This window comes from Bradyrhizobium sp. CIAT3101, assembly GCF_029714945.1.
Lineage (GTDB): Bacteria > Pseudomonadota > Alphaproteobacteria > Rhizobiales > Xanthobacteraceae > Bradyrhizobium.
In genome coordinates this window covers 4,364,927-4,591,287 of the sequence record NZ_CP121634.1, presented here as the reverse complement: position 1 = coordinate 4,591,287, position 226,361 = coordinate 4,364,927, and the positions used below count along the sequence as shown (strand labels likewise).

General features: G+C 64.2%; 224 protein-coding genes, 1 tRNA gene, 2 pseudogenes and 1 riboswitch (2 of these 228 running past the window's edge). Of the genes and pseudogenes, 97 read left to right on the top strand and 130 right to left on the bottom strand.

The features are described from left to right. From QA645_RS21675 to QA645_RS21665, 3 genes are all read left to right on the top strand, one after another. On the top strand, positions 1-402 hold the final stretch of the coding sequence (locus QA645_RS21675) for an extracellular solute-binding protein (protein ID WP_283052963.1). The gene continues 1,446 nt to the left of window position 1, outside the view; only the last 402 of its 1,848 coding nucleotides appear in the window; its start codon lies beyond the left edge, outside the window; its stop codon occupies positions 400-402. Between the two features lie 4 nt (positions 403-406). Continuing rightward, positions 407-1,909 carry a class I adenylate-forming enzyme family protein gene (locus QA645_RS21670; protein ID WP_283052961.1) on the top strand — a complete coding sequence of 501 codons (1,503 nt, stop codon included), beginning with the start codon at positions 407-409 and terminating at the stop codon, positions 1,907-1,909. 84 nt (positions 1,910-1,993) lie between these two features. Then, on the top strand, positions 1,994-3,217 hold the full coding sequence (locus QA645_RS21665; RefSeq protein ID WP_254131545.1) for a GGDEF domain-containing protein: 1,224 nt from the start codon (positions 1,994-1,996) through the stop codon (positions 3,215-3,217). 39 nt (positions 3,218-3,256) lie between these two features. On the opposite strand, the gene QA645_RS21660 is transcribed toward QA645_RS21665, so the two are convergent. The 5 genes from QA645_RS21660 to QA645_RS21640 all read right to left on the bottom strand — a co-directional run bounded on the left by QA645_RS21660 (position 3,257) and on the right by QA645_RS21640 (position 8,553). After that, complete coding sequence (locus QA645_RS21660) at positions 3,257-3,883, bottom strand: TerC family protein (protein ID WP_283052958.1); 627 nt, start codon at positions 3,881-3,883, stop codon at positions 3,257-3,259. After that, a complete protein-coding gene (locus QA645_RS21655) occupies positions 3,876-4,211 on the bottom strand; it encodes a hypothetical protein (RefSeq protein ID WP_254193772.1) in 336 nt (111 codons plus the stop codon). The genes QA645_RS21660 and QA645_RS21655 overlap by 8 nt, the downstream gene beginning before the upstream one ends. 56 nt (positions 4,212-4,267) lie before the next feature. Further along, positions 4,268-4,399 carry a hypothetical protein gene (locus tag QA645_RS21650; RefSeq protein WP_256561598.1) on the bottom strand — a complete coding sequence of 44 codons (132 nt, stop codon included), beginning with the start codon at positions 4,397-4,399 and terminating at the stop codon, positions 4,268-4,270. 348 nt (positions 4,400-4,747) lie between these two features. Continuing rightward, positions 4,748-8,266, bottom strand: a complete 3,519-nt coding sequence (mfd, locus tag QA645_RS21645; protein WP_283052956.1) for a transcription-repair coupling factor — start codon at positions 8,264-8,266, stop codon at positions 4,748-4,750. After that, on the bottom strand, positions 8,263-8,553 hold the full coding sequence (locus tag QA645_RS21640; RefSeq protein ID WP_254193774.1) for a succinate dehydrogenase assembly factor 2: 291 nt from the start codon (positions 8,551-8,553) through the stop codon (positions 8,263-8,265). The genes mfd and QA645_RS21640 overlap by 4 nt, the downstream gene beginning before the upstream one ends. Before the next feature lie 185 nt (positions 8,554-8,738). On the opposite strand from QA645_RS21640, the gene recG reads away from it, so the two are divergent. Beyond that, entirely contained in the window at positions 8,739-10,847 is a 2,109-nt protein-coding gene (recG, locus tag QA645_RS21635; protein ID WP_283052953.1) for an ATP-dependent DNA helicase RecG, read from the top strand. Here the strand turns inward: recG and panE are convergent. From panE to glmS, 4 genes are all read right to left on the bottom strand, one after another. Next, positions 10,844-11,773: a 2-dehydropantoate 2-reductase gene (gene panE, locus QA645_RS21630; protein ID WP_283052952.1), complete on the bottom strand. Its 930-nt coding sequence runs from the start codon at positions 11,771-11,773 to the stop codon at positions 10,844-10,846. The genes recG and panE overlap by 4 nt on opposite strands. 81 nt (positions 11,774-11,854) lie before the next feature. Next, a complete protein-coding gene (locus QA645_RS21625; protein WP_283052951.1) occupies positions 11,855-12,712 on the bottom strand; it encodes an NAD(P)-dependent oxidoreductase in 858 nt (285 codons plus the stop codon). 109 nt (positions 12,713-12,821) lie between these two features. Then, a complete protein-coding gene (locus QA645_RS21620; protein WP_254131553.1) occupies positions 12,822-13,592 on the bottom strand; it encodes a DUF502 domain-containing protein in 771 nt (256 codons plus the stop codon). A 79-nt stretch (positions 13,593-13,671) separates the two neighbouring features. Then, positions 13,672-15,498: a glutamine--fructose-6-phosphate transaminase (isomerizing) gene (glmS, locus tag QA645_RS21615; protein WP_254131554.1), complete on the bottom strand. Its 1,827-nt coding sequence runs from the start codon at positions 15,496-15,498 to the stop codon at positions 13,672-13,674. 219 nt (positions 15,499-15,717) lie between these two features. Between glmS and QA645_RS21610 the strand changes: the two genes are divergently transcribed. After that, positions 15,718-15,948, top strand: a complete 231-nt coding sequence (locus QA645_RS21610; RefSeq protein WP_254131555.1) for a hypothetical protein — start codon at positions 15,718-15,720, stop codon at positions 15,946-15,948. Positions 15,949-15,957: 9 nt separating this feature from the next. Here the strand turns inward: QA645_RS21610 and QA645_RS21605 are convergent, their stop codons facing one another. Beyond that, positions 15,958-16,134 carry a hypothetical protein gene (locus QA645_RS21605; RefSeq protein WP_254131556.1) on the bottom strand — a complete coding sequence of 59 codons (177 nt, stop codon included), beginning with the start codon at positions 16,132-16,134 and terminating at the stop codon, positions 15,958-15,960. 47 nt (positions 16,135-16,181) lie between these two features. Then, positions 16,182-17,549, bottom strand: coding sequence for a bifunctional UDP-N-acetylglucosamine diphosphorylase/glucosamine-1-phosphate N-acetyltransferase GlmU (gene glmU / locus QA645_RS21600; protein WP_283052947.1), 1,368 nt, complete (start codon positions 17,547-17,549; stop codon positions 16,182-16,184). A gap of 180 nt (positions 17,550-17,729) precedes the next feature. On the opposite strand from glmU, the gene QA645_RS21595 reads away from it, so the two are divergent. Together QA645_RS21595 and QA645_RS21590 are read left to right on the top strand one after the other, a co-directional pair. Continuing rightward, positions 17,730-19,133 carry a hypothetical protein gene (locus QA645_RS21595; protein WP_283052945.1) on the top strand — a complete coding sequence of 468 codons (1,404 nt, stop codon included), beginning with the start codon at positions 17,730-17,732 and terminating at the stop codon, positions 19,131-19,133. Positions 19,134-19,529: 396 nt separating this feature from the next. Then, complete coding sequence (locus QA645_RS21590) at positions 19,530-19,910, top strand: hypothetical protein (RefSeq protein WP_254131559.1); 381 nt, start codon at positions 19,530-19,532, stop codon at positions 19,908-19,910. Here QA645_RS21590 and QA645_RS21585 read toward each other — a convergent pair. Beyond that, positions 19,870-21,534 carry a beta-(1-6) glucans synthase gene (locus QA645_RS21585; protein WP_254135416.1) on the bottom strand — a complete coding sequence of 555 codons (1,665 nt, stop codon included), beginning with the start codon at positions 21,532-21,534 and terminating at the stop codon, positions 19,870-19,872. The genes QA645_RS21590 and QA645_RS21585 overlap by 41 nt on opposite strands. 225 nt (positions 21,535-21,759) lie before the next feature. On the opposite strand from QA645_RS21585, the gene QA645_RS21580 reads away from it, so the two are divergent. From QA645_RS21580 to QA645_RS21570, 3 genes are all read left to right on the top strand, one after another. Continuing rightward, positions 21,760-22,356 carry a beta-1-3, beta-1-6-glucan biosynthesis protein gene (locus tag QA645_RS21580; protein ID WP_254131560.1) on the top strand — a complete coding sequence of 199 codons (597 nt, stop codon included), beginning with the start codon at positions 21,760-21,762 and terminating at the stop codon, positions 22,354-22,356. A gap of 222 nt (positions 22,357-22,578) precedes the next feature. Then, entirely contained in the window at positions 22,579-25,242 is a 2,664-nt protein-coding gene (locus QA645_RS21575) for a glycosyltransferase (protein WP_254193782.1), read from the top strand. 321 nt (positions 25,243-25,563) lie between these two features. Beyond that, a tRNA-Lys gene (locus QA645_RS21570) sits at positions 25,564-25,639 on the top strand. A gap of 160 nt (positions 25,640-25,799) precedes the next feature. Here the strand turns inward: QA645_RS21570 and QA645_RS21565 are convergent. The 8 genes from QA645_RS21565 to QA645_RS21530 form a co-directional block, all read right to left on the bottom strand. Continuing rightward, the gene (locus QA645_RS21565) at positions 25,800-26,486 is read right to left on the bottom strand and encodes a hypothetical protein (protein ID WP_283052941.1); all 687 of its coding nucleotides are present in this window, start codon (positions 26,484-26,486) and stop codon (positions 25,800-25,802) included. A 208-nt stretch (positions 26,487-26,694) separates the two neighbouring features. Next, complete coding sequence (locus QA645_RS21560) at positions 26,695-27,153, bottom strand: hypothetical protein (protein WP_283052939.1); 459 nt, start codon at positions 27,151-27,153, stop codon at positions 26,695-26,697. Next, the gene (locus QA645_RS21555; protein WP_254193785.1) at positions 27,137-28,054 is read right to left on the bottom strand and encodes a DUF2950 domain-containing protein; all 918 of its coding nucleotides are present in this window, start codon (positions 28,052-28,054) and stop codon (positions 27,137-27,139) included. Before QA645_RS21555 ends, QA645_RS21560 begins: the two co-directional genes overlap by 17 nt. After that, positions 28,051-29,760 (bottom strand): DUF3300 domain-containing protein, encoded by a 1,710-nt coding sequence (locus tag QA645_RS21550; RefSeq protein WP_283052936.1) that lies wholly within the window; start codon positions 29,758-29,760, stop codon positions 28,051-28,053. Before QA645_RS21550 ends, QA645_RS21555 begins: the two co-directional genes overlap by 4 nt. A 156-nt stretch (positions 29,761-29,916) precedes the next feature. Further along, positions 29,917-31,812, bottom strand: coding sequence for a HAMP domain-containing sensor histidine kinase (locus QA645_RS21545; RefSeq protein ID WP_283052935.1), 1,896 nt, complete (start codon positions 31,810-31,812; stop codon positions 29,917-29,919). Positions 31,813-31,895: 83 nt separating this feature from the next. Continuing rightward, complete coding sequence (locus QA645_RS21540; protein ID WP_283052934.1) at positions 31,896-32,309, bottom strand: hypothetical protein; 414 nt, start codon at positions 32,307-32,309, stop codon at positions 31,896-31,898. A 27-nt stretch (positions 32,310-32,336) separates the two neighbouring features. Continuing rightward, entirely contained in the window at positions 32,337-33,569 is a 1,233-nt protein-coding gene (locus QA645_RS21535; protein WP_283052933.1) for a biotin/lipoyl-binding protein, read from the bottom strand. Continuing rightward, positions 33,562-33,999: a hypothetical protein gene (locus tag QA645_RS21530; protein ID WP_283052932.1), complete on the bottom strand. Its 438-nt coding sequence runs from the start codon at positions 33,997-33,999 to the stop codon at positions 33,562-33,564. Before QA645_RS21530 ends, QA645_RS21535 begins: the two co-directional genes overlap by 8 nt. A gap of 140 nt (positions 34,000-34,139) precedes the next feature. On the opposite strand from QA645_RS21530, the gene QA645_RS21525 reads away from it, so the two are divergent. Next, a complete protein-coding gene (locus tag QA645_RS21525) occupies positions 34,140-34,592 on the top strand; it encodes a hypothetical protein (protein WP_254193790.1) in 453 nt (150 codons plus the stop codon). A gap of 25 nt (positions 34,593-34,617) precedes the next feature. Further along, positions 34,618-35,418, top strand: coding sequence for a polyphosphate kinase 2 (ppk2, locus tag QA645_RS21520; protein WP_283052930.1), 801 nt, complete (start codon positions 34,618-34,620; stop codon positions 35,416-35,418). Positions 35,419-35,473: 55 nt separating this feature from the next. On the opposite strand, the gene QA645_RS21515 is transcribed toward ppk2, so the two are convergent. Both QA645_RS21515 and aspD read right to left on the bottom strand, forming a co-directional pair. Further along, positions 35,474-35,902 (bottom strand): hypothetical protein, encoded by a 429-nt coding sequence (locus QA645_RS21515; protein ID WP_283052929.1) that lies wholly within the window; start codon positions 35,900-35,902, stop codon positions 35,474-35,476. A gap of 57 nt (positions 35,903-35,959) precedes the next feature. Beyond that, entirely contained in the window at positions 35,960-37,594 is a 1,635-nt protein-coding gene (gene aspD, locus QA645_RS21510; protein ID WP_283052927.1) for an aspartate 4-decarboxylase, read from the bottom strand. A gap of 328 nt (positions 37,595-37,922) precedes the next feature. On the opposite strand from aspD, the gene aspT (QA645_RS21505) reads away from it, so the two are divergent. Together aspT (QA645_RS21505) and aspT (QA645_RS21500) are read left to right on the top strand one after the other, a co-directional pair. Then, positions 37,923-39,614: an aspartate-alanine antiporter gene (gene aspT / locus QA645_RS21505; RefSeq protein WP_283052925.1), complete on the top strand. Its 1,692-nt coding sequence runs from the start codon at positions 37,923-37,925 to the stop codon at positions 39,612-39,614. An 18-nt stretch (positions 39,615-39,632) separates the two neighbouring features. Further along, entirely contained in the window at positions 39,633-41,327 is a 1,695-nt protein-coding gene (gene aspT / locus QA645_RS21500; protein ID WP_283052923.1) for an aspartate-alanine antiporter, read from the top strand. A 13-nt stretch (positions 41,328-41,340) separates the two neighbouring features. Here aspT (QA645_RS21500) and QA645_RS21495 read toward each other — a convergent pair whose 3' ends face one another. Continuing rightward, positions 41,341-44,094 carry a decarboxylase gene (locus QA645_RS21495; protein ID WP_283052922.1) on the bottom strand — a complete coding sequence of 918 codons (2,754 nt, stop codon included), beginning with the start codon at positions 44,092-44,094 and terminating at the stop codon, positions 41,341-41,343. A gap of 137 nt (positions 44,095-44,231) precedes the next feature. Then, positions 44,232-45,935: a SulP family inorganic anion transporter gene (locus tag QA645_RS21490; protein WP_283052919.1), complete on the bottom strand. Its 1,704-nt coding sequence runs from the start codon at positions 45,933-45,935 to the stop codon at positions 44,232-44,234. Between the two features lie 190 nt (positions 45,936-46,125). Between QA645_RS21490 and QA645_RS21485 the strand changes: the two genes are divergently transcribed. Both QA645_RS21485 and QA645_RS21480 read left to right on the top strand, forming a co-directional pair. Beyond that, positions 46,126-47,001: a dienelactone hydrolase family protein gene (locus QA645_RS21485; RefSeq protein WP_283052917.1), complete on the top strand. Its 876-nt coding sequence runs from the start codon at positions 46,126-46,128 to the stop codon at positions 46,999-47,001. A 24-nt stretch (positions 47,002-47,025) separates the two neighbouring features. After that, positions 47,026-47,595, top strand: coding sequence for an invasion associated locus B family protein (locus QA645_RS21480; RefSeq protein ID WP_283052915.1), 570 nt, complete (start codon positions 47,026-47,028; stop codon positions 47,593-47,595). A gap of 15 nt (positions 47,596-47,610) precedes the next feature. On the opposite strand, the gene QA645_RS21475 is transcribed toward QA645_RS21480, so the two are convergent. Together QA645_RS21475 and QA645_RS21470 are read right to left on the bottom strand one after the other, a co-directional pair. After that, the gene (locus tag QA645_RS21475; RefSeq protein WP_309143699.1) at positions 47,611-48,033 is read right to left on the bottom strand and encodes a response regulator; all 423 of its coding nucleotides are present in this window, start codon (positions 48,031-48,033) and stop codon (positions 47,611-47,613) included. A 119-nt stretch (positions 48,034-48,152) separates the two neighbouring features. Beyond that, positions 48,153-48,776 carry a response regulator gene (locus QA645_RS21470; RefSeq protein ID WP_254193798.1) on the bottom strand — a complete coding sequence of 208 codons (624 nt, stop codon included), beginning with the start codon at positions 48,774-48,776 and terminating at the stop codon, positions 48,153-48,155. 314 nt (positions 48,777-49,090) lie between these two features. On the opposite strand from QA645_RS21470, the gene QA645_RS21465 reads away from it, so the two are divergent. Continuing rightward, positions 49,091-49,774 carry a helix-turn-helix domain-containing protein gene (locus QA645_RS21465; protein WP_254131581.1) on the top strand — a complete coding sequence of 228 codons (684 nt, stop codon included), beginning with the start codon at positions 49,091-49,093 and terminating at the stop codon, positions 49,772-49,774. Between the two features lie 215 nt (positions 49,775-49,989). On the opposite strand, the gene QA645_RS21460 is transcribed toward QA645_RS21465, so the two are convergent. Beyond that, positions 49,990-50,436: a potassium channel family protein gene (locus tag QA645_RS21460; RefSeq protein ID WP_283052911.1), complete on the bottom strand. Its 447-nt coding sequence runs from the start codon at positions 50,434-50,436 to the stop codon at positions 49,990-49,992. 94 nt (positions 50,437-50,530) lie between these two features. Next, complete coding sequence (locus QA645_RS21455; protein WP_254131582.1) at positions 50,531-51,652, bottom strand: AI-2E family transporter; 1,122 nt, start codon at positions 51,650-51,652, stop codon at positions 50,531-50,533. 204 nt (positions 51,653-51,856) lie between these two features. Between QA645_RS21455 and QA645_RS21450 the strand changes: the two genes are divergently transcribed. From QA645_RS21450 to QA645_RS21435, 4 genes are all read left to right on the top strand, one after another. After that, positions 51,857-52,027, top strand: a complete 171-nt coding sequence (locus QA645_RS21450; protein WP_254131583.1) for a hypothetical protein — start codon at positions 51,857-51,859, stop codon at positions 52,025-52,027. Between the two features lie 171 nt (positions 52,028-52,198). Continuing rightward, positions 52,199-52,441 (top strand): hypothetical protein, encoded by a 243-nt coding sequence (locus tag QA645_RS21445; protein WP_254131584.1) that lies wholly within the window; start codon positions 52,199-52,201, stop codon positions 52,439-52,441. A 141-nt stretch (positions 52,442-52,582) separates the two neighbouring features. Then, on the top strand, positions 52,583-52,846 hold the full coding sequence (locus QA645_RS21440) for a hypothetical protein (RefSeq protein WP_283052907.1): 264 nt from the start codon (positions 52,583-52,585) through the stop codon (positions 52,844-52,846). A gap of 3 nt (positions 52,847-52,849) precedes the next feature. Next, a complete protein-coding gene (locus tag QA645_RS21435) occupies positions 52,850-53,257 on the top strand; it encodes a hypothetical protein (RefSeq protein ID WP_283052905.1) in 408 nt (135 codons plus the stop codon). A gap of 15 nt (positions 53,258-53,272) precedes the next feature. Here the strand turns inward: QA645_RS21435 and QA645_RS21430 are convergent, their stop codons facing one another. Further along, positions 53,273-54,193: a LysR family transcriptional regulator gene (locus QA645_RS21430; RefSeq protein ID WP_283052904.1), complete on the bottom strand. Its 921-nt coding sequence runs from the start codon at positions 54,191-54,193 to the stop codon at positions 53,273-53,275. Between the two features lie 107 nt (positions 54,194-54,300). On the opposite strand from QA645_RS21430, the gene QA645_RS21425 reads away from it, so the two are divergent. The 11 genes from QA645_RS21425 to QA645_RS21375 all read left to right on the top strand — a co-directional run bounded on the left by QA645_RS21425 (position 54,301) and on the right by QA645_RS21375 (position 65,171). Further along, positions 54,301-54,624, top strand: a complete 324-nt coding sequence (locus QA645_RS21425; RefSeq protein WP_283052903.1) for a Dabb family protein — start codon at positions 54,301-54,303, stop codon at positions 54,622-54,624. Then, positions 54,621-55,700, top strand: a complete 1,080-nt coding sequence (locus QA645_RS21420) for a maleylacetate reductase (RefSeq protein ID WP_283052901.1) — start codon at positions 54,621-54,623, stop codon at positions 55,698-55,700. Before QA645_RS21425 ends, QA645_RS21420 begins: the two co-directional genes overlap by 4 nt. A 5-nt stretch (positions 55,701-55,705) precedes the next feature. After that, positions 55,706-57,070, top strand: coding sequence for an amidohydrolase family protein (locus QA645_RS21415; protein ID WP_283052899.1), 1,365 nt, complete (start codon positions 55,706-55,708; stop codon positions 57,068-57,070). A 19-nt stretch (positions 57,071-57,089) separates the two neighbouring features. Further along, the gene (locus QA645_RS21410) at positions 57,090-57,992 is read left to right on the top strand and encodes an NAD(P)-dependent oxidoreductase (protein ID WP_283052896.1); all 903 of its coding nucleotides are present in this window, start codon (positions 57,090-57,092) and stop codon (positions 57,990-57,992) included. A 15-nt stretch (positions 57,993-58,007) separates the two neighbouring features. Continuing rightward, entirely contained in the window at positions 58,008-58,892 is an 885-nt protein-coding gene (locus tag QA645_RS21405) for an intradiol ring-cleavage dioxygenase (protein ID WP_283052894.1), read from the top strand. 63 nt (positions 58,893-58,955) lie between these two features. Beyond that, positions 58,956-60,347: an FAD-linked oxidase C-terminal domain-containing protein gene (locus QA645_RS21400; RefSeq protein WP_283052892.1), complete on the top strand. Its 1,392-nt coding sequence runs from the start codon at positions 58,956-58,958 to the stop codon at positions 60,345-60,347. After that, entirely contained in the window at positions 60,344-61,876 is a 1,533-nt protein-coding gene (locus QA645_RS21395; protein ID WP_283052890.1) for a sugar ABC transporter ATP-binding protein, read from the top strand. The genes QA645_RS21400 and QA645_RS21395 overlap by 4 nt, the downstream gene beginning before the upstream one ends. Next, positions 61,869-62,819 (top strand): ABC transporter permease, encoded by a 951-nt coding sequence (locus tag QA645_RS21390; protein WP_234685612.1) that lies wholly within the window; start codon positions 61,869-61,871, stop codon positions 62,817-62,819. The genes QA645_RS21395 and QA645_RS21390 overlap by 8 nt, the downstream gene beginning before the upstream one ends. Continuing rightward, positions 62,816-63,793, top strand: a complete 978-nt coding sequence (locus tag QA645_RS21385; RefSeq protein WP_283052885.1) for an ABC transporter permease — start codon at positions 62,816-62,818, stop codon at positions 63,791-63,793. Before QA645_RS21390 ends, QA645_RS21385 begins: the two co-directional genes overlap by 4 nt. A 43-nt stretch (positions 63,794-63,836) precedes the next feature. Beyond that, positions 63,837-64,811, top strand: a complete 975-nt coding sequence (locus QA645_RS21380; RefSeq protein WP_283052883.1) for a sugar ABC transporter substrate-binding protein — start codon at positions 63,837-63,839, stop codon at positions 64,809-64,811. Between the two features lie 72 nt (positions 64,812-64,883). Continuing rightward, positions 64,884-65,171, top strand: a complete 288-nt coding sequence (locus QA645_RS21375; protein WP_283052881.1) for a YciI family protein — start codon at positions 64,884-64,886, stop codon at positions 65,169-65,171. 171 nt (positions 65,172-65,342) lie between these two features. Here QA645_RS21375 and QA645_RS21370 read toward each other — a convergent pair whose 3' ends face one another. The 3 genes from QA645_RS21370 to QA645_RS21360 form a co-directional block, all read right to left on the bottom strand. Further along, positions 65,343-65,735 carry an NUDIX hydrolase gene (locus QA645_RS21370; protein ID WP_254131598.1) on the bottom strand — a complete coding sequence of 131 codons (393 nt, stop codon included), beginning with the start codon at positions 65,733-65,735 and terminating at the stop codon, positions 65,343-65,345. Between the two features lie 156 nt (positions 65,736-65,891). Further along, positions 65,892-67,007: an AI-2E family transporter gene (locus QA645_RS21365; protein ID WP_283052876.1), complete on the bottom strand. Its 1,116-nt coding sequence runs from the start codon at positions 67,005-67,007 to the stop codon at positions 65,892-65,894. A gap of 169 nt (positions 67,008-67,176) precedes the next feature. Further along, positions 67,177-67,899, bottom strand: coding sequence for an outer membrane protein (locus tag QA645_RS21360; RefSeq protein ID WP_283052873.1), 723 nt, complete (start codon positions 67,897-67,899; stop codon positions 67,177-67,179). A gap of 263 nt (positions 67,900-68,162) precedes the next feature. Here QA645_RS21360 and QA645_RS21355 point away from each other — a divergent pair, with 263 nt between their 5' ends. Further along, positions 68,163-68,390: a hypothetical protein gene (locus tag QA645_RS21355; protein ID WP_283052872.1), complete on the top strand. Its 228-nt coding sequence runs from the start codon at positions 68,163-68,165 to the stop codon at positions 68,388-68,390. Between the two features lie 61 nt (positions 68,391-68,451). Here the strand turns inward: QA645_RS21355 and QA645_RS21350 are convergent, their stop codons facing one another. Further along, positions 68,452-68,721: a hypothetical protein gene (locus QA645_RS21350; protein ID WP_254131602.1), complete on the bottom strand. Its 270-nt coding sequence runs from the start codon at positions 68,719-68,721 to the stop codon at positions 68,452-68,454. Positions 68,722-68,978: 257 nt separating this feature from the next. On the opposite strand from QA645_RS21350, the gene QA645_RS21345 reads away from it, so the two are divergent. Both QA645_RS21345 and QA645_RS21340 read left to right on the top strand, forming a co-directional pair. Further along, the gene (locus QA645_RS21345; protein ID WP_283052869.1) at positions 68,979-71,027 is read left to right on the top strand and encodes an acetoacetate--CoA ligase; all 2,049 of its coding nucleotides are present in this window, start codon (positions 68,979-68,981) and stop codon (positions 71,025-71,027) included. Between the two features lie 130 nt (positions 71,028-71,157). Beyond that, positions 71,158-71,460, top strand: coding sequence for a hypothetical protein (locus QA645_RS21340; protein WP_200493911.1), 303 nt, complete (start codon positions 71,158-71,160; stop codon positions 71,458-71,460). A 6-nt stretch (positions 71,461-71,466) separates the two neighbouring features. Here QA645_RS21340 and QA645_RS21335 read toward each other — a convergent pair whose 3' ends face one another. Together QA645_RS21335 and QA645_RS21330 are read right to left on the bottom strand one after the other, a co-directional pair. Further along, positions 71,467-71,703 carry a hypothetical protein gene (locus QA645_RS21335; RefSeq protein ID WP_254131604.1) on the bottom strand — a complete coding sequence of 79 codons (237 nt, stop codon included), beginning with the start codon at positions 71,701-71,703 and terminating at the stop codon, positions 71,467-71,469. A gap of 339 nt (positions 71,704-72,042) precedes the next feature. After that, a complete protein-coding gene (locus tag QA645_RS21330; protein WP_283052867.1) occupies positions 72,043-72,327 on the bottom strand; it encodes a hypothetical protein in 285 nt (94 codons plus the stop codon). 192 nt (positions 72,328-72,519) lie between these two features. Here QA645_RS21330 and QA645_RS21325 point away from each other — a divergent pair, with 192 nt between their 5' ends. The 3 genes from QA645_RS21325 to QA645_RS21315 all read left to right on the top strand — a co-directional run bounded on the left by QA645_RS21325 (position 72,520) and on the right by QA645_RS21315 (position 74,131). After that, complete coding sequence (locus QA645_RS21325; RefSeq protein ID WP_254131606.1) at positions 72,520-73,107, top strand: formyltransferase family protein; 588 nt, start codon at positions 72,520-72,522, stop codon at positions 73,105-73,107. Between the two features lie 183 nt (positions 73,108-73,290). Continuing rightward, entirely contained in the window at positions 73,291-73,641 is a 351-nt protein-coding gene (locus tag QA645_RS21320) for a hypothetical protein (RefSeq protein WP_254131607.1), read from the top strand. Continuing rightward, entirely contained in the window at positions 73,586-74,131 is a 546-nt protein-coding gene (locus QA645_RS21315; protein ID WP_254131608.1) for a hypothetical protein, read from the top strand. Before QA645_RS21320 ends, QA645_RS21315 begins: the two co-directional genes overlap by 56 nt. Positions 74,132-74,184: 53 nt before the next feature. On the opposite strand, the gene QA645_RS21310 is transcribed toward QA645_RS21315, so the two are convergent. Beyond that, positions 74,185-74,583, bottom strand: a complete 399-nt coding sequence (locus QA645_RS21310) for a RidA family protein (protein WP_234685595.1) — start codon at positions 74,581-74,583, stop codon at positions 74,185-74,187. Between the two features lie 150 nt (positions 74,584-74,733). On the opposite strand from QA645_RS21310, the gene QA645_RS21305 reads away from it, so the two are divergent. Continuing rightward, positions 74,734-75,609: a DMT family transporter gene (locus QA645_RS21305; RefSeq protein ID WP_283052861.1), complete on the top strand. Its 876-nt coding sequence runs from the start codon at positions 74,734-74,736 to the stop codon at positions 75,607-75,609. A gap of 214 nt (positions 75,610-75,823) precedes the next feature. Further along, positions 75,824-77,254, top strand: a complete 1,431-nt coding sequence (locus tag QA645_RS21300) for a caspase family protein (RefSeq protein WP_283052860.1) — start codon at positions 75,824-75,826, stop codon at positions 77,252-77,254. Between the two features lie 75 nt (positions 77,255-77,329). Here the strand turns inward: QA645_RS21300 and QA645_RS21295 are convergent, their stop codons facing one another. Next, positions 77,330-78,223 (bottom strand): LysR family transcriptional regulator, encoded by an 894-nt coding sequence (locus QA645_RS21295; RefSeq protein WP_254131612.1) that lies wholly within the window; start codon positions 78,221-78,223, stop codon positions 77,330-77,332. A gap of 192 nt (positions 78,224-78,415) precedes the next feature. Here QA645_RS21295 and solA point away from each other — a divergent pair, with 192 nt between their 5' ends. From solA to QA645_RS21270, 5 genes are all read left to right on the top strand, one after another. Further along, entirely contained in the window at positions 78,416-79,585 is a 1,170-nt protein-coding gene (gene solA, locus QA645_RS21290; RefSeq protein ID WP_283052857.1) for an N-methyl-L-tryptophan oxidase, read from the top strand. Between the two features lie 76 nt (positions 79,586-79,661). Next, positions 79,662-80,474, top strand: a complete 813-nt coding sequence (locus QA645_RS21285; protein WP_283052855.1) for a transporter substrate-binding domain-containing protein — start codon at positions 79,662-79,664, stop codon at positions 80,472-80,474. Between the two features lie 99 nt (positions 80,475-80,573). Next, entirely contained in the window at positions 80,574-81,317 is a 744-nt protein-coding gene (locus QA645_RS21280) for an amino acid ABC transporter permease (protein WP_254131615.1), read from the top strand. After that, positions 81,314-82,156: an amino acid ABC transporter permease gene (locus tag QA645_RS21275; protein ID WP_283052853.1), complete on the top strand. Its 843-nt coding sequence runs from the start codon at positions 81,314-81,316 to the stop codon at positions 82,154-82,156. Before QA645_RS21280 ends, QA645_RS21275 begins: the two co-directional genes overlap by 4 nt. 10 nt (positions 82,157-82,166) lie before the next feature. Further along, the gene (locus QA645_RS21270; protein WP_254131617.1) at positions 82,167-82,919 is read left to right on the top strand and encodes an amino acid ABC transporter ATP-binding protein; all 753 of its coding nucleotides are present in this window, start codon (positions 82,167-82,169) and stop codon (positions 82,917-82,919) included. Positions 82,920-82,952: 33 nt separating this feature from the next. Here the strand turns inward: QA645_RS21270 and QA645_RS21265 are convergent, their stop codons facing one another. Together QA645_RS21265 and cysK are read right to left on the bottom strand one after the other, a co-directional pair. Beyond that, positions 82,953-83,192 (bottom strand): BrnA antitoxin family protein, encoded by a 240-nt coding sequence (locus tag QA645_RS21265; protein WP_254131618.1) that lies wholly within the window; start codon positions 83,190-83,192, stop codon positions 82,953-82,955. Positions 83,193-83,195: 3 nt separating this feature from the next. Continuing rightward, positions 83,196-84,167: a cysteine synthase A gene (cysK, locus tag QA645_RS21260; RefSeq protein ID WP_283052843.1), complete on the bottom strand. Its 972-nt coding sequence runs from the start codon at positions 84,165-84,167 to the stop codon at positions 83,196-83,198. A 230-nt stretch (positions 84,168-84,397) separates the two neighbouring features. Here cysK and QA645_RS21255 point away from each other — a divergent pair, with 230 nt between their 5' ends. The 5 genes from QA645_RS21255 (at position 84,398) to QA645_RS21235 (ending at position 88,210) form a co-directional block, all read left to right on the top strand. Next, positions 84,398-84,955: an ester cyclase gene (locus QA645_RS21255; protein ID WP_283052841.1), complete on the top strand. Its 558-nt coding sequence runs from the start codon at positions 84,398-84,400 to the stop codon at positions 84,953-84,955. 10 nt (positions 84,956-84,965) lie between these two features. Beyond that, entirely contained in the window at positions 84,966-85,826 is an 861-nt protein-coding gene (locus tag QA645_RS21250) for a polysaccharide deacetylase family protein (protein WP_283052839.1), read from the top strand. Positions 85,827-85,836: 10 nt separating this feature from the next. Further along, positions 85,837-86,250, top strand: a complete 414-nt coding sequence (locus QA645_RS21245) for a DUF305 domain-containing protein (RefSeq protein WP_283052837.1) — start codon at positions 85,837-85,839, stop codon at positions 86,248-86,250. Positions 86,251-86,265: 15 nt separating this feature from the next. After that, positions 86,266-87,774 carry a YncE family protein gene (locus tag QA645_RS21240; RefSeq protein WP_283052835.1) on the top strand — a complete coding sequence of 503 codons (1,509 nt, stop codon included), beginning with the start codon at positions 86,266-86,268 and terminating at the stop codon, positions 87,772-87,774. A 217-nt stretch (positions 87,775-87,991) separates the two neighbouring features. Further along, positions 87,992-88,210, top strand: coding sequence for a hypothetical protein (locus tag QA645_RS21235; RefSeq protein ID WP_254131623.1), 219 nt, complete (start codon positions 87,992-87,994; stop codon positions 88,208-88,210). Between the two features lie 10 nt (positions 88,211-88,220). Here QA645_RS21235 and tgt read toward each other — a convergent pair whose 3' ends face one another. Then, positions 88,221-89,357, bottom strand: a complete 1,137-nt coding sequence (gene tgt / locus QA645_RS21230) for a tRNA guanosine(34) transglycosylase Tgt (RefSeq protein WP_254193824.1) — start codon at positions 89,355-89,357, stop codon at positions 88,221-88,223. A 255-nt stretch (positions 89,358-89,612) separates the two neighbouring features. Between tgt and QA645_RS21225 the strand changes: the two genes are divergently transcribed. The 4 genes from QA645_RS21225 to QA645_RS21210 all read left to right on the top strand — a co-directional run bounded on the left by QA645_RS21225 (position 89,613) and on the right by QA645_RS21210 (position 93,759). Further along, a complete protein-coding gene (locus tag QA645_RS21225; RefSeq protein WP_283052832.1) occupies positions 89,613-90,740 on the top strand; it encodes a patatin-like phospholipase family protein in 1,128 nt (375 codons plus the stop codon). 131 nt (positions 90,741-90,871) lie between these two features. After that, a complete protein-coding gene (locus QA645_RS21220) occupies positions 90,872-91,618 on the top strand; it encodes a TetR/AcrR family transcriptional regulator (RefSeq protein ID WP_254135419.1) in 747 nt (248 codons plus the stop codon). 268 nt (positions 91,619-91,886) lie between these two features. Continuing rightward, entirely contained in the window at positions 91,887-92,492 is a 606-nt protein-coding gene (locus QA645_RS21215) for a PepSY domain-containing protein (protein WP_283052830.1), read from the top strand. 229 nt (positions 92,493-92,721) lie between these two features. Continuing rightward, complete coding sequence (locus tag QA645_RS21210; protein WP_283052828.1) at positions 92,722-93,759, top strand: aspartate-semialdehyde dehydrogenase; 1,038 nt, start codon at positions 92,722-92,724, stop codon at positions 93,757-93,759. A gap of 111 nt (positions 93,760-93,870) precedes the next feature. Here QA645_RS21210 and queA read toward each other — a convergent pair whose 3' ends face one another. The 5 genes from queA to coaD are packed head-to-tail and all read right to left on the bottom strand — an operon-like array spanning position 93,871 to position 97,000. Beyond that, positions 93,871-94,944: a tRNA preQ1(34) S-adenosylmethionine ribosyltransferase-isomerase QueA gene (gene queA / locus QA645_RS21205; RefSeq protein ID WP_283052826.1), complete on the bottom strand. Its 1,074-nt coding sequence runs from the start codon at positions 94,942-94,944 to the stop codon at positions 93,871-93,873. Between the two features lie 50 nt (positions 94,945-94,994). Further along, positions 94,995-95,459 carry a peptidylprolyl isomerase gene (locus QA645_RS21200; protein ID WP_283052824.1) on the bottom strand — a complete coding sequence of 155 codons (465 nt, stop codon included), beginning with the start codon at positions 95,457-95,459 and terminating at the stop codon, positions 94,995-94,997. After that, positions 95,456-95,881: a hypothetical protein gene (locus QA645_RS21195; protein WP_283052822.1), complete on the bottom strand. Its 426-nt coding sequence runs from the start codon at positions 95,879-95,881 to the stop codon at positions 95,456-95,458. The genes QA645_RS21200 and QA645_RS21195 overlap by 4 nt, the downstream gene beginning before the upstream one ends. A gap of 8 nt (positions 95,882-95,889) precedes the next feature. Then, a complete protein-coding gene (locus tag QA645_RS21190) occupies positions 95,890-96,465 on the bottom strand; it encodes a peptidylprolyl isomerase (RefSeq protein ID WP_254131631.1) in 576 nt (191 codons plus the stop codon). 37 nt (positions 96,466-96,502) lie between these two features. Next, positions 96,503-97,000 carry a pantetheine-phosphate adenylyltransferase gene (coaD, locus tag QA645_RS21185; protein ID WP_283052819.1) on the bottom strand — a complete coding sequence of 166 codons (498 nt, stop codon included), beginning with the start codon at positions 96,998-97,000 and terminating at the stop codon, positions 96,503-96,505. Between the two features lie 270 nt (positions 97,001-97,270). On the opposite strand from coaD, the gene QA645_RS21180 reads away from it, so the two are divergent. Beyond that, the gene (locus tag QA645_RS21180; protein ID WP_254131633.1) at positions 97,271-97,528 is read left to right on the top strand and encodes a hypothetical protein; all 258 of its coding nucleotides are present in this window, start codon (positions 97,271-97,273) and stop codon (positions 97,526-97,528) included. Positions 97,529-97,717: 189 nt separating this feature from the next. Next, positions 97,718-99,571 (top strand): KUP/HAK/KT family potassium transporter, encoded by a 1,854-nt coding sequence (locus tag QA645_RS21175; RefSeq protein ID WP_254135420.1) that lies wholly within the window; start codon positions 97,718-97,720, stop codon positions 99,569-99,571. 47 nt (positions 99,572-99,618) lie between these two features. On the opposite strand, the gene gyrA is transcribed toward QA645_RS21175, so the two are convergent. Further along, the gene (gyrA, locus tag QA645_RS21170) at positions 99,619-102,363 is read right to left on the bottom strand and encodes a DNA gyrase subunit A (RefSeq protein WP_283052817.1); all 2,745 of its coding nucleotides are present in this window, start codon (positions 102,361-102,363) and stop codon (positions 99,619-99,621) included. 168 nt (positions 102,364-102,531) lie between these two features. Further along, a complete protein-coding gene (locus tag QA645_RS21165; RefSeq protein WP_254131635.1) occupies positions 102,532-102,930 on the bottom strand; it encodes a DUF2306 domain-containing protein in 399 nt (132 codons plus the stop codon). Positions 102,931-103,208: 278 nt separating this feature from the next. Between QA645_RS21165 and QA645_RS21160 the strand changes: the two genes are divergently transcribed. Next, complete coding sequence (locus QA645_RS21160; RefSeq protein WP_254131636.1) at positions 103,209-103,568, top strand: low molecular weight protein tyrosine phosphatase family protein; 360 nt, start codon at positions 103,209-103,211, stop codon at positions 103,566-103,568. 3 nt (positions 103,569-103,571) lie between these two features. Here the strand turns inward: QA645_RS21160 and QA645_RS21155 are convergent, their stop codons facing one another. Next, the gene (locus QA645_RS21155) at positions 103,572-104,069 is read right to left on the bottom strand and encodes a single-stranded DNA-binding protein (protein WP_063683369.1); all 498 of its coding nucleotides are present in this window, start codon (positions 104,067-104,069) and stop codon (positions 103,572-103,574) included. Between the two features lie 434 nt (positions 104,070-104,503). On the opposite strand from QA645_RS21155, the gene QA645_RS21150 reads away from it, so the two are divergent. The 9 genes from QA645_RS21150 to QA645_RS21110 all read left to right on the top strand — a co-directional run bounded on the left by QA645_RS21150 (position 104,504) and on the right by QA645_RS21110 (position 114,373). Further along, the gene (locus tag QA645_RS21150; RefSeq protein ID WP_254193832.1) at positions 104,504-105,274 is read left to right on the top strand and encodes an outer membrane beta-barrel protein; all 771 of its coding nucleotides are present in this window, start codon (positions 104,504-104,506) and stop codon (positions 105,272-105,274) included. A 234-nt stretch (positions 105,275-105,508) separates the two neighbouring features. Continuing rightward, the gene (locus tag QA645_RS21145) at positions 105,509-106,195 is read left to right on the top strand and encodes an outer membrane protein (protein WP_254131638.1); all 687 of its coding nucleotides are present in this window, start codon (positions 105,509-105,511) and stop codon (positions 106,193-106,195) included. Positions 106,196-106,440: 245 nt separating this feature from the next. Then, the gene (locus tag QA645_RS21140) at positions 106,441-107,193 is read left to right on the top strand and encodes an outer membrane beta-barrel protein (protein WP_283052804.1); all 753 of its coding nucleotides are present in this window, start codon (positions 106,441-106,443) and stop codon (positions 107,191-107,193) included. Between the two features lie 158 nt (positions 107,194-107,351). Then, the gene (locus QA645_RS21135) at positions 107,352-108,107 is read left to right on the top strand and encodes a porin family protein (protein WP_283052802.1); all 756 of its coding nucleotides are present in this window, start codon (positions 107,352-107,354) and stop codon (positions 108,105-108,107) included. 322 nt (positions 108,108-108,429) lie between these two features. Next, the gene (gene uvrA / locus QA645_RS21130) at positions 108,430-111,411 is read left to right on the top strand and encodes an excinuclease ABC subunit UvrA (protein ID WP_283052799.1); all 2,982 of its coding nucleotides are present in this window, start codon (positions 108,430-108,432) and stop codon (positions 111,409-111,411) included. A gap of 7 nt (positions 111,412-111,418) precedes the next feature. After that, positions 111,419-111,805: a barstar family protein gene (locus QA645_RS21125; RefSeq protein ID WP_283052797.1), complete on the top strand. Its 387-nt coding sequence runs from the start codon at positions 111,419-111,421 to the stop codon at positions 111,803-111,805. A gap of 48 nt (positions 111,806-111,853) precedes the next feature. Then, entirely contained in the window at positions 111,854-112,417 is a 564-nt protein-coding gene (locus tag QA645_RS21120) for a DinB family protein (protein WP_283052795.1), read from the top strand. 359 nt (positions 112,418-112,776) lie between these two features. Next, positions 112,777-113,418 (top strand): HAD-IA family hydrolase, encoded by a 642-nt coding sequence (locus QA645_RS21115; protein WP_283052793.1) that lies wholly within the window; start codon positions 112,777-112,779, stop codon positions 113,416-113,418. A gap of 28 nt (positions 113,419-113,446) precedes the next feature. Next, positions 113,447-114,373: a nucleoside hydrolase gene (locus QA645_RS21110; protein WP_283052791.1), complete on the top strand. Its 927-nt coding sequence runs from the start codon at positions 113,447-113,449 to the stop codon at positions 114,371-114,373. A 91-nt stretch (positions 114,374-114,464) separates the two neighbouring features. Here QA645_RS21110 and QA645_RS21105 read toward each other — a convergent pair whose 3' ends face one another. Next, entirely contained in the window at positions 114,465-115,412 is a 948-nt protein-coding gene (locus QA645_RS21105; RefSeq protein ID WP_283052789.1) for a cytochrome D1 domain-containing protein, read from the bottom strand. A gap of 2 nt (positions 115,413-115,414) precedes the next feature. After that, complete coding sequence (locus QA645_RS21100; RefSeq protein ID WP_283052787.1) at positions 115,415-115,969, bottom strand: SRPBCC family protein; 555 nt, start codon at positions 115,967-115,969, stop codon at positions 115,415-115,417. Positions 115,970-116,927: 958 nt separating this feature from the next. Here QA645_RS21100 and QA645_RS21095 point away from each other — a divergent pair. Then, positions 116,928-118,997, top strand: a complete 2,070-nt coding sequence (locus QA645_RS21095) for a DUF1217 domain-containing protein (RefSeq protein ID WP_283052784.1) — start codon at positions 116,928-116,930, stop codon at positions 118,995-118,997. A gap of 132 nt (positions 118,998-119,129) precedes the next feature. Here QA645_RS21095 and QA645_RS21090 read toward each other — a convergent pair whose 3' ends face one another. The 3 genes from QA645_RS21090 to QA645_RS21080 all read right to left on the bottom strand — a co-directional run bounded on the left by QA645_RS21090 (position 119,130) and on the right by QA645_RS21080 (position 122,210). After that, complete coding sequence (locus tag QA645_RS21090; RefSeq protein WP_283052782.1) at positions 119,130-119,990, bottom strand: DUF296 domain-containing protein; 861 nt, start codon at positions 119,988-119,990, stop codon at positions 119,130-119,132. A 9-nt stretch (positions 119,991-119,999) separates the two neighbouring features. Then, on the bottom strand, positions 120,000-121,607 hold the full coding sequence (locus QA645_RS21085) for an acyl-CoA synthetase (RefSeq protein ID WP_283052780.1): 1,608 nt from the start codon (positions 121,605-121,607) through the stop codon (positions 120,000-120,002). Between the two features lie 105 nt (positions 121,608-121,712). After that, positions 121,713-122,210, bottom strand: coding sequence for a hypothetical protein (locus QA645_RS21080; RefSeq protein ID WP_283052778.1), 498 nt, complete (start codon positions 122,208-122,210; stop codon positions 121,713-121,715). A 94-nt stretch (positions 122,211-122,304) separates the two neighbouring features. Between QA645_RS21080 and QA645_RS21075 the strand changes: the two genes are divergently transcribed. From QA645_RS21075 to QA645_RS21065, 3 genes are all read left to right on the top strand, one after another. Next, complete coding sequence (locus QA645_RS21075; RefSeq protein ID WP_283052776.1) at positions 122,305-122,673, top strand: hypothetical protein; 369 nt, start codon at positions 122,305-122,307, stop codon at positions 122,671-122,673. A gap of 92 nt (positions 122,674-122,765) precedes the next feature. Continuing rightward, complete coding sequence (locus QA645_RS21070) at positions 122,766-123,281, top strand: DUF3828 domain-containing protein (protein ID WP_283052774.1); 516 nt, start codon at positions 122,766-122,768, stop codon at positions 123,279-123,281. A gap of 11 nt (positions 123,282-123,292) precedes the next feature. Further along, positions 123,293-123,568, top strand: a complete 276-nt coding sequence (locus QA645_RS21065; protein WP_254131656.1) for a GNAT family N-acetyltransferase — start codon at positions 123,293-123,295, stop codon at positions 123,566-123,568. Positions 123,569-123,617: 49 nt separating this feature from the next. On the opposite strand, the gene QA645_RS21060 is transcribed toward QA645_RS21065, so the two are convergent. Continuing rightward, entirely contained in the window at positions 123,618-124,016 is a 399-nt protein-coding gene (locus QA645_RS21060) for an SPW repeat protein (RefSeq protein ID WP_254193848.1), read from the bottom strand. Between the two features lie 173 nt (positions 124,017-124,189). Then, positions 124,190-125,122 (bottom strand): tetratricopeptide repeat protein, encoded by a 933-nt coding sequence (locus tag QA645_RS21055; protein ID WP_283052770.1) that lies wholly within the window; start codon positions 125,120-125,122, stop codon positions 124,190-124,192. A 104-nt stretch (positions 125,123-125,226) separates the two neighbouring features. On the opposite strand from QA645_RS21055, the gene QA645_RS21050 reads away from it, so the two are divergent. After that, on the top strand, positions 125,227-125,502 hold the full coding sequence (locus QA645_RS21050; RefSeq protein WP_283053281.1) for a GNAT family N-acetyltransferase: 276 nt from the start codon (positions 125,227-125,229) through the stop codon (positions 125,500-125,502). A 66-nt stretch (positions 125,503-125,568) separates the two neighbouring features. On the opposite strand, the gene QA645_RS21045 is transcribed toward QA645_RS21050, so the two are convergent. Next, positions 125,569-125,982, bottom strand: a complete 414-nt coding sequence (locus tag QA645_RS21045; protein WP_283052769.1) for a DUF3597 domain-containing protein — start codon at positions 125,980-125,982, stop codon at positions 125,569-125,571. Between the two features lie 331 nt (positions 125,983-126,313). Between QA645_RS21045 and QA645_RS21040 the strand changes: the two genes are divergently transcribed. Further along, entirely contained in the window at positions 126,314-127,216 is a 903-nt protein-coding gene (locus QA645_RS21040) for a DUF2189 domain-containing protein (protein ID WP_283052767.1), read from the top strand. A gap of 147 nt (positions 127,217-127,363) precedes the next feature. Then, on the top strand, positions 127,364-128,188 hold the full coding sequence (locus QA645_RS21035) for a lytic murein transglycosylase (protein ID WP_283052765.1): 825 nt from the start codon (positions 127,364-127,366) through the stop codon (positions 128,186-128,188). A gap of 81 nt (positions 128,189-128,269) precedes the next feature. Here QA645_RS21035 and QA645_RS21030 read toward each other — a convergent pair whose 3' ends face one another. Then, entirely contained in the window at positions 128,270-128,596 is a 327-nt protein-coding gene (locus QA645_RS21030) for a hypothetical protein (protein WP_254131661.1), read from the bottom strand. Positions 128,597-129,230: 634 nt separating this feature from the next. Here QA645_RS21030 and QA645_RS21025 point away from each other — a divergent pair. The 4 genes from QA645_RS21025 to QA645_RS21010 all read left to right on the top strand — a co-directional run bounded on the left by QA645_RS21025 (position 129,231) and on the right by QA645_RS21010 (position 132,703). Continuing rightward, positions 129,231-129,383 carry a DUF1127 domain-containing protein gene (locus QA645_RS21025; protein ID WP_007590701.1) on the top strand — a complete coding sequence of 51 codons (153 nt, stop codon included), beginning with the start codon at positions 129,231-129,233 and terminating at the stop codon, positions 129,381-129,383. A 126-nt stretch (positions 129,384-129,509) separates the two neighbouring features. Then, the gene (gene trmFO / locus QA645_RS21020; RefSeq protein ID WP_254193851.1) at positions 129,510-130,937 is read left to right on the top strand and encodes a methylenetetrahydrofolate--tRNA-(uracil(54)-C(5))-methyltransferase (FADH(2)-oxidizing) TrmFO; all 1,428 of its coding nucleotides are present in this window, start codon (positions 129,510-129,512) and stop codon (positions 130,935-130,937) included. A 7-nt stretch (positions 130,938-130,944) separates the two neighbouring features. Further along, positions 130,945-132,039, top strand: coding sequence for a serine/threonine protein kinase (locus tag QA645_RS21015; RefSeq protein ID WP_254193852.1), 1,095 nt, complete (start codon positions 130,945-130,947; stop codon positions 132,037-132,039). 76 nt (positions 132,040-132,115) lie between these two features. After that, positions 132,116-132,703, top strand: coding sequence for a CAP domain-containing protein (locus QA645_RS21010; protein WP_283053278.1), 588 nt, complete (start codon positions 132,116-132,118; stop codon positions 132,701-132,703). A gap of 40 nt (positions 132,704-132,743) precedes the next feature. Here QA645_RS21010 and QA645_RS21005 read toward each other — a convergent pair whose 3' ends face one another. From QA645_RS21005 to QA645_RS20990, 4 genes are all read right to left on the bottom strand, one after another. Then, positions 132,744-134,075 carry an MFS transporter gene (locus QA645_RS21005; RefSeq protein WP_254131664.1) on the bottom strand — a complete coding sequence of 444 codons (1,332 nt, stop codon included), beginning with the start codon at positions 134,073-134,075 and terminating at the stop codon, positions 132,744-132,746. 41 nt (positions 134,076-134,116) lie between these two features. Next, positions 134,117-135,055, bottom strand: a complete 939-nt coding sequence (locus tag QA645_RS21000) for a hydroxymethylglutaryl-CoA lyase (protein ID WP_283052763.1) — start codon at positions 135,053-135,055, stop codon at positions 134,117-134,119. Further along, positions 135,052-136,245, bottom strand: coding sequence for a CaiB/BaiF CoA-transferase family protein (locus QA645_RS20995; RefSeq protein WP_283052761.1), 1,194 nt, complete (start codon positions 136,243-136,245; stop codon positions 135,052-135,054). The genes QA645_RS21000 and QA645_RS20995 overlap by 4 nt, the downstream gene beginning before the upstream one ends. A gap of 114 nt (positions 136,246-136,359) precedes the next feature. Continuing rightward, positions 136,360-137,319, bottom strand: a complete 960-nt coding sequence (locus tag QA645_RS20990) for a LysR family transcriptional regulator (protein ID WP_283052760.1) — start codon at positions 137,317-137,319, stop codon at positions 136,360-136,362. A 201-nt stretch (positions 137,320-137,520) separates the two neighbouring features. Here QA645_RS20990 and QA645_RS20985 point away from each other — a divergent pair, with 201 nt between their 5' ends. Next, positions 137,521-138,699, top strand: coding sequence for an aminotransferase class V-fold PLP-dependent enzyme (locus QA645_RS20985; protein WP_283052758.1), 1,179 nt, complete (start codon positions 137,521-137,523; stop codon positions 138,697-138,699). Between the two features lie 6 nt (positions 138,700-138,705). Here QA645_RS20985 and QA645_RS20980 read toward each other — a convergent pair whose 3' ends face one another. The 6 genes from QA645_RS20980 to yajC are packed head-to-tail and all read right to left on the bottom strand — an operon-like array spanning position 138,706 to position 144,346. Further along, positions 138,706-139,950: a threonine ammonia-lyase gene (locus QA645_RS20980; RefSeq protein ID WP_254131669.1), complete on the bottom strand. Its 1,245-nt coding sequence runs from the start codon at positions 139,948-139,950 to the stop codon at positions 138,706-138,708. A gap of 45 nt (positions 139,951-139,995) precedes the next feature. Further along, positions 139,996-140,859: a phytoene/squalene synthase family protein gene (locus QA645_RS20975; RefSeq protein WP_283052756.1), complete on the bottom strand. Its 864-nt coding sequence runs from the start codon at positions 140,857-140,859 to the stop codon at positions 139,996-139,998. After that, positions 140,856-141,239, bottom strand: coding sequence for an MTH938/NDUFAF3 family protein (locus QA645_RS20970; protein ID WP_091885494.1), 384 nt, complete (start codon positions 141,237-141,239; stop codon positions 140,856-140,858). The genes QA645_RS20975 and QA645_RS20970 overlap by 4 nt, the downstream gene beginning before the upstream one ends. Positions 141,240-141,299: 60 nt before the next feature. Further along, positions 141,300-142,319, bottom strand: a complete 1,020-nt coding sequence (gene secF / locus QA645_RS20965) for a protein translocase subunit SecF (protein WP_283052751.1) — start codon at positions 142,317-142,319, stop codon at positions 141,300-141,302. A gap of 10 nt (positions 142,320-142,329) precedes the next feature. Beyond that, positions 142,330-143,928, bottom strand: coding sequence for a protein translocase subunit SecD (gene secD / locus QA645_RS20960; RefSeq protein WP_254131672.1), 1,599 nt, complete (start codon positions 143,926-143,928; stop codon positions 142,330-142,332). Positions 143,929-143,977: 49 nt separating this feature from the next. Beyond that, positions 143,978-144,346 carry a preprotein translocase subunit YajC gene (yajC, locus tag QA645_RS20955; RefSeq protein WP_148753779.1) on the bottom strand — a complete coding sequence of 123 codons (369 nt, stop codon included), beginning with the start codon at positions 144,344-144,346 and terminating at the stop codon, positions 143,978-143,980. Between the two features lie 181 nt (positions 144,347-144,527). Here yajC and QA645_RS20950 point away from each other — a divergent pair, with 181 nt between their 5' ends. Continuing rightward, a complete protein-coding gene (locus QA645_RS20950) occupies positions 144,528-145,520 on the top strand; it encodes an ATP-binding protein (RefSeq protein WP_283052750.1) in 993 nt (330 codons plus the stop codon). A gap of 103 nt (positions 145,521-145,623) precedes the next feature. Here the strand turns inward: QA645_RS20950 and QA645_RS20945 are convergent, their stop codons facing one another. Together QA645_RS20945 and QA645_RS20940 are read right to left on the bottom strand one after the other, a co-directional pair. Next, entirely contained in the window at positions 145,624-147,021 is a 1,398-nt protein-coding gene (locus QA645_RS20945; RefSeq protein ID WP_254131674.1) for a LysM peptidoglycan-binding domain-containing M23 family metallopeptidase, read from the bottom strand. A 109-nt stretch (positions 147,022-147,130) separates the two neighbouring features. Beyond that, positions 147,131-147,781, bottom strand: a complete 651-nt coding sequence (locus QA645_RS20940; protein ID WP_254131675.1) for a protein-L-isoaspartate(D-aspartate) O-methyltransferase — start codon at positions 147,779-147,781, stop codon at positions 147,131-147,133. Between the two features lie 241 nt (positions 147,782-148,022). Here QA645_RS20940 and QA645_RS20935 point away from each other — a divergent pair, with 241 nt between their 5' ends. Next, positions 148,023-148,394: a response regulator gene (locus tag QA645_RS20935; protein ID WP_283052746.1), complete on the top strand. Its 372-nt coding sequence runs from the start codon at positions 148,023-148,025 to the stop codon at positions 148,392-148,394. 20 nt (positions 148,395-148,414) lie between these two features. Here the strand turns inward: QA645_RS20935 and surE are convergent, their stop codons facing one another. Further along, a complete protein-coding gene (gene surE, locus QA645_RS20930; RefSeq protein WP_283052744.1) occupies positions 148,415-149,182 on the bottom strand; it encodes a 5'/3'-nucleotidase SurE in 768 nt (255 codons plus the stop codon). Positions 149,183-149,364: 182 nt separating this feature from the next. Here surE and QA645_RS20925 point away from each other — a divergent pair, with 182 nt between their 5' ends. After that, positions 149,365-150,123 carry a hypothetical protein gene (locus tag QA645_RS20925; RefSeq protein ID WP_283052742.1) on the top strand — a complete coding sequence of 253 codons (759 nt, stop codon included), beginning with the start codon at positions 149,365-149,367 and terminating at the stop codon, positions 150,121-150,123. Here the strand turns inward: QA645_RS20925 and QA645_RS20920 are convergent. From QA645_RS20920 to QA645_RS20870, 11 genes and pseudogenes are all read right to left on the bottom strand, one after another. Then, positions 150,117-150,482, bottom strand: coding sequence for a hypothetical protein (locus QA645_RS20920; RefSeq protein ID WP_283052741.1), 366 nt, complete (start codon positions 150,480-150,482; stop codon positions 150,117-150,119). The genes QA645_RS20925 and QA645_RS20920 overlap by 7 nt on opposite strands. A 138-nt stretch (positions 150,483-150,620) precedes the next feature. Beyond that, positions 150,621-151,952: a serine--tRNA ligase gene (gene serS / locus QA645_RS20915; RefSeq protein ID WP_254131680.1), complete on the bottom strand. Its 1,332-nt coding sequence runs from the start codon at positions 151,950-151,952 to the stop codon at positions 150,621-150,623. Positions 151,953-152,150: 198 nt separating this feature from the next. Next, complete coding sequence (gene tatC / locus QA645_RS20910; protein WP_254131681.1) at positions 152,151-152,963, bottom strand: twin-arginine translocase subunit TatC; 813 nt, start codon at positions 152,961-152,963, stop codon at positions 152,151-152,153. Further along, entirely contained in the window at positions 152,960-153,478 is a 519-nt protein-coding gene (gene tatB / locus QA645_RS20905; protein WP_283052738.1) for a Sec-independent protein translocase protein TatB, read from the bottom strand. Before tatB ends, tatC begins: the two co-directional genes overlap by 4 nt. Before the next feature lie 88 nt (positions 153,479-153,566). Next, the gene (locus QA645_RS20900; RefSeq protein ID WP_027529733.1) at positions 153,567-153,800 is read right to left on the bottom strand and encodes a twin-arginine translocase TatA/TatE family subunit; all 234 of its coding nucleotides are present in this window, start codon (positions 153,798-153,800) and stop codon (positions 153,567-153,569) included. A gap of 166 nt (positions 153,801-153,966) precedes the next feature. Next, positions 153,967-154,719 (bottom strand): SMC-Scp complex subunit ScpB, encoded by a 753-nt coding sequence (gene scpB, locus QA645_RS20895; protein ID WP_283052734.1) that lies wholly within the window; start codon positions 154,717-154,719, stop codon positions 153,967-153,969. Between the two features lie 21 nt (positions 154,720-154,740). Next, a complete protein-coding gene (locus QA645_RS20890; protein WP_254131684.1) occupies positions 154,741-155,580 on the bottom strand; it encodes a ScpA family protein in 840 nt (279 codons plus the stop codon). A 62-nt stretch (positions 155,581-155,642) separates the two neighbouring features. Beyond that, positions 155,643-155,810, bottom strand: a pseudogene (locus QA645_RS20885) (beta-hexosaminidase); the annotation flags it as partial. A gap of 256 nt (positions 155,811-156,066) precedes the next feature. Continuing rightward, on the bottom strand, positions 156,067-157,617 hold the full coding sequence (locus QA645_RS20880; protein WP_283053277.1) for an SPOR domain-containing protein: 1,551 nt from the start codon (positions 157,615-157,617) through the stop codon (positions 156,067-156,069). 141 nt (positions 157,618-157,758) lie between these two features. Further along, positions 157,759-159,549: an arginine--tRNA ligase gene (gene argS, locus QA645_RS20875; RefSeq protein ID WP_283052732.1), complete on the bottom strand. Its 1,791-nt coding sequence runs from the start codon at positions 159,547-159,549 to the stop codon at positions 157,759-157,761. A gap of 8 nt (positions 159,550-159,557) precedes the next feature. After that, entirely contained in the window at positions 159,558-160,766 is a 1,209-nt protein-coding gene (locus QA645_RS20870) for a deoxyguanosinetriphosphate triphosphohydrolase (protein ID WP_283052730.1), read from the bottom strand. Between the two features lie 109 nt (positions 160,767-160,875). On the opposite strand from QA645_RS20870, the gene erpA reads away from it, so the two are divergent. Together erpA and QA645_RS20860 are read left to right on the top strand one after the other, a co-directional pair. After that, positions 160,876-161,205 carry an iron-sulfur cluster insertion protein ErpA gene (gene erpA, locus QA645_RS20865; protein WP_212300782.1) on the top strand — a complete coding sequence of 110 codons (330 nt, stop codon included), beginning with the start codon at positions 160,876-160,878 and terminating at the stop codon, positions 161,203-161,205. 282 nt (positions 161,206-161,487) lie between these two features. After that, positions 161,488-162,270 carry an alpha/beta hydrolase gene (locus tag QA645_RS20860; protein WP_283052726.1) on the top strand — a complete coding sequence of 261 codons (783 nt, stop codon included), beginning with the start codon at positions 161,488-161,490 and terminating at the stop codon, positions 162,268-162,270. Positions 162,271-162,572: 302 nt separating this feature from the next. Here QA645_RS20860 and QA645_RS20855 read toward each other — a convergent pair whose 3' ends face one another. Next, complete coding sequence (locus QA645_RS20855; protein WP_254193872.1) at positions 162,573-163,031, bottom strand: hypothetical protein; 459 nt, start codon at positions 163,029-163,031, stop codon at positions 162,573-162,575. 76 nt (positions 163,032-163,107) lie between these two features. Further along, positions 163,108-163,758 carry a hypothetical protein gene (locus QA645_RS20850; protein WP_283052724.1) on the bottom strand — a complete coding sequence of 217 codons (651 nt, stop codon included), beginning with the start codon at positions 163,756-163,758 and terminating at the stop codon, positions 163,108-163,110. Positions 163,759-164,008: 250 nt separating this feature from the next. Between QA645_RS20850 and QA645_RS20845 the strand changes: the two genes are divergently transcribed. Next, positions 164,009-164,194, top strand: coding sequence for a hypothetical protein (locus tag QA645_RS20845; protein ID WP_283052723.1), 186 nt, complete (start codon positions 164,009-164,011; stop codon positions 164,192-164,194). Positions 164,195-164,227: 33 nt separating this feature from the next. Here QA645_RS20845 and QA645_RS20840 read toward each other — a convergent pair whose 3' ends face one another. From QA645_RS20840 to QA645_RS20830, 3 genes are all read right to left on the bottom strand, one after another. Continuing rightward, positions 164,228-164,695: a GNAT family N-acetyltransferase gene (locus QA645_RS20840; protein WP_283052722.1), complete on the bottom strand. Its 468-nt coding sequence runs from the start codon at positions 164,693-164,695 to the stop codon at positions 164,228-164,230. A 175-nt stretch (positions 164,696-164,870) separates the two neighbouring features. Further along, positions 164,871-165,914: an alpha/beta fold hydrolase gene (locus tag QA645_RS20835; protein WP_283052720.1), complete on the bottom strand. Its 1,044-nt coding sequence runs from the start codon at positions 165,912-165,914 to the stop codon at positions 164,871-164,873. Positions 165,915-166,063: 149 nt separating this feature from the next. Beyond that, on the bottom strand, positions 166,064-168,394 hold the full coding sequence (locus QA645_RS20830; RefSeq protein WP_283052719.1) for an ATP-binding protein: 2,331 nt from the start codon (positions 168,392-168,394) through the stop codon (positions 166,064-166,066). A 134-nt stretch (positions 168,395-168,528) separates the two neighbouring features. Between QA645_RS20830 and xth the strand changes: the two genes are divergently transcribed. Continuing rightward, positions 168,529-169,326 carry an exodeoxyribonuclease III gene (xth, locus tag QA645_RS20825; protein WP_283052718.1) on the top strand — a complete coding sequence of 266 codons (798 nt, stop codon included), beginning with the start codon at positions 168,529-168,531 and terminating at the stop codon, positions 169,324-169,326. A 182-nt stretch (positions 169,327-169,508) separates the two neighbouring features. Here xth and QA645_RS20820 read toward each other — a convergent pair whose 3' ends face one another. The 3 genes from QA645_RS20820 to QA645_RS20810 form a co-directional block, all read right to left on the bottom strand. Further along, positions 169,509-170,333 (bottom strand): tetratricopeptide repeat protein, encoded by an 825-nt coding sequence (locus QA645_RS20820; protein ID WP_254131693.1) that lies wholly within the window; start codon positions 170,331-170,333, stop codon positions 169,509-169,511. Further along, positions 170,320-172,044, bottom strand: a complete 1,725-nt coding sequence (ilvD, locus tag QA645_RS20815; protein WP_254193879.1) for a dihydroxy-acid dehydratase — start codon at positions 172,042-172,044, stop codon at positions 170,320-170,322. Before ilvD ends, QA645_RS20820 begins: the two co-directional genes overlap by 14 nt. A 379-nt stretch (positions 172,045-172,423) precedes the next feature. Continuing rightward, on the bottom strand, positions 172,424-172,780 hold the full coding sequence (locus QA645_RS20810) for a hypothetical protein (protein WP_254131695.1): 357 nt from the start codon (positions 172,778-172,780) through the stop codon (positions 172,424-172,426). A 164-nt stretch (positions 172,781-172,944) separates the two neighbouring features. On the opposite strand from QA645_RS20810, the gene QA645_RS20805 reads away from it, so the two are divergent. Together QA645_RS20805 and QA645_RS20800 are read left to right on the top strand one after the other, a co-directional pair. Further along, entirely contained in the window at positions 172,945-173,223 is a 279-nt protein-coding gene (locus tag QA645_RS20805; protein ID WP_283052715.1) for a metal/formaldehyde-sensitive transcriptional repressor, read from the top strand. A gap of 5 nt (positions 173,224-173,228) precedes the next feature. Beyond that, positions 173,229-174,296 carry a nickel/cobalt efflux transporter gene (locus QA645_RS20800; protein ID WP_283052713.1) on the top strand — a complete coding sequence of 356 codons (1,068 nt, stop codon included), beginning with the start codon at positions 173,229-173,231 and terminating at the stop codon, positions 174,294-174,296. 12 nt (positions 174,297-174,308) lie between these two features. Here QA645_RS20800 and QA645_RS20795 read toward each other — a convergent pair whose 3' ends face one another. Next, a complete protein-coding gene (locus tag QA645_RS20795) occupies positions 174,309-175,181 on the bottom strand; it encodes a DUF1259 domain-containing protein (RefSeq protein WP_254196253.1) in 873 nt (290 codons plus the stop codon). Positions 175,182-175,671: 490 nt separating this feature from the next. On the opposite strand from QA645_RS20795, the gene QA645_RS20790 reads away from it, so the two are divergent. Beyond that, on the top strand, positions 175,672-176,730 hold the full coding sequence (locus QA645_RS20790) for a Cj0069 family protein (RefSeq protein ID WP_283052711.1): 1,059 nt from the start codon (positions 175,672-175,674) through the stop codon (positions 176,728-176,730). 280 nt (positions 176,731-177,010) lie between these two features. Beyond that, positions 177,011-177,218: riboswitch (cobalamin riboswitch) on the top strand. A 419-nt stretch (positions 177,219-177,637) separates the two neighbouring features. After that, positions 177,638-179,773 (top strand): TonB-dependent receptor, encoded by a 2,136-nt coding sequence (locus QA645_RS20785; RefSeq protein WP_283053275.1) that lies wholly within the window; start codon positions 177,638-177,640, stop codon positions 179,771-179,773. An 89-nt stretch (positions 179,774-179,862) separates the two neighbouring features. Here the strand turns inward: QA645_RS20785 and QA645_RS20780 are convergent, their stop codons facing one another. From QA645_RS20780 to QA645_RS20765, 4 genes are read right to left on the bottom strand one after another with little or no spacing between them, the layout of a single operon-like run. Continuing rightward, on the bottom strand, positions 179,863-180,312 hold the full coding sequence (locus QA645_RS20780; RefSeq protein ID WP_283052709.1) for a nuclear transport factor 2 family protein: 450 nt from the start codon (positions 180,310-180,312) through the stop codon (positions 179,863-179,865). A 1-nt stretch (position 180,313) separates the two neighbouring features. Beyond that, positions 180,314-181,093, bottom strand: a complete 780-nt coding sequence (locus tag QA645_RS20775; protein WP_283052707.1) for a ribonuclease activity regulator RraA — start codon at positions 181,091-181,093, stop codon at positions 180,314-180,316. Between the two features lie 13 nt (positions 181,094-181,106). After that, a complete protein-coding gene (locus tag QA645_RS20770) occupies positions 181,107-182,306 on the bottom strand; it encodes a mandelate racemase/muconate lactonizing enzyme family protein (protein ID WP_283052705.1) in 1,200 nt (399 codons plus the stop codon). Between the two features lie 38 nt (positions 182,307-182,344). Next, entirely contained in the window at positions 182,345-183,706 is a 1,362-nt protein-coding gene (locus QA645_RS20765; RefSeq protein ID WP_283052704.1) for an MFS transporter, read from the bottom strand. Between the two features lie 158 nt (positions 183,707-183,864). Here QA645_RS20765 and QA645_RS20760 point away from each other — a divergent pair, with 158 nt between their 5' ends. Continuing rightward, positions 183,865-184,749, top strand: coding sequence for a LysR family transcriptional regulator (locus QA645_RS20760; RefSeq protein WP_283052702.1), 885 nt, complete (start codon positions 183,865-183,867; stop codon positions 184,747-184,749). A gap of 30 nt (positions 184,750-184,779) precedes the next feature. Here QA645_RS20760 and QA645_RS20755 read toward each other — a convergent pair whose 3' ends face one another. The 10 genes from QA645_RS20755 to QA645_RS20710 form a co-directional block, all read right to left on the bottom strand. Continuing rightward, positions 184,780-185,574, bottom strand: coding sequence for a CbtA family protein (locus QA645_RS20755; protein ID WP_283052700.1), 795 nt, complete (start codon positions 185,572-185,574; stop codon positions 184,780-184,782). A gap of 10 nt (positions 185,575-185,584) precedes the next feature. After that, positions 185,585-185,794 carry a CbtB-domain containing protein gene (locus QA645_RS20750; RefSeq protein WP_283052698.1) on the bottom strand — a complete coding sequence of 70 codons (210 nt, stop codon included), beginning with the start codon at positions 185,792-185,794 and terminating at the stop codon, positions 185,585-185,587. Between the two features lie 3 nt (positions 185,795-185,797). Then, positions 185,798-186,088: a hypothetical protein gene (locus QA645_RS20745; protein ID WP_283052697.1), complete on the bottom strand. Its 291-nt coding sequence runs from the start codon at positions 186,086-186,088 to the stop codon at positions 185,798-185,800. An 84-nt stretch (positions 186,089-186,172) separates the two neighbouring features. Continuing rightward, positions 186,173-186,394 (bottom strand): hypothetical protein, encoded by a 222-nt coding sequence (locus QA645_RS20740; protein ID WP_254193890.1) that lies wholly within the window; start codon positions 186,392-186,394, stop codon positions 186,173-186,175. A gap of 83 nt (positions 186,395-186,477) precedes the next feature. Further along, the gene (locus QA645_RS20735) at positions 186,478-186,735 is read right to left on the bottom strand and encodes a hypothetical protein (RefSeq protein WP_283052695.1); all 258 of its coding nucleotides are present in this window, start codon (positions 186,733-186,735) and stop codon (positions 186,478-186,480) included. An 87-nt stretch (positions 186,736-186,822) separates the two neighbouring features. Further along, positions 186,823-187,377 carry a cytochrome b gene (locus QA645_RS20730; RefSeq protein ID WP_283052693.1) on the bottom strand — a complete coding sequence of 185 codons (555 nt, stop codon included), beginning with the start codon at positions 187,375-187,377 and terminating at the stop codon, positions 186,823-186,825. Further along, complete coding sequence (locus QA645_RS20725) at positions 187,377-188,225, bottom strand: fumarylacetoacetate hydrolase family protein (protein ID WP_283052692.1); 849 nt, start codon at positions 188,223-188,225, stop codon at positions 187,377-187,379. Before QA645_RS20725 ends, QA645_RS20730 begins: the two co-directional genes overlap by 1 nt. A 25-nt stretch (positions 188,226-188,250) precedes the next feature. After that, on the bottom strand, positions 188,251-189,579 hold the full coding sequence (locus QA645_RS20720; protein WP_283052690.1) for an MFS transporter: 1,329 nt from the start codon (positions 189,577-189,579) through the stop codon (positions 188,251-188,253). A gap of 34 nt (positions 189,580-189,613) precedes the next feature. Continuing rightward, the gene (locus QA645_RS20715) at positions 189,614-191,188 is read right to left on the bottom strand and encodes a bifunctional 3-(3-hydroxy-phenyl)propionate/3-hydroxycinnamic acid hydroxylase (protein ID WP_283052688.1); all 1,575 of its coding nucleotides are present in this window, start codon (positions 191,186-191,188) and stop codon (positions 189,614-189,616) included. A 40-nt stretch (positions 191,189-191,228) separates the two neighbouring features. Continuing rightward, positions 191,229-192,125: a VOC family protein gene (locus tag QA645_RS20710; protein WP_283052687.1), complete on the bottom strand. Its 897-nt coding sequence runs from the start codon at positions 192,123-192,125 to the stop codon at positions 191,229-191,231. Positions 192,126-192,323: 198 nt separating this feature from the next. Between QA645_RS20710 and QA645_RS20705 the strand changes: the two genes are divergently transcribed. Further along, positions 192,324-193,043: a GntR family transcriptional regulator gene (locus QA645_RS20705; RefSeq protein WP_254131711.1), complete on the top strand. Its 720-nt coding sequence runs from the start codon at positions 192,324-192,326 to the stop codon at positions 193,041-193,043. A gap of 27 nt (positions 193,044-193,070) precedes the next feature. Here QA645_RS20705 and QA645_RS20700 read toward each other — a convergent pair whose 3' ends face one another. From QA645_RS20700 to QA645_RS20690, 3 genes are all read right to left on the bottom strand, one after another. Continuing rightward, positions 193,071-193,283 carry a hypothetical protein gene (locus tag QA645_RS20700; RefSeq protein WP_254131712.1) on the bottom strand — a complete coding sequence of 71 codons (213 nt, stop codon included), beginning with the start codon at positions 193,281-193,283 and terminating at the stop codon, positions 193,071-193,073. Positions 193,284-193,508: 225 nt separating this feature from the next. Then, entirely contained in the window at positions 193,509-193,685 is a 177-nt protein-coding gene (locus tag QA645_RS20695) for a hypothetical protein (RefSeq protein ID WP_254131713.1), read from the bottom strand. A 105-nt stretch (positions 193,686-193,790) separates the two neighbouring features. Then, complete coding sequence (locus tag QA645_RS20690) at positions 193,791-195,527, bottom strand: adenylate/guanylate cyclase domain-containing protein (protein ID WP_283052685.1); 1,737 nt, start codon at positions 195,525-195,527, stop codon at positions 193,791-193,793. A 321-nt stretch (positions 195,528-195,848) separates the two neighbouring features. On the opposite strand from QA645_RS20690, the gene QA645_RS20685 reads away from it, so the two are divergent. Then, positions 195,849-198,035 carry a lytic transglycosylase domain-containing protein gene (locus tag QA645_RS20685; RefSeq protein ID WP_283052683.1) on the top strand — a complete coding sequence of 729 codons (2,187 nt, stop codon included), beginning with the start codon at positions 195,849-195,851 and terminating at the stop codon, positions 198,033-198,035. A gap of 84 nt (positions 198,036-198,119) precedes the next feature. Here QA645_RS20685 and QA645_RS20680 read toward each other — a convergent pair whose 3' ends face one another. The 3 genes from QA645_RS20680 to QA645_RS20670 are packed head-to-tail and all read right to left on the bottom strand — an operon-like array spanning position 198,120 to position 199,048. Next, positions 198,120-198,422, bottom strand: coding sequence for a hypothetical protein (locus QA645_RS20680; protein ID WP_254131716.1), 303 nt, complete (start codon positions 198,420-198,422; stop codon positions 198,120-198,122). A 42-nt stretch (positions 198,423-198,464) separates the two neighbouring features. After that, on the bottom strand, positions 198,465-198,653 hold the full coding sequence (locus QA645_RS20675; protein WP_254193898.1) for a hypothetical protein: 189 nt from the start codon (positions 198,651-198,653) through the stop codon (positions 198,465-198,467). Further along, positions 198,650-199,048 (bottom strand): hypothetical protein, encoded by a 399-nt coding sequence (locus tag QA645_RS20670; protein WP_283052682.1) that lies wholly within the window; start codon positions 199,046-199,048, stop codon positions 198,650-198,652. Before QA645_RS20670 ends, QA645_RS20675 begins: the two co-directional genes overlap by 4 nt. A gap of 694 nt (positions 199,049-199,742) precedes the next feature. Between QA645_RS20670 and QA645_RS20665 the strand changes: the two genes are divergently transcribed. The 3 genes from QA645_RS20665 (at position 199,743) to QA645_RS20655 (ending at position 203,312) form a co-directional block, all read left to right on the top strand. Then, on the top strand, positions 199,743-202,175 hold the full coding sequence (locus tag QA645_RS20665; protein WP_283052681.1) for a PAS domain S-box protein: 2,433 nt from the start codon (positions 199,743-199,745) through the stop codon (positions 202,173-202,175). Continuing rightward, the gene (locus QA645_RS20660) at positions 202,172-202,837 is read left to right on the top strand and encodes a response regulator transcription factor (protein WP_283052679.1); all 666 of its coding nucleotides are present in this window, start codon (positions 202,172-202,174) and stop codon (positions 202,835-202,837) included. The genes QA645_RS20665 and QA645_RS20660 overlap by 4 nt, the downstream gene beginning before the upstream one ends. A gap of 88 nt (positions 202,838-202,925) precedes the next feature. Further along, entirely contained in the window at positions 202,926-203,312 is a 387-nt protein-coding gene (locus QA645_RS20655; RefSeq protein WP_254131721.1) for a response regulator, read from the top strand. 51 nt (positions 203,313-203,363) lie between these two features. Here QA645_RS20655 and QA645_RS20650 read toward each other — a convergent pair whose 3' ends face one another. The 17 genes and pseudogenes from QA645_RS20650 to eno all read right to left on the bottom strand — a co-directional run bounded on the left by QA645_RS20650 (position 203,364) and on the right by eno (position 221,583). Next, positions 203,364-204,335: a tripartite tricarboxylate transporter substrate binding protein BugD gene (locus QA645_RS20650; RefSeq protein WP_283052677.1), complete on the bottom strand. Its 972-nt coding sequence runs from the start codon at positions 204,333-204,335 to the stop codon at positions 203,364-203,366. Between the two features lie 87 nt (positions 204,336-204,422). After that, on the bottom strand, positions 204,423-205,664 hold the full coding sequence (locus QA645_RS20645) for a threonine synthase (RefSeq protein ID WP_254131723.1): 1,242 nt from the start codon (positions 205,662-205,664) through the stop codon (positions 204,423-204,425). Between the two features lie 168 nt (positions 205,665-205,832). Next, positions 205,833-207,254 (bottom strand): dihydrolipoyl dehydrogenase, encoded by a 1,422-nt coding sequence (gene lpdA / locus QA645_RS20640; RefSeq protein WP_254193903.1) that lies wholly within the window; start codon positions 207,252-207,254, stop codon positions 205,833-205,835. 17 nt (positions 207,255-207,271) lie between these two features. Continuing rightward, the gene (locus QA645_RS20635) at positions 207,272-207,475 is read right to left on the bottom strand and encodes a hypothetical protein (RefSeq protein ID WP_309143701.1); all 204 of its coding nucleotides are present in this window, start codon (positions 207,473-207,475) and stop codon (positions 207,272-207,274) included. A gap of 46 nt (positions 207,476-207,521) precedes the next feature. Continuing rightward, a complete protein-coding gene (locus tag QA645_RS20630; RefSeq protein WP_283052675.1) occupies positions 207,522-208,880 on the bottom strand; it encodes a pyruvate dehydrogenase complex dihydrolipoamide acetyltransferase in 1,359 nt (452 codons plus the stop codon). Between the two features lie 62 nt (positions 208,881-208,942). Further along, a complete protein-coding gene (locus QA645_RS20625) occupies positions 208,943-209,395 on the bottom strand; it encodes a nucleoside deaminase (RefSeq protein WP_283052673.1) in 453 nt (150 codons plus the stop codon). A 2-nt stretch (positions 209,396-209,397) separates the two neighbouring features. Continuing rightward, positions 209,398-209,700 carry a DUF5076 domain-containing protein gene (locus tag QA645_RS20620; protein WP_254131728.1) on the bottom strand — a complete coding sequence of 101 codons (303 nt, stop codon included), beginning with the start codon at positions 209,698-209,700 and terminating at the stop codon, positions 209,398-209,400. A 3-nt stretch (positions 209,701-209,703) separates the two neighbouring features. Then, positions 209,704-211,086 carry a pyruvate dehydrogenase complex E1 component subunit beta gene (locus QA645_RS20615; protein ID WP_283052669.1) on the bottom strand — a complete coding sequence of 461 codons (1,383 nt, stop codon included), beginning with the start codon at positions 211,084-211,086 and terminating at the stop codon, positions 209,704-209,706. Between the two features lie 29 nt (positions 211,087-211,115). Continuing rightward, entirely contained in the window at positions 211,116-212,138 is a 1,023-nt protein-coding gene (gene pdhA / locus QA645_RS20610; protein WP_254193906.1) for a pyruvate dehydrogenase (acetyl-transferring) E1 component subunit alpha, read from the bottom strand. A 253-nt stretch (positions 212,139-212,391) separates the two neighbouring features. After that, positions 212,392-213,774 (bottom strand): glycerophosphodiester phosphodiesterase family protein, encoded by a 1,383-nt coding sequence (locus QA645_RS20605; RefSeq protein ID WP_283052666.1) that lies wholly within the window; start codon positions 213,772-213,774, stop codon positions 212,392-212,394. A gap of 163 nt (positions 213,775-213,937) precedes the next feature. Further along, complete coding sequence (gene adh, locus QA645_RS20600; protein ID WP_254131732.1) at positions 213,938-215,455, bottom strand: aldehyde dehydrogenase; 1,518 nt, start codon at positions 215,453-215,455, stop codon at positions 213,938-213,940. Between the two features lie 134 nt (positions 215,456-215,589). Further along, positions 215,590-216,549: a GAF domain-containing protein gene (locus tag QA645_RS20595; protein ID WP_254193908.1), complete on the bottom strand. Its 960-nt coding sequence runs from the start codon at positions 216,547-216,549 to the stop codon at positions 215,590-215,592. A gap of 200 nt (positions 216,550-216,749) precedes the next feature. Continuing rightward, positions 216,750-217,067 carry a septum formation initiator family protein gene (locus QA645_RS20590; protein ID WP_027529774.1) on the bottom strand — a complete coding sequence of 106 codons (318 nt, stop codon included), beginning with the start codon at positions 217,065-217,067 and terminating at the stop codon, positions 216,750-216,752. A gap of 205 nt (positions 217,068-217,272) precedes the next feature. Next, a complete protein-coding gene (locus QA645_RS20585; RefSeq protein WP_283052655.1) occupies positions 217,273-217,824 on the bottom strand; it encodes an NAD(P)H-dependent oxidoreductase in 552 nt (183 codons plus the stop codon). 195 nt (positions 217,825-218,019) lie between these two features. Then, positions 218,020-219,015, bottom strand: coding sequence for an MBL fold metallo-hydrolase (locus tag QA645_RS20580; protein ID WP_283052653.1), 996 nt, complete (start codon positions 219,013-219,015; stop codon positions 218,020-218,022). 111 nt (positions 219,016-219,126) lie between these two features. Beyond that, a pseudogene (locus tag QA645_RS20575) lies at positions 219,127-220,265 on the bottom strand (zinc-binding dehydrogenase). Between the two features lie 34 nt (positions 220,266-220,299). Next, positions 220,300-221,583: a phosphopyruvate hydratase gene (eno, locus tag QA645_RS20570; protein ID WP_254131740.1), complete on the bottom strand. Its 1,284-nt coding sequence runs from the start codon at positions 221,581-221,583 to the stop codon at positions 220,300-220,302. A gap of 128 nt (positions 221,584-221,711) precedes the next feature. Here eno and queF point away from each other — a divergent pair, with 128 nt between their 5' ends. Next, positions 221,712-222,188 (top strand): preQ(1) synthase, encoded by a 477-nt coding sequence (queF, locus tag QA645_RS20565; protein WP_254131741.1) that lies wholly within the window; start codon positions 221,712-221,714, stop codon positions 222,186-222,188. Between the two features lie 16 nt (positions 222,189-222,204). Continuing rightward, positions 222,205-223,014: a substrate-binding domain-containing protein gene (locus tag QA645_RS20560; protein ID WP_283052650.1), complete on the top strand. Its 810-nt coding sequence runs from the start codon at positions 222,205-222,207 to the stop codon at positions 223,012-223,014. Positions 223,015-223,043: 29 nt separating this feature from the next. Here the strand turns inward: QA645_RS20560 and QA645_RS20555 are convergent, their stop codons facing one another. The 3 genes from QA645_RS20555 to QA645_RS20545 all read right to left on the bottom strand — a co-directional run. After that, positions 223,044-223,496, bottom strand: coding sequence for a universal stress protein (locus tag QA645_RS20555; protein WP_254131743.1), 453 nt, complete (start codon positions 223,494-223,496; stop codon positions 223,044-223,046). Between the two features lie 197 nt (positions 223,497-223,693). Continuing rightward, complete coding sequence (locus QA645_RS20550) at positions 223,694-225,787, bottom strand: HAMP domain-containing methyl-accepting chemotaxis protein (protein WP_254131744.1); 2,094 nt, start codon at positions 225,785-225,787, stop codon at positions 223,694-223,696. Between the two features lie 143 nt (positions 225,788-225,930). Continuing rightward, positions 225,931-226,361, bottom strand: partial view of an MFS transporter gene (locus QA645_RS20545; protein WP_283052647.1) — the 3' end only. Its footprint extends 781 nt past the window's final position; the window shows 431 of its 1,212 coding nt (coding positions 782-1,212); its start codon lies off the right edge, out of view; its stop codon occupies positions 225,931-225,933.

Genomic DNA, 226,361 nt, shown 5'->3' with positions numbered 1-226,361 from the left:
CCCGTGCAGTTCGACCAGCGCCGGCTGGCCTATGAGTTCGACATGATCCAGAACCGCTGGGACCAGTCGCTGTCGCCCGGCAACGAGCAGTATTTCTATTGGGGCAGTGCTGCCGCCGACAATCCGGGCACCCGCAACTACATGGGCGCCAGGGATCCCGCCATCGACGCGATGATCAAAGCCCTTTTGGAGGCCCGTGATCATACGGCTTTTGTCGCGGCGGTCCGGGCACTCGACCGCGCCTTGATCGCGGGCTTCTACACAATCCCCCTGTTTAACGTATCCGAACAATGGATCGCGCGTTGGAATCGGATAGAACGACCATCGACCACGGCGTTGTCCGGCTATCTGCCGGAGACCTGGTGGTCGAAGGGTGAGCCTCAAGCCAGTCCAGCGAAGTGACGCCGTGAACCAGCCAGCCGTATCGCCGACGCTCGACACGCTGTTCCAGCGGACGCTGATGCGACAGCCGCACGCGCCCGCCCTGCTCGACCCGCTCAACAAATCCCGCATCACCGGGCACCAGCCGCGGCGGCTGACCTATGCCGAAGCCGACACGGCCATCGAGGCGCTGTCGGCGCATTTCGTCGAATCGGGCCTGCCGGCCAATTCGGTGATCGCCATCCAGTTGCCTTCCACGGTCGAGTTCGTGCTGACGGTGCTCGCCGCCCATCGCGCCGGCCTCGTGGTCGCCGTGCTGCCGCTGCTGTGGCGGCAGGCAGAGCTGGCGGCCGCGCTCAACCGCACCGCGGCGCGCGCCATCGTCACCATGAGCAAGGTCGACGGCGTCAGCTATTCCGACCTGGCGATGCATGCGGCCGCCGAAGCCTTCTCGATCCGCCACGTCTTCGGCTTCGGCGCCGATCTGCCCGAAGGCATGGCCTCGCTCGACGAGGTGCTCACGCGCCCGCCCGGCACCACGCGCGCGGTGATCCAGGACGGCCGCAAGGCGGCGATGATCTCGTTCGATGTCACAGCGGAAGGCTTCCGCCCCGTGCCGCGGCCGCATTTCAGCCTGATCGCGGGCGGGCTTGCGATGTCGCTGGAAGCCGACATCCAGCAGGGCGCGACCGTGATGTCGGCGTTCACGCCGATGTCGTTCGCGGGCCTCGCCTCCTCGCTCGCGGTTTGGTTGCTCTGCGGCGGCACGCTGGCGCTGCATCATCCGTTCGAGAGCGAGGTGCTGGAGCAGCAGATCAACGAGCACGCATGCGACGTGTTGATCGCGCCGGCCCAGCTCGCGCTGCGGCTTGGCGATTCCAATCTCGCGGCGCGGATGCCGACCTTGCGCAATGTCATCGGGCTCTGGCGCGCGCCGGAGCAGGTGGCCGCAAGCGAAGCCTGGATCGCGCCGCATGCGGCGCTCACGGACGTCTATCTGTTCGGCGAGGCCGGGCTGTTCGGCGCCCGGCGCGGCGAGGACGGCGTGCCTGTTACGGTGATGCCGGGACCGCATGGCGCTCCGCGCGAGCAGTCCGGCTCCTCGATCGCGGGCGATATCCTGCTGACCCCGAAGGGCACGCTCGGCCTGCGCGGCCCGATGGTGCCGATCGCGGCCTACGCTCCGCCGCAGCCGGTCGGCGAGACGCTGACGGCGCAGCCGCCTCGCGACTACGTCGACACCGGCTATGCCGCGCGGATCGACCGCGCCAGTGGCGCGATCTGCATCACCGCGCCGCCCTCCGGCATCATGGCGGTCGGCGGCTATCGCTTCCTCTCCAACGACCTCCAGGAATGGGCACGCCGGCTCGGCCAGGGCGCGTTGCTGACGGCCCTGCCCGACCGCCTCTCGGGCCATCGGCTGGCCGGCCGGGCCCAGGACAATACCCGCGCCCGCGAGGCGCTGAGCGAACTCGGCCTTAACCCCCTGATGGTCGAGGCTTTTCGCGACCGCTCCGGGCCGGTTTGAGCACAGTTTTGGCTGGAACATTGACGCTGCATTAAGGCCGCCGGACTAGATTGCGCTGCATCGATTGCGTGATCAGAGTATCCCATGTCCCAGGCGGGCCCGATCCTGTTTGTGTCCAATGCCGAGCGCCCCGCCTTCATCGCGGCGCTGGACGAGGCCCGTCTGTTTCCCATCGTCGACAGCGACTGGGCGAGCGCGGCGCGCGCCGTCAGCGAGGTTCAGCCGGCCGCAGTCCTCGCCGCCATGTCAGCCGGCCACGAGCCCCATATCGCGCTCCTCGCCAAGAAGATCGCTGACCAGCCGCTTTATCTTCCATTGGTCGCGCTGGATGCACAGACTCCGCTGCCCCACAACGCCTTGCCCTTCGCCACCCGCGGCAATGCTGCCGAACGCCTGATCGCGCGCCTGCGCGCCGCGATCCGCGTCCGCACGCTGCACGCCACCGTGCTGCGCCGGCTGCCGGAGGCGAAGGTCGCCGTGCCGGAGGCCGATCCGATGCGCGATGCCATCGTGCTGCTGATCGGCCGCGGTGCCGCCTACCCGGCGCTCTCCGTCGCACTCGGCGAGCGCACCGGCGTGGTCGGCGCGCTCTCGATCGAGGCCGCAGCAAAACATCTCAACACCCGCGACATCGACGGCGTCGTGCTCTCCGACGGTTTCACCCCGCGCGTCACCGATGCCTTCCTCACGGTGCTTGCGGAGGACACGCGCTTCCGCAACCTGCCGGTGGTCGTCACCGCGCATCAGCTCACCCAGAGCTACGACCTGCCCAATCTCGAGCTGATCGCGGGCGAACCTGCGAAGGTCGCGGCCAATGCGCTGCCGCTGATCCGCCAGCACGCGATGGAAGCGCAACTGAGCCGCACGCTGCGCTCGATCGACGCCGGCGGCTGGCTCGACCCGCGCAGCGGCCTGTTGACGGTCGAAGCCTTCGCCCGCGATTTTGCCAAGGCGGTCGAGCAGACGCTCGCCCGCGGCGGCGGCCTGTCGGTGGCACGTTTCGCCTTCGATCCCGGTAATCCCCGCGCGCAGCTCGATGCCGCACGCATCCTCAGCCGCCTGATGCGGCAGATGGATTTTGGCGCCGCGCAGAAGGACGGCTCGGTGATCGTGGTGTTCGCCGAGACCGACTTCCGCACCGCGCACATGATCGCCCGACGACTGTCGGCGGTGATGAAGCACACGTCCAACGGCAAGCACGAGATGCGCAGTGATCCCGTCGTCAGCGTGGATTCGCTGTCGCCGTCGGATACGGCAAGGTCGCTGCTGGGGCGGCTATCGGCGGACGCTTCAAGGGCGGCGTCGTAGGTAGGCCAGCGCAGACGCAAGACACGACGCGGCCGCACGTCATGTCGACGCAACCCTCATGATGTCCAGCGTTCCGCGAAAGATCATGTCGACTGCCACGTACAGAATCACGGCCAGGCCGACGTAGGCAATCCATCGATGATCGTGCAGCAGGCGCGCTATGAAAGAAGCGGCCACGCCCATCATCGCAATGGAAAGCCCCAAGCCGAAAATCATGACCACGGGATGCTCGCGTGCCGCCCCTGCGACAGCCAGGACATTATCGAGCGACATGGAAACGTCGGCCACGATAATCTGCCAACTCGCTTGGACGAGTGTTTTGCGGGGCTGGCTTCCTGCGCTTGCTCCGGCCTCCCTCGCACCTGCGGGCCCTGTCGAGGAGGCGCGCAACTCTCGCCACATTTTCCAACACACCCACAACAACAGGATTCCGCCGGCGAGCAGGAGGCCGACGATCTGGAGGATTTGCGTGGCTAACACGGCGAACAGCACGCGCAGAATCGTCGCGACGACGATGCCGATCAAGATCGCCTTGACCCGTTGCGTCTGAGGAAGTCCGGCGGCGGCAAGACCGATGACGATGGCGTTATCGCCAGCGAGCACGAGGTCGATCAGAACGACCTGCAAAAGAACGTTCAGGACATCTGTGATGGGAAATTCAATCACGGGTCAGCGGCTCGAAAAACAGTGCCACTTGATCCGGTTCGCTGAAAATCGCCGCGGCGCAACCCATCATGGTGAATGCACCGGCAATATCCCATAGCGTTACATTTTCCAGCGTTACATTTTCCGAATCCGTTCGGGCTAAAAGAGCGGCGATCATTGCGCCTGAGAAAAGCAGAATGCTGAGCGCAGGCAGGACGAGTTCGGACTCCAGCAAGTGGATCATCAACAATGCGGGTGCCGCGATCAGCATGCTCAATAGCGCGAGCATGCCGAAGGAATCCCGCCAGGGAGCGTTCCTGTTTGTCCAGCTTGCATGAGGAGCAATCATTTTGTCCTCTTGCAGAGGGGCGTCCCGGATGGCCAGTTTGCCGACGCCTCTCTCGATCAATGTTTTGTCGGGCGCCTACTTTCCACCAGCGAAATAACACCAGCAGCCACCACGGCAATCACGACGACGGTGGCAAGCGCCTCGACCGAGACCAGGGTCTCGTACCATTTGTTCCAAAGCTCGAGCATGCGCTGGCCCCTATCGAGAGCCCACCCGCGATCGATCAAATCCGCTCTCTGAAGGACGTGCCTTTGCCACCAAAAACGCAATGCTACCTATCGACGCGCGGGCTTTGACCGCGCGGCAACATGACTATGCACGGCAATCGAATTAAGCCGCCTTCTGCTCCGCGCGTCCGCCCGCCGTCGCATCAAGGGCGGCCTCGTAACGACGACCTGGACCCCGTCAGGTGGGCAAAGCGGCTTGTCCGCCGCAGCTCGGAGAGCGAAGGCGGAAGCGTGCCCACCACACCTATCGTCGCGGAAAAATCGTGGGCACGGCGCAAGAGCGCCTTTGCCCACCCTACGGCACCTCGCCTACGCCGCCTTCTTTTTCTGCGCGAGTTGCGCCAGCTGCCGCATGATCTCCGTGGTGCCGGCGAGACGTTCTTCCGGCGTCTCCCAATCCTGCAGGAACACCACCTTCATGTCGGGCCGGACCTTAGCGGCCTGACCATAGCTGCGGATGAACGACACCAGGCGGTCGGGATAGGCGAAGGAATTGTCGCGGAAGGTGATGACGGCGCCCTTCGGGCCGGCATCGATCTTGCCGACATTGGCCTGGCGGCAGAACGCCTTGATCGCGGCAACCTTGAAGAGATAGCGCACCTCGTCCGGCAGCACGCCGAAGCGGTCACGCATCTCGGCGCCGAAGTTCTCGATCTCCTCCTCGCTGTCGAGATCGGCGAGGCGCCGGTAGAGCGACAACCGCACCGAGAGATCGCCGACATAATCCTCCGGAATGAGCACGGGCATGCCGATGGTGATGGTCGGCGACCAGCGGTCGGCGGCGGGCTCGGAAACGCCGGCCTTGAGGTTGACGATCGCCTCCTCCAGCATCGACTGGTAGAGTTCGAAGCCGACTTCCTTGATGTGGCCTGACTGCTCCTCGCCGAGCAGATTGCCGGCGCCTCTGATATCGAGGTCGTGCGAGGCGAGCTGGAAGCCGGCGCCCAGCGTCTCCAGCGATTGCAGCACAGTGAGCCGGCGTTCGGCCTGGGCCGTGATCTTCTGCTGCGCCGGCAGCGTGAACAGGGCATAGGCCCGCAGCTTGGAACGGCCGACGCGGCCACGGAGCTGGTAGAGCTGGGCGAGGCCGAACATGTCGGCGCGGTGCACGATCAGCGTGTTGGCGTTGGGAATGTCGAGACCGGATTCGACGATCGTGGTCGACAGCAGGATGTCGAACTTGCCGTCGTAGAACGCGGTCATGATGTCCTCGATCACCGCAGGCGGCATCTGGCCGTGCGCGACCGCGACCTTCATCTCCGGCACGTTCTTGTCGAGGAAGTCCTTGACCTCGGCGAGGTCGTCGATGCGCGGCACCACGTAGAACGCCTGGCCGCCGCGATAGCGCTCACGCAGCAGCGCCTCGCGGATCATCAGCGGATCGTGCGGGGCAACGAAAGTGCGCACCGCGAGACGGTCGACCGGGGGCGAGGCAATGATCGAGAGCTCGCGGACGCCGGTCAGCGCCAGCTGCAGCGTGCGCGGGATCGGCGTCGCCGACAGCGTCAGCACGTGCACCTCGGAACGCAGTGCCTTCAGCCTTTCCTTGTGGGTGACGCCGAAGTGCTGCTCCTCGTCGACGATGACGAGGCCGAGATCGCGGAACTTGATCGCCTTGCCGAGCAGCGCGTGGGTGCCGACGACGATATCGACCGAACCGTCGGCAATGCCCTTCTTGACCAGGTTCAGCTCCTTGGTCGCGACCAGGCGCGAGGCCTGCGCCACGTTCACCGGAAAGCCCTTGAAGCGCTCGGTGAAGGTCTTGGCGTGCTGGCGCGCGAGCAGCGTGGTCGGCACCACGACCGCGACCTGCTTGCCTTCGAGCGCAACGGCAAAGGCCGCACGCAGCGCCACCTCGGTCTTGCCGAAGCCGACGTCGCCGCAGATCAGACGATCCATGGGGCGACCGAGCTCGAGGTCCTTGAGGGTGGATTCGATGGCTCCTAACTGGTCCTCGGTCTCGTCATACGGGAAGCGCGCGCAGAACTCGTCATAGACGCCCTGCTGCACCGGCATCTTGGGTGCCTCATGCAAATGGCGCGCAGCCGCGATCTTGATCAGCTCACCCGCGATCTCGCGGATGCGGTTCTTCAGCTTCGCCTTGCGCGTCTGCCAGCCGGAGCCGCCGAGACGGTCGAGCTCGACCGTGGTCTGGTCGGAGCCGTAGCGCGACAGCAGCTCGATGTTCTCGACCGGCAGGAACAGCTTTGTCTCGGCGGCATAGTGCAGCTCGAGACAGTCATGCGGCGCGCCGGCGACGTCGAGCGTCTGCAGGCCTATGAAGCGGCCGATGCCGTGATCGACGTGGACGACGATGTCGCCCGCGGTGAGGCTCGTCACCTCCGAGATGAAATTGTCGAGCTTGCGGCTCGCCTTGCGCGGCCGCACCAGGCGGTCGCCCAGAATGTCCTGCTCGCTGATGAGAGCGATCTCGTCGGTCTCGAAACCGCTCTCCAGGCCGAGCACGGCGAGCATGGTCTCGTTGCGCGGGGTCGCCTGCACCGTCCGCCAGGCGTTGACGCTGGTGGTGTGGGTCAGCTTGTGGTCGCGCAGCATCGAGGTCATGCGATCGCGCGAGCCCTCGCTCCAGAGTGCGATCACGACTTTCTTGCGGTTCGCCTGCAGGCCCATGACATGGGCGACGACGGACTCGAACACGTTGACCGTGCTGTCGTTGCGCTCGGGCGCAAAATCGCGGCCCTTGCGGGCGCCGGCATCGACGACGCTGGTGCCGTCGGTCGGCACGGAGAACGCCGTCAGCCGCGCCAGCGGGATGGCGCCGATCCGCTTGCCCCACTCGCTCTCGGTCAGATAGAGCCGGTCAGGCGGCAGCGGCTTGTAGATGGCGCCGCCGCCCGGATGCTCCATCGCATCGCGGCGCGCCTCGTAATAGTCCTGGATCTGCTTGAAGCGCTCGCGGACGGCGTCCTCGGCCTGCGGCTCGATCGCGACGGCGGCGCCTTGCAGATAGTCGAACAGCGTGTCCATCCGGTCCTGGAACAGCGGCAGCCAGTGCTCCATGCCGGGATGGCGGCGGCCTTCGCTGACGGCCTCGTACAGCGCATCGTCGCGCTCGGGTGCGCCGAACTCGGCGACATAGCCCATGCGGAAACGGCGGATGGTGTCGGTGACGAGCTGGAATTCCGAGATCGGCACCAGGTCGAGCGCGCGCATGTCGAGCAGCGTGCGCTGGGTCTCGGCGTCGAAGGTGCGGATCGATTCCAGGCTGTCGCCGAAGAAGTCAAAGCGCACCGGCTGCTCGAGGCCCGCCGGAAACAGGTCGAGGATGCCACCACGCACGGCGTATTCGCCGGGCTCGCGCACGGTCGAGGAACGATTGTAGCCGTTATGCTCCAGCCAGGCGACGATGGTATCCATCGGCACGACATTGCCGGGCGCAACCGACAGCGCCTGCGCCGCGACCAGCTCGCGCGCGGGCACGCGCTGCACGACAGCGTTCACCGTGGTCAGCACGATCAGCGGCTTGTCGCTGCCGGTGAGCGCGGCGAGCCGTGCCAGCGTGGTCAGACGTTGCGCCAGAATGCCGCCATGCGGCGAGACACGGTCATAGGGCTGACAGTCCCAGGCCGGGAAGGTCAGCACCGGCAGATCGGGCGCGAAGAATTGCAGCGCGCGCTCGAGCTGCTGCATGCGGGCACCGTCGCGGCAGACCACGGCAAGGCTGACAGGCGGTTTCTTCGGCCGCGCCGCCAGCGCGCGCGCAAGATCGGAGACGACGAGGCCCTCGGCGCCTTCGGCGACATTGGCAAGCGTCACCGCGCGGCCGGGCGTCAGCAGCTCGGCCGGAGATTTCATTCCCGGTTTCATACGTCGCGGTCCGCGATCGGATAGGCCTTGATCCGGGCATACAGGGCGCCGGTGACATCAGCTGGCAGCACCTTGTCACCGGTGATGGCGGCATAGAGGTCGGGATCGTTGACCTCGAGCAGGATCTCCAGCTCGGTCAGCTCGGCGTCGGAGAGATTGGCGATCTCGGCGTCCGCGAAGCGGCCGAGGATCAGGTCCATCTCGCGCGTGCCGCGGTGCCAGCAGCGGAACAGCAACCGCTTGCGGCGGTCGTCCAGCCCGTTGCTCGATCGTGTCGTTCCCGTCATGTCTCAAATCCAGTCAAACGCCGAAAGCCCGGACGTGCCGGGCCGGGGTGATATAGCCACTCGGACCTGCCGTGTCAGCCCTCGATTTGGCATGGCCGCACCGGCGCAAAGGGCCGCGAAAAAAGACGTGGATGCCCGGCATAAAGCCGGGCATGACGGGCCGAAACGATCCTAGATTCGCGTCCATGCGCCCCAGCCTGCTCAATCCGCTGTTTGCTCCCGTGACCACGCTTCCCGGCGTCGGTCCGAAGCAGGACAAGCTGCTGCAATATCTGCTCAGCCGCAACGAGACGCCGCGGCTGGTCGATCTGCTGCTGCATCTGCCGAGCCAGGTCATCGACCGCCGGGCGCGGCCGAAAATCCGCGACGCTGGTGTGGGAACCATGGTGACGCTGGAGGTCACCGTCGACCGTCACCGCCCGCCCCCGCCGCGCAACTCCCGCGCGCCGTATCTGGTCTATGCCAGCGACGACACCGGCGACGTCGTGCTGACCTTCTTCCGCGCCAAGCCCGGCTATGTCGAAAAGCTGCTGCCGATGGGCGAGAAGCGCTTCGTCTCCGGCACGCTGCAGATGTATGACGGCATCCCGCAGATCGTGCATCCCGACCGCGTGCTCGACGAGGAGGCGATCTCAAAGCTCTCGGGCATCGACCCGGTCTATCCGCTCACCGAGGGCCTCGCACTCGGCTCGCTCCGCCGCGCGATCGCGCAGGCGCTGCAGAAGCTGCCGGCCCTGCCCGAATGGATCAGCCCGGAGGTGCTGCGCCGCTGCCATTTCCCGCCGATCGCGGAAGCGCTCAATCGCGTGCACCAGCCGGTCGAGCTGACAGACATTCTGCCGGACCAGCCGTTCTGGTCCCGCCTCGCCTTTGACGAACTGCTTGCCGGCCAGCTCGCGCTCGCTCTGATCCGCGCCCAATTGCGCCGCCCGGCCGGCGTGCGCAACGCCGGCGACGGCCACCTGCGCCACAGGATCATCGACGCCCTCCCCTATGCCTTGACGTCCTCCCAACGCGACGCAGCCGCGGCGATCGCGAGCGATCTCCAACAGCCCGTGCGCATGCTGCGCCTGCTCCAGGGCGACGTCGGCTCCGGCAAGACCGTGGTGGCGCTGCTCGCTGCCGCCGCTGTCGCCGAGGTCGGCAAGCAGGCCGCGCTGATGGCGCCGACCGAAATCCTGGCGCGTCAGCACATCAAGACCATCGCGCCGCTGGCCGAGCGCGCCGGCATGCGGGTCGCGATCCTCACCGGCCGCGAGAAGGGCAAGGAGCGACGCGAGATCATCGCGCAACTCGCCGAGGGCGAGATCGATCTGCTCGTCGGCACCCATGCGCTGATCCAGGACGACGTGATCTTCCACGATCTGGCGCTGGCCATCGTCGACGAGCAGCATCGTTTTGGCGTTCGCGAGCGCCTGACGCTGACCTCGAAGGGCGAAGCCGTCGACGTTCTGGTGCTGAGCGCCACGCCGATCCCGCGCACGCTGGTGCTGACCTATTTCGGCGACATGGACATCAGCGAGTTGCGCGAAAAGCCCGCCGGACGCCAGCCGATCGACACCCGCGCCGTCGCCATGAGCCGGCTCGGCGAAGTCATGGACGGCGTCGGCCGTGCGCTCGAATCCGGCAAGCTGGTGTACTGGATCTGCCCGCTGGTCGAGGAGTCCGAGGCCGAGGGTACCGAGCACCTCACCAACGCGACCAAGCGTTTCGAGAGCCTACAGAAGCGCTTTGGCGATCGCGCCGGCCTCGTCCATGGCCAGATGAAGGGCACCGAGAAGGACCGCGTGATGGGCCAGTTCGCGGCCCACGAGATCGGACTTCTGGTCGCGACCACCGTGGTCGAGGTCGGCGTCGACGTGCCGGCCGCCACCATCATGGTGATCGAGAATGCCGAACGCTTCGGCCTCGCCCAGCTGCACCAGCTGCGCGGCCGCATCGGACGCGGCTCGGAGGCTTCGACCTGCATTCTGCTCTACAGCGAGCCGCTGGGCGAAATGTCGAAAGCGCGGCTCAAAGTGATCCGCGAGACCACCGACGGGTTTCGTATCGCCGAAGAGGATCTCAAGCTGCGCGGCGAAGGCGATGTGCTCGGCGTCCGCCAGAGCGGCCTGCCCGGTTACCGCATCGCGCGCTCGGAGGTCCACGGCCAGCTCATCACGCAGGCCCGCGACGAGGCGCTGCGCATCATGAAGGACGATCCGAAGCTGAAGGGCGAGCGCGGCGAGGCGCTGCGCTGCCTGCTGTACCTCTATGAGCGCGACGAGGCGATCCCGCTGATCGGGGCCGGCTAGCTCGCCGCTTTCTGCCGCCCAACCTCATAAGCCGCGACATGCGCCCGGGCGAGATCGAGCACGGGTGTTTCGATGCCAAGCGACCGGGCCCGATTGGCCATGTCGCCGAGGATATGCTCCGCCTCGGTGGTCGAACCGCGCTCGATATCCCGCAGCATCGACGCCTTCAGCGGCGAGTTCGCGGTGGTGAACAGCTTGCGGTCGAATTCGATGAACGGCGCGCGCGGTTCGAAGCCAGAGGCGGTCGCGACCGCGCAATGCTCCGCGAACAGCCGGAAGATCGACCGCTCACCATTCGGCACGGTCAGGATGTCGCCGATGCTGGCGCGCATCAGGCAGGTGATCCCGGCAAGCGTGCTCAGCTGGACGAACTTCTCCCACATGTCCTGCATGATCACGTCGCTGGCGCGCACGTCGATGCCGGGGACTCGCAGCAGCGTCTCCAGCGCGAGCACACGCTCACTCAACGAACCCTTCACCTCGCCGAAGACGATGGTCTGGTTGGCCATGAACTGAACGACGCGACCATCCGCATCGAGCCCGGCGCTGACATTTGCGAGCCCGCCGAGGACGTGCCCGGCGCCGAACCGCGCGGTCAGGGCGTCGATGTGCTTCAATCCGTTGAGGATCGGCAAAATCATCGTGTTCGCACCAACGGCCGGGGCAAACTGGCTCATGGCGTCGTCGAGCGAATAGGCCTTCACGCCAACGAGCACGACGTCGAAGGGATCGTTGAGCTCGTTCGCCAGCAGGATCTTCGGCTGCACGGCGAAGTCGCCGTGCGGGCTTTTGACGCTCAATCCGTCGCGCCGCAACTGCTCCGCCCGCGCGGATCGCACCAGAAAAGTCACGTCGGCGCCCGCTCGAACCAGGCACGCTCCGTAGTAACCTCCGAGCGCTCCCGCGCCGATCACCAGCACTCTCATTCCAACTCCCGTGTCATGTCAGCGATCGTCAGCCGTCGCCACATTGCATGAGCAGGCAGACTGATCGCGAATGCCTGATCATCAGGCCTTTTTCTGCGCGATGCTTGCGGCAAACGCCTTCAACAGCGACGCATCGACCGCCTCACCCTTCGCGTCCCCGGCCAGATGCTCGAACCATTTGGCAAAGCCCTGGTAGATCTGGCTTGCCGGATGATCCGGCCCGAGGAAGCCGGAAATCTCCTGCATCTCCGCGACCCAGCGATAGGCCTTCGGGATCATGTCGGGCAGCGCGACCTCGAGCCGCGCCAGGATGGCGGGCTGGCTGAGGGCGAGCTCGTCGCGCAGCGCATCCGCTGCACCCGCTTTCGTGGCCGCGACCACCATGGCGGAGCCGATGCCGGCGAGACCCTTGACGATACCGGCATAGGACATCTTGAGCGCGGAGGCCGCACCCACCGGGCCTTCGACGATGCGAACATCGAGCCCGAAATCTCTGAGCACGGCGATGTCTCTGGCGTGCTCGCCGGACAGATAGAACGCCGGGCTCTTGCCGCCGGGTTGCGGCGGGAAGCCGATGATGCCGCCGTCGACGAAGGGCGCCTGCGCCGAGCCGATGATCTCCTCGATCCGCTTCACCGTGTCGACATTGACGGCGTTGCAGTCGACCACGACCGGCTTCTTTGCTCGCTTCACGATCAGCGCGGCCAGCCGCTCGGCCAGCGCCACCGCCTCGCCGGGCGGCACGATCGAGAGGATGATATCAGCGTCCGCGATCGCATCGTCCTCGGCGCCGACCATGCCCGCATCCGCGGCCCGTTTCAGCGTCGCCTCGCTTCGCCCTTTCAAGGATGTCAGCACGCGCGCACCGTTATCGCTCAGGCGTCGCGCCACCGCGCTGCCCATGGCACCGGGCGCGAGGATCGCAATGGTTTTCGACATCGGGGGCACTCCAGTTCGAATTCCGAGCGTTGTCGCTCAGTTCGACCGGAACATTAGCAGAGGATGCGAACGCCCGCCTGATCCGCGGCCATCCCGCCGCGGAATGGCCCTACTCCGCCTTCGCAGGCTCGGGCCGGAGCGTGGAGGCGTTGGCAATGCGCGCGGCATTGGCCATGCCGGCGAGCGCGGCTGCCTTCTTCGGATCCGGCGCTGCGCCCGGCTGCACCACGCCGGCCGACATGATCAGCGTTGCGGCATCCTCGGCGCTGAGGTCGACCTCGATGATCTTGCTCCTGGGCACATAGAAGAAGAAGCCGGTGGTCGGGTTCGGCGAGCATGGCAGAAACACCGAGACATGTTCTTCCTGCCCCGGCAGGCTGCGCGCGATGTCCTCACTCGGCGATTGCGAGATCAGCACGATCGACCACATGCCGGGCGATGGAAACTCGACGAGACCGACCTTGCGGAAGCTCGAGCCCTTGCCCGAGAACAGCGTCTCGAACACCTGCTTGAGACCGCGATAGATCGCACGCACCGCCGGAATCCGGCCGAGGAACGTCTCGCCGACGTCGACCAGGGTGCGGCCGATCAGGTTGGCCGCGAGAAATCCGACCAGCGTCAGCGTGAAGAATGCGACAATCAGTCCCCAACCGGGGACGCCGTAAGGCAGATAAGTTTCCGGCCGATAGGCCAGCGGCACGAAAGGCCGCACCACGCCGTCGACCCAGGTGACGAACCACCAGACCAGGTACAGTGTAATCGCAATCGGACCGGTGACGATCAGCCCGGTCAGGAAATAATTGCGAAACCGGCCCATCAGGCCGGTATGCGGTTCCGGGGCGGGATCAAGAGGCGCAGGCGCGTCGTCGCGGGTGGTCATTCGGGTTCCAGGTCGGTCGCTTGGTTCAAGCTAGGGGCTTCTAGCAGGTTTTGGAAGAGCGCGGCCTGGTCCCTGCTGCCTATTCCACCGTCACGGATTTCGCGAGATTGCGCGGCTGGTCGACGTCGGTGCCCATGACCACCGCCGTATGATAGGCGAGCAGTTGCACGGGAACGGCATAGACCATCGGCGAGAAGGCCGCGGCCATGTCGGGCATGACGATGGTCACGAGCGACTCCACCGTCGCCTCCGCCGCGCCCTTGGCGTCGGTCATCAGGATGATGTTGCCGCCGCGGGCGGCGACCTCCTGCATGTTGGAGACGGTCTTCTCGAACACGCGGTCGTAGGGCGCGATCACGACGACCGGCATGGTCTCGTCGATCAGCGCGATCGGGCCGTGCTTGAGCTCGCCGGCGGCATAGCCCTCGGCGTGGATGTAGGAGATTTCCTTCAGCTTCAGCGCGCCTTCGAGGGCGAGCGGGAAGCTGGTGCCGCGGCCGAGATAGAGCACGTCGCGGGATTTGGCGATCCTGTGGGCGAGCTTCTCGATCTGGAGCTCGGTCGTGAGCGCATCCGACATCAGGCGTGGGATCTCGACCAGGCCGTGCACGAGCTTGGTCTCGTCCTCGGCGGACAATTCGCCGCGGGCCTTGCCGGCCGCGATCGCCAGGTTGGCCAGCACCATGAGTTGGCAGGTGAAGGCCTTGGTCGAGGCGACACCGATCTCGGGGCCGGCCAGCGTCTGCAGCACGGTCTCGCTTTCGCGCGCGATGGTCGAGGTCGGGACGTTGACGACGGCGATGGTGTGGGCGCCCTCGGCCTTGGCATAGCGCAGCGCCGCCAGGGTGTCGGCAGTCTCGCCGGATTGCGAGATGAAGATGGCGAGATCGCCCTTGCGCAACGGCGCTTCGCGGTAGCGGAATTCGGATGCGACATCGACCTCGACCGGCAGGCGCGCAAAACGCTCGAACCAGTATTTTGCGACGATGCCGGCGTAGCTTGCGGTGCCGCAGGCCGTGATGTTGATGCGCTGGATGTCCTTGAAGTCGAACGGCAGCTTGACCGGCAGCGAGACGCGCTCGGTCGCCATGTCGACATAGCGCGCCAGCGTGTGGCCGACCACTTCCGGCTGCTCGTGGATCTCCTTCGCCATGAAATGGCGGTAGTTCGCCTTGTCGACCAGCGAGGTCGAGGCGGCATGCTTGATCCTGTCGCGCTCGACGGCGTGACCGTCCTTGTCGAAAACCGTCGCGCTCTTGCGGGTCAGGACCACCCAGTCGCCGTCTTCGAGATAGCTGATCGTGTCGGTGAACGGGCCGAGCGCGATCGCGTCCGAGCCGAGATACATCTCGCCGTCGCCATAGCCGATCGCCAGCGGCGGACCGTTGCGGGCGCCGATCATGAGGTCATCATCGCCGGCAAAGATGAAGCCGAGCGCGAAGGCACCGCGCAACCGCGCCAGCGTCAGCTTGACCGCTTCCACCGGCTTGTTGCCGCGTGACAAGAGATCGTCGACGAGGTGCAGCACGATCTCGGTGTCGGTCTCGGTGTGGAACACCGTGCCCTTCTTTTCGAGTTCTTCGCGCAGCTCGCGGAAATTCTCGATGATGCCGTTATGGACGACGGCAACGCGTTCGGTCGCGTGCGGATGAGCGTTGTTGACGGTCGGCTTGCCGTGCGTGGCCCAGCGGGTGTGACCGATTCCGGTCGTGCCCTTCAAAGGCTCGGCTTCCAGCCGCCTCTCCAGATTCTTCAGCTTGCCCTCGGCGCGCCGGCGCTCTAGATGCTTGCCTTCGAGCGTGGCGACGCCCGCGGAGTCATAGCCGCGATATTCAAGACGTTTGAGCGAATCCACCAATTGCTCTGCAACCGGCTCGCGCCCGAGAATGCCGACAATCCCGCACATGCGGATCAATATCCCCCAAATCGTCGAAAAATCGCCTAAACGACGCGCTCGGTTTTTAGCGAAGTTCCTAAGGAACCAGATACTCAATAATTATGACGGATTGCGACAGCAGCCGGCGACGTCAAGCTTCGCCTATGTCGATGTGGTCGGCTTTAACCGCACGGATTAACTTGTTGTCAACAAGTTTGGCCAACGATTCTCGCTCGGGAGATCAAGGCCATGAAAGCCACGTCCGACCGCAAAGGTCTGCCAACGACGTATCTGCTCGCCAGTGAGAGCACCGGCACTCGCCTCGCGCATTGGCCGCCGCCTCAGCGCGCCATGGAGCGCGGCAAGGAAAGCAAGCCCGTCCTCATGACGCAGGCCAAAGGCGAACCGGCAAAGCGCGCCAGGCCGCGCGGCTGGCGCTTGTCGCGCGCGATGTTCTCGGAAGTCGCCGACGACGACTGAGGGCGCGCCTCACCACCCCAGCACCAGGGCAAAGACGAGGCAAACGACGAACGCCCAGAACGTCAGGCCGGTGACCAGCGACGCGATCTCGGTTGGGTCGGGGTCGCCGACCTGTTCCAGCACCCATCGTCCCGGCGGCATGACGACGTGCTTGACGAGGAATTCGAATACATCCAGGTCGTTCATGAGCGCGCAGCCCTAACGACACAGAAAAGCGCCTGGGATCCGGCCGCTCATTTCTCCGGCTTCTTTTCCAACTTTTTGCCGCTGGTCTTCATCTCGCGGTAGCGCGCAGCACCACCCTCGCGAATGGTCTGCGGGCTGCGCTCCAGCGCCATGGCGTCGTCCGGCACGTCGCGCGTGATCACCGAGCCCGAGCCGATATAGGCGCCGTTGCCGATCTTCACCGGCGCGACCAGCGAGGAGTTGGTGCCGACGAAGGCGCCCTGCCCGATCACCGTCTTGTACTTCTTGAAGCCGTCGTAGTTGCAAGTGATGGTGCCGGCGCCGATGTTGGAATTGGCGCCGATGGTGGCGTCGCCGATGTAGGAGAGATGGTTGACCTTGACGCCGGCCTCCAGCGTCGCGGCCTTGGTCTCCACGAAATTGCCGATCCGCGCGCCATCGCCGAGCGTGGTGCCGGGACGCAAGCGCGCATAGGGTCCGATCGAAACCTTCTTGCCGAGCGTGGTCTCGACGATATGCGAGAAGGAATGGATCACGGTGCCGTCGGCGATCGAGACACCCGGTCCGATCACCACGAACGGCTCGATGGTGACGTCCTTGCCGAACACGGTGTCGGCGGCGAGATACACGGTTTCGGGGGCGATCAGCGTGACGCCGGCCTCCATCGCGGCCTTGCGCAGCCGGGCCTGCATCACGCCTTCCGCTTCCGCAAGCTGGGCCTTGGTGTTGATGCCGCGCACCTCGTCCTCGCTGGTTTCGATCACCACGGACTCCCATCCATTGCTGCGGGCGACGCCGACCGCATCGGTCAGGTAATACTCTGCCTTGGAATTCGCATTGCCTATCTTGTCCAGGATCGCGAGCGCGCGGCGGCCGTCGATCGCCATCACGCCGGCATTGCACAGATCGATCTTGCGCTCGTCCGCGCTGGCGTCGGCGTGCTCGCGGATCGCGACCAGACGGTCGCCCTCGACGATGAAGCGGCCATAGCCGGTCGGATCCGCCGCGCGAAAACCGAGCGCGGCAATCGCAGCACCTTTCGCCAGCGGCGCGCGAAGCCGTGCAAAGGTCTCGGCCGAGATCAGCGGCGTATCGCCGAAGGCGATCAGCACGTCGTCGACGCCTCGCGCAATCGCCTCCCGCGCCGCCAGCACGGCATGCGCCGTGCCGAGCCGCTCGGCCTGCACGAAGATGAGCGCATCGGAGCGGATCCGCTTCGCCTCGTCCGCGACCGCCTGGTGATCAGGGCCGATCACGACCGCAAGCGCAGTGCCGGTTCCGCGCGGTGCGGCACCGAGCACATGGGCAAGCAGCGTCTGGGAAGCTACGGGATTCAGCACTTTCGGCAGGCTGGATCGCATGCGCGTGCCTTCGCCGGCGGCGAGCACGATCGTGAGGCTTGAGCGGGCGGTCATCGCAATCCTGTCAAATATGGCCGAATCGATCATCACATCGATGGGCGACACGTCAATGTCGTCCGAGCTTGTTGCCTTGCTACCCCCGCAAACGCCCGGAATTCAAGTGCGCGTGGGTTTTCCTGTTAATGTTCCCTGATTGATTCGGGGAAGCCAGGCAGGGCTGGGCACTAAACGTTCATGGCAAAGGATTCCGACCCACTGGCGGATGCCTTCGGCGACAAGGAGACCGGCGGGCTGTTCTCCGGACTCTTGGCTGAAGAAAGCACATTCGATCGCCGGATGATGTGGCGGCTGGGCTCGTGGGGAGTCGCGGCCGTCGGTGCCGTTGTGGTGGCCGTGCTGGCCAACCAGGCCCAGCTCGGCTGGCGGCGCGACCAGGTCGCCTCCGCCGATCTCGCCCGCCAGTCCGATCGTCTGCAGGTTCTGACCAAGGAAAGCCAGCTCGAGGCGCGTCGCCTCGCCTCCGCCATCGAGACGCTGAACACCGATCGCGACCGGCTCTATTCGCGCGTCACGGTGCTCGAGCAGGGACTTGATTCCGTCACCGGCGCCATCGCCAAGCAGAGCGCGACATCGCCGCAAGCGCCCGCATCGAAGCCGCAGGACACGCCGGTCGCCACCGCGCAGCCCCCGGCTCCGGATGTCGCGCCGGTCGCCTCGACCGCGGCCTCGCTGGTCGACAAGCCGCGCGCGGGGGCCGGCAAGGAGCCCAAGGAAGCGTCGAAGGAAGCGTCGAAGGACAGCTTGAAAGACGCGGCCAAGGATCAACCGGGCCCGCCGCCACAGACTGCCTCTGCCGCATCGCTCGTTCCGCTGACGACGTCGGCGGTGCCAATCCTGCCGTTGGTGCCATCGAAGTCGATCATGGCGCCGCCTGATCCGGCGGCTTCGAAACTGATTCAGCCTCAACCAGACGCCTCGGAGCAGAAGCCCGAGTCGACGCCCGCCCCGACCGAAGTCGCCGCGGCGCCAGCCAAGCCCCCCGAGGCAACCGAAGCCGAGTCTCCCGCAATCGCAGTCCAGCAGACGCGCTTTGCCATCGATCTCGGCGGTGCGAACTCGGTCGACGGCCTGCGCGCGCTCTGGCGCAGCCTGAGCAAGTCCCATCCGGAGGTCGCCGCGCTGCGGCCGATCATTATGATCAAGGAAGGCAATAACGGCCTCGGCATGCAGCTCCGTCTGGGGGCCGGCCCCCTGATCAATGCTGCCGCCGCCGCAAAGCTTTGCGCAGGCCTTGCCGAGAACGACCGCCACTGCGAGACGGCCGTGTTCGACGGCCAGCGCCTGTCGATGCGCGGCGGCGCTGACAAGGGACAAGACAAGGGTTCAGACAAGAACCAGGACAAGAGCTCGGAGAAGAGCCAGGAAAAGAGCCAGGACGCGGTGCCGCAAGCTGAAACCGCGCCTGCGCCCGCGCCCGCCGCCAAGCCGGACAAGCGTCGCCGAAGCTACTCCTCCAAGCGCTCGTCAAGGCGCGAGGAGCCGGCGCCGCCGCCTGCACCCGCGCCGCAGCCGGCCGCTCAGGCCAAGCCGGAGACGGCATCGGCGAGTTCGACGATATCGTCGTTTTTCAGACGTTGAGGGGATCAGGGCTTCCGATTGAAACGCCGGAGCATCTCGCCTGAGACAGCGCCGCCTAGAGAGCGGCCATCAACTGGCTGATCTTGATTGCCCCGCAAATGATCATACCCCAAAGCGCAAAATTGACCTGCAACGCTTCAACCATTGCCAACCTCGCTCGCATCCCCGCAGTCGCGTTCTTGAACGACGTGATCTGCTTCTGATTAGATCTGCGATCACGCCTACGCTTCAAGTCGAATGTTAGGCGACGTTGAAATTCCCGCAAATCCGTATGGCTACGGTTCTAATGCGTTCGGGATGCCGCAAATCCATGCAGCGGCCCCTCCGCGATGCCCCCGGTGCAAAAATCCTCCCGCCCCTGTTGCTCCCTCCCGCCATCCCGACCATATTGCCGGCATGACAAAGAAGCCGTTTCGCCTCACGCCCTACCAGGTGCAGTTTCTCATCGTCGTCGGTTTCGTCACCGTCGGCTGGGCGCTCTATGTGCGCTATCTCGCGGTCGAGTTCTCGCAGGTGGCGCTCGCATGCGATGCCGGCCTGCAGACCATGATCTGCAAGGCGCGCTCGGTGTCGACGTCGCTGTTCAAGAATTCGGTGTTCGGCATCGTCGCGCTGGTGATCGCGACGCTGAACCTGATGCGGCCGTCGATCGTGCTGCTCACGCTCGGCGTGGTCGCAGCCGGCCTCGGCATCGTGCTCTACAACATCGTGCTGTCGGGCCTGGCGATCGGCCTGCTCATCCTTGGCTTTGCTCGGCCCGCGCCCGCCACAGCGTGAGCGCGAACAAGAGATAGATCGCGCAGGTCCACATCGCCTGCCAATTATCGCGGCCTTCGTTCAGGATCACGTAGACCGCCGACAGCGCCAGCAGCCCTGCGAACACCGCTTCCGCGATCGGTCGCACGCCGATCTGCGGGCGGTTCAGCATCAACAGCGCGAACGGCACCACCGCCATCGTCAGCGAGGCATAGGGGAAGTCGCGATAGCGCGGGTCGAACACGAAGCCGAGCGCGGTCTCGGCTGCGATCACCGCCGTCACCGCCAGGGTCAGGCCCAGCACGGCCGAGAGCTTTGACCATTTCCGCCCTTCGCGCGGACCGAGCAGGTCGAGGAAGCTCGGCAAATTGCGGCCGATGACAAGCGCCTGCGCGCAGAAGATCGGCGACAGGATGCCGGCGAGCAGCAGCATGCCCCATTGCAGCCAGCCGCCCCAGCCGTAGCTCTCGTAATACATCTTGTCGACGGCGATCCCGAGCAGGATGCCCGCCGATGTCGCGGAGATGCCGACGCCGAGCCAGGCCGAGAAGCGCGGCGTCCAGGGCCGGCGGCGCAGCGTGATGCCGGCCACCGCGAACACCAGCACGCTGAGGACCATGCCGGCGCCCATGTACCATTTCCAGAACGGGAAATTGCTGATCGGCTCGCCCGGCGGATATTTCAGCTGGCGCCGGACGGAGTCGATCAGGCCCCAATAGCCGCCGACGGTGCCCTCGAGCCGCCGCTTCCACGGCTGGTCATAGGCCTCGATCAGGTTGACGCGAAACTTCAGCGCCTTCGCGAGCCCGAGGATTTCCGAGACCACGCGGGCCTGATTGGTGCGCGACGGCAGCGCGCCCTCGCGCATGCGGCCTTCGCTCGGCCAGCCTGTCTCGCCGATCAGGATTTCCTTGTCGGGGAACGCCACCGCCATGCGCTCGCGGATCGCCTCGACGTGGCTCGCGGCGAACTTCGCCTTCACCGGCATATCCTCCCAATAAGGCAGGATGTGAATCGTGACGAAGTCGACGGCGTCATAGACCTCGCGGTTCTTCAGCCAATATTCCCAGACGTCGGCATAGGTCACGGGCACGGTGACCTGCGCCTTCACCGAACGGATGATTGCGGTGAGGTCCGACGTCGTCATCTCTCCGCGCAGCAACACCTCGTTGCCGACGACGAGCGCGGAGATGGTGTCGGGAAATTCCTTGGTGAGGCGAACGGCGGTCGCAACCTGTGCGAAATTCTTGGCGCGGTTGCTGCCGAGCCAGATGCCCTGGATCACCTTCAGCCCGCCGATCCTGGCCGCGACCGAAGGCACCTGGTCGAGCCCGTTCTCGATCGAGTAGGTGCGGACGCAATCGGTGATCTCTTTGAGCTGGCGCAGATCCTGCTCGAGCTGGTCAGCCTCGATGTGGGTCCATTCGTTCAGCGGCGTCTGGTCGCCCCGGAACGGGGCGTAGGAGACGCATTGAACCTTGTCGTTGGGATCGATGGGCGCGCGCGCGAGCGTGATCGGCGTGGCAAGCCACCACCACACGGCAGCAATCGCACCCAGGGAGACGAGCAGGAGCGCCAGTGGCGTACGAAGTGAAATCGGTTCCGTCCTCCGCGAGGGTCCGTCGATTACCTGCTCGCACGCCATCTGCCAAGGGGGTGAGGCAGGTCGGCTGCGCACTCTCCCCGGGGAATTGGGCTGCGGCCGTTCGACCGGGCCCTAGGATCGTGACTTTGCTGGACAAAATTCCAATTACAGGTCATTGGATTTTGCGGGACTTTTCCGCCGCATTGGAGACCCATTTGGACGCCATCACGTCGGCGTCCGCGAGGTCCTCCCGCGCGGGCGGACGGCTGAGATATTGGGGAATTCATGCGGCGACGGGTGTTCGAGTTACGAAATGCGGTCCTGCGGCAGTTCGCCGCCACTTTGGCCGTCTCTTCCCTTGTCCTCCTGGCCAACATCGGCGGCGTTTCCGCCCAGAGCGGCTCGCCCGCACCTGACCAGGGCAAGGCTGCCGCCCAGCCCGCCGACGCCGCCAAGGACGCCACCGCCCAGAACCAGCGCCGCACCGACGAATTCGCCGAAGCCGCCCAGGCCATCAACGGCCCGGCCGGCAACCCCGAATGCGTCTGGCTCGGCCGGCGCGTGGTGCGGCTGATGTGGCGGGATGACCTCGATACCGCGTTCCGCCATCTCGACCTCTATGACCGCTTCGGTTGCCCTGGCGGCCACATCCAGGCGGCGTTCCGCTGCCTGACCCGCTTCGGCGCCCAGATCGATCCCAAGATCGCCGAGACCCTGGACAGCCGGGTGCACGCGTGCTGGATCAATCCGGCCTCCCAGCCGCAGCAGGCGGCCGCCGCGGCCTCCCAGCCTCCGGCGCCGACGGCCGGTAGTGCGCAGCCGCCCCAGCCGGCCGCGAGCCCCGCGCCTGCGGCAAGCCCGTCACCCGCTCCCCAGAAATAGCCGCGATCGTTTCAGCCGCCGTTCAGGAACGATCGGCGATAGCAACTGACGGCACTGCCGCGCGTTAACCCGACCGAACAAGGCCATGCCCTGATAAGGACATGAGGCCATGACAGTTGAGAAACCGCGCGGCAGAGGTATGCTCCATTTGCCGCGGACTTGGTCGGATCTCGGGGTCGGATCCGCTGCCCTGCCCCCTCAGCCCCTTTTGGTTTAGCCGCGATGCGCGTTGTCGCCGCCGTTCTGTTGCTCGTGTCCATGCTCCACGCCGGCCTCTGGGGAGTCCTGCGCGACAAGGAACCTGCGCCGGACTTCAAGGGCCTGTTGCCGAGCCTCTCCTACACCCCGTTCGAACCGGGGCATGTCGTCGACAACAATGTCGATCCCGACAAGATTCGCGCCGACATGAAGAAGCTCTCCACCATGACGCGTGCCATCCGCTCCTACTCTGCGACGGAAGGCAACGAACTGGTGCCGCCAATCGCCGCCGAATTCGGCCTCAAGGTCACCGTCGGCGCCTGGATCGGCAAGGACCCGGATCGCAACGAGCGCGAGATTAAGGCCGCGATCGAGCTCGCCCGCAAGAACAGCAACGTCAACGGCGTCGTCGTCGGCAACGAGGTGATCTACCGCGGTGAGCAGAAGGTCGAAGACCTCATCGAGATGATCAAGAAGGTGAAGAGCGCGGTCCGCGTGCCCGTCACCACCGGCGAGATCTGGAACATCTGGCGCGACAACCCCGACCTGGCCTCCAACGTCGACTTCATCGCTGCGCACGTGCTGCCCTATTGGGAGAATTTCCACTCGGACGAGGCGGTCGACCAGGCCGTCGACCGATACAACCTGCTGCGCAACCTGTTTCCCGGCAAGCGCATCGTGATCGCCGAGTTCGGCTGGCCGAGCGCGGGCTATAATCTGCGCAAGGCCGATCCGGGTCCGTTCCAGCAAGCGCTGACGCTGCGCAACTTCGTCAGCCGTGCCGAAGCCATGGGCATGGAATACAACATCGTCGAAGCGATCGATCAGCCCTGGAAGTTTTTTGAAGGCGGCGTCGGTCCTTACTGGGGCATCCTCAACGCCAGCCGCGAGCCGAAATTCGCCTGGACCGGTCCGGTCGAGAATCCCGACTATTGGAAACTGATGACGATCGCGCTGCTGGTCGGCATCCTGTTGTCGCTGCCGATCCTGCGGCTGGAGCAACCGACCGCCAAGCAGGCGTTCTTGCTGTCAGCCACCGCCAACGGCGTCGGCGCCTGGGCTGCGATCGTGTTCGCGTTCTGGAACGGGCACTATTTCGTCTTCGGCTCGGCCTTCGCACTGACGCTCGGCATGATCCTGCTCGTGCCGCTGGTGCTGATCGCGATGGCCCGCGTCGACGAGATCGCGGCCGTCGCCTTCGGCCGGCCGCCGCAGCGGCTGCTTGCCAAGGGCAAGCCGATCGAGAACGTGCCCGAGAATTACTACCCGAAGGTCTCGATCCATATCCCCGCGTATTTCGAGCCGGTCGACATGCTCAAGCAGACGCTCGATGCGCTGTCGCGGCTCGACTATCCGAACTACGAATGCGTGGTCATCATCAACAACACGCCCGACCCCGCATTCTGGCAGCCGATCCAGGACCACTGCCGCGCGCTCGGCGAACGCTTCAAGTTCATCAACGCCGAGAAGGTGCAGGGCTTCAAGGCCGGCGCGCTGCGCATCGCCATGGACCGCACCGCCGTCGATGCCGAGATCATCGGCATCCTCGATGCCGACTATGTCGTCGAGCCCGACTGGCTGAAGGACCTCGTGCCGGCGTTCGCCGACCCGCGCGTCGGCCTGGTGCAGGCGCCGCAGGAGCATCGCGACGGCGACCTGTCGATCATGCACTACATCATGAACGGCGAATATGCCGGTTTCTTCGACATCGGCATGGTCCAGCGCAACGAGCTCAACGCCGTCATCGTGCACGGCACGATGTGCCTGATCCGCCGTGCGGCGATGGACATGGCGGGCGGCTGGTCATCAGACACGATCTGCGAGGACTCGGACCTCGGGCTCGCGATCCAGGAGCTCGGCTGGACCACCCACTACACCCGCTACCGCTACGGCCAGGGCCTGCTGCCCGATACCTACGAGGCCTTCAAGAAGCAGCGCCACCGCTGGGCCTATGGCGGCCTCCAGATCGTGAAGAAGCACTGGCGGCATTTCCTGCCCGGACGGAGCCGGCTGACGCCCGACCAGAAGCGCGAATATGGTCTCGGCTGGCTGAATTGGCTGGGGGCCGAAAGCCTCGGCGTGGTCGTGGCGCTGCTCAACCTTATCTGGGTGCCGATCGTGGCGTTTGCCGACATCGCCATCCCGGACAAGATTCTGACGCTGCCGATCATCGGCGCCTTCGTCGTCTCGCTCGCGCACTTCCTGTCGATGTACCGGCTGCGCGTCGCGATCAAACCCGGCCAGATGCTGGGTGCCATGATCGCAGCCATGAGCGTGCAATGGACGGTGTCGCGCGCGGTCGCGCAAGGACTGATCACCGAGCACATCGCGTTCGCGCGCACCTCCAAGGGCGGCCTGTCCAGGATGTCGATCGAGTTCCAGGCGTTCTGGGAAGCCGTGATCGGCGCCCTGCTCCTGATCGGCTCCGGCGTGCTGATCGCCTCCAACAGTTTCAGGCAGATCACCGAGATCTACATCTTCGCGGGCGTGCTGGTGCTGCAAAGCCTGCCGTTCCTCGCCGCGGTCGCGATTGCGATCCTCGAGCTCAGCCGCATCAACTCGTTCCAGTTCTGGCGCGACAGCGCGATCCGCACCGCCGAGCTGATCGGCCTGCGCCCCGTCGCGCTGCCGACACCCGCCGGCCCCGCACAGCCGGTGCCGAGCGAGGTGCGGCGGGAGGCGAACTGATCCGGGGCCGATTTGGGCGCCCGGCCCCCGTGATCAGAAGTCACGAGGTCTTTGGGCGTGGATGACGGCCCGCCAATCAGGTTCAAAACCCCGGCCTAAGCGACGGAATCGGCGAGCGAATCCTCGCTACTGCCGCGTGTTTCGGCAGCCACCCCTGCTATTGACCTCCGCGTCCCATCCCCCTACACAGCGCGGGCCGAAAGCATGATCCGGAAACCGCCGGTTCTCCCCGCAGCGCATCAGTCAAACGCGGGCAAGACATGCTTTTCCAAATGTCCGACGACGATGGCGATCAATCGAAAAGCCATCCGGCGGCCATGGGAGCGCGTAGCTCAGCCGGTAGAGCACGTGACTTTTAATCACGGGGTCCTGGGTTCGAGCCCCAGCGCGCTCACCAACAACTCCCCAAGTCATCATCTTCGGTAACAGTCGCGGACGGGAGCGGTCCCGAACGGACTGTCACCGCAACTAGGGCGGGGACAGACGAAGACCTGTTGCCGTGAGCCGTTAGGCCAACCTCACGCGACAAGGGTCCAAGCGACTTACTCGACGCGCGCTCAGCTCTCCGGCGCAGCAACCGTAGCCGGCGCAGCAACCGTCGCGGGCGTGCTCAGCGGCGCTCCTCCCAGCGAAACGGGTCCTACGGATTTCGGCTGCCGAGCCATCCGCTTGCGCATCATGAGCCGATCGTGCGCGCGCAGTTTTGGAATGGAGGAGGTTACTTCCGACATCATCGTACTTTGCAGCGTGTCGATCTTCGCGATCAGCGTCGAAAGCTGCGGCGATATCTTCTTCACGTCGACCCGTTCGTCCGTGATGCTCTGTCGGAGAGACAGGAGGGTCGTTGAATCCTGCTGCTGCAGAGCTGCATTTTGCTGCAATGAGGAATTGATCTCCAGCAGCGCGGCGGCCTGCTGCTGCTGGGCCGACTGGATATCCTTCAAGGCAGCGACAATCGGATCCGGCTTTGGCGCGGACTCTTCCAGACGAGGGAGTAGCGCAGCCAGGTTGGGGAGGTTCGGCGACGGAAGATCGAATGGCAACGTATAGATGGCCGCCGCGCCATTGATGGCCAGGGCACATACCGCCAATGCCAGGACCGATTTCCGGCTGGACTGCTTGACCACCGCGAGCGCTTCCGGGGCTTCAGGTTCGGGGCGGACCTCGGATGCGGCGACTGCAAGTGCTGCAGCATCGAGATGTTCGACAAAGCCCGGCGTTTCGGATGTCGTGGTCATGTGCATTGACCTCATGAGCAAGCAAAAGGAGGCCGTCGCCGGAACGTCCTCGCGACGCCTCCCTTACGCAGCACTCACAACAACTGACTTAAATTGTGGGCTTTTCAGATTAATTCCACGTTAGCGACGTGGCCGCGCGGCACGCCTCGCCACTCCGGCCGAATACGGGGCGATGCGAACGGAAGAGCGGCGGCAGAGCGCTGAACCCCGCACGTCACTTCAGCGCGATCACAATCGTGCTCAGATTGGCCGCCAGTTCCAGTCCGGCCTTCGGACCCTGCAGGACAATCGTGACGCCCTTCTCGTTGCGGAGGTGGACGCCGTTGACGCCGCCGACCAGCGCAAAGCCGCCGCCGACGGAGCTATAGGTGCCGGCGAAGTCGCCGACCTCGCGGATATCCGAGGCCCAGCCGTCGAGACGGCCGATGGTGGCACCGGCGGTGATGCCGAAGCTCAGGCCGCTGACCTTGAACGGATAGGTCTTGCCGCGATAGACCAGCGTTCCGCTGCCGACGCCGCCGCCGACGAGAAGGCCGGCCTTGACGATCTTGACCCGGACATGACCGGCCGCCTGCGCGAAAGATGGTGTCGCAGGTAGCGCGAGCCCCAGCGCCAGCAGGAGCATCGCAATCAGGCGGAACGCACCGATGCGCCGTTCAGGGTTTTGCGGCATCGACTTTCTTCCAGGTCTCATCGGGGTCGAACAGCGTGGTGCGTTCGGCGATGGTCTCGGTACGCTTGCCAAGGTCCTTCTGGTAGACGGTGCCGGCATGATTGACGAGGAAGGTCATCACGCCGGAATTGCCGTATTCGGCAGGCCAGGCGATCAGGCCAAAGCCTCCGATCATCTTGCCCTTGACGACGTAGTTGAGCGCGCCGCCCGGCGCATCGCGGCCCTGCCCCTTGAGGATGTGAAAGTAGTAGCCGTGGTAGGGCACGGGACCGACATCGCCTGCCCTGTAGCCCTCCTTCGAGGCCTCGGCCGCCAGCGCGCCGAGCGGGCTCGGATCACTGTCATCGCGCCAGAACAGGCCGTCCTTCTTGCCGGGTGACGAGACGATGCGCTGGGCATAGACACCGGCGCCCTCGCCGCGGTCCTTGTCGGCGTATTCGTTCTGCGCGTCGACATAGGCGAGCGCGGTCTGGATCGCGTCGAGCTCGTTGCGGCCGATGCGGCGACGAAGCACCTCGATCCGTCCCTCGTCGGTGTCGAACGCCCATCCGGTCTTGGTGTTCACCAGCGGGATCGGGAACGGGAAATCATCCGGTCCCAGCATCAGGGTCGCGGTCTTGTTGCCCTCCGCCTTGATGCCGTGCTTGGCGTCGTACATCGACGAGAAGCGCGCGCGGATGTCGTTGTCGGCGACCTCGTCGCCGGAGGCGACAATGTCCTCGGCGGCCCTGCCGAGCACCTTCAGGATGTCTTTCGGGCCACTCTTGACCGCGGCGGCAAGCGCGGCGGCTGCGTCCTCCGGCGACTTGTAGGATTCCTGCGCGAGGGCCGGCGAGCCGAACAATGCAAGCGCCACCATGCCGGGCAGGATCGCACGGCGGAACGATTTCAGGCCGATCATGGCATCACCTCCGCCGGGATCTTCGCGCCGCCGGCGACCCAGTCGCGGTAGGTGCGGAATGTCAGCCCGAGCTTTTCGTAATAGACCCGCAGATATCCGTCGCTGCCGCGAGTCACCGCGTTGGGCATCACCTGCTCGACCTCCTGCGCCATCACGCCGACATAGGCCTTGTCGCTGCCGATGTAGCTGAAGCGATAATAGCCGAGGCCATTGGAGAGATGCCCGAGCAGGACGATGTCGTACTTCAGAGCGATATCGGAGCGCCGGCCACCGCCGCCGCCACGACCTCCGCCACCGCCGAAGCCGCCACCACCGCCACGCATCGCCATGCCGCCGCCACCGCCACGGCCGGCCATGCTCGGCCCGCCACCGCCGCGCGGCATGCTTGCCATGCTCGCACGTCCGCGTGCCGACGCCGCGGCCGCCGACCGGCCGGAGGAGACGTTCATGGCGCCGCCGCGATTGCCACCGCCGCGATTGGCGCTCGCTGCCTTATTGCCGCCGCCACGGTTCGCTGCCTTGGCGCGATCGCCGCCGCCCTTACCGGCGTTCTTGCCAGCATTCTTGGCCCGGTCACCGCCGCCTTTGGCACGATCGCCCGCGCCGGCGCGGTCGCCACCTCCGGGCCGATCGCCGCGATTGCCGGCACGGTCACCCTCGCGATCCCCGGCCCGATCTCCGGCACGGTCACCCGGACCACCGCGATCACCCGCGCGGTCGCCTGCCCGGTCACGCGCTCCCTGGTCCGGACGCAGCACCTGGTTGCCGTCACGGCCGCGGAAATCCATCCGGTCGGACGCGCCGGCCCTGACGTTGGTGTTGCCGAAGCGCTGCTGAACGTTGGTGTTGCTGTAGCGCACGCCGCCGCGATGCGCCGGATTGTGCTGCCAGCCGCCACTGATGTTGGTGGTGCGGTGATTGACGTAGACGTTGCGGTTGCCCCAGTTGCAGCCGCCGCCCCAGTAGTTGCCCCAGCGTCCGATCGCCCAGGCCGTGCCGAAGGCGAGGCCCGCGGCGATCACCCCGGCGCCGATATAGGACGGATAGCCCCAATAATACGGCGGATATTCCGCATAGGGCCAGGTGCCGTAGACCGTCGCCGGATCATAATACGGCACGTACATTTCGTCAGGGTTGGCCTGCTGGATCACGATCGCCTGCTTGCCCTCCTGGGTCTGGACGCTGACCTTCTGCTGCTTGGTGGTGACGAGCTTCTTGTTGTCATAGGCCTTGTTGCGCAGACGCTGGATCGCATCCATCACGTCGGGCTGCTGAGCGAGAAAAGCATCGCCGAGCTTCTGGGTCCAGTCGAGCTTGTCGCTCATCATGGTCAGGACATCGGCGGTGCTGGCCAATGCCTTGACGCTGTCATCCCAGCTCTGCTTGTCGACCTCGGTCTTCAGTGCATCGCCCTTCAGGCTCTTGCGCTCCTTCAGAAAGCGGTCGGCCTGCACCACTTCGAGCGGATAGGTCGAGGCGGCAAGCACGTTGGCGAGAAGCTCATCGGGATAGAGCGCAATCGGCGCGACGAGGGCTTCGAGCTGCTCCGGCTTCAGGAGCTCCGCAGCCGGCGGCGGTGGGCTCGCGGGCTGCGCCTGCGTGCTCGGGGCGGCCGGCGTCGCCGGCGTGGTGGCCTGAGCCATTGCAGCGGCGGGCACTGCCACCACCAGCGCAAGCGCCATCAGGATCTTGCCGCAGCGAAACATCGGAAACCTCCACAAAACTTTCCGTCCGCGACCATCGGGCCGGGGCAGAGGCGTTCGTTGATCGAGATCAACGAAACTGCGCCGCCTGGCTGTTGCAACGCAAAGCGCTCACGCGATCAGTTCGGCCTCCATCAGAAGCCGGCCGGGCACCGGTCGTTATCGGACGATCGGCAGCCTGACCGTGAACAGCGCACCGCCCGCCGGCAGAGTCTCTGCGGCCATCGTGCCGTGATGGGCCTCGACGATCGTCTTGGCGATCGCAAGCCCCATCCCCATGCCCTCCGGCTTGGTCGTGAAAAACGGATTGAAGACGTTTGTGAGATCGCCGGTTGCGATGCCGGGGCCGGTATCGGCGATCCTGATCTCGGCCTGGTTGCCCGCCCGGGCCGTCGACACGTTCACCTCGCGCTTCTTCATGTCCGCATCGGAGATCGCATCCATCGCGTTGATGATGAGGTTGAGGATGACCTGCTGGACCTGGACGGGATCGCCCTTGATCGGCAGAGCGGTGGCGGCAGGCACATAGCTCAGCGCAATGCGGCGTCCATCGGCAACTGCCGCGGCCAGCCCGATCGCCTCCAACACCGTGTCGTTGAGCTCGAGAGTCCTGATCTCGAACGGCGTCTTCCTCAACACGCTGCGCAGGCGGCGGATCACCTCGCTCGCGCGCTGGTCGTCGCGCCTGATGTCGGCGAGAATGTGCCTGATCTCGTCGATATCGGGCGAGGCTCCCTTGAGCATGAGCTCCGCGGTTTCGGCATTTGTCAGGATCGAGCCGAGCGGCTGGTTCAGTTCGTGGGCAATGGACGTCGTCAGCTCGCCGACGGCCGAATACCGGTTGGCATGCGCGAGCTCGGCCAGCCGCTGACGGGACTCGACCTCGGCGAGCTGGCGGCGGCGACGCTCATGCAGCAATCCGCTGATCAGGCCCGCCTGCACCAGGATGATGGCGGCGATGAGCAGCATCTGCCAGCGATAGCTCTCCCACATGGTCGGCTCGCGAAACAGAATCTCGCTCCCGGCAGGCAGACTGCTTTCGCTGATGCCCCAGCGCTGCAGCTCGCGCCAGTCGTATTTCGGCGCGGCAAACCCGATCGGCTCGTATTTGATGCTGGACGGCTTCTCGCCTCTGAGGATGCGGATGGCGGCATCGACAGTCTTCCGGGTCGTCTCGGCCGTTGAATGCATGGGGCCGCCGACGGTACTGCCGCCAAAGAACGGCTCCTGGTAGGAAAAGATGGGTGCATTCGCGACCGCATGAAGGCTGCGCAGCGCGATGTCGCCTTCATGGACGATTCCGGCGGCATCAACCGACATCAGGCCCCAGAACAGCACCGTGTGGGGCGGAAGATTCGCCGCTCGTTTCAGGATCTCCTCGAACGACAGGTCCGAAAACCAGACGAGCTCGAGCCGGCCATCCAATGGCTTCAGCTCCCGCTTCACCTCGTCCATCCAGAACTGCTCGAGCGGCGACGCGCCGACGACGACAGCGACCGTTTTGGTCGCCGGCAAAACCTGAAGGATGTTGTTGAATGCGGCCAGGAAATCATTGCAGACCGACACCACCACGTCGTTGTCGGTGAGGTCCGAGCGATTGACGAGCCGTTGCTCGACCACGGTCAGCACCATCGGCGTGTCGGGGAAGAGTTTGGCCCGGTATCTCTGCACGAACCGCGCCGCCGGCGCGCCGATGCTCAGCACGATGTCGGGGAATGCGCCTTGATACAGCGAACTGAGATATTCGACAAAGGGAGCCTCCGGACCCGGATTGTTGAAGCGCGCTGAGAGCAGCGTGTGCTCCTGGACGTCGAGCGGCCATGGCGACTGACGCTCGAGCTCGGCCTTGATGCTGCGGGCGTACTCGCTCCACGGCCGAAACTCGCGGCCGAAGGAATGCAGGATCAGGACGCGCTTGAGCTCCCCGCCCAGCTTCCGTTCCACGGCATTGGCCCGCCCCGCCAACGTGCACACCGCAACGAACAGGCCAAGGCACAACAGCGCGGCCATCGCCGACCGCGACCTGAGCGTGTCAGTCGACATCCGCCTGTTCATGCTCCAATCCCGCGGCTTCCGACGGCCGCTTTCGGGACATTCTAGCGGGAATGGCAAGGCGCGGACAGCCCTTGGACCTGCCGCTAAGTCGCCGGGCAACGATGATAGCGGATCTCCATGTCGTCCATGCCCGGGAAGAGGCGGATCAGGCTGTCGGCATCCGGCGCCTTCAGGCTGAACTGAACGCTGGACAGCATCATGTCGGTCGCACACGCCGCGATCAGATTGACATCCGGCCCGTTGTCCTTCCGCACCTTGATCCGGCAGCGCGCGAACTTGCCGATGATCTGGTCGCCTTCGACGATGAAACCGCCGCCGTAGACGTCCGACATGTCGGTGAAGCCTATCTGCGCGCCCTTGCGCACGAAGACTTTCGCGCAATTGTCGGCATCACTCGCCCAGGCGCCCTTGAGATCGACTGCGTTAGCCCTGCTCCCGGTGACGAGCACCGAGGCGAACAGCAATCCGCCCAATCCAAACAATTTTCTCGAATTCATTTTTGATTCCCTCGCGTGCTCAGTGCCTCAGTGCCCGCTCATCACCAGCGTCTTGATCGGCATCAGCAAGGCCTGGATGCGCAGTAGCAGCGCATGCACGAGGCCGACGCCATCCACCACGTGGAGCGCGATCGCCCGGCCGGTGCTGGTGTGCTCCGCCGAAATCTCCTCGTGATTGCTGGTATAGGCGTTGACGATGCAGCTGCTGCCGGGCGTGACGCCGTCGAGCCCGTTCTTGTACAGCGGTTCGAGGAACACCAGGATCGTGCCGGGCTTGGGACCGTTCTCCGCCTCAATCAGTTGCTGGCCGCCCTGGAACTGTCCGGCCGCGATGTAGTCCTGCACGCTCGTGATGACCATGGGAATGATGACCCACGGCTTGGAGATGCAGGCTGCTTCCGCCACCATGCCTGCTTTCAACACGCCAGCCTCGATCTGGCCGAAGCCGGCCTGAAGCGTGCTCTTGCCCGCGCCCTCCGGAATGAGAATGCCGGCTGGCCGCATGATCTGCGCCACGAGGTCGCCGGGACGAAGGAAGAATTGCTCGACACGACCGTTGACCCCAGCCCGAATAGTGGTTTTGTCGAGATCGACCTGGGCTTGATCGAGCGCGGCCTGTGAACTCGCCTTCTGCGCCGGGAGCAACGTAGAGACTTGCAGGCTCGCGGCCTGTTTGGAGGCCGTCGCGGCATCGACGCCCGATTGACGCTGATCGACAAGCACTTGGAGCTTGTCGATGTCACGCTGTGCAACGATGCCGGGATTGCGGCGCTGAAGCTCGCTCTTGACGTCGAGTTCGTCCTTGGCCTGCTGATAATTCGCCTTCGCTTCGCCGATCTGCGCCTCCGCCTTGACGACATCGGCCTGCGCCGTCTGCATCGCGGCGTCGATTTCGGCAACTTTTCGCTTGGCCGTCTCCACAGCAGCCCGCTGCTTGGAGGCGTCCAGGGTGAACAGCACGTCGCCCTTCTTCACCTCCTGGCTGAAGCTGACTTTCACCTCCTCGACGCGCCCCGACCCTTCGGGCAGAATTGGCACAGTTCGATAATAAAGCGTCGCCGAATCCGTCGCGGGATGGAAATAGAAGATCATGGTGATGAGCGAGATCGTCAGCATCAGGCAACCGGTGATGCCCCAGCGCAACTCGTACCAGACCGAGAAGAAGGTGATCTCCTTGCCGAAGCGCTTGCCCTGCACATAGCGACGGTAGAGATAATCCGGCACGATCGTAAGGAGCGAGCAGAACATCAGCTCAAACATGGCTGTGCTCCTTTTTGGCGGTATCCGACGCGCCCGCGGCGGCCGCAGCAGGACCGGCCTCTATCGGCACGTCGTCCTGCCCCGGTGTCGCGTCGGCGATCTTCTCGACGGAGTCAGCGATGCTGCGCAGCGGCGTACCGAAGTCCGGTATATCAATCAACGCAAGCAACAGGCCCGCGATCCAGAAGATGTGCATGTGCGTGAACAGCGAGATCAGCCCAAGCACGGCGACAAACTCGAACTGCAGCTTCTGCGACTTGTGCGCCATTCGCTCGGGGAGGCTGTGCAGCCGCCAGTACAGTGTGCCGACCCAGAGCACAGTGCCGATCAGGAAAATCCCCATCACGACCATCAATGTATCGGTGCCGCTTCCGGGCGCGAGGTAGAATGGCAGATGGTGCGGTGCCAACGGATTTAGCTGCTCGTTCAAAGGTCTCTCCCGGCTCAACGTGCTCTTGCGGCACTGTGTTGGGGCAGCTTCCCAATTTGCTTGATTTGAATCAAGGGAATGCCCCTCACCGGACATAGCGTTTTGTGAATGCGTTTGAATAATCACAGGGAGCCGCTGCCATGCCCGGCCTCGACGATCTCATTCCCAACGCCACCCAGATCCGGAAGGAAGCCGCTCTCAAGGAGGCGGAGAAGGCCGAGGAATATGTCCGTCTCGCCACGGCTGCCGAGGCCGAGAAGCGCGCGCTGATCGAGCGCCTGAGCAAGCCCTCCGGCAAGAGCGAAGAAGAGAAGATCAAGCTCGCCGCCACTATCATCCAGCGTGCCGTGCGCAACGGCCTGACCGAGGTGCTGGTCTACCGCTTCCCGAACTCGCTCTGCACCGACAAGGGGCGCGCCATCAATCAGATGGAAAAGGGCTGGGAAAAGACGCTCACCGGAATCCCCAAGGAGATCTTCCAGCTCTGGACCGATTATCTCCAGCCGCGCGGTTATCGCATCGCCTACCAGATCATCGACTTCCCCGGGGGCATGCCCGGCGATATCGGCGTGACCATTTCGTGGGACGAGTAACGCGTGCAATAGCGAAAGGACAGGCATGGCCAAGGACGAGCCCGCGGAAAAAATGAAGCGCAAGGCCTATGAGAAGGAGCTCGAAAAGCTCCAGGTCGAGCTGTGCCACCTCCAGGAGTGGGTCAAGGCCCAGAAATTGAAGGTGATCATCATCTTCGAGGGCCGAGACGCCGCCGGCAAGGGCGGGACCATCAAGGCATTGACGGAGAAGGTGAGCCCGCGGGTATTCCGGGTCTGCGCCCTGCCCGCACCGTCCGACCGGCAAAAGTCCCAGCTGTTCCTGCAACGCTATATCGAGCAATTCCCGGCCGGTGGCGAGATCGTGATCTTCGACCGCAGCTGGTACAACCGCGCCGGCGTGGAATATGTCATGGGCTTCTGCTCGCCGGCCGAACACAAGCGCTTCCTGGAATTGTGTCCGCTGGTCGAGAAATTCGCCGTGGACGCCGGCATCATCCTGATCAAGCTGTGGCTCGAGGTCGGGATGGAGGAACAGGAGCTTCGCTTCAAGGCACGGATCGAGGATCCGCTGCGGCAGTGGAAGCTGAGCCCGATGGATACCGAGTCGTTCGGCCGCTGGTACGATTACTCCCGTGCGCGCGACATGATGTTCGAGGCGACCGACACCAAGCATGCGCCGTGGCGGCTGATCCGCTCCGACGACAAGCGGCGCGCCCGGCTCAACGTCATCTCGCATATCCTGCAAAGGATCCCCTACAAGAAGATCAAACGCGAGAAGGTCACGCTGCCGGCACGCTCCCACAAGGGGCGCTACAACGACCAGGCCAGCCTGCGCGGGCTGAAATTCGTTGAGGAGCGATACTGAAAAGCGGAACGGGCCGGGGGGACCCGGCCCGCTCGCCCTCACGGATGTCCTTCGCCTATTTCAGCTTGATCGTGACGCCGCCCACCGCGGCCGACACTTCCGCGCCGACCTTCGGCCCGCTGAGCTGAAGGATCACGCCGTTGCCGTTCTGCAACTGCACGGCGCCCGCACCGGCGGCAACAGCGCCACCCGCCCCGCCTGCCGCGTAGGAGCCTTCGATCGACTGCGGCCCTTTGAGATTGAGCGCGCGGCCGACGAACTTGGTGGTCGAAGCGCCGACCGTGAATCCGACGCTCATGCCGGAGACGGTGAAGGGGTATTTCTTGCCCCTATAGACCAGCACGCCCTCGCCACCTCCGACGCCGACGATGAAACCACCCTTGGTGAAGACGACGGCGACCTGCCCGGTATCGGCACGCGACGGCGCGCTGAAGGCCGTGACAGCGGTTAAGGCAAGAGCAGCACCAACAACAAACCCTTTCATGACTTTCGTTCCCCATTTGAGATTGACGTCCAACCAGTCCGGACCAGTACGCCGGCCCTATCGCGTCGCCTTGGCATTCCCGCTTCCCTTGGCGGCCTCGTAGGCGTCCCGATAACCGCGTGCGATGGCCCGAACGCCGCGACCGATATCGTCGTAGACGTCGTCGGGAAGATTGGCCAATGACACACGCAAGGACCATTCGGGCGCATCGAAACCGCCGCCGTTCAGCAGGACGATGCCGTGGGCCTCAGCCAGGCGGAATGCGAGATCGAGCGGATGGATATTCTTCTTCAGATAGTCGACGGCTTCGTTCCCGATGTTTTTTCTCGCCCAGAACTCGAAATCGATCAGTCCGTAATAGGCGTCGTAGTTCGGATTGGGCGTCATCTTGTCGGCAAGCCCGAGCCCGTCGAGCAGCGCCCACAGCCGCTTGTTGACGATTTCCATGCAGGCGGCCTGATAGGCCTTCTTCGTGTCCAGCATCTCCGACAGCGAGAACAGGCTCATCATCACCTGCTGCGGCAGCGACAGACCCGCCGTGTGATTGAGCGCGACATCGCGACTGTCGGCAACAATGCGGTCGATGATTTTCAGCTTGCGCGGCTCCAGCGTCAGCGGTCCGTAGCGCTTGTCGAGGGCCTTGACCGCGGCCTCGGGCAGCTTGGCGATCATCTTGTCGAAGATGTTGTCTTCGTGAATGGCGATGGCGCCGAGCCGCCACCCCGTGCAGCCGAAATATTTGGAATAGGAATACACGCCGATGGTGTTGTGCGGCAGCTCGCCCAGCAGCGAACGGAAACCATGGACGAAGGTGCCATAAACGTCGTCAGTCAACAGCATGAGATCGGGGCGCTTGGTCTTGACCAGCTTGCTCAACTTGCCGATCGTTTCCGGGCTCACTCCCATTCCGCTGGGATTGGCGGGGTTGACGATGAAGAACGCCTTGATCTTCGGATCTTCCAGCTTCTTGATCTCGTCGTCGGTGAACTGGAATTTGTTCTCCTGCGGCGCCTTGATCTGGACGACCTTGAGGTCGTAATCCTCCAGATGCGTCATCTCGATGTACGGCGTGAAGATCGGCGTTCCCAGCGCGATGGTGTCGCCAGGGAGCAACAGGCGATTGGCCTTCAGCGACTTGAAGAGATAGCACATCGCCGCCGTGCCGCCCTCGACCGCATAGATGTCGAACTTGCCCGATGGCCGCGGCTCGCCGCAGACGGCCCACATCAGATATTCGTGTACGATCTTCTCGTTGTGCACCAGCATGCGGTCCGGCACCGGATAATTGTCGCCGATGATGGAATCGACGAGCTCGTGGACGAAGGCGTCCGGCTCGAAGCCGAATTTCTTGACCGCAAAGGGCAGCATCTCCGTAAGGAAGCTTGCGCCCGGCATGTCCGAATGCTTGGCAAGCCAGGCCTCGTAGCGTGCGGCAATGCCCTTGGCCTGGGGCATGCCGCCGATCCCCGCCGGGTGCTCCATAACCCGCTTGCTTTCGGTGATCGCGAACTGCCCGAGCAGGAAGAAGCCTTCGCGCGGCGTGGTGGCCACCCAGTTCGGGTTACCGCGGCCGGCGTTCAGGAATGCGGATTGCGTCCGCTTCGACGTCGCCTTGGCGAGATTGATCAGCTCGTCCTTGATCTCGAACGGGCTCAGTGCCTCGAATTTCTTCAGCGTCAAGATATCGGCCATATGACACTCCCGAACGATGCGATCTGTTGGGACGAGGTGGAGCAGGCTTCCGTACCTGCGTCATCGCGCTCAGCATGATGGGCAGCAAGCGGCTTCCCTTGATCTAGCTCAAGGGTCTGGCAACCCGCCGCTGTCCCGCAACGCAGCGCGATGTGTATTGTCGATCCTGCACGCCGCAAGGCTCGGCCGTTGACATAAATCAACATGTCCGGCGTGGACCGTCGCCTCATATCGCTCGATACGGCTTCAGATCTCGTTCTCGAGATCTTCGCATCCGATGTGGCGCGGAGCGAGCTGGGCGCGTGCCGATGCACGAAGGGGTGACATCATGATCGACTGGTTCTTTCAGACGCTCAAGAGCTATCCGGAAATCGCGATCTTCCTGTCCTTGGCCCTGGGCTATTATTTCGGCTCATTCACCTACAAGGGCCTCGGGCTCGGGGCCGTCACCGCGACGTTGATCGCCGCTGTGATCATCGGCCAGATCGGCATTACGGTGACAGGTCCGCTCAAGCCGTTCTTCTTCCTGATGTTCCTGTTTGCCATCGGCTACGGGGTCGGTCCGCAATTCGTGCGCGGCATTGCGCAGGACGGTGTCCCACAGGCGATCTTCGCGGCCGTCGTTTGCGTGTTCTGCCTGATCTCGGCGTATGTTGGAGCAAAACTCGCCGGCTATGATGTCGGTTCGGCCGCCGGACTTTATGCCGGCTCGCAGACGATCTCGGCATCGATGGGCCTTGCAACCGATGCCATCAACCGACTTGGCCTGTCGCCGGAGGACACCAAGAAGATCCTCGATGGCATGCCCGTCGCCTACGCCGTAACCTACATCTTCGGCACCGTCGGATCCGCCATCGTTCTTGCGCTGCTTGGCCCCGCCCTGCTCGGCATCGACCTCGAAGCTGCGTGCAAGAAATATGAAGAAGAGCACGGCGGCAAGAAGCAGCTGGGCGGTCCCGGCACCGCGTGGCATCAGTTCGATGTCCGCGCATTCCGCGTTCGCGAGCGCGGCCCGGTGGTCGGGAAAACGGTGCGGGAAGCCGAGGCGCTGCTGCCCGACCATCGGGTGTTCATCCTGCGGCTGAGACAGGAGGGCAAGATCATAGACGCCACCGCCGATGCCGTGATCCACGCGAACGATGTCGTCGCCGTGGCCGGCCGGCGCGACGTGCTCGTGCAGTTGATCGGCGAGCAGGCCGAGGAAGTCGATGATCGCGATCTGCTCTCGATGCCGATCGAGGGCGTCGATGTCTACGTGACCAGCAAGGACGTCGACGGCAAAACCCTGGAGCAACTGGCGCAGATCCCGGCATCGCGCGGCGTGTTCCTGCGCAAGATCACCAGAGGCGCCATCGCGGTCGATATCCCGATCCTCCCCAACACCAAGATCAATCGCGGCGACATCGTCACCATCGTCGGGCGCACGCCTGACGTCGCGGCCGCGACAAAGATGCTCGGCCGGCCGGACAAGGCGACCGACGTCGCCGACGTGGCCTTCATCGGCGCCGCCATCGCCATCGGCGCGCTGATCGGCGCCATCGTCTACAAGATCGGCAGCGTGCCGCTGACCTTGTCGACCTCCGGCGGCGCACTGATCTCGGGTCTGTTCTTCGGCTGGCTGCGCTCGGTGCATCCCACCTTCGGGCGGATTCCCTCACCGACCGTCTGGTTCATGAACTCGGTCGGTCTCAATGTCTTCATTGCGATCGTCGGTATCTCGTCGGGACCAGGATTCGTGGCTGGCCTCAAGGCGCAAGGCATCGGCCTGTTCCTCTGGGGCGTCGCTGTGACGACCGTGCCGCTGATCCTCGCCATGTATGTCGGCAAATACGTATTCCGCTTCCATGACGCCATCGTGCTTGGATGCTGCTCGGGCGCTCGCACCACCACGGCCTCGCTCGGCATGATCAACGATCGCGCACGCAGCCAAATTCCCGGTCTCGGCTATACCGTCACCTACGCGGTCGGAAACACGCTGCTGACGATCTGGGGCATGGTTCTCGTCATGCTGATGACGTAGAGATCGGGCGGCGCTGAGATGCTGACTTGGCTGGAACAGTTTCTCGTCCGCTATCCCGAGCTTGCGCTGTTCCTGGTGATCGCCGCAGGCTACTGGATCGGAAGCTTCAAGATCGGCGCCTTCAGTCTCGGCCCGGTCACGGGCTCGTTGTTCGCCGGCCTCGTGGTCGGCGACTTCGCGCATGTACCCGTCTCCGGCATGACCAAATCCTTCCTGTTCCTGCTGTTCCTGTTCGGGATCGGCTATTCCGTCGGTCCGCAATTCGTGCAGGCCATGAAGCGCGACGGGCTGAAGCCGATGCTGCTCGCCGTCGTCGTGGGTCTCACCGGCCTTGCGGCCGCCATCGTCGTGGGAAAGACGCTCGGTCTCGATCCCGGCCTCGCGGCCGGGCTGATGTCGGGAGCCCTGACTCAAAGCGCGGCGATGGGAACGGCAACCGACGCGATCAACGGCCTCGCGGCACCCGAGACGCAGCGTGCACTCTATGTCTCGCACATCGCTGTCGCGGACGCCGTCTGCTACATCTTCGGCTATGCGGGCGTGATCCTGTGGATCACGGTGGTCGCGCCTGCCCTCCTCAAGATCGACCTGCGCGACGAGGCGCTCAAGCTCGAGCAGTCGCTGGGCATGAGCCGGAGCAAGCCGGGCCTGGCGTCGGCATGGCGGAAATTCGAGCTGCGCGCCTATCGGCTGGACGCGGACTCTCCGCTGATCGGATTGACGGTCGCCGCCGCCGAAGCGCGCCTGCCGGAGCACCGCCTGTTCATTCACCGGATCCGCCACGGAGAACGCATGTTCCAGGCGGAACCGGCGACGGTTCTCGCACCCGGCGATGTGATCACGATCTCGGCGCCGCGCCAAATCATCGTCGACCTGATCGGCTCGCGCGCCGAGGAGGTCGAGGACAGGGATCTGCTCGACATTCCCCTGATCTCCGCGGACGTCTTCCTGATCAACGCCAAGCTCGCCGGCATGAACCTGCAGGAGGCCTCGGAGCAGACCTGGACACGCGGCCTCTATCTGCGTTCGTTGCGCCGCGGTGGCCAGGAGTTGCCGATCGCACCCGGCGTGGTCCTGCAGCGCGGCGATCTGCTGCGGATCGTCGGTCCCGAACCGGTTGTGGAGAACGCGGCGAAAAACATCGGTGTCATCGTTGAGCCCAGCACCAGCATCGATTTCGTGGTGCTTGGGCTCGCCATATTCTTCGGTGGCATCGTCGGCGTGCTCGTGAGCTTTCCTGTCGGCAGCATCAAGATCGCACTGAGCACCAGCGTCGGCACGCTGCTCGCCGGGCTCCTGGTCGGCTACCTCCGCACGCTCAACCCGCGGTTCGGTCGGATTCCGGACGGCGCCATCAGCCTGATGACGTCACTCGGACTTGCCGCGTTTGTCGGCCTCACAGGAATCCACGCCGGGCCCATCTTTCTCTCCGCCTTGCGCGAGTCCGGCATCGGCCTGCTGCTTGGTGGCATGGTCGTGACGCTGCTGCCGCAGATCGTCGGATTCTGCTTCGGTCACTTCGTCCTGCGCATGAACCCGATCCTTCTGCTCGGCGGATTGACCGGCTCGCAGACGGTGACGGCCGCCATGGCCGCCCTCCAGGAGCGATCGGGAAGCCCGGTGCCCGTGCTCGGATATACGCCGGCCTATCCCGTCGCGAACATTTTGCTGACGACCTGGGGCTCGGTGATGGTCGCCGTGTTCGCGCCCTGAAGGGGGCCGCGTGCTATGACGCGGCCTTGAGCTTCGGTTGCGCGCCCGGCTTCGGCCGGCCGATCTTGCCCAACGCTTCCGTGCGCACGAGCTTCAGCCCTTCCTTTGCGTCGTAGCCATGGATCTCCTTCACATCGAGCTTGCGCATGAAGTCGATGGTCTCCTGGGTAATGACCTGACCCGGCACCATGATCGGGAAGCCCGGCGGGTACGGGATCACGAAATTGGCCGAGACGAGCTCGGGACCAGCCTTCAGACGACGATCGATCTCGGGATCGTTGAGGCGGATATGCTCGCAGCCGGCGACGTCATAGGCGGCATAGAATCCGCTGCGAATGTCGCCTTCGTTGGTCTTGGTGCCGGCATCGCCACGGAAGCTCGGGTGGAAGTGCGAGAAGTTCGGGAGATCAGGCACGTCCTTCATCAGGCTCTTGACCCGCGCCTCGAAGGTCTGGCGCGCATTGGCGCCGCCTTGCGCCAGCCCGCGGTCCACCTCGCCCGCGATCTCGGCGAGGACGCGCACGAGATGCGCGACATCGCTGCGGGTGTTGTTGATGTTGGACTGAACCAGCACGGAGTTGCGCGAGGTCTTGTTGACCTGGATGTTGTACTCGCTGGCCAGAATGCCCTTGAACTGGGTACCGTCGAAACCCGCCGTGCCGCACACCAGCGTCATGCGGGTCGGGTCGAGACAGAACTCGTCCTCGTCCAGGCTCTTGAGCGTATTGGCCCAGTTCACGCCGGCGGCAAGATAGTCGGTGAAGCCGCTCTGGCGGTATTGCGCCGGTACCATGGCGTCGGCGCCGAGGACATGGAAGTATTTTGAGATCAGCGGATTGTTGTTGACCGCGTTGCGGATGGCGAACGCGATCTCCATGGCGTTGGCGACGAGGCCATAGCCCTCCAGCTCCATCTGGCGCCGCGAGATATCGAGGCTGGCGATGAGCTGCTGGTTCGGGCTGGTGGAGGCGTGCGTGAACACGGCTTCCTTGAACTGCTGCTCGACCGTGTGGAATTCGACGTCCTTGACCGAGAGCATCGAGCCCTGCCGGATCGCCGACATCGACTTGTGGGTCGAGTTGGTCTGGTAGACGCGGAGACGAATCTGGCGCGGATCGGGAATGAGGCGCGTCTTGAGCAGCACCTCGTCCGTCGGATTCTTGCCGAGCTCGGCCTGCTGCTTCTCATAGGCGGCGACCGATTTCGGGTCGCGCATCCACGCCTCGATCTCGTTGGCGGCGCCAAGGCCAGTGCGGCGGCGCAGGAACGGCGAGAAGCGCGCGAAGCCGAACCAGGCCTCATCCCACAGGAAGATCAGGTCGGGCTTGATGGCAAGACATTCCTCCATCACCCGCCGGGTGTTGTAGATGTGGCCGTCGAACGTGCAGTTGGTGAGGTCGAGCAGCTTGACGCGGTCGAGGCGGCCGTCGGCCTTGGCGTTGAGCAGCGCCTGCTTGATCGTCTTCAGCGGCACCGCGCCATACATCGAATATTCCGTCATCGGGAAGGCTTCGACATAGAGCGGCTGCGCACCGGCCAGCACCATTCCATAGTGATGCGACTTGTGGCAGTTGCGATCGACGATCGCGATATCGCCCGGCGCCAGCAGCGCCTGCACCGCCATCTTGTTCGACGTCGAGGTACCGTTGGTGACGAAGAAGACGCGGTCGGCGCCGAGCGCCCTCGCCGCCTTCTCCTGCGCCTTCTTGATGTTGCCGGTCGGCTCCAGCATGCTGTCGAGGCCGCCGGTGGTGGCGCTGCTCTCGGCCAGGAACAGGTTCGGGCCGTAGAACTCGCCCATGTCGCGGATCCAGTCGGACTTGAAGATCGACTTGCCGCGGGCGATCGGCAGCGCATGGAACGTGCCTATGGGGCGCTGCGCGTATTTCTTGAGATTGTCGAAGAACGGCGTGTCGTAGCGATCCTGGATGCCTTCGAGGATCGAAAGATGCAGCTCCAGCAGCTCTTCCACCGAATAGAAGATACGGCGAACGACGTTGGCCTCGGGATTGCCGGCCATTTCCTCGACGTCGCGATTCGAGATCATGTAGAGATCAAGCTCGGGCCTGACCCTCTTGATGATCTGGGCCAGCCGCAGCGCGGATGCATCGGACTCGTCCTTGAGGCCGGCAGCAGCGGTCATCGAACGCAGGACCGGCGCATCGTGGCGCGAGCGCAGGCCAAAGCCCTCGTTGATGACGACGGCCCCGAGGTTGGGATTGAGCATGGTCGCGCAAAAGGCGTCTTCCAGATTGCCGACGATGACCGGCTCGTAGATGAAGGCGTCCTCCGGACGGCGCAGCTTGCGCCATTCGGACGCCAGCGCCGGCCACTGGCCGGGTGACACGCCGGTGACGATCAGTGTTTCGAAATAGGGCCGGCGCGCCTTATGCGCACCGAAAGTGGGCGACACCAGTTCGGGGGCATCGCCATTGCCATCGTCCTTTGCATTCCAGTCGCCGGCATGCTGGCGGAATGATCGCGTCGCCAAAGCCTGGGTGATCCGGGTCGCAAGCGACAGCGACGCGGCCGCATCCCCGGCCGCGGCTGCTTCGCGCAAGGAAGCCATCAATTGCAGGCCGGGATAGCCGTGGAATTCTTCCGTCACCGACAGGCTCGCCAGCGCCGCGTCATAGGCGGCACGATCGCCGCCGCGCGCCCAAACTTTTGCGGCCTCAACCAGATCACGCCAATCGTCGGCGCGCGCTCCGGGCCCGGAAAAGAACTGGTCGATGCGCTTCTGCGCGATCTTCGTATCCTTGGCCATGCGTCTCTCCCGATCTTTTTGGGGAAGGTGATGCGGGATCGTGCTTTCGGCGCCGGTCGCTCCATTTGATCCAAGTCAACGGTCGCGCGCATTCCGCAGGACGCGAAGCGTCGCAGTTCGCATCGCAGTACGCCGCATCAGGCCGTCCTCTGAGCCGGATCGCCCTTGGCATCGCCGAGAACGCTGTCGAGCGAGCGCAGCCATTGCCGGCTGTCGGTCTTTTCCCCGAGCCCCTCGGCGCGCAGGAGGTCACGCAGTTGTGCATGCGCGCCGACGATGCAGAGGGTCACCCGGCGTGACGCGAGCTCGTCATGGAGATCATGCAGCATCCGTGCGCCGGCCAGATCGATATAGGGCGACGCCGAGAGGTCGCAGGCGACCAGATGGATGCCCGGCGAACGCCTGAGCGTGCTCAGGACCGTGTCCAGAATCGTCTCGGCATTGATGTAGAGCAGCGAGGCCTCGGGCCGGAATGCGATGATTCCGACCAGCGGCTCGACATCCGCGTGCCGCGCGCTGTCCGAATAACGGCCGGTGCCAGGCAGGCGGCCGAGGAATGCGACGTTCGGCCGCGAGGCCCGCGCCAGCAGCAGGAAGATCGACGCGATCGATGCCAGCAGGACACCCTGGAGGATGCCAAGCAGCAGTACCGAGATCAGGGCAATCGACGCTGCCAGGAAATCGATCCGGCTGACCTGCCACATCCGTATCAGCGCGCGCACATCCACCAGCTTGTAGACGGCGGCAAAGACGATGGCGGCGAGCACGGCCTTGGGCAGATTTGTGAGCAGTCCCGTGAAGAACAGCAGACACAGCCCGAGCGTCACGGAGCAGATGAGCAGAGCGAGAGGTGTTCGCGCACCGGCGTTGTCGTTGACCGCCGATTGCGACAGCCCGCCCGCGACGGGATAGCCGTGGCCGAAGGCGGCCGCGAGGTTCGCCGCACCCAGTCCCAAAAATTCCTGTCGGACGTCGAGGGGATAGCCATGCTTGGCGGCAAAGCTCCGGGCCGCCGAGACGCCCTCGATGTAAGCCAGCAGCACGCAGCCGGCAGCGAGCGGGAAGAGATCGTCGAACTCCAACAGTCCGAAGGTCGGCATCCCCAGCGACGGCAGCCCTTCCGGTATCTTCCCGGTAACGGGCACACCAAGGCCCGGAAAGCCGAACACGGTTGCCACCACAATCGCCAGCGCCACGACGGTGATGCCGACCGGTTTGCCCGGTAGCAGTCGTTCGCCGAGCAACAGCAACAACAGCGCGACCGCGCCGATCCCCAGCACGAGCGGATCAAGATGGCCGAGCTGCCCAGCCAGCTTGAACGCGCGGTCGAAGAAATTGTGGCCGCCGCCGGCGACGCCGAACAGGCTCGGCAGCTGGCTCATGATGATGGTGAGCCCCGCGCCGGCCTTGAAGCCAACCAAAATGCTGTCGCTGACGAGGCGGACAAGCACGCTGAGCTTGAACAGCCAGGCGATGAAGCACAGCACCGCGACAGCGAACGCCGCAAGACTCGCGATTTGCGCATACTTCACGGCATCGCCGCCGGCGAGCGCGCCGACGGTTGCCGCAATCATCAGAGAGATCGCCGACGTCGGGCCGATCGCCAGCTGCCGCGACGCCCCGAGCAAGGCATAGCCAATGCCGCCAAGCATGTAGCCGTAGACGCCGATCTGCGGCTGCAGGCCGGCGAGCGCCGCGTAGGCCAGCGAGACCGGAATGGCGTAGGCGGCGAGCGTGACGCCCGCGACGGCGTCGAAAGGAAGCCATTCGCGTCGATAGGCGGCGAGCCAGCCGAACGGCGGAAAGAAGCGTGTCCAACCTGGATCAGAAGGCTCGGCCATCCCCCTCCTCCCGACGAGAGACCTCGCAACGCGGCAACGATCAGCAGCGCGGTGACGACATCGCCAGCTATCGCAGGTTCTTCATCCATTCATAGGCGTCATCGGGTCGACGTCGAAGCTTGATCTGGATCAAGCAATCTCTCCCCGTCGACAATCAAATCGCGCCACCGCGCCCGAGGAAACCGCAATCATGCCTGAATTCCTCCGCCGTTTGGTAACGGCCCTCATCGTCCTCTTGATTGTTCCCGTCCCCGCGCGCGCCGAGGACGACGTCCGCATCCAGGAGGAGATCTGGGCCCTTCCGCTGCCGCTGCCGATGTTCGCTTATCTGGTCCGCCCGGTCGGCGACGGCCCATTCCCACTGGTGATCATGAACCACGGCGTTTCGCTGAACCCGACCGACCGCAGTTTCTTTCCACTGGTCGAATTCCGCGACGCCGCGAAATGGTTCGCGAAACGCGGCTATCTGGTGGTGGCGCCGGTCGGAAGCGGCTATGGCGCCGCCGCGATCGATATCCCCGAACGGGCGATCTACGGCCCGTTCTTCTCCAAGATCGGCAAATGCATCAATCCCAACTTCCACGATGCCGGGCTCGCTATCGCGCAAGTCGATCTCTGGATCATCGACTACATGGCCGCCGAAAAGCGCATCATTCCGAAGGATGTGATCGTGGTCGGCCAATCCGCCGGGGGCTGGGCGGCGATCGCTCTGTCGAGCGTGAACCCGCCGTCGGTGAAGGCGATCATCGTCTTCGCCGGCGGCCGCGGCGGTCGCGTCGACGGCAAACCCAACAACAATTGTGCACCCGACAAGCTGGTCGAGGCTACGGCAGATTTCGGTAGCACCTCGCGCGTGCCGATGCTGTGGATCTACATCGAGAATGACACGTTCTTCGGTCCCGATCTGTCGAAGCGCATGCGTGCCGCCTTCACGGCCGCCGGCGGCAAGGCCGAGTACCATTTGATGCCGCCATTCGGCAACGAGGGTCACTTCTTCATCGGCTCACCGGACGCGATCCCGCTCTGGTCGCCCCTCGTGAGCAAATTCCTCGATACACAAAAATAGATCCCAGTTCCCGGAGACGCGATCATGTTTAGCGCCCGTGACTATCTCACAGCCCTTGCCGCCGCCATCGCCGCAACCACTGCATTGCCAGGTCTCGCCGCACAGGCAGATAAGCCTGCCGAAGTCGCAACACGCGGTCAGCGCGAGGCCAAGGACATCACCTATGGCGACTGGCAGAAGCTGTGCTTCAAGGCGGGTGGCGCGCCGATGCTGTGCCGGACGTCGATCACGGGTAAATTCCCGACGGGTCAATTGGCGGTGCGCATCGACCTGATCGAGCGCGACGGCACCCCGACGGCACGACTTCAGCTCTTCGTACCCGTTGGCGTGTATCTGCAGCAGCCGGCCAAGCTGACCGTCGACCAAGGCACTCCGGTCCGCGTGCCATATACCTGGTGCCTGACCAATGCCTGCATCGCGGCCGACGTCGCGCAAACCGGGATGATCGAGCAGATGGAGGCCGGAAAGACGCTGACCCTCGAGACCGTCGACTCCAATCTGCTGGCGTTGACGACTTCGATACCGCTGATCCAGTTCGCATCGGCTCACAAGGGCGCACCGGCCAAGACGCTGGAGCAATATGTCGACGAATAAGCCGCCCAAGCGCCCCTAAGCGGCGGCCGATGCCCGCGTCACCGACTCGATCAGGGACTGCGCGGAAAACGGCTTCGCCAGGTAGGCGACACAACCGGACGCAATCGCGGCGGTCCGATTTGCCGCGCTGTCGGTTCCGGTAATGTAGATGACGGGCACCTCAACGCCCGTCTCCGCCAGTTTCCGGCGCAGATCGATGCCGGACACACCGTCGAGATTGATGTCAAGAACGATGCAGATCGCCTCGTCGAAATGGCCGTGATCGCGCAGCGCGTTCGCGGACTCGAACAGCGTCGCGGCGAAGCCGTGCTCACGCAGCAATCTGGACAGGCTGGTGCGGATGGATGGATCGTCATCGACGATGAAGACGGACTGGCGCATCGACACGGCATCCACCTCTCGCGCAGCATCAACGGTGACAACGTTGCGCAGCTTCAATCGCGCACCGGGCGCGGCTGCACATCCATCACGTATGCATGGCAACATCTCGCTGCCGGCTTTCATATTGTCCCTTTGGGAAGTCACATCGCGGGAACTACGCGGCGACAGAAAATCAGCTAATCGCGGTTCGCATCGAGCATTCCAAGGCGCTCAGCGACCGAAACGAGCTCGGCAAGTGAATGGACCTGCATCTTCTCCATCACCTGGTGCCGGTGCGCCTTCACGGTGCGCTCCGTCGTTCCAAGCTCATGCGCGACCTGCTTGTTGATCCTGCCGCGCACGATCAGATCGAACACCTGCCGCTCGCGCTGGGTCAGCGTTGCAAGGTGTGCGCGCAGCGTATCGAGCTTGCCGCGCTGCGCACGAGCTGCATTCTGCCGCGTCAGGGCACGCTCGATCGCGTCGAGCAATTGCTCTGACGATACCGGCTTGGTCAGGAAATCCTCCGCGCCAGCCTTGATCGCTCGCACCGTGGTCGGCGTGTCGGCGTGCCCGGTCAGGAAGATGATCGGTAACGTCGAGCCCTGCGCGATCAGGCGGCCCTGCAGATCGGGCCCGCTCAGCCCGGGGATCCGTACGTCGAGAAGGATGCATCCCGGCTGCGCATCATCGAGTTCGGCGTCGAGCAAATCCTCAGCGGTTGCGTAGGTCGCAACATCGTAGCCCGCGAGTTTCAGCCGGCGTTCGATCGCCGTCCGGAATGAAGCGTCGTCATCGACCACATGAACCAGAGCGGGCACCCTCACCTCTCGCCAGAGCCACCAAGACTGGACGAAGTCCGCTACGTTCTCGGCATCTTGTCAAACGGTTTGACAATCGTCGCACGTGTTTCGAAACGGGATACATTCCAGGCCGCGGATAATGCTTTCTCAATCTGCGCAACGAACGCCCGCCGGTGTCCGTTGGTACCATGCACCTTAGGACAATGGTTTGAAATGCGTCCTTGGTCGTAAATCAACTTCGGCGGGAGTGGGATAGCGCGGCACATTCCCCGCAAAGAACGCAATGAGTTCAGTCTGACAGACCAATTCGGCGATGAGCTGAGGAGTTGGCCATGTTCGTTCGTATCACGACTGATTCCGCCCCGCGTCCCAATTCTCTCCGTGATCTCGGAATGACCAGCGCATCAAACTCGCTCGTCAATTTAAGCGAATTTTCCTACAAGAAAGGCAGTGAAATCTACGGCGAGAAAGAGCCCGCCGACTATGTCTATCAGGTCAAGTCTGGTGCAGTGCGAAGCTACAAGCTGCTGTCGGACGGCCGCAGGCAGATCGGCGCCTTTCATCTCGCCGGCGACGTCTTCGGCCTGGAGAACGGTGGAGAGCACCGCTTCACGGCAGAGGCGATCGTCGATACCCATGTGCGCCTCGTCAAGCGGCAAAGCCTCGAGATCGTGGCCGAGAGCGACGCCATGGTGGCGAAGAATCTGCTGAGCATGACCACGAACAATCTCCAGCACGCCGAAGACCACATGCTGCTGCTCGGCCGCAAAACCTCGCTGGAACGGGTCGCGGCCTTCCTGCTCGAGATGGACAAGAGGTTGACGGCGGCCGGCGTGATGGCGCTGCCGATGTCCCGGCGCGATATCGCCGACTATCTTGGCCTGACGCTGGAGACAGTCTCCCGCGCCCTGTCGCGGCTGCATGAACTCGGCATTCTCGGCTTCATCGGCAATACCCAGCGCCAGATCGTGCTGCTGGACCGGGAACAGCTCGCAAGCCTCGACCTGCAGCCCTGATCCAGCCGGAAACGACTGACTGGACCGTGCGCGACGCACTGTCCAGGACCGATCGTGCCACCTCCGATACCCCGGTGATGCCGGGGTGGCACAAACTGCACATCACGCCGGCTCCCCTCAATGCTAGCCTCGATCCATGTCGAACGAGATCGTATTTCGGATCGCCATCGTCGTCCTTGGCGCGTTGCCGGTGGCGTTCACGGCGCTTGTCCTTTTCATGGGATGAGGTCGTCTCGGGTAAGTCCGACATGGTCGAGCGTCTTGCGCAATACCTCGAACAGGATTGCGGCTGACCAGCCGAACAGCAGCACGCCGTTCATGGCGGTCAGCGGACCGAGCAACCTCCACGCCTGCACCGGCGTGATATCGCCATAGCCGAGCGTCGTGTAGTTGACGAAGGCGAAATAGAGCAGATCGCTATCGGGCGAGGCCGCGGCCTCGACGATGTCGTATGTCCAAGCCCATACCAGGACTTCCACTGTGTGCGCGAGATTCAGCACCGCGGTGGTCGCAACCATCACGCCCATCAGAAGCAATCTCGGTCGCTCGGTTCTTCGGAGCCCGGCGCTGCGCGCAATAGCCACGGCAACGACGGTGACCAGCGCGTGAATACCGATATTGATCGCGCTCACCAGTGCGCCGACTGCCAGCTGCAATATCATGAGAACCGATCTGAGGATGGCCTTTGGCTGGAACGTTTGCTTTCAGTCACGAAGGTTCGGAATTTGACGTGCGATGCCTCCGCGCCAATCCAGGTCAATGGTGCTGCAAGGTCGCGTCGGTCGCGACATCGCGCACCTCGTTGACCTCCGCCGGCGCGACGCGCTCGATGCGGATCCAGGCGGCCGCGAGTTCCCAGGCGACGGCGAGAATGATCGGCCCGATGAAGAGACCGATGATGCCATGCGCGAGCGTTCCGCCGATCACCCCGATCAGGATCACGAGCGTCGGCGTGGTCAACCCGCGTCCCATCACCAGCGGTTTCAAGATGTTGTCGAGAACGCCGACGATGACGAAGAATATCGTCAGCGGCAGTGCCATCATCACGTCCTTGTCCATCCATATCCAGATCACGACGGGAATGAGCACGATGGCCGGGCCGATCTGCACGATCGACAGCAGGAGAACGACCACGGCCAGCAGACCCGCGCTCGGAATGCCGGCGAGCTTGAAACCGATACCGGCGAACAGCGCCTGAATGATCGCAACCCCGATCACGCCCTGCGACACAGCGCGGATGGTCGCCCCGGAAAGCTCCAGAAAATGCTCGCTCTGTTCCGGCACGATGCGGAACAGGAAACCGCGGATCGCGCCGGCGAGTTGCGGACCGTACGGAAACAGGATTCCGGCGACCAGCACCGACAGCAGGAACTGGAGCGTGCCGATGCCGGCGCTGCCGGCGAAAGACAGCATGATCCCGGCGAGCGGCTTCAGATATGGCGTCACCTCGCGCAGCACCGCGCGGACATTGGTGTAGGCCAGATTCCAGAGATCGTAGAGCTGCGGTCCGATCAATGGCCAGCTCTTGATCTGCTCTGGAGCGGCCTTCAGCGCGAGATCGCCGGCGCTGATCTGGCTCGCGATATCCCTGATCCCCTCGACGGCGCTCAAGCCCAGCCACGCCGCCGGCCCGATGACAATTCCGAGCATCACCAAGGTGAGAATGGCTGCCGCGATCCGCGGGCTGCCGCCGAGCAGTTTCTCAAGCCAGCCGAAGACCGGATAGAACGCCACTGCCAGCACTGCGCTCCAGGTCAGGATCGGCACGAACGGCTTGATGATCAGGAACGTCCAGATGATCAGCAGCCCCAGCAACGCAAGCCGGATCACGAGCTGGACCACGGCGTCGGCGGGCAGAAACTGGCGAAGTGTCTTCACGGCTCGATACCTGTGTCTTGCGGAACGGCACACTCTCGTCGAGCGTAGCGGCGCCGAGCAAGCGGCAGGCTTGATCCAAATCAAATGGTCGATCGGAGGCACGACGGGCCGGGATTCTGCCCCCAGTTCCATGCGTCCCGTCGAAAAAAGCCAGAAGACAACCGGCTGGAAAGGTGTAGGATTCGACCAAACGGGAGGAGCGGCATGTTTGAAATCACCGGTTTCGACACGGCAGGCGTCGTCAACCTGAAGCGGGAGTCTCTCGCCGCCGCCCTCAAGAAGGCCAGGGAGCTGATCCAGGACGGCTGCCGCGACGTTCAGATCGTCGATCCCCATGGCCGGGTTTACACCTCGTTTGAGGAGCAGGCAGCCTAACCGCACCTTCGGCATCGTAACCGAAAATGAGACCTCCGCGCCCGGGAGCGCGGGGCTCTTTTGGCGTCTGTCTCTTGCAGTCCTCAACTCGCACGAGCCACGTCGTTGCCAATCAACTCATTTGGGCGCACCCTTCGGCGAGGCGCGCAGACGCCGCACAGGGAGAGACCCATGAAGGAATCGGGCCTGGATGGTCGCCATCGGGACAAGGATGGCGCAATCAGCAAAAAGCACGGCAACACGCTGGTCGGCACATTGCGCAAGATCTACGGCAAGGGTTTTGCGGCCGGCTATCCGGACGCGACCCAGCTCAGTGAGGTCTTGCACCAGTTGAACGAGACGTCGCTGAGCCAGCTGCGGCGCGACCACGACACCGGCCATTTGGGGCACAAGATCGACCACGTCCCCAAGTGACGGACCTCACGTGAAGACATTGATGTCGTCAGGTCTGACAGCCGGCTCTCCGGCGGCCTGGGTCGGTCGGGGCTGGCTGTTGCCCCATCACACTTCCCGCATCGCACTTGCCGTTTGAGCCTTCCGAAACCAAGCGCTAGGATGAGCGCTTTTACGGAGACTCATTTGAATCAGTTTATTGCTGTCGCAGCCGTCGCGCTGCTTGTCACGGTGCCTGCCCGATCCCAAGGCTTGGTCGATCCCAGCAAGGTTGCACCCGAATACCGCGAAGCGGCCGAAAAACGCCGCGCCGAGCAGATCCGTCAGCGCGAATGCGCCCTGAAGGCGGATCTGGAGAAAGTGCTGCCGCGCGATCGGACCGATTATCTCAATCACTGCCTGGACGCGATCGCCGCGAAGCAATAGCGGTTGCTGCCGGTTGCGCCGCAAGACGCGCGTGAAAGTCGCAACCGGCTTTCAGGCTTTCTTCAGATATTCGGCTCACCGTGGCTGCCGATTTCCAATAGTCATTGTTATCGGCACATGAGTTTCGTCCAGGTCCAGTGCACGCGCTGCAAGACGATGTTTCGCGATCGCGCGGGACGGTTGCAGGACGGCTATTCCAGGCAATGTCCCGGTTGCGAGGTCGTGCTGTTCTTCGCCGAGGACTCGCAACATCCCTTCATCAAGCGCGCCATGCGAAACGCGAGGAAGGCCCGCAAGGAACAGCACGAGGCCGAAGCAGCCAGGCGCTCTATCCCGCCGGAACCGCGTGCGGCTCCTCGATCGCGGTCGTCGTCCGCCGGACGCGCGCGGCTGCAGGGACGATCCGAATAGGACCCGGCAGGCCCTTTACGTCGCCTCGATCCAGATCCCGGCGTCGGAATGCGCGCGGATGTGATCGACCAGAAAGTCCGAAAACACCCTGATCTTCGCCGGCAGCCGGACGCGGTTCTGATAGGCCACGTTCATCGTCAGCAGCGGCAATTCCCAATCCGTCAACACCGGCACGAGCTTGCCGGCTGCGATGTCGCTCTGCACGATGTAGAGCGGCTGGATCAGGATACCGAGCCCCGCGCGCGCGGCGCCGCAGATGATCTGGCCGTCATTGCTGTCGAGCGTCGGCGCGATCCGAACGGTCTGCGTCGTGCTGCCCCGGCTCAACCGCAGCGAATAGGGATCGTTGGCGAGGTTGTAGACCAGCATGTCATGGCGCGCGAGATCGGCGGGATGCTCTGGCGTGCCGTGCGCCGCGAGATAGGACGGTGCAGCCGCCAGCACGCGGCGCATCTGCCCGATGCGGCGGATGATGATGTTGGAATCCGGCTCTTGCTCCCGCGTGCGGATGGCGACGTCGATGCCGGCCTCGATGAAGTCAGGATAGCGGTTGGCGGCGATGATCTGCACATCGAGCTTCGGGTAGAGCTTGCGAAACGCCGGCAGCATCGGCGCCATGTAGATCATCGCAAAGGACAGCGAGCTCGTGACGCGCAGCATGCCCTTGGGCGAGAGCGCGCGATCGCTGACGGCGTCCTCGGCCTCCGCGAGTTCGTTCAGCAGCGTGCTGCAACGCTGCAGCAGCTCCTGTCCGGCTTCGGTCAGCCATTGACGGCGCGTGTTGCGCTCGATCAGCCGGACCGCGAGCCGCTCCTCCAGTGCGCTGAGGTGCCGGCTCGCAGCCGCGTTCGACATCCGCAAGATGTCGGCGGCCTTGGAGAGGCTGCCGAGCTCGGCCGTCCTGGAAAACACCTCGAGCTGGAGAAGCCGGTCCATTCTTCCTCATAGTGGAAAAGAGACTTACGATTTTTGGCCTTTATTTCCGATTTCTGCAAGGCAAAATGGAGCCAACAAGCAAGATCGCAGGTGAGGAAATTTGGGAAATGTCGGGTCCGATCAAGCACATCGTGATGTGGCGGCTGCGCGGGGAGACCGAGGCTGAGCGTTTGGCCGCTCGAGCCAAGGTCAAAACCCTGTTCGAGGGCCTCAAGGGCCGGATCGATGGCCTCACCCATATCGAGGTTGGCGCTGACATCAGCGATGTCGATTACGCCTGCGACGTTGTCCTCGTCTCCGAGTTTACCGACAGCGCGGCCCTGAAGGCCTACGCCACCCATCCGGAACATCTGCGGGTGCGGGAGGAACTCGGCGACTTGCGGATCGGACGCTTCCAGGTCGATTATCCCGTCAAAGAGACCGGCGCATGATCGGTTCGTTCACCTTTGAAAATCTGCCCTGCCGCGTCGTGTTCGGCAGCGGAACTCTTGCCTCGGCCAAGGCCGAGATCGAGCGCCTGGGCGGCCGCCGCGCGCTGGTGCTGACGACGCCGCAGCAGGAAGCGCAAGGCAAAACGCTCGGTGCCGCGTTGGGCCCGCTCTATGCCGGCATCTTTGCCGGCGCCACCATGCACACGCCCGTTGAGGTGACCGAGCATGCGATTGCGGCGATGAAGGCCTGCGACGCCGATTGCGTGGTCGCGCTCGGCGGCGGCTCGACGACCGGTCTTGGCAAGGCGCTCGCGTTGCGCACCGGCGTCAACCAGCTCTGTATTCCCACCACCTATGCCGGCTCGGAGATGACCCCGATCCTCGGCCAGACCGAGAACGGACTGAAGACCACGGTGCGCGACACCGCCGTGCTGCCGGAGACCGTGATCTACGATGTCGACCTGACGATGACGCTGCCGGTCGGCCTCACGGCCACCTCCGGCATCAATGCCATCGCGCATGCGGTGGAGGCGCTCTACGCGCGCGACACCAATCCCGTGACCTCGCTGATGGCCGAGGAAGGCATCCGTGCATTGGCGCGGGCGCTGCCCGCGATTGCGGCCAAGCCTGATGATCGCGCGGCGCGTAGCGATGCACTCTACGGTGCATGGCTGTGCGGCGTGTGTCTCGGCACCGTCGGCATGGCGTTGCATCACAAGCTCTGCCACACGCTCGGCGGTACGTTTGACCTGCCGCATGCCGAGACGCACACGATCGTGCTGCCGCACGCGCTGGCCTACAACGCGCCCGCGGTGCCTGACGCGATGGCGCGGATCGCGCGTGCAATCGGTGCGGCAGATGCGGCCCAGGGTCTCTACGATCTCGCCAGGCGACTGGGAGCCAAGGTCGCGCTACGCGACATCGGCATGCCCGAAAGCGGCATCGACAAGGCGGCCGATCTCGCCGTCACCAATGCCTACTGGAATCCGCGTCCGCTCGAGCGCAACGCCATCCGCGACCTGATCGCGCGCGCCTGGGCCGGCGATCCGCCCGTCGCAGCCAAAGCGGCGGCGTGACCGACATGCGGCGCACCCTCATCCAGTCAGCAACGATCATCAGCATGGACGCATCGATCGGCGATCTCCGTTTCGGCGACGTGCTGGTCGAGAATGGGCGGATCGCCGAGGTGCGTCCCGGCATTGACGCCACCGATGCCGAGATCGTCGACGGCCGCGGCCGCATCGTCATCCCCGGGCTGATCAACGCGCATATGCACACCTGGCAGACGGCGCTGCGCGGGTATGCCGCGAACTGGACGCTGCTCGAATATTTCCGCCGCATGCATGCCGGGCTCGCGACCCTGTTCGCCCCCGACGACATCTACATCGCCACCCTCGTCGGCGCGCTGAACCAGATCAATTGCGGCGCCACCACGTTGGTCGATTGGTGCCACAACAACCCGACGCCGGCTCATACCGACGCCGCCGTGCGCGGCCTGCTCGAAAGCGGCATCCGAGCTGCCTTCTTCCACGGCTCGCCGAAGCCTGAGCCGAAACCGGGCGAGCCGCATTTCTCGGAGGTGCCGCATCCGCGCCGCGAGGTCGAGCGGCTGCTGGCGGGTCCCCTCGCCGACCGCGATGGCCTGGTCACGCTCGGACTTGCCATTCTCGGTCCGCACTATTCGACGCTCGACGTGTCCTTGCACGATTTCCGGCTGGCGCGGGAACTCGGCCTGATCGCCTCGATGCATCAGGGCGGCGGTCCCGCGAAGACGCAAGGTGGCTGGGAGAAGCTGATCGAGGCCGGGCTCGTTGGGCCGAACGTCAACATCGTTCATGGCAACGATCTGCCCGACGATCTCCTGCAGAGGCTGATCGATCTCGGCGTCAGCTTCTCGGTGACGCCCGAAAACGAGATGATCCAGGGCCACGGCTTTCCCATCACCGGACGGCTGCTCAAACGCAGTGTCCGGCCCACCATCGGCATCGACCTGGAGTCCGTGCTGGCCGGAGACCTCTTTTCTGCCGCCCGCGTCGCCCTGTCGATGCAGCGCGCGCTCGACAATTCCGAGATGCGCAAGAGCGAAGGCACGATTCCCGCGACGACCACGATTCCCGCGCGCGAGGCGCTGGCCTGGATCACCACCGAAGGCGCACGCATGCTCGGCCGCGAGAGCCAGATCGGGTCGCTGACGCCGGGCAAACTCGCCGATCTCGTGGTCATCAACGCCGACGATCTCAACCTCTTTCCGGTCCATGATCCCATCGCCACCGTCGTGATGCAGACCAGCCTCGCCAACATCGAATCGGTGATGATCGGGGGCGTCTGGAAGAAGCGGAATGGAAAACTGCTGGCCGACGGGCTCGACCGGAAGAAAGAGCTGCTCGCGCGATCCGGCCAGCGGCTGGTGAAAGACATCGAACGACAAGGGCACGCCGCAACATAGCGGCCAACGGACAACAACAATGACTGAAACAAGCAAACAGGTCGCCTTCATCGGCATCGGCAAGATGGGCCTGCCGATGTCGCTTCTCGTCGCCAAGGCCGGCTACGCCGTCACTGCCTTCGACCAGAGCGCCGCGCGTCTCAACGAGGCACGCGAGCACGGGATTGCCGTGGCCAGCTCGCCCGCGGACGCCGTCAACGGCCGCCCATTAGTCATCACCTCGCTCCCCGACGACGCCGCCTTGCGCGCGGTGATGCTCGGCCCGACCGGGCTGATCGCTGCGATGGCGCCGAAGGCGGTGCTGATCGAGACCAGCACTGTCAGCGCCGAAGGCTCCGCCGAAGTCGATGCCGCCGCGCAGGCGCGTGGCGTCGCCTATCTGCGGGCGCCAGTTTCAGGGAACGCCAGCATCGTCCACACCGGCGCACTGAGCTGCTTCGTCTCCGGACCCAAAGACGCCTTCGAGAGCGCAAAACCGCTGTTTGCGAGTTTTACGCGCGCGCAGACCTATCTCGGGCCGAGCGAGGAAGCGCGCTACGCAAAGCTCGCGGTCAATCTCATGATCGCGGTCTCGGCGGCGATGATGGCCGAGAGCCTGGCGCTGGCGCGCAAGGGCGGCATCGGCTGGCAGGACATTTTGAAGGTGCTGGACGAGAGTGCGGTCGCCTCTCCGATGGTGAAGTACAAGACCGCGCCGCTGCGAAAGCGCGACTTCGTCTCGAGCTTCTCCTGCAAGCAGATGGCCAAGGACCTCGATCTCATCTTGGGCGCCGGCCATGCCGTCGGCGTGCCGCTGCAGCTCGCGGCCCAGGTACGCGAGACCTACGGCTCGCTGGTCGCACAAGGCGACGGCGAGACCGATTTCATTGCGACCGTGAAGCATCTCGAACGGCTGTCGGGCCTAGACGAGCCCAAACTCTGATTAGCGGAGGCAGATTTGCGTAATTTCAGCGAGACCAACATCACCGACGCCGTGCTCGAGCGCATTTCAGGCGCCACCGATCCCCGCATCAAGCAGGTCAGCGAAGCCCTGGTGCGTCACCTCCATGCCTTCGTGCGCGAGATCCGCCCGACCCAGAAGGAATGGGAATACGGCATCGACTTCCTGACCCGCACAGGACACATGTGCGACGACAAGCGACAGGAGTTCATCCTGCTGTCGGATACGCTCGGCGTCTCCATGCTGGTCGACGCGATCAACCACCCGGTGCCGGAAGGCGCGACCGAGACCACCGTGCTCGGTCCATTCTTCGTCCAGGCCGCGCCGGAGAAGCAGAATGGCGACGATATTTCTGGGACCATGGAAGGCGATCCCATGATCGTCACGGGCTCGGTCTCGACCGTCGACGGAAGGCCGCTCGCAGGCGCCGTGGTCGACGTCTGGCATTCCGACAATGACGGCTATTACGACGTGCAGCAGCTCGACGAGATCGGCGATCTCACGATGCGCGCCCGCTTCCACACCGACGCCAATGGCCGCTTCCATTTCTGGTCGATCAAGCCGGCGGCGTATCCGATCCCGCATGACGGCCCGGTCGGCGAGATGCTGGAGGCGCAGGGTCGCCATCCCTGGCGCCCGGCGCATGTGCACTTCATGATCTCGGCGCCGGGCTTCGAGCAGCTCGTGACGCATGTGTTCGTCGCCGGCGACAAATATCTCGACTCCGACGTGGTGTTCGGCGTCAAGGACAGCCTGATCCACGACTTCGTGCATTGCCCGCCCGGCCGTGCGCCGGATGGTCGCATGGTGGACAGCGCCTACTTCCATCTCAACTATGATTTCGGCCTGAAGCAGGCTGCAAGCAACGCGCAAGCGGCGTAAGCCGAACGTCGAATCGACGGACTGACAACAGTCCGCGACAAGGACGGACGACAGGGAGAAACGATGGGACCGCGGGTCAACAGTGCCGCTTTGGCTGAACGCCTCATGGGCGTGATCGGTCCGCGTGCGACCATCGCGCGCGGCGTGCTCGACCAGCATGGCCAGAGCGAGTCCTATTATCGCGCCCTGCCCCCGGACATCGTCGTCTATCCCGAGACGACGGCTGAGGTCGCCGAGATCGTCAAGCTCTGCGCCGGCGCGGGCATGCCGATCGTGCCGTTCGGCGCCGGCACCTCGCTCGAGGGCAATGCCTCCGCGGTCGCGGGCGGCGTCTGCATCGACTTCGCACGCATGAACAAGGTGCTGGTGGTCCACGACAGCGACATGAATGTCGTGGTCCGGCCCGGCATCACCCGCAAGCAACTCAATGCCGAGCTGCGCGGCACCGGATTGTTTTTCCCGATCGATCCCGGCGCGGATGCCTCGATCGGCGGCATGACCTCCACGCGCGCCTCAGGCACCATGGCGGTGCGCTACGGCACGATGAAAGACAACGTCATGGCGCTGGAGGTGGTGCTGGCCGACGGTCGCGTGATCCGCACCTCCCGCCGCGCCCGCAAATCCGCGGCCGGCTACGATCTGACACGGCTGTTCGTCGGCGCCGAGGGCACTCTCGGCGTGATCACCGAGATCACCCTGAAACTGCATCCGCTGCCGCAGGCGATCTCGGCGGCGGTGTGCAGCTTCGACACCCTGCACAACGCCGTCGATACCGCGATCGGCATCATCCAGGCCGCCATTCCCGTGGCCCGCGTCGAGCTGCTCGACGACGTCATGATGCGCGGGATCAACGCCTACGCCAAGCTCGGCTATCGCGAGGCACCGACCCTGTTCTTCGAATTCCACGGCTCGGAGACCGCCGTTGCCGAGCAGGCCGAGTTGGCTCAGGCCATCGCCGCCGAGCACGGCGGCCGCGGTTTCGAATGGGCCAAGGCGCCGGAGGACCGCAGCCGGCTCTGGCACGCCCGCGACAACACGCTCTATGCCGGCCTGGGCCTGCGACCAGGCGCGCGCGCCGTCATCACCGATGTCTGCGTGCCGATCTCGCGACTGGCGGAATGCCTGACCGAGACGCGCCGCGATGCCGATGAGCACGGTTTCACCGCGCCGATCGTCGGCCATGTCGGCGACGGCAATTTCCACATGCTGATCCTGGTCGATCCCGCAAAGCCGGAGGAAATCGACGGCGCTAAGGCACTGCAGGCCCGCATGGTCGGCCGCGCCATCGCAATGGACGGCACCTGCACCGGCGAACACGGCATCGGGCTCGGCAAGATCGACTATCTCACTGACGAGCTCGGCGACGCCGTCGACGTGATGCGGTCGATCAAGACCGCGCTCGATCCCGACGGATTGATGAACCCCGGCAAGATCTTTTCGGGAGTGCGGGCATGAGCACGGCATTGCAGACGGCCGCACCTCGCGAGGACGACGCGACGCCGCTGTTGCAGTTGCGCGGCATCAGCAAGGAATTTCCCGGCGTCAAGGCGCTGGACGACGTGTCCTTTGCGCTCTACGCGAGCGAAGTCCACATGCTGCTCGGTGAGAACGGCGCCGGCAAGTCCAGCCTGATGAAGGTGCTGTGCGGCGCGTACCAGGCCGACGCCGGGGAATTCTTCTACAAAGGCGATAAGGTCACGATCGCCTCGACCGCCGACGCGCAAAAACTCGGCATTGCCGTGATCTTCCAGGAATTCTCGCTCGTCCCCTATCTCGACATCGCCCAGAACATCTTCCTGGGCCGCGAGCCGAAGGGCCGCATCCCCGGCACCATCGACCGGCGCAAGATCCTGGCCGATGCCAAGCGCTTGCTCGACTCAATCGGCTTCGACATCGATCCCTCCATCACCGTGAACACGCTCGGCGTCGCCCAGCAGCAGATGGTCGAGATCGCCAAAGCCATCAGCCAGAACGCGCGCATCCTGGTGATGGATGAACCGACCGCGGCGCTGTCCGATCGCGAGACCGAGCTGTTGTTCGCGCTGATCGCGCGACTGAAGGCCGACGGCGTCTCCATCGTCTATATTTCGCACCGCATGGCCGAGGTGTTTGCGCTCGGCGACCGCATCACGGTGCTGCGCGACGGCCGCCGCATCGACGGCGTCAAGCCGGCCGACGTCACGCCCGACCAGCTCGTTCGCATGATGGTCGGCCGCACCGTCGACATGACCTATCCGCGCAATTTTGCCGACAAGCCCGGCGAGGTGCTGCTTGCGGTCAAGGGGCTGACCGCACCGAGCGGCATCTCCGACATCAACATCGAGGTCCGCCGCGGCGAGATCGTCGGCCTGTGCGGTCTGGTCGGATCCGGCCGCACCGAGGTGGCGCGCGCGATCTTCGGTGCCGATCCAGTCGCCTCGGGCGAGATCGTGTTCGATGGCAAGGCGATCTCCGGCGAGCCCGACGTTGCCGCCCGCCGCGGCATCGCGCTGATCCCGGAAAGCCGCAAGAGCGAAGGGCTCGCGCTGTTGCGTTCGGTCGGCGACAATCTCGTGGTCTCGGCGCTGCGAAAACTGTTCCCAAGCGGGCTGTTCGATCCGCGCAGCGGCCAGCGCACCGCCGATGGCCTGATCCGTCAGCTCCGCATCGCCACCCCGAGCGCGCGCCAGACCGTTGGTCTGCTGTCCGGCGGCAATCAGCAGAAGGTCGTGATCGGCAAATGGCTGGCGGCCGGCGCAAAGCTCTTCATCTTCGACGAGCCGACCCGCGGCATCGACGTCGGCGCAAAGTCCGAGATCTTCGCCCTGATCGACCGGCTGGTCGCCGAGGGCGCCGCGGCGCTGATGATCTCGTCCGAGCAGGTCGAGATCTGCCATGTCTGCGACCGCGCCTATGTGATGCGCGAAGGCCGCGTCGCCGGACATCTGGCGCGCAACGAGCTGACCGAGGAGAACATCGTGCGATTGGGGATGCACCATGCGTGAGGCCGCCGTCGTTTCCCAACCCAATCCGCTGCAGCGCATTCCCGGCGTCGCCATTGTGCTGGGCGCCTTGATCGTTCTGTTTGGCGCCATTGCGCCCGGCTTTCTCACACCGGCCAACCTCTCCAACGTGCTGGTGCAGTCGACCATCCTGACCATGCTGGCGCTGCCGATGACGCTGATCATCATGACCGAGGGGCTGGACCTCTCGATGGGCGCGGTGCTGACGCTGACCTCGCTCTGCGTCGCCATCGTCTCGCTCGCGACCAAGTCGATGCTGCTCGGCCTGGGCGCCGGCGTGCTGGTCGGCGCGGCCTTCGGCACCGTCAACGGCTGGCTGGTCGCGATCCTGGGCATCCCGCCCTTCGTGGCGACGCTCGGCACCCTCGGCATGGCACAGGGCCTGTCGCTGATCGTCTCCGACGGCCAGAGCGTAGTCGGCATTCCCCACAGCGTCCGCGACATCTATTCGGCGACGCTGCTCGGCATTCCCGTGCCGATCGTGATCGCGCTCGTGACCTACGCCGCCTTTCACGGCCTGCTCTATCACACCCGCTTCGGCAGCTATGTGTTCGCGCTTGGCGGCAATCGCGAGGCGCTCAGATATGCCGGCCTCTCGCCCAACAAGCTGCTGATCGCGGTCTACGCGATCGGCGGCACAATGGCCGGCATCGCGGGCCTATTGATGACCGCGCGCATGAATTCGGGCCATCCGACCGCGGGCCTCGGGCTCGAATTCGATGCGATCGCAGCCGTCGCGGTCGGCGGCACCTCGTTCGAGCGCGGCAACGGCTGGCTGCTCGGCACGCTCCTCGGCGTCATCGCCGTCGGCGTGCTGCGCAACGGGCTGAATTTGATCTCGCTGCCGTCCTCGGTGCAGGTCGCAAGCGTCGGCGTCCTCGTCATCGTCGCGCTGTTCCTCGATGGCCTGCGGAGCCGCACATGACCGACATCACCAAGGAAGCGCTGTCGCCGCCGCGTTCCTTCCTGTCCCAGGACGCGATCCAGCTGTTCTATCGGCTGCTCGCCGTGCTGCTGATCTGCGCCGTGCTGGCGGTGCTGAACGACTCGTTCCTGAGCCTCGGCAACATCCTCAACGTCCTGCGCCAGGCGAGCCTCACCTTCTTCATCGCCTCGGGCCTGACGCTGGTGGTGCTCACCGCCGGCCTCGATCTCTCGGTCGGCGCCAATGTCGCCCTGTCCGCCTGCGTCGCCGGGACCGTGATCCACACCACGGGATCGCCGGTGCTGGGCATCCTGACCGGGCTTGCCTGCGGCGGCATCGTTGGCCTCCTCAACGGCATCATGGTGACGGCGCTGCGCATCCCCTCCTTCATCGCCACCTACGGCATGCTCTGGGTGCTGAACGGGCTCACCTACTGGTACATGGCGGGCGAGACGCTGCACGGCTTCCCGGCTGGATTCCGCCAGATCGGCAGCGGCTATCTGTTCGGGCTGCCGATCCCGGTCTATCTGCTGCTGGTGTTCCTCGGCATCGGAACGCTGTTTGCCCAGCGCACGATCTGGGGCCAGGAGATCTATGCGATCGGCGCCAATCCGGTCGCCGCCCGCCTCTCCGGCATTCCCGTCACGCGCCGCCTTCTGCTGGTCTACGCCGTCTCCGGCACCATGGCGGGGCTTGCCTCGATCATCTTCCTGTCCCGGCTCAATTCCGCCGAAGCCGACATCGGCGAAAGCCTGACACTGCCGGCGATCGCGGCCGTGCTGATCGGCGGCACCTCGCTGTTCGGCGGTGTCGGCACCGTGTTCGGCACTTTCATCGGCGCACTGATCCTGACGCTGGTGCTGAACGGCATGAACCTGCTCTCCGTCAGCGCCAATTGGCAGCCGCTCGTCACCGGCATCATCGTCATTCTTGCGGTCTGGCTCGACATGAAGACCCGGCGCCGCGCGCAATGAATTCTCAAGCAATCCAACAAACCAAAATGGGGATGGAGACGACATGAAACAGAGACTGGGCTATCTCGCACTGCCACTGGTGCTGGCGGCCGCGTTCGCGACGCAGGCGCGCGCCGATGGCGAGACCATTGCTGTGTTCACCAAGAACCAGACCAACCCGTTCTTCCAGACGGTGCGGGTCGGCGCCGACAACATGGCGAAGACCCTGAACGCCAAGACGCTCCAGTACATTCCGACCAAGCCGGACTCGATCCCAGAGCAGCTCAGCCAGATCGAGGACGTCGTGGTGAAGAAGCCGAGCGCGATCGTATTCACGCCGGTCGACTACAAGGCGATGGTGCCTGGTGTCGAGAAGATCAACGACGCCAAGATTCCCGTCGTCAACATCACCGACCGCTCCGCCGGCGGCAAGTTCCTCTCCTTCGTCGGCGCCGACGATTACAGCCTCGGCCTCGAGACCGCGCGCTTCCTGCTCAAGACGCTCGGCGGCAAGGGCAACATCGTGATCATCGAGGGCGTCAAGGGCTCGCTCACCAATGTCGATCGCGTCCGCGGCTTCAACGATGCGCTGAAGGAGAACCCGGGCGCCAAGCTCCTGGCCTCGCAGCCCGGCAACTATCAGCGGCTCCAGGCGCTCCAGGTCATGGAGAACCTGATGCAGTCGAACGCGCAGATCGATGGCGTGCTCGCCGCCAACGACGCCATGGCGGTCGGGGCGATCGAGGCGCTCGACGGCGCCAACCGCAAGGCTCAGGTGATCGGCATCAACGGCACCAAGGAGGCGATCGATGCCATCAAGTCCGGCAAGCTGCTGGCGAGCGGCGACTACAACGGCTTTTACCAGGGCTGTCTCGGCACCATGATGGCGATCCGCTCGTTGCGCAATGAACCCGTGATCTCCGAGATCGTGCTGAAGCCGACGGTCATCACCAGGGACAATTACCAGCCGTTCGACCAGCCGCTCGAGCAACGCACCTGCCCGACCTTCGAGGAAGCCGGCAAGCTCGGCGCGAAATAAGCCTTTTCACGACAAGCACGGATGGCCGCCAGCGCGGCCGTCCCAACAACCGAAGCAAGACACGGAGACACCATGCTGTTTGCCATCCATGCCATCGACCGCACCGGTGCACTGCCGACGCGGCTTGCCAATTACGATGCCCACAAGGCGTTCCTGAGCGACACCTCGCGCTTCGGCGTCAAGATCGTGATGTCGGGACCGCTGGTCGCCGACGACGGCGCCACGATGATCGGCAGTCTGTTCCTGATCGAGTCTCCCAGCCGCGCCGAGGTCGAAGCCTTCAATCGCGCCGATCCGTTCGCGGCGGCCGGCATCTGGGAGAAAGTCACGATCACGGGCTTCCTGCGGCGGCAGGGCTGAGCAGATGGCCCCCGACGCGAAAAACCCCAGTGCGCGGAGACACTGGGGTGTTTCGGGGAAAATGGATTGGTAAGGCAATGACGTCCTTATAACAGCCCTCTCCGTAGCCGCCTGTGAACTGGTTCACACTTGCCGCGCAGAATGATCGGGCGATTTGTCACACCCCGGTGGCTAGCTCCGCCGCGGCTTCCTCGGAAACAGGCGATCGCGGATGTAGCGCGAGGTCGCGGTCAGGCGGATCCCGCGCGGCTTCTGCCAGGCGGCGCGGTCGAGCTCCTTCTTGTCGCCGATCGCAAGCCGGCCCTTGGCGCTCTTGGCGATGAAGATCGCGTCGCTCATCTTGCGGCCCGAGCGCTTGTTCTTGGCCGTCACTTCCTTCCAGAGGCTGATCCGGCCGAGCTTCAGCTTGGGCAATTCCTCCTTGATCTCGCGGCGCAGGCAGTCCTTGTCGGACTCGCGCGCACGCTTTCGGCCACCGGGGAACATCCAGAGGCCGTCCGACCGTCGCCTGACCAACAGAACCTTGCCGCGCCTGGCGGCAACCAGCTTGGAAGACTTCGCCATTACAACTGTCGCAAACTGAAAACAGAATCGCGCCATCGTAACTTGTCTATTTCATTAGACAAGTTCGCCGACCGCCCCGGATACCGTCGGCTCCCATCGTTGTCCACACGCAAGCGAGGCGCGGCAAGTCCGGGCCCTCCCGGGGCTGCCGGCCAGCTAGCGGACCTCGTCGGCCGGCGCGATCACGTTCGGCTTCGCAGCCGCGGTCCGGTCCTCGGTCCGGATCCACGCCGCCGCCATTTCCCACGCCACCGACAGGATGATCGGCCCGATGAACAGGCCGACGATGCCGTGGGCGAGCGTGCCGCCGATCACGCCGACGAAGATCACGATGGTCGGCGTGTTGAGACCGCGTCCCATCACCAGCGGCTTCAGCATGGTGTCGAGGAAGCCGACAAGGACGAAGAACACGGTGAACACCAGCGCCGTGGTGACGTCCTTGGCGGTCCAGATCCAGATGATCACCGGCAGCAGCACGAGGAAGGCGCCAATCTGCACGATCGATAGCAGCAGCACGATAAAGGCAAGCAGGCCCGCGCTCGGCACGGCGGCGAGCTTGAAGCCGATGCCGGCGAGCAGCGCCTGTACGATGGCGACGCCGATCACGCCTTGCGCCACCGCGCGGATGGTGGCGCCGCCCAGCTCGAGAAAATGCTCGCCCTGCTCCGGCACGATGCGCGACAGGAAACCGCGTCCGGCCGCAACCAATCGCGGCCCGTGCGGAAACAGGAAGCCGGCGACAAACACCGAGACCAGGAACTGGAGCGTGCCGAGGCTGGCATCGCCTGCGAGCGACAGCAGCGGTCCCGCCAGCGGCTGCAGATAAGGCGCGACCTCGCGCAGCACGGCGCGGATATTGTTATAGGCCTGGTCCCACAGCTCGAACAGCGTCGGGCCGATCACCGGCCACGACTTGATCGATTCCGGCGCCGCCTGAAGCGCGAGGTCGCCGGTGCCGAGCTGGTGTGCCAGCTCCCTGCCCCCGTCCACGGCACTCACGCCGAGCCATGTGGCCGGGCCGAGCACAATGCCGAGCGTGATCAGGGTGAGGATCGCAGCCGCGGTCCTGGGACGGCCTCCGAGGACCTTGGCGACCCAGCTGAAGGCCGGATAGAACGCCACCGCGAGCACGCCGCTCCAGGCCAGGATCGGCACGAACGGCCGGATGATGTAGAGCGTCCACAGAATCAGCAGCGCGAGCAGGCCGAGGCGGATCACGAGCTGGATGACGTCCTCGCCCGTCAGGAGCTGACGCAGACTTTTCACAGGCACGGCTTTCCTTGCGGCATCAACGCGGGTTCCGGCACTTGCGCGGGCTAGGGTTATTGCCAGCCAAAAGCCGGGCGTCAAGACGACCGGCCGCGCGCCCGGCCCGTCGGGGACGGGCCGGATCGTGCTTCAAGATGAAACCGCTGTGACGAAGGCGCCCGGACCTGCGCCCTTAGAAGTGATAGTTGACGCCCACCGTGCCGGTCTGGATGTTCAGCTTCACGTTGGCAGGCGAGGCCACCAGATTGCCCGTCGTCACCGGTTGCTCGGTGATGGAGCCGAAGCCGAGATAGTTGTACTCGGCCCGCACCGACCAGTTCGGCATGAACATCCATTCGACGCCACCGCCGGCGAGCCAGCCGGTACGGTTGAAGCTACCGTTGGCCGAGCCGGCGAGCGCCCCGGCCAGGCCGTTGTTGGCGCTGTATTTGTCGCGGGTGAAAGCCGCGCCGCCCTTGGCGTAGAGCAGGACGCGGTCGAAGGCGACGCCGAAGCGGCCGGCAACCGTGGCGATATAGTCGTTTTTCAGCGACAGGTTGAAGCCGGCGCCGCCGCCGAAGGGACCGCCGGCATTGAGCGTGACGCTGGACCAGGCGCCGGTGCCCTCGAGACCAACCACGAAATTGCTGATCTGGTAATTGCCGCCGATCTGGCCGCCGACCACGCCACCACTGGCCGTCACAGAGCTCCAGGTCGCCGTCGGATCGGTCGGATCAATACCGGTCCACTTGCTCCAGGCGCCACCGCCGTGGGCGCCGATATAGAACCCGGTCCAGGTGAAGATCGGAGCCGGCGCGATCGGCGCCTTGACCGGCACCGGCTCGATGATGTCAGCCGCAAAGGCGGGCGTTGCCAGCGACAACAACGCAACCGTCAAAATAAGTTTCTTGCCCACGATCTCACCCCCAATGATTTTTGCCCTGCCCAACCAGGGCGATGGGATGAAATCTAGCTGTCCGATCAAGGAGGCGCTTGGACCGACCGGCGGCGCGATTTGGACTGACGGGCGCTGCAATTGTCGGGACAATTCAGCAATATCCGCGACCGGCGCCCGGTTTGGCTAACAACGATTAACCGGATTTCAGCCCCCCGGTTTACGCCGATGCAAACGCCCGCCCCTACGCTTTGCGACGAGGTCCCAAAAACAATTGCGGTGCAATGGCCAACAGCATTTGGACGATCGAAGAATTCACCTGCCCCGGTTGCAGCATGAACTACACTGCGACGAGGGAAGAGCACGCCGAGTCGCATTCGGGCCACTTCAAGTGCAGCATCTGTAGCGGCGTGGTGCACACCTGGTCGGGCAAGCATCATTTCTTCGGCTGGTCGGCGGTGAAGACCAAGCCACCGGTGTTCGGCCGGCGCTGGGCCGACGTCGGGTGGTAGCATAGCAGGTCACGAACCCGGTCCCTCCGCCGTCGGGTTTCGTGACCCGCACGCCATTCGCTTAGCGGCGTACGCCGACGCGATTGACGCCGCCATTCAGATTGGTCCCGCTCACGGTGCCGGCCCGAACCGCAGCTCGCGCGACTGGACGCGGCCGCAGCACCACGCCGGCGCGTGCGACACACGACGGGGGATAATCGACGTACTGGCAATAGACGACGGCATTTGCGGGCGTTGCCGTGAGAGTGACACCGGCAAATCCAAAGAGAATGCCCGCCGCAGTCGCTGCAACTGATAGTGACTTCATCGAGAGACGTTCGCTCCGGCGCATCGTGTTCCTCCCTCTTTGCACGCGTGACATGGTGATGGGTGCCGCCTCGGCGCGGCCGAACGCAATTTGAGCGCCGGAGGACCGGCGGCGTTGACCTGGATCAACGGTGGCGGCGAGGTCGGAGCGGGCTCAAAGCCTCCTGACGCATGACGCGAGATCGCGGCCGTCATGCCTGCCATTCGGCGGGGATGCGCGGCTTTTGCTGGAGCGCGACACCGGTTAAGTTCGCCCTTCCCCGCAATTGAAGCCGATGCAAAATGACCGCCCCTTTCGTCCCGCAGATCGCCCTCTATCGCAACTGGCTCGCCGCGCAGCGTGGCCTCACCTTCGCGAATTACGAGGAGATGCGGCAATGGTCGGTACGCGACCTCGACGGATTCTGGCGCAGCATCTGGGATTATTACGATCTGCAATCGCCGACGCCGTTTGCAGCCGTCATCACCGAGCGCAAGATGCCCGGCGCGGTCTGGTTTCCCGGCGCACAGGTGAACTATGCGCGACAGGTGTTCCGGCATGTTGACGCGGCGCATGCCGCGGGCCTGCCCGCGATCGTCAGCGGCGGCGAGGACGGCAAGCTTCACGAGACCAGCTGGCCGGAGCTCAAGCGCAAGGCGGCCGCGCTCGCGCTGCACCTCAAGGACAAGGGGATCAAGCCCGGCGATCGCGTCGCGGCCTATCTGCCCAACATCGCCGAGACCATTATCGCGTTTCTCGCCAGCGCCAGCATCGGCGCGGTCTGGAGCGTCTGTGCGCCCGACATGGCCGCGCCCGCCGTGATCGACCGCTTCAAGCAGATCGAGCCAAAGGTGCTGATCGCCTGCGATGCCGTCACCTATGCCGGGCGCAGGCATGACCGCAAGGACGTCGTCGCCGAGTTGCGGCGATCGCTGCCGAGCGTCGCGCATGTCATCCTGCACAGCGACGCCACAGCGCCCGCCGCACCGGACGCCCTGCTCTCCGATATCACCGCACGGACGGGCGCCGCGATCGAGGCGTTCGAGCCGATGTGGCTGCCGTTCGATCATCCGCTCTGGATCGTCTACTCCAGCGGCACCACCGGCCTGCCCAAGCCGATCGTGCACGGCCATGGCGGCATCGTGATCGTGGTGCTGGCGCTGCTCGGGTTGCACAACGACATCGGCTGCTCCTATCACCCGAACTCCTTTGGCGAGCGCTATCACTGGTATTCTTCGACCGGCTGGATCATGTGGAATTCGCAGGTCGGCGGCCTCTTGAGCGGCACGACCTGCTGCATCTTCGACGGCAGCCCCGGCGGCACCAAGGACAAGCCGGACTGGACCACGTCATGGCGCTTCGTGGCGCAATCGAAAGCGACCTTCTTCGGCGCCGGCGCGGCGTTCTTTGCCAATTGCGCCAAGGCGGAGATCGATCTGGCAACGGCCGGAGATCTTTCGCCCCTGCGCTGCCTCGGCTCGACAGGCTCACCGCTCAGCGCCGATACCCAAGCCTGGTTCAACGAGCGCTTCGCGGCGCTGTCGAAAAAGAGCGGCAGCAAGGCCCAGGCCGATATCTGGTGGGCGAACATCTCCGGCGGCACCGACTTTGCCGGCGCTTTCATCGGGGGCAATCGCGAACTGCCGCAGACACCGGGCGCGATGCAGTGCCGCCTGCTGGGAGCCGCCGTCGAAGCCTTCAGCGAACAGGGCCGCGCCGTGATCGACGAGGTCGGCGAGCTCGTCTGTACCGAGCCGATGCCGTCGATGCCGCTCTACTTCTGGAACGACAAGGGCAACGCACGCTATCTCGCGAGCTATTTCGAGACCTATCCGGACAATTTCGACGGCAGCGGCCGCGGGCCGGTGTGGCGCCACGGCGACTGGCTCAAGGTCAATCCGGACGGCTCATGCGTGATCTATGGCCGCAGCGATGCCACCATTAACCGGCACGGCCTGCGCATGGGCACGAGCGAGCTCTATTCCGCGATCGAGGCGCTGCCGGAGGTGCTCGATAGCCTCGTTGTCGATCTCGAATATCTCGGCCGCGACAGCTACATGCCGCTGTTTGTGGTGCTGGGCGACGGCGTGGCCTTCGACGGCGGGATGCAGGCGAAGATCAACAAGGCGATCGAGGCCGGCCTGTCGCGCCGCTTCCTGCCGAACGAAATCTTTGCGGTCGCCGAGATCCCGCGCACGTTGTCGGGCAAGAAGCAGGAGTTGCCGATCAAGAAGCTGCTGCTGGGCCAGCCCGTGGAGAAGGTCATCAACAAGGAGGCGATGGCCAACCCCGCCTGCCTCGACTGGTACCTCGCCTTCGCCCGCGACTATCTGGCGCGAACTGCGGCGTAAGGCGCAGCCGCCGCCGAAATTGGAGGGATCCGGGACGCGGCAGATCGGCCCAATTGCACCTTCGGCGTTTGCACTCCGTTCACCGATCACCGCTAGACGGGGTCAGGATCCCCTGCAACGAACAGCAGCCATGGCCGACCTCAACGCCGTCCTCTCCAGGCTCAACGACCGCCTGCTCCGCCTCGAAGGCGAGCTGTTCGTGCTGCGCTCGCTGGCGCGGGCGACGCTGACGGCGGGCGACGATCACGCGGCGCGGATGCGCAAGCTGGTCGAGGCCGCCAAGGTCGCGCTCGATGACGAGGCGAAGCGCGAGCTCGACAAGCCGACGCGCAAATATGTCGATGCGGCAACGGCGCTGGTGGAGGAATTGCTGGTGGAGCCAACCCCGGCGCGGCCGCTGTTCACCGTGATCGATGGCGGCCGGCGCGACTGAGCATTGTTAGCGGAACCGCGTCGCACCAAGCTCCGGCGCAGCCGCCGCGAGCCTCGCCAGTCCAGCCTCGATGATCGCGATTTCCTCGTCGATCTTCCCGATCGGCAGGCTGAAATCGTACTTGCCCGACCTGCTCTTGAGATCGACCGCCAGCCGCTGCCTGTGCATCATCAGTTCGTCGAGGCCACGGCGGTTCTTCAGCCGCACATAGGCGTCCACGATCTGTTCGATTGCGTTTGGCATGATATCGGCCCCGGCAAAAATGCCCGCGCGGCGCACCCACGCCGGCGGGACATTTTTGGTGTCGCGGTACGCAATACAAATCCGCGACGGATTCGTCGATACGACAGGCAGGTTGAGAACGCGTTACCGTTTGATGATTTCGTGATGGCAGCAATGAAAAAGCCGCTGGCGGTTACGCCAGCGGCCACAGCCGGGTTCGAAAACGGATCCGGAATGAAATTTGGCCAGCCCCGGTTAGCGCATGTTCTAACGGCACGTGGCGGATTCGTTCTGCTCGAAACCAAACACAGGAACCGGCTCAATGATCATTTGCCGCCGACCGTGGCCGTGCGGCAACGCCTAGTCCGTGACGCAGAAATATCTGCGCGGTGATTTGCGATAGGCGCTGTAGCGGTAATACGGCCGGTAGGCATAGCCGCGATACAGTGCCGGCGGCTCCTCGCCGTAATAGGCGCCGTGGTAGAAATTGTAGATCGTGCCGTCGGCGCAGCGATAGGCATCCCAGGTCGGGCCGATGAAGGGCGCCACCCCGTTCTCGGGCGGAACTACCGGGTAAGGTCCGCCGGCGCGGGCCGGACCGGCCGCAATCAGGACGGTGAGTAGGACAAACCACGCGCACCGCATGTGCTCGCTCCGGGCTGGCCGCAATACGCTCATGGAAGCACCTGAGCGGGCGACTGCGCAATCGCGGAATTCACCGCCCCCTGCGCGCTCTGCGCATTGTTGATAACCGGCGCAAACGCCGCGCAGGTGGTGACAGGACGGCCGGACGTGTTATCGGGGGGATGACGCATCTGCGAGACGGATCAGACACCCATGCGCATTACCCTCGTCGGCTCCCGCCATTTCGGCGTGACCACCCTGAACATGCTTCGCGAGCACGGCGTTGGGGTCGTGCGGGTGGTGGTGGCCGACGCGGATGACCGCCTCGCCGCGACCGCCAAGGCCGCCGGCATCGACGTGGTGGTGCAGGCCAATCCCAAGCTGGTGGTGGCCTCCGAGATCGCCCCCGACACCGACCTGATCATCACCGCCCACAGCCACGCCCGGATCGGCAAGGACGCGCTGGCGGCCAGCAAGTTCGGCGGGATCGGCTATCACCCCTCGCTGCTGCCGCGTCATCGCGGCAAGGCGGCGGTGGAATGGACCATCAAGGAAGGCGATCCGATTGCCGGCGGCACGATCTATCACCTCGCCGACCGTATGGACGCAGGCGCCATCGCCGCCCAGGACTGGTGCTTCGTCAAGAAGGGCGAGACCGCGCGCGAACTCTGGGAGCGTGCGCTGGCCCCGCTCGGCCTCAAGCTGCTGGCCGACGTGATCGATTACGCCAAGGTTCACAAGGCCTTGCCGTCGAAAGCTCAGGACGAACAATTCGCGACGTCGGCACCGAGTCTTTCGTGAGTCGCTCCTCGCGTTAACGATTAACGTGAAGGCGCCTTGATTCTGCTTCGAAAATTGGAGCCAGAAACGCAAATAAACCATTGTTTCCACAGGAACAATTTTCGGCTTTGCATCGCACCAAATTTCCGTCACATTTCGCCCGAATAAGCGTCAGCATATCAGACAAATTCGAGGACGGAATTCATGCGTTTTGGTCGCATCGCGGCGTTCTGTGCCGCTTCAGTCATTACCGCCACTCTCGCCGCCCCGGCGGTCGCCCAGACCCCGTTTGATGGCAATTGGCAGGTCACCATCGTGACCAAGACCGGTTCCTGCGAGCCGACCGCAAGCTCCATGCTGACGGTTGCCGACGGCAAGATCACCGCGCCCGGCGCTAACGTTTCCGGCACCATCGGCAGTGGGGGACTTGTGAAAGTTTCGATCAATGGTGCATATGCCAACGGTCAACTCAGCGGCAACGCCGGATCGGGGAAGTGGAATGGAGCATCTGCAGGCATACCGTGCAGCGGGCGATGGGAAGCATCGCGCCAATAAGCTATTCGGGACTAACCTCCTAAACCGGCGGCTGCTCATGGCGGCCGCTGTTTTGTTTGTGACGGCGGTTGCCAGCTCGGAGAGCAAGGCTCAGGCCGGCCCGTTCGCGCAGTTGGCGGGAAGCTGGAGCGGCGCCGGTACCGTCACCCTGGACGACGGCTCGACCGAGCGGATCCGCTGCCGCGCCAGATACGCCCCGGTCGGCCCGACCATGGAGATGTCGCTGACCTGCGCCAGCGATGCCTACAAGTTCAACCTCGGCGCCAACGTGAAGGCCGAGGGCGGCGCCGTCGTCGGCAACTGGAGTGAGACCAGCCGCAACATCAGCGGCTCGATCGAGGGCAAGGGTGCCGGCGGAAACTACGAGCTGGTCGCCTCGACCGCCGGCTTCAATGCCAACATCTCGCTGCGCACGTCCGGGAACAAGCAGAACGTCAGGATGCGCGCGGACAGCCAGTTCCGCGGCGCCGAGATTTCACTCTCGAAATAAGATCGAGCGGTGACACGACAATCGATCCGGTGCCCGGCGCCGGATCGATTTTTTTATGCGCCCGGCACGAATGCCGTGACCTCGATCTCGACCTTGGCACGATCGTCGACGAGACCACCGATATAGAGCAGCGTCGAGGGTGGGAAATTGCGCCCGAGCGTCTCCTTCCAGGCCGCACCGATGCCGGCGCCTGCGGCCTCATATTCGCTGCGGCTGGTCAGATACCAGGTCAGGCGGACAATGTGCTCGGGGCCGGCGCCGGCCTCGGCGAGAAGCTTGATGATCCGCTTCAGCGCGGTCGCGACCTGGGCGGCCATGTCGGGCTCGTAATTGCCGGCCTCGTCGCCGCCGGTCTGCCCGGCCAGCACGACCCATTGGCCGGGCCCCTCCGCCACCACGCCATGTGAGAAGCCGCGCGGTTTCTTCCATTCGGCCGGCTGCAGGATGCGCATGAGCGGAGATCTCCCGATTTTCTTGTTGCTCTGTGCTTGGCTTAGCACGTCGCCGTGCATCGCTGCACCGGCAGATTTGGCCGTTGCAAACTGCGGTGATGTCGCCGATACCGGCCCTCCCCTCAGGATCAATCTCCTGTCCCCACACCGATGAGCACAACACCGTCAAAAACGATGGCCGCACTATGGATGGCCGGCTGGCTCTCCCTGATGCTGGTCATGGCGGTGGCCGGTCGCGAAACCACGCGCGAGCTGAACGTCTTCCAGATCATGGAGGTGCGGTCACTGATCGGATTCACGCTACTCCTGCCGATCATCTACCGGACCGGCGGCTTCAAGGCCGTCGCGACCAAACGCCTGGCGCAGCACCTCGCCCGCAACGGCGTGCATTATTTTGCGCAGCTCGGCTGGTTCTACGCGCTGATGCTGATCGGGATCGGCCAGGTTGTCGCGATCGAATTCACGATGCCGATCTGGACCGCGCTGCTCGCTGCAACATTCCTGGCCGAGCGCATGACTGTCTGGAAGATCGCGGCCGTCGCGCTCGGCGTCGTCGGCGTCGTCATGATCGTGCGACCGGCCACCGGCGAGATCAATCCGGGCCAGTTGATCGCACTCGGCGCCGCGATCGGGTTCAGCATCTCCATGATCCTGGCGAAATCGCTGACCCGGACCGAGAGCGCCTTGTCGATCCTGTTCTGGATGATCATCGTGCAGATGGTCGTGGGCTTCGTGCCGACGCTCTACGTCTGGACCTGGCCGTCGGCGACGCTGTGGGGCTGGCTGTTCGTCATCGGGGTCTGCGGCACTTTCTCGCACTACTGTCTCGCCAGCGCGCTGCGCTACGCGGACGCCACCATCGTGGTTCCCATGGACTTCCTGCGGGTCCCCCTCACCGCGACCGCTGGCTGGCTGCTCTATTCAGAGCGGCTCGACGCCTGGACCGTGCTGGGCGCGGCCCTGATCCTGTTCGGCAACCTCCTGAATTTAAAGCCGGCTGCACCGGTTCCTGCCCGCGCCCAGTGAACCGGCCCACGGCCTGAGGCGACTAATCCAAGTGGTCGAGCGTGATTTGGATCACGTTGGAGGGGCACACTTCCATCGTACACACTCGGTCACAGGGCAACGGGTTGGGTGAGTTGGGCGAACCGTCGTTTTGCTAGCGCGAGGCTGGGCGCTTTCGTGTAGGTTCGACGCCAATTTGTTGCTGCCTGTCATTCGATTCTGTTGGGGATTTCAGATGCGCACTCTCACCATCATCGTTTCGCTGATGTGCATGGCGCTGTCGGTCAGCGCCGCCAGGGCCGACCGCCGCGTCGCCTTCGTCGTCGGCAACGGCGCCTACAAGAACGTCGCACAATTGCCGAACCCGCCGATCGACGCCAAAGCGATGGCGGCGACGCTGCGCAATGTCGGTTTCGAGGTGATCGAAGGTTCCAACCTCTCCCGCGACCAGATGACGGAGAAGCTGCTCGACTTCGGCCGCAAGGCACAGGGCTCCGATGTCGCGGTGTTCTATTATGCCGGTCACGGCATCGCCGTCGGCGGCAGCAACTACCTTCTGCCCGTCGATGCCGACATCAAGTCGGAGATGGACGTCAAGTTGGGGGCCGCCATCAACATCGACCTGACGCTCGACCAGACCATGGGCGACGCCAAGGTCAAGCTGGTCTTCCTCGACGCCTGCCGCGACAATCCCTTCGCCGCCAAGATTAAGTCCAACTCGGCGACCCGCAGCGTCAACGTGCAAAGCGGCCTTGCCGAGATGAAATCCGGCGAAGGCACCTTGATCGCGTTCGCCACCGGCCCGGGCCAGACTGCGCTCGACGGCCAAGAGGGCAACAACAGCCCCTTCACCCGCGCGCTGATCGACAACATCACCAAGCCCGGCGTCGAGATCCAGCAAGCGATGACCTCGGTGCGTGCCCAGGTCAATGAAGAGACCCACAAGGGCCAGCTCCCCTGGGGCCACACCAATTTGATCGGCGCCGTCTATCTCAACCCGGCGCAGCAGACCCAGCAGGTCGCCAACGCGGCTCCGACCGCCTCAAGCAGCATGCCGGCGGCTGCGGCCAGCAGCAGCTCCGACGGTGTCGAGCTCGAATACTGGCGCTCGGTGAAGGAAACCAACAAGCCGGAAGAGCTCAACGCCTACCTCTCGGCCTATCCGAACGGCCAGTTCAAGGCGCTGGCCCTGGCGCGGCTTGCCGCGATCCAGAACGGTCCGTCGACCACGACCCGCAACCTCAATGCCGGTGTCGATCCCGCAACCTTCACCGATGACGCCAGCCAGCTCACCGAGGACCAGATCGGCCTCGACAAGGGTCAGCGCCGCGACGTGCAGCGCCGCCTCAACGGGCTCGGCTTCGACACCAAGGTGACCGGTGCGTTCACCGACGAGACCCGCACGGTGCTCAAGCGCTGGCAGGCCGCCCGCGGCTATCCGTCGACGGGCTTCCTCAACAAGCTGCAGCACAAGGCCCTGCTCTCCGAGATCGTCGCCTCGACGCCGACCGCGAGCGATGACAGCGCGAAGCCGGCCCGACGTGCCCCCTCCCAGGCCCAGAGCGCCCCCGCGCCCCGCCACAGCGGTGGCGGAGGCGGCGACGCCGGCGCGGCCTTCGTGGGCGGCGTGGTCGGCGGCATGATGGGCGGCATGTTCCGCCGCTGAGGCGACACCGAATCGCGAACAAAAAGCCCGGCTCACCGCCGGGCTTTTTTGTTGCTTTTATTGCTCATAGTCTTGCTAGTAGTCTTGGGTAAACCACGGCACCAGCGTCCGGATGCGCGGCATCGCCTGCGTCGTAATGCTCGTGCGCGCCATCTCTGCGATGCGCGGCGCCAGTGACGAGAGATCTCCGCGGCGCGTCACCAGAAGCAGCTCACGAAAAAATCCGGGACCCGGCAGAGGGAGAGCGCTGACTTGACCAGCGTGAGCGAGCCCCTGCAACAGACACAGCGGCGTGGTGATCGCCACGCCCATCCCGGTGGCCACCATGGCGACCAGGCTGTCCGACGTGTCAAACTCGAAGGCCCGCGGCGGACGAATACCCAAACGGCTCAGATGGCGCTCGACCTGAGCGCCTGCCCAGGAGCGTTCGCTGTACCGGACCAGGCGATGCCGGGTCAGGATCTCCCGCAAATCAAGATCGGCAAATTCGGCTTCCGATCCGCGCGGCACCACGAGCAGATTTGGCTCGCGATAGAATGGGAAGCGCTCGATATCATACAGGTCATCCATCGCATCGCATGTGATCGCCGCGTCGATCGTTCGGTGGACCAGCGCCTCGGCATGCGCGTGAGCAAGGCCCGACCAAACGGACAGACTCAGTGCGACCTCGCCCGTCATGAGCTCCTTGACGAGGTGTGCGCCGACCGTGGCTGCATAGGAGTCGATGACGCCGAGCCTCAGATCGACACGTTCAGGCAGTTTCGCTGCGTCCCGGAGTGCACGGACCAAGTCGTCAAAGTCACGATTCAGATCGCGAACACGGCCAGCAAGGATGCGGCCCGCCCGCGTCAGTGTCAGCGGCCTCCGGCTGCGGTTGAAGAACGCGACGCCGATCGAGGCCTCGGCCCGCCGCACTGCCTGAGAGACCGCTGATTGCGTCATCCCGAACTGACGGGACGCCTGAAGCATGCTGCCGGACTCCGCGACGGCAGCGACAATCTGCAAGCTTCGCAAGTCTGGAATGGGTGGCGTCATATCCATAGCTTAAGCAGAAGTCATATTAACATGCAAATTGACTTCATTACATGAATTATCCTTGTAGGAGAGCCGCCTTCGAAAGCAGAGTTCGGATCGTCCTAACAATTAAGCAGTCCCCGATCGATGAACGAGAAAGCGGATATTCTGGTTATCGGCCTCGGTGCCATGGGCAGCGCGGCGCTCTATCAACTGGCCAAGCGAGGGGTAAAGGCGATCGGTCTCGATCGCTTCGCCCCTCCCCACACGATGGGATCCAGCCACGGCGAAACCCGCATCACCCGGCAGGCGGTCGGCGAAGGCCGCGATTACGTGCCCCTGGTGCTCGATACCCACCGGATCTGGCGTGAGCTCGAAGCCGAGACGTCCTCCGAGCTTTTGAACCCGTGCGGCCTCATCGTCATGGCGCCCGGTGTCGGCGAGACGTCGCACCACGGCAAACCCGATTTCGTCGCACGCTCGATCGCAGCCGCGCGGGACTTCGGCATCGCGCATGAGGTGATCGACGGGCGCGAAGTGGCGCATCGCTTCCCGCAATTCCTGAACCTCGAGGGCAACGAGAAGGCCTATTACGAGCCCGGCGGGGGCTACGTTTTTCCGGAACGCTGCATCAAGGCACAACTGACGCGCGCCGAGCAGCTTGGAGCAGTGATCCGCACCGGGGTCGAAGTTCTCTCGCTCGCGCAGATCGGTTCCGTCGTTCGGGTGGAGACATCCTCCGGCACATTCGAGGCGGCCCAAGTCGTGGTGTCCGCCGGCGCCTGGAACGCTCACCTGCTCGGCGCGCCGTTTGACCGCGTGCTCTCGGTGAAACGGCAGGTGCTGCATTGGTACGAGCTCGACGACACCAACGCATATCGCGCCAACGCCCCTGTGTTCATCTGGATGCATGGCGCGACCGACGTCGATTACCTCTACGGCTTTCCGCCGATGCTCGGCGATCGTCGACTCAAGGTCGCGACCGAGCAATACGAGACCAGCACGACAGCCGACACGATGGACCGCACCGTCGATCCCAGGGAGTCGGCAGAGATGTACCGGAAGCATGTCGAGGGCCGGCTCGCGGGCGCCACGCCACGCGTTGCGCAGGCCGCAGCCTGTCTCTACACGGTGACGCCCGATCGGGGCTTCATCATCGACCGGCATCCCGACCAGGACAGGGTCTTCGTCGTCTCCGCGTGCTCGGGCCACGGCTTCAAGCACTCGGCTGGAATCGGCAACGTCGCAGCCGCGATGGTGACCGACGGTCGAAGCGCGATCGACCTTACCCCATTCTCTATATCCCGATTTTCGTGAGGTTTGGCACGAGCCTTGTCTCTCGAAGAGCTACGTGCAACGCGCGTCGTGATTTCAATCCTGGAGGCGTCATACGATGAGAAATTTGATCCGTTCCATGGTGACAGGCGCAGCAGCGCTGCTGATGCTTGGCAGCGCGCAGGCCGCTGACGGCGTCGATGCCATCAAGCAGCGCGGCACGTTGAACGTCGGCGTCAAGGCAGACTACAAGCCGTTCGGATACCGCGATCCCGCAGGGAATGTCGTCGGCATCGAGCCGGATCTTGCCGCCGACATTGCCAAGCGCCTCGGCGTCAAACTCGAGCTCGTTCCTGTCGCGGCGTCGAACAGAATCGAGTTTCTTCAGCAGGGAAAGATCGATCTTCTGATCGCAACCATGTCGGACAGGCCGGAACGCCGCCGCGTCGTTCAAGCCATCGAGCCGCTGTATTACTCGGACTACGTGAATATCCTTCTCAACAAGAAGGCCGGCATCAAGGACTGGGCCGACCTCAAGGGGAAACCCGTCTGTGCGACGTCGGGCGCCTGGTACAACAAGGATATCGCCAAATCCTACGGCCCCGAAATCGTTGCGTTCGACGGTTCGGAGAAGCCCCTGTTCGCCATGAAGCAGGGCAACTGCATCGGCTATGTCTACGATCAGACCTTCCTGCAAGGCAAACTGCTGGAGGACGAGTGGAAGACGGACTACGACCTCCCGCTCAAGGGCGTTCTGCCATCGCCATGGATGATCGCCGTCGCGCTCGACAACGCCAGTCTTCAGAAAATGCTCGAAGACACGACAAAGGACTGGATGAAGACCGGCTTCATCGTGGCGGCAGAAAAGAAGTGGGGCATTACGCCGACCGAGTATTCGCTCTCCATGCACGAGCAGTTCAAGGACAAATAGACCGGTGAAGCGCAGCGCCGGATTCGTCTGGCGCTCTGCTCCACGTCGAGCCCATGCACTGATACGAGGCATCGCCTCAACAGCTCGGTGTCGCGCAACATGCAAGCAATCGGCAACTGGTTTCAGCACCTCTATGAGACAACGGGGCTGAATTTCTCAGTCTTCTACGACGCCTACGATTGGGACCGCTATTTCGCCGGGCTCAAGATGACGCTGCTTCTCAGCGTCACGACCATCCTGCTGAGCCTCATCATCGGTGGTCTCGGCGCCTTGGCGCAGGGCAGTCCGTCCAGATTGGTGCGGCTGGGCGTCAATGCTTTCGTCGTGGTGTTCCGCAACACGCCGCCGCTGGTCCAGATTTTCTTCTTCTATTTCGGCCTCGGCACCATGCTTCCGGCCGTCGAAACCGCGGGCATGCGCGTCCCGCTGCTGAGCAACGTCCAGTGGGCGATCATTTCGCTGTCGCTGTTTGCGGCCGCCTTCAATATCGAAATCTTTCGTTCCGGTATTGAGGCCGTGCCGCGGACGACATTGGAAGCCGCGGAGGCGCTCGGTTACACGCGCTTCAAGGCCTACATTCACATCGTCCTTCCGCTGGCGGTTCGCGTCTGCCTCCCCGCGCTGAACAACAACCTCGTCAATTTGCTCAAGACGACCACGCTGGCCTACGCGATCGCGGTTCCCGAAACGCTGTACGCGGTCAAGCAGATCTGGTCGGAATCGCAGAACGTCTTCGAGATGATGGTCGTCCTGCTGGCGACCTACGGCATTCTTGTCGGCATTCTCGTCTGGTTGATGCATCGCTGGGAGCGGGCGATGCGCATTCCCGGATATGCACGATGACGAGCGACGAGCCCGGGCACCGGCTTGCTATCCTTCTGCCGTATCGCCTCACGCCGACGCGATTTTCGTTTCGGATCAGCCCGCTGTCGGCAGCGATCCTCTGTTTCTGCGCCATCATGGCCGCATCCACCGCGTGGGCGCAGAGCGGACCGACCATGCTGTCGCCGCTCCAGGTCATCCTGAAATGGTCCCCCCTGCTCTTGCGGGGATTTGCGTTCAACATCCTGATCTCGCTGCTGGCCATGTTGCTGGGGACCATCGCCGGGCTTGGCCTGGGTCTGGGGCTGTTGTCGGAGTTCCGTCCCCTCGCCGCCGTGAGCTGGCTCCTCACCCAGTTCTTCCGCAACGCGCCCTGGCTGGTGCTGCTATTCTTCGTGATGTTTCTGGTGCCGTTCCAGATCACCCTGTTCAAGACGACCATCCCCTTGCCGGACTGGATCAAGGCGACGGTCGGCTTCGCCCTGCCCGTCATGGCGAATGTCGCCGAAGTCGTGCGCGGCGCCGTCCGCTCCATTCCGTCGACGCAATGGGAGGCCGCGGAATCGCTTTCGTTCACACGGCGCCAGACGATGTGGCTGATCATGCTGCCGCAATGCATCAAGCGAATGCTACCGCCCTGGATGAATGTCTATGCGCTCGTCGCGATGTCGACGGTCCTCGCATCGATCGTGGGTGTCTCGGAAATGTTGACGCTGACGGCGCAGGTGCACGCAGCCGAGGGCGGCAGGCCGGAACTGTTCGCGCCGCTCTACGGTTTCGCGCTGCTGTGCTTCTTTCTCTATTGTTATCCGATCAACCTCTGGACGGCTCGTCTCGAGCGTCGGTTCCGCGTGCGCTGAGGAGAAGAGCATGGCCACGAGCTGGACTCCGGATCAGCCCATCGTTCAATGCGTTGACGTCAGAAAATCATTCGGCGCGCTCGAGGTCCTGAAGGGCATCAGCCTCTCGGTCAAAAAGGGCGAGGTGATCTGCATCATCGGGCCTTCGGGATCCGGCAAGTCCACGCTGATCCGCTGTATCAATGCGCTTCAGCCGATCACCTCGGGCAGCATTCAAATCGAAGGCATCGAGGTCACTGATCCCCGGCTCGACAAGCTGGCGCTTCGCCGCAAGGTCGGGATGGTCTTTCAGCAGTATAATCTCTTCCCGCACAAGACGGCGCTTCAGAACGTGATGATGGCGCCGATCCATGTTCTCCGCCAGAAGCGCGACGAGGTCGAAGCGCGCGCCCGGGCGCTGCTCGCCAAGGTGCGGCTCGCAGGCAAGGAGGACAGCTATCCCGGTGAACTCTCAGGTGGACAGCAGCAGCGCGTGGCGATTGCCCGCTCACTGGCGATGCGGCCGGACATCATGCTGTTCGACGAAGTGACCGCCGCACTCGACCCGGAAACGGTCAAGGAGGTTCTGGTCACCATCCGGGAACTGGCCGAGGACGGGATGACCTGCATCCTCGTCACCCACGAAATGAACTTCGCGCGCGAAGTCGCCGACCACGTCTACTTCACTGACCGCGGCGTGATCGTCGAGCACGGGCCGCCGGACATCTTGTTCACGGCGGCCAAGGATGAGCGCACGCAGCGCTTCCTGTCACAGGTGCTCTGATCTCGCCGCCGGCTCCCGTCCGCGGCCGGATGCCTACTTTCCCGCGGCCTTGCGGAGCGCTTCGTTGATGCGGTCCTGCCAGCCGGGACCGCCCTCCTGGAAGAACTCCAGCACGTCCTGGTCGATCCGCAGCGTGACCTGCTCCTTGATTCCCGGCGTCACGTTCACCTTCGGCGGCGCCGCGGCGACCTTGGCCGTCACCTTCTTGAACGCCGCCTCGGCCTCCGACCGCGCATCGCCCAACGTGCGCGGCCGTCTCGGTTGATCCGCCATCTCTCAGATTCCTTCAAACAAAGCCGTCGAAAGATACCGCTCCGAGAAGGACGGCACTATAGCCAGGATGGTTTTTCCCGCAGCTTCTGGCCGCTTGCCGATCTGGAGCGCAGCCGCAATCGCGGCACCGGACGAGATGCCGCCCGGGATCCCCTCATGCCGCGCCAACGCGCGCGAGGTCTCGATCGCGGCAGTCGAGTTGATTTTGACGATTTCGTCGATGACGGAGCGGTCGAGAATATCAGGCACGAAGCCCGCGCCGATACCCTGGATCTTATGCGGCGTGTGCTGGCCGCCTGACAGCACCGGGCTCTCCTCGGGCTCGACTGCGACCACGCGCAAGGACGGCTTGCGCGGCTTCAGGACCTGACCGACACCTGTGATGGTGCCACCGGTGCCGACGCCGGCGACGAAGAAATCGATATTGCCGGCGGTGTCGTTCCAGATCTCCTCCGCGGTGGTGCGACGGTGCACCTCGGGATTGGCGAGGTTCTTGAACTGCTGCGGCATCACCGAGTTCGGCGTCGTCTTCAGAAGTTCTTCGGCCGCCGCGATCGCGCCCTTCATGCCTTGCCCGGCCGGCGTCAGCACCAGCTCGGCACCGAGGAAGGCCAGCATCTTGCGTCGCTCGATCGACATGGACTCCGGCATCACCAGCTTCAACCTGTAGCCGCGCGAGGCGGCGACGAAGGCGAGCGCGATCCCGGTATTGCCGGAGGTCGGCTCGATCAGCACGGTGTCGGGCTTGATGATGCCGGCCTTTTCCATGGCGATGATCATGGCCGCGCCGATGCGGTCCTTCACGCTCGCCGCCGGATTGAAATATTCGAGCTTGGCCAGAATGGTCGCATTGACGCCGTGCATACCCGGCAGCCGGCGCAGACGCACGATCGGCGTATCGCCAAAAGCCTCGACGATCGAGTCATAGATCCGGCCGCGGCCGGGTTGGTGTCCCGTCTTGGACGATGCGTCCATGATCAACTCCCTGTTACGACGATTCGTGGCGTTTCCCGTGCGTCTGGATCGCACGATCGTCAACGTCCGTGCAATCACAATAGCAACCCGCGCGGCCGACTTCCATCGGCGGGCCAGATTTCACATTCGCACGGATACTCAATCGGTTGCAGACATTTTCAGGTGTCACTCAAGGACCTCGGAGGCAGTATGCGCGCCGTGTGCTGACCACTGGCTTCGAGACAATTGCAATGAATGCCCACCTTGAAATGACTGCATCCTGGATGCGCCACCTAGCGATCGCTTTTGCTATCGCCGCCTCCGTCGTCCTCCCTGCCCGTGCAGCCGAGCTTGTGCAACCGAGGCAGCTCGTCGTCGATGCGAGTCTGCCCGAGGCGCGGCGCGAAGCGCAAATCCTCGCGGCCCGGCGCTATGACTCGTTCTGGAATACCGGCGAAGAGCAATTCGCGACCGACGCGCTCGCGCCCGATTTCATGGACCGCACCTTGCCGCCCGGACGGGCCCAGGGGGTTGCAGGTCCCCTTGCCGCTTCGAAGTTCGTCCGCACAGCCATTCCCGATCTCACCTGCGAGATCGAGCAGATGATCGTGGCCGGAGATCACGTGGTCACTCATTTGCACTTCCGCGGGCACTTCACGGGGCGCTTTAGGGAAGCCCAGGGCAACGGCGAAGCGATCGACTTCATAGCGACCGACATCTACCGCATCGCCAACGGGCGTATCGCCGAGAACTGGCATCTGGAAGACAATCTCACGCTGCTGCAGCAGCTCGGCCAAATTGCGAAGTAAGGCTTCAAACATGACAAAGACGAACTGGCCCGGCGACGCGCGACTGGTGATCTCGATATCGATGCAATTCGAGGCCGGCGGACAACCGCTGAAGGGCACCGACAGCCCGTTCCCGCGCGTTGATTTTCCGGAAAGCGTAACGGCGGACGCCGCCGCAAATTCGTGGTTCGCCTACGGCTACCGCGAGGGCATTCCGCGAATGCTCGACCTGTGGGACCGCCATGGCGTGAAGGTCACCTCGCACATGATCGGCGAGGCTGCGCAGCGGCACCCTGAACTTGCGCGCGAGATTGTCGCCCGTGGTCACGAAGCCGCAGCCCACGGGCCGCGCTGGAGCTCGCAATATGCGATGAGCCGCGACGAGGAGCGGAAATTCCTGATCGGTGCACGTGACATGGTCGAGGCCGTCACCGGCCAGCGACCAATCGGGTACAATTGCAATTGGCTGCGTCGAAGCCCGAACACGCTCTCGTTGCTCCGGGAGCTCGGCTACACCTATCACATTGACGATCTCAGCCGCGATGAGCCGTTCATCGAAAGTGTCGACGGTCACGATTTCGTCGTTGTCCCCTACACGCTGCGCAACAACGACATTCTCCTGGTCGAGGGACGCAACTACTCGCCCGCGCAATTCGTCGAGCAGATCAAGCTCGATTTCGACCAGCTGTACGAGGAAGCGCCGCGACGTCGTAGGATGATGTCGATCAGCGCGCATGATCGCATCAGCGGCACGCCGCAGATGGTGCGGGCGTGGGACCAGTTCCTGAAATACGCTCGGTCGCACGCCGGCGTCGCCTTCATGCGCAAAGACGAGATCGCGCGATACGCAATCGAGAGCTCCCTCACGCTACGCGAACAAGAGACGATCTGAGGAGCGTCGCATGTGGAAAACCCTGGCAGTTGCCCTGCCCCTCGCCGTCGTCGCATACGCAGGCGGCGCCAGGTTCGGCAGCCAACCCGCGCATATGGCGTCGCAAATGATGATGTCCGAGCTGTGCGGCGACGAAGCGCCATTCATGGCTGAAAATCAGGCCGCGATGGATCGGATGATGAGCGACATGGATATTACTCCATCCGGTGATGTCGATCGTGATTTCTCCGCCATGATGATCCCGCACCATCGCGGTGCGATTGCGATGGCGCAGGCCGAATTGCGCTACGGCCGAAACGAATCCCTGCGGCGCATCGCCCAGGAAATCATTGTCGATCAGCAGCAAGAGATCGCCGTCATGCGCCTGGTGCTTGATCAGCCGTCGCCGTCATCAACGACCACGGCGGTCCTGGCGCCGAAATAAGAGGGAGACCATGTCATGAAGCGAATTTTCGCGCTCGCAACGTCGCTTTGCCTGTTCAGTCTCTCCGCGACGCCGGGCTGGAGCGGACAGGCGCCGGGGTCCTCCGCCGCGGCCGACATTCCGGTCAGCCATCATGACCGGGTCTATGCGGCCGAGCAATTCTCCAACACCGTCTCGGTGACCGATCCCGCCGACAACAAGCTGCTCGGCGTCATCCGGCTGGGCGCGCCGTCGCCGCAAAACTTCAGCCCGCTCTACCGGGGACAGCTGCTCGTGCATGGCATGGGATTTTCACCCGACCATCGCACGCTGGCGGTGGTCTCGATCGGCTCCAACTCGGTCACGTTCATCGACACTGCGACCAACATGGTCAAGCACACGACCTATGTCGGCCGCTCTCCGCATGAAGCCTTCTTCACGCCCGACGGCAAGGAAGTCTGGGTGACCGTGCGCGGCGAGAACTACGTGGCCGTGCTCGATCCCGTCAGCTTTGAAGAGAAGACGCGGATCGTGGTGGCGAATGGACCGGGGATGCAGATCTTCTCGCCCGACGGCAAATACGGCTATGTCTGCTCGTCGTTCAATCCGGAGATCGCCGTCATCTCCGTTGCCGATCATGCCATCGTCGGCAAGGTCGCGCAGGCGAGCCCATTCTGTCCCGATCTCGCAGCGACGCCTGATGGAACACAAGTCTGGTTCACGCTGAAGGACACCGGCAAGGCGCAAGTCTTCGACGCCCGGCCTCCCTTCAACCTGCTCAAGACGCTGGACACCGGCCCGATCACCAACCACGTCAACATCGTCCGTAACGCGAATGGGCAGTTCGCCTACATCACCATTGGCGGCCTGAACGAGATCCAGGTCTACCGCACCGACGACTTCACCAAGGTCGCAACCATTCCGGTCGGCAAGCTGCCTCACGGCATCTGGCCATCGGGTGATGGTTCGCGGGTCTATGTCGGATTGGAGAATGACGACCAGCTCACCGCGATCGACACGCTCTCGAACAGCGTCATTGCCAATATCCCGATCGGCCAGGCGCCCCAGGCCGTCGCCTACGTGCCCGATGCCGTTCCGGCGGCGCGCGAGTCCGGCAACGGTGCCATGAGCGTCATGGACGACGCCGCCAGTCCCGAAGCCACCAATCTGCAGCAGCTCGGCATTGCCGGACAAGTTGCGCATTTCGTCATGGCCGCGGTCGGTCAAGCCTCGGAGCATCCGAAGGCGCTGACCAGTGTCAGCCTGTTTGACCAGGGCCTGTCCCAGGTGTTGCAGGCGGCAGCGACAGGTCTCGAACCGAAGCACGCCTATGTGCTGGCACTCGCCACGCATCCCGACGGCAGCGGCAAGCTCGAACCTCTGGCAGGCTTCATGACCAACCCGGCCGGATCGGCCATCGTGAACGCGCTGGGTCCGATCCGTCAGATTGTGCAGAGCGACGCTCAAGATGCGCGTCGCTATCTTGTGATCGCGCCGGGCTCCATGACCGAATTTGGAAAACCGGTGCAGGTCCAGGCGCCCTGAGCTGCCTGAGATGACATCCCGTCAACAGAATGTCATCTAACCTATCGCAATGCACACGGTTGTTTGCGTTGCGATAGAGGGAGAGCCAAAGCAGAGAAGGTGTCGAAGCAGAAGCAATTACGAAAAATCAACGCATTCGTGTTGCGACCTCGTCAACTGATTCTGCTTATGTTAGACTTAGGTCTCAAAGCAGGGGTTAAGCAGGGAGGTCACCACGATGTCAGCAATCGCTGAAGTGTTGTCGACCGTCGCGCCGAGGCGTGATCCGCGTTGTAGCGAGTTGCCAACCTGTCCCGTGTGTGCCGACTCCATGGTCGCCGCCGAAGCGTCCGCCTACGTCTCAGACCACATGATCAGCTATCTCTGGACCTGCGACACTTGCGGCTACGGCTTCGTCACCAAGCACGCCGTCAAGCAGCGGCTGGTGTGCAACTAGCCCAATCGCTCTAGCGCGGGGCGATGTCGCCCCTCGCCCAGTCCTCGCGCGTACGCTGATAGAACTCATCGAACGTTCCGTGTGCGATCGCGTCCCTGATGCCCTGCATCAGGAACTGGTAGTAAGCGATATTGATTTCAGACAGCAGCATCGCCCCCAGCGTCTCGCCGGCCTTGACGAGATGATGCAGGTAAGCGCGCGCGTAGTTGCGCGCGGATGGCCATGAGCTCTCCTCATCAAGCGGGCGCGGATCGTCGGCGTGGCGCGCATTGCGCAGATTGACCTGGCCGAAACGCGTGAAGGCGACGCCGTGGCGGCCATTTCGCGTCGGCATCACGCAATCGAACATGTCGACGCCGCGCTTCACCGCCTCCAGAATGTCGTCGGGCGTGCCGACGCCCATCAGATAACGCGGTCGGTCGGTCGGCAGTGCCGGCGCGGTCTCGTCGATCATGGCCAGCATCACCGCCTGCGGCTCGCCGACGGCAAGGCCGCCGATCGCATAGCCGTGGAAGCCGATCTCGACGAGACCTTGCGCGCTGGCATGGCGCAGCTGAGGAATGTCGCCGCCCTGCACGATGCCGAACAGCATGTAGCCGTCGGGCGCACTCTCGAAAGCCCGCTTGCTTCGCTCGGCCCAGCGCAGCGACAGACGCATCGCGCGGTCGATGTCGTCGCGCTCCGCCGGCAGCCGCACGCATTCGTCCATCTGCATCGCGATGTCGGAGCCGAGCAGGCGCTGCACCTCGATCGAGCGTTCCGGCGACAGCTCGATCTTGGCGCCGTCGATATGCGAGCGGAACGTGACGGCGTGCTCGCTGATCTTGCGCAGATCCGACAGCGACATCACCTGGAAGCCGCCGGAATCCGTCAGCATCGGGCCGTTCCAGCCGGTAAATCTCTGCAGGCCACCGAGGCCGTTGATGCGCTCCGCGCCGGGACGCAGCATCAGATGATAGGTGTTGCCGAGCACGATATCGGCGCCCGCATCGCGCACCTCGCGCCAGTGCATGCCCTTCATGGCACCGGCCGTGCCGACCGGCATGAAGGCCGGGGTCCGCACCACGCCATGGGGCGTGGTCAGGCGGCCGGTGCGCGCCGAGCCATCGGTGGCAAGCAATTCGAAATGATTGGGTAGAGGACTCATGGCGCCGCTTATTGCGTGTCGGGCCTGGCCAATCAACCCGCCCGGACCACGATGCCCCAGACTGGGACACTGCTGACGCGGACGTGATGCCGGTCACGCTTGATAAATAAAACGATACAGTATAGTTTAATAGCGGGGCTGGACGAGACGCCGCGGCAAGTTGCCGGCGGCCGTAGATGCGTGATCGTCAGCCACCGACCGATGCCCCTCCCCAATTGCTCGACCGATACGTCCAGCCTCCCCTATGGCTGGGCAATGCGAACCGGCGCCCGCCTGTTCACGTCGCTGGTCCTGATGTGCAGCCTGGCGCTCACCGCCTGCACCTCGCTCCCCCGCACGCCCTATACGGCGGCCGAGGCGAGCGCCTCGCGCGTGCTCGATATCGACGGCCTGCGGCGCTATGCCGACGAGCCCATCACGAAGTTCAGCTTCGAGCAGGACAAGGCGGCCGGGAGCAGAACCTATCTGGCGCTCTCCGGCGGCGGTGCCGATGGCGCCTACGGCGTCGGCGTGCTGAACGGCTGGACCGCAGCGCGTAACCGCCCAACCTTCACTGTTGTCTCGGGCGTGAGCACCGGCGGCCTGATCGCGCCCTTTGCCTTCCTCGGATCGCAATATGACGACACGCTTCGGGAGGTCTACACCAGCGGCATCGCCGAAAGCCTGCTGAACGATCCCAGCATCATGCGCGTGCTGTTCGGCTCCGGCCTGTTCGGCAATACGCGGCTGCGCGAGCTGGTCGCGCGCTATGTCGGGCCGGAGATCATGGCACAGGTCGCCCGCGAGAACGCCAAGGGCCGACGGCTGCTGGTGGTCACCACCGATCTCGACACCCAGCGCACCGCGATCTGGGACATGGGCAAGATCGCCGCGGTCGGCACGCCTGAGGCGCTGAAACTGTTTCGCGACGTGATGGCGGCCTCCGCCAGCATTCCGCTGGTGTTTCCGCCGATCCTGATCGAGGCCGAAGGCCAGGGCCGCAAGTTTCAGGAGATGCATGTCGATGGCGGCGTAACGGCGCCCGTGCTGACCTTGCCGGAGGCCCTGCTGTTCCAGGGGCGCCTGCCGGGCAACGCGAAGATGGACATCTACATCCTCGTCAACAAGAAGATCGAACGCAATTTCGAGCTCGTCGCCAACAGCACGATCGATGTCGCCTCGCGCAGCCTGTCCTCGATCACGCAATCGCAGACGCGCTCGATCATTTTCTCGACCTATGATTTCGCCCAGCGCAACCACCTTGGCTTCCATCTCTCTTACATCGAGCGCGATTATCCGGCGCCGCCGTCCGAGGGCTTCGACACCGGCTACATGCGGGCGCTCTACCAATACGGATACGAGAAAGCGGCCGGTGGCCAGGCCTGGACCTCGCGGATGCCGTGACGTCCGCCTCGCGGAACAGGGCTCGTGGCGAGGCCGTTGGCGACGCGGCCAATTCGGCCGGATTCGACGCCCCGGTTGCTGCGCGTTATAGAGCAATGACCATCGGCACGATCGCGCAGGAATCATTGGGCATGGGATTGGCTGCGACCAGGACAAGAACGGCTGCACCACGCCGCGAGGCCTCGAAATCGCGTGGCGGCCGGCCGACCAAGAGTGCAGCGATCGAGCGCGACCAGCGGCTGATCGAGGTTGCCACCCGCCTGTTCCTCGATCGCGGTTTCGATGCGACCTCGCTCGACGCGGTGGCGGAAGCAGCCCGCGTCAGCAAGCCCACCGTCTATTCCCGCTACGGCGACAAGCGCGGCCTGTTCGCCGCCGTGCTGAGGCGCGAGATCGCCCGCTGGCTTGCGCCGCTGTCGGCCGCCGCCGAGACGCAACTCGGCAACTCCTCCGACATCTCGGTCGAACAGCGGCTGATCGAGATCGGGCGCGAAATGCTCAATTTCACCTGCGGACCCGATGCCGTCGCCTTCAGCCGCATGATGACTTCGCAGGCCATCAATTTCCCCGACATCGCCAAGCTCGGCAAGGAAGAAGGCTGGCTGAAGGCCGTCGCCACCACCGCGCGCTTCTTCGACCATCTGGTGACGCAAGGCGCGCTCGATGTCGACGACACCACGATCGCGGCTGAGGTGTTCCTCGACGTCGTCGTCGGCCACACCCACCGCATGGCGACGTTCGGCACGCCGATGGAACTCAAGGCGGCCGAGAAGCGGATGCGCGCGGCGATCAAGCTGTTCCTGGCCGGCGCGATCGGTCCCGCAGACCGCATCCAGGGCGCCCCAAAAGCCGCCCAACGGCGTCGCCCCTCCCGCTGACATTTCCGTGAGACCGCCGATTTGTCCCCTGCGGACGATGGCCCGTTCGTTGACCAAAATAAAACGATACGGTATGGTTTTGTTTATAGAGCGGTGCGGGCCCCTTTTTTCACCAGCCCCAAAAGAGGACCGAACCGCTTGGATCGCCGCGACGGGTACAGCCCGTTGCGGCAATCAGCGGCCGGCCATTGCCCGTGGTCGGCCGCGACTTCTTTACGATTATCCGGCACACTTGCTGGTTCAAGGCTTGCCGGCCGAGGGTTCGACCATGAGCACGACAGGACGACGGGTGTACGGTTTGCTGGCGATTGCCCTGACGGGGCTGCTCGTCGCAGCGCCGGCCCGCGCGATCGTCTCGGCGGGCTCTACACCCACCGCCCTCCACGACGAGACAGATGGGGACGCCGCAGCGGACCGCCAGGCCGTCAGCCGCGAGATCGAACGTTTCCGCAGCTCGTCGATCTCAATCGGCCAGGCCATGGCGATTGCGGAAGCCCGACATGCCGGCGCCACGACCGCGGACATCAGCTTCGACGGCGGCTCGGGCGTACCGGTGTACCGGGTCAAGACCCTGCACAACGACCGGATCTGGCGGCACACCATCAATGCCGCGACCGGCGAGCTCATGGGCGGCGAAGCCGCCCTGCCCCTGACCGAGCTGGACCACGACGATCGCAGCAATCTCGCAGCGCTCGGCATCATCAAGCATCGCCTGGCCGATGCGGTCCGCGTCGCCGAGCAGGCAGCGTCCGGCAAGGCCATCAGCGGCGGGCTGGTGCGCGAACGCGGCCGGCTCAATTTCGCAATCGTCGTCATCAGCGGCGACGACCTCAAGGAGGTCATCCTCGAGCCACCGGGCGCCCGGGGCAAATAGCGCAGGCCACAATCCCGCCCAAAAGCCATTGACGGACGCAAGACTCTCCCGCATAAGTCGCCGCTATGTTCACGACCACCAAACGCACGACCAAAACCACCACGGCCTTCGGGGCCCGGGGAGGCGTTCGCGCATAGTCGTCGACTAAAACGCATCAGCTCTACCGAAGCCCCGCCCAAGATGGTCCGGGGCTTTTTTGTTGTCTAAATCTCAGCTCAACCGAAATGGAATGGAGGACACTGTGAGTAACGATCCCGTCGTCGCGATTGTCGGCGTCACCGGTGCGGTGGGCGCCGAATTCATCGCCACCATGGACAAGCGCGGCTTTCGCGTCGGCAAGCTCAAGGCGCTCGCCAGCGCCCGCTCCGCCGGCAAGACGGTGTCGTTCCGCGGCCAGAACGTCGTCATCGAGGAGCTGACCGAGCGCGCCTTCGAGGGCGTCGACATCGCGCTGTTCTCCGCCGGCAGCGGCATCTCCAAGAAGTTCGCGCCGATCGCGGTCAAGGCCGGCGCCGTCGTCGTCGACAACTCCTCCGCCTTCCGCATGGACCCGAACGTGCCGCTGGTGATCCCCGAGGTCAACGGCAACCGGATCCGCGACCACAAGGGCATCATTGCCAACCCGAACTGCGCCGCGATCACAGCACTTGTGCCGCTCTGGCCGATCCACCAGAAGAACCGCATCAAGCGCGTGATCATCTCGACCTACCAGGCCGCAAGCGGCGCCGGTGCCGCCGCGATGGACGAGCTCGTCGAATCCACGCGCGCCAATCTCAATGGGCAGGTCTATACGCCCAAGGTGATGCCGCATCCCTACGCCTTCAACCTCTTCAACCACAACACGGCGGTCGATCCCGAGACCGGCTACAACGACGAAGAGACCAAGGTCATCAAGGAAACCCGCAAGATCTTCGAGGACGAGAAGATCGCCATCGGCGTCACCTGTGTGCGCGTGCCGGTGCTGCGCGCCCATTGCGAGGCCATCACCTTCGAATGCGAGAAGCCGATCACCGAAGACCAGGTCCGCGCCATCATGGCGCAAGCGCCCGGCGTGAAGGTCGTCGACGATCGCGTGAAGAACTACTTCCCGATGCCGATCGACGCTTCGGGCCAGGACGACGTCCTGGTCGGCCGCATCCGCAAGGACCTCAGCGACCCTAGCGGCCATTCGATCTCGATGTTCGTCGCGGCCGATCAGCTGCTCAAGGGCGCAGCGCTCAACGCAGTGCAGATCGCCGAGCTGTTGCCGCAGCGGGTGATGGCGTAACAGGTACCGGCAGGAACAGGTCTCGTAGGGTGGGCAAAGGCGCGCAAGCGCCGTGCCCACCATTCTTCTCCGCATTCAAGAAAGACGTGGGCACGCTTCGCTTTGCCCACCCTACGGCACTGCGCGAAACAACAAACACGCATCCCCATACGAATAGAACCGATATCCGCTCGCGATTGCATGCGCGTAGGCGTGCTGCATCGTCTCCAGGCCCGCAAAGGCCGACACCAGCATGAACAGCGTCGACTTCGGCAGATGGAAATTCGTCATCAGGATATCGACGGCGCGGAAGCGATAGCCGGGCGTGATGAAGATCGAGGTCTCGGCCGTGAACGGCTGGATGGTGCCGTCTTCACGCGCTGCGCTTTCGAGCAGCCGCAGTGACGTCGTGCCGACGGCGACAACGCGTCCGCCGTTTTGTCGTGCTGTGTTGAGCCGCTCCGCGGTCTCGGCCGAGATCGTGCCCCACTCGGCATGCATCGTGTGGCCGTCGGTGTCGTCGACCTTGACCGGCAGGAAGGTCCCTGCCCCGACATGCAGCGTGATGCGGTTGATGCCGACGCCACGCGCGCCGAGTGCCTGCTCCAGCTCCGGCGTAAAGTGGAGCCCCGCGGTGGGCGCGGCGACCGCGCCCTCGTGGGCCGCGAACATGGTCTGGTAATCTGCGAGATCCTGATCGTCAGGCGTGCGCTTGGAGGCGATGTAGGGCGGCAGCGGCGGGCTGCCGAGATCGGCGATGGCCTGGTCGAGCGCCGGGCCGTGGAACGAGAATGACAGCGTCACCTCGCCTTCCGCCCCCTTGGCCTCGACCTCGGCATCGAGATGGCCGAGCAGGCAGACCTTGCCTTCATTGCCGAAGCGGATGCGGTCGCCGGCAATCAGCTTCTTCGCGGGCTTCACCAGCGCCTGCCAGCGCGAACCGTCGAGGCGCTTGATCAGCGTCGCCTCGATCTTCGGCTCGGTTTCGCGACCAATGCGGCGCCCCCTGAGTTGCGCCGAAATCACCTTGGTGTCGTTGACGACGAGCTGGTCGCCCGGCTTCAGCCATTGCGGTAGATCGGCGATGGTCTGGTCGCGTAGCGCACCGTTCTCGACCACCAGCATCCTGGCGGAGTGACGCGGGCTCGCCGGACGCAACGCGATGCGCTCGGGCGGCAATTCGAAATCGAAGAGGTCGGTGCGCATTCGTGGCTTACCACCAGGAGCGCGCGAATGCGCGCTCCTGGATGAGGCGCTTACTCCTTGTCGGCGGCCATCCGCGCCTTGACGATCTTGTCCGGGTTCTGCACCGGCTCGCCGCGCTTGATCTTGTCGACGTTTTCCATGCCCTCGGTCACCTTGCCCCACACCGTGTACTGGTTGTCGAGGAAGCGGGCGTCGTCGAAGCAGATGAAGAACTGGCTGTCGCCGGAATCGGGGCTTGCGGCGCGCGCCATCGAGGTGGTGCCGCGCACATGCGGCTCCTTGTTGAACTCGGCCTTCAGCTTCTTGCCGGAGCCGCCGGTGCCGGTGCCGTGCGGGCAGCCGGTCTGCGCCATGAAGCCGTCGATCACGCGATGGAACACGATGCCGTCGTAGAAGCCTTCGCGGACCAGCTCCTTGATGCGCGCGACATGGCCGGGCGCGAGGTCAGGCCGCATCTCGATGGTGACGGGGCCCTGCGTGGTCTCGAGGATCAATGTGTTTTCGGTGACGCTCATGCTCGTCTCTCTTGCGTTAGGGGTGGAGTCTTGTCAGGTGAATTTCTGCGGTTACGGAACTGGATCGCGAATGGACGTCCCGCGGCGGCGCCGGCCATTGCATCGGTAAATGGCATCGGCGTGCAACGTTGCAACGCCTCCATCACCGCGATCCGGTATTGCAGCCGGTCACTGTCGGAGGCCTCCGCGGATTCATAGGTAATCCTCGGATGGCCCAGAATGTTTCCGGCCCGGTTAAAGCTCACGACGACGGTGATGTCGATAGGGCGAGCCTTGGTCGGCGGTGGCGGCTTCCAGCAGCTCCGCAAGTGCTGGAAGACGTCCTGGATGGTGTTGACCGGCGCGTCCTCTGCGGCCGCGCCGGTGATGCCGAACAGCAGCACGGCTGCAGCGAACAGGAGCCTGTCGCCGCGGCGCGCCATAAGCCCTCCTACTTGATGTCGGAGGCGACCTGCACCTTCACCATCTTGTCGGGATCGGTGACGGTGCCGCCGGGCGAGCCGGCCGGTGCCTTCTTCAGCTTGTCGACCACATCCATGCCCTGCACGACCTCGCCGACCACGGTGTACTGGCCATCGAGACTGCCGCCGTCGGCGAACATGATGAAGAACTGCGAGTTGGCGGTATCGACGCTGTCGCCGCGCCGGGCCATGCCGACGATGCCGCGGGCGAAATGGACCTTGGAGAATTCCTGCTTCAGGTTCGGATATTTGGAGCCGCCGGTGCCGTTGCCGTTCTGGCCGTCGCCGGTCTGGGCCATGAAGCCGTCCATCACGCGGTGGAACGGAACGTTGTTGTAAAAGCCCTCGCGCGCGAGCTGCTTGAGGCGCTCGGCGTGCTGCGGCGCAAGGTCGGTCCGGAGCTTGATGACGATGCGGCCCTTGGTGGTATCGATGACGAGCGCATTGGCCTTGTCGAGATTGGCCGGCAGTTGCTGCGCCGTCGCCGGGACTGCGCCAATCAGCGCGACGAACATCGTGGCAAGGATTGCGAGACGACGGATCATGGACACTCCGGATCAGGTGAGATGAAAAAGCGCGCCGTTATCCGGCGAATTTTGCCTTGAGCTGGGATGCAACGAGCGGCGGGACGAAGGTCGAGACGTCTCCGCCCATGGCGGCGATCTGGCGCACCAATGTGCCGGTAATCGGGCGGACCAAAGGGGACGCCGGCAGGAAGACGGTTTGCACGTCGGGCGCCATGGCGCCGTTCATGCCGGCGAGCTGCATCTCGTAGTCGAGGTCGGTGCCGTCACGCAGGCCTCGAATCATGATGGTCGCACCGAATTTGCGCGCTGCGGTGACTGCGAGATCGTCATAGGTCACGGCCTCGAGCGTACAGCCGGCCTGGGCCGCTACCGGCCCGCAGACGTCGTGGAGCATCTTGAGCCGCTCCTCGGTCGAGAACAGCGGCTTCTTGCCGGGATGGACCCCGATTGCGACCACCAGCCGGTCGCACAGCGGGACACTGTTCCGGACCACGTCCAGATGGCCGTTGGTGATGGGGTCGAAGGAACCCGGATAGAAGGCGATGCGCGGCATGGCCACGTCCTACCGCGCCCAGCCCGGCCCGGCAAGCCGGACAGGTTCCTTGTCCGTTTCCTGTCGGTTTCCTGCCGATTTTTCCGCCAATCCCCGTCGGAAGGCGCCGGATTGTTTCGTCCTCGGGGTGTCCACGAAACAAAACCATGCACGCACGAAACCATTTCCGGCGTCGGTGAAGACGTCCGGAAACTGGTCATGGTTACTAATCCAGCCAACGAATGACGGGCCGCAAACAAGGCGCAGCGGCCGCATCACAGGGGACCGTCGATGATCAAGGCTCTTTCAGCGATCGCTATTGCTGCGTGTGTTGCTACCGCCCTTACCCTCCTGCCCGGTTTTGCTCCCACTGTTGAAGCGAGTGTCCCGCAGCCGCTGGCCAAGGCCGACCGGCTCGACATCAAGACCATCGGCAGGGAGTGCTCGGAGCGCGCCTGGCCGAATTTCGAGGCGTCCTGCCTGCGCCGCGCCGGCACCAAGGCTGACGTTCGTGTCGCTCGCCTGGTGACGGCAGACCGGACCCCGTAGGCTGTCTGTCAGCTTGGCGTCATAAACCTCGCGATAAACACCATGGATATTTGCGGCGTCTCGTCGCAGACTGTGTGACGCTCGCGCCCCTCGGAATGGCCCGACGGGCGCGGTCCCATTGAGGGGTCGCATTTGTCCAGTACGCCCGCAGTCGCTTCCGGCCATCATCCCGACCCTCTGCCGCTTGCCATGACCATGGGCGCCCTCGGGGTGGTCTATGGCGATATCGGCACCAGCCCCCTCTACGCCCTGAAGGAAGCCGCCAAGGCGGCCGCGCATGGCGGCACAGTGACCCCCGAGGCTGTCCTGGGCGTTGCCTCGCTGATCCTGTGGGCGCTGCTGCTGATCATCTCGCTGAAATATGCGCTGCTGATCCTGCGCGCGGACAACCGCGGCGAAGGCGGCATCGTCGCGCTGCTGGCGCTGCTGCATGCCCGTCACGCCCAGCCAGGCACCTGGCGCGCCCATCTCCTGGTGGTCGGCCTGATCGGCGCTGCGTTGCTCTATGGCGACGGCGCGATCACGCCGGCGATCTCGGTGCTCTCGGCCATCGAAGGCCTCAAAGTCGACGCCCCCTCGCTCGCGCCGGCGGTGGTGCCGATCACCATCGTCATCCTGGTCGGCCTGTTCATGATGCAGAAGCAGGGCACCGGCTTCATCGGCCGCATCTTCGGACCGGTGATGCTGGCCTGGTTCTTCGTGCTCGCCGCGCTCGGCATCCACGGCATCGTCAAGGCGCCGGGAGTGCTGGCGGCACTGAGCCCGCTCTATGCCTTCGAGTTCCTGATCCACCAGGATTTCCACGTCTCCTTCGCGATCCTCGGTGCCGCTTTCCTCGCCGTGACCGGCGGTGAGGCGATGTATGCCGACATGGGGCATTTCGGGCGCCTGCCGATCCGGCTTGCGTGGTTCGCGATCTGCCTGCCGGCGCTGGTGCTGAATTATTTCGGCCAGGCTGCGCTCCTGATCACCGATCCCGGCATGATCGAGAATCCGTTCTTCCAGCTCTGCCCGGACTTCCTGCATTACGGGTTGGTCGCGTTCTCGGCCGTTGCGACCGTGATCGCGTCACAGGCGATCATCTCCGGCGTGTTCTCGCTGACCCAGCAGTCGATCCAGCTCGGCTTCCTGCCGCGCATGCAGATCCGCCACACCACCAGCGATGCGATCGGCCAGATCTACGTGCCACTGGTGAACTGGCTGCTCGCCGCCGCAACGCTCGGCGCGGTGGTCAGCTTCGGCACGTCGGACGCGCTGGCCGGCGCCTACGGTATCGCGGTCTCGCTGCTGATGGCGATCACCACCCTGCTCGCGGCACTGGTTGCGATCCAGTGGGGCTATTCGCCGTTGCTCGTCGTGGCCGTGAACGGCTTCTTCTTCGTGATCGACGTGATCTTCTTCTCGGCCAATTCGATCAAGCTGTTCGAGGGCGGCTGGTTTCCGCTGCTGCTCGCCGCCTTCGTCGCCTTCCTGATGCTGACCTGGCGCAGTGGCGTGAAACTGGTCGAAGCTGCGCGCGGAAAACTGCGCCAGCCCGAGGAAGACCTGATCGAGACCGCGGTCAACAAATGCAGCGCACGTCTCCCCGGCACCGCCGTGTTCCTGGCATCGGCGGCGAAAGGCGTGCCGCTGGCGCTGACGCAGTTCGTCAAGCACAACCACGTGCTGCATGAGCGCATCATCCTCGTCACCGTGCTGATCGAAGAGGTGCCGCACGTCCCCGACGAAGCGCGCGCCGAGGTGATCGAGATCATCGCCGGCATCACCCGCGTCGTGCTGCATTACGGCTTCATGCAGAACCCGACGATCTATGAGGGCCTGACGCTCGCCTGCCGCCAGGGCAAGCTGCCCGGCATCGACCTCTCCGACATCACCTATTATGTCGGCCGCGAGACCATCATTCCGAGCGAGGACATTCCGGGCATGTGGGTCTGGCGCGAAGGCCTGTTCGCCTTCCTCCAGCGCAACGCCGAGCGCTCAGCGGCGTTCTTCGGCGTGCCGACCAAGCAGGTCGTGGAGTTCGGCACGGAGCTGGAGATCTAGCGAAGTTCGTAGCCCGGATCGCTCCATCCGGGCCACGGAGCCGCGCATTACTCTCCGTTCGGCTCCCCGTTCGCTCCGTTGCCGTTCTCGGCCTCTTCCGTGATGTGCTCGACCGAGACGACGTGCTCGTCCTCGGCGGTGTCGAACACGATCACGCCTTGCGTCGATCGGCCGGCGACGCGGATGCCTTCGACCGGACAGCGGATCAGCTGGCCCTTGTCGGTCACCAGCATGATCTGGTCGGCGTCTTCCACCGGGAACGAGGCCACCAGGTTGCCGTTGCGGTTGTTGACGCTCATGGCGACGATGCCTTTGCCGCCGCGGCCCGTGGTCCGGTATTCGTAGGATGAGGTCCGCTTGCCGTAGCCGTTGATGGAGACGGTCAGCACGACCTGCTCGGCCGCCGACATCTCGGCATAGCGCTCCTGCGCCAGCTGGAAGCTGCCCGACGTCTCCTCCGCCTCGGCATCCGCGGGGGCTTCCTCGCTTGCGGCCTCGCCGGCGACCGCGCGGCGCATCTTCAAATAGGCCGAGCGCTCGTCGGAGGTGGTCTCGACATGGCGCAGGATCGCCAGCGAAATCACCTTGTCACCCTCGCCAAGCGCGATGCCGCGCACGCCCATCGAGGTGCGCCCGGTGAACACGCGCACGTCGGGGACCGGGAAGCGGATGCACTGGCCGCCGGCGCCGGTCAGCAGCACGTCGTCACGCTCAGTACAGATCTGCACGTCGACGATCGCTTCGCCCTCATCGAGCTTCATGGCGATGATGCCGGAGCGGCGGACGTCGACGAAGTCGGACAGCTTGTTGCGCCGGACGTTGCCGCCTGTCGTGGCGAACATCACGTCGAGCTGGCCCCAAGTCGATTCATCCTCGGGCAGCGGCATGATGGTGGTGATGCGCTCGCCCTGCTCCAGCGGCAGGATGTTGATCATCGCCTTGCCGCGCGCGTTCGGCGCCGCCATCGGCAGCCGCCAGACCTTTTCCTTGTAGACCTGGCCGCGGGACGAGAAGAACAGCACCGGAGTATGCGTCGATGCGACAAAGAGCCGGCTGACGAAATCCTCGTCACGGGTCTGCATGCCGGAGCGGCCTTTGCCGCCGCGGCGCTGGGCGCGATAGGCCGACAGCGGCACGCGCTTGACGTAACCCGCGTGCGAGACGGTAACGACCATGTCCTCGCGCTGGATCAGGTCCTCGTCCTCGACCTCGCCTTCCTGCTCCATGATCAACGTCTTGCGCGGCGTGGCGAACTCGGCCTTCACCTCGGCGAGCTCGGTCTTGATGATGGTCAGCACGCGCTCGCGCGAGCGCAGAATGTCGAGATAATCGGCGATCTCGCCGGCAAGCTTGTCGAGCTCATCGCGGATTTCGTCACGGCCGAGTGCGGTAAGCCGTTGAAGCCGCAGGTCCAGAATGGCCCTCGCCTGTTCCATCGACAGCCGGATCGTCCCATCCTCGCTGATGCGGTGGCGGGGATCGTCGATCAGCGTCAGCATGTCCTCGACATCGCGGGCCGGCCAGTCGCGCGACATCAGGGTGTCGCGCGCGGTGGTCGGGTCGGGTGACGTGCGGATGACACGGATCATCTCGTCAATATTGGCAACTGCGATCGCCAGACCGACCAAAATATGCGCGCGATCGCGCGCCTTGGCGAGCAGGTACTTGGTGCGGCGCGTGACGACCCGCTCGCGGAAGTCGACGAAGATCGCCAGCAGGTCCTTCAGATGCATGATCCGCGGACGGCCGCTGTCGAGCGCCACCATGTTGACGCCGAAGCTCGTCTGCAGCGGCGTGAATCTGTACAACTGGTTCAGCACCACATCCGGCACGGCGTCGCGCTTCAATTCGATGACGACGCGGTAGCCATCGCGGTCGGATTCATCGCGCAGGTCGCCGATGCCTTCGATCTTCTTTTCCTTGACCAGCTCGGCGATGCGCTCGACCATCGTCGCCTTGTTTACCTGGTAGGGAATCTCCGTGACGATGAGCGCCTCTCGCTCCTTGCGGATGGTCTCGATGGCGACCTTGCCACGCATGACGATCGAGCCGCGGCCAAGGTGGTAGGCCGAGCGGATGCCCTGCCGTCCGAGGATGACGCCGCCGGTCGGGAAATCCGGTCCCGGCACGATGTTGATGAGCTCGTCGATGGTCAGCGCGGGGTTGTCGATCAGCGCGACGCAGGCATCGATGACCTCGCCAAGATTATGCGGCGGGATGTTGGTCGCCATGCCGACCGCGATGCCGCCGGCGCCGTTAACGAGCAGGTTCGGGAACTTGGCCGGAAGGACCGACGGCTCGGTCTCGTTGTTGTCGTAGTTCGGCTGGAAGTCGACGGTGTCCTTGTCGATGTCGGCCAGCAGGGCGAGCGCCGCCTTCGTGAGCCGCGCTTCGGTGTAACGATAGGCGGCCGGGGGATCGCCATCGACCGAGCCGAAATTGCCCTGACCATCGATCAGCGGTACGCGCATCGAGAAGTCCTGCGCCATGCGGACCATGGCGTCGTAAATCGACTGGTCGCCGTGCGGGTGATACTTACCGATGACGTCACCGACCACGCGGGCGGATTTGACGTACTTCTTGTCGGGCGTGTGCCCCTGCTCGTTCATCGAGTACAGGATGCGGCGATGCACCGGCTTCAGACCGTCGCGGGCATCTGGCAACGCACGCGCCACGATCACGCTCATGGCGTAGTCGAGATAGGACTTCTTCATCTCCTCGAAGATGGAGACGGGGCGAATATCCGAGGGTTGCGCCGGCTGGTCGCCGGGCTTGTTGTCGTCGTCAGCCAAGGGGGAATCCGGTGAAATTTTATCTGGGAATCATATAGCGCATCGACGCCCTGATAACCACCCTTGGGGGCTTCCGGGAAGCGCTTTTTCCGACTGTTTTTCCAGAGACTTACGCCACTCCTGCCACCGTCTCGGGCGGGGTCCGAAGGAGCGCCCTGGAACCGTCCCTTACGCCCCGAAAAACACGCTGTGCATGATGCGTCCGGGCAGCAGTGTGAACAGGCCCGCCACCACCAGCGCGCCGGTAAAAAGGAAGATCATGGTCCACCGATGCGCGGCGACGCGATGCGTGTGGGCCCGCCATACCGCGAGCGGCAGCATCACCAGCGTGAAGATCGACAGCAGATGGATCGGGCTGAACGGCCCGACCAGGCGGATCTGGTGGATCCAGAACGACGAGACGGCCACCACGGCCATCAGTGCCACCCAGATCCAGCCGATCGTCCGGTGCGGCAGCGTGCCCTTGGGCGCGGCAAACTGCACGAGGCCGAGCACGAAGGCCGCCATCGCCGCGAAGGCGTGCAGCGGGATCGCAGGTGCAGCGTCAAGCAGCGGCGTGAAGCTCATGTGGCCCTCTGGTCGGAACCGACCATGTGAATAGGATTAACATGAAGTTAATACCATTCACATCGCGACCCGTCAAAGGCTTGAGGCAGCACATGAGACCAGCCCGGAAAAGCCGAGCCTGGCCCGTCGATTGGCAGGAAATCCTGCCGCCTCACACGAGCCGGCTATTGTGTTGGAAAAAGAAGCCCTCTCGGCCAAACGCCACGGTGGCGACGTGGAAGATCCCGTCGACCACCAAAAGCTGAGTATCTAGCCCTGACTATCTTGGAGCGGTCAAAGTGACCAACGTCCTCTTCGTCTGCAGCGCCAATCGCCTCCGCAGTCCGACGGCCGAGCAGGTGTTTTCGACCTGGCCGGGGATCGAGACCGACTCGGCCGGCATCTCGAACGACGCAGACGTGCTGTTGTCGACCGAACAGGTCGAATGGGCCGACATCATCTTCGTGATGGAGAAGGCCCATCGGACCAAGCTGAACCGGAAATTCCGCGCCAGCCTGAATGGCAAGCGCGTCATTTGCCTCGACATTCCGGACGACTACGAGTTCATGGATCCCGTCTTGGTCGGGATGCTCGAAAACCGGGCCGGTCGTTTTCTGTCCCGGCCCGCGCCAACTCGCTCCACCCGCGTCAAAGGCTAAGCCTCAGAACGGAATGTCGTCGTCCATGTCGTTATTGCGGCCACCGCCGCCGGCCGCAACCGGGCGGCGCGGTGCGCTGCTGACTGGACCGGACGAGCCGAAATCGCCGCCCGGCTCGTCGCCGAAGCTGCCGCCTCCCCCGCCACCGCCGCGACCGTCGAGCATCGTCAGGGTCGAGTTGAAGCCCTGGAGCACGACTTCGGTGGAGTACTTCTCAGCGCCCTGCTGATCGGTCCATTTGCGGGTCTGCAGTGCGCCCTCGATGTAAACCTTGGCGCCCTTCTTCAAATATTGCTCGGCGACCTTGCAGAGCCCTTCATTGAAGATCACGACGCGATGCCACTCGGTCTTCTCCTTGCGCTCGCCGCTGTTCTTGTCGCGCCAGGTCTCGGAGGTGGCGATGCTCAGATTCGCGATCGGCCGCCCGTCCTGGGTGCGGCGGATCTCCGGATCCTTGCCAAGATTTCCAACCAGAATGACCTTGTTGACGCTTCCCGCCATCGCCGCTCTCCACTCCAAATGCCAATGAATTTCGAAAAGGCGCGCCCGCGCTGCCGCCTGTTGGGCCGACCCTATACGCTTACGAGCACTGATCGGCCCGCCACGCCCTCGGTTATCCCCATATATAGCATCGGCGGAATATTTGTTCCAGATTTGTTCCTGCCAAAGCTAGAGCCGATTTTGTGCACAACGCGTTCCTGAGGCCGCTATTCACTGTGCGATGAATTGGAACTTTCCCGAGTTCCCTAAAACGCCAAAAACTTCTTAACATTCATCAACTTGCGCGGTCTTCGATTGGCCGGCAAGTGTTGCATTCCGGAGACGGACTCCACCTCGAGATGCGCGTAAGGTTGCCTCGAAATTGTTCATTTGGGCGTCGCGCCTGACTGACCGCTCCGGGGACCTTTGGAGCGGTCGACATTGGGGAGACTGTAATGAAGAAAATTCTGTTTGGAGCAATCGGTATCGTTGCGTTGGGCTTGTCGGCTCCCGCAAGCGCAGCTGATATGGCGGCACGCCCCTACACCAAGGCGCCAGTTGTGGCACCTGCTCCCATCTACACGTGGACTGGCTTCTATCTCGGTGTTCAGGGCGGCGGTGGCTGGGGCCGAAGCAACGAAACATATTTCCTTGCCCCCAATACGCCTGCCTTCGTCGGATCGCAGAACTACGACACCAGCGGCGGCTTCGTCGGCGGCGTCGCCGGTTACAATTGGCAGATGGGCGCCTTCGTCATTGGTCTCGAGGGCGATTATCACTGGGCCGACATCAGCGGTCGGTCGTCGGTGATCAATGTTGGTCCGCCGAACCTCGGCGACAGCTACGCCACCAAGCTGCGCGGCTTCGGAGACATCAAGGGCCGCGTTGGTTACGCCTGGGGACCGGCGCTCTGGTTCGTGAGCGGCGGTGCGGCCGTCGGCGATATTCAGCACCGCTATGACGCAGCCCTCAACGGCGGCGCGGCCAACACTTTCGTCCAGAACGACTGGCGCTGGGGTTGGACCCTCGGTACCGGCGTGGAGTACATGTTCGCTCCGAACTGGTCGGCAAAGGTTGAGTACAACTACATCGACCTCGGCAAGAGCACGATCCAGTACTCGCCCGTGGTGGCGAATCGCTCGGAGTGGAACGACACGATCCACACCATCAAGGCCGGCGTGAACTACCACTTCAATTGGGGGACGCCCGTCGTCGCGAAGTACTGATCCATCTGAAACCATTCAGGAATCAAAGGCCGGCCTTGTGCCGGCCTTTTTGTTTTTTGTTCCCGATGGGAACTATAGGTCAGCGACTGTTACATTTTGTATCTGTTGTGGCATTTGAGAGACACAACTTGCGGCTTCAGTGGTGTAAGCCGACGTCAGTTGGACCACAGCGTCCGATACTGCTTCCGACGCACGGAAGTCCAAAACAGAAACTGGGACTGGGATTTGTTGAATATGAAGAAGATCTTGTTGGCTTCGGCCGCTCTGCTCGCCCTCACTGGCGCCGCTTCGGCTGCCGACCTGGCGGCTCGCCCCTACACCAAGGCTCCGGTGGCCGTGGCTTCGGTCTACAATTGGACCGGCTTCTACCTCGGTATCGTCGGCGGCGGCGCTTGGGAAGATTCGGGCAGCCCGCGGATGCAGGGTGGCTTCGTCGGCGGCACTGCCGGCTACAACTGGCAGACCGGCAACGTTGTGTTCGGTGTCGAGGCTGACGGCGCCTGGGCCGATGTCAGTGCTTCGGCGACCGGCGCGACCGTCGTCCCCGGCTTCGGCGTCGTGACCGCGACCGCCAGCTCCAAGACCGACGCGATGGGCACCGTGCGCGGCCGCATCGGCTACGCCATCAACAACGTCCTGGTCTACGGCACCGGCGGCTACGCCTGGATCGACAACAAGATCACCCTCTCCGCGCTCGGCGTGTCCGCGTCGGACAGCAAGTTCCACTCCGGCTGGACCGTCGGCGCGGGCGTCGAGGCGTTCTTCGCTCCGCAGTGGTCGGTCAAGGGCGAGTACCTCTATCGCAGCCTCGGCGGCGAGACCTACTTCACCGGCGCTCTGCCCACCGGCACGCTCAACTTCCACACCGTGCAGGTCGGCGTGAACTATCATTTCAACGGCCCGATCGTCGCCAAGTACTGAGTTCAGTACCGGGCTTCGGCTCTTACGCCATCACGTTACGAAAGGCCGGCCTTGTGCCGGCCTTTTTGTTTTCGCCGCCCGGTGCGACGAACCGTCATCTCGATGGAGGCGCTTTCCCGCATGTTGTGGCTTATCGGGCACACAACCTGTAGATTAATTGCGCTAGACATAGGCGAACGGACCTTCGAGTCCGATGCCCTTCCGCTACACGGGACGGCCAAGCAGAAACTGGGGATTAGGTTGAAATGAAGAATATTTTGTTCGCTTCCGTCAGCTTGCTCGCAGTGAGCGCAGTCGCCCCCGCGATGGCCGCAGATCTCGCCGCACGCCCCTACACCAAGGCCCCGGTGGCCGTGGCTTCGATCTACAACTGGAACGGCTTCTACATCGGCGGCAACGCCGGCGGCGGCTCGAGCCACAATTGCTGGGATACGACCAGTGTCGGTGGCGTCGCCGTCCCCACGACGAGCGAGGGTTGCCATAATGCGACCGGCGCCCTCGTCGGCGGCCAGATCGGTTATCGCTGGCAGGCCACCAACTGGGTGTTCGGCCTCGAAGCGCAGGGCGATTGGGCTGATCTGAAGGGTTCGAACACGAGCTCGCCGGCCGCCTTCTTCCCGCTGGTGAACAATACCAAGATCGACGCCCTCGGCCTCTTCACCGGCCAGGTGGGTTATGCCTGGAACAACGTGCTCTGGTACGTGAAGGGCGGCGCGGCCGTCACCCACAACAAGTTCAGCGGCACTCTGGCTGGTGTCACCTTCGGCTCAGCAAGCGAAACGCGTTGGGGCGGCGCCGTTGGTACCGGCATCGAGTTCGGCTTCGCACCGAACTGGTCGGTCGGCGTCGAATATAACCACCTGTTCATGGGCAAGCACACCGACAGCTTCACCGCGTTTGGCCTGCCCTTCCGCGCTGACAGCATCAAGCAGGACGTGGATATGGCCACGGTTCGCGTGAACTACACCTTCGGTGGCCCGGTGGTCGCCAGGTATTGATCTGACGTTTTGAGCTTCGGCTCTGACGTCATCACGTTACGAAAGGCCGGCCTCGCGCCGGCCTTTTTGTTTTCGCGCCCCGATGCGCCGAACCGTCAAGGAATCGTAAGGCGCGCGCATGGCGCTCGCGAATTGGTTCGGCGAGTTGGGGACGCGACATGAAGACTTGGGCAGTGGCTGCGATCAGCCTGTTCGCATGCGGTGCGCTTGCACCGGCCGTTGCTGCGGATCTCCCGCTCTATTCCAAAGCGCCGGTGGCACCCGTACCCGCCCTCGAATGGACCGGCGTCTATGGCGGCATCAATGGCGGCGGCGGCCTCGGCCATGCCTGCTGGAGCGTTGTTGCCGTCAGCGGCGTTGCGATCAATCCGGCCGTCGGCGAAGGCTGCCACAATGCCAGCGGCGGCACGGTCGGTGCCCAGCTCGGCTATCGCTGGCAGAAGGCGCACTGGGTGCTCGGCGTGGAAGGCCAGGGCAACTGGGCCGACTTCAAGGGCAACAATGTCAGCCTGGTGCTGGCGCCGCTGAACAACCGCACCAGGATCGACAGCTTTGGTCTGTTCACCGGCCAGCTCGGCTACACCGTGAACAGCGTGCTGTTCTACGGCAAGGCGGGTGCAGCGGTCGCTCACGACAAATACGACGAGTTCGTTCCGGGCGTCGGCGTCGTGTCCAACACACTCAGCCAGACCCGCTGGGGCTACAGCGCGGGCTTCGGCGTGGAATATGCCTTTGCGGAAAACTGGTCGGTCGGCGGCGAGTACGACCATCTGTTCCTCGGCCATCACGGCGGCGATCTCGCCGGCGCTGCGCTCGTTCCGCCCGGTCGCACCGAGCGGATCGGCCAGGACATCGACATCGGGCTGATCCGCGTCAACTATCGCTGGGGCGGCCCGGTCGTCGCCAAATACTGAGCGAGATACGCTCCGAAAAAGGACTTCCTCCAAGGTCCTGGTCGTGCGCGGATTGCCCCAAATCCGCATCCAAGCGCGAACGAAGGGCCGGCCTTGCGCTGGCCCTTCGCTTGTTCCGGACGGCGCGCTACTGCCAAGTCACTGCCAAGTCCCGCCAGCGCGCCAACAATCCGTTGACGATTCGCAAGTCCCTCTGGAAATCCGTCTCCGTTCTTCCTACGTTCGCTGGCAACCCCATCGGCGCCGATCCCGGTTCCGGGCGAAGCGCGCCTTTTATGTCGGCGCGATCGCGCACCTTTGGGATTCCTTGAGGGCAACTCGGATGGATGAAGTGATCAAGGCGAAGCGCCAACAGCAGAACGCGGGCTCGAGCCTGCGCGCAATTACGATCCGTGGCGCGCGCGAGCACAACCTCAAGAACATCGACGTCGAGATTCCTCGCGACAAGCTCGTGGTGTTCACCGGTCTGTCAGGCTCGGGCAAATCCTCGCTCGCCTTCGACACCATCTACGCCGAGGGTCAGCGCCGCTACGTCGAGTCGCTTTCGGCCTATGCCCGCCAGTTCCTGGAGATGATGCAAAAGCCTGATGTCGACCAGATCGACGGCCTGTCGCCGGCGATCTCGATCGAGCAGAAGACGACCTCGAAGAATCCGCGCTCCACCGTCGGCACCGTCACCGAGATCTACGACTACATGCGCCTGCTGTGGGCGCGCGTCGGCGTGCCCTATTCACCGGCCACGGGCCTGCCGATCGAAAGCCAGACCGTCTCGCAGATGGTCGATCGCGTGCTCGCGCTGCCTGAGGGCACCCGCCTCTATCTGCTCGCCCCCGTGGTGCGCGGCCGCAAGGGCGAGTACCGCAAGGAGCTCGCCGAATGGCTCAAGAAGGGCTTTCAGCGCGTCAAGATCGACGGCACCTTCTACGAGCTTGCGGAAGCGCCGACTCTCGACAAGAAATTCCCGCACGATATCGACGTCGTCGTCGATCGCATCGTCGTGCGCGCCGATATCGGCCAGCGCCTCGCCGAAAGTTTTGAGACCGCGCTGAAGCTCGCCGAAGGTCTCGCGGTGATCGAGTATGCCGATACGCCAGCTGCCGCTGCTGCGCCGGCCGAAGAGAAAAAGAAGACGGCAAAAATCCACGACAAGAGCGGGCCCGAGCGCATCCTGTTCTCGGAAAAGTTCGCCTGCCCCGTCTCCGGCTTCACCATCCCCGAGATCGAGCCGCGGCTGTTCTCGTTCAACAACCCCTACGGTGCGTGCCCCGCGTGCGGCGGCCTCGGTGTCGAGCAGCATGTCGACGAGGATCTGGTGATCCCCGACAAGGAGCTCGCGATCGGCAAGGGCGCGATCGCGCCCTGGGCCAAATCGTCGTCGCCCTATTACACCCAGACGCTGACCGCGCTCGGCAAGCACTACAAGTTCACGCTGACCACCAAGTGGAAGGATCTGCCGAAGAAGACGCAGAACGCGATCCTCCATGGCTCCGGCGAGGACGAGATCAAGTTCTCCTACGAGGACGGGGTCCGCTCCTACGACACCAAGAAGCCGTTCGAAGGCGTCATCACCAACATCAACCGCCGCTATCGCGAGACCGAGAGCGAGTGGGCCCGCGAAGAGCTGGCAAAGTATTTCCACGACGTGCCCTGCGGCGCCTGCAACGGCTTCCGGCTCAAGCCCGAGGCGCTCTGCGTCAAGATCGGGGCTAAGCATATCGGCGAGATCTCGGAGCTGTCGGTCAAGAATGCCGGCGCCTGGTTCGAGACCGTGCCGGAGGCGCTGAACGCGCAGCAGAACGAGATCGCGGGGCGCATCCTCAAGGAGATCCGCGAGCGCCTCACCTTCCTGCTCGACGTCGGCCTCAACTACCTCACCCTCTCCCGCTCATCCGGCACGCTGTCCGGCGGCGAGAGCCAGCGCATCCGCCTGGCCTCGCAGATCGGCTCGGGCCTGACCGGCGTGCTCTACGTGCTGGACGAGCCCTCGATCGGCCTGCACCAGCGCGACAACGCCCGCCTGCTCGACACGCTGAAGCGGCTGCGCGACCTCGGCAACACCGTGATCGTGGTCGAGCACGACGAGGACGCCATTCTGCTCGCCGACCACGTGCTCGATATCGGGCCCGGCGCCGGCATGCACGGCGGCAACATCATCGCCGAAGGCACCCCCGCCGAGATCATGCGCAACCCGAAATCGCTCACCGGCAAATATCTCACCGGCGAGCTCGAGGTCGAGGTGCCGGAGCGGCGTCCGCCGAACCATCGCCGCACCATCAAGGTGGTGAACGCGCGCGGCAATAACCTCAAGAACGTCACGGCGGAAATTCCGCTCGGCCTGTTCACCGCCGTCACCGGCGTGTCCGGCGGCGGCAAGTCGACGCTGCTGATCGACACGCTCTACAAGTCGATCGCGCGCAAGCTGAATGGCGCCAGCGAAGGCGCCGCCCCGCATGACCGCATCGAGGGCCTGGAGCATATCGACAAGATCATCGACATCGACCAGTCGCCGATCGGCCGCACCCCGCGCTCGAACCCGGCGACCTATACCGGCGCGTTCACGCCGATCCGGGAATGGTTTGCCGGTCTGCCCGAGGCGAAGGCGCGCGGCTACGAGCCCGGCCGCTTCTCCTTCAACGTCAAGGGCGGCCGCTGCGAGGCCTGCCAGGGCGACGGCGTCATCAAGATCGAGATGCACTTCCTGCCCGACGTCTACGTCACCTGCGACGTCTGCAAGGGCAAGCGCTACAACCGCGAGACGCTGGAAGTCCTGTTCAAGGGCAAGTCCATCGCCGACGTGCTCGACATGACCGTCGAGGAAGCCGCCGAGTTCTTCAAGGCGGTGCCGCGCGTGCGCGAGACCTTCCAGACCCTGCACCGCGTCGGCCTCGACTACATCCATGTCGGCCAGCAGGCGACGACGCTGTCCGGCGGCGAAGCCCAGCGCGTCAAACTCGCCAAGGAGCTATCCAAGCGCGCCACCGGCCGCACGCTCTACATCCTGGACGAGCCGACCACCGGCCTGCACTTCCACGACGTCAAGAAGCTCTTGGAAGTGCTGCACGAGCTGGTCGCGCAGGGCAACACGGTGGTCGTCATCGAGCACAATCTCGAGGTCATCAAGACCGCCGACTGGGTCATCGACCTCGGCCCCGAAGGCGGCGACGGCGGCGGCGAAATCGTCGCCTGGGGCCCGCCGGAAGACATCGTGAAGGCGCAGCGGAGCTACACCGGCAAATTCCTGGAGCCGGTGCTGAAGAAGGCGCGGAAGCCGAAGCGAAGGAGCACGAGCGAGGCGGCGGAGTGACGACGCGATGCCGTACGGTTTTGAATTTGGAGATGATGTCGCATCTCCCGACGCTGCCGTACGCGCCAACGTCCCTAGAAAGATCGCGCACAAGACGGCGCTTCTAGCCACGATCGCGACGCAACTCAGATTTCCGGACTATTTTGGAGGAAATTGGGATGCGCTCGAGGAGTGCATCTGCGATCTATCCTGGTTGCCAACTGGCCGGGTACTCGTGAAACACGACGACCTGCCGCTCGTTGACGATGTACGGAACGCAATCGTCTACGTTGCCATACTGAACAGCGCCACCCGCAAGATGTCGAGGTCGGAGCAACATCCGCTTTCGATCGTTTTCCCAGCCCAATACCGTGACCAGGTCTTGTGGCTACTTCGATCCAGTGAAAGCTCGTAGGATCGGAACGTGCAGGCGGTTTGGCGTTGATCCCGGAGGAAGACCGACATGTCCGCTGGACTTGTGCAAACCTATCGCGCCTTCGCCCACAACAATGCGTGGGCGAACCATCGCCTTCTCACCGCTTGCGCCGGTCTCAGCCAGGCCGAGTTCGAAGCCGGGCGAACCGGCTTCTTCCCGAGCGTTCAACGCACACTGAACCACATCTATGTCATCGATCTCTTCTACATCGATGCACTGGAGGACGGCTGGCTCGGACCGCGCGCCTGGGAGAACGAGGTGCCGTATCCCTCGCTTTCCGAGCTGGAGCCGGCCCAGGCCGCCATGGACAAGCGCCTGCTCTCCATTTGCGATGCGCTGACGCCCGAGCTTCTCGACGGCTTCGTCCGGATCAATCGCAACACATCCGTCCAGGTCGAACGCCGAGATCGGCTGCTGATGCATCTGTTCCAGCACCAGATCCATCACCGCGGGCAGGTGCACGCCATGCTGTCGGAAACGGCCGTCGCGCCGCCTCAGCTTGATGAGTTCTTCGCGGAGGGTGAAGCGCCACTCAGGGCAGCCGAGTTCGCCGACCTCGGATGGACCGAGGAGACCGTGTGGAAATCCTAGAGCGGACCGGCTTCTTCTTTCCATGCCCTGTTGCGTCATATTCGACAGGGCCAGATCACCGACCTCGATAGAGCAATGCGCAGTCGCAACTATACGCTCTTCCGCAAAGCCATCCTCGCCGAGCAACAGGTGACATGCGTCTACGAGGGCCGCTGGCACGAGGGTGGCTCTCACCGAACCACTCAGACCTGCGTCAGCAACATCGATCTTGATATCAATGTTCACGTCCGCAAGTTGCGGTGACAATTGCCGTCTATGATCGCCGGGTTGATTTCAATACGCTCATGCCGCATGGCTATACTCGAATTCTGCCGAACAATTGCACGCCACACTGCTTGTCAGCGAACTCCCCCTCCTCCATGCCCTATTCCCTCGCCATCTTCGACCTCGACGGCACCCTCGTCGACAGCTTCCCCTGGTTCCTGCGCACCATCAACGACGTTGCCGATCGCTTCGGCTTTCGCCGCGTTCGGGATGAGGATGTCGAGGGGCTACGGCATGCCTCGACACGGGAGATTCTCTCCCGGCTCGAAGTGCCCTTGTGGAAGCTGCCGGCGATCGCGCGTCATGCGCGGCGGCTGAAGGGCGAAGCGGCGGCGGAGATTTCGCTGTTTGCGGGCGCCGAAGCGATGCTGCGGACACTCTCCGGGAACGGCGTGCAGCTTGCGCTGGTGACGTCGGACAGCGAGGTCAATGCGAAGGCCAAGCTCGGCGACGTCGCCTCCCTTTTCTCGCATTTCGACTGCGCGGCTTCGGTGTTCGGCAAACCGGCCAAATTCCGCCGGGTGATGCGGCGCGCCGCCGTGGAGCCGACCAAAGTCATCTCGATCGGCGATGAGGTCCGCGACATCGAGGCGGCGCGCGCGGTGGGCATCGCCTGCGGCGCGGTCAGCTGGGGTTATGCAGCGCCTGCAGCATTGCAGGCGCTTGCACCGGACTACATGTTCGCGCAGATGGATGAGATCGCGGATGCGGTCGGCCGGACGCCGGCAAAAATCTGAAGCACAAGAGCCCGCTGGGGAGACGGTAATGACACTCACGGACGCAGCCCGCCTCAAGCTCCTCACTCCGCCGGCCGGCCGCTTGCGCGTCGTGCTCGACACCGACACTTACAACGAAATCGACGACCAGTTCGCGCTGGTGCAGATGCTGCTGTCGCCGGAGCGGTTCGACGTCGAGGCGATCTACGCCGCGCCGTTCTTCAATGCGCGTGCGGACAGTCCCGGCCACGGCATGGAGTTGAGCTATCAGGAAATCCTGCGCCTGCTGGAGCGCCTGAACGTTGCGCCGGATGGCCTGGTGCATCGCGGCGTCATCGACTATGTCGGCCCCGGCAAGATGGCCCGGCCAGCCCCCGCCGTAGACGACCTCGTCGCCCGGGCCCGTGCAGGCTCGCCGGACAACCCGCTCTACGTCATCGCCATCGGCGCCATCAGCAACGTCGCCTCGGCGCTGCTCAAGGCGCCCGATATCATCGACCTCATCGTGGTGGTGTGGCTCGGCGGCCATGCGCTGGAATGGCCTGACACCATCGAGTTCAACCTCAAGCAGGACGTCGGCGGCGCGCAGGTGTTGCTCGACAGCGGCGTCCCGCTCGTGCTGGTGCCGTGCAGGGGCGTCACCTCGCGTCTTCATTCGACGGTGCCGGAGATCGAGCGCTACGTCGAGCCGCATGGCAGCATCGGCGCGTTCCTCGCTCAGAGGTTCAAGGAATATTCCGAGGATCACATGGGCTGGGCCAAGGAGATCTGGGACATGGCGCCGGTCGGCTGGCTGCTCAATCCATTGTGGGCGCCGAGTGTGATCATCCCTGCCCCGGTTCTCACCGATCAGATGACCTGGAGCGTCGACCGACGGCGGCACCCGATCCGCTACGTGACCTATGTGGATCGCAATCCGATCCTGAAGGATTTTTTCGTGAAGCTGCGCGATTTTGCGGCATCGAAGGTGCCGTAGGGTGGGCAAAGCGCAGCGTGCCCACCGATAGTCTCGTGGGCACGGCGCGTTGCGCCTTTGCCCACCCTAAGGCAGCGTGCGTTAATCCGCCCTACTCCGTCTTCCGCAAGAACGCCCCGAATGCGCGCGGGCCGTCGCCGGTCTTGACCTCGCCGATCACCTTCAGCTCGGCCGCATCGATGATATCGAGCGTGTTGCTCTCCCAGCAGGCGACGATGATGCGCTTGCCGTCGGCGGTCGCGTTGATGCCCTCGGGATAGTCGCCGACATTGATGCGCTTGACCGGCTTCAATGTCGCGACATCGAACACGCTCACCGTGCCGCCATATTGGTCGGTGACGAAACCGCGCCCCTGCGTCAGCGCCACCGCATAGGGCCGCATCCCGACCGGCACGCGGCCGATCTCGGTGCCGCCTGCGATATCGATCACGGAGACGTCGTTGGAGCCGACATTGGCGGTGTAGGCGCGGTTGCCCTCGGCGTCGATGGTGACACCGAACGGACGGGTGCCGACCTTGATGACCGCCTTGCGCTCGCGCGTCGCGGTGTCCACCACCGAAACGCTGTCGTCGTCACGGTCCGCCGAGAGCAGCAGCTTGCCGTCCGGCGTCACCGCGAGCCCCGACGGCGAGGCGCCGACCGCGACGCTGGCGGTCACGCTGCGCGACGCCGCATCGATCACCCGCACCACAGCCGCATACCAGTCGGCGACATAGACCGTCTTTCCGTCGGGCGAGACGGCAATGCCGAGCGGCCCGCCGCCGACCTCGATACGGCCGGCGACCTGCCGCGTTGCGGCGTCCACCACCGTCACCGCCTTGGCGTCCGGGCTCGTGACATAGGCAAAGCGGCCGTCCACGGTGACGGCCACGCCGGCCGGCTTGCCGCCGATCGGGATGGTCGCGACGCTACGCGCCGTCGCGAGGTCCACGACCATCAGATCGTCGCTGAGCTGATTGGTGACGAACGCCTCTTCGGCAGAGGCGCCGCTGACGCTAGCTAGACTGGCGGCGAGCGCCGCCAGGACCAGGGCCCGCACGGTCAGCTTCCGCTCTCGATCTTCTTCTTCAGCGCTTCGAGGCCGGTCTGATAAAGCCCCTTCACCGCCTTGACCGCGGCTTCGTCGCTCAGCTCCGGCGGCGGATCGTTGTTGGGAAAGCCCCGGTAGAACGCGCCGGCCCATTCCAGCGTCGTGCCCTTGCCGTCGGCGCTCGGCGTCACCGTGAGCGTCGAGGAATAATTGGTGACCGGCAGCACCTTCACGTCGACTTTGGTGATCCGATAGGAATAGGTCATCGCGGCGGCGTCGAACTTGTAGAGCTCCTCGTCGACGGTGGCACCTCCCGTCAGGGTCAGCCGCCGCGTCGCTTCAATGTCGTTGCCCTTCTCGCCCTCGGTCTTGGTCACAGGCGGGAGCCAGCTCATGTCCTGAAAATTGCCGATCACCGCCCAGACCTTGGCCGGCGGCGCGTTGATTTCGATGGATTCCCGCACCTTCTGCCGGGTCGGTCCATGAGCCCAAGCTGTAGTCAGAGCCATTCCGGCCACCGCAAGCACCGCCACCCCGGCGATCGCCCTACCGATCGTCTTCCTCATCGCGTTTCCTCGTCCTTTGACCATGCGCGACTTGAGGCGCGCTGAGGCCATGGTAACGCATTTTCGGACCGTGGGGAGACCGCTTCGTGGCCTCGGCGTGGCGGCGGCGCTCGCGCCCCACACGCCCTTGCGTCGCCCGGCGGGCAAAACACGCCAGACGATGGTCAATGCTTCCACGGCAAAACAATTCGCTTTACTCGAATTCGGAAATACATCATATTCCGACCATCCCAACCCGGCCGAGGGGCGCTATCGCGATCGTCACGACACGCGGGATGGGACGTGGTGGACGTGGGTCACATCGGCGCGAAGGGTTTTGCAGGGCGGGCAACCGTGAGCGAGACCGTCGCGCGCACGACCGGTGTGATCGGCGTACGGCAAAATCGTGTGGTCCTGGCGCCCGGAGCCTGTGCGCCAAGTCTTGTGGTGATGCGTATCGCCCAACCGGGTCTGTGTGTCAGCCATCTGCAAGGCGACGGGGGCAATAGTGCATCGCTCCCCGGGGAGATCACGACATAAGCCGTCAAACCACTGCGCAGGGAAGGCCGGATGTTTGGCTTCACCTGTATGCCGCTGTGCAGCCTCTCGTAGCGCAACCATCGCACAGTGGACCGCGGGTGCCAGCCGGCACCCGGTCTTCCCTGCGCCCTCGGCACTTTCGAGGGCGATGACGACCGCAAAGCTCGGGCACGACGCGCCGCGAGGATGAGAGTCTGTGTCCGCAATTCCAAGATGTTGATTAAAACACGAAGCTTGCGGGTGGCTTGCCAAACAGGTCCGCGCGATGCGGCACTTGGGCGCAAGCGACACCTAAAGTTGTTACCCAGAATCGCAGCAATAAATTGTAACAATGTTTCTGTCTGCTGGCATGAGGCCAGTCCCTGCCTTGCGACCCGGCAATGATTGACGGACGTCCAGGACCCTCCGACAAGCCCCGCCGAGCCGTCAGGAATTCCCCATGGTGTCCACCTATTTTGGCTATAGCTACGTCACGCGCAATCTCGCACAGACCCTGACGCGGGTGGCGCAGCAATCGGACGTGTCGCGCGAAGCTGCCTATTACAAAGCCAACATCGGCAAGGTGCACTCCGTTGACGACCTGATGAATGACTACCGCCTGTATCACTACGTCACGAAAGCCTACGGCCTGGAAGACATGGCCTACGCCAAGGCCTTCATGAAGAAGGTACTGCAGAGCGATCTTTCGGACGCCAAAAGCTTTGCCAACACGCTGATCGACAAGCGCTACCGGGAATTTGCCGCCGCATTTTCGTTCGGTGGCGGTGAAACGAAGGTTGCGCAGTCGGACAACCAGACCGACGACATGATCGGGCTGTACACGGCAGCCATGAAGAGCAACGTCGATGCTGTTGCCGCCGACACGAAATACTACAACGCCACAATCGGCAGCGTGACCAGCGCCGACCAGCTTCTCAACGACGATCGTCTTCGCAACTATGTCGCCTCGGCATTCGGGATCGACCAGAGCAAGTGGCCACGCGACACCATCAAGCAGGTCCTGACCAGCGACCCGTCCGATCCGAACAGCTACGTCAACACCACCTTCGCTTCCCAGCTGGACGGCCTGAACGCCCAGCTGGCCCAGGCCAAATCGGACGCAACCGACGCCAGCTCGAAGATCGCCGACTACACCGCGCAACTGTCGCAGCCCGGCGCCGACGTTGCCCAGTTGAATGTGCAGATACTGGTCGAAAAATATCACCTGCAGTCGGCCGCAAGCACCATCTCCAGCACCAACGATGCCATTGCGGCGACCGGCAACTTCATGGATCTGGCCGGAGCGTTCGAGTTTTCGGCCGACGGGTCGCTTCCAACGGGGACCCCGGCGCAGACCGCCGCAAACATCGCCAGCACGACCCAGAGTTTTGACGACAGCAAGTCGGCCGTCTATGCCGCGGCAAGCCCGTTGCAGGAAGCTCTGGTCATCGCACAATTCAGAAAATTCATCCCCAATGTGACTTCGCTCCAGACGCTCGTGTCCACACCAGGCGCGTATAATTTCGCGCTGGCAGCCGTAGGCCTCGATCCCACAAAGGTCTCACAGTCCACAGTGAAGGCTGTTCTCGAAAGCGACCTCAACGACCCCAAGAGCTACGTCTATACGCTCAAGGACAATCGATACGTCAAGCTCGCGCGCGCGTTCAACTTTGACGCCAAGGGCAATCTGACGACACCCCTGACCGCCCAGGGTTCGGCCGAGGTCCTCGATATCGCCAAGGACTACGTCATTGAAAAATTGAAGAATGCAAGCAAGCAGGACCAGGCCAAAGTCAAGGCTCAAGCCCAGAAAGACGCGACGGACTATCAACAGTCGATAGGCGACATCGACAGCGTTTCCGATCTCCTCGCGAACAAAAAGATGGTCAACTTCATTCTTGTCGCCAAGGGTCTCGACCCCGCGAAAGTGAGCACCGCCTATCTCAAGAAGATCTTCGCCTCCGATCTGAACGATCCCAAGAGCTTCGCGAACACGGAGAGCGACCCACGCTTTGCCGAGATCGCGGCGTCGTTCAATTTTGACAGCAAGGGCAATGTCGCGCGCCTGCCAATGGTGGGCCCGCAAAAGCGCGATCAATTCCTGGCAACGCAGAAGAACTATCTCGAGCAAAGCCTGGAGCAGCAGCAGGGCGATACCAATCCCGGCGTGCGTCTTGCGCTGTACTTTCAGCGAAAGGCGGGGGAAATTACCTCCGCATACGACATCCTGGCCGACAAAGCTCTCTCGGAGGTGTTTCGAACCACCTTCGATTTACCTGATCAGATGGCGTCGATGCAGATCGATCAGCAGGCCAAGATCGTGGAGAAATACCTCAATCTCAAAGATCTCGGAGATCCCACGAAGGTTGCAAAGCTGTTGAGCCGTTTCTCGGCCATGTATGACGCGAAGAACGCCAGCCAAACCTACTCGCCCGTGCTCGACCTCTTCCAGGGATCGAGCTCGGGGACATCAGGCTTCAGTGAATCGACATATCTGGCCATGGCGAAAATGCGCGCCAGCCCGTGGTGATCACTCTCTGTCATTGCGAGCGAAGCGAAGCAATCCAGACTATTGCCGCGGAAAGATTCTGGATTGCTTCGCTGCGCTCGCAATGACGACGGAGAGAGCAAGGTCAATCACGCTCCCCTGCGTATGCTCGCGTTACTCCAGCGCCTCCAGCACCAGCTCCATCGTCATCAGCACCGGATTGTCGCCGCGGACCAGGCGGCCCTCGGCGATGCCACCGGTATAGTCGATGAGGGCGACGTCGAGCGCAGCCTCCAGCGCGCCGGATGTATCAGGTGCGATCGTCCCAGCAGTGATCGCCAGCTCCGTGGCGAACGGCTCGATCACGCCGCCATGGGTAAAGCGCGCGCCGATGGTCGAGCCGACGCCGCCGTGGATTTTTGCGCGCGCAATGCCGTGCGCCCTGCAGAAAGCTTCGAGGCAGCCGGCAAAATCCTGGTTGGGCCGCAGCCGCAGCGCGAAGGCGCGGCTGGTCGTGCGCGCACCGGTGCGCGCGGCGGCGACCGGCACGAACAGCTTGAAATTGGTCTCTAGGTCGGGCTCCGCCGTGAACATCGCACCATCAATGCCGAAAGCCTGGACCTCGAAGGGTTCAGAAACAACGGTCTCGTCCGGCAACATGTGGCCGCCGCTCGCCTTGCCGTCCGCCTCGGTCCACAGCCCGTGGCAATGATAGAACGGCGCGCCGTCGCGCATGCCCAGCGTCATGCTGCCGAGCCTGGTGCGCGTCACCCCCGCCGGTCGATAGGTATCGCTGTAGAAGGCCGCATTCTCGCCTGTCTTGGACAGCGCCGGCATCACGTAACCAAACGGCCCGAGCGCGCCGTGGCCGAAATTCAGCACACCGCTGGTAAAGCCTTCCGCCGCAAAACCGCGGCGCGCGGCTTCCAGCAGCGGCAGGCCTGCTCCAACCGTGAACGAAAAGGCGCGCCCCCTCGCCTCCACCCATTGGATACGCTCAGTGACGGGCGCGCCCGGCTGCTTGATACTCCGCATCACGTCAACTCAGCCCGCCTTGGTCTTGTCGAGATCGAGCAGCCCGCGCGCCTCGAGCTCGTCGCGCACCATGCGTTTCGGCACCTTGCCATAGCCGGATTTCGGCAGCGCCTCCCAGAAGAAGAACCGCTTCGGCATCTTGTAGCGCGGCACCTTCGGCAACAGGAACGCCGCCATCTCGGCTTCGCTCACAGGCTTCGTCCCCTCGCGCGCGACGCAGACGGCGACGCCGACCTCGCCCCAGGTCGCATCGGGCACACCGAGCACGGCGACCTCGCCGACCGCCGGATGCGTCAGGATCTTTTCCTCGATTTCACGCGGATAGATGTTGGAGCCGCCGGAAATGTACATGTCGGAGGCGCGGCCGGTGATGTAGACGAACCCCTCCTCGTCCATGTGGCCGAGATCGCCGGTGCGGAACCATCCGTTGCGGAACGCCTTCGCGTTGGCCTCGGGGTTATCGTAGTAGCCGGCGAGCACCGCAGGCCCGATCACGCAGATCTCGCCGCTCTGGTTCGCCTTGAGCTCGCGGCCCTCGTCGTCCTGGATCGAGACCTGCATGCCGGTCCGCTCGAAGCCGCAGGTGCCGATCTTCGCATGCGGCCCGTCCTCGGGATCGTGCAGCGCGGCCGGCAGCACGGTGATGTTGCCGGTGACCTCGCCGAGGCCAAAATACTGCACGATGACCTTGCCGAGCTTGTTCAGCGCGGCCTTCTGATCCTCGCGATACATCGGCGCGCCGGCATAGATCACGTGACGCAGCGAGGAATGATCGTATTTGTCGGCGGCGGGATGCTCGACCATCATCTTCAAGATCGTCGGCACCGTGAAGAGATTTCCGACCCGGTGCGTCGCGATCAGGCGGAACGCCTCATCGATATCGAATTTCTCGGTCGGCAACAGCACGGTGCAGACGCCGCGCGCGGTCTGCACCAGCTGATGCACGCCGGCGCCATGCGACAGAGGCGCCACCACCAGCGACGCGTCCGCTTCAGTAACACCGGGGGTGAGATCGGCGAGATGATTGGTGACGACAAAGCCCATCTGGCCGTGGGTCAGCACCGCGGCCTTGGAGCGGCCGGTGGTGCCGGAGGTGAAGAAGAACCAGCAGGGATCATCATGCTCGACCGCGACGTTGTCGACCATTTGGCCTGCCTGCGAAACGATGGCGTCGGCCACCGAGCGTTCGGCGAACGAAGCCTTGCCGTCGATGCTCCAGGTGAACCCCAGCGCACCACCGGTCACGGCCGCCGCGTGCTCGGGAAAATCGACGTGGCACAGAAATGCCTTCGCACCGGAGGCCTGTGCAAGATAAGCCACCTCATCCGGCATCAGGCGGAAATTGGTGGGCACCCAGACTGCGCCGAGCCGGAACGCGGCGAACATCGAGAAGAACATCTCGTCGCCATTCTTGGAATGAACGAGAATGCGGTCGCCCTTGGCAATGCCGCGCGCAGCGAGCGCCGCCGCCAATGCGGAGACCTGCGCATCGATCTCGCGCCAGGTCCAAAATTTGTCACCCCAGACGAAGCCGGGGCGTGATCCATGCCGCCGCGCATTCTGGGTCAAAATATAGGCGAGATTCATGACGCGGCGGGACATGCGGAGCGGCTGCATCGGGCTTCCTCTTCGACGGCAGACGGCACGCAAGCCGCCCGCTCATTGGAGCCCATTTATCGTCATCGAGAGCGGCGTAGCAAGACCGCCGGCCGGGCACCAGCCCTACGGTTTCCTGAACTCGAACGGCGTCGCCGTAATCGCCTTTTCCTTGACACAGGCCTGCACACCGAAGCCGCCGCAATAGCTGCCGTGCAGGTCGAAGCGGATGACGCGCGCCGCACCTCGCTTCATCGCGGGTGCCACGATGCTGTAGCTGCGGACGTCGCCGTCGAACACGGCGCGCACGCTGCCGTCCGGCCGCGTCACCAGGATGTCCAGCACGCAACCGCCGGTTCCGCAATAGGTGCTCTCGCGCTCGCCACACTTGGTGTCGCGGAAATCGACGATGTAATCGTCGCGGCCGTCGCCGGTCAGGTCGACCTGACGCACCGTGTCCGGCGCGAAGGTCACCGCGCCGCCGCCCTGGCTGTCGCATTCCTCATTGGCGTAACGCAGCGCTTTCTGCACGGCAGGCGGATAGTCGGCGGGATTGAACGGCTTTGCCTCATCGGCACGTGCGGCGGCCGTGAGCATCGTGAGCAGAACGATCAGATATCGCATGCGCGTTGGTCGCGGGCGCAGCCGCAATCGTTCAGGGAATTTTAAACATGATCGGCGCAACCTGCATCAGTCCTTGCGTACAGAGTGCCCCGTCATGGTCAAAGCGCCCGCCTTCCTGCTGTTGTCGTTGGCGCTCGCCGGATGCGCGGTGTCCCCGCAAGCCCATCTCGCCTCCGATCCAGCCTTCAGACCGGCGCGCTATGCCTGGGATGGCGCTGGCGCAGATCCGAACCAGCCGCGTACCACCGCCCAGCCATCGCGGGCAACACGCACGGCCGCCGCATCCGAGCGCGCCAGCTCGCAAACCGGGCTCCAGCCTTATTCGAAGGAGTGGTGGCAGGCTCAGGACGGCATCGAGGCCGAGCAGGACGCCAAGGTCAATCGCTCGCTCGTCATCTGCCAGGGCTGCCTCCCCGCCAGGCCTCAGCCGGAAGATTCGCGCCTCGCCAAGGCGGCGGATTGAACCGAACCGCGCGTCCTTCGGTCTACTGAGATACCGCGCTGACTGGGCCATTCCGGCCTATGGTCGCGTGCCGTTTATCTCAGGGACAATCCATGCTCACCCGCCGCAGCCTTATCGCCGCCTCCCTCTTCGCCGCCGCCACGCCAGCCTTCGCTCAGGCGCCCGCCGCCAGCGATCCCGCCTCCATCCTGACTGCGATCTACACCCGCGCCGCCAAGGGCAAGGGCGATGGCGGCGCCGCCTTCGTCACCGAGAACAAGGCCGCGAAGGCAAAATATTTCTCCAAGGCTCTGGTTGCGTTGTGGGCCAAGGCGGATGCCCATACGCCGAAGGGCGATGTCGGGCCGATCGATTTCGATCCCGTCACCAATTCGCAGGAACCCGACGTAAAATCGTTCAAGGTTGACGCGGAGAAGACGGAGGCCGACAAGGCGACGCTCGCGGTGACCATCACCGGCCACCGCAACGACCGTAAACCCGCCGACCAGATCGTGCGTTACGACTTTGTGCGCGAGGCCAACAGCTGGAAGATCGACGACATCAGGGGCTCGTCCGACGGCGAGGCCTGGTCGATCCGCAAGATGCTGACGGACGCGCTGAAGAGCTGACTGGAGACATCATGAGCGACGTCATCAACAACAAGGCCCATCACCGTTACGAGCTCGAGGTGGAGGGCCACCTCGCGACCGAGCATTACAAGCTCGACGGCAATGTCATTACCTTCGAGCACACCGACGTGCCGAAAGAGCTCGGTGGCAAGGGCGTCGGCTCAAAGCTGGTGCAAGGCGCGCTCGACCAGGTCCGCGCGGCCGGCTTGAAGCTGGTCCCGGAATGCCCGTTCGTGAAGGCGTGGATCGAGAAGCATCCGGAGTATGCGGATCTGGTGAAGAGATAACCAGGCTCAGGCCCGCCGACCGCGCAGCGGGCCTGCCGAAATCCAAGACCTACTGCCCGTGCTTGAGCATATCCTGGTCACTCAGATCCCAGTCCTGCCACAGCTGGAGCACGCCGAGGATCACCGCCACCGCGCCGAGACTCGTATGGTAAATCCGGAGAAAACCTTCGCCGGAATAGCCAAGCATCAAGGGCGAGACGATGAGCCACAGCCCGACCAGGATCGTCGCGACCTCCTGCCAGCGCCGCAACGCGACATATTCGAGCTGACTGAGGCCAAATATGACGAGGCCGATCGCGACCGTGTGCAGGACCACCATCTCGTTTCCAATGATTCCCGCGCGATCCTGGACGGGAAACCACGGCGACGCGACAACCAGCGCGCCGAGCAGCATCCCACACCAGTCTTCCCATGTTCGATGAGTATTCAAAAAACCAAAGTCCGACATCGTAACCTCCTACAAAAGAGGCATACGTCGGCGGCTGGCGATCATGACACTCCGAATGTCTAGCAACCCTGCCGGCCGCATTCGGGCGTATGTCCTGTAACAAGACGTGGGGAACCGGCGCACAATTGCAAGACGGACCAACGTTTTGATCGGTGAGGCAATCGAACGCCCGCTTACAACGCCCCAAGCTTCTGCAGTGCATCATGCGCCGTCTGCAGGCCCGGCTTCAGCTCCATCGCCTTGCGGAAATGGGCAATCGCGCCCTGCTTGTCGCCGAGCCGCATCCTGGCCTGGCCGCGATTATTCCAGGAGAACACGTCAGCGGGATCGTATTGCAGGGCCTTGTCGTAGTCAGCGAGGCCGCCCTTGTTGTCGCCTTGGTAGAGCCTGATCATGCCGCGATTACGCCAGCCACGGGCATCCGTCGGCGCGACGCGGATCGCCTCGCCATAATCGGCGGCGGCGCGGTCAAGCTGCTCGCTGTCGCGATAGACGTTGCCGCGGTCGATATAGGCGAGCAGATCGGGCGCGAGCTTGATCCGCGTGGTGTAGTCGGCGAGCGCGTGGACCAGGTCGTGCCTGCGGGCATAGACGTAGCCGCGATTGGCATAGGCCATGGCGTAGTTGGGGTCGCGCTTGATCGCGGCGTCGAAATCGGCAATGGCGCCGTCGAGATCGCCCTTGTTGAAACGGGACTCGCCGCGATTGCTGTAGGCCATCGCCAGCGATGGATCGAGCGTGATCGCCTGGTCGTAATCGGCAATGGCGCGATCATAATCGCGTTTGAAGCCGTAGACGCGGCCCCGATTGTTGAAGGCGCAGGCGTAGGTCGGATCGAGCTTGACCGCCTCGTCGAGGTCGGACAGCGCGGCATCGAGCTCGCGCCTCTCGGTCAAGCCATGCCCGCGATTGCAGTAGGCGCCGGCGAGCCTCCGGCCAGTCTCGCTCCTGGCATCGATCACGGTCGAACACGCCTTCACCCGCTCATCCGGGGTGCTCGTCAGCCCGACACAGGCCTCCCAGGCCGGACCGCCCTCGGCTGCCTGGACCGGCGCCGTCGAGACGAGTACGGCGAGGAAGGCCATGAGAGCGAGCAGGACACGCATTTTGCAGATATCTCCCCTGCAGCGACCTCGCTTGGTCGCGCCTTGGCAAGGCTGGGTTCAGGCGCCTAGATCAGGGCATGAGCATCGCTTCGGAAGGATCAGGCATGGCGGCATCGGTACGCGACAACAAGGACAGGAGCCGCTTCGAGCTCGATGTCGGCGGCGAGTTGGCCTTCGCCAATTACCGGCTGACGCCGTCGGCAGTCATCATCACCCACACCGAGACGCCGCATGCGCTGCGCGGCCGCGGCATTGCGTCCGAGCTGATCAAGGGCGCGCTCGATCTGATCCGCCACGACGGCAGGAAGGTCATCGCGGGCTGCGGCTTCGTCGTCGACTATCTCGACAAGCATCCGGAGGATGCGGATCTCGTAGCCTGAACGCAAAAGGGCCCGCGAGATCGCGGGCCCTTTTTTGGTTGCTTGGCGTCGACCGATGCGCCTCGGTCAGTGTTTGATTTCGGGCGGCAGCTTGCCGCCATTGGCAGCGAGCTTGGACATCACCTGCTTGTGCAGCCAGACGTTCATGCTGGCGGAGTCGTTCATGTCGCCGGTATAGCCGAGCTCCTTGGCGAGATCCTTACGTGCGGCAAGGCTCGAATCGATGTCGAGCGCCTTCATCAGATCGACGATCGAAGTCCGCCATTCCAGTTTCTCTTTCTGGGCAGCCACCAGCTTGTCGACGATGGCAGCAACGTCCACGGTCGCTGCGGGCGCGGCGGAGGGTGCAGCGCCCGGCGCGGTGGAAGGCGCCGATGCGGTCCCTGCCGGCGCGCTGCCCGCGGGTGCGCCGCCGGCGGGCGCAGCGGAAGCCGGATGGCTGCCGAAAATTGCGCCCATGATTTTCCCGAAAATGCTCATGTCTGCTCCCCGAAAAGGATCCGTTGGAAGGCCCTGAGTGGGCACTTATAGACGAAGTTACGTCGTTGCGCCCGCGAAGTTCCGCGAACCACAAACAGCATGAGCTTATCTGCGGCGAAATGACGACCGGATGACGTCATCGCGGTTGCACTGCGGCAACGAATCTCACCCAAGCGTGAGGGACAGGACTCGGAAATGGGCGTACGCTTTCCGTTCAGCTCGCGATGCCACCCGGAATTCGCGTCTGGTTGGACTCGCAAAACTCAGAAAGCGGCCGCTTGCGCCGTTGTCGGCGCCGAATTCGGCTGCGCGGCAAGGGAGCAAGTCGACCATGGCCACACTCTACCAGGGCAATGTCCCCACGATGGGCCAGACCGCAGAGGCGGCTGGACCGGTGATCCGAACCATCCAACTTTCCGACTTGCACGACGCGCTCAAGCGCGGCTGGGAAGATTTCAAGGCGGTTCCGAGCCACGCCATCATCCTCTGCGTGATCTATCCGGTGCTCGGCCTCGTGATCGCGCGCGTCGCGATGGGCTATTCCGTGATCCCGCTGCTGTTTCCGCTGGCCGCAGGCTTCGCCCTGATCGGCCCGTTCGCAGCACTCGGCCTCTATGAGCTCTCGAGCCGTCGCGAGCGATATGAAGAAGCCAGCGCCTGGGATGCCATGGACGTGCTGCGCTCGCCTTCCTTCGGCGCCATGCTCGGCCTCGGCACACTGCTGCTCGCGCTGTTCGTGACCTGGGTCGCGACTGCGCAGGCGATCTATGTTGCTGCATTCGGCTATGAAGGCGTCAGCGGAACGTCGGATTTCGTGACGCGCGTGCTGACGACATCTCAGGGCTGGTGGCTGATCGTGATCGGCTGCGGCACGGGCTTCCTGTTTGCGCTCGCTGCGCTCTGCATCAGCGCCGTCTCATTCCCCCTGATGCTCGATCGCCATGCCGGCGCGCTGGAGGCGATGGTCACCTCGCTACGCGTCGTCGCCAAGAACCCGGTGCCGATGGCGGCCTGGGGCCTGATCGTGGCGGTGCTGCTGGCGCTCGGAACGATCCCCGCGTTCCTCGGACTCGCCGTCGTCATCCCCCTGCTCGGCCACGCGACCTGGCATCTCTACCGCAAGGTCATCGTCTCCGAGCCCGGTGCACGGCCGGTGCCGCCTCCGCCGCAGCGCCCGCGCAAGCCGGCGGCAGACTTCCCCGCCAACCTCTTCCCCTGGCGGAATAGGGAATAGGGCCAGAGCCTGACGATCTTGTTACAACCGATCCCGCCCCGGACGCCCCGGGCGGGGTCGGTTGATGTCATACGCCTTGCTTTGGCCGCTGTTACAACCGAGATTGCCGCCGCCGGTCATGTCACTTCACGGAATCAATTTACTCGAATGACCCTGACGATTTCTCGTCTCGCTCTCGCAGCCCTCGCCCTCTCCGCGTCAATCCTGTCAGCCGAACCGGCGCTCTCCGCGGTCGCCTGCGGTTCGGGCAATTTCGACGCCTGGCTCGCCGACTTCAAAACCGAGGCCGTGGCCAAGGGCATCGCGCAACAGGCGGTCGCCGCCGGGCTTGCCGGCGTCACGCTCGACCAGAGCGTGCTCAACCGCGACAAATCGCAAAAGGTCTTCACCCAGACTTTCGAGGAGTTTTCCGGCCGCATGGTGCCGCCGCGGATGACGCGCGGCTCCAACATGATGAAGCAGTACGGCTCGGTGCTGTCGCGCATCGAGCAGACCTATGGCGTGCCAGGCGAGGTGCTGGTTGCGATCTGGGGGCTCGAGACCGATTTCGGCGTCAACACCGGCAAGTTCGCGACGATCCGCTCGCTGGCGACGCTGGCCTATGATTGCCGTCGCGCCGAGCAATTTCGCGGCGAGTTGATGGATGCCCTGCGTATCGTCCAGCGCGGCGATCTTGCACCCGCCGACATGAAGGGCGCCTGGGCCGGCGAGCTCGGTCAGACCCAGTTCATGCCGTCGTCCTGGATGAAATACGCCGTCGATTTCGACGGCAACGGCAAGCGCGACCTGCTGCACAACGCACCCGACGTGCTGGCCTCCACGGCGAACTATCTTGCGGGCTATGGCTGGCAGAAGGGCAAGGACTGGCAGCCGGGCAGCCCGAACTTCGCGGTCCTCCAGCAATGGAACAAGAGCGAGGTCTATTCGAAGACGGTGGCTTATTTTGCCACCCAGCTCGCCCACGCGCCTTAAGGCACACCGCTCGGGTACAAAACGCGTAGGGCCGATCGCCTCGCGACCGGCCCTCTCTTGGGTGTGCGTTTACCTACCCGTTTACTTGCCCATGGTGGCTTGCATCGCCTTGTTCAGGTGCGCACCGCACACACCCATTTTGCCATTGAGCAGCGCGTCCTGCGCAGCCGTGATCTCCTTCTCGGCGACGAACTTGCTGTCGCCGTCGGGCATGCCCTCGATCGCTGTCTCCGTCTTCTCCAGGTTGGCTCCGCTGCAGCCACCCATGCTGTGCTTGGCAGCCTGGGCCGGCGCGACGGCGAATGCGACGGCGGCAATTGCGATAACCCCGAGTAACTTCGTCATGATGTTACTTTCCTTCTCTTGCTCTTGGGACAGACCCAGCGACATTGCCGGAATCTGCAACATGACTTTGCTGCCGACGCGGCAACTTGCCGCAATAAATTCCCCGCGAGAATTGCGTGATGTTGCGCGCCGCGCAGAGCCGCATGCGAAATTTCTGATTTTCATTACAACTTTGTAATCCGGGTCTGCACGCACGACGTGTGTGCACTGCATCAACGAGGGAAGGGCTCCCGCCTCCAGCCGATCGGCGAGGCCAGTTTCCTGCAGATCCCGTCCCGCTGAACTCCCCAGAAGCGTCGCGGCGACCCTCCAGATCAACAGCGCCTTCAAAGTTATAGTGAACAAATATTCATTACTATAAATCGTCGATTCATGCGATTCGCGCATGAGAGACTTGGGCTTAGAAGCTGGCGCATCGTCTTGCAGGTCACGGAAACGCTACCTATTTCCAGCAGCATCGGAACCGCATGGTTTGCTATAAACCCGTGATTTCACGGTATTTTATTGCATCTGGCCGCTCCTTCCGCCTAGCAGTTGGGCTGGTGTGCCGACAGGTTAATCGTCCCTTACCTCCGCCATGCGCTCACCGCTTAGCTGCATCGCAACATCGGAACTTTCGCACTGCACTACTCTCACCTATATTCATTTCAACGATGACGCCCGGGCAAGGGTTGAATCGAACTACAGGAGACTACCAATGCTGCTCTCGCTCATCCGCATGATCCAGGCTTTCCGGGATTATCAGCGCAACGTTGCCGAGCTGTCCCAGCTCAGCGATCGCGAACTGGCCGACATCGGCCTCGATCGCTCGGACATCCCGCGCGTTGCCGCCGGCCAGTATCAGGGCTGATATCGTTCAGCCCTTCACCGGACGAACCGATAACGCCCGCCTCGTGCGGGCGCTGTCGTTTTCAGCGGCAGAAAACTCGATCTCTGCGATTCCACTGGCCGCCGAAAAGCGCTACCTGTCCGCCCCATGACAGGACCCCAATCCAATATCGTGCACGTGATCGGCGCTGGCCTTGCCGGTTCCGAAGCCGCCTGGCAGGTGGCGAAATCAGGCGTGCCCGTGGTGCTGCACGAGATGCGGCCCGACCGCATGACCGAGGCACACCGCACCGACGGGCTCGCTGAGCTCGTCTGCTCCAACTCATTCCGCTCGGACGACGCCGCCAACAACGCGGTCGGCCTGCTCCATGCGGAGATGCGCCGGCTCGACTCGCTGATCATGCGCGCGGCCGACGCCAACCAGGTGCCCGCCGGCGGCGCGCTCGCCGTCGACCGCGACGGCTTCTCGGCCGCCGTTACCAAGGCGCTGAACGACCATCCCCTGATCGAGATCGCCCGCGGCGAGATCAAAGGCCTGCCGCCGGCCGACTGGAGCAACGTCATCGTTGCCACCGGCCCCCTCACCTCCGCGCCGCTGGCCGATGCCATCCGCGAGCTGACCGACGAGAACGCGCTCGCCTTTTTCGATGCGATTGCGCCGATCGTGCATCGCGAATCCATCGACATGTCGGTGGCCTGGTTCCAGTCGCGCTACGACAAGGTCGGCCCCGGCGGCAACGGGGCGGATTACATCAACTGCCCCATGAACAAGGAGCAGTATGACGGCTTCGTCGCCGCGCTGATCGCAGGCGAGAAGACCGAGTTCAAGGAGTGGGAAACCAACACGCCCTATTTCGACGGCTGCCTGCCGATCGAGGTGATGGCGGAACGCGGCCCCGAGACCTTGCGCCACGGCCCGATGAAGCCGGTCGGCCTCACCAATCCGCACGATCCCACCACCAAGTCCTACGCCATTGTGCAGCTTCGCCAGGACAACAAGCTCGGCACGCTCTACAACATCGTCGGTTTCCAGACGAAGCTGAAATACGGCGAGCAGCAGCGCATTTTCCGCACCATTCCGGGGCTAGAGAAAGCCGAATTCGCACGTCTCGGCGGCCTGCATCGCAACACCTTCCTCAACTCGCCAAAGCTGCTCGACAGCCAGTTGCGCCTGCGCGCGCAGCCGCGGCTGCGTTTTGCCGGCCAGATGACGGGCTGTGAGGGTTATGTGGAGTCTGCCAGCGTTGGCCTGATCGCCGGCCTCTATGCGGCAGCCGACGCGCGCGGCGAGACACTGGCGAGCCCGCCGGGCACGACGGCGCTCGGATCCCTGCTCGGCCATATCACCGGCGGCCACATCGAGACCATCGAGCCGGGCACGCGCTCCTTCCAGCCGATGAACATCAATTTCGGTCTGTTTCCACCGCTCGCAACCGCGCCGACGAAGAAACCTGACGGCACGCGCCTGCGCGGCAACGAGAAGACGGTGGCCAAGAAGCAGGCAATGAGCGCATTGGCGCTCGCCGATCTCGATCGCTGGATCGCCGATCATTTGCGCATTGCCGCAGCCGCGTGAGTTTTCGATGAGTCTCCCGAAAGACGACGCCGCGGTGCTCTCGGCGCGCTGGACCGAGGGCGTGCTGCTCAAACGTGACGTGTTCTCGACCGTCGAGCGCGGCCGTTTTCGCGGCGACAGCGGCGAGGTCGATGCCGTGCTGCGCCGCCTCGACGAGGTGCCGTGGTGGTCGTTCCTGGTCGCTCGACATCTGTTTGCGCGCGAGAAGCACGCGCTCGCCCTGGCAAAGGGCCTCAATGTCGGCCCTGAATTGCTCTGGGCCGGCCGTCGCGCGCTTGTGCGCGGCTTCGTCGACGGCGTCGCGCTGCATCTGGCAAAACCCCATGGCGACCTCGCCTATTTCCGTTCAGCCAAGGCCGCGCTGCGGAGGCTGCGCCGCGCCGGCATCTGCCACAACGATCTCGCCAAGGAGCAGAACTGGCTGGTCGGCCGCGATGGACGCGCCTATGTCACCGACTTCCAACTCGCAGCCTGCTTCAACCGGCGCGGCCGCCTCTATCGCATCCTCGCCTACGAAGATCTCCGACATCTGCTCAAGCACAAGCGCTCCTACGCGCCCGAGGCGCTGACGCCGCGCGAGCGAAAGATCCTGGCCAAGAAATCCTTCGCCGCGAGCCTGTGGCTTGCCACCGGAAAGAAGGTCTATCGCGCCATCACCCGCGGCCTGTTCAACTTCACCGACCGCGAAGGCGGCGGCCGCCGTCTCGTCAACGACGCGCCGGTGCTGGCCGCGTTGATCCGGCAAAACCCCGCCGTGCGCGATACCGCCATCGTCGCCTTCGCCGACCGCCGCTCGGGCGTCGGGCTCTATGCCTTCGTGGAAGCTGATCAGACCGCGCTCGAAGGCGAGCTCCGCAACGAGCTCACGGCTGCCAAGGGTCCGAAGCCGCCGGAACACATCCAGGTCGTGCACGCGTTGCCGCGTGACACCAGCGGCAAGCCGCGCACCGAGATCCTGCAACTGGTCGCCATGAACCAGCTCGACCTGATCGAGCCGATGATGAAGAACGACCAGGACCGCGCCTTCCTCAAGGACATCCTGGAGCAGCGCAAGAACCTGCGCGATCGCTTCAACTTCGAGGCGGACCTGCCCACCAGTTAGATGACTGGATGGGCGGCGCCTTGAAGCGTCCACAATGCCGGTGGAGAAGCCGGGGATTGCACTGACTCGGGGAACGATGACGAGCTGGGGGACCATAAGGCGCCGCGCGGCCCTGCTGATCGCAGGGCTCGTGCTGCTGGCAACCACGCCTGGCATGGCCGCAGAGTCCCCTGCTGAACAGATCTCCGGCTTTCGGGCGAAGCATGGTGAGGGCCGCGTCGTACGCGACACAACCCTCGACCGCATTGCCATGGACCAGGCCCGTGCGATGGCGGCGAAGGATGATCTCAGCCACGACGCCCTCGGCCCGTTCAACAGGCGCGTCGCGCCATCCGGCGCAGGCCGCGCCGCCGAGAACATCGCCTACGGCTACGACAACTTTGAGAAGACGCTGGGACAGTGGATCGACTCGTCCGGTCACCGCAAGAATCTGCTGCTGCACAACGCCTCCCGCGTCGGGATCGCGAGCGCCAAGAACGCCAGCGGCAAGCGCACCTATTGGGCGATGGTGATCGCCGGCGATTACGAGCCCAAGCCGGGCAAGGGCAACGGTAAGGGCAAGAAGGACAGCGAGCCGCTGGTGGCCGTGAAACGCGAGGTCACGCCCGCCAGCAAGCCCAAAGCCAGCAACTGCCACGTCAAGCTGCTCGGCCTCTGCATCTGAGGCGAGACCGTTTCAGCCCGACGCAGCAACGGGCACGGCCCTACCGCGTCGGTTCCGCCAAATCCCTGGCTTTCAGGTCGCGCGGCAGCACGGTCAGCAACAGCACGGCACACAGCACACACAGTCCGCCGATGACGTAGAGCGCTGGGGTCGTGCTGCCGGTCATATCCTTGACCGAGCCGACCATGACCGGGCTGACGATACCGCCGACCTGCCCGAGCGTGTTGATGAGTGCGATCCCGCTCGCCGCGCCCGCGCCGGTAAGGATTTTTGGTGGCAGGGTCCAGAATGTCGGAATGGCCGCGACCACGCCAGCGCCGAGGATCGCAAGCGCGCCAACCAGCGTGACGACGTTCCGATCGAAGGCGCCGGACGCGAAGAAGCCCACCCCCGCAGCCAGAACCAAGCCGGCGACGAATTTTGGCCGCTCGCCTGAGGCATCCGACAGGCGCCCGACGACGATCATGCAGATGGCCCCGCAGATATAGGGCACGGCGGTCAGGAAGCCGATCGCGGCCGCGCTGCCGCCGCCAGCTGCCTTGATCAGGTCGGGCGCCCAGAAATTGAGGCCGTAGGATGCGATCTGGATCAGGAAGTAGATGAACCCGAGCAGCAGCACGCCGGGCATGAGCAGCGATCGCCACGCCGAATGCTCGCCGATCTCGCTCTTCTGACGGTCGAGTTGGACCGAGATCAGGCGGCGCTCGTCGTCGCTCAGCCACTCGGCCTGTTCGATGCCGTCGTCCAAACGCAGCAGCACGACGAAGCCAAGCGCGACGCACGGAATGCCGCCGGCCAGGAACAGCCATTGCCAGCCGGCAAGGCCATGCAGCCCGTTCAGGTAATTGAGGATGAGGCCGGAGATCGGCGCGCCGATGATCCCCGAGAATGCGGTGGCGAGAAAGAACACGGACGTCATGCGACCGCGGTGTGATTTTGGAAACCAGAGCGTCAGATAATAGAGAATGCCCGGAGCAAATCCCGCCTCCATGGCGCCGATCACGAAGCGCAGCGCATAAAACTGCCATTCACTGTGGACGAAGACCATGGCGGCCGTCGCCAGCCCCCAGGAAATCATGATGCGGGCAATCCAGCGCCGCGCGCCGAAGCGATAGAGCAGCATGTTGCTCGGCACTTCCAGCAGGACATAGCCGACGACGAACAGGCTGGCGCCGAAACCATAAGCCGTGTTGCTCAGGCCAAGATCGGCTTGCAGGGCGGCCTTGGCGAAGCTGATGTTGACGCGGTCGAAGAACGCGAAGAAGTAGCAGATGATGATCAGCGGCATCAGCCGCAATGCGATCTTCTTGATGACTTGCTGTTCAGTAATTCCCGTATCGAGGTCGGCGGTGGCCGCCGTAGCGATTGTCATGGTTTCCTCCAGTATGTTTTTGAAATTTTGAGTGCGATCGCTCAGCCGGAGTGTCGCAAACGTTCGGGTATGGGATGCAGGTCGAGGGGACGGCCGGCCTTTGCGACCTGCCCCGGCACCTCATGTCCCACCAGCCCGGGCAATCCGAACGAGAGATCGATGAGGCGCTGCAGGTCGAGACCGGTCCGCAAGCCGATCTCGTGGCAGAGGTTGACGAGGTCTTCGGTACAGACATTGCCGGTAGCGCCGGGCGCAAACGGACATCCGCCGAGGCCGCCCAGCGCGGCGTCAAAGCGGCGCGCGCCGGTGTCATAGGCCGCGAGGACATTGACCAGTCCGAGACCGCGCGTGTTGTGGAAGTGAAGCGTCAGCTTGCCCGCAGGGACCAGCAGCAAGACCTCGGCCACCAGCTGCGAGACCTGGTTGGGATTGGCCATGCCCGTGGTGTCGGCGAGCGTGATGCCGTCGACGTCGAGATCCAGATAGCGTTTGACGATATCGAGCACCCTTTCGAAGGGCTGCGCTCCTTCGAACGGACAGCCGAACGCAGTCGCAACGGTGGCATTGATCAGGGCGCCCGCATGAGCCGGTTTCACGATCTCGGCAAGCGAGGCCAGCGACTGCCCGGGCGTCATGTTCATGTTGGCGCGATTGTGCGTCTCGCTCGCCGACATCACAAAATTGAGCTCGTCGGCACGCGCCGCCAGCGCCAACTCGGCGCCCTTCCGGTTCGGGATCAACGCCGTGTAGATCGTGCCGGGACGCCGTTCGATTCCGGCAAACACCTCCGCAGCATCGCGCAGCGACGGGACGGCCGCGGACGAAACGAACGAGGAAACTTCAATGCGGCTGAATCCGATTGCAGAGAGCGAATTGATCAGCCGGATCTTTTCGCTGGTCTCGACCCATTTCGCTTCGATCTGCAGGCCGTCGCGCGGGGCGACTTCCTGGATCATGATATCCGCAGGCGTCACCGTCATTGCACCGCTCCGCTGCGGCGCAGCTGGGCGATATCGCCTGCCTGCAAGCCAAGGCTAGCGAGCACCTCGTCGGTGTGCTGCCCCAGCGTCGGCCCCGGCCATTTCACCGCACCGGGTGTCTCGGAGAGCTTCGGCGAAATGCCCGGCATCTTCACGGTCACGTCGCCCGGCAGTTCGGTCGGCAGGATCATCTCTCGGGCGGCGTAGTGGGGATCGTCGACGATGTCGGCGACCGAATAGATCCGGCCCGCAGGAACATCGGCCGCATCGAGGCGCGCGAGGATCTCGTCCATCGTCTTCGTCGAGGTCCAGGCAGCGATGGCGGAATCGAGCAAGGCGTTGCTGCGAACCCGGCCGTCGTTGCTGGCAAGATCGGGATCGTCGGCCAGGTCCGGTCGGCCGACCACCTGCATCAGGCGCTTGAAGATCGCATCGCTATTGCCAGCGATGACGACGTGACGCCCGTCGGAGCTTGGATATGTATTGGAGGGACTGATACCCGGCAGAGCGCCGCCGGTACGGGTCCTGACATGACCCATGAGGTCGTACTCCGGGACCAGGCTCTCCATCAGATTGAACACGCTTTCATAGAGCGAGACGTCGACGACCTGTCCGCGCCCCTGCCCCGTCTTGACACGCAGCAGCGACATCAGCGCGCCGATCACGCCGTGGAGCGAGGCAAGACTGTCGCCGATGCTGATGCCGACCCGCGCCGGCGGGCTATCCGGATCGCCCGTGGTGAAGCGCAAGCCCCCCATGGCTTCGCCGATCGCTCCGAAGCCGGACCGGTCGCGATAAGGGCCGGTTTGCCCGTAGCCGGAGATGCGCACCAGCGTCAGGTCCGGGTTGAGCTTCGACAGCGCATCCCAGCCGAGGCCGAGCTTCTCGAGGCTGCCCGGCTTGAAATTCTCGATCACGACGTCGGCTTGCGCAGCCAGACGCAGCGCAACGTCGCGCCCCTCAGGCGACTTCAGATCAATTGCGATCGACTTCTTGTTGCGCGATTGCAGATACCACCAGAGCGACGTGCCCTGATGCAACTTGCGCCAAGAGCGCAGGGGATCGCCGCTGCCGGGCTGCTCGATCTTGATGACTTCGGCGCCGAACTCGGCGAACAGCCGCGCGGCAAACGGCGCAGCGATCAATGTTCCGAGCTCGACGACTCGTATTCCGGATAATGGTCCGTCCACGTCTGGCGCTCCTCGATCTTCTTTGATCGTGGTGTCGCCGAGTACGAGGTCCTAAGTCCAATATCCTTTGATGAACACGCGTTCGCGGATGACGAACGACATGAAGGGCCGCAATCAGTGAGGTTTGGTTCCAGGCAATCGCAGATGATCGAGCATCAGCTGGCTCGTCGCCGACAATCCTGCGGGATCCCTTGCCACCAGCACGAGTTCTCGATCGGCCCAGTCGTCACTCAGCTCGACCGCCGCCAGGTTCATGCCGTGACTGAGCACCTCGAACGCACGATCAGGAATGAGGCCGATGCCCATACCGGCCTGCACCATCCGGCACACCGCATCGAAACCGGGCACGTGAACCCGCAACCGGATCGACTTGCCGATCTGCTGCGCCGTGTATTGCGAGCGGAGATAGATCGAACTCGTCGCAAACAGGCCGACATGGTCGTAGTCGAGCGTGTCGGCAAACGAAACGTCTTTTGCCGATGCAAGCGGATGATCCGTGCGCACCACGATGACGAGGCGGTCGCGCCGATAGGAGAACCGCTCCAGCCCGCGCGTCGAAACGTCCGCCGAGCAGATGCCGATTTCGGCCACGCCCTCCTCGACACCGCGAACGACATCGGCGCTGGGACGTTCCTGCAGATCGAGCCGCACCAGCTCGTGCGAGCGAAAGAATCCGGGCAGATCGTCCGGGAGGAACTCGACGATTGACGACAGATTGGCCAGCATTCGCACATGACCGCGCACGCCTCGCGCATGCTCGGCCATATCGACGGCGATCTTCTCGACATTGAGCAAGGTCACGCGCGCATGATGCAGCAGAGACTCGCCGGCGGGTGTCAGCGCCATGCCGGTCGGATGCCGCTCGAACAAGGCGACCTCTAGTACCTCCTCGAGATCATGCATACGCTTGCTGACCGCGGACGGCGCGATCGCTTCGCGCTGCGAGGCGCGCGTCAAATTGCCCTCTTCGCAGATGGCAATGAACAGCCGCAGCGTCGTGAGGTCGATCCGCCGGGTGATGTCGATCTTGGGCGCTCCGCTCGCCGAGCGCGACGATTGCGTTCTCTCTTGCATGATCGGTTTTCCGATCCGGGAGGATATAGCGTTCGCAGTCGCCGGATTTCTCAAATTCCTGTCCGAAAGTCGGCCGGATTGGAATGGGATACCAAGACGAGGCGACAATTCGCGATTTTGTTCCAGGCGGTACACGAGCTTGCTCGTACCCGCCATCGCGCCTAATTCATAGGCCGGGATGGCAGAGGCGGAGACAAGCACGTGATCGACATCGACCGAATACGAGCCGACACACCGGCAGCCTCCCGGCTCGCCTATCTCCACAACGCGGGCGCAGCGCTGATGCCGGCGCCGGTTGTTGCGGCGATGAAGCAACATATCGATCTCGAAAGCGAGATCGGAGGCTATGCGGCAGCCGACCGCGAGGCGCGCCGGCTTGATGCGGTCTACGGCTCGGTCGCGCGCCTGATGAATGCCGCGCCGGACGAAATCGCCCTCGTGGAGAACGCGACGGTCGCCTGGCAGATGGCGTTCTACGCGCTTCCGTTTGGCAAGGGCGACCGCATCTTGACCGCAGAGGCCGAATACGCCGCCAACTATGTCGCATTCCTCCAGGTCGCCAGGCGCACGGGCGCGGTCATCGACGTGGTGCCGAGCGATGCCAGCGGCGAGCTCGACATCGAGGCGCTCGAACGCATGATCGACGCGCGCGTGAAACTCATTGCCATCACCTGGGTCCCGACCAATGGCGGGCTGGTCAATCCAGCGGCCGCCGTCGGGACCATCGCGCGGGCGCACGGCATCCCCTATCTGCTCGACGCCTGCCAGGCGGTCGGGCAGATGGAGGTCGACGTCGAGGCCATCGGCTGCGACATGCTGTCCGCAACCGGGCGCAAATTCCTTCGCGGTCCGCGTGGCACCGGCTTTCTCTACGTCCGCCGCGCGCTATTGCAGCACCTCGAGCCGCCGATGATTGATCACTTCGCCGCGCCCTGGATCTCGCGGGACGCTTATCGACTGCGCGACGATGCCCGCCGGTTCGAGACCTGGGAGAACAATTACGCGGCAAGGCTTGGCCTCGGCGCGGCCGTCGACTACGCCCTCGCGATCGGCCTCGGCCGGATCGAGCAGCGCTGCCGCTGGCTTGCGGGCCGTCTGCGTAGCGGTCTCGCGTCCGTGCGCGGCGTCACGCTTCGCGACCTCGGACGCAGCCCCAGCGCCATCGTCAGCTTCACGATGGAGGGGCGTGAGGCGGATGCAATCGTCCGCGGCGCCGCCGCGGCCGGCATCACGATCGGCGCCTCGGATCCGTCGAGCACCCGCATCGATGCCGAAGTCCGCGCGCTGCCGGTGGTCGTGCGGGCGTCCCCGCATTACTACAACACGGAAGCCGAGATCGATCGGTTGATCGCCCACCTCGCGGGTCTGGCGCCGCGATAGCGGCGCTCAGGTACAGCGCGCGCTCAGCCCGGATGCGCCGAGCTTGGCCATGACCTCGTCGAGATGCGCGCTGTCGCGGGTCTCGATGACGAGTTGCAGCAGCGTCGCCTTGGCCGGAAGGTCGGAGAAGGTCCGCTGGTGCGAGACCTCGATGATGTTGGCGCCGGCTTCCGCCAGCAGTGCGGCGACCGCCGCCAACTGGCCCGGCCTGTCGGGAATATCGAGCGAGAGCTGGGTCAGCCGTCCCTCGCGCGCGAGTTCGCGCGTCAGCACCGAGGCGATCAGCCTGGTGTCGATGTTGCCGCCGCTCAGGACCAGACCAACCTTCTCGCCGGCGAAGCGCGTGGGATCAGACATGATCGCCGCAAGGCCCGCAGCGCCGGCGCCCTCGACGACCGTCTTCTCGATCGAAATCAGGGTTGCGACCGCGCGCTCGAGCTCGGCTTCGTTGACGAGCGCAATGTCGTCGACCAGGGCGCGGACGATTTCAGTGGTGATTTTGCCCGGCGATTTGACTGCGATGCCTTCGGCAAGCGTATCGCCCCGCGCCGGCAGATTGCCACCATGGACGGCATTGTACATCGAGGGATAGAGCCAGGCCTCGACACCCAGGATCCGCAGCGACGGCTTGATCGATTTCGCCGCAATGGCGATGCCGCTGATCAGGCCACCGCCGCCGATCGGGACGACCAATGTGTCGAGCTCCGGCACCGCCTTGAGCATCTCAAGCCCCACCGTGCCCTGCCCCGCAATGACCAGGGGGTCGTCGTAGGGGTGGACGAAGATCATGCCGCGGGCCTCGCCGTGGCTGCGTGCGAACGTAGCCGCCTCCTCCAGCGTCGCGCCGGTGACGACCACCTCTGCGCCGTGATGCCTGGTGTTCTCGACCTTCACCATCGGCGTGCCCACCGGCATGACGATCGTGGCGGGAATGCCGAGCCGCTTGGCATGATAGGCCACGCCCTGCGCGTGGTTGCCCGCCGACATGGCGACGACGCCGCGCGCACGCTCCTCCGGCGTCAGCGCCGTGAGCCGGTTCAGCGCCCCACGCTCCTTGAACGATGAGGTGAACTGGAGGTTCTCGAATTTGAGCCAGAGGTCGCAGCCGCAGATGTTGCTGAGCGTCCGGCTGTAGCTGCAGGGAGTCTCGACGACGGCGCCGCGGATCGTCTCGGCAGCAGCTTGAATGTCACGAGCTGCGACCGGAAGGCCGCTCAGATCGGGGATTGCGGTTTGGGACAATTCAGCCATGGGACAGCATAGAGCATTCGGCCGCCTCGGGCGATAAGCCAACCGCTATTTGGTAAATTCCCGGGATCGTGAAGCCCGCCACAGCGTCCAAAGCGTGCGCAACCGCGACACCGGCTGCGGCGCGAAGGGATTGCGCCCCGGCCGCACCAGGCGATCGAGATCAGCCCGCGCCTGGCCTAGCGGCAGGAACGCTGCCCGCGCCGACGGCGCCACCTGCGCCAGCAGCGATGAGGCCGTCGCCAGATGCCGCCGGGCTTCGCCGATGAGCTGGTCCAGCACGGCATTCAGATGGGACGTCTGTTTGCCGGCGAACACATCCTCGATGACACAGCCATGGCCGGTCAGGAATTGCTGCGGCAGGAACAATTGTCGATGGGCCGAGTCCCGCGGCAGGTTCGCGATCACCTGCACGATGCCCTGCGCCAGCCCGGCATGCCGCGCGAGGTGCTCGCTCGCATCCGAAGCCTCGCCCATGATCCGCGCCGCGAGCGCGAACAAGGCCGAAGAGGTCGCCGCCAGATAGCCTTCCAGCGCCGTCATGGTCGGCATCGGATCGTTGTAGAGATCGAACTGGTGCTCGTCGACGAGCAGCGACAACGGCTCGACCGGCAGGTCAAAGTCCCGGATCGCACGCAGCAGCTCGGCCGCCACCGGATTGCCCTCGGCGCTGCCGTGAACGAGGCCCGAGAACAGATCGGTCCACCATTGAAAGCGGATTTCGCCGGGCAAGGGCTGGCTCACCTGGTCGCGGACCCGGACGATCTCGACATTGAAGGCGTAGAGCGCCAGCAGCGCCCGACGTTCGGCGGCTGGCGCGAAGAGGGTCGCGGCATAGCGCGGAAAGTCATGGCTGCGCACGAGGTCGGCGCAGAACGTCATGGTGTCGGGCGGCGTCGCAGCGCTGCTCATGGCACGGCAATCAGCGCAGCCGCAACGCGGCGCCGTTCGCCGATCATGATGTTGTAGGTGCGCACCGCCGGCCCGGTTTGCATGGTGTCCAGCACCACCCTCACCGCCTTCAGCGCCTGGCGCAGCTCCGGCGGCGGCAGCCAGACGCCGGTTCCGGTCCCGACCAGAAGCGTGTCGATGCTGTTGGCGGCCGTGAACACCCGATCCAGCGAATAGCGATCGATCTTGGTGGGATCCGTCACGTCCCAGGCCCAGATGGCGTCAGGCAGGCACAGCAGCGAGCCCCGGTGCGACATGCCCGCAAAGGCGAAACCGCCCTTGCCATAGGCCTCGATCGGCGCCGAGCGCGGGAAATGGGGAGCGTTGGGGTCGCCGGCCATGAGCTTCGTCCGAATGAGCCTATTGCCCTCGCAAACTCATGCGAGGGCACACGGTTCGGATCATGCCTTGTTTTTCTTCGCCGGCGGAGCCTCTTCCTTCGCATCTTCACGATGCTCGCCGACGCCGAGATAGATCAGAATCGGCGCTGCGATGAAGATCGAGGTGTAGGTGCCGACCAGCACCACGCCGAACATCATGACGGCCGTGAAGCTGTGGATGGCATGACCGCCGAACAGCAGCAGCGCGAGCAACGCCAAGGTTACCGTGAAGTGCGTGATGATCGAGCGCGACAGCGTCGAGTTGATGGACTCGTTCAACAGCTGCGGCATCGGCATCTTCTTGTAGCGCCGCAGCATTTCACGGATACGGTCATAGATGACGACGGTATCGTTGAGCGAGTAGCCGAGAATCGTCAGGAGCGCCGCGATGCTGGTCAGGTCGAAATCGACCTGGCTGATCGACATGAAGCCGATGGTCAGCACGATGTCGTGCACGTTGGCGATCATTGCACCGAGCGCGAACTGCCATTCGAACCGGAACCAGAGATAGACCAGGATCGAGACGATCGCGAGCATCAGACCGAGCATGCCGAACGCCAGCAGCTCGCCGGAGACGCGTGGCCCGACAACTTCGACGCGGCGATATTCGACGGTATCGCCGAGCGCGCCACGGACCTTTTGCACGGCCTCCTGCTGGGCGGCATCGCCGCCCGGCTGCTCCGCGACGCGGATCAGGACGTTCTCGGGACCGCCAAACTGCTGCAACTGGACTTCGCCGAGACGCAGGGCATCCAGCGTCGTGCGCATCGCCGCGATGTCGGCGGTACCCGACTTCGCCTTGACCTCCAGCAGCGTGCCGCCGCGGAAATCGATGCCGAAATTCAGGCCATGGGTGAAGAACAACGTGATAGCGAGAATCGACAACGCGGCCGAGATCGGGAAGCTGATGCGGCGGAAGCGCGTGAAATCGAAATGCGTATCGTCGGGGACGATGCGCAGCGACGGCAGCCAGCCGAACACCGAGACCACGGTAAGGACGGCGATCAGGATGCCGAGCCCGATGAGAACGTAGTGAGTCACGATCAGGCTCCTAGATCGGCACGTTCTGCGGCCGCTTCCACCGCACCCACCAGGCCACGATCAGCCGGGTCAGCGTGAAGGCGGTGAACACCGTGGTGATGATGCCGATGCCGAGCGTCACGGCGAAGCCGCGCACCGGGCCGGTGCCGATGTAGAACAGCACCGCAGCGGCGATGAAGGTGGTGATGTTGGAATCGAGGATGGTCGCAAGCGCCCGCTTGAAGCCGGCGTCGATCGCCGAAATCGCGTTGCGGCCGCCGCGCAGCTCTTCGCGGATGCGCTCGTAGATCAGCACGTTGCTATCGACCGCGATGCCGACGGTGAGCACGATGCCGGCGATGCCGGGCAGCGTCAGCGTGGCATTGAGCAGCGACAACAGGCCGAAGATCATGGCGACATTGACGGCCACCGCGATGTTGGCGAACACGCCGAACAGCCGGTAGGTCAACAGCATGAACACGATGACCATGATCGAGCCGACATAGGCCGCAAGCTCGCCCTTCTCGATCGAATCCTGGCCGAGGCCCGGACCAACCGTGCGTTCCTCGACCACCGTGAGCGGCGCCGGCAGCGCGCCGGCACGCATCAGGATCGCAAGATCGTTGGCGGACTGGACCGTGAAGTTGCCCGAAATCTGCCCCTGTCCGCCCGTGATGGGCTCGCGGATGACCGGTGCCGAGATCACCTCGTTGTCGAGCACGATCGCGAACGGCAGCCCTACGTTCTCCTGCGTGGCCTGCGCGAATTTGCGCGCCCCGGTGGAGTTGAAGCGGAAGGAGACGATCGGCTCGTTGGTGCGCTGGTCAAATCCGGGCTGGGCATCGGTAAGCTCGGCGCCAGAGACCAGCACCTGCTTCTTGACGACGTACGGCACCTTCGGCGAGCTCTGGCTCATCAGGAGCTCGGAGTCCGGCGGCACGCCACCGCGCTGCGCCTGATCCGCCGGCACCGAGGTGTCGACCATGCGGAATTCCATCTTCGCGGTCTTGCCGAGCAGCTCTTTCAGATGCGTCGGATCCTGAAGACCCGGGACCTGAACCAGGATGCGGTCGGTGCCCTGACGCTGGATCACCGGCTCGACGGTGCCGAGCTCGTTGACGCGGCGTTCGACGATCTGGATCGACTGCTCGATGGTCTTGCGCATGCGCTCGACCATGGCAGGCTGCGACAGTGCGAGGCGGATCAAGCCGCCGCCGGCATCAGAGATGTCGAGGTCACGCTGAGCGCTCGACCCGAGCAGGCCGCCGATCGGCTGTGAGAGTTCACGCAGCTTGGTCAGCGCAGCCTGGAGGTCGGTATCCTTGACCCGGACCTCGACGGCGTCGCCGCGGGTCACGAGGCCGGTATAGCCGATCTTGGCCTCACGCAGCGAGCGGCGGACGTCGTCGCGCACCTGATCGAGCTTTTCCTTCTTGACGTAGTTGGCATCGACCTCGAGCAGCAGATAGGAGCCGCCCTGAAGGTCGAGGCCGAGCACCAGCCGGCGCTGTGCCCAGGCGGGCCACGTCTTGACCTGCGCCTCGGGGAAGAAGTTCGGGACCGCGCAGAGGCACACGATCAGCGCCGTCAGGATGATCCCGAGCGCCCTCCACCGCGTGAAATACAACATCGACTGGACCTGTCAGATCAGGAGATTTGAGAGACTCGCGGGAAAGCGTTCACTTCGCCGCGGCGTCGTCCTTGGCGCTTTCCTTCGCGCTGTCCTTGGCCGGCTCGCCCTTGGCGCGGACGCCCGAGATCATCGACCGCATCTGGCGCACGCGCACGCCGTCGGAAATCTCGAACTCGATCTGGTCGTCATCGACCACCTTGGTGACCTTGCCGACCAGGCCGCCCGAGGTCACGACGGTGTCGCCGCGGCGAATGTTCTTCACGAGCTCGGCGTGGTCTTTCACTTTCTTCTGCTGGGGACGCAGAATCAGGAAGTACATGATCACGAAGATCAGGGCGAACGGCAGCAGCGACATCAACATGCTGTTGGTGTCACCGGCGCCCGCAGCCTGGGCATACGCAGGGGTAATGAACATTCGGACGATCCTCGTGGAAACGGGGGAAAACCGGTCAGGCCCTCAAGGGCGACCGGTTCGGTCAAATTCGCGCGGACTATAGCGGCCATTGCCCCAATTGCAACGCTGCCAGACCGTCGATTTGGCCACCTTGCGGCGCGCCGTCAGGCCCGATAAGGCTGCATTCTCAGGAACTTCGGACATGCCCAAAAAACCAAGCAAAAGCCCGGCCGGCAAAGGCCCCCGTACCCCTGCCACGAAGCCCGCCCAGGTCGCGGCAAAACGCCCCAAGGCGGTCTCAAAGGCGGCTTCCAAGGCTACCCAGGACCTTTCCCAGGAGCGCATCGTCCTCGCGCTGGAGACCATCGCAGCGCACCTCGCCGCCCAGGGCAAGCCGGCCGTCGAGCGCGAATCGTTCGAGCGGGCGGACGCCTATGTCTGGCACCCCGACGGCCGCCTTGCTGCGGTGCCGCGGGTCAGCCGCGTCGAGCTGTTCCTGCTCAAGGGCGTCGACCGGATGCGCGACATCCTGATGGAGAACACCGAGCGGTTCGCCAACGGACTGCCGGCCAACAACGCCCTGCTCTGGGGCGCGCGCGGCATGGGCAAGTCGTCGCTGGTGAAGGCGGCCCACGCCAGCATCAACGCCGACCGCAAGCCCGCCGACAAGCTCAAGCTGATCGAGATCCACCGCGAGGACATCGAAACGCTGCCGATGCTGATGGAAAAGCTCCGCGACGCCAGCTTCCACTTCATCGTGTTCATCGACGACCTTTCCTTCGACGGCAATGACGCGTCGTACAAGTCGCTCAAGGCCGTGCTCGAAGGCGGCATCGAGGGCCGGCCCGAGAACGTCATCCTCTACGCCACCTCCAACCGCCGCCATCTGCTCGCGCGCGACATGATCGAGAACGAACGCTCGACCGCGATCAATCCCGGCGAAGCCGTCGAAGAGAAAGTCTCGCTGTCGGATCGCTTCGGCCTGTGGCTCGGCTTCCACCGCTGCAGCCAGGACGAATACCTCGCCATGGTGCGCGGCTATTGCAGCCATTTCGGCATCAAAGTCGACGATGAAGCGCTGGAGCGCGAGGCACTGGAATGGTCGACGACGCGCGGCTCGCGCTCGGGCCGCGTCGCCTGGCAGTTCGTGCAGGAGCTGGCGGGACGGCTCGGCGTGAGGCTGACGGCGAAGTAGTCGAGGCTGCCGCCGCGCTTCTCGCGACTGGAAAAGAAATCGCCCGCACAAGGCGGGCGACAACTGCGTTCTTGCGGCGAGAGCGAGAGCCTGACGTCAGCGCTCACGCGCCGTTCAGGAATTGAAGCGGGTCAACCGGGCTAGATCCCTTACGGATCTCGAAGTGGAGCTGCGGCGACGCCACCTCCCCGGATTGACCCGACTTGGCAATGACCTGACCGCGCTTGATAGGATCGCCGCGCTTCACCAACAGCTCACTCGCATGGGCATATGCGGTGACGTAGCCGTTGGAGTGCCGAACCAGGACCAGATTGCCGTAACCCTTCAGCTCGTTGCCCGAATAGGCAACGACGCCGTCTTCAGCCGCCTTGACCGGCGTCCCCTCGGGCACCGCGACGTTGATGCCGTCGTTGGACTTGCCGTTGGTCTTGGCGCCGTAGCTCGTGATCACCTTGCCGCGCACCGGCCAGCGGAAGGTCGGCAGCGAGCTGGTGGTCTCGGCCGCTTTCGCCGGCGCCGTCTCGGCGGGCTTCTCTTCGATATTGGTGTTGGCCTGGGCCAGGCGCGCGCTCTGCGCGGGCTGAGCAACGGCGGCCATCTTGGTGGCGGCAACCGGAGCTGCCGCGACCGGCTGCAGTGCAGCCGCCACAGGGGCCGCCGCGACAGGAGCCGGAGCGAGCGGAGCCGCAACCGCCGCCGTCTTGGCGCCCGGCACGGTCAGCTTGGTGCCGAGCTTGAGCTTGGCCGAGGGCTCGAGACCATTGGCGCGCGCGAGCTCGGCCGCGGAGATATGGTTCTTGCGCGCGATGCTGGCGAGCGTGTCACCATGATTGACGAAGTGGAGGCTCGGCGGTGCAGCGACGGCAGCAACCGGCTTCGGCGCCATCGCCGGAGCCGCAGCGACCGGAGCCATCACCGGCGCGGGCGCCGCAGCCGTTGCACCGGGATGCGGGATGACCAGTTGCTGGCCGGGCGAGAGCGCGCGCGGACCCTTGTAGCCGTTGGCGGCCATGATCGCCTGCGGGCTCACATGGTAGCGCTTGGCGAGCACGTCGAGCGTATCGCTGGTGCCGACGATGATCTTGGTCCCACCGGCCGGCTGGGCGGCAGCGACCGAGCGCGGCGGCACGGTGCCGGTCGCCTCAAGACGCGGCTGAGCCGGCGGCGGCGTGTAGGAGCCGAGGCCACGACCGCCTCCGGAGACGCCCCCACCCGCTGCAACCGGATAGGATTGCGGCGCGGCAACCGCCGGCGGCGGCAAGGCCTGGGACTGATAATAGCCGGGCTGGGTCTGCGGCCGCGCATATTGCGGCAGCTCACGCTGCGGCGGCGGGGCCTGCTGGACCGAACCGGTCGAGTCCGAGAAGGGGTTGGAGAAGTTCGCCTGGGACAGTCGCGACTGTGTGTCGGCACTGCACCCCGCGAAGCTCAAGGAAATCAGCGCCAGGACCGCGACCTGCGGTACGCGGCGCGAGTAAAGCAACTCGGCGACAACAGACATGGTTACTCACTCGTACGCAACAGAACTGGTCTTTTAAGTAAACACGCGTCGAGTAAATAACGGCTTAACCCTCCCAATAAGACCTTGGCAGCGCAGCTGATCCGGAGTTCTACAGCTCCCGCGCCACTCCCGGCAGCGCCGGCACGAAACGGACCTCGACGAGTTCCCTGCGTTCGATCCCGGCTTCGGTCCGGCGCAGACGGGTCAGCGTCTGCACGCCCTGATGCGGGCCGACCGGCGCGATCAGGATGCCACCGACCTCGAGCCGCTCGACCAGATTCTCCGGAATCTGCTCCACGGCGGCCGTGACGATGATCCGGTCGAACGGGCCGATGTTCGGCGGCAGATTGAGGCCGTCGCCGAGCATCACCTCGACGTTGTGACAGTTGAGCTTCTCGAGTCTGGCGCGCGCCGCATCAGCGAGCTTGCGGTAGCGCTCGACCGTCAGCACCTCGCGCGTCAGCCGCGACAGCACAGCAGCCTGATAGCCGGAGCCAGCCCCGATCTCGAGCACGCGGTGGCTCTTCTGGAGCTGAAGCTGCTCGGTCATATAGGCGACGACGAAGGGCTGGCTGATGGTCTGCCCGCAGGCGATCGGCAGCGCGCTGTCACGATAGGCAGCGTCGCGATCGGCGGCCTCGACGAACAGATCGCGCGGCACCTCTTCCATGGTCCGCAACACGATCTGATCGCTGATGCCGCGACGCCTCAGCGTGAGCTGAAACATCATCTTTTCCGGCGGGGGCTGATTGGAGGTCATCGCTGCTTATATCGTCTCGTCGGAGGGCCGGATCATCGCACGCGTCGCTCGGGCCCGGGCGAGAATCCTGTTCCTGCTCTGGAACCTATGATAGCCTTTTGCTGCGGTATTTGACCATAAATTGGCTTGCAGCGGGCGCACCGCAAACGCCGTTTTCGGGCGTCAGCTGGCCGAAACGCGCATTGCGTCGATTCATGTTATCTGCGAACGTTTTCCAGAGATGGGCAAGGACTCAACGACAATGACCGCGACCGGGCTTTCGGGCCGCTCTGTATTCCTCGTCGAAGACGAGGTCATGATCAGAATGATGGTCGCGGATATGCTGGAAGAGCTCGGTTACAAGGTCGCGGCCGAAGCGGGCGACATCAACGAGGCCCTGCGGCTGGCCCAGGCCACCGAGTTCGACATCGCCATTCTCGACGTCAACGTCAATGGCAAGGTCATCTCGCCGGTTGCCGATCTGATCCGGGAAAAGGGTTGCCCGTTCATCTTTGCCACCGGCTACGGCTCGTCGGGCCTGCCCGAGCAATACCGCGACCGGCCGGCGCTTCAGAAGCCGTTTCAGCTCGACGCGCTCGGCAAGACCATCGAAGCCGCGCTTCGCAGCAGCTAGCCGCTGTTTCCAGATCGTCCTTACTTTAACGTCGCGCTCAGCTCTTCGGAAAACGCTTCATTGGTGCGGTCGAGCCGCAGCGGCGTGACCGAGACGTAGCGCTCGCGCAGCGCCGCGAGATCAGTGCCTTCGGCCGGCGTGTCCATCATCGCCGCGCGTTCGAAGCCGATCCAGAAATAGGGATTGTTGCGACCATCCCTGCGTTCGTCGATCCTGAGGAAGCCGAGATTGCGCTTGCCCTGCCGCGTGACGCGAATGCCGAGCACCTCTTCCGGCGTACAGGACGGAAAGTTGACGTTGATGACGGTGTCCTTCGGGATGCCGGCCTTGATCACCTTGCGCAGGATATCGGGACCGAATTTGCGCGCGGTATCCCACGGCGGCCGTTCGCGCGTCTCGACGCTGAATTCCTGCGAGAGCGCGAATGACGGAATCCCCAAGATGGTGCCTTCGAGCGCGCCCGCGATGGTGCCGGAATAGACCACATCCTCAGCAACGTTGCGGCCCTTGTTGACGCCGGAGAGCACGACATCCGGCAGCTTGGCGCCAAGGATATGGCGCGCGCCCATGATGACGCAGTCGGTCGGCGTGCCGCGCACTGCGAAGTGCCGAGGCCCGACTTCGCGCAGGCGCAATGGATCGTTCAGCGACAGCGAATGCGAAACGCCGGACTGATCAAGCTCGGGCGCCACCACCCAGACGTCGTCGGACAGCGCGCGTGCGATCTCCTCCACGACCTTGAGGCCGGGAGCGTGGATGCCGTCGTCATTGGTGCAGAGAATGCGCATGCCGGTGGTCGATTCCTGAACTGGGGTCAGGCCGTCTTATCCGGCTATGGCGGATCAGGCAAACCGGCTGCAGGCGGGAATTCGGCTGACGCAATGCAGGTCTCTTCTGTGATCTAGCTCATTGCGGCGCCGCAACACCGCATCCTAGTTTTACCGCGCATTTTCAGGCGACCGGGCACCGAATGACCCGCTTTGCAGCCGCTATCCTCCTCGGTTTCGGCCTCTGCGTGACAGGCGGCGGCTGGGCCCAGGATTCGGGACCTGCGGACCGCTGCTTTCCCTGGCAGGAGTTCCGCAACGGCGTCTGCGCCGCCAAGTCGGCCCCCGTTGCGCCCGCGCCAGCTCCTGCAGCGCCGGAGCCGAGCCCACCTCCTGCCCCGGCCGAGACCAATGCGACGACCTCGCCGCTCGCCTGCCCACCCAACTCCCATGTCGAGGGCGGCGCCTGCATCACCGACATCGCACCACCCTCCGTCCCACCGCGTGCGCTGATCACCATCACTTGCGTCGGCGGCACCGCGAGCGATGGGCGATGCACCTGCCCGGCCGGATTCGAGTTGATGGCGGCGGGGCCAGATCCGGGCGGCACCTGCGTGCGAGCCAATGCGGACAATTGCCTTGGTGGCCAGATGACGGTCGCCGGCGCTTGCCTGTGCAACGGCCAGGTCACGATGTCCGGACAGGTCTATGATCTCGAATTCCTACGAGGCAAATGCGTACCAAAACGCTGTCCGCGCGATGGCCCTTGCGTCACGGCTGCGGTGAAGCCGGATGCGGATACCTCATCAAGATTGTCGTCGGACGAACGGCCGAGCGACTGCGGCCACGGCAAGGTCGCAACGCGCCACGGCTGTGCGCCGGCACGGCGCCGCTCACGCGCGATGGACACAAACAGCGACTTCCGGATCAGCCCGGCCTATCCAGGCCCGATGCATTATTGACGGCGGACGCGCCATTGCGGCAGGAAGCGCGCAAGCTTGCCCTCCGCGCGCAGCTGCATCGCCGGCTCGGCGGGGCTGACGGCATGTGTCTCAATCACCCCGAGCGTCTTCAGCTGCGCAACCAACGGGGCCGACTCGGGCGTCTCTGCAAAGCGCTCACGCGCGACCGTCACCGCCTTGTCAAAATCCTCGACGTTGACGCCCGGCTTGGCGCGCCGGCTTTGCACATACGCGTCGTCCCAGAGCCGCGCGATGCCGATGTCGAGCACGCCGCGCAAGCGCTGGTCGACGGCCTGGATGCCGGCACCTGTCACCGCCCATTGTCGGCCGACCCAGAAGATGTCGCGGTGCAAGGCCATGGACGATCGGTTCGCGTTGACGGATGGCCAGCAGGATAACCGGCCGCCCGATCTTCGCAACCAAACGTTTCTGCGTTTCAGACGGGTAACGCTTTTTCTTGACGCGAACCGGTTCCCACTTCGCGCGAAAACGCTTCGTTATTCGCGCGCGACCACCTTCAAGCCGCCCATATAGGGCTGAAGCACGCTGGGCACCGCAATCGAGCCGTCCTCCTGCTGATAGGTCTCCATCACGGCGATCAGCGCGCGGCCGACCGCCGTGCCGGAACCGTTCAGCGTGTGCACGAAGCGCGGCTTGCCGTCGGGCCCGCGCGAGCGCGCATCCATGCGCCGCGCCTGGAAATCGCCGCAGACCGAGCAGCTGGAAATCTCGCGGAACATGCCGCCCTCGCCCTGCCCGGGCATCCACACTTCGATGTCATAGGTTTTCTGCGACGAGAAACCCATATCCCCCGCGCAGAGCGTCATCACCCGATAATGCAGGTCGAGCTTTTGCAGCACCTGCTCGGCGCAGGACAGCATCCGTTCCAGCTCGTCCTTGCTGGTCTCGGGCGTCGTGATCGAGACCAGCTCGACCTTGGTGAACTGGTGCTGGCGGATCATGCCGCGCGTGTCGCGCCCCGCAGCGCCCGCCTCGGCGCGGAAGCACGGCGTCAGCGCGGTGAGCCGCATCGGCAGCTGCTTCTCGTCGAGAATGGATTCGCGCGCGAGGTTGGTGAGCGAGACTTCCGCCGTCGGGATCAGGCCGAGGCGCTCGGTCTTCAGCCGCTCATGATCGGGCGACGCGAGCAGCTCGCCCTTGATCGCCCAGAACTGATCGTCCTCGAACTTCGGCAACTGCCCGGTGCCGAACATCACCTCGTTGCGCACCAGCAGCGGCGGGTTGATCTCGGTGTAGCCGTGCTCATTCGTGTGCAGGTCGAGCATGAACTGCCCGATCGCGCGTTCGAGGCGCGCCAGCCCCTTCTTCAGCACGACGAAGCGTGCGCCGGAGAGTTTTGCCGCCGCCTCGAAATCCATGTAGCCGAGCGCGGTGCCAAGATCATCGTGCAGCTTCGGCGCAAAGCCGTAGTTGCGCCTGGCGCCGAAGACGTGGTGCTGGACGTTGCCGTGCTCATCGACGCCATCGGGCACTTCATCGAACGGAATGTTCGGGATCGCGGACAGCTCCTTGATCAGCTCATCGTCGGCCGCCTTCGCGGCGGCCTCGAGCTCGGGCATCGTGGTCTTGAGCTCGGCGACTTCAGCCATCAGCTTGGCCGCACGCGCCTCGTCCTTGGCCTTCTTGGCGTCGCCGATTTCCTTCGACGCAGCATTCCGTCGCGCCTGCGCCTGCTCGGAAGCCAGGATCGACGCGCGCCGACGCTCATCGATCGCGAGCAGAGACGCCGACAGCGGCTTCAGGCCCCGCCGGGCGAGACCGGCGTCGAAGGCTTGCGGATTGTCGCGGATCGATTTGATGTCGTGCATGGCGGCGGTCCTGAGGCTTGTTGCAAACTTTCAACGCCAACGTTGTAAGTCAGCAATGACTGGCATCCCCTAGCACAGCTGTCGTCACCCGCGAAGGCGGGTGACCCAGTATTCCAGAGACGGGAGCGATTCTCCGAGAGGCCGCGGCGTACTGGATTCCCCGCCTTGGCGGGGAATGACACCGGTGGGCGAGGCGCCCTACTCCGCCGGATTGGCCGGCGTCGATACGTCCGTGCCGGTAGTCGTCTTCGAGGCGGCTGCCTTCTTCTCCACCATCGAGACTGCGATGATCGAGCCCTCGTACAGCGCAAGCAGCGGAATCGCGAGCGAGCACTGGCTGAGGATATCCGGCGGCGTCAGGACTGCCGCGATGATGAAGGCCAGAACGATGAAATAGCGGCGCTTCTCGCGCAGCATCTTGGACGTGATGATGCCGACCCGCCCGAGCAGCGTCAGGATCACCGGAAGCTGGAAGGCGATGCCGAAGGCGAAGATCAGCGACATCATCAGCGAGAGATATTCGCCGACCTTGGGCAGAAGCTGGATCTGCGCGGTCTCATCGCCGCCCATCTGCTGCATGCCGAGCGAGAAGCGGACCAGCATCGGCAGCACAACGAAATAAACCAGCGCCGCGCCAAGCACGAAGAAGAACGGCGTCGCGACCAGATACGGCAGGAAGGCCTGCTTCTCGTGCTTGTAGAGGCCGGGCGCGACGAACTTGTAGATCTGCGTCGCGACGATCGGGAATGAGATGAAGCCGGCGCCGAACAGCGCAAGCTTGAGCTGGGTGATGAAATATTCCAGCAGCGCCGTATAGATGAACTTCGAGTTCTCGGCGCCCGCGACCCACACGAACGGCCAGACCAGCACGTTGTAGATCTGCTTGGCGAAGAAGAAGCAGAAGATGAAGGCTACGCCAAAGCCGAGCAGCGCCTTGATCAGCCGCGACCGCAGCTCGATCAGATGGTCCATCAGCGGGGCTTTGCTGGCCTCGATATCGGCGTCGCTCATGACGCTTTGGCGTCCTTGATCGCTTCGGATGGCGCCGTGTCTTGAGTAACAGTGTCCTGTGCGACCGGCGCCTGCTCGACTTCACGGGTGATGGCGAGCGGCTCATTCACGGCCGAATGCGCTTCCGTTTCCACGAAGGTCTCCGGTGTCGGGGCTTCCGGCGTGGTCGGACTTGCCGGCGGTTCGACGGCAGTTGTCGTGGGCGTCTCAGCCGGCTTGTCGAGCGCATCGACGCGAAGCGCGTCGCTGACGTCCTTCTGCAGCGAGGTCATCAGACCGCCGCCGGTGAAGCCGGAGGCGGCTTCCTTGACCTCGTCGAAGCTCTTCTTGAGGTCGGCCATCTCGGCCTCGCGCATCGCTTCCTGGAACTGGCCCTGGAATTCGGCAGCCATTTTGCGGGCCTTGCCCATCCATTGGCCGACCATGCGCAGCACGCCCGGCAGCTCTTTCGGGCCAATGGCGACCAGGGCCACGACCCCGATCAGAACCAGCTCACTCCAGCCGATGTCGAACATGACGTCTTCCGTTCACGCAAAGCCACGATCGGCCCAATCCCTCACGCGCAGGATCGGGTCCGCTTCCCGCGTCTCGCGTGCTCCTGGCTCAGACGGCCTTGCTGCCGACGTCGGATCGCGCCGCGGTCGGCGCGGCATTGTGCTCGATGGACTTCGAGGGCTCCTGCTTCTCGGCGGGCTTGTCGTCGTCCTGCATGCCCTTCTTGAAGGCCTTGATGCCCTGCGCCACGTCGCCCATCAGATCCGAAATCTTGCCGCGGCCAAACAGCAGCAGGACCACTGCGATCACCAAGATCCAGTGCCAAATGCTAAGTGAACCCATCCTGCAACCCTCCAAACGCGCATGGCCGGGACCCGGCCGATCTTGACCGGAACGTAGGCTTCGCAGGCCTCAAAAACAAGGACCAAGGCAGCGCCAATTCGCTGTTGGCGCTACGTAATCTTGCTAGTGTTAACTGGTCGCAGGGGGCCCGTGGAAGAGCGGAGGATCACTCCTCGCTCCCGCCCTCGCCGCCCTCATTGCCGCCTTCCGGCGGCGTCTCGGGCTCGGCCGCGGGCGCCAGCGCCAGATCGAGGTCCTCGCCCGGTTCCAGGGGATCCTCGTCCTCACGCAGCGCCGGGTCATCCGAGGGCGTCGGTACGCTGAAGCCGGTCGGCAGGCGCGAATCCAGCAGGCCGGTGCCCTTCAGTTCCTCCAGGCCCGGCAGGTCGCCAAGCTGTTCCAGGGTGAACTGCGACAGGAAGTCCTCAGTGGTTCCGAAGGTCAGCGGGCGGCCGGGCGTCTTGCGACGACCGCGCGGCTTGATCCAGCCCGTCTCCAGCAGCACGTCGAGCGTGCCCTTGGAGGTGACGACACCGCGGATCTCTTCGATCTCGGCGCGCGTCACCGGCTGGTGATAGGCGATGATCGCCAGAACCTCGATCGCCGCGCGCGACAGGCGGCGGGTCTCGGTGCTCTCGCGCGTCATCAGCCAGGACAGATCGCCGGCGGTGCGGAACGTCCATTTGTTGGCGACCCGCACGAGGTTCACGCCGCGCAAGGCGTAGTCGGCCTGGAGCTGCTCAAGCGCGGCCTTGACGTCGACGCCCTCGGGCATGCGCTTGGCCAGCGTCGCCGTATCCAGTGGTTCATTCGAAGCAAACAGCAGCGCTTCCAGCAGCCGCAATTCTTCGGGACGTGCCTGGGACTCGTTCTCCATCGGCTCGGCCTCTTCTACCCGCACTTCAGCCAGGCTTGCCATGGCAGCTTCTCCTTCTTGCACTTAACCGACCGGCGCATCGGGCGCAGGAGCTGCGTCCACGACCGGCTTCGGGCGCCCCTTCCGGAAATAGATGGGCGCAAACGCCTCTTTCTGGTTCAGCTCGAGTTGACCTTCGCGCACGAGCTCAAGCGCAGCGGCGAAGCTCGAGGCGAACACCGTCGCACGCTGCGTCGGATCGGCGACGTGACGGACCAGGAAATCGTCGAGCACGCCCCAATCGTCCTGTTCGGTGATGCTGCCGACCAGCCGCTCCAGCGTGGCGCGCGCCTCGGCGAGCGACCACACCGTGCGCTTGGCCAGATGCACGCTCGCCAGCACGCGCGACTGGCGCTGGGAGGCATAGGCCGTGAGCAGGTCGTACAGCGTCGCGGTATATTTCGGATGCCTGATCTCGGCGATCTGCTCGGGCTCACCGCGCGGGAAAATGTCGCGCAGCAATTGCTGCCGGTTCATCAGCCGGTTGGCGGCTTCGCGAATGGCTTCCAGGCGACGCAGACGGTTGGCGAGCGCGGTTGCCATTTCCTCGGCGCTCGGACCTTCCGCACTCGGCGGCTCCGGCAGCAGCAGGCGCGATTTCAGGAAGGCAAGCCAGGCGGCCATCACGAGATAGTCGGCGGCAAGCTCGAGCCGGATCTTTCGCGCAGCTTCGATGAAGTGGAGGTACTGGTCGGCCAGCGCCAGGATCGAGATCTTGGCGAGATCGACCTTCTGGTTTCGCGCCAGCGCGAGCAACAGGTCGAGCGGACCTTCATAGCCCTCGACGTCGACGACCAGCGCCGGTTCATCCTCGGCCAGCTCTGCGGGCCGCCCGGTTTCAAACGATAGGATTTCTGCGGTCATGCGGATGCCGTGGTTGCGGTCAATGCGTCCAGTTCCGCATTGTCATTGCTGTAAGGCGCCGTGTCGCAGCCGGCTGCGAAGATGGCGCGAATTCGCCCGGCGATGCCTCCGGACAGCGCGTTCATCGGCACGTCATCACTCATTAACAAACCCTGGAACCCGACTGCACTGCGAATCACCTGAGCAATCATTGTCGCAGAAGTCGTCATTGGATGGGCGGGCTCGGCAGCGCCATCCACGGGAATGCTGAGGTCGCCGCGATTGGTCGCGGTTACCCCAATAGCGATCGATTCTCTAAGCGGCACCGGGACTTGCGTGCCAATTCCGATGCGGCGACTGAAGGGAATGAAGTCCCATGGGCATTCAGCACGGCCAAACGCCCGCCTGGCGGCGGTCAGTTCCGTTCCGGATGCGCCGGTATTGAAGGCCCGCGTGCTCATAGGGGCCGATTAACCTTGCCCCGGGAGGGGGTCAAGGAAACGGCCGCTAATTCCTCTGGACGAAGCAGGACGGCAGACCAGCCGACTTCAGATTGTTGCAGGCCTGCACCGCCTCGTCGGCCGAGCCATATGGTCCGGCGAAGGCGCGGTAGACGATCCCCTTGCCCTTATCGGTCAGATCGACGCGCTTGATGACCGGCGAACGGCCGCCGAGGACACTGCCGTATTTGCTCTGCAGCACCCGGTAGGACGCGGCGGCACTATCCTCGCTCTGCTGCGAGGACACCTGCACGACGAAGCCACCGCCGCCGCCGGGCGCGGGCGCGATTTGGGTCGGAGTGTTCGCCGCCATCCGCTGCGCCGGCTCGGCGGGCCCAGCCTGCGGCGCCAGCGAGAGCGGCTGGTTGGCGCTGGCATTAGCCGAGGTCGGCGGCGTACGCGGTGCGGCCGGTACAGCGACAGGCTTCGGCGGTGCGACCGGTTTGGCTGCTGACGCAGCGGCGGTCTGCGGCACGGCGCTGTCGGTCTGATCACCCTTCACGGCCACGGTCTTGATCGAGCGCGGCGCACTGTTCGGCATCGTCCCGTTGCTCGGGACCGGACCGGCATTCTGTGGCGGAATGTTGGACGGCGACACGCTCGCAACCGGCGGCGGGTTCGCATTCGGATTCAGCGGCGGAAACACCACGCGGGGACCTGCCGCCTTGGCATTGACATCGACGGGCGCCTCCTCGCGCGGCACGATCTTCTCGCTGCCGTCGCCGCTCACCATGCGGTCCGGCACCTTGGCCGAGGAGTCCGACGGCGCCGGCACGATCTTGGTCGGCGTGTTGTCGGCCTTGATGATCGGCGGCTCGCCGCTGCGGGGCGAGCCGATATAGGTCTTGTAGGCGAAGGCCGCACCAGTTCCGACCACGGCCAGCGCGAGGATCGCGGCAACCGTCATCATGCCGCCGCGCGATTTCCTGGGCTCGTCGAGATCGGCCTCGGGATAGTCGCTCTGGAACGCGTAAGGGTCGTCCGGATAGGCCGGCTCACGCTGAAAATCCTGCTCGCCCGACTCGAGCCGCCCATAGAGCGCATCATCGTAGCGTGCAGGATCGGGCTGCTCGTACGCTTGTTCCTGGGCCGGCTCCTGATGGTAGGCCTGCTGTTGGTAAGCCTGATCCTGGTAGGCGCGATCCTGATAGGCCTGCGGCTGATGAAACTCAGGCTCCGGCGCAGCCGGCTGGGCTGAATAGCGATGCAGGGGATGAACGGGATTCACGGCGACGGGATAGTCGGGCTCGGGCGCCGGCTGCGGCTGCACGTTGGCGCGCCGCATCCACGACGGCGGCCCCGGCTGCGGCGCGGCCGCCTGCTCGGCATAGTCCTGCTGATAGCCGTCCTGCGAATAATCGTCGTCCTGATAAGTTTGCGCAGGCGCTGGCGCTGCTGCCGGCGGCGCACCTGGGCGACCCTGCGCTGCGAACGGATCGGTCTGTCCGATCAGGCGGGCGAGTTCGGCCAAGGGATCGGTCTCCGCTCTCCCATGCTGATCGCCACCGCGACCAAAGTCGTCGGAAGGAAACGGTCGGTGCTGATATCGTTCGGCCATCGTGATGATGCGTCCCTTCGGGAAAGCCGCGCGCCCCTCGACCAAGGCGCGGCTTTCGACCCACAAGGCTTTCAACCAAGTCTAAGCGATCCGGCTTCTGCCGGTACCCCCAAATATTCCCCTTAAGTAGTTCGCCCCAAACTACCGCATCTCGTCCGGAGCATGGACGCCGAGGATGGCGAGGCCCGATGCCAGGACAGAGACGACGCCCTGGACCATGGCCAGCCGCGCCTTTGTTAGAACTGCATCATTATTGATAATGAAGCGTAAATAGGGCAAATCGCGCCCCTTCGTCCAAAGTGCGTGAAATTCGCTCGCTAAGTCATAGAGATAAAAGGCAATACGGTGCGGCTCGTGGGCCGCGGCGGCGGCTTCCAGCATGCGAGGATAAATTGCGAGGCGCTTGAGAAGGTCGAGTTCGACAGGGTCGGACAGCCGCTCCACCGCCGACTCACTGAGCCAGGCGATCCGCTTGTCGGCATCCTCGGGGAGTTCCGGGAACACCTCAGCCCGCGCGTTGCGGAAGATCGAGTGTCCGCGGGCGTGGCCGTACTGAACGTAGAACACCGGGTTGTCGCGCGACTGTTCCATGACCTTGGCGAGGTCGAAGTCGAGCACCGCGTCGTTCTTGCGATAGAGCATCATGAAGCGAACGGCATCCTGGCCGACTTCATCCACCACCTCACGCAAGGTGACGAAGTCCCCGCTCCGCTTGGACATTTTCACCGGTTCGCCGTTGCGCAGCAACTTCACGAGCTGGACGATCTTGACGTCGAGCTCCCCCTTGCCGGAGGTCGTCGCCTTCACTGCGGCCTGCATACGCTTGATGTAGCCGCCGTGATCGGCGCCCCAGACGTCGATCATCTCCGCAAAACCACGGTCGAACTTGTTCTTGTGGTAGGCGATGTCGGAGGCGAAGTAGGTATAGGAATTGTCCGACTTGATCAGCGGACGATCGACGTCGTCGCCGTAGGCGGTCGCCTTGAACAGCAGCTGCTCGCGGTCTTCCCAGTCCTCGACCGGCGCGCCCTTCGGCGGCGGCAGGCGGCCTTCATAGATGTCGCCCTTGGCCTGCAGGAACGAGATGGTCTCGGCAACCTTGTTGTTGCCGCTCTCGATCAGCGAGCGCTCCGAGAAGAACACGTCGTGGCGGATGTTGAGCGCAGCGAGATCGCCCTTGATCTCGTCCATCATCATCGCGATCGCCTTGGCCCGCACCGTCGGCAGCCATTGCGCCTCGCTCATCGCGAGCAGCTTGTCGCCATGCTCCTTCGCCAGCGCTGCGCCGACCGGCTTCAAATAGTCGCCCGGATAGAGCCCCTCCGGAATAGCACCGATATCCTCGCCGAGCGCCTCGCGATACCGCAGGAACGCAGAGCGCGCGAGCACATCGACCTGGGCGCCGGCGTCGTTGATGTAATATTCGCGGGTGACGTCGTGGCCGCCGAACTGAAGCAGGCTCGCCAGCGCGTCGCCGAACACGGCGCCGCGGCAATGGCCGACATGCATCGGTCCGGTCGGATTGGCCGAGACGTATTCGACATTGACCTTGGAGCCGCCGCGGACGCGACCGTAATCAGCCCCCTCGCGCAGCACCGTGCGCAGCGCCTCGGCCCAGGCCGCCGGGTTCAAGGTCAGGTTGATGAAACCGGGACCGGCGACGTCGACCTTGTCAATCAGTGCGTCGGCGCGAAGCCGCTCGGCGATCTGCTCGGCGAGGTCCCGGGGCTTTGCCTTTGCCTCTTTCGCAAGCACCATGGCGGCGTTGGTCGCCATGTCCCCATGGGTCGCATCGCGCGGCGGCTCGACCACCACGCGCGAGAAATCGATGCCCTCGGGCCAGTTGGCTTCCGCCGCGAGCGCGCGGCAGGCGGCGTGCACGCGTGCGAGCACGTCGGCGAACAAATGCGGGGCTGAGGATGTGTCGGGCATGGCGCCGCCTAACGCAAATCCGGGGTCGAGTCAAAGAGCCGCTGGTGCTCGGTCAGGGCGAAACGGTCGGTCATTCCGGCAATGAAATTGCCGATCCGGCGGGCCCGGTCGCCCTCGTCGTCCGCCTCTGCTCCGACCAGCCATTCCGGCGGGAGGTCGGCTGGTGATGTCAGGTACTTTGCGAACAAGTCGAACAGGATCTGTTCCGCCTCCGCCATCACCCGCACCACCCGCTTGTGGCGGTACATGTGCCCGAAGAGGAAGCGCTTGATGGCGGCCTCCTCTGCGGCGACCTCCGCCGGGAAAGCGACCAGCGCCCGGCTCTGCTGGCGGACGTCCTGGGCCGACTGCGGCCGGACGGCGGCGATGTTCTTCTGCGCCTCCGCAAACACCGCGCCGATCAGGTGCGAGATCAGCTCGCGCACCAGCTCGGCCCCACGCCTCACGTCTTCGAGATCGGGATAATGCGCCGAGGTCTCGGCGATGATCTCGGCCGTGAGCGGCATCACCTTGAGATCGTCGAGGTGGAATAGACCCGCGCGCAGGCCGTCGTCGATGTCGTGGGCGTCGTAGGCGATGTCGTCGGCGATCGCCGCGACCTGGGCCTCCAGCGAGGCGAAGCTCCACAATTCGAGGTCGTAGCTCTTGATATAGTCGGCGATTCCGACGGGAATGCCGTGCTCGCGATAGCGCCCGACCGGCGCACCGCTGCGGTCGGTCAGCGGGCCGTTGTGCTTGACAATGCCTTCGAGCGACTCCCAGGTCAGGTTCAGCCCGTCGAACTCGGGATAGCGGTGCTCCAACGAGCCAACGACGCGGAGCGCCTGGGCGTTGTGGTCGAAGCCGCCGAAGTCCTTCAGGCAGGCGTCCAGCGCCCGCTCGCCGGCATGGCCGAACGGCGGATGACCGAGATCATGAGCGAGCGCCAGGGTTTCCGTGAGGTCCTCGTCGAGCCCCAACTGCCGGGCCAGCGCGCGGGCGATCTGCGCCACCTCCAGCGAATGGGTCAGCCGGGTGCGGTAATGGTCGCCCTCGTGGAACACGAACACCTGGGTCTTGTACTTCAGGCGGCGGAACGCGGTGGAATGGATCACCCGGTCGCAGTCCCGCCGGAACGGGCTGCGGGTCCGGCTCGGAGGCTCGGCGACCAGCCGGCCACGGCTGCGCTCGGGGTCGCAGGCATAGGATGCGCGGGGGTCAGCCATTCCGACGGACACGACGAATTTAGTCCCTATCCATTTGATTCTGCGTATCCTTGCACTTAACTATGCCGGACGCGGGATACCAAATGAATTGGCTATGACGCGGGCCTATCGGAGACGAACTATGACCACCCCTGTGACCATCAGTGACCGCGCCGCCCGCCGGATCGGGGAGATCCTCAAGGGCGAAGGCACAGGCGCGATGCTGCGCATCTCGGTCGAGGGCGGCGGCTGCTCCGGCTTCCAGTACAAGTTCGACATCGACCGCGACCGCACCGACGACGATCTCGTGATCGAGCAGGAGAACGCGGTGGTGCTGGTCGATTCCGCCTCCCAGCCGTTCCTGGCGGGCTCGCAGGTGGATTTCGTCGACGATCTGATCGGCGCCTCGTTCCGCGTCAACAATCCCAATGCGACGGCGTCCTGCGGCTGCGGCACCAGCTTCTCGATCTAGCCGAACTCAAAATCCGTAAAACAACCCCATGCACCGTAGCCGGCCAGTCGGCACGGTGAATTTCGTATTTTACGAAAACAATTTGACCCGTCGGGCAAAACAGGGGTAACGTATCATCATCGCCAGTTCCCCAGAACTGGTGGGCTCGATACAACCCAATGTCGAAGCGGCCCCTCCCGCAGCCCAATCCTTCGCGACAAGTTCGAATCTCCACAGCGCTGCCGCTTGGACTAAGGTCTCGCCAGAGACACCCGGACATGTCGGTGAATACGGAGGTGATCCATGAAACTCGCGCGTGATGGCATCCAGCTTTCCTTCGACATCGCCGGGACGGGATCGCTGCAATTTCTGTTCGTCCATGGCCTCGGCGGCGACCGCACGCATTTTGCGCCGCAGATGGCGTATTTCGCCCGTCAAGGTCGGGCGTTGAATGCCGAGTTGCGGGGGCATGGTGAAAGCGACAAGCCGGAACAGGTGTATTCGATCGAAGGCTTCGCCGATGATCTCGTCTGGCTGTGCAACCGACAGCAGATCACAAAGCCGGTCATCGTGGGTCAGAGCATGGGTGGCAACATGGCGCTCGAAATCGCCGCACGCTATCCGGATTTTCCTGCGGGCCTGGTGCTGCTCGACTCCGGGGTGTTCTTCCCTGCCTCAGCAGGCACGGTGTTCACCGGCTATTTGGAAGGCCTGAGCGGGCCGAACTTTACGGACGAGGCGCGGAAAATTGTGGCGGACTCCTGTCTGCCGACGGACGCCTGCCGCGCCCATGTTGAACAGACCTTCCTGGCGACGCCACAGCACGTGCTGGTGTCCACGTTTAAAAGTCTGTTCCCCTGGGATGAGCATCGGGCGCGTGAGTGCGCCCAGGCGTGCCGGGTCCCGGTGCTCTACATCGAAGCGGCCCATCGGCTTGCGGATCTGGATCGTTTTGCGGCGCTGTGCCCGCAATTGGTCACGGCCAAGGCCGTCGGCTCCGGGCATTTCCTGTCGCTGGAAGTGCCGGAGCAGATCAACCCGATGATCGACCGGTTTATCTCGCTCTACGTGCGAGGACCCGAGTAAGCTTCGGCCCCATATCCGGCCCGAGGCTGTGTTGTTCACGGTCGGCGCGCTCTTTTCGGTGATGACGGACGGCCGACAGAGACATCCTCGAGAATCCCTTTTACGGTTCGTCCACGTTGCCCATGCTATTTCTGGCACGATGGCCATTCACCGCCTTTACGGCGAGGGCGCCCGACGCTCACGCAGCGAGTTGGGAGAGAATGGTGGGATCTTCAATACGATCGTCCTGAGTCAACAGTATCGCGTTGGCGAGAATCAGCGAGAGCGTCGAGTCGCCGTCGAACAAAGTCGCCATTCCAGCCTCATTTCAGCTTGAGCTTGCATTGCGAGAGTTCGCGTCTGGCATCCTTTTCAGCGCACCAGGATTGCATTGCTTCGACAGACGACCACGTGCTGCGTCCCTCTTCGGAGCAGCCAATCGCTGCTACCAACACCCTGTTCTGCCGGTCCGTGACCGTGACGTTCTTGGGGGTGCCATTCCTGATCCAACCAAACACGACATCGGACTCGTCCGGTTGCAGATTGCTGAGTCCGCGTTGCACGAGGCAGCCACAAAACTGCTGTTTTGAACCTCCAGCACGCAGGCCTTTGTGCTCCATCGCACTGATGCATTTGTCGTAGAGGGGCACTTGTTGGTCACCCAGACTGTATTGCGAGGCGACAGCTTGCCTCTGAGCGTCGGCCCGCTGCGAACCCGTCGCCCAAAGCCAGGCTGCGCCGCAAATGAAGAGTGCCATCGCCACGTAGCTTCTCAGTCCCATCGTCCCGTCTCCTGCAGCGCTCGGCCGATATTGTCGCCAACAACCACGTCGAATGCACTCCGCCCAACGCGTCTATTCAACGAGGCGCGGACCGACCATCGGCTTGCCTTTGCCGCCAAGCTTGATACGTCTCGACCAGCCCGGTGCCGAACAATTGCGCCACCCTTTTCACCTTGACCACCGTGTCGTCGTAGATGTCCTGGAAGCGGCCGAATTCGTGCGTCCGCTGGACCTCGTCATGCGCGGCGCGAAGCTTGTCGCGAAGTCCAAGAATGAGGGGCAGTCCAGTCCTGGCGAGGTGTTGAAGGATCTCTTCCGTACAGAACGGCATATCGAGAATGGAGGCAGTTCTCACATCTCCCGCGACAAGCATCGTGTTCCATTCGTCGTATGGGTTCAGGCCCAGATGGTAGATGAGAAAATCACCGGCTTCGCCGTTCCAGCAATCGTCGTGAAGGAGCGACAACGCCCGCACATTGAGATTGTCGTGCCCCTCCGCCATCGCCTTGGTCCGAACCTGACGGATGCGTGCGTCGACAGCCTTGCGGCCTTCCTCGATCATCCTCGCAACATCTGCATGCGAGACACGAAGATTGCCCGGATCATCCGGCTTTGCACCGATCCTCGCGAAAAACGCAGCGTTCTCTGGATCGTCCCATAATTCCGGCGGAACAATATGCTTGCTGGAATTAGGTGTGCTTCGGCGTCCGAAGCCGAAAATGGCCATGTCTGATACTCACACTACGCGTTGGGAAAGAACGGAAGGATCTTCAATACGATCGTCCTGAGCCAACAGCATCGCTCACAGCAGGAAAACTCGTGCCATTTTCAATTACTGATTGATAAGATAGCGTTACGGCAATTGGAGCTGCGTGCTTAACACTTGCTTGCCCGGTGCTGTGAAATTAAGGGGAATCCCGCCATCTTCGTTCGCCACATCAATACATGGCACATCAACAGCGGTAGCAAATTATCCAATGCACATGATCGATCGTCTGCTCTGTTGCCTCGCTCTCATCCTCGCAGTCGCAGCCGTCCCGGTGCCACCCGTGCACGCTGCCCAAACCTGCCCGTTCATCAGCGCGCAGGAGCTCGCCGGCGCGATGCCGGCGCTCAGATGGTCGCTGAAGGCGGTCGCCGCGCGGGTCTATGGGAAACTGTAACGGCGCCGCACATTTGTCAGAGGGGCGGCGCGGTCAAAGCGAAAGCTGTTGCAAGGATTTGAAATCGTCCCAGACAATCCTTGTCTCGCCGATCATCGTGCCGCCAAGCTCGATTTGTCGCCAGTCGGACACGCGGCCGCCAAGCCTTGCATAGAACCGGTGCGCGGGTTCGTTGCCGTCGAGAACCCAGAGGTAAGCTCTGACGCTTCCATCGGCCGTCTGTCGTCTCGACAAACTCTGCATCATAGCCACGCCAAGCCCCTGCCCCCGGAGGTCCGGCCTGACGTGAAGGTTGTCAACATGCAGGTCGAAACCGGGTTCGCAATCCGTGGCCGGTGTTGTCCACCCGGAAATGAATCCAGCCGCCGAATTCTCTCGTGTTGCAATCAGAAGCCGATCACGCGGAGCCATCCGATCGAATATTCCGCCCCATCGTCGTGCGCGATTGTCGTCCAGACCCCGATCAAGAAAGGCGTCTGGCAGGATGCCCCGATACGCCACCTTCCAGCTCGCTGCGTGCAATCTCGCGATCGCTGGGAGATCACCGTCGACAGCGTCTCGAATCTCGCAGTGCATCAGCTAGCCCAATTGAGTATTCGAGAAGCCCTTTGACGGGGCGGTGGCCGGATCATTTTCGGCGAATTGCGGGAACTGCCGCCATCGCGTGGACTGCGGTTCAATCCCCCGCAAGCTTCTGTCCGACCGCGTAAAGCCTGCAATCTTCGCCGTGCGAATTGATCTTGCATCTCATCACAGCAGGCTCGCGCGCCTCGACGGCTGTGCGACCAAATCCAGTCCCGCAGTGGCCGTGCGTGCTCACCGCGAAGGCCTTGGCGTCATCGGGATTGGCGAGGTAGGCCGCGAACGATTCCTGGCAAGCGGTGACAGCCCCCGGCGGGATTGGCAGATCTGCGAACAACGGCGCCGCTATGACAGTCCTGGTTGGAAGACCCAGTTTTTCAAGAAAAGGGTCAACGGATGGAAGCCAGGTGTCTGCCGGCGCGAGCATGACGGTATTGTGGCCGTTCGATCCGAACGGAGGCAGCACACTCAACTGCGCAGGCGCACCGCCAGCGCTGAAGGCCACGAACATGCGCCGTGCCAAGTCTGGACCGTAGAATTGATCGTTCTCGGCATAGAGCCAAAGCATGGGGATACGGGCCGTGCGCCCCAATGCGGCGACTGTATCGACCAGATGATCAGGCGAGCAAGGTTGGTTGGGTGCGGAGAAGCTATTTCGACCGCCGTCAAAATTCACGGCGCCAACGACCCCCGGTATGTTCTGTGCGGCAACGGCCATCACCGTGAGCCCCCCAACGGAATGACCGAGCAAGACAACATGCTCAGCGTCGACCCAGGGCTCATTGCGCAGTGAATCGACGGCCGCAATGACATCCCCGGCGGCAGCGTGCACGGCGGGAAGGTAGTCGCAGGCCTGCCGCAAAGACTCGGAGAACCCGCCCCCAGATCGGCCATAGCCACGACGCATGATCGAGACCACTGCATATCCTCGCTGCGCGAAGGCGACGGCTGCCTTGCTGTAGTCCACCGGAGAGCGGTTGAGGATTTCAGTGAAGAATTCTTCGCCGAAGCCGTGAGGCATCCCGTGAGTGATCACGACGAGAGGAAATTTGCCGGGGCGATCAGGACGAACCACGAAGCTTTCGAGCGACACCTTGTTGCCGGAGATCACGACAGGCAACATCACGTGCGCGCTCATCAACGGCCCGTCGCCGGCGCGGGCGGAGGCCGTGAACAAGATGAGAAGCAGGGCAAGGAGGCGCATGGGTGCAAGGTAACACGGTGCCTTCGAATTGCCTGCGTCCGGCCAACCAGTCCGAAACGCATCTTCATGCACGCGGTTAACGCCTACGCCCCCGTCATTTGCCTTTCCTCGTCCGTCCACTCGACGTCGCCCGGCATCAGTTCCGGCTGAAGCGGCGCGTCCTCTGCCATCACGTGACCGTCCAACCCGCGCAGCAAGGCCGCGGCCAGCGCGGGCTTCCTCAGCGGCTTCGCCAAAAAGTCCGACATGCCGGCCTCGCGGCAGATCTTGACGTCTTCGGGGAATGCGTTGGCCGTCAGTGCGATGATCGGCAGGGCCCCGAAGCGTCCGCCTTCCGCGCGGATCGCCCGGGTCGCGGCAAGGCCATCCATCTCGGGCATGCGGACGTCCATCAGCACGATGTCGTAATCGCCTTCGGAGACGGCCGCGACAGCCTCGACGCCGTCGGCAACGACCCGGAGCTCGACCTCGAAGGCACCGAGCATCTTGCTCACGACCATGCGGTTGACGGCATCATCCTCGGCGACCAGCACCCTCAGCGGCCGGTCGAGGCTCGCAATGCGAGCCGCGAGATCGTCGGCTTCATCGCGACCCGCGTCCTGACTGGAGGTCTGCGCCTGGCTCCACGGCAGCACCAGCGTGAAGCAGAAGGTCGAGCCCTCGCCCGGCGTCGAGGTGACGCCAATGGTGCCGCCCATCTGCTCGATAATGCGCCGGGAAATCGCGAGACCGAGGCCGGTGCCGCCGAAGCGGCGGCTGATCGAGGCATCGGCCTGGGCGAAGTCCGAGAACAGCTGCCCGAGCTTCTCGGGCGCAATGCCGATGCCGCTGTCGGTGACGGTCCATTCGACGGTCGCGAGCAGATCGCGGCGCGCCTGGCAGATGGCCTTGATCGTCACCTCGCCATGGTCGGTGAACTTCACCGCGTTGGAGGCGAGATTGAGCAACACCTGGCGGATACGCGCGACGTCGCCGCGCAGCGTCGGCGGCAGGTTCGGATCCAGCTCGACCTTGACGGCGATCCCCTTGCTCTTGGCGCTCGCGCGCACCACGGTCGCGACCGTCTCGACCAGCGTCTGCGGCGCGAAGTCGATCGCCTCGAACGCGAAGCGCCCCGCCTCGAGCTTGGACAGGTCGAGGATGTCGTTGAGGATGCGCTGGAGGTTGTCACCGGACTCGTGGATCGTCGTGACGGCCTCGCGCTGCTCCGGATCGAGTTTTGTTTCGAGCAGCATGCTGGCAAGCCCGAGCACGCCGTTCATGGGCGTGCGGATCTCGTGGCTCATCACGGCCAGGAAATCGGACTTGGCCCGGCTCTCGGCCTCGGCCTTTTCGGCGCGCCAGCGCTCGGTAACGTCGCGGCCGAAGCCGCGATAGCCCAAAAATTGCCCGTCGCGGTCATAGGACGGCTTTGCGGTCAATGACCACAGCCGCGCCTCGCCGCCGGCGACGACCTTGAGGTTCATCTCGTGCAGCGGCTCGGCGTGCTCCATCAGGCCGACGACGTTGTAGGCCGCCGCCTTGTCCTCGGGGCAGAGCATGTCGAGCACGTCGGCGAAGAGCGATCCCTTCAGCAGCGGAAGCGGCAATTGCGCGACGTCGGCGAAGCGTTGCGGAACGTCGGTGAGGTGTCCTCCCGCATCGGTCTGCCACAGCCAGTCGCTCGCGTTCTCCTGAAAATCCTTCAGCAGCAGCGAGATGATCTCGGTCTGGCGTTCGAGTTCAAGCTGGGCCTTGAGATTGCCGAGGAACAGATTGCCCTGCGAGACGATGTTGCGCGCCATGAAGAACGCGAACAGCAGCAGGAAGACCGCGGTCAGGGCATACGGACCCGCACCGCACATCAGCATCGCGCCGGCGCAGGCGATCGTCATCGTTGCGAGATAGATGAGGCCCGCACGCGGGAAGGTCGAGAGCGTGAAGGCGCCACCGGACATCATGCCGACCATCAGGCAGGCCAGGATGAGCTGGCTGGTCGGCCCGACCCGGCTGAACAGTGCGAGCGGCAGCGTGCCCCAGATCGCCGCGAGGAAAAACGCCTGCCGCAGCATCTGCCGCGTCGCGCGTCGTGACGCTTCCTGCGGCGGATTCTGCTGCGCGCGCCACCACGCACGAACGGCGAGCGAGGCGGTGACGGCAAGGGTCATGCCCCAGATCGCGAGGAAGTCGTTCCAGCCCCGGCCCCAGAACAGGATCAGCACGATGGCGACGTTGAGCATGGTGACGGACATCGTCATCGGGACGGCTCGCGTCACCGCATCGATCTGCTTGGCGCGGATGCGGCGCAGCTCGCGCTCGCTGAGACCGGCGGTGAGGCCGTCCTCGATCTCGAAGCCGCCGAGCCAGTACAGGAACGCGCCGATCAGGCCGTCTCGCGGCTCACCTGCCTTCATGGATTTATCCGGCCATCCCATTTGAAAAACCTTTTCCGCATCAATGGCCCAGGGCCGGCTTAAGCCGGGTTAATTTTGTGGGAGATTTTGCGGCATCCTTGACGGGCAGGTTTGCATTTTGTTCTAACCAAGGCCCCTGCCCGGAGCCCTCGCCCATGCCCATCAGAGTAGCCACCTGGAACGTGAATTCGGTCCGGCAGCGGATCGATCTGCTGCTGACGTGGCTGAAGGAGTGCCAGCCGGACATCGTCTGCCTGCAGGAGATCAAATGCGTCGATGACGCCTTCCCGCGGCTGGAGATCGAGGCGCTCGGCTACAACGTGGTGACCCACGGACAGAAGACGTTCAACGGCGTCGCGTTGCTCTCCAAGCTCAAATTCGACGAGACCAAGTCAGGGCTCGCCGGCGACGACGAGGACGCGCACGCCCGTTTCCTCGAGGGCGTGGTGACGCTCAAGCGCGGCGTGCTGCGCATCGCTTGCCTTTATCTGCCCAATGGCAATCCGGTCGGGACCGAGAAATATCCCTACAAGCTCAAATGGATGTCGCGGCTTCTTGAGTATTCGAAGGAGCGTCTTAAGACCGAGGAGCCGCTGATCCTCGCAGGCGACTTCAACGTCATCCCGCATGCCCGGGACGTCCACAATCCCGCCGCCTGGACCGAGGATGCCCTGTTCAAGCCCGAGACGCGGGAGAGCTTCCAGTCCCTGCTCGGCCTCGGCCTGACCGACGCCCTGCGCGCCGTCACCGACGAGCCCGGGCTCTACACCTTCTGGGACTACCAGGCCGGGGCCTGGCAGAAGAACCAGGGCCTGCGCATCGACCATCTGCTGCTGTCACCCCAGGCCAGCGACAAGCTCGCCAATGTCGGCATCGACAGCTATGTGCGGGCTTGGGAGAAGCCGTCGGACCACGTGCCGGTGTGGGCGGATCTGGATCTGGAGGCGGCGTAAGCTTCGCGGAGTTGGCAGCAGCCAGCGGCCGTCACAACTGCCGTAGGGTGGGCAACGGCGCAAAGCGCCGTGCCCCCGATCTCTTCATGATCGAAACAGGTGGTGGGCACGCTTCCGCCTTCGCTCTTCGAGCTACGGCGGACAAGTCGCTTTGCCCACCCTACGGCAGCTTTGCTGCCGAACTACTCGCGGCGGCCCTGCACCCACTGCTCCAGCATCTGCAGGCACATGGCGCGGTCGTCGTCCGACGCCTTGGCGAAGGCGCGGTTGTAGTTTTCCTTGATCCAGGTCTCGTCGGTGCCGGCGCTGTCACGCGCGAGCGTCAGCCACATCAGTCCACGCGCGGCCTGCCGCGGCAGGCGGTCGCCGTTGAACAGCATCTGTCCGAGCAGCGCCTGGGCCTCATGCTGGCCCTTCTGGGCGGCCAGGCCGAGCCAGCGCGCGCCGTAGCGGAAATCTTCGCGCGAAGCGTCCGGCGTCTTCAGATACAGCCGGGCGAGGTCGTACTGGGCGTCCGCATTGCCGAAATAGGAGGCGGCATAGGAAAACATCTCCCGTGCACGATCCGGGTCGGCCTTGATCTTCGAATTCGGGATGCCGCTCAGATAATAGCGGCCGAGCGCGACGAAGGCGTTCGCCACGACCTGCGCCTGCGGCGCCGACGGGCTGTCCTCGGCATGCGCGTTCGCGATCTTGGTGAAATAGTCGAAGGCGCGCACATCGTCCTGGGCGACGCCGTCGCCATTGGCGTACATGCGGCCGAGCTTCCACTGCGCGATCGGGTGACCGCCCTCGGCGGCATATTGCAGGGCGCTGAGCGAGGTTTCCTGGGGCGCAACCGGCGGCGCCGACTTGCGCACCGTTCCCGCAGCACCGGGCAAGGTGGTCACGACCGGGATGGTCGCATCCTTCTGGTTGACCGGCGCGCCGTCGAAAGCGAGCGCCGGCGCGGCCAGCGCGGTAGCCCCCAACACAAACGCAACAATGGTACGCCTAGATGTCCGCATAGCACTGCTTCTCGTGCGCGCCGCCCGGATGGGTCACTGCCCCCCCGACCGCTGGTCCAACCTGTTGGGCATATTTCCAGAGCGCGCCCGTCGTGTGGTTAGTCGCGCGAGCGCTCCATTTGGTTTTGCGCTGGGCGAGCTCGGCGTCGCTCAATTTTACGTTAAGAGTCCCGTTGTCGGCGTCGATCTCGATGATGTCGCCGTCCTCGAGCAGCCCGATCGGGCCGCCGACCGCAGCCTCAGGCCCGACATGGCCGATGCAGAAGCCGCGGGTGGCGCCGGAGAAGCGGCCGTCGGTGATGAGTGCGATCTTACCGCCCATGCCCTGGCCGGTCAGCGCCGCGGTGGTCTGAAGCATCTCCCGCATGCCGGGGCCGCCCTTGGGGCCCTCGTAGCGGATCACGATGACTTCGCCTTCCTTGTAGGTGCGCTTCTGGACCGCCTCGAAAGCATCCTCCTCGCGGTCGAAGCACCTGGCCGGACCGGTAAACTTGAGGTTGGACATTCCCGCGACTTTCACGATCGCACCTTCTGGCGCCAAATTGCCCTTCAGACCGACCACACCGCCTGTGACGGTGATGGGCTTGTCTGCCGGGTGCACCACGTCCTGGTGCGGATTCCACTTCACGCTTTTGAGGTTTTCGGCGATCGTTCGACCGGTGACCGTAATGCAGTCGCCGTGGAGAAATCCGTTGTCGAGCAGCGTCTTCATCAGAAGCGGTATGCCACCTACTTCAAACATGTCTTTGGCGACATAACGGCCACCCGGCTTCAAATCCGCGACATATGGTGTCTTTTTGAAGATTTCGGCGACGTCGAATAAGTCAAACTTGATGCCGCACTCATGCGCGATCGCCGGCAAGTGCAGTGCAGCATTGGTTGAGCCGCCGGATGCAGCGACGACGGCAGCCGCATTCTCCAGTGCCTTGCGGGTGACGATGTCGCGCGGCCGGATATTCTGGGCGATCAGGTCCATGACCTTCTCGCCCGCGGTCATGCAGAAGGCATCGCGGATTTCATACGGTGCCGGAGCGCCGGCCGAGTAAGGCAGTGCGAGCCCGATGGCTTCCGAGACGGTCGCCATGGTGTTGGCCGTGAACTGGGCGCCGCAAGCGCCGGCCGAGGGGCACGCCACGCGCTCGATTTCGTCGAGATCCTCGTCCGACATGGCGCCGACCGAGTGCTTGCCGACGGCCTCGAACATGTCCTGCACGGTGACCTGCTGCCCGCGGAAATTGCCGGGCAGGATCGAGCCGCCGTAGATGAAGATCGAGGGCACGTTGAGGCGGACCATCGCCATCATCATGCCGGGCAGCGACTTGTCGCAGCCGGCAAGGCCGACCAGCGCGTCGTAGGCGTGACCGCGCACGGTCAGCTCGACGGAGTCGGCGATGCATTCGCGCGACGGCAGCGAGGAGCGCATGCCGTCATGGCCCATGGCGATGCCGTCGGTGACGGTGATGGTGCAGAATTCGCGGGGGGTGCCGCCGGCGGATGCGACGCCCTTCTTCACCGCCTGCGCCTGGCGCATCAGAGCGATGTTGCAAGGGGCAGCCTCGTTCCAGCACGAGGCGACGCCGACGAAGGGCTGATGGATCTGATCGGTGGTCAGGCCCATGGCGTAGAAGTAGGACCGGTGGGGCGCACGCGCAGGGCCTTCCGTCACGTGACGGCTCGGCAGCCTCTGCTTGATGTTGGTCTTGGCGTCCATTGCGACCAGTTTCCTTGGCTAACCCTTGTCAGACCCGGAACATCAAACCCAAGATTTGAATCGACCTTGGGATTTCCCGCCGCCTGCAAGGGACCAGCCCAGCCCCTGAAACATTAGAGCGATTGTATTCATGTTCGGGTGTGGCCAAAAAGCGGCGCTGATGCGAACGACCGGTGATGAGGGTTAAATCCACCGTGAGTGTTGCGTTGACAGCACAATCGTTACCGGGAAGACACGGATTGGCCTACCGTGATACCCCTGCGAAGATGACAATCCACAACCTTTGATTTCATGGTATGCAGAACGCGACCGGTTTCGCGGTGACGACGCCGAGCTGCGACTGAGTCGCCCTCGCGGGCTGCAAGCAGCATTATGATTTTCAGAAACCGCAATCGCGATATTGCTTGCTCGCCAGCCGGAAATGCGAGCCGACCTCGACGAAATCGACATCGATGCATTGGTGTCCGTGGCGCACTTCGGTGAGGCCCTCGCAGCGGAGATATTCGATGTTGATGCGCCAGCGCTTCTCGGCGGGAGAATAGGTCGCGAAATCGTGCTGGGCGCTCGCCGGTCCCTTGCACATGCTGGCGATGTAGTGGCGGATTTCAGGAGGCAGGATGCCGATATGCTCGGGATTCCAGGGATCATCCTTGGACGGCGAGCTTCCCCGTGAGTCAGCCGGCAGGGCCGTCGTGAGCAGAAGCGAAACTCCGAGAACGAGTGCACGCATCAGCATGTTGGCCTCCTCCCATTCGTGGTGGCCGCAGCCATACTAGTCCATTTCGAGCCGCGAACGGCGGACAAGTTGAGCCGCGGACCCATCTCCCCTTACCGGCAGCACCGGTTGCGCTGCAGCGTAAGCACATTGACTCAGATAGGGTACCCCCCTATCTTATTGGGATGTCGCACACGATCAAGCACAAGTCGAAGCTCATCGGCCGGGTCCGGCGCATCAAGGGCCAGATCGAGGCCGTCGAGCGCGCGCTGGAGTCGGAGATCGGCTGTGCCGACGTGCTGATGCTGGTGGCGTCGGTGAAGGGCGCGATCAGCGGTCTCACCACCGAGCTGTTGGAAGACCACATCCGCCACCATGTCGTGGATCCCGCGCATGAGAAGGATCCGGAGAAGGCCAAGGGCGCCGCCGACCTCATCGACGTCGTCCGAACCTATTTGAAGTGAATGCTATGACCGACCTGTCTCACCTGCTCCAACAGAGCAGCGCGCACGCATGGCTGTTCGTGCCCAGCGCCATCCTGCTCGGCGCGCTGCATGGTCTCGAGCCCGGCCATTCCAAGACCATGATGGCTGCGTTCATCATCGCCGTGAGGGGCACCGTGCTCCAGGCCGTGCTGCTCGGCCTGTCGGCGACCATCTCCCATACCGCGATCGTCTGGGCGATCGCGCTCGCGGGGCTGTATTTCGGCCAGGAATTGTCCGGCGAACGCAGCGAGGCCTGGCTGCAAATGGCCTCCGCCGTCATCATCATCGGCATTGCTGGCTGGATGGTCTGGCGCACCTGGCGGGAACAGAACCACGCGCACGAGCACGACCATCATCATCACGACGAGGCGCAATCGATTTCCCTCGCGGGGTCGTCGCTCTCGCTGGACGTGTTCGAAGACGGCGTGCCGCCTCGCTGGCGGATCCGGAGCGAGAGCGGTGCGCTTCCCGCGTCCGGCGACATCGCGGTGACCACTGTCCGCGAGGACGGCTCAGAGCAGACCTTCGCGTTTGCCGCCCGGGATGGATACCTCGAAAGCGTCGAGGAGATTCCCGAGCCGTATGCGTTCAAGGCGCGCGTCGCCTTGGCCGGCGACTCCGCCGAAATCCTGTTCGAGGAGCACCATCACGACCACATCGATCTCGGCGACGAGGACGACGCACATGCGCGCGCCCACGCCGCCGATATCCGCAAGCGCTTTGCGGGGCGCAGCGTGACGACGACACAGATCGTGCTGTTCGGCCTCACCGGCGGACTGATCCCCTGCCCCGCCGCGATCACGGTGCTGCTGCTCTGCATCCAGCTCAAGCAGTTCAGCCTCGGCTTTATCCTGGTGTTGTCCTTCGGCATCGGGCTCGCGATCACGATGGTGTCGGCAGGCGTTCTCGCCGCACTCAGCCTACGGCATGTCGAACGACACTGGGGCGGCTTCAGCCGCTACGCCCACCGCGCGCCCTACGTCTCGGCGGCCTTGATCGTCTTCGTCGGCCTCTACACCGGCTGGACGGGCTTGCACGAACTGATGTTGTGACCATCGGCGAAATCAGCCTTTCGCGCTCGCCGTCTTGTCGAGCGCGGACCGCAGCCCCTTGGCGAGCTTGATCGCGTCATCATTGGCCCAGAAGTGCATGAAGAACAGCCGCGGCTGCTCATCCAGCATGTGGCTGTGCAATGCCGTCACCTCGATGCCGTTCGCGAGCAGCGCTGCGACCACCGGGTTCACCTCGTCACCCGACAGGACGAAGTCGCCGGTGATGGCAGCCTTGCCCCCGCCAGTTGGCTGGAAGTTGATGCCGCTCGCAACGCCCATCGCCCCGACGGGCGTGAGCGGCATGCTCTCCTGTGTGATCGGATCGCGACGCTTGACGGCGAATTGGTAGACGCCGCCATTGACCTGTCCCTTCGTGCCGATGATCTGGTCGAGCGCAGCGGTGTCGAGTTCGACGGCGGGCTGCGGGCTCGACGGTGCGGTAACGGTCAGGGGTGTCTTGCTTTCGGCGAGAGCGTCGTGGATCGCCGACGCCAGCTTGACCGGGTCGCCATGTCCCGCAACATGCATGTAGAACGTCGCCGGGCTCGCGCGCAGCAGATGGTTGTGCACGGCGGTGATCTCGAGACCGCTGGCGATCATCTTCGCCATTACGGGCGTGATCTCGGTCTCGAGCAGCACAAGGTCGCCCATGACCATGGCGCCGCCGTGGGCTGGCTTGAACGCCACCCAGCCGCCAAGCGCCAGCGCCGGCTTGATCGCGACCCCGTCCAGGGTCACGGCGAGATCGCTGCGCGGAAACCCGTATCGATGGACATCATCCGCGACCGCAGCCTTGCGGCCGAGGGTTTGGTCGATCGCTTGCCAATTGACCTCTTCGGCCTGGGCCGCCGAGACGAATGGCGCGGCAAGCGACACTGGTCCCATAACGGCGGCCAGCAAGAGAACGGCGTGACGGAGTTTTGGGAGTCGCATGGTCCTTCTCCTGGTGTCCCTGCCCCAGGGTCGAAGCCTTCCGACAGGCATCCAAATCACGCGCGTTGCCGCGCGCGAGCCGAATGAGCCAATCTGTCGAATGAAGACGGTGTGTGAAATGGACATGCTGCGCCCTTGGTGATCAGGACGCGATGCTTTGGCATGTCGCCTCGCGGGGAGACCGCATATCCCCGACGCCTCGACTAGAAGCCCGAGGGACCAGGCTGTCAACGCGGACGATCCGCGAGGTCTCGAAAAGTTTTCGTCGGTCCAATGGAACCAATTGTCGTGTGCCCTGCGCTCGCGCGATCTGCGGAAGCCGCATCGTCGCATCTTGCGGCTTCCGCACGATCCCGCATAGAATGCCGCGGTGGGGACAAGGCAGACTCCCCGTGAGACTTCGGTCCAAGTCTGCGCAGCACGCAATTCGTGGAGCTTGCGCATGGACACAACATCCCCTCACCAATATTCCGTAGCTATTCTTTCACGAGGCGACGCAGGCGCGCGCCTCAACACAACGGCACAGAACAGTCGTTTCGTCCGCGTTTTCGAAGCCCTCGCCGCCGCCGGCATCGCGGCACACCCCGCCATCTACGACGAAAGCTTCAGTGATGCGGTCCGCGAGCAATTGCTTGCGGTCGACGGCGTGCTGGTCTGGGCCGATCCGATCCACCAGGGAAAGACGCGCGCTGAGCTGGACGCCTTGCTGCGCGACGTCGCAGCGCGCGTCCCGTGGGTCAGCGCGCATCCAGACGTCATCCTGAAGATGGGCGTCAAGGAGGTGCTCTACCGGACGCGCAATCTCGGTTGGGGCGCCGACACCCATCGCTACGACAGCGCGGCCGCCTTCGCAGCGGAATTTCCACCACGGCTGCGGGCCGACGGCCCGCGCGTGCTCAAGCAAAATCGCGGCAACGGCGGCCAGGGCGTCTGGAAGGTCGAGGCGCTACCAAATGCGACCCCGGCGGTTCGCGTGCTCCATGCGCTGCGCGGCAGCCACCCGGAGGACATGCCGCTCGATGCCTTCATCGCGCGATGCGAACCCTATTTCGGCTGGGGCGGCTGCATCATCGATCAGCCGTTTCAACCGCGCCTGCCCGACGGAATGATCCGCTGCTACATGAGCGGCGCCAGGGTCGCAGGCTTCGGCCATCAACTGATCAAGGCCTTGATCCCTCCACCACCGCAAGGACCGGATGCACCTGAGGCACAACCGGGGCCGCGGATCATGCACGGACCCGACGCACCATCATTCCAGGCGCTGCGGCGGCGGATGGAGGACGAATGGACGCCGCAGATGATGAAGCTGCTGGCCATCGACGAAGCATCGCTGCCGGTGATCTGGGACGCCGACTTCCTCTTCGGGCCCCGCGACGCGGATGGCGCCGACAGTTATGTTCTCTGCGAGATCAATGCGAGCTCGTGCTTCGCTATCCCCGATGAGGCGCCGCCGGCGATCGCCCGGACGGTTCGCGAGCGATTGGTGGGCGCCGGGCGATAATTGCTCCGAAGCAAGCCGATCGCCTTCAAATGCAATTCACTTGGCCGGGCTGCAAGATCACGCAGTCCGGCGCGGTGCTGCCGCAGCATGTCGCTTCGCAGCCGCTGACCAGCGCGTCTCGGCGGCCTTAATCGTCTTCGGCGGCCTCTACACCGGCTGGACGGGTTTGCACGAACTGATGACGTGACGAGATCGTTGCCAAAGTGACACGGTCCGTCGCCATCGCTCCTCGTTGCGACATTCTGGCCCACCCCCGGTGTTGACCTGCCCGACCGCGGATGCCAATTTTTCGCTCGGTAGTGTCCGCAAGGACTATCCAAGGGAATGCGGTGCGTCCACGTCAGTGGGCAATTCCGCGGCTGCCCCCGCAACTGTAGGCGGATAGCCGACGACCAGCAAAACCACTGGAGCCCGCTTGGGCCTCTGGGAAGGTGGTCGAAGGCGATGACCCGCGAGCCAGGAAACCTGCTGCCAGCCATGAGTCACGCGCGAACGCATTGGGCGGGGTGCCCCGATGTCGGACCAGTAGCCGAAGCATCTGCCTCAATGGGCGAAAGCAGATGACAGAGGCAACCGCGGTGGCAGTTTGTTTGCGTCGCCGCAGAGCGTTGTTGTGCAACATCTTCATTTTCGTGCTGGCGTTACGCTAGGGTTTTCGCGTGCTTTCCTGATCTCGCTGCTTTCTTCGGTGTCGCTGTCGTCGGCAGCGCTCGCGCAGAGCGTGACCCAGAACAGGCCGCCGGTGGAGATCGGTCCCGTGACCGTCTCTCCGTCCACGCCCAAGCCGGCTCCCGCGGTCAGCCCGGGCAACCAAAAGCCTCGCACGGCACGTCGGACCACAGGCCGCAAGCCGGCCACCTCCGTCGTTGCGCGCCCGATCGTCCCGAGCGCGAGCGCCCCGGTCGAAATGCCATTGAACACGGCCGTCGTTACCGATGTAGGCTCACGGCTCGGCATCACGGCGCGGCAGACGCCGGCGACCGTCGAGGTGATCAGCCAGCAGACCATGCAGGACCGGGGCATCAGGACCACCACCGACGTCGCCAAGGCAGCAACCGGCGTGATCGGCGGCGATGCACCCGGCGCGCCCGCGATCTTCTCGATGCGTGGCTTCAGCGGCGACCAGCTCACCACCCTCTACAACGGCATCCCGGTCGGGCCGTCGACCATGACCGGCCGCCCGATGGATGTGGCAGGCCTGCAGCAGGTCGAGATCATCAAGGGCCCGGACTCGCTGGTCGCAGGCCTCGGCGCCACCGGCGGTGCCATCAATTACGTGACCAAGGCGCCGCACACCGGCCCTGTCGTCAACGAGGCCTTCACCTCCTACGATTCCTTCAACGGCTATCGCGCCGGCTACGGCTCGGGCGGCTCGACGCTGATCGACGGCCTCGATTACCGCTTCGACATCAGCCATTTCAACGACAAGAGCTTCATCGACGACAGCTATTCGAAGCTGTCCAACGTCTCCGGCCAGCTGAACTATCGCGTCAACGACAGCCTCAAGGTCTGGGGCGCGGCCGAGTACAAGCAGGACAGCGACCGCTTCTACTGGGGCACGCCGATCGTACCGGCCAACGGGGCCGGCATCGTGCCGACCACGGGCATCGTGTCGGGGACCTGGAGTAATTATTATCTCGGCGGCGGCACGCCTGTCGCGCCCACCATCGACGCGCGCACGCTGACCACGAACTACAACGTGCTCGACAATCACAGCGGCGCCAGCGAATTGTGGCTGCGCTCCGGCTTTCAATGGGACATCACCAACAACGTCTCGCTGAAGAGCCAGGTCTACGGCTATGACGCCCACCGTCACTGGTTCAACAACGAGATCTCGTCGTTCGACCAGACCGTCGGCGGCTTCGCCGGCGCGCAGAGCATCTATCGCGAACGCCTCGCGCTGGACCACGCGCAGCGGCTCTACGGCAACATCACCGACCTCACCGTCAACTCCAACATCGGCGGCCTGGACAACCGCTTCGTCGCCACCGTCATGGCGAGCAACAACCAGTTCAACGTCTCGCAGGACACGCTGTTCTTCAATGACTACGTCGATCTGCTCAATCCGGACCGCGGGCTCTATGGCCCGCGCAGCGACGAGAAGATCTACACCCGCGTCAACACCGCCTCGCTCTCGTTCGAGGACCGGATCAAGCTGACCTCGACCTTCGCGCTGATCGGCGGCATCCGGTTCGAGGACATCAAGCTCGACAGGACACGCTTCTTCCCGGACGGCACTCTGGAGTCGGCAAAGGGCTATCCTTTCTCGACGACGTTCAATCCCATCACGGGCCGCGCCGGTTATACCTGGGACATCGCGCCCGGTGTCATTCTGTACAGCCAGTATGCGACCGCAGCCGACCCGACGGTCGCCAACATCTTCATCCTCGCGCCGTCAGTGCCGCTGCTGCTGACGACGTCGCGGACCTATGAGACCGGCGTGAAAGTGCAGTCGGCCGACAAGCGCACTGAGTTCACCTTCTCGGCCTTCGATATCGAGCGCAAGAACGTCTACATTCCCGAGAGCGGCAACCTGTTCAATGTCGCCGGCAAGATCCACTCCAAGGGCATCGAGATCGCAGCGGCGACCAATCCGATCGCCGGCCTGAAATTGTGGGGTAACGTCGCCTTCCTGCAGTCGCATTTCGTCGATTTCAACTACGTCGACAGCAGCGGTGTATTCCAATCCTATGCCGGCAATACGCCGCCCAACGTTCCGAATTTCGTCGCCAATGCGGGCGCATCGTATCGGTTCGAGACGGCGCTGCCGGTCGAGATCGGCGCCTCGATGCGCCATGTCGGAGACCGCTTCAACTACCAGGACAACATGGTCGTCATGAACGCCTACACCACGTTCGACGCGTTCGCGTTCGTCGACATCCCGAAAACCTACTTCACGGGTGTCGAGAACACGCGGCTGTCGTTCCGCGTCCGCAACCTGACCAACAAGCTCTACGCGGCCTGGGGCGATCCGGGGTACACGGACCAGATCATCCTGGGCGCACCGCGCAGCTACGAGGTGGCCGCGTCGTTCAAGTGGTGATTTTCGTCAGGTGCGGCAGGGTCAGCAGGATCACGCCGGCGATCGCACGGATGGTTCGCGAGCGATTGGTGGGCGCGAGACAGTAAGCGCTATTTGTGCGAGAGGTGATAACCCCGCTTCTCATAGTCGAACGCCACGAGCTCGCAGATCCGAACCGAAGGATCTGCGGGCGCGGCGTAGTAGGCCCGGATCTCCTTGATGCGTCCGCTCTCCGTGTCGAAAACGTACCATTCGTCACCACGAAGCGCGGTGCCCTGCTTGCGCTTCCAATGGGTCCATTCGATCACGGCTTCGGGTGCCGTCGACGAGCACAGGATCTTTTCGATGGTCCATTGCGAGCCGAGGTTTTCGACACACCATATCCATTTGTGCGCGATCGTCTCGGCGCCGCGCCATGGAATGTCCGGCAGGCCGGGTGGAAAGTAGTGCACGGCGTCTGCGGTGAAGCACGACATCAGGGCATCGTGGTCTGCGGCGTTGCAGGCCTCGAAATAGCGACGGATGGTCGCCTCCATGGCGGCGGGTGATGTCTTGCTCATCTCATGCTCCTGCCCGAATGGTCGTCGCTCGCGCCGGATCGGCGCCGGCCTTCTTCCAGGCCTCGAAATCGGCGCGCACGGAGGGCGTCGGCGGGTAGACGCCATAGAGCGGCTCGCCAGCACCGATGCGATACGACAAGTACTTCTCCAGCTGGTCGCGCCGCTCGCAGAGATCGGCCATCTCGGCCGCCAGATGCCGCGGCACGACAGTGACGCCGTCACCATCGCCGACGATGATGTCGCCGGGATAGACCGCGACGTCAGCGCAGGCGATCGGGACATTGAGGTCCGCGACGCGATGATAGGACAACCGCGTCGAGGCCGTGACCTGCCGCGCATAGGCCGGGAAATCGAGCTGCGCCAGTTCCTGGCCGTCACGAAATGCGCCGTCAGTGACGATCGCGGCCGCACCGCGCACCTTCATACGCGTCGGCAGCATGGCCCCTGCCGATGCCGCACGCGGATCGTTGCGGCTGTCGATCACCAGCACATGGCCCGGCGGAATGTTCTCGACCGCTTCCCATTGCAGATTGTCTGCGTTCGGATGCGGCGTGAGCGTCTCGATGGTGTCGAGATCTTCGCGCGCCGGAATCATGCGCATGGTGAAGGCTTCGCCGGCAAATCGGACCGCGTCCTTGTTCATCGGCACCAACCCGACCAGGAAGCACTGGCGCAGGCCTTTCTTGAACAGCTCGGTGGTCAGCGATCCCGAGGAGACATCCTTCAATCGCTGGATGACGGAGGGATCGAGGGGTTGAAGTTTTGCCTTCGGCTCGTACATGGCGTTTCCTCCGTCAGGGGCGCTTTCCGACTTCGTGGACGTCGCGGGTCCAGGCCCGCCCCTGCTCCGACAGGCTGAAGCCGAGGCCGGGCCGGTTTGGCACGATCATGCGACCGTTCACGACCTCCAGCTTCTCGTTGAACATCGCTTCCGACCACTCGAAATGCTCGACCCAGGGCTCGCGCGCGTAGGCAGCCGTCAAGTGCAGATGGATCTCCATGCAGTAGTGCGGCGCGAGCTGAAGCTTCTTGTGGTCGGCAAGCGCGAGGATCTTGAGGAACGGCGTGATACCGCCGACGCGCGGTGCATCGGGCTGGATGAAATCGACCGAGTTGTTGCGGATGAGCTCGTAATGCTCGTCGACGCTGGTCAGCATCTCGCCGGTCGCGATCGGGGTTGCGAGCTCGGCGGCGAGCGCCGCGTGGCCTTCGTAATCATAGGCATCGAGCGGCTCCTCGATCCAGGTCAGGTTGAACTGCTCGGCGATGCGGCCGAAGCGCAGAGCCGTGGTGCGATCCCATTGCTGGTTGGCGTCGATCGCCAGGGGAACGTCGCCGATATGGTTGCGAACCGCTTCAATCCGCTTGAGGTCCACCATCGGATCGGGCTGGCCGACCTTCAGCTTGATGGCGCCGATGCCCTTGTCGAGCGCCATGGAGACACGCTCCTTCACCTCCTCGATCGGCATCGAGAGATAGCCGCCCGACGTGTTGTAGCAGCGCACGGAATCGCGATGGCCACCCAGCAGCTTTGCCAGCGGCAGTTTTGCGCGCTTGGCCTTGAGATCCCACAGCGCGATGTCGAAGGCTGCGATCGCCTGCGTGGACATGCCGCTGCGGCCGACCGAGGCGCCGGCCCAGACCAGCTTGTCCCAGAGCCGCGCAATGTCGCTCGGGTCCTCGCCGATCAACTCGCCGGCGATCTCCTTGGCATGCGCGAACTGGCCGGGACCGCCGGCGCGCTTGGAATAGCTGTAGCCGATGCCGCTGTGACCGTTCTCGGTCTCGATCTCCGCAAACAGGAAGGCGATCTCGGTGAGCGGCTTCTGCCGGCCGGTGAGAACCTTGGCATCGCTGATGGCTTGCGCCAGCGGCAGGAAGACGAGCGAGGTGCGAACCCAGGCGATCCGGTCGGTGGTGGCTTCGCCGGCGGCAAGGCCTGCGGCGAGCGGGTTGGCGATGATGCGAGGATTGCCGGGCGTATGGACGTTCATGATGGTCTCCTGTGAATGGAATTTCGGGTTGATGAGGCTTATTCGGCGGCTTGCGGCGCGGCGCGGATCAGGCCGCCGCCTTCGCGAATGACGAGGCGCTCGATCGGGCCGACGATGACCCAGTAGCAGAGCACGGCGAGCAGCCCATGCAGGCCGACATAGAGCAGTGCACCGTTGAACGATCCGGTGGCGGACAGGATGTAACCAATCGCAACAGGCGTCACGATTCCGGCGGTGTTGCCGATCGCGTTGAAGACGCCGCCGGTGAGGCCGATCACTTCCTTCGGCGCGGTGTCGGCGACAACGGTCCAGCCGAGTGAGCCAAAGCCCTTGCCGAAGAACGCCGCGCTCATCAGCACCGTGATCAGGATGGTGGAGTCCGTGTAGTTGCAACCGATGATCAGCACGGTCATGACGAGGCCGATCGTGATCGGGGTCTTGCGCGCGATCCCGAGCGAGCCGGTGCGCTTGAACAGCCAATCCGTGAAGAAGCCAGTCGCGACACCGCCGATGAAGCCGCAGATCGCGGGGATGGTCGCGATCAGGCTGGCATCGAGCACCGACAGGCCACGCGCCTTGACGAGATAAGTCGGAAACCAGGAGACGAAGAACCAGGTGATCGACGAGATGCCGTATTGCGCGAGGAAGATGCCGACCAGCATCCGGCTCTTGAAGAGTTCGCCAAGGTCGGACCAGCGCGGCCCCTGCTCGGCGACCGCCGCCGGCGATGCGCCGCCGAGATCGACCAGCGCACCGCCTTCGCGGAGATGATCGAGCTCCGCGGCATTCATTTTGGGATGAAGGCTCGGCGGATAATAGGCGATCGCCCAGAGCGCGGCGAGCAGGAAGCCGAGCACACCCATCACGCCAAAGATATGCTCCCAGCCGAAGCGGTGATCGAGAAAACCCATCAACGGGGTAAAGATGACCAGCGAGACATATTGCGCGCTGTTGAAGATGGCGCCCGCAATGCCGCGCTCGGCGGACGGAAACCACGCCGCGATGATGCGTCCGGCCGCGGGGCCGACGGGTGACTCGAAGATGCCGAGCATGAATCGCAGGATCAGCATCACCAGGAACGGATAGCTGGCCCAGCCGACACAGCTCATCAGGAATGTGACCAGCGACCACAGGATCAATCCACCCAGGATGGTCTGCTTGGCACCAAGGCGATCCGCGATCCATCCCGCCGGGAGATGCGCCAGCACATAGGCCCAGGCAAAGGCCGAGAACATCCAGCCGAGCTCGACCGGCGTGATCCCGAGCGCCTTCGTCATGTTGGGCCCGGCGATCGATAGTGTGGCGCGGTCACCGCTGCTGAGCGCCAGCAGGATGGTGATCAACGCCAGGGTGACGAAACGATAATGCGTCCGTGTGGACGGCCTTTGATCCGTGGTCACGCTGCTCCGCCCTTTCCCGTTTTGTTTGACCCGGTCGGACTTGTGCGACCGTGGATGTCCGCGAACGCCTGCGGCATTGGGGACGCGAGAAAGCTAGATCAGCGATCAATTCAGGTCTAAGCTCATTTTTGGATGAAATTGATCCAGAAAAGGTATCAATGATCGAGTTCGGGCAAGTGCGGGCCTTCGTGGCGGTGGCCGATGAGCTGAATTTCGGCCGCGCGGCCCGACGGCTGAACATGACGCAACCGCCACTGAGCCGGCAGATCCAGTTGCTGGAGGCAACACTCCGCGTCACCCTGCTCGAGCGCACCAGCCGCTCGGTAAAGCTGACCGCGGCCGGACGTGCCTTCCTCGCCGAGGCGCGCGCATTGCTTCAGCAGCGCGAGCACGCCGTGAAAGCCGCGCGGCAGGCCGCGGCACTCACCGGTGGCGCGCTGTCAATCGGCTTCGTGGGCGCAACGACCTACGGCTATCTGCCGTGGCTTGCGACGCGCGTAAGCGCCGAACTGCCGAACATCGAAATTACGTTCGAGGAACTGACATCGCGTCAGCAGCTCGATGCACTGAGATCAGGGCGGATCGATCTCGGGCTGGTTCGGCCGATCGAGACCGAGAAGCCGATCCGGAGCGCGAGCGTTTTTCGCGAAGGACTAGCCCTTGCGCTGCCGCTCGATCATCCGCTCGCCGTGCGTCGGCGACCCGAGCTATCGCATCTCGAGGGCCAGCCCTTCATCATGTATTCGCCTGATGGACCGTATATGCGATCACTATTGACCGCAGCGTTCGACGCAAACGGCGTTCGGCCGCAGGTGGTGCAGTCGATGAGCCAGGCACAGGCGATCCTGTCGCTGGTCAGCGCGGGCCTTGGTGTCGCCATCGTGCCGGACGAGACCCGCAATGCCTGCTTCGACAATGTCGTGTTTCGACCGATCAGGCTCGGACCGTCCGTCTTCGCCGAACTGCATGCAATCTGGCGCAGCGACAACCGCAACGCCGCCCTGCCCCGGCTGCGCGAGCTCGCGTTCCGGACCGCGCGCTGAGCGCGGTTGCAATCGGCTGAAGTGACAAGCCTAGACGCGCTGATCGAAACGCGCGAACACCGCGCTCGTCAGACCGCCGAGCAAGGTCCAGAACACCAGGCTCGTCACCGTCACCGCGGTGACGAACTGATGCGTCAACGACGACGGCACGTTGGTCTCGATATTGGCGAGCTCCGGCGCGCCGATCAGATGCGGCAGGGTCAGCAGGATCACGCCGGCGATCGCTGCCGGCACCGAGCGGCGGAAGACGATCATGGCGAGCCCGCCGGCCGTCGCGAGCACGGCGGCCAGCCACCAGATCTGGCGCGACAGCAGCGGTGCGGCGGGTACGCCCGGCAGCTCCGGCGGCAGGCCGAGGCCGGGCGCAAGCGTGAAGACGGCAAAGCCCGCCAGCCCCCAGAGCAGGCCTTCATGCCAGGAGACGCTCGCGCCGGTCGCGCCACTGCGCACGGCGAACAAGCCGGCCAGCAGCAGCGCGAACCCGATCGCGGTCAGGATGTTGGCGGCAGCGGTATAGGCGTTGCGCTCGAAACCGTCGCGCGGCTCCCAGGCCCCGGCGCCATGGTCGTGGCCGCCAGCGCCGTGATCATGATCGCCGGCGCCATGGTCATGGTCGCCGTGATCGTGGGCGGCGTGGTCATGCCCGGCTGCCGCCGGCTGCGCCGTGGGCGGAGCGTCATGCTGGTGCGTCTCCGCCGCCTTCTCGAAGACTTCCGCCTTCAGGATCAGGGGGACGGTACCGAACTGCTGGACAACAGTGACGATGAGACCGACGATGAAACCTGAAATGACCGACGCGAAGACGATCGCGCGAAACGTGCTCATGCCACCCCGGTTAGTGGCAGGGGAACGCGTTCGAGTGACGCACGTCGTGCGCCGCGTTGTGGACGACGTCGATGTGGGAGAAGCCGACCATGCCGACGACGAACACGCCGAGCACCATGGCCATCACGGCCTGCGACAGCCGTCCCACCTGCCCGGCGGCGACCGGAAGCGTGGTCTGGGCGTTGGCGAGCTGGGCGGTCGTGAGCTGAGACGGGCTCATGGTCTATTCTCCATTGGCGATTTGCGGCTCTTCTAGCAGCTTCCGGGCGACGTCGCGACTGGTAAGATGCAAGCTTGTCCCAGGCAAAATGCCCTTCCGGGCGATCTTGGCGGAGGCTGCGGCCCGAAAGGCAGCCTCAGAGCGCCGGAAATAGCCGAGGCAGGCCTCGGGGGTCGGCTCAGTGCCCAACAAGGTCCGGAAGGCGCCCCGATGCACGGCGCAGATCGCGCCGTGGCCGGTGACGGGAAACACCAGCGAGGCGATGTCGTCGCGCCAATGCACTTCGTTGCTCAAGCTGTCGCGCGCCCCGTGAGCACCATCGGTCATCTCCCGGCGGCGACCCTACCACAGCTGTCGACGAATTCGGCCAGATCGCAATCAGGCCGGCTCCCGCTCCGCGCGCGTCCTGATCATGGCGCGCTCGCCGGCATCGACGAGCTGGCCGATGCCGGTGCGGCCGGTCAACGCGCAGCGGATGATGTTTTCGGCGACCGACCTGCGGAAGCCGTGGTCCTCGCCATCGGGGCGATGGCGGCAGACCCGGTCCAGCGCCAGCTTCATGTTGATCCGTGTGCGGGTGTCGAAATGCTCGCTGATCATGCGCCCAGCCTCAATACGTTGTTACCCCGCCACTGAACGCCCGGGAATCGGCAGGGTTCCAAACGCGCAAGCAATGTGGTGGCTCAGGACCGCCCGCGTGGGCGCTGGGCCTGCGCCCACGCCGCCGTCACCTCATGCGGGGGAACGTCGACGCGTTTGATCGGTAGCAGTTGCCCGGACGCCGAGACGATCGCGGTCTCCTCGCGGCGGCAGCGCGGGCAGACGAAGCGGATCTCGTGCGGCTGCGCCGACCAGCTCGCACGTTTGACATTGGCCGCCATCGGCCAGGCCTCGCAATGCGAGCACGACACCAGAAACCGGCCAGGATCGAGCATACCCATTCCATAGGACTCCGTTCCTGCCCGCTCCTTCCAATGATTATCGGGGGTCAATCGTTCCGGTGGCTGAGCACCGTCAGCGGTCTGGCTCTAGCGATTCCCCGATCGCGGCCACATCCGCGCCAGCGTTCCATCGCGCATCACCAGCGCATGCCAGAAGGTCGCCGCGACGTGCAGGGCCACGACGGCATAGACGGCATAGGCCAGCGTGTCATGCGCGACCTCGCCGGCATGGGCGATCTGCGGACTGTCGGCCACCAGACGCGGCCAGCTGAACGTCCAGAAATATTTCAGCGAATAGCCGCCAGCAGAAGAGAACGCGTAGCCGGTCAGCGGCATCGCGAACAGGATGAGGTAGAGCGCGACATGATTGATCCGCGCGGCGAACCGCACCAGCGCACCGAATGACGCCGGCTCGGGCGGCACCCTGGTCGCCGCCCGCACCATCAGCCGCAGCAGCGACAGGAACAGCAGCGTCATGCCGAGCGATTTGTGCACCTCGAGGAGCTCACGGCGCGGCGAGGTGCCCGGCGGCTGGAGACCGCAATAGAATCCGATCAGCATGGCGATGATGAAGAGCACCGCTGTTGCCCAGTGAATCCTGCGCAGCAGCGGCGCATAGGCCGTCGTCTCGTGAGAAGGCATCAGGCTTCGTCGGCAATCCCGTTACGCAACAGGCCGACCTTGTCGATCTCGACCTCGACGACATCGCCCGCCTTCATCCAGAGCGGCGGGGTGCGTCTCGAGCCGACGCCGCCCGGCGTGCCGGTGGCGATGACGTCGCCGGGCTCGAGCCGGGTGAACTGCGAGCAATAGTCGATCTGACGCGGGATATCGAAGATCATCTGGTCGATCGTGGTGTCCTGCACCACCTCGCCGTTGAGCCGGGTCTGCAAGCGCAGCGGGCCGACATCGCCGACCTCGTCGGGCGTGACCAGATAAGGGCCGAAGCCGCCGGTCGCGGGAAAATTCTTGCCCGGCGTGAACTGGTGGGTGTGGCGCTGATAGTCGCGGACGCTGCCCTCGTTGTAGCAGGCATAGCCGGCGATATGCCCCCAGGCTTCGCTGCGGGAAATGTAGCGGCCGGGCTTGCCGATCACGACGGCGAGCTCGCCCTCGAAATCGAGATGGGTCGAAACCTTCGGGCGAATGATGTCGGTGAGATGACCGGTCTGGCTGTTGGCGAAGCGGCCGAACACGGTGGGGTTCTCGACCTCCGTGCGGCCGGTCTCCTTGCGATGGTTCTCGTAGTTCAGCCCGATGCAGAGGATCTTGTCCGGGTTCGGGATCACCGGCAGGAATTTGATCTTCGACAGCGGATGGCGCTTGGCGCCGGCGGCGGATTTTGCGGCCTCAGCCAGCGCGCCTGCTGCGATCGCCGATTTCAGGTCGGGGTAGCGATCCCTGAGAGCAGCGCCGAGATCGGCCACGCTGTCGCCCTCCACCAGGCCCCATGAGGCGGCGTTGTCGATGATAAAACTTGCGAATTTCATGTGGTGTCCTTGACGTTTGGGCCGATCAGATCGACGTGGCAGGAAGGATGGTAGCTGAAGATGACGGCGAGGAGGTCTTCGCAAAACGCGCGATGGTCCGCTCCGGGAAGATGAGTGCGAATGCGGCAACCGCGCCGACGATGAGGATGCCGGCGGTGAACGTCATGGCATGCGCATAGCCGAGCGCGCTGTTGCTGCCCGCCTCGCCGACGATCCACCCCGTGAGCGCATTCGAGAACAGCGCGGACGCCGCATTGCCCGAATAGATCACGACGATCAACCGGCCGCGCTGTGCGGCGGGCGCCACGGCGCCAAGCGCCACCGGACCGAAGATCGTGGTCAGGCTGGGCGCTGCGAAGGCGATCGCCACGCAGACGAGCTGCAGCGCGCCCGACGTCACGATACTGAGCAGCAGCGCCGAGCCCGCGACCAGCAGTGCCAATCCCGAGGCATTGCCGAGGCAGGCACGCAGGCTCCAGCCCCGGCGCTGAAGAGCTTGCGTAATCCAGGAGCCGCTGAGCAACAGCGGCGACTGGAAGATGTAGATGGCCGAGATGATCCAGCCGACATCGGTCGGCTTGTAGCCGAGCCCGAGCTGGAGAAATGGCGGCAGCCAGGTCGCGGAGATGCCGACGATCCAGTACGACATGGTCGACATGATGATGACGCCGATCACCGTCGGATCACACCACAGGAGTCGCCCGGGCACATTTGGCGCAGCCGCCGGCGCATCCTGGCCGGCGGCAGCCGCGGCGTAAGGTCCCTCCGCGCCGATGATGCTCCAGGCGACCATCCAGGCGACGCCGAGCAGCCCGCAGACCAGAAAGCCCGTGCGCCAGCCGTAATTGATGATCACGTAGGTCAGCAACGGACCGCCGGCCAGAAGCCCGACGCTGATCCCTTGCAGAACCACTGCGCTCGGGACGCTGCGCTTGTCGGCGGGAAACCAGTTGTAGCAGGCGTGCAATGCCGTCGGCAGGCCCGGCCCCTCGCCCGCGCCGAGAAGAATGCGGCACACGACCAGCACCATGACGGAGCTCGAGAAGAACACCGGAAGCTGCGTCGCCGACCAGATGGCGGCGAGCAGCATCAAGATCCACTTTGCTGGGAAACGCCCGACAACGAACAGTCCGACCGCCATGCCCGAGAGCGAGAACAGCAGAAAGAAGCTGCTGCCAATCAGGCCGAACTCCTTCGGGCTGAGCGACAGCTCCTTCATCATCGGCACCGCCGAGAGACCGAACACAAGCTTGTCGAAGAAATTGATCGTCTGGAACAGAAACAGCATGATGAGGACGGCGTAGGCGCGCGCAGGCACCGCAGGTCCCGTCGTCAGGCTCGACGATGATGGCATGATTTCCCCCTGTTGAATTTTGTCTTTGTCTTGTTCATTGCAGCCGCGCCTTCAGGCCGGACAGCATCGCCGCGAGCGCGGCTTCGTCGGCCGCGACGCCGTAGACGTAATGATCGGGGCGCACGATCGCGGCCGCGCAGGCATGCCGTGCGAACCAGCTCGCCACCACGCCGCTCTCCTCCCGCAGCACGTCCGGGCCGGCATCGTGATCCGCCTCAGCGATGCCGATCACGCGCAAGCCTGTCTCCGCCGCGCGGGTCGCGATCGCAGGCGAATGCGCCAACGCGCTATCGCCCCTGAGCACGAGCCGCCATCCGGCACCGCAGGCAGCGTCGAGCAATTGCCGGCCGCTCGCGGTCAGCACCCACGGCTGCGGAAACAGCGTGCCGTTGGCAGCATGCGGCACCTCGGCGCGCAGGCCACAGCTGAGCGACGGCACGATCTCCTGACGGGTGATGGTCCGCGGCACACCGCCGCCTTCAGCGAGGATGCGGGCATCGCGTGCCGCGGCTGCGTCCGGATTGCGCTCGCAGATGACATGACCGATCGCCTTGATGCGCGTCGTCAGCTCGCGGACATGGGCACTGCGTTCGTCCTGGTAGGTGTCGAACAGCGCCGCGCCGGACTCTCCGCGCAGGACGCGCGCGAGCTTCCAGGCCAGATTGGCGACGTCGCGAATGCCCTGGCACATGCCCTGGCCGATGAAGGGCGGCTGCTGGTGGGCCGCATCTCCGGCGAGGAAGATGCGCCCTTCGCGCCATTTGCTGGCGACGAGGGCATGGAAGCGATAGCTCGCCGCCCGCCACAGCGTCGCATCGTCGGGCGTGAGCCAGCGCGCCAGGAGCCGCCAGACCTGCTCGGGCAGCTCCATCGCGCGCGGATCCTCGCCGGGCAGCAGCATGATCTCGAAACGCCGATGCGAGCCGGGTCCGACGATGTAGGTGGTCGGCCGTGCCGGATCGCAGAACTGCGCGGCCGTGCGCGGCAGTTTTGCAATCCCCGCCTCGTTGACGTTGAGGTCGATCACGAGCCAAGGCTCGTCGAACACCAGATCGTCAAAGCCGATCCCGAGCTGCCGGCGGACCGTGCTCGATGCGCCATCGCAGGCGATGACATAATCAGCCGCGACGTTCCGGGCGCCCTGGTCGCCGCGGAGCTCGAGCGTCACGCCGTTCGGCGCCTGGTCGAGCCGCCGGAGCTCGGTGCCGAGTTCGACGACCACCGACGGAAGCGAGCGCGCATGCGCGCGCAGGATTTCCTCGACCGGCGGCTGCGTGAACACCATGGTCGGCGTATAGCCAAGCGGATAAGGCTCGCTGACCATGTCGATGCGACGGATCAGCTGGCCGCGCGCACCGAAATGTTCGGAGGCCGGAAACGGCGCGATGTACGGACCCAGCTGCCCGGCAATTCCGAGATTGTCGAACAGCCGCAGGATCTCGTGATCGATCGCGATCGCGCGCGGCTTGTCGTAGACGGCGCGGTCCCGGTCCACGGCCAGCGTGCGGATCCCTTGCGCGCCCAGCAGGCTGGTGGCGACGGCGCCTGACGGACCGAAGCCCACGACAGCGACCTCAAACTCGTTCGCGTGGTTCGAACCGGATACCAAGCTCTGCACATCCCGTTTGAATGTTGATGAGGTGCCGCGCTCAAAGCGCGGCGTAGCGGACCGACAATTGCGCCGCCTTGACGTGCTCGGCCTTCGGCGGAGCGATGCCCCATTGATCGGTGCGGCCGGGCGGCCAGACCCAATGATCGGGGCCCCGCACGACGTAGCTGTCGTCGACCTGGAGCACCTCGGCGGTGTATTCGATCACGGTCCCGACCGGATCGATGAAATAGGAAAACACGTTGTCACCGGGCCCGTGGCGACCGACGCCCCAGGCAATCGGAAAGCCGGCATCGATCATCCGCCCCGAGCCGCGCATCACCGCCTCCAGGCTCGGCATCAGGAAGGCAACATGGTTGAGTCCGTTGACCCCTGCCGCGGCGATCACGACGGCATGGTGATCGCTGTTGCAGCGGACGAACGCCATCGCCTTCGAACGGTCCGTCAGCCGAAATCCGAGCGCGCGCTCGTAGAAGGCCGCGGAGCGATCGACATCGGTGCTGTTGAGATTGACGTGGGCAAGCCGCTCCGGCCGGTCGCCCTGCTGCGGCCCCGGCGCGTGACCGATATCGCCGTGAACGAAACGAAGGATGCCACCTTCCGGTGCGCGAATGGTCATCGCCACGCCGCCATCGGGCGCAGCGTTGGGCGCCGGCCCGCACAGCAATCGGGCGCCTTCGGCAACCGTTCTGTCGGCAATGGACGCAAGATCGTCCGTGCTTGTGACGCGAAAGGTCACCGCGCCGAGCTCCGGCTGCTCGCTTTGGTAGAGCGCCACGACGTGATGATCGCTGCCGGTTGCGCGCAGATAGACGATGCCGTCCACGCGCGCCACGAGCGCAAGGCCCCAGACGTCGCAATAGAATTTTACGGAGCGGTCGAGGTCCGGCGTGCCGAGCTCGACGCTGCGCAGCGCTGTCACCGGAAACCGGGCCATGAACGCACTCCTCCGTCAGGCCACTGTCCGGGCTGACCGGGTGTGGCTTTCTTGATCGCGGCCGCACCTTCACGACCGTCCCGCTCCTTTTATTACACAAAATCGATACCGCAATAGAAATTTATACATTTTATGGAATCGTGATCAGATGTATATGATGGTGGACCGCGAGCTGAGCGAACAACGGAGACTTGAGCGGTGGAATTGACTGCAACGGCCTCCCTGTCCGCGCCATCGACGCAAGCGAGCCATGTCTACGACCGGCTGCGCGAGGACTTGTTGTCCGGACGCCTTGCGCCGTCGCGCAAGCTGCAAATGCGATTTCTGATGGAGACCTATCAGACCGGCCAAACGCCGCTGCGCGAGGCGCTCAACCGGCTGACCGCCGACGGACTGGTCGAGGTCCGGGAGCAGCGCGGCTTCTACGTCAAGGACGTCAGCCGCGCCGAGCTTGCCGAACTGACCAAGACGCGCTGCTGGGTCGAGGCTCTTGCGCTGCGTGAATCGATGGCGGCGTCCACGCCCCAGTGGGAGGAGCAACTGGTGCTGGCGCAGCATCGGCTGAGCCGCGTGCCGCGGTCGCTGAGCGCCACGGAGTTCGAGGACAATTCCGAATGGGAGCGGCTGCACCGCATCTACCATCGGACCCTGATCGGTCAGTGTGGCTCGCAATCCCTCATCGCGTTCTGCGGTCAGCTTGCCGACCAGCTTTACCGTTACCGGCGGCTGTCGATCAGCAAGGCCTTTCCCTCCCGCCATGTCGGTGACGAGCATGCGGCAATCGTGGATGCGGTGCTGAGCGGCGATTCCGATCTGGCGGTGACGCTGTTGACGGCTCACTATCGGCGAACCGCCGACGTCATCCTCCAGGACGAGGCTATTTTTCCGGAATTGCGGCGCGAAGCGGCCCGCGGCTGACGGAGGCCGCCGCCTCGGGCGTTGCCTTCAGTGCGCGCCCTTGAGCGTGCAGGAGGTGGTGCAGGTGACGGTATTGCCGTGGTCGCACGCCTTGCAGGCGGCAACGCACTGGTTCATGTCGCGGGGATTGTAGGAGCTGTAATTCCGCAGCGCGCAGACCGGGGTCGAGCCCGTGACGTCCTGCTCCGGGTTGCAGGCTGCCGTCAGAAGCGCAAACAAGATGACCGCAAACAGACGCATGGGACGTCACCATCGGACGAGCTACGTACGCGGGCAACGTTGCATGGCAATCTTGCCCCAAGCATTCCCATCTGCATTCCCATCGCCAGGCAACGCAACGCGTCGTTCCCCGGTTCCCATCGAGGATGCGTCTCAATTGTTAAGAACGGCTTGCGATCGCGCGCGATCCTGCCAACGCGGAGATGCCGCGTCGTGCCTCTTTGCAATTGGAACCGTTAGACCAATTCAAGCGGCAGCCTTGGTCGCGATCACGTGGCGCATGTCCACCGCGAGCTGACGGTACTGCTCCCCGAGCTTCAGGTAGAACTCGCGCTTGTTGCTGTCGGTGGCGAGCTTGGCAATCAGCTCGCATTCGGCGGTGAGAGTCTCAAACCGCTCCAGCCTGTCCTCAAGTTCTGTCATTGGCGTATCCCCATTAAACGCCTCAAGGACAGCTAACCTAAGCCCGGGCATTACGTCACGGCGAACATCGTTATAGAGTAGAACGAATTATTCGCGGATGGCCGGCTATTTGCTTTCCATTCGCCAGGCGCCGTCCCAATCGGCGGCTGGAGGGGTCGCCTCGAACTGCGCAATGCGGGCCAGCATGGTGCGCGACGGGCCGTCGCCGGGGGCATGCTCCAGCGCGGCGTTGAACGCGGCGCGTGCGTCGTCGAAGCGGCACGCGCGATAGGCGGCAAGTCCTTCGGCATAGTGCGCGCGCAAGCTTTCCTGCGGCTCGGCCAGCCCACCCGGCCGTCCCATCACCTCGAACACCGGTTGCGGCACGCTCTGCCCGACCACCGCGAGACGATCGATCTCACGCAATTCGAGCCGCGCTCCGATCACCTCGGCGGTCGCCTGCGAGATCAGGATGCGGGTACCGTAGACCTTGTTGACGGCCTCGAGGCGCGAGGCGAGGTTCACTGCGTCCCCCATCACGGTAAAGCTCATCATCAGCTCGGAGCCGATGCTGCCGGTCAGGACCTCGCCTGTGGCAATGCCAATGCGCAGATCGCACGGCACCGGCATGGCGCGGATGCCGAGCAGATCCGGCAATTGCTTCTGCAGCGCGGGCACCTGGTCGGCCATGTCGATGGCGGACAGGCCGGCGAGCAGCGCCTGCTCGTCTTCCTCGACGAAGGGCGGGCCCCAATAGGACATGATGGCGTCGCCGATATATTTGTCGATCACGCCGCGGTTGTTCCGGATCGGCGCGGACATCACCGTGAAATAGTGGTTCATCACCTTGACGAGGCCGCGCGGGGTCATGCCCTCGCTCATCGAGGTGAAGCCGCTCATGTCGGAGAACATGATGGTCATCATCCGGCGCTGGCCGTCGATGGCGATCTCCGGCTGCTCGATCAGGCCCTGCACCACCTTCGGATCGATGTAGCGGCCGAACGTTTCACGGATGCGCTCGTTGTGGCGCAACTGCTCGATCATGCGGTTGAAGGCGGCGGCGAGCTCCCCGATCTCATCTTGCGTCGAGACGGTGATGTTCTTGTCGAAGCGCCCCGCCTCGACCTCGCGGGCCCCGGCGAGCAGCAACCGCACCGGGCGCGTGATGCCGCTCGACACCAGCAGCGCGAAGGCAAATCCGACGATCGCTGCGAGCAAGGTCACGATGGCCGAGATGATGATTGCCTGATGCTGGCGCTTGATCACCGTCGACGTCGAGGCAAAGACCTGCTTGAGCATGTCGGCGCGGATGCCGTCGATCTTCTGGTTGAACTGGTCGCGGATTGCATCGATGTGCTCCAGCGTTCCGCGTGCCTCCGGCATCTGCCTGGCGTTGACCTCCTCAAGCAGCTTCTTGTGAGCCGCATCCATCTCGTGCCGCAGCTCGATGAGCGCGGTTTCGATGCGGGTCTCGATCCGGGCCAGCGCGGCATTGTCCGATGGGGTCGTGGTGTCGTCGATGATCTCGTTGATGAGCTTGCGCGCACTCTCCGCCTCGTCGTCGATCCTGCGGTCGGCTTCTTCGAACTCGCGAAACCGCGCCGCATAGGCCTCCTCGTCCGGGACGTCCTGCATCTTCATCATGACCATCCGCCGCAGCGCCACCGACCGCTCCAGCGATCGCACATTGGCCCGCGCCAGATCGCCATAGGCCGGGATGTAGCGATTGGTCAGCTCGTCCAGGAGAACGCCGACCTGGCTCGACATCACCATCGACAGGATCGAGGTGATCAGCATCAGGACGATCAATCCGAGGGCGATGCCGACGATCTTGCGCCGGATCGACTGGTTGAAGAGCGGCATGAGGTGCGGGCAAAGGCTGAAATGAAGGATCTGTGGAACTCAATACACCGGATTTCGGCCCGGGAACACGCGCAATCGGGCCTCGCGGCGCCAAGAGCCGCCTGCAACCGTCGCCCGGGGCCCATCCGTTAACAAAGGTTAAAAGCCCCGCTCTATCCGGCGTTGCAGAAGTTCCCGTGCTCCATCCGTATTTTGCCGCATTGTTGCGACAGCGTGAGGAATGCGAAACGATGCTGAGTCATCGTTTGGGGGTCGTCTGATTCTCGAGCCGCATGTCGTCGCGGACTTTGGTTTGTACTGGTTTCGCAGGGGGACCACGCAATGAACCAGTGCCTACGCTCGCTCGCGTGTGTCGTTGCCGTGGCCGCCTTGGCCCTCCTTCCCACCGAGCTGACGGCAAAGAGCAGTCATAAATCATCCGCGTCGAAGAAGACGCATGAGGCCAAATCCGGCGGCAAGCCGCGGCATGCAGCAAGCGGCAAACACGGCAAACACGCCGAGGCCAAGCGCAGATCGAAGAAGCAGGGCGACGAGCCCGCGGACAAGCCCGCGCCGCCTGCGCTGACCGGCGACCTCGCCGCGCTGAAAGACGCCTTCGACCTCGCGCGCAAGGGCAAGACCGATGATGCGAGCGCGGCCCGCGACCGCATTGCCGATCCCGCCGGGCAAAAGCTCGCCGACTGGTTCATGCTGCGCCATTCCGAGAGCACGGCACCTTTCAAGCGCTACGCGGCCTTCCTCGCCGCCAATCCGGATTGGCCGAGCGCGGCACTGCTGCGCCGGCGCGCCGAGGCGCGGCTATGGCAGGAGAAGAGCGACGCGGCGACCGTGCACGCCTTCACGATGGACCGGCCGACCAGCGCCAAGGGCAGCTTCGCGCTGGCGCGCGTGCTGCTCACCGAGGGCGACAGCGACCGGGCCACGCGTCTGGTGCGCGAGGCCTGGCGCTCGGAGGAACTGTCCGAACGCAGCGAGGAGGATTCCTACGCGGCGTTTCGCGATCTTCTCGCCGCTGAGGATCATCGCGCCCGCATGGACAAGCGCCTCGGCGCGAAGGATTACGCCGGCGCAAGGCGCGCGGCCAAGCGGCTCGGCGAAGACTCGCTCGCGATCGTCAAGGCCTGTGCCGCGGTTAACGGCAAGGAGAACAAGGCCAAGGACTATCTCGACGACGTGTCGGCCGATGCCCGTCGCGATCTCGGCTATGTCCTGTGCCGTGCACAGTGGCATATCCAGAAGGACCGCATCGACGATGCGGCCGAATTGATCCTCGCTGCGGCCCCCGACACCATGGCGGCGCAGGATACCGATGCCTGGTGGCGCGAGCGCCGCCTGCTGGCGCGAAAACTGCTCGACCAGGGCAAATTCAAGACGGCGTATGACGTGGTGCGCGCGGCTGTGGTGCCCGCGATGGAGGTCTATCGCGTCGACTATCACTTCATGTGCGGCTGGATTGCGCTGCGCTATCTCGACGATCCCAAGACCGCGATGATGCACTTCGCGGCCATCGACGAGGGCTCGCCCAATCCGCTCGCGCTATCGCGCGCTCATTACTGGCGCGGGCGCGCGGCCGAGGCCATGGGTGCCACAGCCGACGCGCGCATGAGCTTCACGGCCGCCGCGCGCTATCCGACCGCCTATTACGGCCAGCTTGCCCGCGCACGACTTGGCCTCGAGGGGCTAGAGCTGCGGGCCCCCTCACCCGTGCTGGCCTCCGCCGACACGCCGGCCGCGGACGAGCGCGTCCGCGCCGCCGACATGCTGTACGGCATCGGCGAGCGCGACACGGTGTATTACTATGCCGAGGATTTCGCCAAGGAGGGCACCGACGTCGCGGCGCTCGAAGCGCTCGGGGAGCTCGCCGGCCGACGCAACGACGCGCGCGTCATGCTCGAGGTCGGCAAGTCGGCCCTGGCGCGCGGGCTCGCGCTCGACCACTACGCCTTCCCGACCATCGGCATTCCCGAACACAAGCAGGTCGCGCCCGCGATCGAGACCAGCGTGATCTATTCGGTCGCCCGCACCGAGAGCTCGTTCAACCAGCGCGACAAGTCGGCCGCCAATGCGGTCGGCTTGATGCAGGTCACGCCGGAAGCTGGCCGCGACACGGCAAAGCGCTTCGGCCTCACCTATGACTGGGACAGAATGGTCTCCGATCCCGTCTACAACACGCAGATGGGGGCAGCCGAACTCAGCGCATTGCTGTCGGAATATCGCGGCAACCAGATCATGACCTTCGCCGGCTACAATGCCGGCCGCGGCCGGGTGCGCGAATGGGTGCAGGCGCACGGCGACCCCAGAGACCCCAAGATCGATCCGGTCGACTGGGTCGAGCGCATCCCGCTATCGGAGACGCGCAATTACGTCCAGCGCGTGATGGAGAACGTGCTGGTGTACCGCGCCCGCTTCGAGCCCAGCGGCATGGTGGCCGGCAAGGACGTCCAGCGTGTCACGGCACAAGACGTGAATGCGGCTCCGACGGCATCGGCCGCAGCCCCCGCGCCCTAGGCCCGCACCGCCGGGGCTGGAACGCGGCGCAAGGGCTGGACGGGTGACTGCGGCCGACGGTTCTGCGCAGCCGGCATCGTGGGGTTAGCCGTCACCTCCTTCCATGGTCAGAAGGTCGTGCGCGCGCAGATAGACCTCAGTCAGCGAGCGCGAGAGCGCGCTCATCTGCATCATCAAGCTCCAGGCCGAAATGGCCGTGAGCACCGATATCGCCTCGAGCGAACCGCGGTAGGGAGCGAATATCCCCATGGTTGCCTGCTGCCGGTAGCAGTCATAGTCGCAATAGCGCGCCTGCATCGACGCATGCCGGAGATAACTCGCGCCCAGCGGCCGGGCGCAGGCGCTACAAGCGGCGCCGGGGCGAGGTGTTTCCTGGTTGACGAGCATGAATCTCAAAATCGTGTCCTCTGTTGCCGCCTCGGCCGGTTCTCAAGACGCCGCTCGCGCACGCTCCCCGAACGGCACCAAGGCTTCGTGATGAAGCGCGTAGCATTCGTGGTCGCAGTAGGGCAGCAGCGTTCGCACGTCGCGCAAATAGCCGCCGCTGATCTCCTCGCAACACCACAGACAGAACGTCTTGCGGAAAGGGGTCCTGCCGTTCACCAATACGAACCTCACGTGGCACCTCCCAGCGCGAAGCAATAGACCGTATCGACCAGCGAAGCGGATGGCGGCGGCGCGCAAAGATGGTTGCGGCCGTCGGGATTGTCCCTGTTTCGCTCGACTTTCTGGACCGGGACCAGGATGTATTTCCCGTCCTCCCGGCGCCGCGCATAAATCTTGCCGTCGACGTAGCGGATCTCGGTCGGGTAGCAATCCGCGCTGTTGCAGCAGCTCATCACCGGATTGTCCGGCATGTGCCAGCTCGAATAGAACTTCTCGTGGACCAGTTCGTCTTGAGGCGGATGGTGGCGATGTGCGGCGTCCTGGCCAGCCTCCTCGGCCTTCACGCCCGTGATCAGGGGAAGCGGCAGCGCGACCGCGAGGAGGAGCTTGCCGACACCGTTCAACACGCAGCCTCCTCGTTTAAAAGTTTCCCTGTGAAGCGGTCTTTGCGGCCCGTTCTCACGCCGTCTGAAATCGGAAGAGCCAACGCCGGTCTTGCTCACGGCGCTCCCTGAAATGGTCTAGACATTTCCTCGAGCAGAGCGGCGTTCGCCAGGAATAGTATCGGATCAGGCCAAACTTCCCTGCACAGACGGCACATCCCTGTGCGTCAGGACGGCGCTCGGAGTGTTCGGACCTATCGCACATCATCCTCTCCTCTTGGCCTCTCGTGGGTCCTCGTGCACTGAGGCACGGTCACCACGGTCGTCACGGAAAATGCGGCTTCTCAATCGCGACCTGCCAATTCATCCGGCAGGTCAGAGTGGCGGAGGCAGAGCTCGGCTCTTTGGGTGCAACACACCGAGCATCCCGGCAATTTGTGCTCCGCAATCGACTCCTCTCGATTGGACTTACCCTAGGCCGCGTGCATCGGATCGCTCAATTGTACGGAGGTAAATGCACGCTAGAACTAGGGATGCGCGAGCTATACGTAGGTTTGTCCCGTAGTTTTCCGGACCCACGCAACGAGACGGCGCAAGGTGCGCGAGCTGCACGGCCGCCGCGAGTTTTGTGCAAGGTCCGACTTTGGCCGGAGGGAATTGCCCCTGTTGTGGCAAAGTGCTCTACTCGCATTGCCTACAGCGCGCCGGGACGGCTGCGATGATGTCTGGCCAGATCGCAAAACTTGGGAATTCGGCCGCACAATTCCTGCTCGGCGGCCTCGCGGCGCTTCGATCATTCGGCAGCGGCGAAAAGGCCAAGGCCGCGCATGGAGAAGACTCCCGGCAAGACACCGATCTGCGCGACGCCATGAAGCAATGGCGCGAGGTGTTCGAGCACAATCCGGTCATGTACTTCATGGTCGACCCGACCGGAACGGTCCTCAACGTGAACACGTTTGGCGCCGCACAACTTGGCTACACGACGGCCGAACTGATCGGCCAATCCGTGCTGAACGTCTTCTTCGAGGAAGACCACGACACCGTCCGCCACTGCGTCGCCCTGTGCCTGGAGACAGTGGACCAGCCGCACACCTGGGAGATTCGCAAGATCCGGAAGGATGGCTCGGTCCTCTGGGTCCGTGAAAACGCGAAGGCCATGTTGCGCGGCGACGGCAGGCCCATCGTGCTGGTCGCCTGCGAGAACATCACCCAACGCAAGGAGGCCGAGGATGCGCTGCGGCGAAGCGAGGCCTATCTCGCCCATGCTCAGGAACTGAGCCACACCGGCAGTTTCGGCCTCAACCTCGTGACGGGCGAGGCCGTCTGGTCAAGGGAGACCTTTCGCATCTTCCAATGTGACCCGGCGACGAAGCCGACCCTTAACTTCGTGTTTCAGCGCATCCATCCGGACGATCGCGACAGGGTCAGACGGACCCTTGATCGGGCTTCCCTCGAAGCGGAGAATCTCGACCACGAATATCGCCTGCTGATGCCGGATGGATCGGTCAAATATCTCCATTCCGTGGCGCGCGCGGTGCGACACCCATCCGGGCGCATCGAATTTGTCGGGGCCATCACCGATGTCACGATTGCAAAGGAGGCGGAACAGAGGCTGCGTCGCAGCGAGGCCTATTTGGCCGAAGCCCAGCGCCTCAGCCATACGAGCAGCTGGTCCTGGGACGTGCGCCGTCAGGAGTTCGCCTACAGATCGGCCGAGCTTTACCGCCTGTTCGGATTTGAACCGGACCAGATCGACCTCCCGGCACGGGATTTCCAGCAGCGCATCCTGCCTGAAGACTTTCGGCGGATCGCCGAGGTGGAACGTCAGGCCGTCCGGCAGCGAGAGCCCTTCCAGATCGACTTTCGGATTGCGCGTCCGGACGGCTCGATCAGACGCGTCCACTCGGAGGGCCATCCCGTCATCGGCAGCGACGGCGAGGTGACGGAAATCATCGGCACGCATGTCGACGTCACCGAGCAGGTCGCCGCCAAGGAGGCCCTGCAAAGGGCTTTCGACGAGCTAAAGACATCCGAGCAGCGATTCCGCGACTATGCCGAAACCGCGTCGGACTGGTTCTGGGAGACCGGGCCGGATCACCGTATCACGCACATATCGGAACACGCTGATACGTCCTCCGCCGCGCCGACGGGATTGATCGGCCTGACGCGTTGGGACATTCCGCCCGATGCCGAACTCGAGCCCGAGAAGTGGGAGCAGCATCGCCTGGCGCTCGATGCCCATCTTCCGTTCCGCGATCTCGTCTACCGCAGCAGAGATCTCAACGGACATCCCATCTATGTGCGCACCAGCGGCAAGCCGTTCCACGATGCAAGCGGCAGTTTTCTCGGCTATCGCGGCGTCAGCAGCGACGTGACGGCGGCGATCCGCGCCGAGCAGGCCGAGGAGGCGTTACGTAAGGCGCAAGCCGAGCTGACCCATGTCACGCGCGTGACGACGCTCGGTGAACTCACCGCCTCGATTGCCCATGAAATCACCCAGCCTCTCGCCGCGGTGATCTCCAATGCGGACGCCTGCATCGGCTGGCTTGGCCGCGAGCCTGCCGATCTGACGGCTGCACGCCGTTCCGCGGAATGGATCGTCGAGGACGCCAACCGGGCCAGCGAGGTGATCCGCCGGATCAGGGCGCTGGCGAAGAAGACCGAGATCGAGGTGATTCCGCTCGACATCAACGAGGTCGTCAGGGAGGCCGTGGCGCTGGTTCGGCGCGAGCTCGCCACCCATGCCGTATCGGTGCGAATGGAGTTGGCGTCCGACCTGCCCAGGATTTGCGGCGACCGGATCCAGCTGCAGCAGGTCCTGATCAACCTGCTGATGAACGGGATCGAGGCCATGCAGGCCAATATCGACCGCCCGCGCGAGCTGGCGATCCGCTCCGGCCATGCGGACGAAGACGGCGATCGCCGCCTGCTCCTCACCGTGACGGATCGTGGCGTCGGCCTCGGCAAGGACGTGACGGATCGTATCTTCACGCCGTTCTTCACCACGAAATCGGGCGGCCTGGGCATGGGCCTCTCGATCTGCCGATCAATCATCGAGGCTCACGCAGGACGGCTTTCGGCCTTCCCCAACGAAGGGAGCGGAGCAACTTTCCAGATCGCCCTGCCCTTGCCGCACAAGGACGCGTCGTGACTGATCATGGCAAGCAAGCGCAGGCGACTGCCGATGAGCCGATCGTTCGGATCGTCGATGACGATCCATCGATGCGCCGCGCGCTCACCAATCTCTTTCAATCGGTTGGTCTCAAGGTCGAAGCCTTCGGCTCAGCGGCGGAGATCATGGAAGCCAAGCCGCCGGCGGTCCCCAGTTGCCTCGTGCTCGACATTCGCCTGCCGGGCTCGAGCGGCCTCGACCTTCAGGCCGACCTCGCCAAAGCCAACATTCACACACCGATCATCTTCATCACCGGTCATGGCGATATTCCCATGACCGTCAGGGCCATGAAGAGCGGTGCCGTCGATTTTCTGACCAAGCCGGTACGCGACCAGGACATGCTGGATGCGGTGCAGGCTGCGCTCGAACGGGACCGCAAGCGGCGCGACGCCGAGAAATCGGTCTCGGGCGTGCGATCCCGTTTCGAGGGCCTGAGCGCGCGCCAGCGCGACGTCCTCAGTCTGGTCGCGTCCGGCCTGATGAACAAGCAGGTCGCCGCCGAGCTGGGATTGGCCGAGATCACCGTGAAGATCTATCGCGGGCAGATCATGCGGAAAATGGGCGCGAGGTCATTGGCCGATCTCGTCAGAATGACCGACGCGCTCGGAATCCCACGCACAAGGGGAAACCTGCAAACCTAAGTATGCTTTCCAATCTCGCTCCGGGGGCCCACTTTCCGGTCGGCGGCCGTGCCACGGCCGGAGGCTCCCCCAATCAGGAGCGATCATATTGTCATTGTCTTCAATTATTTCCGTCATTGATGATGATCCGTCCGTTCGCCTTGCGACGAACAACCTCCTGACGTCGCGGGGATACACGGTCTACACCTTTGGCTCCGCTCACGAATTTCTCCAATCCGGCAAAATCGACACGATCGCCTGCGTGATCGCGGATGTGCAGATGGCGGTCATGAGCGGCGTCGATCTCCTGATGCATCTGCGCGACCTTGGGCATCTGACGCCGTTCATCTTCATGACAGCTTTTCCCGATGATGATGTGCGCGCCCGCGCGCTGAAGGCCGGCGCGATCTGCTTTCTCGCCAAGCCGTTCTCCACGCCGACCCTGCTGCAATGCCTGGAGACGGCGCTCTCGGCGCCCGGAAAGGCCGCGACCTGATGACGTGGCCGCGACCTGGCGGCCACCCACGGCGGGAAACTCCGCGTTGCGTCAATCCACCGTGATGTTGGCGGCCTTGATGATCGGCCACCATTTCGCGATCTCGGCCTTCTGGCGGGCGCCGAGGGCTTCGGGCGTGAGCTGGTCCTGCGGCGTCATCTCCAGGCCCTGGCTTTCGAGCTGCTTCTTCACGGTGGGATCATTCAGCGCTTCCACGGCTGCGGCGTTGAGCCTGGTCACGATCTCCTTCGGCGTGCCCTTGGGCACCCACAGGCCCGACCATAGCGTCATGTTGAACCCCTTCAGCCCCGCCTCCTCCGCGGTCGGGATGTCAGGCGCCGACGACAGGCGTTTGTCATCGGTGATGGCGTAGGCGCGGATGGTGCCGGCGCGAACCTGGTTGATGGAGTTGGAAGTCTGGTCGACGATGACGTCGATCTGGCCAGCGATCAGATCGTTCAGCGCGGGTGCAGTGCCGCGATATGGTACGTATTGCAGCTTGATGCCGCTGACGCTCTCGAAATAGACGCCGGCGATGTGGCTGCCCGAGCCGGCGCCGGCCGTGCCGGCCGTTGGCGGCGATGGCCGCGACTTGAGCCAGGCAAGGAGCTCTTTCAACGAAGTCGCCGGCACCGCGTTCTTGCTGACGACGATCATCGGATTGCTTGGCAGCAGCACCACCGGTTCGAGATCGGCGACGAGGTCGTAGTTGAGCTTGTAGACGGCACCGTTGGCGACGTGGGTGCCGAGATGGCCGAACGAGATGGTGTAGCCGTCCGGCGGCGAATGCACGGCACGCCCAACCCCGATCGAGCCGCCGGCGCCGGTGACATTCTCGATCACCAGGGCTTGGCCGAGCGACTGGCGCATCCGCTCGGCGAGCACGCGTGCCATCGCATCCGACGGGCCGCCGGCCGCGAAGGGCACGATGATGGTGATCGGATGCGACGGATAATCGTCGGCGCGCGCGACGCCGGTGAGAGCGAGAATGCCGATCAGCCCGGCCCAGACGGCCTTCTTCATTGTGTTCTCCCCGACGATGTCGTTTTTGTTTTTATCTCTTCCCGCGTACGGGAAGAGAGGTCGTTCGTGAAGAGACGAAATGACGCGCTAGAACTGCGTGTAGTCGATCGGCTTGTGGCGATCGAGCGTGCGGGTGACCGGCGGCAGCGGATACTTCAAGCCGGTCGCGCAGTTGAACAGCATCACGCGATCGGTCTTGCTGACGCGGCCGTCGGCGAGGCTCTCCTTGTAGGCGGCGTAGGTCGCAGCACCTTCGGGGCACAGCAACAGCCCCTCCTCGCGCGCCACTTCGTTCAGCGCCGCCGAGATCTTGTCGTCGTCGACCGCGATGGCAAAACCCTTGCTCTGCCGCACCGCGCGCAAAATCAAAAAGTCGCCGATCGCCTGCGGCACGCGGATGCCGGATGCGATGGTGTGGGCGTCCTCCCAGCGCGTCGCGTGCTCGGTGCCGGCGTCATAGGCGCGCACCATCGGCGCGCAGCCGGAGGCCTGCACCGCGACCATGCGCGGGCGCTTCGAACCGATGAAGCCGATCTTCTCCAGCTCGTCGAAAGCCTTCCACATGCCGATCAGTCCGGTGCCGCCGCCGGTCGGATAGAAGATCACGTCGGGCACGTCCCAATTGAGTTGCTCGGCAAGCTCGAGGCCCATCGTCTTCTTGCCTTCGATGCGGTACGGCTCTTTCAGCGTGGACGTATCGAACCAGCCAACCTTGGCCTTGCCCTCGCCGACGATCTTGCCGCAATCGTCGATATAGCCGTTGACGCGGTAGACGGTCGCGCCCTGCAGCTCGATCTCGCTGACATTCACCTCGGGCGTGTCGGCCGGGCAGAAGATCGTGGTCTTGATACCGCAGGAGGTCGCGTAAGCCGCGAGCGCTGCGCCGGCATTGCCGTTGGTCGGCATCGCCATATGCTTGATGCCGAGCGCCTTGCCCATCGACACCGCCATGACCAGGCCGCGCGCCTTGAACGAACCAGTCGGCAGGCGTCCCTCGTCCTTGACGATGATCTCGCCGCCACCGAGCTTCTTAGCCAGCTTCGGCAGCCGGATCAGCGGCGTGGTGACTTCACCGAGCGAAACGATGTCCTTGCATTTGCGCACCGGCAGCAGCTCGCGATAACGCCACATGTCGGCGGGGCGCTGCGCCAGCGCATCCTTGGTCAGCGCCTTCTTCACGCCGGCGAGGTCGTAACGCACGAGAAGCGGCTTGCCGGCCTTGGAGAGGTTGTGGACCTGATCGGCCGCGTAATGATCACCCTCCATCGCGCATTCGAGATGGGTGACGAAGGTCGGGCGTTCGATAGTCAGGTTGTCGTTGTCATGCATGGGTTCATTCCCTTTTTGTTGTTGTGATCTGTTTCCCAGTTCGACCCGTCACCCTGAAGTGCCGGAGCGAAGCGGAGGCCTCGAAGGGCGACGAGCCCGGCTGCTCGATCTGGCCGTGCATCCTTCGAGGCTCGCTTCGCGAGCACCTCAGGATGACGGGTTTGATGCTTAGATGTTCAACACCCGCCCGTACGCATCCAGCACGGCTTCCTTCATCATTTCCGACAGGGTCGGATGCGGGAACACGGTGTGCATCAGCTCTTCTTCCGTCGTCTCCAGGTTCATGGCGACGACGTAGCCCTGGATCAGCTCGGTCACTTCGGCGCCGACCATGTGGGCGCCGAGAAGCTGGCCGGTCTTCTTGTCGAAGATCACCTTGACCAGACCCTGGTCCTCGCCGAGCGCGATCGCCTTGCCGTTGCCGACGAAGGGGAAGCGGCCGACGCGGATCTCGCGGCCACTCTCCTTGGCCTTGGCTTCCGTCAGGCCGACCGAGGCGACCTGCGGATGGCAGTAGGTGCAGCCCGGGATCATGTTCTTGTCCATGGGGTGCGGATGCAGGCCCTTGATGGCCTCGACGCAGATCACGCCCTCGTGCTCGGCCTTGTGCGCGAGCATCGGCGGACCGGCGACGTCGCCGATGGCGTAGATGCCGGGAATGTTGGTCTTGCCGTAGCCGTCGATGACGATGCAGCCGCGATCGGTCTTCACGCCAAGCTTTTCGAGGCCGAGATTCTCGATGTTGCCGACGACGCCGACCGCCGAGATCACGCGCTCGAACTCGGTGGTGACGGGCTTGCCCTTGCCGTCGTCGATGGTGGCGACGACGCTGTCGGCCTTCTTCTCCAGCTTCGTGACCTTGGTCGAGGACATGATCTTGATGCCCTGCTTCTCCAGCCGCTTGCGCGCGAGGCCCGCGATCTCGGCGTCCTCGACGGGCAGGATCTGCGGCAGCACCTCGACGACGGTGACGTCGGAGCCCATGGTATGGAAGAACGAAGCGAACTCGATTCCGATCGCGCCGGAGCCGACCACCAGCAGCGACTTCGGCATCCGCTCCGGCACCATCGCCTCAAAATAGGTCCAGACCAGCTTCTTGTCGGGCTCGAGCCCCGGCAGCACGCGCGGCCGCGCGCCGGTCGCGATGATGATGTGCTTGGCCTGATAGCTCCCCTCGCCCAGCGACCCCTTCGGTCCCTCGACATCGGATTTCTTCACGGTGACCTTGCCGGGCGCATCGATCGAGGCAGCGCCCCAGATCACGCTCACCTTGTTCTTCTTCATCAGGAAGCCGACGCCGTCGTTGAGCCGCTTCGAGACGCCGCGCGAGCGCTGCACCACCGCCTTCGGGTCGAACGAGACGTTGTCGGCCGACAGGCCGTAGTCCTTGGCGTGCTGCATGTAGTGATAGATCTCGGCCGAGCGCAGCAGCGCCTTGGTCGGGATGCAGCCCCAGTTCAGGCAGATGCCGCCGAGATAGGATTTCTCGACGATCGCGACCTTGAAGCCGAGCTGGGCGGCGCGGATCGCGGTGACATAGCCGCCGGGGCCGGAGCCGATGATGATGACGTCGAAGGATGTATCGGCCATGGCGGCTCCCGTTCAACTTAAGAAGTTGCGCCGCGGGCGCGGCGTCTGGAAATTAAAAACCTGACCAGCCATTCGAGCGCGACGATGAAGGCCAGGATAGCCAAACCGATGAAGAAGATCGGCTGGGAGATGTTTCGCGAGAGCTGCTCGCCGGAGAGAAACGCGTCGTGGATGACCTCGCGGCCGATCGGGCTGACGAGGATCGCGATCGCGAGCAGCACTGAAATCCAGGGCCATCGCGTCCGCATGCACCTCGCCCTCCCCGCGTCAGACCATCATCATCACGGGGTTCTCGATCAGCTGCTTGAAGGCGCCGATCAGCTCGGCGCCGAGCGCGCCGTCGATGGCGCGGTGATCGCAGGACAGCGTCACGCTCATCATGTGGGCGATCTCGATCTTGCCGCCGCGCACGACGGGGCGCTCCTCGCTGGTGCCGACCGCGAGGATCGTCGCGTGCGGCGGGTTGATCACCGCGGTGAAGTGGCTGATGCCGTACATGCCGAGGTTGGAGACGGCGGTGGTGCCGCCCTGGTATTCCTCGGGCTTCAGCTTGCGCGAGCGGGCGCGCGCGGCAAAATCCTTCATCTCGTTGGAGATGGTCGAGAGCGTCTTGGTCTCGGCCTTGCGGATGATCGGCGTGATCAGGCCGCCCGGCATCGCCACGGCGACACCGACGTCGGAATGGTGGTGCTTGACCATGCCGCTTTCGGTCCAGCTGACGTTGCAATTCGGAATCTTCTGCAGCGCGACGGCCATCGCCTTGATGACGAAGTCGTTGACCGAGATCTTGTAGAGCGGCTTCTTCTCCTTGTCCTTCGGCGCGGCCGCGTTGATCTCCTCGCGCGCAGCCATCAGCTTGCCGATGTCGCAGTCGATCGTGAGGAAGAAATGCGGGACGTTCTGGATCGAGGCGGTCAGGCGCTGCGCGATGGTGCGGCGCATGCCGTCATGCGGGACGATGTCGTAGGAGCCCGGCTCGAACAGCGACAGGATCTGCTTGTCCGACATAGTCGGTGCGATCGAGGGCGCGCCGGCGGACGGCGCCGCGGCGGGCGCCTTGAGGCCCTTGCCGGACTTGGCCTGCTCGACGTCGCGCGCAACCACGCGGCCATGCGGGCCGGTGCCGGTGACCATGCCGACATCGATGCCGGCTTCCTTGGCGATGCGGCGCGCCAGCGGCGATGAGAACACGCGGCCGCCATGGCCGTTGCTCTGTGCGGCGGGAGCAGCAGCCTGCGGCGCCGGAGCAGCGGCGGCGGGCGGCGCAGCCTTGGGCGCGGCAGGCGCAGGAGCGGCAGCAGGCGCAGCGGCGGGAGCTTCAGCGGCCTTGGGCGGCGCGGCCGACGCGCTGGGCTTGGCGGCGCCCGCGGCCTTCACGTCCTCGCCTTCGCCGGCGAGCACCGCGATCACGTCGTTGACCGGGACGTCCTGCGTGCCCTCCGGCACGAGGATCTTGGCGATCGTGCCCTCGTCGATGGCCTCGACCTCCATGGTGGCCTTGTCGGTCTCGATCTCGGCGATGACATCGCCGGATTTGACCTTGTCGCCTTCCTTCTTCAGCCACTTGGCGAGGTTGCCCTTCTCCATCGTCGGCGAAAGAGCGGGCATCAGGATGTTGATGGGCATGCTGACCTCACGAAGAACTTCTCAAAACGTCGTCTTCGAAAGTGAAGACGAACAGACCAGGTTTAGTTGCCGATGTCGCCTTGCCACAGGCGCTCATTGGCAGGGATGGAACGCCAATTCTTCATCATGGTGATGGAGCGATCGTCGGCAAGGTCGATCCAGGGAATCCCGAACTTGTCGAGAATATCCTTGGACCCCTCGAAGGTGACGGATTCTCCGATCACCACGAGCTTGACCTTGAACAAAGCGAGCGCGCCGGCACACATCGAGCATGGCGACAGCGTGGTGTACATGACGGTGTCGTGGAACGAGATCGCACCGGCCTCGCGCAGACAGCTCATTTCGCCGTGCAGGATCGGATTGTTCTCCTGCACGCGGTTGTTGCGGCCGCGGGCAATGATCTTGTTGTCGCGCGCCAGCACGGCGCCGATCGGCAGGCCACCTTGCGCGATCGAGGCCTCCGCTTCGCGGATCGCCTCCAGCATGAGATCGAAATGGTGGGATTCGACAGCCACGGTCAGTGCCCCTTTGCCCGCGGCGTCGTGGTGCCGGTGTCGGTCGGCCGCTCGATCTCGGCCTGAAACATCTCGAGGATCCGGCCGAGCGCGTCCTCCTCGCTGTATTCGCTCTCGCGCGCATAGGCCCGCGCGGCGTGGCGGGCGAGATCGACGAGCAGCAGGCCCCACATGTCGGGCTCCTCGAAGGCACGCTGGAACGCCATCGACAGCCCGCCATCCAGCACGAACACGCGCAGGATCTCGACCGCATCGTCGCGGGCGATGACGTCGGGCGGCAGTGGCTGCTCCTTCGGGCCCGACATGGCCTACCTGTAGCAGACGGCTTTGGCGGCCTCGACGACTTCCGCAGCCGAAGGCAGTGCGAGCTTCTCCAGATTCGCGGCGTAGGGCATCGGCACGTCCTTGCCGGAGACGCGCGCAACCGGCGCATCGAGGTAGTCGAATGCGTTCTCCATGATCCGCGCGGCGATCTCGGCGCCGACGCCGCTCTGGGCCCAGCCCTCTTCCACCGTGACGGCGCGGCCGGTCTTCTTGACCGAGTTGATGATGGTCTCGGTGTCCATCGGACGCAGCGTGCGCAGGTCGATCACCTCGGCCTCGATGCCCTCCTTGGCGAGCTCGTCGGCCGCCTTCAGCGCATAGGTCATGCCGTTCGACCAGGAGATGATCGAGACATGGCTGCCGGAGCGCACGATGCGCGCCTTGCCAATCGGGACGATGAAATCATCGAGCTTCGGCACCTCACCGGTGTGACCGTACAGCACCTCGTTCTCGAGGAAGATCACCGGATTGGGATCGCGGATCGCGGCCTTGAGCAGGCCCTTGTAGTCGGCGGCCGAGAACGGCGCGACGACCTTCAGGCCCGGGACGTTCGAATACCAGGCCGAATAATCCTGGCTGTGCTGGGCGGCGACGCGCGCAGCCGCGCCGTTGGGCCCGCGGAACACGATCGAGCAGCCCATCTGGCCACCCGACATGTAAAGCGTCTTGGCCGCGGAGTTGATGATCTGGTCGATCGCCTGCATGGCGAAGTTGAAGGTCATGAACTCGACGATCGGCTTCAGGCCGGTCATCGCGGCGCCGACGCCGACACCGGCGAAGCCGTGCTCGGTGATCGGTGTATCGATCACGCGCCTGGCGCCGAACTCCTGAAGCAGGCCCTGGGTGACCTTGTAGGCGCCCTGATATTCGGCGACCTCTTCGCCCATCACGAACACGTCGGGGTCGCGGCGCATCTCTTCAGCCATGGCGTCGCGCAGCGCTTCGCGGATGGTCTGGGTGATCATCTCGGTGCCGGCGGGCACCTCCGGATCGGGCTCGGCGACAGCCTGCGGCGCAGGCGCGGCCTTCGCTGCGGGCGCTTCGGCCTTGGCAGCGGCGGGCGCAGCAGCCTCCGCGGCCGGTTTTGCCGGCGCAGGTGCTTTCGCGAGATCGGCCGCGCTCTCACCGTCGGCGAGAATGGTCGCGATCGGCGTGTTGACGGGAACGTCGGCGGTGCCCTCGGCGATCAGGATCTTGCCGAGCGTCCCCTCGTCGGTCGCCTCGACCTCCATCGTGGCCTTGTCGGTCTCGATCTCGGCGATCACGTCGCCGGACTTGATCGTCTCACCCTCTTTTTTCAGCCATTTGGCGAGGTTGCCCTTTTCCATCGTGGGCGACAACGCGGGCATCAGCACTTGAATTGGCATATCGACTCCAAAAGAAAGCTTGCGCGCGTTCAGCGGTAGATATCGGTCCAGAGCTCGGCGGCATCCGGCTCGGGATCATGCTGGGCAAAGTCGGCAGACGCGTTGACGATGTCGCGCACCTCGGCGTCGATCGCCTTGAGATCGGCCTCGCTCACCTTGGCGGCCAGTAGGCGATTGCGCACCTGCTCGATCGGGTCCTGGTCGTGACGGACCTTCTCGACCTCCTCGCGCGTACGGTATTTCGCAGGATCGGACATCGAGTGGCCGCGATAGCGGTAGGTCTGCATTTCAAGGATGAAGGGGCCCTTACCGGCGCGGCACCAGGCCGCCGCCTCCTCGCCCGCCGCCTTGACGGCGCGGACGTCCATGCCGTCGACCTGCTTGCCGGGGATGTTGAAGGAAGCACCGCGCTTGGAGAAATCCTGCTGCGCCGAGGCGCGCGAGACCGAGGTACCCATGGCGTAGCGGTTGTTCTCGATGACGAAGATCACCGGCAGCTTCCAGAGCTCCGCCATGTTGAAGCTCTCATAGACCTGGCCCTGGTTGGCCGCGCCGTCGCCGAAATAGGTGACGCTGACATTGCCATTGCCGCGATAATTATTGGCGAAGGCGAGACCGGTGCCGAGCGAGACCTGCGCGCCGACGATGCCGTGGCCGCCGTAGAAGTGCTTCTCCTTGCTGAACATGTGCATGGAGCCGCCCTTGCCCTTGGAATAGCCGCCGCGGCGTCCCGTGAGCTCGGCCATCACGCCGTTGGCCTCCATGCCGGTGGCCAGCATATGTCCGTGATCGCGATAGCCCGTGATGACCTGATCGCCCTCCTTCAGGGCCATCTGCATGCCAACTACCACGGCCTCCTGGCCGATATAGAGGTGGCAGAAGCCGCCGATCGCGCCCATGCCATAGAGCTGGCCGGCCTTCTCCTCGAACCGCCGGATCAGGAGCATGTCGCGGAGCGCCTTCAGCTCCTGCTCCTTGGTGAACTCCGGGGGCGAACCGCCGTTGGTCTTGTCCTGCTCAGCGCTTGCGGCGGCTTTCTTGGGTGCGGCCATGGGAATTCCGGGTCAGAGAAATCTAGGTCCTCTCTAACCTAACTCAATCGCGTGTGAAAGCACCGCAGCGGCATGACGCGACTTTCATTATGCCGCACTGCAACGTGGCCGAAATTTTGCAAAACCTTTGGCGCGGATCAGGCAACATTAGCTCCGCGCCAACGAGAGCTCTGCACGCAGACGAGGCAACGACATCGGACACGCATATCTCGGGGCGCTCGGCCCCGATGCCTGTTCGATTCGTATCCGGCGACTACCAGCCGAGTTCGCGCAGATAAGCCGCGCGGGCGGCAACGCCGGTATGGGTGAAGTCGGTGAAGACCCCATCGACGCCGAGACGGAAGAATTTGAGATATTCCAGAGCGGGATCGGCGTGATAGTCGGCCGCGAGATATTTCTTCTCGTTGCGGAACGTGAAGACGTGGACGAACAGGCCCAGCTTGTGCGCGTCGGCGATCAGGCTGGTTGCCTCCTGCGTCGATGCCTCCGGCGTCGAGCCCTTGTAGGGCGTGCCGTCGGCATTGGTATCCTTCCACGGCGCGATCTTGAGCGGAACGATATAGGCCTTCCACGGACCGATGCCATCGGCATAGGTCTTGATCTCGGCAAGGCCCGCAGGCGTCAGCATCGCATCATAAAGGCGCGCATCACCGGCCACCGTCCAGTCGAACGGACGGGAATTGGTGATGTTGTTGAGCAGGACCCTGCCGGTCTTGAAGTCGATGCCGTTGCCGTCGACGAGCTGGACCTGCCGCGTCTCCAGGCCATGGCTGCGCATATATTTCAGGCTGCCGGGCTCGAAGCTCTGGACCAGGATCGGCGCGTCCTTGGTGTTGAGGCCGTTGTCCTTGATGATCTTGATCAGGGCATCCTCGAGCGGATGGCTGCCGGGCGCGCCGCAGCCATTGGCGATGGCCTGGGCATTGTTCCAGGTCGGGTTCTTGGTTTCCGGATAGACCAGGATCGACCGCCCGGTCTCCTTGCTCTTGGCCTTGGCGATGTCGAGGACGTCCTGGAAGCTGATGACCGGGAATTTGCCGTTGAACAGCTTCGGCCGCTCATTGGCCGCATCGTAGGTGGTGCCGCCGATCCATTCCTTCAGCTCGGCCATGGTGAAATCGGTGATCGACCAGTCGTTGGTGTGGTCCTCACCGTCGACGATCAATGACTTCAGCACCGATTTGGGATCCGCTGGATCGGTGAGATCGACGAGATAGTCCGTGGGCGTGCCGGCAGCAGCCGGTGCCTTGACGCGCACGCCGGGCACCGTGCGCTTGCGGGCCGCGACCGCCGCATTGGTCTTGGCCACCTCGGCCACGTTGGTGTTGTCGGCGAGCCAGGGGTTGTGGCGTGCAACCAGCACGCAATCCTTGGTGAGGTGAAGGTCCTCTTCGAGCGCGTCGGTGCCGAGCGCGGCGGCGAGGTCATAGGAGGCCTCGGTCTCTTCGGGCACCAGTCCCGGCACGCCGCGATGTCCGAGGATCAGCGGCGCCTTTCCGTCGACGGTCAGGAAGGGTTTGGCGCCTGATGGCGCCGCCTGCGCAAAGGCGATCGAGGGTGCAAGCAACGCCAGGGCCGCCGCGCCGAGCAGCAATGCTCCGGTATGAATCTTCCGCTGCAAGGGATTGGTCGTCATGGCCGCGCCTCCGTCTGTGCCTGGCATCGCACTTTGTGCGATCGGGGCTGTCGTCTTGTCTCAAGACTCTGACAGATGGATGACGGCGGGGCGAGCGGTAGCCGATGTACACAGGCGGCGCCGCGATGACGCCGCCTGTGCCTTCCCAGTCGAAACCTGCCGATTAGAAGAAACCAAGCTTCTTCGGGCTGTAGCTGACCAGGAGGTTCTTGGTCTGCTGGTAGTGGTCGAGCATCATCTTGTGGGTCTCGCGCCCGACGCCCGACTGCTTGTAGCCGCCGAACGCGGCATGGGCGGGATAGGCGTGGTAGCAATTGGTCCAGACCCGGCCGGCCTGGATCGCCCGGCCGAAACGGTAGCAGCGATTGGCATCGCGGCTCCAGACGCCGGCCCCGAGGCCGTACAGCGTGTCGTTGGCGATCGCGAGCGCCTCGTCGTCAGTCTTGAAGGTCGTGACGGAGACGACGGGACCGAAGATCTCCTCCTGGAAGATCCGCATCTTGTTGTGACCTTCGAACACCGTCGGCTGGACGTAGAAGCCGCCGGCGAGATCGCCCGTGAGCTCGGCGCGCGCACCGCCCGCCAGCACCTTGGCGCCCTCCTGCTTTCCGATGTCGATGTAGGAGAGGATCTTCTCCAGCTGGTCGTTCGAGGCCTGCGCGCCGATCATGGTGTCGGCGGCGCGCGGGTCACCCTGCTTGATCGCGGCGACGCGCTTCAGCGCCCGCTCCATGAAGCGGTCGTAGATGTCGGCGTGCACGAGCGCGCGGCTCGGACAGGTGCAGACCTCGCCCTGGTTCAGCGCGAACATGACGAACCCCTCGATCGCCTTGTCGAAGAAATCGTCGTCTTCGGCGGTGACGTCGTTGAAGAAGATGTTCGGCGATTTGCCGCCGAGCTCGAGCGTGACCGGAATGAGGTTCTGGCTGGCATATTGCATGATCAGTCGGCCCGTCGTGGTCTCGCCGGTGAAGGCGATCTTGGCGATACGCGGGCTGGAGGCGAGCGGCTTGCCGGCCTCGAGGCCGAAGCCGTTGACGATGTTGAGCACGCCCGGCGGCAAGAGATCGCCGATGATCTCGGCCCAGACCATGATCGAGGCCGGCGTCTGCTCGGCCGGCTTGAGCACCACGCAATTGCCGGCGGCAAGCGCAGGCGCGAGCTTCCAGCAGGCCATCAGCAACGGGAAGTTCCAGGGGATGATCTGGCCGACGACGCCGAGCGGCTCGTGGAAATGATAGGCGATGGTGTCGTGGTCGATCTCGCCGATCGAGCCTTCCTGGGCGCGCACCACGCCGGCGAAATAGCGGAAGTGATCGATGGCCAACGGCAGGTCGGCGGCGCGGGTCTCGCGGATCGGCTTGCCATTGTCCCAGGTCTCGGCGACAGCGAGCCGTTCGAGATTCTCCTCCATGCGGTCGGCGATGCGATTGAGGATCGCGGCGCGCTCGGCAACGCTGGTGCGTCCCCACGCGGCCTTGGCGGCATGGGCGGCATCGAGGGCCGCCTCGACATCCTGCGCGTCGGAGCGCGCGATCTTGCAGACGATCTTGCCGGTCACCGGCGAGGCGTTGTCGAAATATTTGCCAGAGATCGGCGCCACGAACTTGCCGCCGATGAAATTGTCATAGCGTTCGGCGAACGGACTTTGGGTGACGCCGAGGAATTCTACCTTGTTCATTGATCACTCCCGATGTTGATGTTTGCGCAAATCGTCGTGTGTTCACGACTTGCGCCGACGATCTCGCGAGAGGTGATTTCTGTCAGCCCGGGCGGGAGCGATGGCCGGGCCGACCTGTCGCAGTTCTGCGACAGTCAGTGCTTCAGCTCGAACCGATTCAGCTTCCGGTGCAGCGTGGCGCGGCTGACGCCGAGGGCTTTTGCGGCGGCCGACACGTTGCCGCCGGCGCGCAACAATGCTCGCTGCAGCACCGCGCGCTGCCCGCCGGCGAGATGGTCTTGCGCAGGTTCGCCGCCGAGCAGGTCGGCCGCAGGCATCGGCTGCAAGGGGCGGCCCGGCGCAATCCCGAGCCCCGCCCTCGCCGTCCGGGTCGCACCGATCACGAGATCGTCCGCATCGACCGCGACGAGCCCGATGGACTGGCCGTCCGCGCCTTGCGTCAGCACGATGCGGGCATGGGCAAACGCGCGGCGAAACATATCGGCCTCGATGCGCTTCGCCGCATCGCCGGCCGCCAGCGCGATCAGATTGGAGAAGGCGTCGGTGCGGTCGGCGCGGCAGGAGGAGACATCGAGCACGCCGGCAAAGACCGCCTCGTGGTCGTAGATCGGAACCGCCGTGCAGCTGAGCAGCGTGTTGCGCGTGAAGAAATGCTGATCGCGGTCGATCGTCAGTGGCCGCTGCTCGACCACGCAGGTGCCGATGCCGTTGGTGCCCTCGTGCTCCTCGCTCCAGAGCGCGCCGGTCCACAAGCCCCATGATTCAAACGTCGCGTCGTCGGCCGGCGTGCCGCGGCGATCGACCGGGACCCCCTCACCGTCTGCGAGCAAGACGCAGCAGCCGGCGGCACCGACAGCCTGATAGAGCCGGTCCATGGCGCCCTGCGCGGCGGCGAGCAGCGGTGCGATGCGCTCGCGCGCCTGCCGCAACTCGGCCTCGCTCAGCCGCAGCGGCAGGCCGCGGCCAGCGGGATCGAGGTGATGCAATCGCGACGAACGGCGCCACGAGGCCACGAGCGCCGAGCGAGCCGCCTGGCCTGATGCAATGGCGGCTTCGACACGAGCCGCGTGATGCCGGGGCATTGACCCATCCATCACCGTTTCCTCCGGAAGGCAGTCTAGGCGGCGCCTCGCACGACCCGATTGATCTCCGTCAACCTTCGGCGGCATGGCGCCCGGACAAGGAATGCCTGCCCCGCCATATCGGCGTCAAGGCGGCAACCGGGCGCGGCTCTACGACTTTCGGAACAAGTGGGAACGGCTTTCGCGCGCCGTTTCGGATGCAGCGGAAAACCCTAGTTTTGCGGGATCATCCGAACGAGATCGTGCGGATTGACATAGTCGAGCTGGAACCGGGCCCGCTCGTCCAGCATATCGGGGTCGATCTTCTCGGTGCGCAAGAGCGAGACGCGCTGCTCGCTCCGGGCGCGCTCGCGCTTGAGCTGCGCCAGCTCGCTGGTCAGCGCGATGATCTCCTGGTCGAGCTCCTGGCGGGCGTTGAGGCCGTATTTGCCGGTGTAGGCGTTGACCCCGAAATAGCCGACGATGGCGGCCGCCATCGCATAGAGGGCAAGACCGGTCAGGATCGATTTCAGGCGCGCGCGGGAGACCATTTTGGCAAGATGGGCCAGCTTGGTTAAGGGAGTGATAACCGCCCCAGACTGATCGGCCCAACGGCCGCCAGACCCTCATGGTGAGGAGGCGCGAAGCGCCGTCTCGAACCATGAAGGCCCAACTGCCCCCGCGGCCATCCTTCGAGACGACCGCTACGCGGTCTCCTCAGGATGAGGACTGAATGCGTGGCCGCGGGTGGTTAGATCAGCCGTGATGCTTGGCCACGTGCGCCGCGAAAGCGTCGACGTAAGCCTGGAGCACGCCCTTCAGCGAGTCCTTCGCCAGATTGCCTTCGGCATCAAAGGCGTCGCCGACCGCGTTCAAATAGGTCTCGGGCTGCTGCAGGATCGGGCCGGCAATGCCCGGCAGGATGTTCTGCAGCGTCTTGGCGGCGCTGACGCCACCGAGCGGGCCCGGCGAGTTCGAGATGATGCCGACCGGCTTGCCGTTGAACGAGCTCTTGCCGTAGGGGCGCGAGGCGACGTCGATGGCATTCTTCAGGACGCCCGGGATGGCGCGGTTGTATTCCGGGGTCACGAAGATGACGCCGTCGGACTTCTGCAGCTTTTCGCGGAAGGCCAGCCAGTCGGCGGGCGGTGCACCCTCGAGGTCCTGGTTGAAGAAAGAGATGCCCTCGAGCGTCACGACCTCGAGCTTGAGAGACGCCGGCGCGAGCTTGGTGAGCGCCTTGGCGATCTTGAGCGAGAAGCTGTCCTTGCGCAGGCTGCCGGCGATCACGACGATGTTGTAGGCCATCAGATTATCCTTGGTTTGTCCTTGAAGCCCCGAGGGGGAAGTGCCGGGCGGCACTTAAGCGATCCGGGCCAATGGATGCAAGTGCATGAACCGGTCCGTTTTGGAAACGCTGAGTTTCGCGAAAGCAGATGGTCACCCAAAACAATCGGGCCGCCAAGCGGCGGCCCGATGTTTCGTGCAAATCTGAAAACCGGCTCAGATCGTCGGATTCCACGCCGACGGGATCAGGCGATATTTGGCGCCGTCCTTCTCGACATGGCCGACCGAGGGGAAGGTGAAGTGGAAGCCGATCACGGTCGCCTTCTCGGCGGCCGCCATGTCGTAGAACTTGTGACGGGTCTGCTGCGCCAGCGCGCCGTCGGTGTCGAAGGCGACGTGCCAGTCCGGATTGCGCAGGAACAGCTCGGGAATGTTGGTGACGTCGGACTGGATCAGCACCTTCTTGTCGCCCGAGGCGACTGCGAACGAGGTGTGACCGGGCGTGTGGCCGGGCGTCGCGATCGAAGTGATCCCGGACACGACCTCCTTGCCCCAGTCGTACTTCGTCACCTTGGACTCGATGCCGGCGAAGGTCTTCTTCACGTTGGCGAAGTAGTTCTTCATCATGTCGCTGGAGGCCTTGCCTGCGTTCTCCTCGCTGGCCCAGAACTCCCAATCTTTCACCGGCACCATGATCTCGGCATTCGGGAAGGCCAACGAGCCGTCGGCCAAACGGATGCCGTTGGTGTGATCCGGATGCAGATGCGACAGCAGCACGACGTCGATGCTCTTCGGGTCGACGCCGGCGGCCTGCAGGTTTTGCAGGGTGCGGCCGACGGCGCCCTTGCTGGGCTCGAGATTGGCGACGCCGTTGCCGGTATCGATCAGCACGAGCTTGGAGCCGGTGTTGATCAGCTGCGGATTGAACGGGACGGTGACCATGCCCTTCGGCATGTAGGCGGCGTCGGCAGCGGCGAGCGCCTCCTCCTTCGGAATGTTGACGACGAACTTGTCCGGCATTGGAAAGCTGCGCGCACCGTCATTGATCGAGGTGCACTCGAAGCTGCCGACCTTGTAGCGGTAGAAGCCCGGCGCCTGCGCGCCGGCTTGCGGCACCGCGGCATTGGTTGCGATTGGTCGCAGTCCGGTGATGGCGGCCGCGCCGACTGCAGCGGCGCCTGCGAACAAATGGCGGCGATTGAGATCGGTCATGGAGATGTCCCCTTCTGAGCGCGTTGCGGTTTTTCCGCTTTCAACGCGGCGGAATAATCTCCCGCTTCGCTCAGAAGGCAAGACCTCTTTTGGTTGAGCTGCCGCCGCAGATCACGAAGATTTATTTGGGTTGATGAGGAATTTTTCGCCGGTGGCGCGTTTGCCGTACACCGCGATGTTGGCGGGATCGAGCGCCTCCTGCAGCGACACCACCTTGGTGTAGTGGCTGGCAAAGGTGGTCTTCAATTCACTCACCACGCGCTGACGCAGACGGCCGATATCGGCTGGTCCGATCTTCTGCAGGAACGGGGTCAGGAGCCAGCCGCCAACGCCCCAGGCCATGCCGAAGCCACGCGGCAATTCGATCGGACGGATATCGAGCGCGCCATAAACGTAGACCTGCTTGTGCACGCTGGAGCCGTAACGGCTGTATTCCTTCGCGGTCTTGTTGATCGCGATTTCCATGCAGTTGAGGATGTCGCCGGCGAGCTTGCCGCCGCCGATGGCATCGAAGGCGATCGTGGCGCCGGTCTCGACCAGCGCATTGGTGAGATCGTCGAGGAAGCTCGGCTTGCTGGAATCGACGACATGCTTGGCGCCGATCTTCTTCAGGATGTCCGCCTGCTCCTGGTTGCGCACGATGTTCACGAGCGCGATGCCATCCTTGATGCAGATCTTGTTCAGCATCTGGCCGAGATTGGAGGCGGCCGCGGTGTGCACCAGCGCCTTGTGGCCTTCGCGCCGCATCGTCTCGGTCATGCCGAGCGCGGTGAGCGGATTGACGAACCAGGACGCCCCCTCGGCCGCCGTCGTGCCCTCGGGCAGCGGCTGGCAGTCCCTCGCCTTCAGGGTCCGGTACTGCGCGTACATGGCGCCGCCGATCATCGCGACCGTCTTGCCCATCAGCGCCTTCGCGGCATCGGACGAGCCGGTCTTGATGACGACGCCGGCGCCTTCATTGCCGACCGGCAAAGACTGGTCGAGCCGCGCGCCCATTGCGCGCATCGCACCGTCAGGCACCTTCGCGGTGATGACGGGCGCCTCTTTCGTACCGGACGCCCTGGCCGTGCTCATGTCGGCCGCGCCGACGAGCAGGCCGAGGTCGGACGGGTTGATCGGCGCCGCCTCGATGCGGACGACGACCTCGTCGTCCGCGGGCTCGGGGTCGGCACGTCCAGAAGCAGGATCTCGAGCTCTCCGCTTGTCTTGATCAGCGAACGCAGTTGCAGTCCGGTCTTGCCGTCGCTCATGTCGATCCTCCCCTGTCCTTGTTGAGACGCTGGCTTATGCCAGCGCCTTCAGTGCCGCCTTGCCGCCGTAGAGCGCCTGCTTGCCGAGCTGCTGCTCGATGCGGAGGAGCTGGTTGTATTTGGCGGTGCGATCCGAACGTGCAAGGGAGCCGGTCTTGATCTGACCGCAATTGGTGGCGACCGCGAGGTCGGCGATGGTCGAATCCTCGGTCTCGCCCGAGCGGTGCGACATCACCGAGGTGTAGCCGGCCTTGTGCGCCATCTCGACGGCGGCGAGCGTCTCGGTCAGGGTGCCGATCTGGTTGACCTTGATCAGGATCGAGTTGGCACGGCCGGCCTTGATGCCTTCGGCGAGACGCTTGACGTTGGTGACGAAGAGATCGTCGCCGACGAGCTGGCACTTCTTGCCGACGAGGTCGGTCAGCTCCTTCCAGCCGTCCATGTCGTCCTCCGACATGCCGTCCTCGATCGTGACGATCGGATAGCGGCCGACGAGGTCGGCAAGGTACTTGGCCTGCTCGGAGACCGAACGGGTCTTGCCTTCGCCTTCATAGACATACTTGCCATCCTTGAAGAACTCGGTCGAGGCGCAGTCGAGCCCGATCACGATGTCGGCGCCCGCCTTGTAGCCGGCCTTGCCGATCGCGTTCATGACGAACTCCAGCGCGGCGTCCGCCGACGGCAGGTTCGGGGCGAAGCCGCCTTCGTCGCCGACATTGGTGTTGTGGCCGGCCTTCTTCAGCTCCGACTTCAGCGTGTGGAACACTTCCGCGCCGTAGCGCAGGCCCTCGGCGAAGGAGGACGCGCCGACCGGGAGGATCATGAACTCCTGGAAGTCGATCGGGTTGTCGGCATGTACGCCGCCATTGATGATGTTCATCATCGGCACCGGCAGGAGCCGCGCCGAGGTGCCGCCGACGTAACGATAGAGCGGCATGTCGAGCGAGTTCGCGGCCGCCTTGGCGCAGGCGAGCGAGACGCCGAGGATGGCGTTGGCGCCGAGCCGGCTCTTGTTGGGGGTGCCGTCGAGATCGATCATGATCTGGTCGATCTGGGCCTGCTGCTCGACATCGAGGCCGCTCAGGGCCTCGAAGATCTCGCCATTGACGGCGCCGACCGCCTTGGTAACGCCTTTGCCGAGATAGCGGGCCTTGTCGCCGTCGCGCAGCTCGACCGCCTCATGGGCGCCGGTGGAGGCGCCCGACGGCACGGCGGCGCGGCCGAGCGCGCCATCTTCCAGCACGACGTCGACCTCGACGGTGGGATTGCCACGGCTATCGAGAATTTCGCGGCCGATGATGTCGATGATGGCGGTCATGAGGAGCCTCTTTTCGGGGAACAAAGGGGGCAGTTCGCGGCTGCTTCTACCGCAATGCATCGAAGCGGAAAAGGCCGGGTGACGGCCGGGCGATGATTGGCTAAGAGGGCCGCACCGGAGGCGGCCTCATGTCGAAAAAACCCAGCAAATCGAACAACTCACCCAGCTTGCAACTCGGCCGTGCCGTGGAATGGCCCGACGCGCCCGAGAAGGCCAAGCTCGACCGCGTGCCCAATCCGCAAGCCGGCACCGATTATCTGGTCCGTTTCACCGTGCCGGAATTCACCTCGCTCTGCCCGGTGACCGGCCAGCCCGATTTCGCCCATCTGATGATCGACTACGCGCCCGGCCAATGGCTGCTGGAGTCGAAATCGCTCAAACTCTACATCGCGAGCTTCCGCAACCACGGCGCCTTCCACGAGGACTGCACCGTGATGATCGGCAAGCGCATCGCTTCCGAGATCAAACCGAAATGGCTGCGCATCGGCGGCTACTGGTACCCGCGCGGCGGCATCCCGATCGACGTGTTCTGGCAGACCGGCCGCGTACCGAAGGGCCTGTGGGTGCCCGAGCAAGGCGTCGCGCCCTATCGCGGCCGGGGTTAGTTGGAGACCAATGACGATGACATCGATGTCTGCGAAATTCCGTGGCCTCGCCCTGAAGTTTGCCCTGGGCCTTCTCGGCGTCCTCTGCTTGACCAGCGCGTCGGAGGCTGCCGAGGTCCGCGTGATGATTTCGGGCGGACTGACGGCGGCCTATCAGGCGCTGGTGCCGGAGTTCGAGAAAGCCACCGGCAACAAGGTGCTGACCGCCTACGGGCCGTCGATGGGCACCACCGCCAACGCGATCCCGGTCCGGCTCGAACGCGGCGAGCCGGCAGACGTGCTGATCATGGTGGGCTACGCGCTCACTGATCTCGTCGGCAAGGGCAAGGTCGTGGCCGGCAGCCAGGTCGACCTGACGCGGTCGCCAATCGGGGTCGCCGTGAAATCGGGCGCGGCTAAGCCGGACATCAGCTCGGTCGACGCGGTCAAGCGCGCGTTGCTGGAGGCGAAGACGATCGCCTATTCCGACAGCGCCAGCGGCGTCTACGTTTCGACCGAGATGTTCAACAAGCTCGGCATCGCTGAAGCCATGAAGGACAAGGCGCGAAAGATTCCGGCAACGCCGGTCGGCGAGATCGTCGCGCGCGGCGAAGCCGAGCTTGGCTTCCAGCAGATCAGCGAATTGAAGCCCGTGAAGGGCATCGACATCGTCGGCCCCCTGCCCAAGGAAATTCAGCAGATCACGATCTTCTCGGCCGGGATTGCAACCGTCTCCAAGGAACAAGAGGCTGGCCGCGCCTTGATCAAGTTCCTTTCCTCACCCGCGGCGCACGAGGCGATCATCGCGAGCGGCATGGAGCCGATCTCGGCGGACGGCGCAAAATAGCGCGTCGCGGCCGTCAGGCCTGGCGGCGACTACGGCACGACCAGGACCGGTACGCTTCCGTTGACGAGAACTTCGGACGTCTGGCTTCCCAGAAACAGCTTTCTGAGGCCGCGCCGCCCATGAGAGGCCATGACGATCAAGTCGCAGCCTCCAGACTTTGCCGTCTCGACGATCGCAGTGGCCGGGTGCGCATTGGGGACGTGGACGAGTTCGACCGACAGCCCGCTCCGCTCGGCCATGGCTCGCGCTTCATCGAGCACTTTGCCTGCCCGCTCCCTGCAGGCCGCATCAAAACTATCAACCTCTCGCTGCGACGGAACCCATCCCGAATCGTGTCCGCCGCCAAAATCGATCGGCAGCGGTTCAGTCACGGTGACGATTGTCGCTTTGGCCTTCAAGGCCTTTGCCAGAGCAATTCCATGCTCGACACCTTTTCTTGCGACATCCGAACCATCGGTGCTCAAGAGAATATTGGCGTACATTCGGTGGCTCCCTGCTGCCTGCCCCCGCCTGCCCCTCGCAAGTGATGCCTGCGAATATGATCCGATCCTCGGCCCCGGTCTATTCGCTTTTATCTTAATCTCGATATCCCTCATGGCGCAGCGACGCGCTCATTTCGCGCGTTCTGCGACCACGTTTGCAGCAGGCTCAGTGTCCAGCTGCTGTTCCGATCAGCGCCTTAGGCCACCTCACGCACCCTGGTGATGAAGCTGTCGACCTCGCCCGTCAGCGATGACGACTGGCTCGACAGGTCGGCGGCCGCCTTCAGCACGCCGGAGGCCGCGCGGCCGGTCTCGTTCGCGGCCGACGAGACGGTTGCGATGTTGCGCGTCACCGTCGAGGTGGCTTCGGCCGTGTGCTGCACGGTGTTGGCGATCTCGGCGGTCGCCTTGTTCTGCTCCTCGATCGCCGCCGCAATGGTGCGATTGATTGTCGAGACTTCCTCGATGGTCTTGACGATGCCGTCGATGGCGGAGACCGCCTTCTGCGTCGCGCCCTGGATCTCCGTGATCTGGGCGCTGATCTCCTCGGTCGCTTTCGCCGTCTGCGACGCCAGGTTCTTCACCTCGCTCGCCACGACCGCAAAACCGCGTCCGGATTCGCCCGCACGGGCGGCTTCGATCGTCGCGTTCAAGGCCAGCAGATTGGTCTGGCCCGCGATCGAGGTGATGAGGCCGATGACCTCGCCAATGCGGTCGGCGCCGTCGGCGAGCGCGCGCATGGTGCTGTCGGTCTCCCTGACGGTGACGACCGCATGCTCGGTGGCGCGGCTCGCCTGCTCGACCTGGCGGTTGATCTCGCGGATCGAGGCATTGAGCTCCTCGGCCGCCGCCGCAACCGTCTGCACGCCGCCGCCGACCTGGTCGGCCAGCGTCGAGGCCGAGCCGGCCTGAGCCTGGGCTTCCGCCGCGGTGCCCGACATCGAGCGCGCCGTCGTCTCCAGCTCGCCCGAGGCGCTCGACAACGTCTGCACCATCTGGCCGATCCGGCTTTCAAACTGCCGCACCAGCCCCGTGAGTTCGCTCGCACGCTTCTCCTTGTCGGCGCGCTCAGCCGCCTGATCGCCCGAGAGGCGCTCGGCGTTGATCATGGCCTCCTTGAACACCTGTAAGGCCGACGCGATGCGGCCGATCTCATCGTTGCGGTCGAGACCCGGGACGTCGCTCGCGAAATCACGATCGGCAAAGCGCGTCATCACGCCGGTGATCGCGGTCAACGGCCGGGTCACGCGGTTGCGCATCAGCATCAGGCCACCGATCATCAGCGCCAGCGAGGCCGGCATCAGGAGACCGAACAGGATCAGGGTGAAACGGGCGCGCGAGGCGCCCTCCTCGGCCCGCGAGATCATGTTGGCCAGCGCGGTCTGCGTGACGATGACGACGTTGTTGGCGCCGACAAGCTGACGGTCACGGTAGTCGATGCCGGCAACGCCGGCAGGCTCACCGGCGAGCAGCTTGGTCGCAATCGCATTGCGCTCGTCGCTGAGCGCGCCGGAGATTTCCGGCTCGGCGGTGCGGATCGCCTGCAACAGCTCGGGCGAGGCCACGTTCGGGCTGAGGTCGCGCACCACCAGCCAGGACTGCTGGATGCGACCGCGCAGATCGGCGAAGGTAACGCCGTCCGCCGCGGTCCAGGTCTTGTTGGCCAGGATCGAGGAGAACTGGACGAGAATGGTCTGGCCGGCATTGGCGCGGGCCTGCCAGGAGGCCTGCTTGGCGATCAGGAGGCGATCGACCACGGGGTCGATCAGCGTCATCGCATTGTCGACATGGGCGGTGACGTCGCCGATCGCATCCATGAAGCCGTCGCTGATCTTGGCCCAGCTCGGCTGCAGGCTGGCTTCACGCGCCCCCTTCTCCTGCTTCAGCGCAGTGATCGCGCGCGGCCGCAGCTCCTCGAGCTGCGCCCAGATCCCGCGGAGCTTGTCGAGCTTCTCGCTGAGGCCGGGCGCATCGACCGCGGCGAGGCTCTGCAGGGCCTGCGCATAATTCTTCTGCACGGTGGCGCGCTGCTCGGAGAGGCTGCTCATGACGCTGTCGGGCGCGGGCGAGGCCGAGGCCAGATAGCTCAGCGTGTCACCGCGCTCCAGGCGAAAGATCACCAGCGTGTTGGTCAGGTCGCGGCTCGCAATCGTGAGCGAGACGATGCGGTTGCTGTCCGAATAGCGCGTCACCGCCAGCTTCAGGGCGTAGGCGCAGATGACGACGAGGATGAGACCGAGAGACCCAACCACCGCTCCGAGAATGCGGGCGACCGAACGCTGTTTTTGCATCGACTGATCCACAGATGTTGCCGCCGGCTAGCGGTTCGGACGGCACTCTACGGAGCGAAGCATGAGATTTGATTTAAGATTGAAGGGGTTTGGCTACCGCCGTCCCACGGGAAAATACGGGGATCGGCAGCGAAATGCGGCCCTCAGGCGCGCGCATCGGACGGTGCCCGCGGCTTGAGCAGCGCAGCGCAGGCTAGGCCCAGCAGCACCATCAGCACGGCACTGGCGACCAGGGTCGGTGCCTTGCCCGTGTGGGCAAGCCCGAACCCGTAGGCGAGCGGGCCGACCGTCTGGCCCATGAAGAAAAAGAACGAGTGCAGCGACATCGCCGTCGCCCGCGCCTCGACCGACAGTTCGCTGGCGAACACCTGCAGGCAACCGTGGATCATGTAGAAGCCCCAGCCCATCAGCAGCATGATGGCGAACTGGACTTTCCAGCCGGGCCCAAGGGCGAGTGCTGCGAGCTGGAGCGCGACGAGGCTCGCGCCTGCGATCATCATGCCCTTGACGCCCAGCCGCGGCAGGAAGCGCGAGACCGTGAACGTGTAGAAGAGACCGCCGACCGCGAAACCCG

Coding starts and splice junctions, on each gene's coding strand:
- QA645_RS20585 (WP_283052655.1), bottom strand. CDS start 217,824: ATGGCCTACAACATCGTCGTGATCGCCGGCAGCCTGCGCAAGGACAGC.
- QA645_RS21430 (WP_283052904.1), bottom strand. CDS start 54,193: ATGGACCGGCTTCTCCAGCTCGAGGTGTTTTCCAGGACGGCCGAGCTC.
- QA645_RS21540 (WP_283052934.1), bottom strand. CDS start 32,309: ATGAATTCGAGAAAATTGTTTGGATTGGGCGGATTGCTGTTCGCCTCG.
- cysK (WP_283052843.1), bottom strand. CDS start 84,167: ATGGACGCATCGTCCAAGACGGGACACCAACCCGGCCGCGGCCGGATC.
- QA645_RS21140 (WP_283052804.1), top strand. CDS start 106,441: ATGAAGAATATTTTGTTCGCTTCCGTCAGCTTGCTCGCAGTGAGCGCA.
- QA645_RS21555 (WP_254193785.1), bottom strand. CDS start 28,054: ATGATCGGCCTGAAATCGTTCCGCCGTGCGATCCTGCCCGGCATGGTG.
- aspT (WP_283052925.1), top strand. CDS start 37,923: ATGATCGACTGGTTCTTTCAGACGCTCAAGAGCTATCCGGAAATCGCG.
- uvrA (WP_283052799.1), top strand. CDS start 108,430: ATGGATGAAGTGATCAAGGCGAAGCGCCAACAGCAGAACGCGGGCTCG.
- QA645_RS21625 (WP_283052951.1), bottom strand. CDS start 12,712: ATGTCGAAAACCATTGCGATCCTCGCGCCCGGTGCCATGGGCAGCGCG.
- QA645_RS20690 (WP_283052685.1), bottom strand. CDS start 195,527: ATGCCGCTCTTCAACCAGTCGATCCGGCGCAAGATCGTCGGCATCGCC.
- QA645_RS21390 (WP_234685612.1), top strand. CDS start 61,869: ATGCGTGAGGCCGCCGTCGTTTCCCAACCCAATCCGCTGCAGCGCATT.
- QA645_RS20790 (WP_283052711.1), top strand. CDS start 175,672: ATGGACACAACATCCCCTCACCAATATTCCGTAGCTATTCTTTCACGA.
- QA645_RS21225 (WP_283052832.1), top strand. CDS start 89,613: ATGCGAACCGGCGCCCGCCTGTTCACGTCGCTGGTCCTGATGTGCAGC.
- QA645_RS21070 (WP_283052774.1), top strand. CDS start 122,766: ATGCTCACCCGCCGCAGCCTTATCGCCGCCTCCCTCTTCGCCGCCGCC.
- QA645_RS20940 (WP_254131675.1), bottom strand. CDS start 147,781: ATGACCTCCAATCAGCCCCCGCCGGAAAAGATGATGTTTCAGCTCACG.
- QA645_RS21465 (WP_254131581.1), top strand. CDS start 49,091: ATGTTCGTTCGTATCACGACTGATTCCGCCCCGCGTCCCAATTCTCTC.
- QA645_RS21135 (WP_283052802.1), top strand. CDS start 107,352: ATGAAGACTTGGGCAGTGGCTGCGATCAGCCTGTTCGCATGCGGTGCG.
- QA645_RS21410 (WP_283052896.1), top strand. CDS start 57,090: ATGACTGAAACAAGCAAACAGGTCGCCTTCATCGGCATCGGCAAGATG.
- recG (WP_283052953.1), top strand. CDS start 8,739: ATGCGCCCCAGCCTGCTCAATCCGCTGTTTGCTCCCGTGACCACGCTT.
- QA645_RS21605 (WP_254131556.1), bottom strand. CDS start 16,134: ATGAACGACCTGGATGTATTCGAATTCCTCGTCAAGCACGTCGTCATG.
- QA645_RS21080 (WP_283052778.1), bottom strand. CDS start 122,210: ATGCGATATCTGATCGTTCTGCTCACGATGCTCACGGCCGCCGCACGT.
- QA645_RS21085 (WP_283052780.1), bottom strand. CDS start 121,607: ATGCAGCCGCTCCGCATGTCCCGCCGCGTCATGAATCTCGCCTATATT.
- QA645_RS21310 (WP_234685595.1), bottom strand. CDS start 74,583: ATGCGCATCCTGCAGCCGGCCGAATGGAAGAAACCGCGCGGCTTCTCA.
- QA645_RS21590 (WP_254131559.1), top strand. CDS start 19,530: ATGACAAAGAAGCCGTTTCGCCTCACGCCCTACCAGGTGCAGTTTCTC.
- QA645_RS21335 (WP_254131604.1), bottom strand. CDS start 71,703: ATGCCAAACGCAATCGAACAGATCGTGGACGCCTATGTGCGGCTGAAG.
- QA645_RS21565 (WP_283052941.1), bottom strand. CDS start 26,486: ATGCACATGACCACGACATCCGAAACGCCGGGCTTTGTCGAACATCTC.
- QA645_RS21295 (WP_254131612.1), bottom strand. CDS start 78,223: ATGCTTCAGGCGTCCCGTCAGTTCGGGATGACGCAATCAGCGGTCTCT.
- QA645_RS20560 (WP_283052650.1), top strand. CDS start 222,205: ATGACATCGATGTCTGCGAAATTCCGTGGCCTCGCCCTGAAGTTTGCC.
- QA645_RS20770 (WP_283052705.1), bottom strand. CDS start 182,306: ATGAACGTCCATACGCCCGGCAATCCTCGCATCATCGCCAACCCGCTC.
- QA645_RS20630 (WP_283052675.1), bottom strand. CDS start 208,880: ATGCCCATCAACATCCTGATGCCCGCTCTTTCGCCGACGATGGAGAAG.
- QA645_RS21200 (WP_283052824.1), bottom strand. CDS start 95,459: ATGAGCGTCACCGAAAACACATTGATCCTCGAGACCACGCAGGGCCCC.
- QA645_RS21110 (WP_283052791.1), top strand. CDS start 113,447: ATGACACTCACGGACGCAGCCCGCCTCAAGCTCCTCACTCCGCCGGCC.
- QA645_RS21240 (WP_283052835.1), top strand. CDS start 86,266: ATGAAGCGAATTTTCGCGCTCGCAACGTCGCTTTGCCTGTTCAGTCTC.
- QA645_RS20925 (WP_283052742.1), top strand. CDS start 149,365: ATGACCCGCTTTGCAGCCGCTATCCTCCTCGGTTTCGGCCTCTGCGTG.
- QA645_RS21420 (WP_283052901.1), top strand. CDS start 54,621: ATGATCGGTTCGTTCACCTTTGAAAATCTGCCCTGCCGCGTCGTGTTC.
- QA645_RS20900 (WP_027529733.1), bottom strand. CDS start 153,800: ATGGGTTCACTTAGCATTTGGCACTGGATCTTGGTGATCGCAGTGGTC.
- QA645_RS21055 (WP_283052770.1), bottom strand. CDS start 125,122: ATGCGTGTCCTGCTCGCTCTCATGGCCTTCCTCGCCGTACTCGTCTCG.
- queA (WP_283052826.1), bottom strand. CDS start 94,944: ATGCGCACCGACCTCTTCGATTTCGAATTGCCGCCCGAGCGCATCGCG.
- QA645_RS21030 (WP_254131661.1), bottom strand. CDS start 128,596: ATGTTGCAGATTCCGGCAATGTCGCTGGGTCTGTCCCAAGAGCAAGAG.
- secD (WP_254131672.1), bottom strand. CDS start 143,928: ATGTTGTATTTCACGCGGTGGAGGGCGCTCGGGATCATCCTGACGGCG.
- mfd (WP_283052956.1), bottom strand. CDS start 8,266: ATGAAACCGGGAATGAAATCTCCGGCCGAGCTGCTGACGCCCGGCCGC.
- QA645_RS21035 (WP_283052765.1), top strand. CDS start 127,364: ATGACCCTGACGATTTCTCGTCTCGCTCTCGCAGCCCTCGCCCTCTCC.
- QA645_RS21460 (WP_283052911.1), bottom strand. CDS start 50,436: ATGATATTGCAGCTGGCAGTCGGCGCACTGGTGAGCGCGATCAATATC.
- QA645_RS20845 (WP_283052723.1), top strand. CDS start 164,009: ATGCACATGATCGATCGTCTGCTCTGTTGCCTCGCTCTCATCCTCGCA.
- QA645_RS21345 (WP_283052869.1), top strand. CDS start 68,979: ATGACCGCCCCTTTCGTCCCGCAGATCGCCCTCTATCGCAACTGGCTC.
- QA645_RS21300 (WP_283052860.1), top strand. CDS start 75,824: ATGCGCACTCTCACCATCATCGTTTCGCTGATGTGCATGGCGCTGTCG.
- QA645_RS21450 (WP_254131583.1), top strand. CDS start 51,857: ATGTTTGAAATCACCGGTTTCGACACGGCAGGCGTCGTCAACCTGAAG.
- QA645_RS21580 (WP_254131560.1), top strand. CDS start 21,760: ATGCGGCGACGGGTGTTCGAGTTACGAAATGCGGTCCTGCGGCAGTTC.
- argS (WP_283052732.1), bottom strand. CDS start 159,549: ATGCCCGACACATCCTCAGCCCCGCATTTGTTCGCCGACGTGCTCGCA.
- QA645_RS20685 (WP_283052683.1), top strand. CDS start 195,849: ATGAACCAGTGCCTACGCTCGCTCGCGTGTGTCGTTGCCGTGGCCGCC.
- QA645_RS20615 (WP_283052669.1), bottom strand. CDS start 211,086: ATGCCAATTCAAGTGCTGATGCCCGCGTTGTCGCCCACGATGGAAAAG.
- QA645_RS21620 (WP_254131553.1), bottom strand. CDS start 13,592: ATGACCACCCGCGACGACGCGCCTGCGCCTCTTGATCCCGCCCCGGAA.
- QA645_RS21395 (WP_283052890.1), top strand. CDS start 60,344: ATGAGCACGGCATTGCAGACGGCCGCACCTCGCGAGGACGACGCGACG.
- QA645_RS21650 (WP_256561598.1), bottom strand. CDS start 4,399: ATGCTCGAGCTTTGGAACAAATGGTACGAGACCCTGGTCTCGGTCGAG.
- erpA (WP_212300782.1), top strand. CDS start 160,876: ATGACCACCCCTGTGACCATCAGTGACCGCGCCGCCCGCCGGATCGGG.
- QA645_RS21100 (WP_283052787.1), bottom strand. CDS start 115,969: ATGAGGAAGACGATCGGTAGGGCGATCGCCGGGGTGGCGGTGCTTGCG.
- queF (WP_254131741.1), top strand. CDS start 221,712: ATGTCGAAAAAACCCAGCAAATCGAACAACTCACCCAGCTTGCAACTC.
- QA645_RS21005 (WP_254131664.1), bottom strand. CDS start 134,075: ATGACAATCGCTACGGCGGCCACCGCCGACCTCGATACGGGAATTACT.
- QA645_RS20755 (WP_283052700.1), bottom strand. CDS start 185,574: ATGAGCACGTTTCGCGCGATCGTCTTCGCGTCGGTCATTTCAGGTTTC.
- adh (WP_254131732.1), bottom strand. CDS start 215,455: ATGAACAAGGTAGAATTCCTCGGCGTCACCCAAAGTCCGTTCGCCGAA.
- QA645_RS20645 (WP_254131723.1), bottom strand. CDS start 205,664: ATGCATGACAACGACAACCTGACTATCGAACGCCCGACCTTCGTCACC.
- QA645_RS20890 (WP_254131684.1), bottom strand. CDS start 155,580: ATGACCGCAGAAATCCTATCGTTTGAAACCGGGCGGCCCGCAGAGCTG.
- eno (WP_254131740.1), bottom strand. CDS start 221,583: ATGACCGCCATCATCGACATCATCGGCCGCGAAATTCTCGATAGCCGT.
- QA645_RS20785 (WP_283053275.1), top strand. CDS start 177,638: ATGCCATTGAACACGGCCGTCGTTACCGATGTAGGCTCACGGCTCGGC.
- QA645_RS21095 (WP_283052784.1), top strand. CDS start 116,928: ATGGTGTCCACCTATTTTGGCTATAGCTACGTCACGCGCAATCTCGCA.
- QA645_RS20800 (WP_283052713.1), top strand. CDS start 173,229: ATGACCGACCTGTCTCACCTGCTCCAACAGAGCAGCGCGCACGCATGG.
- QA645_RS21000 (WP_283052763.1), bottom strand. CDS start 135,055: ATGACGGTGACGCCTGCGGATATCATGATCCAGGAAGTCGCCCCGCGC.
- QA645_RS21265 (WP_254131618.1), bottom strand. CDS start 83,192: ATGGCGGATCAACCGAGACGGCCGCGCACGTTGGGCGATGCGCGGTCG.
- coaD (WP_283052819.1), bottom strand. CDS start 97,000: ATGCCGCGCATCGCCTTCTATCCGGGTTCCTTCGACCCCATCACCAAC.
- QA645_RS21415 (WP_283052899.1), top strand. CDS start 55,706: ATGCGGCGCACCCTCATCCAGTCAGCAACGATCATCAGCATGGACGCA.
- QA645_RS20920 (WP_283052741.1), bottom strand. CDS start 150,482: ATGGCCTTGCACCGCGACATCTTCTGGGTCGGCCGACAATGGGCGGTG.
- QA645_RS20590 (WP_027529774.1), bottom strand. CDS start 217,067: ATGGTCTCCCGCGCGCGCCTGAAATCGATCCTGACCGGTCTTGCCCTC.
- QA645_RS21370 (WP_254131598.1), bottom strand. CDS start 65,735: ATGGCGAAGTCTTCCAAGCTGGTTGCCGCCAGGCGCGGCAAGGTTCTG.
- ilvD (WP_254193879.1), bottom strand. CDS start 172,044: ATGGACGCCAAGACCAACATCAAGCAGAGGCTGCCGAGCCGTCACGTG.
- QA645_RS21220 (WP_254135419.1), top strand. CDS start 90,872: ATGGGATTGGCTGCGACCAGGACAAGAACGGCTGCACCACGCCGCGAG.
- QA645_RS20780 (WP_283052709.1), bottom strand. CDS start 180,312: ATGAGCAAGACATCACCCGCCGCCATGGAGGCGACCATCCGTCGCTAT.
- QA645_RS20760 (WP_283052702.1), top strand. CDS start 183,865: ATGATCGAGTTCGGGCAAGTGCGGGCCTTCGTGGCGGTGGCCGATGAG.
- QA645_RS21285 (WP_283052855.1), top strand. CDS start 79,662: ATGAGAAATTTGATCCGTTCCATGGTGACAGGCGCAGCAGCGCTGCTG.
- QA645_RS20730 (WP_283052693.1), bottom strand. CDS start 187,377: ATGCCTTCTCACGAGACGACGGCCTATGCGCCGCTGCTGCGCAGGATT.
- QA645_RS21015 (WP_254193852.1), top strand. CDS start 130,945: ATGAGTCTCCCGAAAGACGACGCCGCGGTGCTCTCGGCGCGCTGGACC.
- serS (WP_254131680.1), bottom strand. CDS start 151,952: ATGCACGACATCAAATCGATCCGCGACAATCCGCAAGCCTTCGACGCC.
- QA645_RS21355 (WP_283052872.1), top strand. CDS start 68,163: ATGGCCAACAGCATTTGGACGATCGAAGAATTCACCTGCCCCGGTTGC.
- QA645_RS21575 (WP_254193782.1), top strand. CDS start 22,579: ATGCGCGTTGTCGCCGCCGTTCTGTTGCTCGTGTCCATGCTCCACGCC.
- QA645_RS20750 (WP_283052698.1), bottom strand. CDS start 185,794: ATGAGCCCGTCTCAGCTCACGACCGCCCAGCTCGCCAACGCCCAGACC.
- QA645_RS21125 (WP_283052797.1), top strand. CDS start 111,419: ATGCCGTACGGTTTTGAATTTGGAGATGATGTCGCATCTCCCGACGCT.
- QA645_RS21545 (WP_283052935.1), bottom strand. CDS start 31,812: ATGAACAGGCGGATGTCGACTGACACGCTCAGGTCGCGGTCGGCGATG.
- QA645_RS21375 (WP_283052881.1), top strand. CDS start 64,884: ATGCTGTTTGCCATCCATGCCATCGACCGCACCGGTGCACTGCCGACG.
- lpdA (WP_254193903.1), bottom strand. CDS start 207,254: ATGGCCGATACATCCTTCGACGTCATCATCATCGGCTCCGGCCCCGGC.
- QA645_RS21585 (WP_254135416.1), bottom strand. CDS start 21,534: ATGGCGTGCGAGCAGGTAATCGACGGACCCTCGCGGAGGACGGAACCG.
- ppk2 (WP_283052930.1), top strand. CDS start 34,618: ATGGCCAAGGACGAGCCCGCGGAAAAAATGAAGCGCAAGGCCTATGAG.
- QA645_RS20665 (WP_283052681.1), top strand. CDS start 199,743: ATGATGTCTGGCCAGATCGCAAAACTTGGGAATTCGGCCGCACAATTC.
- QA645_RS21665 (WP_254131545.1), top strand. CDS start 1,994: ATGTCCCAGGCGGGCCCGATCCTGTTTGTGTCCAATGCCGAGCGCCCC.
- QA645_RS21165 (WP_254131635.1), bottom strand. CDS start 102,930: ATGAGCTTCACGCCGCTGCTTGACGCTGCACCTGCGATCCCGCTGCAC.
- tatB (WP_283052738.1), bottom strand. CDS start 153,478: ATGTTCGACATCGGCTGGAGTGAGCTGGTTCTGATCGGGGTCGTGGCC.
- QA645_RS20860 (WP_283052726.1), top strand. CDS start 161,488: ATGAAACTCGCGCGTGATGGCATCCAGCTTTCCTTCGACATCGCCGGG.
- QA645_RS21075 (WP_283052776.1), top strand. CDS start 122,305: ATGGTCAAAGCGCCCGCCTTCCTGCTGTTGTCGTTGGCGCTCGCCGGA.
- QA645_RS20950 (WP_283052750.1), top strand. CDS start 144,528: ATGCCCAAAAAACCAAGCAAAAGCCCGGCCGGCAAAGGCCCCCGTACC.
- QA645_RS21280 (WP_254131615.1), top strand. CDS start 80,574: ATGCAAGCAATCGGCAACTGGTTTCAGCACCTCTATGAGACAACGGGG.
- QA645_RS20720 (WP_283052690.1), bottom strand. CDS start 189,579: ATGCCATCATCGTCGAGCCTGACGACGGGACCTGCGGTGCCTGCGCGC.
- QA645_RS21610 (WP_254131555.1), top strand. CDS start 15,718: ATGAAAGCCACGTCCGACCGCAAAGGTCTGCCAACGACGTATCTGCTC.
- QA645_RS20725 (WP_283052692.1), bottom strand. CDS start 188,225: ATGAAATTCGCAAGTTTTATCATCGACAACGCCGCCTCATGGGGCCTG.
- QA645_RS21245 (WP_283052837.1), top strand. CDS start 85,837: ATGTGGAAAACCCTGGCAGTTGCCCTGCCCCTCGCCGTCGTCGCATAC.
- scpB (WP_283052734.1), bottom strand. CDS start 154,719: ATGGCAAGCCTGGCTGAAGTGCGGGTAGAAGAGGCCGAGCCGATGGAG.
- QA645_RS20710 (WP_283052687.1), bottom strand. CDS start 192,125: ATGGCCCGGTTTCCGGTGACAGCGCTGCGCAGCGTCGAGCTCGGCACG.
- QA645_RS20580 (WP_283052653.1), bottom strand. CDS start 219,015: ATGACCGATCTCAATCGCCGCCATTTGTTCGCAGGCGCCGCTGCAGTC.
- QA645_RS21045 (WP_283052769.1), bottom strand. CDS start 125,982: ATGAGCATTTTCGGGAAAATCATGGGCGCAATTTTCGGCAGCCATCCG.
- QA645_RS20830 (WP_283052719.1), bottom strand. CDS start 168,394: ATGGGATGGCCGGATAAATCCATGAAGGCAGGTGAGCCGCGAGACGGC.
- glmU (WP_283052947.1), bottom strand. CDS start 17,549: ATGACCGCCCGCTCAAGCCTCACGATCGTGCTCGCCGCCGGCGAAGGC.
- QA645_RS20990 (WP_283052760.1), bottom strand. CDS start 137,319: ATGCAAGAGAGAACGCAATCGTCGCGCTCGGCGAGCGGAGCGCCCAAG.
- tatC (WP_254131681.1), bottom strand. CDS start 152,963: ATGAGCGACGCCGATATCGAGGCCAGCAAAGCCCCGCTGATGGACCAT.
- QA645_RS21195 (WP_283052822.1), bottom strand. CDS start 95,881: ATGGCGCGCCGCGGCGACAGGCTCCTGTTCGCTGCAGCCGTGCTGCTG.
- QA645_RS21440 (WP_283052907.1), top strand. CDS start 52,583: ATGAGCGCTTTTACGGAGACTCATTTGAATCAGTTTATTGCTGTCGCA.
- QA645_RS20680 (WP_254131716.1), bottom strand. CDS start 198,422: ATGCTCGTCAACCAGGAAACACCTCGCCCCGGCGCCGCTTGTAGCGCC.
- QA645_RS21010 (WP_283053278.1), top strand. CDS start 132,116: ATGACGAGCTGGGGGACCATAAGGCGCCGCGCGGCCCTGCTGATCGCA.
- QA645_RS21175 (WP_254135420.1), top strand. CDS start 97,718: ATGACCATGGGCGCCCTCGGGGTGGTCTATGGCGATATCGGCACCAGC.
- QA645_RS20700 (WP_254131712.1), bottom strand. CDS start 193,283: ATGCGTCTGTTTGCGGTCATCTTGTTTGCGCTTCTGACGGCAGCCTGC.
- QA645_RS21640 (WP_254193774.1), bottom strand. CDS start 8,553: ATGACGGGAACGACACGATCGAGCAACGGGCTGGACGACCGCCGCAAG.
- QA645_RS21495 (WP_283052922.1), bottom strand. CDS start 44,094: ATGGCCAAGGATACGAAGATCGCGCAGAAGCGCATCGACCAGTTCTTT.
- QA645_RS21090 (WP_283052782.1), bottom strand. CDS start 119,990: ATGCGGAGTATCAAGCAGCCGGGCGCGCCCGTCACTGAGCGTATCCAA.
- QA645_RS21595 (WP_283052945.1), top strand. CDS start 17,730: ATGGCAAAGGATTCCGACCCACTGGCGGATGCCTTCGGCGACAAGGAG.
- tgt (WP_254193824.1), bottom strand. CDS start 89,357: ATGAGTCCTCTACCCAATCATTTCGAATTGCTTGCCACCGATGGCTCG.
- QA645_RS20850 (WP_283052724.1), bottom strand. CDS start 163,758: ATGGCCATTTTCGGCTTCGGACGCCGAAGCACACCTAATTCCAGCAAG.
- QA645_RS20935 (WP_283052746.1), top strand. CDS start 148,023: ATGACCGCGACCGGGCTTTCGGGCCGCTCTGTATTCCTCGTCGAAGAC.
- QA645_RS21480 (WP_283052915.1), top strand. CDS start 47,026: ATGTTTAGCGCCCGTGACTATCTCACAGCCCTTGCCGCCGCCATCGCC.
- QA645_RS21655 (WP_254193772.1), bottom strand. CDS start 4,211: ATGATTGCTCCTCATGCAAGCTGGACAAACAGGAACGCTCCCTGGCGG.
- QA645_RS20820 (WP_254131693.1), bottom strand. CDS start 170,333: ATGCGGACATCTAGGCGTACCATTGTTGCGTTTGTGTTGGGGGCTACC.
- QA645_RS20880 (WP_283053277.1), bottom strand. CDS start 157,617: ATGGCCGAACGATATCAGCACCGACCGTTTCCTTCCGACGACTTTGGT.
- QA645_RS21145 (WP_254131638.1), top strand. CDS start 105,509: ATGAAGAAGATCTTGTTGGCTTCGGCCGCTCTGCTCGCCCTCACTGGC.
- QA645_RS20835 (WP_283052720.1), bottom strand. CDS start 165,914: ATGAGCGCGCACGTGATGTTGCCTGTCGTGATCTCCGGCAACAAGGTG.
- QA645_RS21380 (WP_283052883.1), top strand. CDS start 63,837: ATGAAACAGAGACTGGGCTATCTCGCACTGCCACTGGTGCTGGCGGCC.
- QA645_RS21425 (WP_283052903.1), top strand. CDS start 54,301: ATGTCGGGTCCGATCAAGCACATCGTGATGTGGCGGCTGCGCGGGGAG.
- trmFO (WP_254193851.1), top strand. CDS start 129,510: ATGACAGGACCCCAATCCAATATCGTGCACGTGATCGGCGCTGGCCTT.
- QA645_RS21215 (WP_283052830.1), top strand. CDS start 91,887: ATGAGCACGACAGGACGACGGGTGTACGGTTTGCTGGCGATTGCCCTG.
- QA645_RS20605 (WP_283052666.1), bottom strand. CDS start 213,774: ATGACGACCAATCCCTTGCAGCGGAAGATTCATACCGGAGCATTGCTG.
- QA645_RS21250 (WP_283052839.1), top strand. CDS start 84,966: ATGACAAAGACGAACTGGCCCGGCGACGCGCGACTGGTGATCTCGATA.
- QA645_RS21190 (WP_254131631.1), bottom strand. CDS start 96,465: ATGATCCGTCGTCTCGCAATCCTTGCCACGATGTTCGTCGCGCTGATT.
- QA645_RS21535 (WP_283052933.1), bottom strand. CDS start 33,569: ATGTTTGAGCTGATGTTCTGCTCGCTCCTTACGATCGTGCCGGATTAT.
- QA645_RS20805 (WP_283052715.1), top strand. CDS start 172,945: ATGTCGCACACGATCAAGCACAAGTCGAAGCTCATCGGCCGGGTCCGG.
- QA645_RS21115 (WP_283052793.1), top strand. CDS start 112,777: ATGCCCTATTCCCTCGCCATCTTCGACCTCGACGGCACCCTCGTCGAC.
- QA645_RS20555 (WP_254131743.1), bottom strand. CDS start 223,496: ATGTACGCCAATATTCTCTTGAGCACCGATGGTTCGGATGTCGCAAGA.
- QA645_RS21560 (WP_283052939.1), bottom strand. CDS start 27,153: ATGCCGCAAAACCCTGAACGGCGCATCGGTGCGTTCCGCCTGATTGCG.
- QA645_RS21120 (WP_283052795.1), top strand. CDS start 111,854: ATGTCCGCTGGACTTGTGCAAACCTATCGCGCCTTCGCCCACAACAAT.
- QA645_RS21235 (WP_254131623.1), top strand. CDS start 87,992: ATGTCAGCAATCGCTGAAGTGTTGTCGACCGTCGCGCCGAGGCGTGAT.
- QA645_RS21270 (WP_254131617.1), top strand. CDS start 82,167: ATGGCCACGAGCTGGACTCCGGATCAGCCCATCGTTCAATGCGTTGAC.
- QA645_RS21330 (WP_283052867.1), bottom strand. CDS start 72,327: ATGCGGTGCGCGTGGTTTGTCCTACTCACCGTCCTGATTGCGGCCGGT.
- QA645_RS21515 (WP_283052929.1), bottom strand. CDS start 35,902: ATGAAAGGGTTTGTTGTTGGTGCTGCTCTTGCCTTAACCGCTGTCACG.
- QA645_RS21050 (WP_283053281.1), top strand. CDS start 125,227: ATGGCGGCATCGGTACGCGACAACAAGGACAGGAGCCGCTTCGAGCTC.
- QA645_RS20945 (WP_254131674.1), bottom strand. CDS start 147,021: ATGTCTGTTGTCGCCGAGTTGCTTTACTCGCGCCGCGTACCGCAGGTC.
- QA645_RS21150 (WP_254193832.1), top strand. CDS start 104,504: ATGAAGAAAATTCTGTTTGGAGCAATCGGTATCGTTGCGTTGGGCTTG.
- QA645_RS21315 (WP_254131608.1), top strand. CDS start 73,586: ATGGAGCATCTGCAGGCATACCGTGCAGCGGGCGATGGGAAGCATCGC.
- QA645_RS21255 (WP_283052841.1), top strand. CDS start 84,398: ATGAATGCCCACCTTGAAATGACTGCATCCTGGATGCGCCACCTAGCG.
- QA645_RS21065 (WP_254131656.1), top strand. CDS start 123,293: ATGAGCGACGTCATCAACAACAAGGCCCATCACCGTTACGAGCTCGAG.
- yajC (WP_148753779.1), bottom strand. CDS start 144,346: ATGTTCATTACCCCTGCGTATGCCCAGGCTGCGGGCGCCGGTGACACC.
- QA645_RS20550 (WP_254131744.1), bottom strand. CDS start 225,787: ATGCAAAAACAGCGTTCGGTCGCCCGCATTCTCGGAGCGGTGGTTGGG.
- QA645_RS21490 (WP_283052919.1), bottom strand. CDS start 45,935: ATGGCCGAGCCTTCTGATCCAGGTTGGACACGCTTCTTTCCGCCGTTC.
- QA645_RS20975 (WP_283052756.1), bottom strand. CDS start 140,859: ATGAGCAGCGCTGCGACGCCGCCCGACACCATGACGTTCTGCGCCGAC.
- QA645_RS20695 (WP_254131713.1), bottom strand. CDS start 193,685: ATGACAGAACTTGAGGACAGGCTGGAGCGGTTTGAGACTCTCACCGCC.
- QA645_RS21275 (WP_283052853.1), top strand. CDS start 81,314: ATGACGAGCGACGAGCCCGGGCACCGGCTTGCTATCCTTCTGCCGTAT.
- QA645_RS20980 (WP_254131669.1), bottom strand. CDS start 139,950: ATGGCTGAATTGTCCCAAACCGCAATCCCCGATCTGAGCGGCCTTCCG.
- QA645_RS21305 (WP_283052861.1), top strand. CDS start 74,734: ATGAGCACAACACCGTCAAAAACGATGGCCGCACTATGGATGGCCGGC.
- QA645_RS21445 (WP_254131584.1), top strand. CDS start 52,199: ATGAAGGAATCGGGCCTGGATGGTCGCCATCGGGACAAGGATGGCGCA.
- QA645_RS20810 (WP_254131695.1), bottom strand. CDS start 172,780: ATGCTGATGCGTGCACTCGTTCTCGGAGTTTCGCTTCTGCTCACGACG.
- solA (WP_283052857.1), top strand. CDS start 78,416: ATGAACGAGAAAGCGGATATTCTGGTTATCGGCCTCGGTGCCATGGGC.
- aspT (WP_283052923.1), top strand. CDS start 39,633: ATGCTGACTTGGCTGGAACAGTTTCTCGTCCGCTATCCCGAGCTTGCG.
- aspD (WP_283052927.1), bottom strand. CDS start 37,594: ATGGCCGATATCTTGACGCTGAAGAAATTCGAGGCACTGAGCCCGTTC.
- QA645_RS21350 (WP_254131602.1), bottom strand. CDS start 68,721: ATGCGCCGGAGCGAACGTCTCTCGATGAAGTCACTATCAGTTGCAGCG.
- QA645_RS20855 (WP_254193872.1), bottom strand. CDS start 163,031: ATGGGACTGAGAAGCTACGTGGCGATGGCACTCTTCATTTGCGGCGCA.
- QA645_RS21385 (WP_283052885.1), top strand. CDS start 62,816: ATGACCGACATCACCAAGGAAGCGCTGTCGCCGCCGCGTTCCTTCCTG.
- QA645_RS20740 (WP_254193890.1), bottom strand. CDS start 186,394: ATGATCAGCGAGCATTTCGACACCCGCACACGGATCAACATGAAGCTG.
- surE (WP_283052744.1), bottom strand. CDS start 149,182: ATGCGCATTCTCTGCACCAATGACGACGGCATCCACGCTCCCGGCCTC.
- QA645_RS20775 (WP_283052707.1), bottom strand. CDS start 181,093: ATGTACGAGCCGAAGGCAAAACTTCAACCCCTCGATCCCTCCGTCATC.
- QA645_RS21180 (WP_254131633.1), top strand. CDS start 97,271: ATGATCAAGGCTCTTTCAGCGATCGCTATTGCTGCGTGTGTTGCTACC.
- QA645_RS21155 (WP_063683369.1), bottom strand. CDS start 104,069: ATGGCGGGAAGCGTCAACAAGGTCATTCTGGTTGGAAATCTTGGCAAG.
- QA645_RS21325 (WP_254131606.1), top strand. CDS start 72,520: ATGCGCATTACCCTCGTCGGCTCCCGCCATTTCGGCGTGACCACCCTG.
- pdhA (WP_254193906.1), bottom strand. CDS start 212,138: ATGGCCGCACCCAAGAAAGCCGCCGCAAGCGCTGAGCAGGACAAGACC.
- QA645_RS20970 (WP_091885494.1), bottom strand. CDS start 141,239: ATGGCCGGCGACCCCAACGCTCCCCATTTCCCGCGCTCGGCGCCGATC.
- QA645_RS20595 (WP_254193908.1), bottom strand. CDS start 216,549: ATGGATGGGTCAATGCCCCGGCATCACGCGGCTCGTGTCGAAGCCGCC.
- QA645_RS21040 (WP_283052767.1), top strand. CDS start 126,314: ATGGCCACACTCTACCAGGGCAATGTCCCCACGATGGGCCAGACCGCA.
- QA645_RS21320 (WP_254131607.1), top strand. CDS start 73,291: ATGCGTTTTGGTCGCATCGCGGCGTTCTGTGCCGCTTCAGTCATTACC.
- QA645_RS20650 (WP_283052677.1), bottom strand. CDS start 204,335: ATGAAGAAGGCCGTCTGGGCCGGGCTGATCGGCATTCTCGCTCTCACC.
- glmS (WP_254131554.1), bottom strand. CDS start 15,498: ATGTGCGGGATTGTCGGCATTCTCGGGCGCGAGCCGGTTGCAGAGCAA.
- QA645_RS20620 (WP_254131728.1), bottom strand. CDS start 209,700: ATGTCGGGCCCGAAGGAGCAGCCACTGCCGCCCGACGTCATCGCCCGC.
- panE (WP_283052952.1), bottom strand. CDS start 11,773: ATGAGAGTGCTGGTGATCGGCGCGGGAGCGCTCGGAGGTTACTACGGA.
- QA645_RS21550 (WP_283052936.1), bottom strand. CDS start 29,760: ATGTTTCGCTGCGGCAAGATCCTGATGGCGCTTGCGCTGGTGGTGGCA.
- QA645_RS20735 (WP_283052695.1), bottom strand. CDS start 186,735: ATGGGTATGCTCGATCCTGGCCGGTTTCTGGTGTCGTGCTCGCATTGC.
- QA645_RS21400 (WP_283052892.1), top strand. CDS start 58,956: ATGGGACCGCGGGTCAACAGTGCCGCTTTGGCTGAACGCCTCATGGGC.
- QA645_RS21025 (WP_007590701.1), top strand. CDS start 129,231: ATGCTGCTCTCGCTCATCCGCATGATCCAGGCTTTCCGGGATTATCAG.
- QA645_RS21210 (WP_283052828.1), top strand. CDS start 92,722: ATGGAGGACACTGTGAGTAACGATCCCGTCGTCGCGATTGTCGGCGTC.
- xth (WP_283052718.1), top strand. CDS start 168,529: ATGCCCATCAGAGTAGCCACCTGGAACGTGAATTCGGTCCGGCAGCGG.
- QA645_RS21340 (WP_200493911.1), top strand. CDS start 71,158: ATGGCCGACCTCAACGCCGTCCTCTCCAGGCTCAACGACCGCCTGCTC.
- QA645_RS21525 (WP_254193790.1), top strand. CDS start 34,140: ATGCCCGGCCTCGACGATCTCATTCCCAACGCCACCCAGATCCGGAAG.
- QA645_RS21485 (WP_283052917.1), top strand. CDS start 46,126: ATGCCTGAATTCCTCCGCCGTTTGGTAACGGCCCTCATCGTCCTCTTG.
- QA645_RS21060 (WP_254193848.1), bottom strand. CDS start 124,016: ATGTCGGACTTTGGTTTTTTGAATACTCATCGAACATGGGAAGACTGG.
- QA645_RS20795 (WP_254196253.1), bottom strand. CDS start 175,181: ATGGGACCAGTGTCGCTTGCCGCGCCATTCGTCTCGGCGGCCCAGGCC.